162 protein-coding genes are annotated in these 178,997 nt (G+C 56.4%); 87 read left to right on the top strand and 75 right to left on the bottom strand.

Annotation, left to right across the window (positions count from 1 at the left end; all coding sequences use genetic code 11):
- A partial coding sequence (locus tag NR114_RS24320; protein WP_372907103.1) for an autotransporter outer membrane beta-barrel domain-containing protein occupies positions 1-122 on the top strand: 122 nt, incomplete at its 5' end.
- A gap of 466 nt (positions 123-588) precedes the next feature.
- A complete protein-coding gene (locus NR114_RS20655) occupies positions 589-1,440 on the top strand; it encodes a helix-turn-helix domain-containing protein (RefSeq protein WP_256824850.1) in 852 nt (283 codons plus the stop codon).
- On the opposite strand, the gene NR114_RS20650 is transcribed toward NR114_RS20655, so the two are convergent.
- From NR114_RS20650 to NR114_RS20635, 4 genes are all read right to left on the bottom strand, one after another.
- Positions 1,430-3,214 carry an ATP-binding protein gene (locus tag NR114_RS20650; protein ID WP_128865304.1) on the bottom strand — a complete coding sequence of 595 codons (1,785 nt, stop codon included), beginning with the start codon at positions 3,212-3,214 and terminating at the stop codon, positions 1,430-1,432. The genes NR114_RS20655 and NR114_RS20650 overlap by 11 nt on opposite strands.
- Positions 3,211-3,705: a molybdopterin-dependent oxidoreductase gene (locus tag NR114_RS20645; protein ID WP_020837458.1), complete on the bottom strand. Its 495-nt coding sequence runs from the start codon at positions 3,703-3,705 to the stop codon at positions 3,211-3,213. Before NR114_RS20645 ends, NR114_RS20650 begins: the two co-directional genes overlap by 4 nt.
- 159 nt (positions 3,706-3,864) lie before the next feature.
- Positions 3,865-5,217, bottom strand: coding sequence for a glutathione-disulfide reductase (gene gorA, locus NR114_RS20640; protein WP_046374911.1), 1,353 nt, complete (start codon positions 5,215-5,217; stop codon positions 3,865-3,867).
- A 129-nt stretch (positions 5,218-5,346) separates the two neighbouring features.
- Positions 5,347-6,189 carry a 23S rRNA (adenine(2030)-N(6))-methyltransferase RlmJ gene (locus NR114_RS20635; RefSeq protein ID WP_020837454.1) on the bottom strand — a complete coding sequence of 281 codons (843 nt, stop codon included), beginning with the start codon at positions 6,187-6,189 and terminating at the stop codon, positions 5,347-5,349.
- Positions 6,190-6,324: 135 nt separating this feature from the next.
- Between NR114_RS20635 and NR114_RS20630 the strand changes: the two genes are divergently transcribed.
- A complete protein-coding gene (locus NR114_RS20630) occupies positions 6,325-6,732 on the top strand; it encodes an ASCH domain-containing protein (RefSeq protein WP_234529259.1) in 408 nt (135 codons plus the stop codon).
- Here the strand turns inward: NR114_RS20630 and NR114_RS20625 are convergent.
- Positions 6,724-7,641 carry a LysR family transcriptional regulator gene (locus tag NR114_RS20625; protein ID WP_234529264.1) on the bottom strand — a complete coding sequence of 306 codons (918 nt, stop codon included), beginning with the start codon at positions 7,639-7,641 and terminating at the stop codon, positions 6,724-6,726. The two genes, NR114_RS20630 and NR114_RS20625, sit on opposite strands and share 9 nt — an antisense overlap.
- A gap of 109 nt (positions 7,642-7,750) precedes the next feature.
- Here NR114_RS20625 and NR114_RS20620 point away from each other — a divergent pair, with 109 nt between their 5' ends.
- The 5 genes from NR114_RS20620 to NR114_RS20600 all read left to right on the top strand — a co-directional run bounded on the left by NR114_RS20620 (position 7,751) and on the right by NR114_RS20600 (position 14,884).
- A complete protein-coding gene (locus NR114_RS20620; RefSeq protein WP_234529258.1) occupies positions 7,751-9,193 on the top strand; it encodes an amidase in 1,443 nt (480 codons plus the stop codon).
- An 85-nt stretch (positions 9,194-9,278) separates the two neighbouring features.
- Complete coding sequence (locus NR114_RS20615; RefSeq protein ID WP_046374935.1) at positions 9,279-9,740, top strand: HIT family protein; 462 nt, start codon at positions 9,279-9,281, stop codon at positions 9,738-9,740.
- Positions 9,741-9,860: 120 nt separating this feature from the next.
- Positions 9,861-11,903, top strand: coding sequence for an oligopeptidase A (prlC, locus tag NR114_RS20610; protein ID WP_046374936.1), 2,043 nt, complete (start codon positions 9,861-9,863; stop codon positions 11,901-11,903).
- Between the two features lie 8 nt (positions 11,904-11,911).
- Complete coding sequence (rsmJ, locus tag NR114_RS20605) at positions 11,912-12,670, top strand: 16S rRNA (guanine(1516)-N(2))-methyltransferase RsmJ (protein ID WP_234529256.1); 759 nt, start codon at positions 11,912-11,914, stop codon at positions 12,668-12,670.
- 315 nt (positions 12,671-12,985) lie between these two features.
- The gene (locus NR114_RS20600) at positions 12,986-14,884 is read left to right on the top strand and encodes a bifunctional UDP-sugar hydrolase/5'-nucleotidase (protein ID WP_234529255.1); all 1,899 of its coding nucleotides are present in this window, start codon (positions 12,986-12,988) and stop codon (positions 14,882-14,884) included.
- Between the two features lie 52 nt (positions 14,885-14,936).
- On the opposite strand, the gene NR114_RS20595 is transcribed toward NR114_RS20600, so the two are convergent.
- The 8 genes from NR114_RS20595 to uspA all read right to left on the bottom strand — a co-directional run bounded on the left by NR114_RS20595 (position 14,937) and on the right by uspA (position 24,109).
- The gene (locus tag NR114_RS20595) at positions 14,937-15,536 is read right to left on the bottom strand and encodes an SIS domain-containing protein (RefSeq protein ID WP_020837445.1); all 600 of its coding nucleotides are present in this window, start codon (positions 15,534-15,536) and stop codon (positions 14,937-14,939) included.
- On the bottom strand, positions 15,536-17,173 hold the full coding sequence (locus NR114_RS20590) for an FGGY-family carbohydrate kinase (RefSeq protein ID WP_020837444.1): 1,638 nt from the start codon (positions 17,171-17,173) through the stop codon (positions 15,536-15,538). The genes NR114_RS20595 and NR114_RS20590 overlap by 1 nt, the downstream gene beginning before the upstream one ends.
- 13 nt (positions 17,174-17,186) lie before the next feature.
- Positions 17,187-18,140 (bottom strand): ABC transporter permease, encoded by a 954-nt coding sequence (locus tag NR114_RS20585; RefSeq protein WP_020837442.1) that lies wholly within the window; start codon positions 18,138-18,140, stop codon positions 17,187-17,189.
- A gap of 1 nt (position 18,141) precedes the next feature.
- The gene (locus NR114_RS20580; RefSeq protein ID WP_046374939.1) at positions 18,142-19,131 is read right to left on the bottom strand and encodes an ABC transporter permease; all 990 of its coding nucleotides are present in this window, start codon (positions 19,129-19,131) and stop codon (positions 18,142-18,144) included.
- Positions 19,124-20,623: a sugar ABC transporter ATP-binding protein gene (locus NR114_RS20575; protein ID WP_020837440.1), complete on the bottom strand. Its 1,500-nt coding sequence runs from the start codon at positions 20,621-20,623 to the stop codon at positions 19,124-19,126. Before NR114_RS20575 ends, NR114_RS20580 begins: the two co-directional genes overlap by 8 nt.
- 112 nt (positions 20,624-20,735) lie before the next feature.
- Positions 20,736-21,722 carry an autoinducer 2 ABC transporter substrate-binding protein gene (locus tag NR114_RS20570; protein WP_020837439.1) on the bottom strand — a complete coding sequence of 329 codons (987 nt, stop codon included), beginning with the start codon at positions 21,720-21,722 and terminating at the stop codon, positions 20,736-20,738.
- 338 nt (positions 21,723-22,060) lie between these two features.
- Complete coding sequence (gene gdhA, locus NR114_RS20565; protein WP_020837438.1) at positions 22,061-23,404, bottom strand: NADP-specific glutamate dehydrogenase; 1,344 nt, start codon at positions 23,402-23,404, stop codon at positions 22,061-22,063.
- A 258-nt stretch (positions 23,405-23,662) separates the two neighbouring features.
- Positions 23,663-24,109 (bottom strand): universal stress protein UspA, encoded by a 447-nt coding sequence (gene uspA / locus NR114_RS20560; RefSeq protein ID WP_012147365.1) that lies wholly within the window; start codon positions 24,107-24,109, stop codon positions 23,663-23,665.
- Between the two features lie 613 nt (positions 24,110-24,722).
- Between uspA and uspB the strand changes: the two genes are divergently transcribed.
- Positions 24,723-25,058, top strand: a complete 336-nt coding sequence (gene uspB / locus NR114_RS20555) for a universal stress protein UspB (RefSeq protein WP_020837437.1) — start codon at positions 24,723-24,725, stop codon at positions 25,056-25,058.
- Between the two features lie 75 nt (positions 25,059-25,133).
- Here the strand turns inward: uspB and pitA are convergent, their stop codons facing one another.
- Positions 25,134-26,636, bottom strand: a complete 1,503-nt coding sequence (pitA, locus tag NR114_RS20550; RefSeq protein ID WP_020837436.1) for an inorganic phosphate transporter PitA — start codon at positions 26,634-26,636, stop codon at positions 25,134-25,136.
- Between the two features lie 301 nt (positions 26,637-26,937).
- On the opposite strand from pitA, the gene NR114_RS20545 reads away from it, so the two are divergent.
- Entirely contained in the window at positions 26,938-28,137 is a 1,200-nt protein-coding gene (locus NR114_RS20545; RefSeq protein ID WP_256814517.1) for an NAD(P)/FAD-dependent oxidoreductase, read from the top strand.
- Positions 28,138-28,449: 312 nt separating this feature from the next.
- Positions 28,450-29,289 carry a putative oxygenase MesX gene (locus NR114_RS20540; protein ID WP_234529253.1) on the top strand — a complete coding sequence of 280 codons (840 nt, stop codon included), beginning with the start codon at positions 28,450-28,452 and terminating at the stop codon, positions 29,287-29,289.
- Between the two features lie 55 nt (positions 29,290-29,344).
- Here NR114_RS20540 and NR114_RS20535 read toward each other — a convergent pair whose 3' ends face one another.
- The 4 genes from NR114_RS20535 to NR114_RS20520 all read right to left on the bottom strand — a co-directional run bounded on the left by NR114_RS20535 (position 29,345) and on the right by NR114_RS20520 (position 36,217).
- Complete coding sequence (locus NR114_RS20535) at positions 29,345-29,755, bottom strand: VOC family protein (RefSeq protein ID WP_020837432.1); 411 nt, start codon at positions 29,753-29,755, stop codon at positions 29,345-29,347.
- Positions 29,756-29,862: 107 nt separating this feature from the next.
- Positions 29,863-32,061 (bottom strand): virulence factor SrfC family protein, encoded by a 2,199-nt coding sequence (locus NR114_RS20530; protein WP_234529252.1) that lies wholly within the window; start codon positions 32,059-32,061, stop codon positions 29,863-29,865.
- Positions 32,058-35,003 (bottom strand): virulence factor SrfB, encoded by a 2,946-nt coding sequence (locus tag NR114_RS20525; protein WP_256814516.1) that lies wholly within the window; start codon positions 35,001-35,003, stop codon positions 32,058-32,060. The genes NR114_RS20530 and NR114_RS20525 overlap by 4 nt, the downstream gene beginning before the upstream one ends.
- Positions 35,003-36,217: an SrfA family protein gene (locus tag NR114_RS20520; protein ID WP_234529251.1), complete on the bottom strand. Its 1,215-nt coding sequence runs from the start codon at positions 36,215-36,217 to the stop codon at positions 35,003-35,005. The genes NR114_RS20525 and NR114_RS20520 overlap by 1 nt, the downstream gene beginning before the upstream one ends.
- 240 nt (positions 36,218-36,457) lie before the next feature.
- Between NR114_RS20520 and NR114_RS20515 the strand changes: the two genes are divergently transcribed.
- A complete protein-coding gene (locus NR114_RS20515; RefSeq protein WP_234529250.1) occupies positions 36,458-37,369 on the top strand; it encodes an arginase family protein in 912 nt (303 codons plus the stop codon).
- 1 nt (position 37,370) lies between these two features.
- Here the strand turns inward: NR114_RS20515 and NR114_RS20510 are convergent, their stop codons facing one another.
- Positions 37,371-37,886, bottom strand: coding sequence for an Lrp/AsnC family transcriptional regulator (locus NR114_RS20510; protein ID WP_020837427.1), 516 nt, complete (start codon positions 37,884-37,886; stop codon positions 37,371-37,373).
- A 41-nt stretch (positions 37,887-37,927) separates the two neighbouring features.
- On the opposite strand from NR114_RS20510, the gene ctlX reads away from it, so the two are divergent.
- On the top strand, positions 37,928-38,854 hold the full coding sequence (gene ctlX, locus NR114_RS20505; RefSeq protein ID WP_234529249.1) for a citrulline utilization hydrolase CtlX: 927 nt from the start codon (positions 37,928-37,930) through the stop codon (positions 38,852-38,854).
- Positions 38,855-38,867: 13 nt separating this feature from the next.
- On the opposite strand, the gene NR114_RS20500 is transcribed toward ctlX, so the two are convergent.
- From NR114_RS20500 to NR114_RS20460, 9 genes are all read right to left on the bottom strand, one after another.
- Entirely contained in the window at positions 38,868-39,479 is a 612-nt protein-coding gene (locus NR114_RS20500; RefSeq protein ID WP_122080418.1) for a LuxR family transcriptional regulator, read from the bottom strand.
- A gap of 2 nt (positions 39,480-39,481) precedes the next feature.
- Positions 39,482-41,116 (bottom strand): PglL family O-oligosaccharyltransferase, encoded by a 1,635-nt coding sequence (locus NR114_RS20495; RefSeq protein WP_234529248.1) that lies wholly within the window; start codon positions 41,114-41,116, stop codon positions 39,482-39,484.
- 22 nt (positions 41,117-41,138) lie between these two features.
- Positions 41,139-41,678, bottom strand: a complete 540-nt coding sequence (locus NR114_RS20490) for a fimbrial protein (RefSeq protein ID WP_020837420.1) — start codon at positions 41,676-41,678, stop codon at positions 41,139-41,141.
- Between the two features lie 18 nt (positions 41,679-41,696).
- Positions 41,697-42,701, bottom strand: a complete 1,005-nt coding sequence (locus NR114_RS20485) for a fimbrial protein (protein ID WP_020837418.1) — start codon at positions 42,699-42,701, stop codon at positions 41,697-41,699.
- 14 nt (positions 42,702-42,715) lie between these two features.
- Positions 42,716-43,330 carry a fimbrial protein gene (locus NR114_RS20480; protein ID WP_048760455.1) on the bottom strand — a complete coding sequence of 205 codons (615 nt, stop codon included), beginning with the start codon at positions 43,328-43,330 and terminating at the stop codon, positions 42,716-42,718.
- Between the two features lie 11 nt (positions 43,331-43,341).
- Complete coding sequence (locus NR114_RS20475) at positions 43,342-44,097, bottom strand: molecular chaperone (RefSeq protein ID WP_020837416.1); 756 nt, start codon at positions 44,095-44,097, stop codon at positions 43,342-43,344.
- Positions 44,098-44,116: 19 nt separating this feature from the next.
- Entirely contained in the window at positions 44,117-46,618 is a 2,502-nt protein-coding gene (locus NR114_RS20470) for a fimbria/pilus outer membrane usher protein (protein ID WP_046372439.1), read from the bottom strand.
- Between the two features lie 102 nt (positions 46,619-46,720).
- Entirely contained in the window at positions 46,721-47,272 is a 552-nt protein-coding gene (locus NR114_RS20465) for a fimbrial protein (RefSeq protein ID WP_048760457.1), read from the bottom strand.
- A gap of 88 nt (positions 47,273-47,360) precedes the next feature.
- Positions 47,361-47,891, bottom strand: a complete 531-nt coding sequence (locus tag NR114_RS20460; RefSeq protein ID WP_020837413.1) for a fimbrial protein — start codon at positions 47,889-47,891, stop codon at positions 47,361-47,363.
- A gap of 763 nt (positions 47,892-48,654) precedes the next feature.
- Here NR114_RS20460 and NR114_RS20455 point away from each other — a divergent pair.
- From NR114_RS20455 to fetB, 5 genes are all read left to right on the top strand, one after another.
- Positions 48,655-49,068 (top strand): hypothetical protein, encoded by a 414-nt coding sequence (locus tag NR114_RS20455; RefSeq protein ID WP_020837412.1) that lies wholly within the window; start codon positions 48,655-48,657, stop codon positions 49,066-49,068.
- A gap of 2 nt (positions 49,069-49,070) precedes the next feature.
- A complete protein-coding gene (locus tag NR114_RS20450) occupies positions 49,071-50,237 on the top strand; it encodes an FKBP-type peptidyl-prolyl cis-trans isomerase N-terminal domain-containing protein (RefSeq protein WP_129982647.1) in 1,167 nt (388 codons plus the stop codon).
- Positions 50,238-50,252: 15 nt separating this feature from the next.
- Entirely contained in the window at positions 50,253-50,534 is a 282-nt protein-coding gene (locus tag NR114_RS20445; RefSeq protein ID WP_041415077.1) for a FaeA/PapI family transcriptional regulator, read from the top strand.
- A gap of 184 nt (positions 50,535-50,718) precedes the next feature.
- On the top strand, positions 50,719-51,396 hold the full coding sequence (gene fetA, locus NR114_RS20440; protein ID WP_020837409.1) for an iron ABC transporter ATP-binding protein FetA: 678 nt from the start codon (positions 50,719-50,721) through the stop codon (positions 51,394-51,396).
- Positions 51,383-52,156 carry an iron export ABC transporter permease subunit FetB gene (fetB, locus tag NR114_RS20435; RefSeq protein WP_020837408.1) on the top strand — a complete coding sequence of 258 codons (774 nt, stop codon included), beginning with the start codon at positions 51,383-51,385 and terminating at the stop codon, positions 52,154-52,156. Before fetA ends, fetB begins: the two co-directional genes overlap by 14 nt.
- Before the next feature lie 67 nt (positions 52,157-52,223).
- Here the strand turns inward: fetB and NR114_RS20430 are convergent, their stop codons facing one another.
- Complete coding sequence (locus NR114_RS20430) at positions 52,224-53,060, bottom strand: TIM barrel protein (RefSeq protein ID WP_020837406.1); 837 nt, start codon at positions 53,058-53,060, stop codon at positions 52,224-52,226.
- A 46-nt stretch (positions 53,061-53,106) separates the two neighbouring features.
- Positions 53,107-54,534, bottom strand: a complete 1,428-nt coding sequence (locus NR114_RS20425) for a sugar porter family MFS transporter (RefSeq protein ID WP_234529247.1) — start codon at positions 54,532-54,534, stop codon at positions 53,107-53,109.
- 553 nt (positions 54,535-55,087) lie between these two features.
- Between NR114_RS20425 and NR114_RS20420 the strand changes: the two genes are divergently transcribed.
- Positions 55,088-56,593 carry a CoA-acylating methylmalonate-semialdehyde dehydrogenase gene (locus NR114_RS20420; protein WP_020837402.1) on the top strand — a complete coding sequence of 502 codons (1,506 nt, stop codon included), beginning with the start codon at positions 55,088-55,090 and terminating at the stop codon, positions 56,591-56,593.
- 178 nt (positions 56,594-56,771) lie between these two features.
- Positions 56,772-57,593 (top strand): 5-deoxy-glucuronate isomerase, encoded by an 822-nt coding sequence (gene iolB / locus NR114_RS20415; protein WP_234529246.1) that lies wholly within the window; start codon positions 56,772-56,774, stop codon positions 57,591-57,593.
- A 45-nt stretch (positions 57,594-57,638) separates the two neighbouring features.
- On the opposite strand, the gene NR114_RS20410 is transcribed toward iolB, so the two are convergent.
- Together NR114_RS20410 and iolC are read right to left on the bottom strand one after the other, a co-directional pair.
- A complete protein-coding gene (locus NR114_RS20410) occupies positions 57,639-58,475 on the bottom strand; it encodes a MurR/RpiR family transcriptional regulator (protein ID WP_020837400.1) in 837 nt (278 codons plus the stop codon).
- Between the two features lie 196 nt (positions 58,476-58,671).
- A complete protein-coding gene (iolC, locus tag NR114_RS20405; RefSeq protein ID WP_122080410.1) occupies positions 58,672-60,600 on the bottom strand; it encodes a 5-dehydro-2-deoxygluconokinase in 1,929 nt (642 codons plus the stop codon).
- Positions 60,601-61,134: 534 nt separating this feature from the next.
- Here iolC and iolD point away from each other — a divergent pair.
- The 4 genes from iolD (at position 61,135) to iolE (ending at position 66,034) form a co-directional block, all read left to right on the top strand.
- Positions 61,135-63,075, top strand: coding sequence for a 3D-(3,5/4)-trihydroxycyclohexane-1,2-dione acylhydrolase (decyclizing) (gene iolD, locus NR114_RS20400; RefSeq protein ID WP_256814514.1), 1,941 nt, complete (start codon positions 61,135-61,137; stop codon positions 63,073-63,075).
- 64 nt (positions 63,076-63,139) lie between these two features.
- The gene (locus NR114_RS20395; protein WP_256814513.1) at positions 63,140-64,153 is read left to right on the top strand and encodes a Gfo/Idh/MocA family protein; all 1,014 of its coding nucleotides are present in this window, start codon (positions 63,140-63,142) and stop codon (positions 64,151-64,153) included.
- A 39-nt stretch (positions 64,154-64,192) separates the two neighbouring features.
- Positions 64,193-65,077 carry a sugar phosphate isomerase/epimerase family protein gene (locus NR114_RS20390; RefSeq protein WP_044554812.1) on the top strand — a complete coding sequence of 295 codons (885 nt, stop codon included), beginning with the start codon at positions 64,193-64,195 and terminating at the stop codon, positions 65,075-65,077.
- 60 nt (positions 65,078-65,137) lie between these two features.
- On the top strand, positions 65,138-66,034 hold the full coding sequence (iolE, locus tag NR114_RS20385; protein WP_115060756.1) for a myo-inosose-2 dehydratase: 897 nt from the start codon (positions 65,138-65,140) through the stop codon (positions 66,032-66,034).
- Positions 66,035-66,094: 60 nt separating this feature from the next.
- On the opposite strand, the gene NR114_RS20380 is transcribed toward iolE, so the two are convergent.
- Positions 66,095-67,273, bottom strand: a complete 1,179-nt coding sequence (locus tag NR114_RS20380; RefSeq protein ID WP_256814512.1) for a P1 family peptidase — start codon at positions 67,271-67,273, stop codon at positions 66,095-66,097.
- Positions 67,270-67,788: a GNAT family N-acetyltransferase gene (locus NR114_RS20375; RefSeq protein WP_046372450.1), complete on the bottom strand. Its 519-nt coding sequence runs from the start codon at positions 67,786-67,788 to the stop codon at positions 67,270-67,272. Before NR114_RS20375 ends, NR114_RS20380 begins: the two co-directional genes overlap by 4 nt.
- 386 nt (positions 67,789-68,174) lie before the next feature.
- Here NR114_RS20375 and NR114_RS20370 point away from each other — a divergent pair, with 386 nt between their 5' ends.
- From NR114_RS20370 to gntK, 4 genes are all read left to right on the top strand, one after another.
- Positions 68,175-68,870 carry a pirin family protein gene (locus NR114_RS20370; protein WP_020837391.1) on the top strand — a complete coding sequence of 232 codons (696 nt, stop codon included), beginning with the start codon at positions 68,175-68,177 and terminating at the stop codon, positions 68,868-68,870.
- Positions 68,871-69,001: 131 nt separating this feature from the next.
- A complete protein-coding gene (gene gntR, locus NR114_RS20365) occupies positions 69,002-69,997 on the top strand; it encodes a gluconate operon transcriptional repressor GntR (protein WP_020837390.1) in 996 nt (331 codons plus the stop codon).
- A 365-nt stretch (positions 69,998-70,362) separates the two neighbouring features.
- A complete protein-coding gene (gntT, locus tag NR114_RS20360) occupies positions 70,363-71,679 on the top strand; it encodes a gluconate transporter (protein WP_046372451.1) in 1,317 nt (438 codons plus the stop codon).
- A gap of 185 nt (positions 71,680-71,864) precedes the next feature.
- Positions 71,865-72,392, top strand: a complete 528-nt coding sequence (gene gntK, locus NR114_RS20355; RefSeq protein WP_256824849.1) for a gluconokinase — start codon at positions 71,865-71,867, stop codon at positions 72,390-72,392.
- Between the two features lie 48 nt (positions 72,393-72,440).
- Here gntK and NR114_RS20350 read toward each other — a convergent pair whose 3' ends face one another.
- Positions 72,441-73,034: a YhgN family NAAT transporter gene (locus NR114_RS20350; RefSeq protein ID WP_041415736.1), complete on the bottom strand. Its 594-nt coding sequence runs from the start codon at positions 73,032-73,034 to the stop codon at positions 72,441-72,443.
- A gap of 213 nt (positions 73,035-73,247) precedes the next feature.
- Here NR114_RS20350 and asd point away from each other — a divergent pair, with 213 nt between their 5' ends.
- From asd to glgP, 6 genes are all read left to right on the top strand, one after another.
- Complete coding sequence (gene asd, locus NR114_RS20345) at positions 73,248-74,351, top strand: aspartate-semialdehyde dehydrogenase (protein WP_020837386.1); 1,104 nt, start codon at positions 73,248-73,250, stop codon at positions 74,349-74,351.
- Between the two features lie 496 nt (positions 74,352-74,847).
- Positions 74,848-77,034 carry a 1,4-alpha-glucan branching protein GlgB gene (gene glgB / locus NR114_RS20340; protein WP_130016895.1) on the top strand — a complete coding sequence of 729 codons (2,187 nt, stop codon included), beginning with the start codon at positions 74,848-74,850 and terminating at the stop codon, positions 77,032-77,034.
- Complete coding sequence (gene glgX / locus NR114_RS20335; RefSeq protein WP_256814479.1) at positions 77,031-79,016, top strand: glycogen debranching protein GlgX; 1,986 nt, start codon at positions 77,031-77,033, stop codon at positions 79,014-79,016. The genes glgB and glgX overlap by 4 nt, the downstream gene beginning before the upstream one ends.
- A gap of 12 nt (positions 79,017-79,028) precedes the next feature.
- A complete protein-coding gene (glgC, locus tag NR114_RS20330) occupies positions 79,029-80,306 on the top strand; it encodes a glucose-1-phosphate adenylyltransferase (RefSeq protein ID WP_020837383.1) in 1,278 nt (425 codons plus the stop codon).
- A gap of 127 nt (positions 80,307-80,433) precedes the next feature.
- Positions 80,434-81,867 carry a glycogen synthase GlgA gene (glgA, locus tag NR114_RS20325; protein WP_020837382.1) on the top strand — a complete coding sequence of 478 codons (1,434 nt, stop codon included), beginning with the start codon at positions 80,434-80,436 and terminating at the stop codon, positions 81,865-81,867.
- A 272-nt stretch (positions 81,868-82,139) separates the two neighbouring features.
- Entirely contained in the window at positions 82,140-84,587 is a 2,448-nt protein-coding gene (gene glgP, locus NR114_RS20320; protein WP_046372455.1) for a glycogen phosphorylase, read from the top strand.
- 44 nt (positions 84,588-84,631) lie between these two features.
- On the opposite strand, the gene glpD is transcribed toward glgP, so the two are convergent.
- From glpD to ulaG, 6 genes are all read right to left on the bottom strand, one after another.
- The gene (glpD, locus tag NR114_RS20315) at positions 84,632-86,140 is read right to left on the bottom strand and encodes a glycerol-3-phosphate dehydrogenase (RefSeq protein ID WP_046372456.1); all 1,509 of its coding nucleotides are present in this window, start codon (positions 86,138-86,140) and stop codon (positions 84,632-84,634) included.
- 265 nt (positions 86,141-86,405) lie between these two features.
- Positions 86,406-87,164 (bottom strand): DeoR/GlpR family transcriptional regulator, encoded by a 759-nt coding sequence (locus NR114_RS20310; RefSeq protein ID WP_020837378.1) that lies wholly within the window; start codon positions 87,162-87,164, stop codon positions 86,406-86,408.
- 36 nt (positions 87,165-87,200) lie between these two features.
- Entirely contained in the window at positions 87,201-88,037 is an 837-nt protein-coding gene (gene glpG / locus NR114_RS20305; RefSeq protein ID WP_256814480.1) for a rhomboid family intramembrane serine protease GlpG, read from the bottom strand.
- Between the two features lie 168 nt (positions 88,038-88,205).
- Positions 88,206-88,532 (bottom strand): thiosulfate sulfurtransferase GlpE, encoded by a 327-nt coding sequence (gene glpE / locus NR114_RS20300; protein ID WP_020837374.1) that lies wholly within the window; start codon positions 88,530-88,532, stop codon positions 88,206-88,208.
- A gap of 84 nt (positions 88,533-88,616) precedes the next feature.
- Complete coding sequence (ulaR, locus tag NR114_RS20295; RefSeq protein WP_256814481.1) at positions 88,617-89,372, bottom strand: HTH-type transcriptional regulator UlaR; 756 nt, start codon at positions 89,370-89,372, stop codon at positions 88,617-88,619.
- A gap of 119 nt (positions 89,373-89,491) precedes the next feature.
- Positions 89,492-90,556, bottom strand: a complete 1,065-nt coding sequence (gene ulaG, locus NR114_RS20290) for an L-ascorbate 6-phosphate lactonase (RefSeq protein WP_256814482.1) — start codon at positions 90,554-90,556, stop codon at positions 89,492-89,494.
- A 404-nt stretch (positions 90,557-90,960) separates the two neighbouring features.
- Between ulaG and ulaA the strand changes: the two genes are divergently transcribed.
- Genes ulaA through NR114_RS20260 form a run of 6 tightly spaced genes read left to right on the top strand, consistent with a single transcriptional unit; the run spans position 90,961 to position 95,388 of the window.
- The gene (ulaA, locus tag NR114_RS20285) at positions 90,961-92,358 is read left to right on the top strand and encodes a PTS ascorbate transporter subunit IIC (RefSeq protein WP_046372461.1); all 1,398 of its coding nucleotides are present in this window, start codon (positions 90,961-90,963) and stop codon (positions 92,356-92,358) included.
- Between the two features lie 12 nt (positions 92,359-92,370).
- Positions 92,371-92,679, top strand: coding sequence for a PTS ascorbate transporter subunit IIB (gene ulaB, locus NR114_RS20280; RefSeq protein ID WP_046372462.1), 309 nt, complete (start codon positions 92,371-92,373; stop codon positions 92,677-92,679).
- A 10-nt stretch (positions 92,680-92,689) separates the two neighbouring features.
- The gene (gene ulaC, locus NR114_RS20275; RefSeq protein ID WP_046372463.1) at positions 92,690-93,163 is read left to right on the top strand and encodes a PTS ascorbate transporter subunit IIA; all 474 of its coding nucleotides are present in this window, start codon (positions 92,690-92,692) and stop codon (positions 93,161-93,163) included.
- A 13-nt stretch (positions 93,164-93,176) separates the two neighbouring features.
- Positions 93,177-93,833, top strand: coding sequence for a 3-keto-L-gulonate-6-phosphate decarboxylase UlaD (locus NR114_RS20270; protein WP_256814483.1), 657 nt, complete (start codon positions 93,177-93,179; stop codon positions 93,831-93,833).
- Positions 93,834-93,842: 9 nt separating this feature from the next.
- Positions 93,843-94,697, top strand: coding sequence for an L-ribulose-5-phosphate 3-epimerase (locus tag NR114_RS20265; RefSeq protein ID WP_256814488.1), 855 nt, complete (start codon positions 93,843-93,845; stop codon positions 94,695-94,697).
- Between the two features lie 4 nt (positions 94,698-94,701).
- Positions 94,702-95,388 carry an L-ribulose-5-phosphate 4-epimerase gene (locus NR114_RS20260; RefSeq protein ID WP_256814489.1) on the top strand — a complete coding sequence of 229 codons (687 nt, stop codon included), beginning with the start codon at positions 94,702-94,704 and terminating at the stop codon, positions 95,386-95,388.
- A 94-nt stretch (positions 95,389-95,482) separates the two neighbouring features.
- Here NR114_RS20260 and NR114_RS20255 read toward each other — a convergent pair whose 3' ends face one another.
- A complete protein-coding gene (locus NR114_RS20255) occupies positions 95,483-96,031 on the bottom strand; it encodes a GNAT family N-acetyltransferase (protein ID WP_256814484.1) in 549 nt (182 codons plus the stop codon).
- A gap of 25 nt (positions 96,032-96,056) precedes the next feature.
- Positions 96,057-98,771 carry an HTH-type transcriptional regulator MalT gene (gene malT / locus NR114_RS20250; RefSeq protein ID WP_020837370.1) on the bottom strand — a complete coding sequence of 905 codons (2,715 nt, stop codon included), beginning with the start codon at positions 98,769-98,771 and terminating at the stop codon, positions 96,057-96,059.
- A gap of 542 nt (positions 98,772-99,313) precedes the next feature.
- Between malT and malP the strand changes: the two genes are divergently transcribed.
- Together malP and malQ are read left to right on the top strand one after the other, a co-directional pair.
- A complete protein-coding gene (gene malP / locus NR114_RS20245; protein ID WP_256814485.1) occupies positions 99,314-101,719 on the top strand; it encodes a maltodextrin phosphorylase in 2,406 nt (801 codons plus the stop codon).
- 9 nt (positions 101,720-101,728) lie between these two features.
- Entirely contained in the window at positions 101,729-103,819 is a 2,091-nt protein-coding gene (gene malQ / locus NR114_RS20240; RefSeq protein WP_256824848.1) for a 4-alpha-glucanotransferase, read from the top strand.
- Positions 103,820-104,004: 185 nt separating this feature from the next.
- Here malQ and nfuA read toward each other — a convergent pair whose 3' ends face one another.
- Together nfuA and gntX are read right to left on the bottom strand one after the other, a co-directional pair.
- A complete protein-coding gene (gene nfuA, locus NR114_RS20235; RefSeq protein ID WP_006328556.1) occupies positions 104,005-104,580 on the bottom strand; it encodes a Fe-S biogenesis protein NfuA in 576 nt (191 codons plus the stop codon).
- A 67-nt stretch (positions 104,581-104,647) separates the two neighbouring features.
- Complete coding sequence (gene gntX, locus NR114_RS20230; protein WP_187962023.1) at positions 104,648-105,331, bottom strand: DNA utilization protein GntX; 684 nt, start codon at positions 105,329-105,331, stop codon at positions 104,648-104,650.
- 42 nt (positions 105,332-105,373) lie between these two features.
- Between gntX and bioH the strand changes: the two genes are divergently transcribed.
- Both bioH and NR114_RS20220 read left to right on the top strand, forming a co-directional pair.
- A complete protein-coding gene (bioH, locus tag NR114_RS20225; protein WP_020837366.1) occupies positions 105,374-106,150 on the top strand; it encodes a pimeloyl-ACP methyl ester esterase BioH in 777 nt (258 codons plus the stop codon).
- A 260-nt stretch (positions 106,151-106,410) separates the two neighbouring features.
- On the top strand, positions 106,411-106,695 hold the full coding sequence (locus NR114_RS20220; RefSeq protein ID WP_046372469.1) for a YdgH/BhsA/McbA-like domain containing protein: 285 nt from the start codon (positions 106,411-106,413) through the stop codon (positions 106,693-106,695).
- Positions 106,696-106,732: 37 nt separating this feature from the next.
- Here the strand turns inward: NR114_RS20220 and NR114_RS20215 are convergent, their stop codons facing one another.
- The 5 genes from NR114_RS20215 to greB all read right to left on the bottom strand — a co-directional run bounded on the left by NR114_RS20215 (position 106,733) and on the right by greB (position 113,188).
- Entirely contained in the window at positions 106,733-106,975 is a 243-nt protein-coding gene (locus NR114_RS20215; protein WP_044554790.1) for a FeoC-like transcriptional regulator, read from the bottom strand.
- A complete protein-coding gene (feoB, locus tag NR114_RS20210) occupies positions 106,975-109,290 on the bottom strand; it encodes a Fe(2+) transporter permease subunit FeoB (RefSeq protein ID WP_234529242.1) in 2,316 nt (771 codons plus the stop codon). Before feoB ends, NR114_RS20215 begins: the two co-directional genes overlap by 1 nt.
- Before the next feature lie 71 nt (positions 109,291-109,361).
- Entirely contained in the window at positions 109,362-109,580 is a 219-nt protein-coding gene (feoA, locus tag NR114_RS20205) for a ferrous iron transporter A (protein WP_020837362.1), read from the bottom strand.
- Positions 109,581-110,226: 646 nt separating this feature from the next.
- Complete coding sequence (locus NR114_RS20200; protein WP_256814486.1) at positions 110,227-112,557, bottom strand: Tex family protein; 2,331 nt, start codon at positions 112,555-112,557, stop codon at positions 110,227-110,229.
- Positions 112,558-112,714: 157 nt separating this feature from the next.
- Positions 112,715-113,188 carry a transcription elongation factor GreB gene (greB, locus tag NR114_RS20195; RefSeq protein WP_020837359.1) on the bottom strand — a complete coding sequence of 158 codons (474 nt, stop codon included), beginning with the start codon at positions 113,186-113,188 and terminating at the stop codon, positions 112,715-112,717.
- Between the two features lie 416 nt (positions 113,189-113,604).
- Between greB and ompR the strand changes: the two genes are divergently transcribed.
- Entirely contained in the window at positions 113,605-114,324 is a 720-nt protein-coding gene (ompR, locus tag NR114_RS20190; RefSeq protein ID WP_004709363.1) for a two-component system response regulator OmpR, read from the top strand.
- Positions 114,321-115,691, top strand: a complete 1,371-nt coding sequence (gene envZ / locus NR114_RS20185; protein WP_046372472.1) for a two-component system sensor histidine kinase EnvZ — start codon at positions 114,321-114,323, stop codon at positions 115,689-115,691. The genes ompR and envZ overlap by 4 nt, the downstream gene beginning before the upstream one ends.
- 34 nt (positions 115,692-115,725) lie before the next feature.
- Here the strand turns inward: envZ and NR114_RS20180 are convergent, their stop codons facing one another.
- From NR114_RS20180 to NR114_RS20150, 7 genes are all read right to left on the bottom strand, one after another.
- Positions 115,726-116,205, bottom strand: a complete 480-nt coding sequence (locus NR114_RS20180) for a type II toxin-antitoxin system VapC family toxin (RefSeq protein ID WP_046372473.1) — start codon at positions 116,203-116,205, stop codon at positions 115,726-115,728.
- Complete coding sequence (locus NR114_RS20175; protein WP_046372474.1) at positions 116,202-116,465, bottom strand: plasmid stabilization protein; 264 nt, start codon at positions 116,463-116,465, stop codon at positions 116,202-116,204. The genes NR114_RS20180 and NR114_RS20175 overlap by 4 nt, the downstream gene beginning before the upstream one ends.
- A 126-nt stretch (positions 116,466-116,591) precedes the next feature.
- Entirely contained in the window at positions 116,592-118,211 is a 1,620-nt protein-coding gene (pckA, locus tag NR114_RS20170; RefSeq protein ID WP_256814487.1) for a phosphoenolpyruvate carboxykinase (ATP), read from the bottom strand.
- Between the two features lie 196 nt (positions 118,212-118,407).
- Positions 118,408-119,286, bottom strand: coding sequence for an Hsp33 family molecular chaperone HslO (gene hslO / locus NR114_RS20165; RefSeq protein WP_115060734.1), 879 nt, complete (start codon positions 119,284-119,286; stop codon positions 118,408-118,410).
- A 25-nt stretch (positions 119,287-119,311) separates the two neighbouring features.
- Positions 119,312-119,719, bottom strand: a complete 408-nt coding sequence (gene hslR / locus NR114_RS20160; RefSeq protein ID WP_020837348.1) for a ribosome-associated heat shock protein Hsp15 — start codon at positions 119,717-119,719, stop codon at positions 119,312-119,314.
- Positions 119,716-120,396, bottom strand: a complete 681-nt coding sequence (gene yrfG / locus NR114_RS20155; RefSeq protein ID WP_046372475.1) for a GMP/IMP nucleotidase — start codon at positions 120,394-120,396, stop codon at positions 119,716-119,718. The genes hslR and yrfG overlap by 4 nt, the downstream gene beginning before the upstream one ends.
- A gap of 96 nt (positions 120,397-120,492) precedes the next feature.
- Positions 120,493-122,625 (bottom strand): intracellular growth attenuator family protein, encoded by a 2,133-nt coding sequence (locus tag NR114_RS20150; protein ID WP_234529240.1) that lies wholly within the window; start codon positions 122,623-122,625, stop codon positions 120,493-120,495.
- A 467-nt stretch (positions 122,626-123,092) separates the two neighbouring features.
- Here NR114_RS20150 and nudE point away from each other — a divergent pair, with 467 nt between their 5' ends.
- Positions 123,093-123,647: an ADP compounds hydrolase NudE gene (gene nudE, locus NR114_RS20145; RefSeq protein ID WP_006319109.1), complete on the top strand. Its 555-nt coding sequence runs from the start codon at positions 123,093-123,095 to the stop codon at positions 123,645-123,647.
- Between the two features lie 50 nt (positions 123,648-123,697).
- Here the strand turns inward: nudE and mrcA are convergent, their stop codons facing one another.
- Complete coding sequence (mrcA, locus tag NR114_RS20140; RefSeq protein ID WP_041415065.1) at positions 123,698-126,256, bottom strand: peptidoglycan glycosyltransferase/peptidoglycan DD-transpeptidase MrcA; 2,559 nt, start codon at positions 126,254-126,256, stop codon at positions 123,698-123,700.
- 122 nt (positions 126,257-126,378) lie between these two features.
- Between mrcA and pilM the strand changes: the two genes are divergently transcribed.
- The 13 genes from pilM to trpS all read left to right on the top strand — a co-directional run bounded on the left by pilM (position 126,379) and on the right by trpS (position 136,626).
- Positions 126,379-127,221 (top strand): type IV pilus biogenesis protein PilM, encoded by an 843-nt coding sequence (gene pilM / locus NR114_RS20135; RefSeq protein ID WP_234529239.1) that lies wholly within the window; start codon positions 126,379-126,381, stop codon positions 127,219-127,221.
- 3 nt (positions 127,222-127,224) lie between these two features.
- Entirely contained in the window at positions 127,225-127,761 is a 537-nt protein-coding gene (locus tag NR114_RS20130; RefSeq protein WP_234529238.1) for a PilN domain-containing protein, read from the top strand.
- Entirely contained in the window at positions 127,754-128,272 is a 519-nt protein-coding gene (locus NR114_RS20125; protein ID WP_234529237.1) for a hypothetical protein, read from the top strand. Before NR114_RS20130 ends, NR114_RS20125 begins: the two co-directional genes overlap by 8 nt.
- Positions 128,265-128,621 carry a HofP DNA utilization family protein gene (locus NR114_RS20120; protein ID WP_234529236.1) on the top strand — a complete coding sequence of 119 codons (357 nt, stop codon included), beginning with the start codon at positions 128,265-128,267 and terminating at the stop codon, positions 128,619-128,621. The genes NR114_RS20125 and NR114_RS20120 overlap by 8 nt, the downstream gene beginning before the upstream one ends.
- Positions 128,618-129,859 (top strand): DNA uptake porin HofQ, encoded by a 1,242-nt coding sequence (gene hofQ, locus NR114_RS20115; protein ID WP_065424719.1) that lies wholly within the window; start codon positions 128,618-128,620, stop codon positions 129,857-129,859. Before NR114_RS20120 ends, hofQ begins: the two co-directional genes overlap by 4 nt.
- Before the next feature lie 6 nt (positions 129,860-129,865).
- Complete coding sequence (locus tag NR114_RS20110) at positions 129,866-130,096, top strand: hypothetical protein (protein ID WP_020837331.1); 231 nt, start codon at positions 129,866-129,868, stop codon at positions 130,094-130,096.
- 113 nt (positions 130,097-130,209) lie between these two features.
- The gene (aroK, locus tag NR114_RS20105) at positions 130,210-130,731 is read left to right on the top strand and encodes a shikimate kinase AroK (RefSeq protein ID WP_004391482.1); all 522 of its coding nucleotides are present in this window, start codon (positions 130,210-130,212) and stop codon (positions 130,729-130,731) included.
- A 93-nt stretch (positions 130,732-130,824) separates the two neighbouring features.
- On the top strand, positions 130,825-131,922 hold the full coding sequence (gene aroB, locus NR114_RS20100; protein WP_020837329.1) for a 3-dehydroquinate synthase: 1,098 nt from the start codon (positions 130,825-130,827) through the stop codon (positions 131,920-131,922).
- 158 nt (positions 131,923-132,080) lie between these two features.
- On the top strand, positions 132,081-133,103 hold the full coding sequence (locus NR114_RS20095; RefSeq protein ID WP_128865272.1) for an SPOR domain-containing protein: 1,023 nt from the start codon (positions 132,081-132,083) through the stop codon (positions 133,101-133,103).
- 278 nt (positions 133,104-133,381) lie between these two features.
- A complete protein-coding gene (dam, locus tag NR114_RS20090; RefSeq protein WP_128865271.1) occupies positions 133,382-134,194 on the top strand; it encodes an adenine-specific DNA-methyltransferase in 813 nt (270 codons plus the stop codon).
- A gap of 56 nt (positions 134,195-134,250) precedes the next feature.
- Positions 134,251-134,928 carry a ribulose-phosphate 3-epimerase gene (rpe, locus tag NR114_RS20085; RefSeq protein ID WP_020837326.1) on the top strand — a complete coding sequence of 226 codons (678 nt, stop codon included), beginning with the start codon at positions 134,251-134,253 and terminating at the stop codon, positions 134,926-134,928.
- Entirely contained in the window at positions 134,921-135,619 is a 699-nt protein-coding gene (locus NR114_RS20080) for a phosphoglycolate phosphatase (protein WP_046372482.1), read from the top strand. Before rpe ends, NR114_RS20080 begins: the two co-directional genes overlap by 8 nt.
- A gap of 2 nt (positions 135,620-135,621) precedes the next feature.
- Complete coding sequence (gene trpS, locus NR114_RS20075; protein ID WP_020837324.1) at positions 135,622-136,626, top strand: tryptophan--tRNA ligase; 1,005 nt, start codon at positions 135,622-135,624, stop codon at positions 136,624-136,626.
- A gap of 50 nt (positions 136,627-136,676) precedes the next feature.
- On the opposite strand, the gene cysG is transcribed toward trpS, so the two are convergent.
- The 4 genes from cysG to nirB are packed head-to-tail and all read right to left on the bottom strand — an operon-like array spanning position 136,677 to position 141,833.
- The gene (gene cysG, locus NR114_RS20070) at positions 136,677-138,080 is read right to left on the bottom strand and encodes a siroheme synthase CysG (RefSeq protein WP_130016884.1); all 1,404 of its coding nucleotides are present in this window, start codon (positions 138,078-138,080) and stop codon (positions 136,677-136,679) included.
- Between the two features lie 49 nt (positions 138,081-138,129).
- Positions 138,130-138,930 carry a nitrite transporter NirC gene (gene nirC / locus NR114_RS20065; protein WP_046372484.1) on the bottom strand — a complete coding sequence of 267 codons (801 nt, stop codon included), beginning with the start codon at positions 138,928-138,930 and terminating at the stop codon, positions 138,130-138,132.
- A 30-nt stretch (positions 138,931-138,960) separates the two neighbouring features.
- Complete coding sequence (gene nirD / locus NR114_RS20060; RefSeq protein ID WP_020837321.1) at positions 138,961-139,287, bottom strand: nitrite reductase small subunit NirD; 327 nt, start codon at positions 139,285-139,287, stop codon at positions 138,961-138,963.
- The gene (gene nirB / locus NR114_RS20055; RefSeq protein ID WP_046372485.1) at positions 139,284-141,833 is read right to left on the bottom strand and encodes a nitrite reductase large subunit NirB; all 2,550 of its coding nucleotides are present in this window, start codon (positions 141,831-141,833) and stop codon (positions 139,284-139,286) included. Before nirB ends, nirD begins: the two co-directional genes overlap by 4 nt.
- Before the next feature lie 303 nt (positions 141,834-142,136).
- On the opposite strand from nirB, the gene NR114_RS20050 reads away from it, so the two are divergent.
- Complete coding sequence (locus NR114_RS20050; RefSeq protein WP_218167727.1) at positions 142,137-143,405, top strand: cytosine deaminase; 1,269 nt, start codon at positions 142,137-142,139, stop codon at positions 143,403-143,405.
- Between the two features lie 61 nt (positions 143,406-143,466).
- Here NR114_RS20050 and tsgA read toward each other — a convergent pair whose 3' ends face one another.
- From tsgA to NR114_RS20030, 4 genes are all read right to left on the bottom strand, one after another.
- The gene (gene tsgA / locus NR114_RS20045) at positions 143,467-144,651 is read right to left on the bottom strand and encodes an MFS transporter TsgA (RefSeq protein ID WP_020837315.1); all 1,185 of its coding nucleotides are present in this window, start codon (positions 144,649-144,651) and stop codon (positions 143,467-143,469) included.
- 193 nt (positions 144,652-144,844) lie between these two features.
- A complete protein-coding gene (locus tag NR114_RS20040; RefSeq protein ID WP_041415734.1) occupies positions 144,845-145,822 on the bottom strand; it encodes a LacI family DNA-binding transcriptional regulator in 978 nt (325 codons plus the stop codon).
- A 96-nt stretch (positions 145,823-145,918) separates the two neighbouring features.
- Positions 145,919-147,226 (bottom strand): 6-phospho-beta-glucosidase, encoded by a 1,308-nt coding sequence (locus NR114_RS20035; RefSeq protein ID WP_234529235.1) that lies wholly within the window; start codon positions 147,224-147,226, stop codon positions 145,919-145,921.
- On the bottom strand, positions 147,223-147,561 hold the full coding sequence (locus NR114_RS20030; RefSeq protein ID WP_041415733.1) for a PTS lactose/cellobiose transporter subunit IIA: 339 nt from the start codon (positions 147,559-147,561) through the stop codon (positions 147,223-147,225). Before NR114_RS20030 ends, NR114_RS20035 begins: the two co-directional genes overlap by 4 nt.
- A 357-nt stretch (positions 147,562-147,918) precedes the next feature.
- On the opposite strand from NR114_RS20030, the gene ppiA reads away from it, so the two are divergent.
- The 3 genes from ppiA (at position 147,919) to btsR (ending at position 151,059) form a co-directional block, all read left to right on the top strand.
- The gene (ppiA, locus tag NR114_RS20025) at positions 147,919-148,488 is read left to right on the top strand and encodes a peptidylprolyl isomerase A (protein ID WP_020837308.1); all 570 of its coding nucleotides are present in this window, start codon (positions 147,919-147,921) and stop codon (positions 148,486-148,488) included.
- A gap of 160 nt (positions 148,489-148,648) precedes the next feature.
- Complete coding sequence (locus NR114_RS20020; RefSeq protein WP_046372487.1) at positions 148,649-150,334, top strand: sensor histidine kinase; 1,686 nt, start codon at positions 148,649-148,651, stop codon at positions 150,332-150,334.
- Complete coding sequence (btsR, locus tag NR114_RS20015) at positions 150,334-151,059, top strand: two-component system response regulator BtsR (protein WP_020837306.1); 726 nt, start codon at positions 150,334-150,336, stop codon at positions 151,057-151,059. The genes NR114_RS20020 and btsR overlap by 1 nt, the downstream gene beginning before the upstream one ends.
- On the opposite strand, the gene NR114_RS20010 is transcribed toward btsR, so the two are convergent.
- Both NR114_RS20010 and NR114_RS20005 read right to left on the bottom strand, forming a co-directional pair.
- Positions 151,060-151,338 (bottom strand): type II toxin-antitoxin system RelE/ParE family toxin, encoded by a 279-nt coding sequence (locus tag NR114_RS20010; RefSeq protein ID WP_234529234.1) that lies wholly within the window; start codon positions 151,336-151,338, stop codon positions 151,060-151,062.
- A 17-nt stretch (positions 151,339-151,355) separates the two neighbouring features.
- The gene (locus NR114_RS20005; RefSeq protein ID WP_020837302.1) at positions 151,356-151,625 is read right to left on the bottom strand and encodes a hypothetical protein; all 270 of its coding nucleotides are present in this window, start codon (positions 151,623-151,625) and stop codon (positions 151,356-151,358) included.
- 225 nt (positions 151,626-151,850) lie between these two features.
- Between NR114_RS20005 and NR114_RS20000 the strand changes: the two genes are divergently transcribed.
- The 3 genes from NR114_RS20000 to NR114_RS19990 all read left to right on the top strand — a co-directional run bounded on the left by NR114_RS20000 (position 151,851) and on the right by NR114_RS19990 (position 155,412).
- The gene (locus NR114_RS20000) at positions 151,851-153,377 is read left to right on the top strand and encodes a helicase HerA-like domain-containing protein (protein ID WP_048760525.1); all 1,527 of its coding nucleotides are present in this window, start codon (positions 151,851-151,853) and stop codon (positions 153,375-153,377) included.
- Between the two features lie 110 nt (positions 153,378-153,487).
- Positions 153,488-154,063: an aminodeoxychorismate synthase component II gene (locus NR114_RS19995; RefSeq protein ID WP_046372490.1), complete on the top strand. Its 576-nt coding sequence runs from the start codon at positions 153,488-153,490 to the stop codon at positions 154,061-154,063.
- Between the two features lie 131 nt (positions 154,064-154,194).
- A complete protein-coding gene (locus NR114_RS19990; RefSeq protein WP_046372491.1) occupies positions 154,195-155,412 on the top strand; it encodes an aspartate aminotransferase family protein in 1,218 nt (405 codons plus the stop codon).
- Between the two features lie 73 nt (positions 155,413-155,485).
- On the opposite strand, the gene NR114_RS19985 is transcribed toward NR114_RS19990, so the two are convergent.
- Together NR114_RS19985 and crp are read right to left on the bottom strand one after the other, a co-directional pair.
- Positions 155,486-157,561, bottom strand: a complete 2,076-nt coding sequence (locus NR114_RS19985) for a YccS/YhfK family putative transporter (protein WP_041415732.1) — start codon at positions 157,559-157,561, stop codon at positions 155,486-155,488.
- 54 nt (positions 157,562-157,615) lie between these two features.
- Positions 157,616-158,248: a cAMP-activated global transcriptional regulator CRP gene (gene crp, locus NR114_RS19980; RefSeq protein WP_004718520.1), complete on the bottom strand. Its 633-nt coding sequence runs from the start codon at positions 158,246-158,248 to the stop codon at positions 157,616-157,618.
- Positions 158,249-158,627: 379 nt separating this feature from the next.
- On the opposite strand from crp, the gene NR114_RS19975 reads away from it, so the two are divergent.
- Positions 158,628-159,035 carry an OsmC family protein gene (locus tag NR114_RS19975; protein ID WP_020837287.1) on the top strand — a complete coding sequence of 136 codons (408 nt, stop codon included), beginning with the start codon at positions 158,628-158,630 and terminating at the stop codon, positions 159,033-159,035.
- Between the two features lie 36 nt (positions 159,036-159,071).
- On the opposite strand, the gene NR114_RS19970 is transcribed toward NR114_RS19975, so the two are convergent.
- The 3 genes from NR114_RS19970 to NR114_RS19960 all read right to left on the bottom strand — a co-directional run bounded on the left by NR114_RS19970 (position 159,072) and on the right by NR114_RS19960 (position 161,303).
- Entirely contained in the window at positions 159,072-159,941 is an 870-nt protein-coding gene (locus NR114_RS19970) for a phosphoribulokinase (RefSeq protein WP_020837286.1), read from the bottom strand.
- 151 nt (positions 159,942-160,092) lie between these two features.
- Positions 160,093-160,326, bottom strand: a complete 234-nt coding sequence (locus tag NR114_RS19965) for a YheU family protein (RefSeq protein ID WP_020837285.1) — start codon at positions 160,324-160,326, stop codon at positions 160,093-160,095.
- The gene (locus tag NR114_RS19960) at positions 160,323-161,303 is read right to left on the bottom strand and encodes a hydrolase (protein ID WP_129941678.1); all 981 of its coding nucleotides are present in this window, start codon (positions 161,301-161,303) and stop codon (positions 160,323-160,325) included. Before NR114_RS19960 ends, NR114_RS19965 begins: the two co-directional genes overlap by 4 nt.
- A 119-nt stretch (positions 161,304-161,422) precedes the next feature.
- Here NR114_RS19960 and NR114_RS19955 point away from each other — a divergent pair, with 119 nt between their 5' ends.
- The 6 genes from NR114_RS19955 (at position 161,423) to tauD (ending at position 166,495) form a co-directional block, all read left to right on the top strand.
- Complete coding sequence (locus NR114_RS19955; RefSeq protein ID WP_020837282.1) at positions 161,423-162,025, top strand: LysE family translocator; 603 nt, start codon at positions 161,423-161,425, stop codon at positions 162,023-162,025.
- Between the two features lie 10 nt (positions 162,026-162,035).
- A complete protein-coding gene (locus tag NR114_RS19950) occupies positions 162,036-162,818 on the top strand; it encodes a PhzF family phenazine biosynthesis protein (protein WP_128865265.1) in 783 nt (260 codons plus the stop codon).
- A 226-nt stretch (positions 162,819-163,044) separates the two neighbouring features.
- Positions 163,045-164,040 (top strand): taurine ABC transporter substrate-binding protein, encoded by a 996-nt coding sequence (gene tauA / locus NR114_RS19945; RefSeq protein WP_234529232.1) that lies wholly within the window; start codon positions 163,045-163,047, stop codon positions 164,038-164,040.
- A 9-nt stretch (positions 164,041-164,049) separates the two neighbouring features.
- Entirely contained in the window at positions 164,050-164,817 is a 768-nt protein-coding gene (tauB, locus tag NR114_RS19940; RefSeq protein WP_020837273.1) for a taurine ABC transporter ATP-binding subunit, read from the top strand.
- Positions 164,814-165,650, top strand: coding sequence for a taurine ABC transporter permease TauC (gene tauC, locus NR114_RS19935; protein WP_115060703.1), 837 nt, complete (start codon positions 164,814-164,816; stop codon positions 165,648-165,650). The genes tauB and tauC overlap by 4 nt, the downstream gene beginning before the upstream one ends.
- Positions 165,647-166,495, top strand: coding sequence for a taurine dioxygenase (tauD, locus tag NR114_RS19930; protein ID WP_020837270.1), 849 nt, complete (start codon positions 165,647-165,649; stop codon positions 166,493-166,495). The genes tauC and tauD overlap by 4 nt, the downstream gene beginning before the upstream one ends.
- Before the next feature lie 31 nt (positions 166,496-166,526).
- On the opposite strand, the gene NR114_RS19925 is transcribed toward tauD, so the two are convergent.
- Positions 166,527-168,440: an ABC transporter ATP-binding protein gene (locus tag NR114_RS19925; RefSeq protein WP_129982622.1), complete on the bottom strand. Its 1,914-nt coding sequence runs from the start codon at positions 168,438-168,440 to the stop codon at positions 166,527-166,529.
- 133 nt (positions 168,441-168,573) lie between these two features.
- On the opposite strand from NR114_RS19925, the gene kefG reads away from it, so the two are divergent.
- The 4 genes from kefG to slyD all read left to right on the top strand — a co-directional run bounded on the left by kefG (position 168,574) and on the right by slyD (position 171,872).
- On the top strand, positions 168,574-169,125 hold the full coding sequence (gene kefG / locus NR114_RS19920) for a glutathione-regulated potassium-efflux system ancillary protein KefG (RefSeq protein WP_041415731.1): 552 nt from the start codon (positions 168,574-168,576) through the stop codon (positions 169,123-169,125).
- Positions 169,126-169,127: 2 nt separating this feature from the next.
- Positions 169,128-170,936 (top strand): glutathione-regulated potassium-efflux system protein KefB, encoded by a 1,809-nt coding sequence (kefB, locus tag NR114_RS19915; protein ID WP_048760541.1) that lies wholly within the window; start codon positions 169,128-169,130, stop codon positions 170,934-170,936.
- Between the two features lie 14 nt (positions 170,937-170,950).
- Entirely contained in the window at positions 170,951-171,154 is a 204-nt protein-coding gene (locus tag NR114_RS19910; protein WP_004951224.1) for a YheV family putative zinc ribbon protein, read from the top strand.
- 121 nt (positions 171,155-171,275) lie between these two features.
- Positions 171,276-171,872 carry a peptidylprolyl isomerase gene (slyD, locus tag NR114_RS19905; RefSeq protein ID WP_020837261.1) on the top strand — a complete coding sequence of 199 codons (597 nt, stop codon included), beginning with the start codon at positions 171,276-171,278 and terminating at the stop codon, positions 171,870-171,872.
- A gap of 60 nt (positions 171,873-171,932) precedes the next feature.
- On the opposite strand, the gene NR114_RS19900 is transcribed toward slyD, so the two are convergent.
- Positions 171,933-172,160 carry a SlyX family protein gene (locus NR114_RS19900; RefSeq protein WP_020837259.1) on the bottom strand — a complete coding sequence of 76 codons (228 nt, stop codon included), beginning with the start codon at positions 172,158-172,160 and terminating at the stop codon, positions 171,933-171,935.
- 370 nt (positions 172,161-172,530) lie between these two features.
- Here NR114_RS19900 and fkpA point away from each other — a divergent pair, with 370 nt between their 5' ends.
- The 9 genes from fkpA to NR114_RS19855 all read left to right on the top strand — a co-directional run.
- Positions 172,531-173,364, top strand: a complete 834-nt coding sequence (gene fkpA, locus NR114_RS19895) for an FKBP-type peptidyl-prolyl cis-trans isomerase (RefSeq protein WP_020837258.1) — start codon at positions 172,531-172,533, stop codon at positions 173,362-173,364.
- Positions 173,365-173,765: 401 nt separating this feature from the next.
- The gene (locus NR114_RS19890) at positions 173,766-174,494 is read left to right on the top strand and encodes a transcriptional regulator (RefSeq protein ID WP_020837257.1); all 729 of its coding nucleotides are present in this window, start codon (positions 173,766-173,768) and stop codon (positions 174,492-174,494) included.
- Positions 174,488-174,877: a sulfurtransferase complex subunit TusD gene (gene tusD, locus NR114_RS19885; protein ID WP_020837256.1), complete on the top strand. Its 390-nt coding sequence runs from the start codon at positions 174,488-174,490 to the stop codon at positions 174,875-174,877. Before NR114_RS19890 ends, tusD begins: the two co-directional genes overlap by 7 nt.
- A gap of 8 nt (positions 174,878-174,885) precedes the next feature.
- The gene (gene tusC / locus NR114_RS19880) at positions 174,886-175,245 is read left to right on the top strand and encodes a sulfurtransferase complex subunit TusC (protein ID WP_020837255.1); all 360 of its coding nucleotides are present in this window, start codon (positions 174,886-174,888) and stop codon (positions 175,243-175,245) included.
- Positions 175,246-175,254: 9 nt separating this feature from the next.
- Positions 175,255-175,542 (top strand): sulfurtransferase complex subunit TusB, encoded by a 288-nt coding sequence (gene tusB / locus NR114_RS19875; protein ID WP_020837254.1) that lies wholly within the window; start codon positions 175,255-175,257, stop codon positions 175,540-175,542.
- Positions 175,543-175,673: 131 nt separating this feature from the next.
- Complete coding sequence (gene rpsL, locus NR114_RS19870; RefSeq protein WP_004930426.1) at positions 175,674-176,048, top strand: 30S ribosomal protein S12; 375 nt, start codon at positions 175,674-175,676, stop codon at positions 176,046-176,048.
- Positions 176,049-176,144: 96 nt separating this feature from the next.
- Entirely contained in the window at positions 176,145-176,615 is a 471-nt protein-coding gene (gene rpsG, locus NR114_RS19865) for a 30S ribosomal protein S7 (RefSeq protein WP_020837252.1), read from the top strand.
- A gap of 97 nt (positions 176,616-176,712) precedes the next feature.
- Positions 176,713-178,827 carry an elongation factor G gene (gene fusA, locus NR114_RS19860; RefSeq protein ID WP_020837250.1) on the top strand — a complete coding sequence of 705 codons (2,115 nt, stop codon included), beginning with the start codon at positions 176,713-176,715 and terminating at the stop codon, positions 178,825-178,827.
- Positions 178,828-178,897: 70 nt separating this feature from the next.
- Positions 178,898-178,997 (top strand): GTP-binding protein (locus NR114_RS19855; protein WP_234369306.1); only part of this gene is annotated, 100 nt, incomplete at its 3' end.

Here is a 178,997-nt window from a genome sequence, read left to right as displayed (position 1 = left end):
TGAAAGCCAGTGCGGAAGTGGCGGTGAACAAGAACGCCACGCTGTCGCTGGGCTATGGCGGGCTGCTGTCGCAAAACTACCAGGACAACAGCGTCAACGCCGGTTTTACCTGGAAGTTCTGATCCAACAAATTTCACTTTCGGGATTTAAACCCACAGGGCCAGCTTGCTGGCCCTATTTTTTTGCATGGTTTCCCCGCAGGCGGCGGTGTGGAGCTGCAGGGTTAAGGTAAAAATAAGGCAAGAAAAAACCGAGACCCTTGCGGATCTCGGTTCAAATGCGGGTAAAACAGATTAGCGCTACGGCTCAAGTTTCGGTGAGGGTCTGTTGCATACATTCTCTCAGTACAGCAACCGAAATGAGCTTTCCCTGGTGTTATTGTGATTATTGGTGATGCGATTTCACTATTGTTATATTTTTATTGTGGTGTTGCTGTGTGTCTCTTCTGATACCATGTTTGACTATATAATGTGGTATGTCAAGCAATGTTTAGATAATACATTGTACCATATACCAGTTTTAGATCGCTTTTTTGCACGGCAAGTATGAAAACGACTGAAAAAACAGCAAAAAAAATCGAAGGAAAAAATGGATAACAATCATCAGAAATTCGATTCACAGTCGATTGCAAACCGGGTCAGGGAACTGTTTGTACATTATGGGATTGGTAAGTGGCAGCATGCCAAGGAGCTCAGCCGTATTCTGGATCTGAGTTTTTCGCATGCGCATCGCAAGCTGAAAGGGCAAAGTCCCTGGACTCTGGAGCAGATTAACGACGTCGCGGCGGCATTAGGGGAAACGCCGGCTGCGATCGTAGATACCGGTGCTGAACATGACGTCTCCGCGCAAACTATTGCACGTGATGCCATCTTTTACGTGGGCGGGGTGGAATTAGCCTGCGTCGGTTATATCGGCCATGAGCTGATTGGCGGGCGGACTGCGGAATATGTCGCACTGCAGCAGGCTGGGCAATGGGGCATTTATCGCGCGGATGATGCACCGCAGGGGCAACGCTATTGTGTGGAACTGATAGAGGTTCGCCCCGCCGCCGTCGAAGACGAGCGTTTGAGCATTGCTGTGCTCGATGATTCGCATCTGGCGGCCGATGAGCTGACCAAATACCTAAACGGGCGTGGTTTCCATGCCGTGGCATTCTACGACGTCAGCAGCTTTTGTCAGGCACTGCAGCAAAGCCTGTTCGATGGTTACGTGGTCGACTGGTTGATCGGTCAGGAAACGGCAGATCGCTGTATTGAAACCATCCGCGCGTCGGATAACCCAGACGCGCCGGTTTTAGTGCTGACCGGTCAGTTGGGTACCGACCAGCGGGAGTCTGAAATCGCCAGGGCGATGCGTGACTATGACGTGCTTGGTCCCTATGAGAAACCCGTGCGGCTCCACGTTATCGAAGCCGCACTGTTGCGGTGCTTCAACCTTTAGCAGCGAGCAGTGAAGCCAGTGCGGATGACAAGGCGTCCAGCCGAACCGGTTTCATTAAATAGTTGTCGAACAGCGCCCGCTGTTCGACAGACAGTTGCTCAGGGGTGTAGGCGCTGATGCCGATAATCGGGATATGGCGGTTGGGGCCACGTTGGTCACGCAGTTTTTTAGCCAGTGCGGCCCCATCGATTCCCGGCATTTGCAGATCCAGCAGCAACGCGTCGTAAGGACGCCGCAGCAATTTTTGCAGCGCTCTTTCAGACGAGTTGCACAGCTCATGCTGATAGCCGAGCTTGTCCAGCAGCGCCGAGAAGGCGTCACTCACCGATTTATTGTCATCGACGACCAAGATATGCTGCTGTTTCTGCGGCAAACTTTGCTGGTGGAGCGGTGTTTCACCCAACTCCTCCTCGTTACTGACTTCTACCGGAATGCTGACGATAAAGGTGCTGCCTTTTTTGATTTCGCTGTAGACGGTAATGGTGCCGTTGAGCAGCGTCACCAGCCCGTGCACAATCGCCAACCCCATGCCGACGCCGCCATACTGGCGGGTATGTGATTGATCAAGCTGGGTGAAGGGCCGGAATATCTGATCCAGCATTCCCTTTTCGATACCAATCCCGGTATCGGTGACCTCAATAATCAGCGAACTGCCGGTAGCCTGGCTGCGCAAGCAACTATGCAGCGTGATGGTGCCGCTTTCGGTGTATTTGAACGCATTGGTCAGCAGATTGACGATAATTTGCCGAATACGCAGCGGATCGGAATGTATCTGCAAGTGGCCACATTCCACTTCACACAGCAAAGTGACCTGATCTTTCTGGCGCAGCGTTTTGATTTCATTCGCCGTTTCTTCAACCAGCCGCTGGGCATCGAAGGGAGCGATACGCAGTTCCATCATACCGCTGTCGAGATGGGCGTAATCGGTCAGGTCTTTCATCTGACTTTCAATTTGCTGTGCGGCGGTTTCCAGCCTTTGGAAAGTGTCCGCGTGCTCGGCCGACACCTGGGTATTCACCAGCACATCAATGGCGGACATGATGCTCTGTAGCGAGGTGCGTAGCTCGTGGCCGATGGCGCCCAGAAAGGCATTTTTGGTGCGGGTGGCTTTTTCCGCCTCAATGGCCTTGGCCTGCTGGCGGATAGTCAGGCGCTGCTGACGCAGCACAATCAGCGTGATGGCGATCAGCGCGATCACTGAAAACATCACGATCACCAGACCATAGAAAATGATGTGTCGTTTCTCGATATAGTCTTCGTAGGCAGCGGTGCGCTGCTTCACTTCGGCATGATCGGTCAGGTTAGCCATCTCAATCGCATAGGGCTTGATTTGCTTCATCGCCTGCGAAATCAGAGAGAAATCAATTTTCGGGCTGTTCAGCAAATTATCAATCTGATCCATTTTCTCGCGCATGTGCGTGACGACTTCGGGATAACCCGGTTCGGCATACAGCGGCTGGGTGGATTCGGAGACCGTTTCCAGCACGTAAAAGCGCGAATAAAGGATTTCAAATTTGAGCCGAAGATCTTCGCTATCCACCTGCGGTGCGTTTTTCAACTGTTCGACCAGCGTGTCGAATTCCGCCAGCTTGATCGAGAATTTGGCGATCGACCAGGAGTAATTTTCCTGCGTGCCGGCGATAGCATACAACCCTTTTTTCGACAGGGTCGCGCTGTAGTAATACAGCGTCACCGTAGAGGCAACCAGAAACAGTGCGGCAAAGATAGCCGGGATCGCCAGCCTGCTGCCGCTTTTAAACCCTGTGAGCTTCATTTAATTACGATCCTGTCCACTTGCCAGATGAAGCGCGAGTTGTAGAGCGGAGAATTTAACTCAGGCCCGGCGGCATCCCTCGGGTAAACCAAAAACAGCGGGCCGAAGTTTCTGATCTTCAGCATGACGCCGTCCATTTTGTAAGCCAAAATCATGTTGTATTTTTCGACATCGGACAGCGGCACGTCGATGTAATAATCGTTCAGCGCATAAAATGTCAGCGTGCTGCCTTTGGCGCCGACGCGCGCCAAAATGTCCGCCACGCCAATCCCTTCGAACTTTCTTTGCGGCGTCCAGGAGGTAGAGGTGGTGATGCTGCGTACCGGCATTGCCAACAGTTGTTTATCGGTAAACAGATAGCTTTTCTTTACCGGATCGGTGGTGTTTTCGATGTTTCCCGCGACTTCCAGGGTGAAACTTAGCGCGCTGGTTTGAAGGATGGCCAGCGCAAAAAATGCCCACAGCGTGTTTTTAAACAGATTGAACAGCATCAATGTTCTCCAGAGTCGCGGATGCTTGCATGAGCCTTGCCCATATATCAGGCAAAATAATGGCAGAAAATAGAGGGTGGTGTCGAAGTAAAGGGTAAAGAGGACGAAAAGAAAAGGCCAGGGGGTTAACCTGGCCTGAGTTTTAGCGGGTGCCCAAGCTTAGCGCATGGTCACAAACTCTTCTGCGGCGGTCGGGTGGATCGCCACGGTGTTGTCGAAGTCTTTCTTGGTCGCGCCCATTTTAATGGCTACGGCAAAGCCCTGCAGGATCTCGTCCATGCCGAAACCGATGCCGTGCAGGCCGACGATTTTCTCTTCTTTACCCACGCAGACCAGCTTCATGCGGCACGGTTGACGGTGCTGCGTCACGGCGCTGTACATGGCGGTGAAGGAAGATTTGTACACTTTCACGTTGTCCGCACCGAATTTCTCAATCGCTTCCGGTTCGGTCAGGCCAATGGTGCCGATCGGCGGGTGGCTGAACACCACGGTGGCGATGTTGCTGTAATCCAGGTGCTCTTCCGGCTTGTTGTTGAACAGGCGTTCGGACAGGCGACGGCCTGCGGCTACGGCAACCGGAGTCAGCTCGACGGCGCCGGTGTTATCGCCCACGGCGTAAATCCCTTTTACGTTGGTGTTTTGGTATTTATCGACGTCGATGTAGCCTTTTTCGTTGGTTTTCACCCCGGTAACGGCCAGGTTCAGGTTATCGGTTGCCGGTTCGCGGCCAATCGCCCACACCAGGCTGTCGACGGTGAATTCCTTGCCGTTTTCCAACTGCAACGTCAGGCTGCCGTCGGCGTTTTTGACGATGGCTTTTGGCACGGATTCCGTGTGCAGGCTTGGCCCTTCGGTGTTCATCACTTCCACCAGGGTCTCGACAACCATCGGGTCGAAAGTCCGCAGTGGCGCGTGTTTACGCACGAACAGGTGGGTTTCAGCCCCCAGCGCGTTCAGCACGCCAGCGATTTCTACAGCGATATAACCAGCACCCACCACCGCAACGCGTTTTGGCATGGCGTCCAGATCGAAGAAACCGTCTGAATCGATGCCGTATTCTGCACCCGGAATGTCAGGGTGGCTTGGACGGCCGCCGGTGGCGATCAGGATATGGTCGGCAGTGATTTTTTCACCGTTCACTTCCACCGTGTGGGCGTCGACAAAGCGCGCGAAGCCTTTGATCACGTCGACTTTGTTTTTACCCAGCACGTTGTCGTAGGAATTATGAATGCGGTCGATATAAGCGGTGCGGTTGGCGACCAGCTTCTTCCAGTCAAACGCGTTGACGGTGGTATCGAAACCGTAATCCGGGCCGTACAGGTGGATGGCCTCAGCGATTTGCGCCGCATGCCACATAACTTTTTTCGGTACACAACCCACGTTTACGCAGGTGCCGCCCAGTTCTTTGGCTTCAATCAGTGCGCATTTCTGGCCGTACATGGCTGCCCGGTTGATCGATGCGATGCCGCCGCTGCCGCCGCCAATTGCTAGATAATCGTAATGTTTGGTCATCTGGGATTTCCATGAATTGTGTGAATCGAAGAGCGTAAGAGTTTAACGCCTGATGCAGGTTTGTCGCAAAGATTGCGTCAATGGCTGTGATAGGTGGGGTAAAGGCGCGGCAGGCCGCGCCCCGGAAGCTTATTCCGGCACTACCCAGTTCACCAAATGGTGGCCATTGCCTGACGGCACCAGGGTTTTGTGCAGCCATGGCAGCACGTTTTTCATCTGCTGTTCCAGCTTCCACGGCGGGTTAATTACAATCATGCCTGAGGCGGTCATGCCGCGCTGGTCGCTGTCGGGTCTTACCGCCAGTTCGATCTGCAGAATATTGCGGATGCCGGTGGCTTCCAGGTCTTTCAGCATGCGCTTGATTTGCTGGCGCATCACCACCGGGTACCACAGCGCGTAGGTGCCGGTGGCAAAGCGCTTGTAGCCTTCCTGCAGGCCTTTTACCACGTCCTGGTAATCGGTTTTCATTTCGTACGGCGGGTCCATCAGGATCAGCCCGCGGCGCGACAGCGGCGGCAGTTGGGATTTCAACTGCTGGTAGCCATCGGCGCGTTGCACCTTGGCACGCTCGTCCTTCTGGAACTCACTGCGCAGCAACGGGAAGTCGCTCGGGTGCAGTTCGGTCAGGTGAATTTTATCCTGCGGACGCAGCAGCTGACGGGCAATCAGTGGCGAGCCAGGGTAGTAACGCAGCCTTTCGGTGCGGTTAAAGTTGTGCACTACGCTCATGTAGGCTGCCAGCTCTTGCGGCAGGTCATCACGTTGCCACAGCAGACCGATGCCTTCCAGGTATTCCCCGGTGCGCTCGGCGTGTTCACCGCTCAGCTGATAGCGACCTGCGCCGGAGTGGGTATCCAGGTACAGGAACGGCTTCTCTTTTTCTTTCAGCGATTCGATGATCAGGCTTTGAACGGTGTGCTTAAGCACGTCGGCGTGGTTGCCGGCGTGGAAACTGTGGCGGTAACTTAACATGGCTTGTGGTAATTCCTTGTGCTCCCGACGGAGCCTGCTGAACAGAATAAAGGCTTATATTCTGCACAGTATAAACTGTCTGGGCGGGAAAAAGTGAAATGCGTGACCTCAGCCCTTCAATCAAGGAGAAAGGCGATGACTAAAGCGGCCATTTTGGCTAAATACCCTGGCGCGTCTCGCTGGGCGTTCGGCGACAGCCCCATGCTGGCGGACGAGCTGTTGCAACGGGTGCTCGAAGGGCAAAAAACCGCCACCTGCTGTTCTTATCTTTCATATCGGCAAGAGCAAGAGCCGATGCTCGGGGATTACAACGTCGTGCTTGACGGTCGCGGTGAACCGGCCTGCGTCATCAGGATCCTGTCATTGAAGCTGACTCGCTATTGCGACGTTACGGCCGAGATGGCGGCACAGGAAGGTGAGGGGGATAAGAGCCTGGCGTTCTGGCGGCAGGGGCACCAGGATTTTTTTACGCGTGAAGGCACGTTCTCGCCCCAGATGTGGCTGGTGTTTCAACAGTTTGAGCTGGTTGACGTTTTACAGTGATGTCGGCGGGGCCTCCAGGGCGTTGACCACCTGCTCACGCAACCAGCCATGGGCCGGATCCAGGTGCGAGCGTTCATGCCACACCATTACCATGTCATAGCCGGGTATTGCCAAGGGGGCCGGCCAGGTGCGCAGGTCGCCAAGCAGTTCGCCCAGCATGCGTGAAGGCAGCATCGCGACCATATCGGATCTCGCCAGCAGTGCGGGGATGAACAGGAAGTGCGGCAGTGACATTACTACACGCCGCGCTAATCCCTGCGCTTCCAACAGCGTGTCAATCAGGGTGCGAAAACCGCCGCCGTCTTGCGAAACCATCACGAACTCCAACTGACAAAACTGCTCCAGCGAAGGGGGGCTTTGCAACAACGGATGGTCACGGCGGCTTACCAGCAGGTACTCCTCGCGAAACAACTGCCGGTGGCGCAGCTCGGCGGGGGCTTCTTCCCGGGACAAAAAACCGAGGTCGATCACGCCGTCCGCCAGATCGCGACTCATGTGTTTCGGCGATGCTTCGCGGATCGCCAGGCGGGATTGGGGTGCTGCCTGCCGCAGTTTGGGCAGCATCGGCAACAGGATGGCATATTCGGCGGCGTCGGCGGCGGCCAGTTGCCAGGTCATTTCAGCCAGCAGCGGATCAAAGGGGTGTTCCGGCGCCAGCAGGCGGCCGAGGTCGGCCAGCGTCTGGCGCAGAGGCGTCAACAGGCTTAGCGCGCGCGCCGTGGGCAACATCCCTCGCGGGCCGGGCAGCAGCAGGGGATCATGGTAAATCTCGCGCAGCTTGGCCAGTTGAATGCTGACCGACGGCTGGCTCAGATTGAGGCGTGCCGCCGCCCGCGTCACGTTGCGTTCGCTGAGCAGCGCTTCCAGCGTGACCAGCAAGTTGAGATCGACCCGCTTTAAATTGTTGATAACTATTCCTCGTATTAAATCTATCAATTTCAACTATAGCGCCAATCCTCCTACCGTGGAACGGACGTCGGAAAAGCCGGCGAAACCATAACGGATGAAGGAAGAGACGATGAAACTGAGCGAGTATGTTAGCTACGACGCGCTGGGGCTGGCAGCATTGGTACAGGCGGGTGAAGTCAGTGCACAAGAGCTGCAGCAAACGGCGAGGGCTGCGGTTGAGGCGGTAAACCCGGCGATCAACGCGGTGGTGGAGCATTGGCCACAACCTCTGTGGGAGAGGCGCGGCCCGCTGTCAGGCGTTCCCTTTCTGATCAAGGATATCGCCATCAGCATGGCCGGCAAGCGTCTTGAATTGGGAAGCCGGTTGGCGCAGGGGCAGATTGCCGCGGAAGACAGTTATCTGATGCGCAATATCCATCGCGCGGGGCTGGTGACCTTTGGCCGAACCACCACGCCGGAGATGGCGTTCAGCACCACCACCGAAGCGGTGCTTTACGGTGCTACGCGCAATCCCTGGAACCTTGATTTCAGCGCGGGAGGTTCCAGCGGCGGTGCTGGCGCGGCGGTTGCTGCCGGGGTCGTGCCTATGGCGCATGCCACTGATGCTGCAGGCTCTATTCGCGTGCCTGCTTCGTCCAATGGGTTGTTCGGCCTTAAACCGACGCGCGGCCGGGTATCACATGGCCCGGCGATGGATGAAGTGTTCAACGGCTTTGGCGTTCAATTGGGGCTGAGTCGCACGGTACGCGACAGTGCCGCTTTACTGGATGCGCTACAACATCCCCATCCCGGCGAACCTTATTACACGGCACCGCAGCCAGAAAGCTGGCTGTCACAGGTCACCCGCGAGCCTGGTCGGTTGCGTATTGGCATGATGACTCAGGCGTGGAATGGCGGGAAAACTGCACCACACATCGTTCAGGCCACCAACGACACCGCAGTGCTGCTGAGCGAGCTGGGCCATCAGGTCACTGAGGCGGAGATGCCGATCGGCGTCAGCTGGCAGGAACTGGTATTCGCCAATGCGCAGATCTGGTGCGCCAATCTGGTCGGTTGGGTTGAGGGGTTGAGCCAAACCACCGGACGCGCGATTTCAACCGACATGCTGGAGCCGGAAACGCTGGCCTGTTACCACTACGGGTTGGCCGCCAGGGCGGTGGATATGGTTGCGGCGCTTGAGGTGCGTAACCGGGTGACTCGTGCCGTGGGCACCTATTTCCAGCAGTACGATCTGTTGTTGACCCCGACCATGCCTGACTTGCCTTGGCGGATTGGTCGCTACGGTACCGGAACGGCGGATATGAGTGGCCTGGAGTGGACCGCGCATTTATTCGATCATTCACCGTTCACGCCGGTGTTTAATGTGGCAGGCGTGCCGGCGATGTCGGTGCCGCTGGCGCATGATGCGCAGCACAATCTGCCGATAGGCATGCAATTTGTTGCCGGTTTTGGCCGCGAAGATCAACTGCTGCGGTTGGCAGGGCAGCTGGAACGGGCAGCGCCGTGGCATCAACGGCGTCCGGCTGTTTGGGCGGCAAATGCAGGGGAATAGCAGTCAAAAGGCAAAATATCCGCTATGTTGCTGAAAGGCTTTTTGCGGCGGGCTCTTGGCTCGCCGTCCCATTCAGGAGGAGACGATGAGCTGCATCTTTTGCGAAATGGTGGCGGGCAGAGTGCCGTGCCATAAAATTTGGGAAGACGAGAGTCATATGGCGTTCCTTTCCATTTATCCGAATACCGAGGGTTTCAGCGTAGTGATCCCCAAGGCGCACTATGAGAGCTATGCCTTTGCGTTGCCGGACGAGGTACTCAGCGAGCTGATGTTAGCGACCAAGCGGGTAGCGCAGTTGCTCGACCGGGCGTTTGACGACGTGGGCCGCTGCGGCATGGTGTTCGAAGGTTTTGGCGTCGACCATGTGCATGCCAAGCTGATCCCGATGCACGGTACCGCTGCGCTGGAACAGTGGCAGCCTATCGAATCGACCTCGGCGAAATTTTTCGACCGCTATGAGGGTTACCTTTCGTCCCACGACGCGGCGCGTGCTGACGACGAGCATCTGGCCGTGCTGGCCGCGAAGATCCGTCAGAGTGCGGTTTAAGGCACTATCTATCAACGCCGGGCCATTGATTTTCCTGCCGCTTGGCACCATGTTAGATATTCATACGCATTTTAAGGCCTGCCCGTCGTGGCGGGCCCCAACGCTAATCAGGACTGCCCTATGACAAATCCGTTGCTGACTCCGTTTTCCCTGCCGCCGTTTTCCGCCATTCGCCCAGAAGATATCGTGCCTGCGGTGCAATCCGCCTTGGACGACTGTCGCGCTGCGGTAGAGCGCGTTGTCGCGCAACCGGGGCCATTTACCTGGGATAACCTGTGTCAGCCGCTGGCGGAGTCTGACGATCGCCTGTCGCGCATCTGGTCGCCGGTCGGCCATCTGAACTCGGTGAAAAACAGCCCGGAACTGCGTGCCGCCTATGAGCAGGCGCTGCCGTTGCTGTCTGAGTACGGCACCTGGGTAGGGCAACACGAAGGGCTATACCAGGCTTACCGTAGCCTGAAAGAAGGCGAAGCCTTCAATCAACTGACAGTGCCGCAGCGCAAGTCAGTAGAAAACGCGCTGCGTGATTTCGAACTGTCGGGCATTGGGCTGTCGCCGGAAAAACAGCGTCGTTACGGCGAGATCGTCGCACGCCTTTCCGAACTGGGTTCCACTTACAGCAACAACGTGCTCGACGCCACCATGGGCTGGAGCAAGTTGATCACCGATCAAGCCGAACTGAGCGGCCTGCCGGAAAGCGCGCTGGCTCAGGCTCAGGCGATGGCGCAGGCCAAAGAGCAGGAAGGCTGGTTGCTGACGCTGGATATGCCAAGCTATCTGCCGGTGCTGACCTATGGCGATAACCGCGCGCTGCGTGAAGAAATGTATCGTGCTTTCGCTACCCGCGCCTCCGATCAGGGACCAAATGCCGGCAAATGGGACAACAGTGAAGTGATGGCGGAAACGCTGGCGTTGCGTCACGAATTGGCCCAGTTGCTGGGCTTTGACAGCTATGCCGACAAGTCGCTGGCGACCAAAATGGCGGAAAACCCGGAGCAGGTACTGGGTTTCCTGAGTGATTTGGCCAAACGCGCCCGTCCGCAGGCCGAGCAGGAACTGGCGCAGCTGCGTGCCTTTGCCAAACAGCATTACGGTGTGGATGAGCTGGAAGCCTGGGACATCACCTATTACGGCGAAAAACAAAAACAGCACCTGTTCTCGATCAGCGACGAGCAACTGCGCCCCTACTTCCCGGAACAACGTGTGGTACAAGGCCTGTTCGAAGTGGTGAAACGCATTTATGGCATCACTGCCAAAGAGCGTAAGGATGTGGATACCTGGCATCCAGAAGTGCGCTTCTTTGATCTGTTCGACGCTAACGGTGAGCTGCGCGGCAGCTTCTACCTCGACCTGTATGCCCGCGAAAACAAGCGCGGCGGGGCCTGGATGGATGACTGTGTCGGTAGCCTGCGCAAGGCCAACGGCGAGCTGCAAAAACCGGTTGCCTATCTGACCTGTAACTTCAACCGTCCGCTGGGCGACAAGCCGGCGCTGTTCACCCATAACGAAGTGACCACGCTATTCCACGAGTTCGGCCACGGTCTGCACCATATGCTGACCCAAATCGACACCGCCGGTGTTTCCGGTATTAGCGGTGTGCCATGGGATGCGGTCGAACTGCCGAGCCAGTTTATGGAAAACTGGTGCTGGGAGCCGGAAGCGCTGGCGTTTATCTCCGGCCATTATCAAAGCGGTGAGCCGCTGCCGAAGGAGATGCTGGACAAGTTGCTGGCCGCCAAAAACTACCAGGCTGCGCTGTTCATCCTGCGTCAGTTGGAGTTTGGCCTGTTCGACTTCCGCATGCACGCCGAATACAGCCCTGAGAAAGGTGCGCAGATCCTGCCGACGTTGGCAGAAGTGAAAAAAATGGTGGCGGTTGTGCCTTCTCCAAGCTGGGGCCGTTTCCCGCACGCTTTCAGCCACATCTTTGCCGGCGGTTACGCGGCGGGTTACTACAGCTACCTGTGGGCAGAAGTGTTGTCGGCAGATGCCTATTCGCGCTTTGAAGAAGAGGGGATTTTCAACGCCGAAACCGGCAAATCCTTCCTCGACAACATCCTGTCGCGTGGCGGTTCCGAAGAGCCGATGGAACTGTTCAAACGCTTCCGTGGCCGTGAGCCGCAGCTGGATGCTATGCTGCGCCATTACGGCATTAAAGGATAACCCCACCGGTGAGCGTGTGTTTATTGTGTGAAGAAGGCGCCGATCCCGGCGCCTTGTCTATTCTGGCGGAACGCTGGCAGTTGGTTTCGGACGACGACGCGACGATGGCGCTGGTGCTGACGCCGGAACGTCTGGAGTTGCGTAAGCGTGACGAACCCAAGCTGGGGGCGATCTACGTCGATTTCATTTCCGGCACTATGGCGCACCGACGCCGCTTTGGCGGCGGGCGTGGCGAAGCGGTGGCGAAAGCGGTCGGCATCAAGGGCAGCTATCGGCCAAACGTGGTGGATGCTACGGCAGGGCTGGGGCGCGATGCCTTTGTGCTGGCCTCGCTGGGCTGCCGGGTGAGGATGCTGGAGCGTAATCCGGTGGTGGCTGCCTTGCTGGACGATGGACTGCAACGCGGCTATCAGGATGCGGAAATCGGCCCATGGCTGCGCGAGCGTATGACTCTGCTGCATGCCTCCAGTCTGACAGCGTTAGCCGAGCTCGACTCACCCCCCGAGGTGGTGTACCTGGATCCCATGTACCCGCACAAGCAGAAAAGCGCGCTGGTGAAGAAAGAGATGCGGGTGTTCCAGTCGCTGGTGGGCAGCGACGACGATGCCGATGGTCTGCTGGCGCCGGCACGCCGTCTGGCGACCAAGCGCGTGGTGGTTAAACGGCCGGATTATGCTCCACCATTGGCTAACGTGCCCGCGCATGCGGCCTCGACCACCAAAAGTCACCGTTTCGATATTTATATGCCCTATCCCCTTCATACTTGAGGCTGTATCTGTGTTGGCTGCATTACTCGGCCCGTCCATGGGCCTCGCCCCTTAACGGGGCCAACGCAAACGTTGTTCAAATCTGTTCCCGACAGATTTGTTGTGCGCCCCAGTCACTTACTTGAGTAAGCTCCTGGGGACTGACAAACTTGCCGCCTTGATACAACGCCAATTATTTAGGGCATAGAGGGCGAAATAGGGAGGTATTCATTGATCCACCTCCCAATTTTATTTTTTACCTTGCAAAGATACTGGCAAGCTTGTGTTCCAGATCGCATGATTCCTGTTCGTTCCCCTCCCTATAATTAGATGATAATGAAGAAGACACTCCTTGCTGTTTTGCTTTGCCTGGGTACCTCTGCAATGGCTTCTGAACCAGTCAATATCACCATCCTCGGCACGTCCGATCTGCACGGTACCTTTGTGCCCTGGGATTATTCGACCGACACCGAAAACCTGGCTGGCAGCCTGAGCCAAATCGCCACTCAGGTGCAACAGGTACGGGCGAAGCAGCCCAACGTGATCCTGGTCGATGCCGGCGACACCATCCAGGGCAACTTTGTCGAGACTTTTAAAAACGACAAAACCAGCCCGATGATCCTCGGGTTTAACGCGCTGGACTATGACGTCTGGGTGATGGGTAACCATGAATTCGATTTCGGCCTCAAACCGCTTTCCACCTCACTGAACCAGTTCAAGGGCACGGCATTGGCCGGCAATATTCTGTGGGAGAGCGGCAAACCCTACCTGCCGGCGTATAAAATCATTGAACGTCAGGGAGTGAAAATCGGCATTATTGGCATGGATACGCCGATGACCGCAGAGTTCGCCAAAGGCACCGACCGGGTGAAAGGGCTGAACTTTACCGATCCGGTACAGGCGGTGAAGCAGGTCATTCAGCAAATTCAGGGTGAAGTGGACGCTATCGTGCTGGTGGCGCACATGGGCATCGACAACGAGAACCAGCGCCCTGGCACCGGCGTTGGCGATATCGCTCGTGCGAACCCGGAACTGGCGGCGATCGTCGCCGGGCACATGCACGTCAAAGTCGATAAAGAAGTGATTAACGGCGTGATCGTTACCGAACCGGACAAATATGGCCGTGCGCTGTCGCGCATCGATTTGCAGTTTGAGCAGCATAACGGCAAGTACGTGCTGATCAACAAAGACAGCTATACCTACCCAATCAAAGGCATCGCGTCGGATAAAAAGCTGGAAGAGATTTATCAGCCTTATCACAAGATTTTGCGCGCCAACTCCAACCGGCCGATTGCCCAGCTCAGCGGCCAGGATCTGGTGCCGCCGGATGCCGTGAAGGGGATCCCGCAGGTACACGTGCAGGATACCGGCATCAGCAAACTGTATCAGGAAGCAAGCCGTTACTATGCGCCACAGGCGCAGGTGATCGCGCTGCAGATTGATAATGACCGGCCGAAATTAAACGTCGGTACCATTACGGCCAAAGATATCGCCTTCAATTATCAATATGCCGGCGGCGAGATCACCGTGTACCAACTCAGTGGCAAAGAGCTGAAGAAGTACATGGAATGGTCGGCGGGCTACTTCAATCAGCTGCAGGACGGCGATGTGACCTACAGCTTCAACCCGCAGCGCCGCGCGTCCAAGTATTCCACCAATGATTTCTTCGATGGCGTGACCTATAAAATCGACCTGCGCCAACCGGTCGGGCAGCGCATCCGTGATTTGCGCATGGCCGACGGCACGCCGGTGACTGACAGCACGCCGATCCATCTGGGCATGAACAGCTATCGCATGGGACACCTGACGCAAAAAGGCGGCGCACTGGAAGGTATGCAGTTCCCGGTATTGTCGGACAGCAAGGCTGAATATGGCGAAGAGGCCGGAACCATCCGCAACCTGACTATCCGTTATCTGACCGAAGTGAAAAAAGGCCAGTATCAGGGACAGGCGGTGCAGCGCTGGCAGTTGGTTGGGTTGGAAGGCTACGAACGTGAGCGTAAAATCGTCGAAAAACTGCTGAACGACGGCAAAATCAGCGCACCTACCAGTGAAGATGGGCGCTACGGTAATATCGCGTCGTTCAACGTGAAGCCACTGCTGATCGGCGAGCCGAAGGCCCGTCAGCAGCAACAGGCGGCATTGAAGGCAGAATTGGCCGCCGCCAGCGACCCGGTGGCGAAAAAACGCCTGAGCGATCGGTTAGTGATTCTCGAGGCGATTAACAAAGCCTGATAGAGATAATGGGCTCGGCGTAGGTATGCTGAGCCCTACCAACACCCGTGGATTACTTCCCCTGCAGCAAGCGCTTGCCGACGTCACCGCCTGGGTGTACCGCCAGCAACGTTTCTTTGTCGTAGCCACTGCGTTCCATCAGGCAGGCACAGGCCGCGTCGAAGATTGCCAATACCAGCACGATAGACGTCGTTGCCAGCATATTCAGTGGATCTATCTCATTTTCTACCCCGGTGCGGATCACCAACCGTGCTGCTTTGGCGATCGCCGAATCCGGATTTTCCGTCACGCCGATCAGCGGCACACCCTTGGCCTGCAGCGTTGGCAGCAGGCGGGTCAATTCGTCGGAATTTCCACCGCGCGAAATCAGAATCATCAAATCATCGCTGCGCAAAAAGCCCAGATCGCCGTGTGCTGCATCGGTGGCGTTCAGGTAGATGGCTGGCCGTTCCACGCAGGCCAGCATATGGGCTATCTTGCGTGCTGCGATGCCGGAAGTCCCGACGCCGGTGACCACGATTTTCCCCCGGCACTCGGCCAATGCCGTCAGCAACCGTTGCCAGCTTTGTGCGTCGATGCGCTGGCTCAGCTGTGCCAGTTCCCGGCTGTAGATTGCCCAGGCTTCAGTGGCCCGCTGCCATTCCTGCTGCATCAGGCTTCCTCCTGCATCAGTTGGCGGTATTTCATGTGGTCGTTATACAGCTCATGGAACACGCGGTATTTACGGTCGTAATAGCGTTTGATTTTGTTGGTCTGTGGCGTCACGGTTTTACCGATGCGACTCATGGCGCTCATGGCTTCCGGCAGCGTGTCGTATACCCCGGCCGCCACCGTGCCCATCATCGCTCCCCCCAACAGCATCGCCTCGCTCTCTTCCGGTAACAGCATGGCGCAGCCGGTGGCATTGGCATGTTCCTGCACGAAAATCGGGTTTTTGGTACCGCCGCCGCTGGCCATGATGGTGTCGATGCTGTAGCCACTTTGGTTCATGGTTTCAATAATATGGCGGGTACCCAGCGCAATCGCCTGGATGGTCGCCAGATAATGCAAGGCCATATCTTCCGGGGTACGCGACAGCTTCAGCCCGGTCAGAGTACCGGTCAGCGTCGGGTTGGCCCGTGGTGAACGGTTGCCGTGGAAATACGGCAGCATATGAATGTCCTGGGTCAGGAAGGCAATCTCCTCCGGCTCACCTGCCATGCGGCGCAGCAGGGCATTCAGCACTTCATAAATTGTCTGTCCCTGGGTTTTTGCCTGTGCCAGCAGCTCCGGGTAACAAGGATGCGACTGGATCACGTGGTCAATCAGCGCACCGGTGGCGGACTGGCCGCCCTCGTTCAGCCAGTATTCCGGCAGGATCGCCGAGTAATACGGCCCCCATACGCCGCCAATAAAACGTGCGGTACGGGACATCGCCATATGGCCGGTGGAAGTACCGCCAATCAGCGCAACGCGGCGGTTAAAATCTGCCACTTCACCGGAAACCCCGGTAGCGCCAAGCGTGCCGAGCGTCCCGGCGTGGGCGTCAATGATCGAGACGCTGACCGCCGTGCCGGCAATCAGGCCCATTTCACTGGCGGCACGCTGGGTGAGGCCGTGGCCGAGCGGTTCGCCCATCATTTTGACGTCGCTGCCGATCTTGGCGGCATCGTGCTCCAGCACGTCTTCCAATCCAATCTGTTTGAAATAGCTTTTGTCCCAGCGCTGTTCATGGCCGAGATAGGTCCATTTGCACACCGTCGAACACAGTGAACGGGTGGCGTCCTGGGTGGCCCGCCAGGTGAGGAAGTCCGGCAGGTCAAACAGGTAACCGGCATTGGCCCAGGTGGTCGGCATATGCTGTTTCAACCACAGCATTTTGGGGGTCTGCATTTCCGGCGAAATGATACCGCCGACGAAATCCAGCACCCGGTGTTTGGTGGCATTGATGCGTTCGGCCTGGGTGATGGCCCGGTGATCCATCCACACGATAATGTTCTGCTCGGTGCGGCCGGACGGGCTGACGGTCAGCGGTTGGCCCTCTTTGTCCAACACCACCAGAGAACAGGTGGCGTCAAAACCCAGTCCTTTAACCTGAATCGGGTTGATGTCGGCCTGGTTGACCGCATCGCGCACCGCGTTGCACACCGCCTGCCAGATATTGTCCGAAGACTGCTCAACGAAGTCCGCTTTCGGACGATACAGGTCGATGGTTCGGCTGGCCTGCCCGACCATGTGACCGTTGAGATCGAATACCCCTGCGCGCGCACTTCCGGTGCCTACATCTACGCCAATAAAATAGCTCGCCATTGTTTTTCTCCAGTCAGGCTTTTCGATTCTGTAATGCGATAAACAGGATCAGCACACCGCCCCACAGGGCCATGGTCAGATAGCTGCTGACGCCCAGCAGGTTGAGGCCGCTTTCCAGCATTTGCAGCACAATCAGCGCCAGCACCAGACCCAGCACCCGGCCAAACCCACCGTCCGGGTTAATGCCGCCCAGCACCGAGGCCAAAATGGTCACCAGCAGATAGGATTCGCCGTAACCGGCCTTGGCCGAGTTGAATTTGGCCATCATCAGCAGCGCCGCACCCCAGCCGAGCAGGGCGGACAAAATATAGACCGCAATCTGTACCCGGGCGGTGTTTACGCCGCTAAAACGGGTGGCTTGCTCGTTGGAGCCAATCAGATACAGGCTGCGTCCGAGCGTGGTGTGCTCCAGCAATAGCCACAGGCCAACGGATACCAGCAGGAACAGCAGCAGCGCCACCGGAATGCCGAGCAGACTACCGTTGCCGAGATACTGAATCGCCGCCGGGAAGCCGGAGATCACCGCGCCGTTGGACAGCAGAATATTCAGGCCGGTGATCAGCGTCATGGTGCCGAGCGAAGCGAGGATGGGCGAAACGCCAATCCAGGCGACCAGCACGCCGTTAAGCGCGCCAATGGCGACGGCGACCAGCAGCCCGGCCAGCAGTGCCAGCGCCAGAAACAGCGGTTGGTCCGGGTGGCTGACGATAATCGCTGCCATCACCAGCGAGCAGGCGTTGGCACCGGCGATAATCGACAGATTGATGCCGCCGGTCAGCATGGTAATGCCCATACCGAGCGCCAGCATGCCGAGGATCGGAAGCTGCGAGGCGATCGACTGGAAATTGCCAAGGCTGAAGAAGCGCGATCCGAGCAGCCCGGCGAACAGCAGCGCCACGGCGATAATGATCGCGCTCTGCAGGCGGATGATCCGATCGTTGGGGATCAGGCGGGTTAACTGGATCATGTCATAGCTCCTTGGCCAGCTTGCGTTTTTCATTCCAGGCGGTGCTGCTGATGCTGATCAAAATGATCGCGCCGCTGAACACCTGGTGCCAATAGGCCGACACGCTGAGCAGTGTCAGGCCGTTTTGCAGGAAGGCCAACAGCACCACGCCCAGCAGCGTGCCGGTCAAGGAGCCGCGCCCACCGGTCATGCTGGTGCCGCCCAGCACCACCGCAGCCAGCACCGTCAGCTCAAAACCGAGCAGGGAGTTGGGGGCTACCGACTGGGTTATCTGCGCCTGCACCACCGCGGCGATACCCGCCAGAATGCCCATGTAGCCGTAAACGTAGAAGTGCAGTCGCAGCAGGTTCAGCCCCAGGCGCGACGCCGCATCGCGGTTGCCGCCCATAGCGAAAATTTGGCGGCCGAGGCGGGTAAAGTTCATCAGCACGCCGGTGACGATAATCACCGCCAGCAGGCACAGCAGTGGCAGCGTCAGGCCGTAGTCATAACCGTCGGCCCCCTGGAATGAGAACCAGCTGATGCCATCCATAAACCAGTCGGGGAAACCGTACAGCCAGGTGCCGTTGGTGGCGTAAACCAGTAAGCCGTAGAACAGGTTCAGCGTGGCGATGGTGATGATGATCGCCGGCACCTTCAGCCAGTAGACCAGAAAACCGTTCACCAGCCCGAGCAACAGGCCGACGCCCATTGCCAGTGCGAACGCCAGCGGGAAGCCGCCGCCGTGTTGAATGACCCAACTGGCCATCACGTACTGCGCGATGGCGGTGATCGCCGGGAATGAAATATCGATGCCGCCGGCAATCAGCACCACGAACAGGCCGCAGGCGAGAATGCCGAGAATCGCGTAGCTGGTGGCGACATCCGTCAGGTTACCCAGCGTCAGAAACTCGCTGGTGCTGACGCTCAGGCCTATTGCCAGCAACAACACCAGCAGGCCCAGGTAAAACTCGTGCCGGCCGGCCAGGCGGGCCAATAATGACTTATCCATTCACCACCTCGGCGATCTGTTGTTCGGTGCTGTGGTGCGGCGAAAACTCGGCGATCAGCTCGCCCTTGCGCATCACCATCACCCGATGGCTGTTGTAATAGGCTTCCGGGATTTCGTCGCAGATCATCAGCACCGCCATGCCGAGCGCGGCCAGATCTTTGGCGATCTGGTAGATCCCCTCTTTGTTGGCGATGTCCACTCCGACGGTAGGCGAGTCAAGGATCAGGATCTTCGGCTGCGTTGCCACCCACTTGGCGATGGCGATACGTTGCGCATTGCCGCCCGACAGGGTTTTTACCGGCAGCGCGCTGTCGGAAACCTTGATGTTCAGATCGCGAATCAGCCGGTTAACCAGCTCGGTCGCTTTGGCATGGTCCAGCAGCCCGAGCGGGGTGTGCAGTTGATCGAACACCGTGACGATGGTGTTGTCGTAGATCGACTGCTCCATGATCAGCCCTTGCGTAAGACGATCCTCCGACACATAGCCGATACCCTGGCGCACCGCTTCACGGTTGTTGTGCAGTTGGACCGGTTGACCGTCGATGCGAATTTCTCCGCTGTCGGGACGGGTCATGCCGAACAGGCTGAGGCACAGCTCGGTACGGCCCGCGCCAAGCAGCCCGACGATCGAGACGATCTCGCCACCGTGCAGTGAAAGATTGATGTCCTGGTATTTTCCGCGCCGGCTGAGATTGCGAACCTCGAGCAGCGGTGCGCTATCGGTGGACGCCAGCGCCGGCAGTTGGCTGTAATGGAAGCGTTGGCCGGTCATCAGGAACGCCAGCTCATGACTGTCCAACTGGCTGGCGGGATAAGTGCCGACCAGCTTGCCGTCGCGCATCACGCTGATGCGGTCGGCGACCTCCATCACTTCATCCAGTCGGTGGCTGACGAACACCACGCAGATGCCCGCCGCTTTCAGTTCGTTGACCACCCGCAGCAGGCCGTCGACCTCTTGCCGCGTCAGCGAAGCGGTTGGCTCATCCATGATCACAAGCCGTGCATCGGCGGCAATGGCGCGGCATATGGCCACCAGTTGGCGATCGGCAATCGACAGTTTTTCGACTTTCTTGTCGGGATCGATATGCACGCCGACGCGCGCCATGGCATCCAGCGCCGTCTGGCGCATCACCTGCTTGCGCACCCAGAAATGGCCGCCGGGCAGGTAGCGGTGAATGGCGATATTTTCCGCCACGGTCAGGTTGGGGAATAACGACAGATCCTGATAAATTACCTGAATACCGTAATAGCCGGACAGCTGCGGCGTCAGAGAATGAAAAAGTTTACCCTCAAGCGAAATATTGGCGCCTTTTTCCGGCTGATAAACGCCGGAAATAATTTTAATGATGGTGCTTTTTCCGCAGCCATTTTGCCCGGCCAGGCAATGCACTTCGCCAATATTTAGCGTCAGGTTGATCTGGTCCAAGGCCAGCACGCCTGGGAATCTCTTACTGATATTTTCCAGGGTGATAAATGCGGTGGATGTGGTCATAGCGTTAACCTGTGCAGGTTTTTATTATGGTAGTGACTGAAACTCGGGGCGCACTATATTGCGCCCTTCGTTGTTTCATGACTTTCCCGGTGTGGCGTAATATTACTGAAAATTAAAATCCTAGCGATTTGGCATTATCTTTGGTGACTTCAAGAATTTTATTAAACCGAATCACTTTTTTATCCATGTCGACGTCGGCTTTACCCAAACCTTCGATCGACAAATCTTTGGTCACTTCTTTGCCCTGCAAGAGTTGATCGGCCACCGTCACCAGGGCATAACCGGCGTCTTTCGGGTCCCACAACAGGGCTTTCTTGATGTCGCCGCGTGCCAGGTAAGGCGCGGCCTGTGCCGGCATGGCAATACCGACTACGGCGATCTTGTCCTTGGCGCGTTTCTTGGCGACTGCCTGGCCGGCACCGATCGGGCCGAGGGAGCCGAAGCCGATAATGCCTTTCATCTGCGGATAGGTTTTCATCAAATCCAGCGTGGTGGCGTAGGACTTATCGATGCTTTCCGCTACCGGCAGGCGCGAAGTGACTTCGAACATGTCCGGGTATTTGGCTTTCTGGTACTTGATGGCGGAATCCGCCCAGGCGTTGTGCAACGGCACGGTCAGCGAGCCGACATAAATGGCATAGCCGCCTTTGCCGCCCATGTCTTTCGCCAGCTCATCGACGTTGGCCTGCGCATACTTCTCGCTGTCGATGGTTTCAATGTCCCACTGGCCAATCTGCTGGTCCGGGGATTCATGCGTCAGCACCACGATGCCTTTCTCGCGCGCCTTTTTCAGCACCGGCTCCAGCACCTTGGCGTCGTTAGGCACCACGATGATGGCGTTGACGTTCTTGGCGATCAGGTCTTCAATCACTTTCACCTGTGCGGCTGGGTCTGGGGTGGACGGCCCGGTCTGGTAGGCATTGACGTCGAGCTTTTTGGCCGCGTCGTTAACGCCGACTTCCATACGGTTGAACCAGGGAATGCCGGTCACTTTGGCAACCACGGCAATCTCGTACTTTTCAGCAGCAAAGGCAGGTGTTGTCGATAACATGCACGCAGAAACCACACATGCATTTAATAATGCGAGGTTAAATTTCATTCGCTGTACCTTTTTTATCTGTAGGGGTGGCTGTTTTTCCACCTGAGCAGATTACAAAGGAATGGAAGAGGGGACGTAACGAGAGTTGGGAAATTGTGATCTGTGCACATTGGAGTAAAAATATGACGGTTTTAATGTTAATTAATTGTTGAATAATTCACTGGTGGTAATTTTACCACGAAAAATCATCATAAAATTAACAATAAAAACCATAATTATTTACATATTTAAAACAAATGAGGCGGGGCAATCGGGTTTTGCAGGGGTAAAAATGCCGGACTGAGCGCCGGCATTGAAGCATTTTAGCAATGTGTGAACAAGATCACCTTATGAACCTGTTACAACACGCCCTGCGCCAGCATGGCGTCGGCTACCTTGACGAATCCGGCGATATTGGCGCCGTGTACGTAGTGGGTTTGCTTACCCTCGCCGCCGTATTCCACGCAGGCGTGATGAATATCCGCCATGATATGTTGTAAACGTACATCCACTTTCTCGGCGCGCCAGCCGATGCGCGCGGCGTTCTGCGCCATCTCCAGCCCGGAGGTGGCAACCCCACCGGCGTTGGCCGCCTTGCCCGGCGCAAACAGCACCCCGGCGTCCAGGAATGCATCGGTCGCCTGAATGGTGGTCGGCATATTTGCGCCTTCCGCCACAGCTTTAACCCCGTTGCGGATCAGTGTCTGTGCGGCAGCCAAATCCAGCTCGTTTTGGGTGGCGCACGGCAGGGCGATATCCACCGGCACGTTCCAGGGCTGCTGGCCGGCCAGATAGGTCAGGCCACGTTCGCGGGCATAATCTTCCACGCGACCATAGCGCTGATTCTTGATCTCCACCAAATGGGCCAGTTTTTCGGTGGTAAAGCCGGCTTCATCGACCAGAGTACCGCCAGAGTCTGATACGGTGATCACGCGCGCATCCAGCTCCAGTGCCTTCTCAATGGTGTATTGCGCCACGTTACCTGAACCAGAAACCGCAACCCGCATACCTTCAAAACCCAGCCCGTGACGTTGCAGCATGGCGTCGGTGAAATAGACCAGCCCATAGCCGGTGGCCTCTGGACGGATCAGGCTGCCGCCGAATGACAGCCCCTTGCCGGTGAACACGCAGGCGGTGTTGTTGGACAGCTTTTTCATCATGCCGCTCATAAAGCCGACCTCACGACCGCCAACGCCGATATCGCCGGCGGGCACGTCGGTATCCGGCCCGAGGTGACGGTACAGTTCAGTCATCAGCGCCTGGCAGAAACGCATGATCTCCGCCTGGCTTTTCCCCTTGGGATCAAAGTCCGAACCGCCTTTTCCGCCGCCCATCGGCAGGGTGGTCAGGGCGTTTTTAAACGTCTGTTCGAAGCCGAGGAACTTCAGAATCGACAAATTGACCGAAGGATGAAAGCGCATGCCGCCTTTATAAGGCCCGATGGCGGAGTTGAACTGCACGCGCCAGGCGCGGTTGACCTGCACCTGGCCGCGATCGTCGACCCAACTGACGCGGAACTGGATGGTACGCTCGGGCTCTACCAAACGCTCCAGCAGCGCATATTCGCGATAGCGCGGATTACGCTCGATAAAAGGCCACAGCGAAGTGAAGACTTCCCTGACCGCCTGTAAAAATTCCGGCTGGTGGGGATTATGTTGTTGAAGCGAGGACAAGAAAGACTCTACCGATACGGTATTTTCCATGGATAACTCCTTTATACCCGTTTCCTTTCAAGCTGCCGCGTTGTTGCCCGGCTACAGCCCGAAATTCATAGGGTAATACTATTAATTTCCCCCATTATTTTTATAAATATTGGTATGGATAAAACCTGGGGGAGGATGTTGTGTCTTTAGCGACTATATCACTGGAGGGCGGTTGATTATCAAGCGATTATTGATGTCGGCGGAATGAAAAACGCCCGCAATCGCGGGCGTTGGGCAAGTCTGTTTAGCGGCGCCGACTTAATCTTCGGCTTTTTCGTCTTCGTCACGCAGCGGCACAATCAGCATGTCGATGTGCACGGTGTTGATCAACTGACGTGCGGAGGACATCAGCTTGCTCCAGAAATCCTGATGGTGGCCGCACAGGACCAGGTCCATATCGTATTTCTTGATGGCATCAACCAATACCTGCGCCAAATCGCCGCTGCCGCTCAGGGTTTCGGTGATCGGATAGCCGGCATTCTGCGACAGTTCGGTCAATGCATGGTGAGTTTCTTCGGAAATGCGTTTTTGCATATCGCCGAGATTAACGTCGATCAGGCCGGTATACAGGTCGGAATAGTTAACATCTACGTGGATCAGGGAAACTTTGGCGTTGTACGGACGCGCCATAGATACGGCTTTCTCCACCAGGATTTTACTTTCCGGGGATAGGTCTACCGCAATCAAAATGTGTTTGTAAGCCATGAGAATACTCCTTCCATATAATGCCGATTAAAAGGTTAGCAGGCATTTAGCGTACCAGCCTGGCGCTTCAGGTTTCATTTTATCATTCAGATAACACAATGATATGTTGAGGCGATCACACTGCACCGCATCAAAAAACTCTCTTTATCTTCCTACCGTCAGTTTTACACCCGCTGGGCAGAAAAGCCTATCGCCCATGATGCGGTTGCTGGGTTGACCGATTGAAATATAAGCATTCTTAAACAGAGTATAGCCCCAAATGCCCTTTAGGGCAGTGGAAAACTCCGGCGGCCTCAGGCAGGGCGGTTATCAGTTATAACCAATAGATGGATGACAAATGGATGGCTTGCGGTAAATTTTATCTACTGCTCAGGCCAGTTTGCGTTTCATTAACCTACAATAATGACTATAGGCCTTATCATTTCTCCTCTGTATCAAACCTGCGCGTGTGCATCTGCATGGCGATGGGGTGTTTCCAGAGGCGGTGGGTTATGCGCGGCCTGTGCTGTGCAAAGGGGATCGGAGCGGTAAGCTCCAGCAGTAATGGGTGATAGAGGTAGGGCAGTTGGACCCGGCGGAGCGCCGTGGATAACAACGCCTTGAGGAGGCAATCATGATCAGTACCGTCGCGCTGTTTTGGGCTCTGTGTGTGGTGTGTGTGTTAAACATGGTGCGGTATTACTCTTCTCTGCGCGCGCTGTTGGTGGTTCTGCGCGGCTGTGACCCGCTGCTGTATCAATATGTCGACGGCGGTGGTTTCTTTACCGCCCATGGCCAGCCGAGCAAGCAGATACGGCTCGTGCGCTATATCTTCTCGCAGCGTTATGTCGAGCACCATGATCCGGAGTTTATTCGCCGCTGTGAGCGTGTGCGCGGGCAGTTTATGCTGACCTCAGCCCTGTGCGGACTGGTGGTGATCAGCCTGGTTGCGCTGATGATTTGGTATTGAATCCGACCGATTCTTTCTGCAACAGACAAAGAAAAAGGCGGCCACCAGGGCCGCCTTTCTCATCAGGCAAACTGCTTAGATCACCTTAAGCGCCAACCAGTACAGCGAACCGGAAAGCAGAATCGAGATTGGCAGGGTTAACAACCAGGCCAACAGGATGTTCTTCACGGTTTTGCTTTGCACGCCGCCGCCGTCCACGATCATCGTCCCGGCTACCGCCGAAGAGAGTACGTGGGTGGTGGAAACCGGCATGCCGGTATAGCTGGCAACGCCAATCGACAAGGCTGCGGTCATCTGAGCCGACACGCCCTGAGAGTAGGTCATGCCCTTCTTACCGATTTTCTCGCCGATGGTGGTGGCGACGCGACGCCAGCCGACCATGGTGCCGAGTGACAACGCCAGAGCAACCGAGACGATAATCCAGATCGGTGCATACTCAACGGTTTGCAGCAGATCCTGACGCAGGTTTTTCAGGAAACGTTGGTCCTGGGCCGAGGTTTCCGGCAGCTTGGCGATCTTGTCTGCGGTATCCGTTACGCACATCAGCAGGCGGCGCAGATGACTACGCTGTTCTACCGTCAGTTGATCGTAACTTTGCAGATTGTTCAGCAAGCCCTGAGTCAGCTCAATCGCCGGCATAGCGCGCGCGCTGTCACAGTGGAACTCGATAGGTTTATCCGGCGAGACGTCCTCATCCGGGCTTGGCACCAGTGGGGTCAGTGTGACCACGTGCGCCAAGGCGTCGCTGTGCTGCTGGTAATATTGCTGCAGGTGGGTCACGGCATCACGCGTACGGGTGATGTCATAGCCGGTTGCATTCATATTGACCACGAAGCCGGCCGGCGCAACGCCGATCAGCACCAGCATGATCAAGCCGATGCCTTTCTGACCATCGTTGGCGCCGTGCGAGAAGCTGACGCCGATAGCAGACAGGATCAGTGCGATACGGGTCCAGAACGGCGGCTTGCGTTTGCCGTCGACCTTTTCACGTTCCGCAGGGGTCATGTGCATACGCTGGCGTTTCTTGGTGCCACTCCAATAGCGGCGCAAGGCAAACACCATCAACCCGGCGACCATCATGCCGACCAGCGGCGAGATGAGCAATGACAGGAAAATACCGATCATTTTCGGGACGTTAAGCGCATCCACTACCGAAGTGTGGGTCATCAGTGCGTTGGTTAAACCCACACCGATAATTGCGCCAATCAGCGTATGAGAGCTGGAGGCCGGCAGACCGAAATACCAGGTGCCGAGGTTCCAGATGATAGCCGCCAGCAGCATGGAGAACACCATGGCTAATCCGTGCGCTGAACTGACGTTCAACAACAGATCGGTTGGCAGCAGATGAACAATGGCGTAAGCAACACTCAAACCACCGAGCATAACGCCAAGAAAGTTGAACAAGCCAGCCATCACAACCGCAAGTTGCGAACGCATGGCACGGGTATAAATTACAGTAGCAACCGCATTGGCCGTGTCATGAAAACCGTTAATGGCTTCATAAAACAACACGAACAACAATGCGAGAATTAACATCAGGCCGGTATGGAAATCCAGGCCAGCGAACAAATGCAGCATAAGCGTTACGCCAGTTTGTGGACATGAACGCCGCGCATTATCAGTGACAACCGGGGCCGGGGAAAAGGAAAATATGACGTTTTTTTGATTTCGATATGACGAAATGATGGCGTTGGTATGACAAATACATGAAATATCAGCGCGTTATGCTGAATGTCTCGCTGTAATATTTTCTTACTATGGCGTTGAGGGCGGCATGGCTTTACAATCTGCCGCCGTAAAGTTGTCGGTTACCGGTAGCGATACGGCGTAAAATAGCGGCCTTTTGTCGCGATTGTGGTTTTTATTCAGAGAGGCGCAGGTGGAACAGTTTGATGTCGTGGTAATAGGTGCGGGCGCAGCGGGCATGTTTTGCGCGGCGCAGGCAGGGCAACTCGGCTGCCGGGTGCTGCTGCTCGACAACGGCAAAAAACCGGGGCGCAAAATCCTGATGTCCGGCGGCGGACGCTGTAACTTTACCAACATGTACACGGAGCCTGCCGCTTACCTGTCGAATAACCCGCATTTCTGCAAATCTGCGCTGGCACGCTACACCCAGTGGGACTTTATCGATCTGATCAACCGTCATGGCATCGCCTACCACGAGAAAACCCTGGGTCAACTGTTTTGCGACGACTCGGCGCAGCAGGTGGTCGAACTCCTGGTGAAAGAGTGCGAGCAGGGTCAGGTGACGACACGCCTGCGCAGCGAAGTGCTGGGCGTAGAGAAAACCGCAGAAGGCTTCGAACTGGCGCTGAATGGTGAGAAAGTGAGCGCTCGCTCACTTGTGGTGGCCAGCGGTGGGTTGTCGATGCCGGGCCTGGGCGCGACGCCGTTCGGCTATAAGCTAGCGGAGCAGTTTGGCCTGAAGGTATTGCCGACGCGCGCCGCGCTGGTGCCTTTTACGCTGCATAAACCGCTGTTGGAGCATTTGCAGACCCTGTCTGGTGTCTCTGTGCCGGCAGTGATCACCGCAGAAAACGGCGTCAGCTTCCGCGAAAGCATACTGTTTACCCATCGTGGCCTGTCCGGGCCGGCGGTATTGCAACTTTCCAGCTACTGGCAGCCCGGTGAGTTTGTGAGTGTTAACTTACTTCCTACGCTTGATCTGGCGGGCTTCCTCAATGAGCAACGTCAGGCACACCCTAATCAAAGCCTGAGAAATACCCTGGCGCTGCACCTGCCGAAGCGGTTGGTGGAATGTTTGCAGACGTTGGGCCAACTGCCGGAAGCGACATTAAAGCAACTGAATCCGACGCAGCAGACAGCGTTGGTGGAAATCTTGCAGAATTGGCGCGTACAACCCAACGGTACCGAAGGCTACCGCACGGCGGAAGTGACGCTCGGCGGCGTCGACACCAAAGAGCTGTCCTCCAAGACCATGGAGGCCGCCAAGGTGCCGGGCCTGTACTTTATTGGCGAAGTGGTGGATGTGACAGGGTGGCTGGGGGGATATAACTTCCAGTGGGCCTGGAGTTCTGCCTGGGCTTGCGCTCAGGCGCTGGCGGCTCAAAAGCAATAATTTCCGCCGGGGTGATGTAAAAGCCGGCATTTGCTGCGTCGGGTGGAACCGACGCAGCAAATAAAATTATGATTTAAGACCGATAAATAAATCATGCGTACCGCACGAAACAGAGTAATTCGTCGATATTCAATTTATTGTATTTAGCGGTATTTAAATTATTTGTAAATCAAGTTTTTTGGTATTATTTTTAGTTTAATTATTCTGTCTAAATTGATTTAATTAATGGTGGATAACCTGATTTTTATTATTTACAGCGAGTGAAAAACCTCATCTATAATTATTTTTCATGTTTTCGAGTGAGAAATTATTATGAATGGCGTTTTCTTTGTTCGGCAAATACCTATTACCCCAGAACTTCAGGTTACAGAATTAAAAAACCACGCCAATGGTTTCCTGCGCTATAACAATATCAACGATCTGGCACACAGTGGTCCAGAAGCCCTGACCTGGTTCCTGAACCGCGCCAATACGCTGTTTAAAAGCAATTATCCTTCTGCGCTGCCCACTGCCTCATTGCAATTGTCGTATTTGTCAGTTTTTTGCCGTGCGGAACATGAAGCGGATAGCCAGGCATTACCTGTTTACGATTTCCTCAAAATCGATATTCAACCCACAGGAAAAAGCGGCTACGGCGTGATGTTCTCTTCGCAGATGCGCGAGTATTATCGCGATCGGCTTGAAAATGGCATGGATACGTCGGAAATTCCGGTCGATCAGGCGTTCTTCAACTCTATTTTCAAGCAAGACTCGCCCAAGACCGGCGTACTGGAAAGTTATCCGGTGATCATGATCCCCCGTAGCGAAAATGAGCAAGCTCCTTCGCTTACGCATACCTATCTCAGCAGCCTGGGGCTGGATTCCCGGCATGTCCAGCCGCCTGCGTCGGCTTATCCTTTCCGGTTTTACTTCAAACAGGATCTTGCCACGCAGGATCCCGAAGTCATCGCGGCAATCTCAGCCTGCGGGCAGGCGATGTTTGAAATCGTACGCCCGCACCTTTATCCGTTGGATCAGCAGGATATGCCGCGTTTTGACATGGCGCACCTGACGGACATCAAGTGGGAGCAGCACAATACGGCGCGCAGGTGGGTGGCTGAGCATCAGCCCTGCGTCGAGGCGCTGATGGCGCTGCACGGTATCAGGTACTAGGGTTAAGCCGGCGACGGGAGCCAATCATTCAACTCTGCGGAATATCCTTGCGACGCTACGCCGCAGGGCCTTTCAGCTCCACGCGATTGCCGTCTGGATCGGTGAAATAGAGAGACGGCCCGTCGCCCTCTGCGCCAAATCGGGATTCGGGGGGATCAACGCTGATCCCCTGCGATCGCAAATACGCTAACAGTTCGCCCTCGTTGAAAGGTTCGATGCGCAAACAGAAATGATCGACATTCTGCTGGCGAGCATCGGGATGCTGGCCGCCTTTTTTCCCCAGCACGCCGTCGACGTCGACCAGATCAAGCATGGAAACGCCGACGCGCAGATGCACCAGCCCCAGATCGGGACGCCGTCTGGCGATTTCACACCCCAGTATCTGGGTATAAAATTGAAGGCTTTTTTCCAGGTCGGTGACGCGCAGTACCAGGTGATCGATTTTCTTCAGGCTGAATGGGCGCACGCTGATGTCCTCAGATCGACGGATAATTAATCAGTATAATATACCCGTCGCCTTTCACGTTGCAGCGTCGTTACCTGCACTAAGTTACGTGGCCCTACCTGAATTTGTCAGTGCCCGTCATTGCCGGCAAGGGTTGCCACTATGGCTTCCAGCGCGGCATGCGGCGCGGCTGCGAGTGTAGAGCCCGCCTGCGCATTTTCCGCCAGCAGTCGCTGCAGCCCGACCAGCCAGTCGTAGATATAGAAGGCGGCATTTTTCGCCGGCGTGGGCGCCAGTTTGGTCAAGCGTTGCTGATTGCCCCAGTCGACCGCGGGCTGCGGTGGTGGGGTAAAGATTGGCTGGCCGGGATTGATGCGGCTGGCGGGGCGTAAAGCCGCCTCGCGCTGCTGGAAGCCCAGCCAGGCAACGAAATCGCTCAATACCGTCAGCGCCTGGCTGACCTGACGATCCTCCCCCTGTTCCGGCAGGGTACCTGCGGCCAATGCGCGCTCCAGCGTTGCGTCAATCTCCAGGCGGCAGGCGGCACTAATCAGCGCATCAACCAGCAGTTCCAGCTGCGGTTTTTCGACGCCCAACAGGGTCAGCAGTTGGGCATTGTCCGGCAGGCAACGCAGATGATTAACCCAGTCGGCGAATACCTTTTGGGCAAAGGAAGAACGTCCATGTTCCACCGAGCCGGTCGCGGCGCTATCTTCCTCACCAAACAGGTCGATCTCCACGTCGAACGGCGGTGCGGCGACAGTCGGTGCCGGTGAAGCATGCTGTTGCTGCACGAAGAGTTGGCGCAGCCTGTCGCGCTGCGGTAACAGCCATTCCAGCAATTCACCATGCGCCCCAGCCTGCGCCTGCAAGGCTCGCAGCAGTTGTTGGCTGCGCTGTTGCACACGCTGCGGATCCGCTGCGGCAAGCCAGTTGCCGAGCAGGCTTTCACTCAGCTCACGCCGCAATTCTTGTTGCAGTTCCTGAATGCGCGCTTGTTTCAATGCCGGGCGCGCCTGCGCCATCAAATAGTCCGTCATGCGGCGGCAGTCGCGTTCATCCATGGCCAGCAGGGTGGCCCAACTGTCGCCGGGCTCACCGACGTAGCGCTGAACGGCGTCGTCGGGGCGGGCTTTCCCTTCGCGCGACGCGTCGAACGGCGTGATTGCCCAGATTAAACCGGGCTTACGACGGCTGCGTACCGCAGCACTTTCCCCCTGGGTGCGTTTAACCCAGTAGGCCAGCGCATGGCCGGTTCGACTGGCCTCCTGTGGCGTGCCGGCGGCATCGCTGACCAGCAACAGACTGGCCTGCAGATTATCGGCGTAGTGGGTCAGCAGATTGGCGCGTTTGGCCTGTTGCATACGCCATGTCAGATCGCCATCTGAACGACGGAGGCTGGCTGGAATGTCGAGAAGCTCAGCGTCGACGGGCAGCCCAGCGGGCAGAAGTGTTGCCACTTCGGCAGCTAACCACGCCAGATCGGCCTGCGCGACGTCCACGACGGCGCCGTTTTCTGTCAGTACGGAAAGTTTCACCTCGGCTGGCGTGGTGACCGCGTGGGCATGCTGAATACCCGTATCGGGATCCAAAGCTTGTAGAGCGGCCTGTACGCGTTCACTGCAGCCCAGCGTCTGGAGGCTATGCGCCAACTGACGATAGAGCATGGTCAGCGCCGGGTCTTCACCCCACAGCGGTGCGAACAGGCGGGCCCGGTCGTCAATGCTCAGATAGGGGGCCAATGAGACGGCCTGCGGCCAGAAGTGGCGGTCCAGCGCCTGTTGCCATTTGCCGCCGTGGTGACGAAGAGTGTCCCACAGCGCCACGATGGCATTGCTGTCCATGCCGTCAATCGCCATGGGCTGGCGATGGCGTTCCAATGTATTCAGGTGTGCGGCAATGGCTCGTGCGTCTCCATCCGGGCGAAAGCCGTTCATCAATGCTGCACTGGCCGTTATGGCGAGCAACTGCGCGTTATCCAGCAAGGTGATGCTCACCGGATAAGCTGGAGATGCTACGACGACGGGCGCGCAGTAGCGTACTGCCAGCGGGCAATCCTCTGAAAGCAGCGCGGCGCCGGGGGCCAATGCCGCCAAGAGGTGGGCTTTGGCAGCCGCGTTATGACCATAAAGGCCGATGGCGACGCGGTGAGGCGTGGCGGTGTCCAACTTCCGCGCCCGATTGTAGCTGCGGCGCAAACGGATCGTCAGGTTATCGGCTTCCCGGTCCAGGCGAGCCGACTGTTGCCGTGCGCCGGCGACCCAGTCAATGGCCTGGATAATTCCGTCGCTGAGGCGGTTTATCGGGTCTGAAGTGATAGGTTTCATCGTTGATAAATGCTCCCGCTGTCGATCCAGTAATGGGTTGCACCAGAGGCGCTGGCAGCCAGGGTATTGAGTTTAAGCTGTAGCTGATGTGCGTGAACCGGGCTGCCGTCGGCCAGCATGGCGTGGGCAATTTTAACGCCCTCGGCACCTTGCGCTTCACTGCCGGTAATGGCCAACCGCAGGCTGATGACCGCATCGCCAGCCAGCTTGCGTGCCAACAGGGGATCGGTGATGGTCAGCGTATATAACGGCGATGCCGGCCAGCGCGGGTTGTCCAACTGACGGAACCCAAGGCGCAAAGGACCGCGCAACTGGAAGCAGCCGGCGGGATCCAGCGCAAAATCGGCGCGATCCAGATCGATATCGCGATAGTAGACGTCATCGTCCGCCAGCATGTTATTGCCGTCCAGCATGCCCAGATGGCGAACGGTGGAATAGGGCTGGAAATCCCCAACGTTGAAGTAAAAACTCTCGAGGCGCAGGTCGATGGCCAGCAGGCACAGCATCGCTCCCACGGCGGCGGTGGATTTGGGGTTATCGATACGCCCACGCTTGTTAAACGGATACCAACTGCGGGTGTGATAGCCCTCGAGCGGCAAGATGCGGCTGGCGGGCAGCGGCTGCAGATGGCGCAGCAGGGCCTGGACGCCGGGGAAACGTGCCGGGCGGCCGGTCAGCAGCAACACATCGCAGGCGTACAGCGCCACCACTTCACACAGCAGCCGCAGGCAGCGGCCAATGCCGATCCGGTCAGACAAGAAGGCGCTGTGCAAGTCACCCAGGCGGACGACCAGCGGCGTGTGCAAAATATCGAAAGAAGAAGTGCCGGTTTCGCGCTGGATCTCGCCGTTGATAAACGCCAGCACTTGCGGGGTTGGGGCTTGAGGCAACAGATCGCCCAGGCTGGCGGCCACTTCGGCCTGGGCATCCAGCGGGTCGTAATCCTCATAGGCTGCCAACAACGCACGCCCGACAGGCATGAAAATCTGTAGCGCGGCCTGTTGGCGCAGGGTGGAAAATCCGTCCATGCGGCCTTCATTGCCGAAAAGCTTATCCATCACGGCCACCGGGGCCGCGACCCCAGCGTCCTCGATAGCCTGCTGCACGGCGGGCAAGATAAACAGCTGGATCACGTCCAGCAAAATATCGTCACCGGCGACTTTAAAGCCTTCGCGGAACAGCAGGCGAGGGTTGATCTTGATGTTATTGCCTACGCCATCGTCCAGCCTGTACTGGGTGATTGCCAGATCGGTGGTGCCGCCGCCGATATCGATGGAGGCGATACGCAGCGTTTTTCCTGCCGGTTCATCGGCTGCCAAAGGGCGATCCGGTCGGGCCATGCTGGCAAAAAAGGTGTCGGTACGGCCGGTGAAGTTCACCTGGGTTTCGTTGTACAGATAAACCATCTGGCCGCAGGTCGCCTCGTCCCATTCCATGTGCACCTGCGGAACGGGGAAGCGGGTTTGCTTGCCGTCGAACGGTGCGTCCAGCGGGTGCCAGCCCATGGCTTTCCACACCAGGCCAATCGCTTCCTGCATACGGCGGCGGAAAATTTCCCGTTCCGGTTTCGGCATCGCCGAAGGCAATGTCAGGATGATAGTTCGCAGGCGGCGCGGGGCGGTGGCATTCGGCATTTTTGCCCGTTGGGCGACGCTGTTGATCTGCATCAGCGCCTGCGCCAGCAACTCGGTCAGCATCAGCGTCATAACCGCGCTGCGGCTGTAATGGGCGGCGAATACCGGTAGCCGTTCCGCTAACGGCAGCGCAGAAAGCGGAACGCCTTCATCGTTTAACAGGGTGGTCAAGGGAGCGGCGGTGGCCATCGGCTCCTGCTTGCCGTTAAAACGCCAGCCAGGCGCATAGCGTTCTTCGTCCCACAGGTAGCGGCGGGGGCTGGAAATACCGGTGGTGCCTTCACTGCCCTGCCGTTGTTGCGCCAGCTGTGCGGCCTCGCGGCCCACGCGGGTGATGGAAGGCCAGACAAAGGCGTCGTCGCGCCCGCTCTGGAACGAGAGGCCGGGCTTGCCGAACGAGACCTGAGAAAACTCGACCCGGCTTTCGAACAGTTCGTTGTACACGCAGTGCGGCGCGCTGAGCGAGCGTAGCTGCAGTTCATAGGTCTGCTTCAGGCCGTTGCTTTCTTCCGGATGGTCTTCGACCAGCACGCCACAGGTGTGGGAGTTGCCGACGTCCAGAATCACGTCCACGTTGACCGCGGGCTGCTGCAGCGTAGCCGCGATGATCTTTATCTGCGGCACCGCCAGTTGGTCGCCGAGCATGTTCAACACGTTAAGGTAGTGCGCCTGATATTCGAAAGTTTTCAACCCGGTGTAGATCTGAGCTTCGGCACGTTGTTCCAGCGTGGTGGCGCCTTCGGTAAAGGCTTCGCGCAGCCAACCGTCCACCCAGGTCAGATCGAGAAAATCGCCCAGATCGTGATTGCGGTGGGCCAGCGCGAAGCTTAGTCCGGTGTCGAGATCGCTTTCGCTCGGGGCTAACGCCTCCTGGCCTGGCGTCGCGATACGGGTATCGAATGCCAGCACCACCCGCAGCGAGTTGCCGTCCTGATCGGGGGTATCCAACTGAAGGAGCTGCATGCGTGCCCAGTTGTCCGGCCCGGCCAGAAACGCCCCGGAAGGGGTGTAGCGAAAGAACGGCAGTGGCAGCCAGGTCTTATCCAACAGCCGCAAAGATTGCTGCAGGGGATAACTGAATTCAGGGCGCACCACTTCATCGACCTGCCCCGGCTGCGCGGGCAACAGGTATTTGCCGCTGTCGGCATGCCACTGCAGGCGTAAAAGTGGGCCACTCGCCGTCTGGCGGACAAACTTGCCCGGAAAATCGGCATCCAAAACCGGCGTCAGGGCAAAGTCCAGAAATTGGATGCCGCTGTCCTGAATCAGCGTAATGGCGTTTTTATAGTCCGTAAGGGGGGCCAGCATCATTTACTCTCGCGCTTTAACGTCATGGGATAAACCGTGTCCGCAGCGTAACGGCCGGTGCATTCCGCCGGGCCGGTCTCATTTTGCCTGCAGACGATTTCCGGCAGTGGGTAGCGGCTGCCGTCGCTGCAACGCGCTTTGGTGCGGCTGTTGATCACCAGATTGCCTGACTGCATCAGCCCGGCCTCTATCGGCGCCCGGCAGGTGATGGTATCGCCGTAGGTGATGCTGGCGGTGCCTTTTCCGTTATTGAGACGGTATTGCAGGCTGGGCCGTTTGCCGGTCAGCGGATCTTTCAACGCCACCGTCGCGCGCCATCTGCCGTTGAGAAAACGGGTGGAGCCGGCCTTGACCGCTGCGGCTGGCAGTACCAGCGAATTTTTGTCCGCCGGCGGCAACACCACCGGGACGGGCGGCGGCGGCATTAGCGTGGCGTGTGCCAATGGCAGATGCAGCTTGGGGATCGGCTTGGCGACACCGACAGGCGAAGGTGATGGTGCCAGCACCGCCGGAGATGTGGCTGGTGGGGGATTCGTTTGGCTCAGCCAACCCGCCAACAAGGCCATGATCGCTATCACTGGCGCCATCCACACATAGCGGCGCCACGGCCGGCGCACCGGCGCGAGGATAATTTCTGGCGTCAGGGCTGCGGGTTCCGCAGCAGGTTGAGGCTCGGGGGCCGCCTCTACGCGCGGACTGGCGGCAATTGGCGTCGGTTTTTCTGCCGGCTCTTCGGTTGGGCGCAGGCAGGCCAGCGGATCGTCCTGACACTGTGCCTGTGGCCTGATAAAGCCCCAAAAGGTCAGCACCGGTTTATCGTCGACCAGATAAACATGGTTGGGATCGGGTATTTGCATCGCCTTGCTTAACAAGGCGCCGAAAAGGCGTTGGCTGGGATGGGCGGTCGTTTGTGTCTCGGCGATCAGGGCGTTGAAGGTTGCCAGGCTGCGCTCCAACAGGTGCACGGCCTGAGCGCGTTGAGCCTCGTTCGCCGCCAGCCAGGAGGTGACTTTTCCAGGGAAAGGCGAGTACCAGTCAATGTGAGTGCCCGCCTCGTTCGGCTGCGGGATAGCCAGACAATCAGCGGCCGGCTGCTGTTGACGAATGCGCAGAGTTTCCCGCAGCTGCAACGCGCAGGCGTAAACCGGCTGTCCATTCTCGCCCAATGCAAGCACATCATCCAAACGGCCACTGCGTAAAAAGGGTTTTCCCACTGCCAAGCACCTTGTTCTGTTACCGATAAACGCATAAACGGTCATGGTAACCCGCGAACTAAAGCGGCAAACGGCCAAGGACAGGCGTAAAAAGGCACCTCTTGCTTTAATGGGCGAGGCAGAAAACGCATAGAGCCTGTTTATCGTGGCAATACCGCAGCCTGTTTCCTGATGCCGTGAGGCGAAAACCGACTCATAGGCTAAGCTGGCTTGAAGAGAGTTTTTCATTAGGTGACCCGCATGCAGATCATTCTGGCCCCGACCAATCTGGGGCTGCGCCCTCTGTGGCCCGGCCATATCCCCGGTACCTGGCGAGCGCCACAGGCGCTGATGGCACAGGGGTTGGCTCAACGGCTGGCGGCGGAGGCCATCCATGAGTTAGTGTCGCCGACCTATTCTCCGCTGGCCCCCTCGGGCACCCGCATACGGAATGGCCATGCCATTCGCGCTTTCAATTTAGAGCTGGCTGCAGAGGTGGCCGCGGTGCAAGCGCGTGGTGACTTCCCGCTGGTGATTGGCGGTGACTGCTCAATTTTGTTGGGCGCGCTGGCGGGGGCACGCCGCGCAGGGCCACTTTCGCTGGTGCACATTGATGGGCACAGCGACTTTCGTCATCCCGGCAACTACGACCCTCAGCAGATGTTGGGCGCGGTGGCGGGGATGGATCTGGCATTGGCAACCGGCCGCGGGGAGGCGTTGTTGACCGAATGGCCCGGCGTGGTGGGGCCGTTGGTACCGGATCGCCAGGTTTTACAATTGGGTGAGCGAGAGTGCCGCGACGCGGACTTCGCCTGGCCGGATATCAATCAGACTGCCATCACGCGTATCGATGTTTTTGCCGCCAACCTGATGGGCAGGGCGGAAATTATACGGCATATCGACCAGATGCTGGCCGCCGAACCAGCGTGGCGATTTTGGTTGCACCTTGATGTGGACGTGCTGGATCAGGCCGTGATGCCAGCGGTGGATTCCCCCGGCAGCCCCGGTATCGATCGTCTTTGGCTGGAAAATATCGGGGCTAAGCTGCTGCAAAATCCGCTGTGCTGCGGCATGACGGTATCGGTATTCGACCCGGATCTGGATCCCGACGGCCGCTACGCGGCTTTGATCGTGGAAATGCTCGCGGCGATGTTCCATCGGCACAAACCTTAAGTCAGGCCTTGTGTGTCGACAGCAGGATGCTGGTTTCGGTGCTGGAAATGCCGGCAATGCGCCGAATTCGCCCCAGGATTTTGTCGAAGTTCTCCAGGCTGTCGGTGCGGATCTCCACCAAAATATCCCACTTGCCGTTGGTGGTGTGCAGGGTAAACACCGCGGGCTCGCCGCGCAGCTGTTGCAACACGCTTTGCGCCTTGGTGCCTTCGACCGCCACGGACATCCAGGCGCGGATGCGGTTATGTTCCACCCCCGGTTTTACACGGATGGTGTAGCCGGTAATGATCCCTTGCGCCTCCAGCGCCTCAATTCTTTTTTGCACCGTAGCGCGTGATACCCGGACCTTATTGGCCAGTTCGGTCACCGAGCTACGGGCATTTTCGCGCAGCAGCGCGAGGATTTGGCGGTCGGTATCGTTCATGGTGTCAAAGTGTCGGTTCGAAGTGGCGATTTGTAAAAATATAGAGCAATTTAGCCAGTTATCACACTGTTTGGCGTCAAATTGATTTTCCATAATAGGGCGGCGTCGCTATCCCGAACCCTGTGAGAAACATCATGCAAACCACCCAATCCGTTTTAATGGTGCGGCCATTCGGCTTCGCCGCCAATCAAGAAACCCGGCACAGCAACTTCTTTCAAAAAATCACGGAACATAATGAAAATCAGGCAACGTTGGCATTAACTGCCTTCAATGATTACGTCGACGCACTGACGCAAGCCGGTATCGACGTTACGGTGATAGAAGATACTGGCGGGCAGGAAACGCCGGATGCGTTATTTCCCAATAACTGGATTGCTCTGCTGGGGGACGGCAGCCTGTTCACCTTTCCGATGGAAGCGAAGAACCGACGACGGGAGCGCCGCCTGGACATTATCGCGCAGCTCGCCAATGATTTTGTGGTTGAACGGCAAATTGATCTTTCCGCCCACGAACTGGCGGGGCGCTTTCTGGAGGGTACCGGATCGCTGATCCTGGATCACCGGCATAAGCTGGCTTACGCCTGCCGGTCTTCACGCAGTTCGCCGGAGGTAGGCCGCGAATTTGAACGACACTCCGGCTACCAGATTGTCTGGTTCGAGGCTGCTGACCGCCATAATCGGCCCATCTATCACACCAACGTGATGCTGAGCGTCGGTGCGGAATATGCCATTGTTTGCCTTGAAAGCATCCGCAACGAAACGCAAAAAAGTGCGCTGATCGCCTCGCTCACACGCAGTGGAAAAACCATTATCGATGTCAGTTTTGCCCAGATGGAGGCCTTTGCGTGCAACGTGCTAGAGCTGCGCGCCAAAGACGGCCACCCGGTTTACGCCATGTCCACCCGGGCCTGGGCTCATTTCACCCCGAAGCAGCAAACGCTGCTCGGCAGCTATGCGCGCCTGGCGCTTGGACCTATTGATATCATTGAGGATCTGGGCGGCGGCGGGGCGCGGTGCATGCTGGCGGAAATTTTCCTGCAGCGTAAATTCGCACCGGCCTGACTGCGCAGGCCACTCAGTTCAATCCCAATTGATTCAGCAGCATCTTGTTCAATTCGATGCTTTTGTGGACGTTCAGCTTGCGCATTGCCGAGCGCTTATGGGCACTGATGGTCTTCTGGCTGCGCTGCAGCATACCGGCGATGGTACAGGCGGACATGCCGGAGCTCATCAGCTTCAGCACCTTCTTTTCGCAGCTGCTCAGGGCGGCAATACGGCACTGTCGGCATTTCCAGATGCCGCTGGCGTGCAGGGCGACCCAGGGCTGCTGGCAGAAGCGTTCCAGCGCCAACTGCAGTTTTGCGCGAACGACGGCATCATCATCGCGCCGATTAATGCTAAACAGCGCCGGATGCTTGTGCTCGTAGTGAGCATCGCGGTCGTTGAGGATCAGCACGGTCATTTGCCGATGGCGCGGCGTCTGATAAGGGCTCTGGTAGCAGCGGGCACAGCCGCAGCTGTCTTCCAGCGTGCGGAAGACGATTTCTATCGGCTCCATATTTAGCAAATCGGCCGAGGCGCCGCGGCTGCTTGCATTCAGGTTATGGAGGTAATCCTCTACCAGCAGGCGCAGTCCGAGCTGATAAAAGTTATCGCTGCCCAACAGGGTGAACCGGATATTAAGCATAGTTACTCCTCAAAGCGCGCATCGTGCGGAAACAGTCGCTTGGCCTGGCGTTGCAGATCGGCGGCTCGCTGGGGCTGTTGCAGTAGCCGGCTGACCGCCATCAAATTGATGTAAATATTGGCGTCTGGCCGCACGCGGATTTCGTTTTCAGCCCATTGCTGGTAGCTCAGCAACGTAGCCATATCGCGGGTTTGCGGGTATTGCAGCAGCTGTCGCAACTGCATGTCATAGTCGTAACGGACCTGCCAGGGCGTCGGTGTGATGACCTGGCTCATGGGGTCGAATTGCCGCAGGCCGCTTTTTTCCACAGCGGTAATGATCAGCGCGCTGTGCAGGCCGTTAAGCAGATACGGCACCATCAATGCAGCGATGCCCGCAGTGGTCAGCCGCAGCGGGAGCTGCGAATGGGAGGGCAGCCGCAAACGGCGTCGGAGGTCGCTAACGCGCAGAATCACCAGCAGCAGCACCGCGTGGGCGGCGGAGAGATAAAGCGGGTATTCCACCATCATGTGCAGCAGGATCGGCAACGCCGCCAGCCAAGGCGCGGGCCGTAATGCAAGGGCGCGGGTGCGCTGCAGCAAACGCCAGAGTCCCCAGACGATCAGGGCGATACCGCCCAGGCTCAGCAGACCGCCTTCGACGCCCCACAGCAATATCTCGTTGTGCGGGTGGCTGATGGCAACGCTTTCCATACCGCTGCTGTGAGTGGTGTAAAAATGATGCAGAAAATCGTGCTGAAAATGGCCGTAACCCCAACCTAACCAGGGACGCTCGGCGATCATGTCTAGCGCCTCTTGCCAGTAGGTAAGTCGGTAAAAAATCGGTTCCGGCAGCATAAGCGCCCGCGTAGCGCCATTTAGCATCACCAGCAACAGCCCGGCGCTTACCCCGGCCATCAACAACAGCAGGGCGATGCCGGCGCGGCGGCGATTAAGGCGGTACAACATCCACAGTTGGAGCGGAGACAGCAGCAGGGCCGCCAGCAGTCCGACGCGGGAGGCGATAACGATCAACAACAGCGGTGCCAGTAGCAGTATGGCGGCGGCCAGCCATTGCAAACTGCGCGACAAAGGGCGACGGGCGCTCAGCAGATACAGCGCCAACGCCAGGCCGGTAGCCATAAAGCTGGCCATCAGGTTCCACTGCTGGAAGATGCCGTAAGGGCGGTTTTTCAGGGTGTTGTAGCCCATCCAGTTGCCCGGCTGCAGCAAACTGTATTGCACCAGGCCCAGCAAGGCTTCGATAACCGTCGCTGCCAGCAGCAGCATCAATAGCCTGCGCCGCCACCGGCGATCGAGCGGGATTTGCAGCAGCGCAAAGTAGGCCAGAACGCCCAGCACCAATCCCATCAGGCGCGGCAAGGCTTCGCTTAACCAGGGCTGTTGAGCCCACAATAGCGGCAGGAGCAAAATCAGGCTGCCGGACGCCAGCAGGTTAAAGAAGCCGGAGGTGGCCAGCGGCGGACGGCTGAACAGCATCGCACCTATGATCAACAGGGCGATGAAGATCCCGCCGACCAGATTCCACGGCAGATAGAATCCGCTGCCGCCGCGATTGGGCCAGTAAATGTGCATGGCGATCAGGCAATAAAATGCCGCCAACCCGAATAACCAGGCTGCTTTAGATTTGGACATCATGACGTGTTCCTGCGGCGCCGACTTACTGATAAGCCAGTACGAAATTGGCTACCGAACTGAACTCACCCTCGGTAATGGTTTTATTCTGTATCGCGCTGGGATGGCCCTGCACATAGGCGGTGAAATTCAGGATATTGGCGCCGTCCTGCAACGTCACCGCGCTGGTGGCCTGGTTCAAATCAATGTCCGCGCCCTTGCTGTCAAACAGGGCGATCGCGGCACCGTTGGCGCCGTTATTAATCGCCAGCTTGCCCGGCAGTTCGCTGTCCTCGTTCCCGCTGAAGGTGACATTGACGGTTTTAAACACCGCCGTTTTACAGTCGGTCAACTTGATGTTGAACGGCACCGGGTTGCTATGGCCGTAGCGGTACAGGGTTTTGACGATCACCGTGTCCATTTCCACCACCTGATCGGCCGATTGCGGTTCGATATTGCAGGGGCGACTCACCACGGTGCCGTGGAACTGCAGCGGTGAGCCGACCAGCTCGGTATCCGCCAGCGTCGGCAGTGCCGAAAAGAGTAGCGGCGTGCAACTGAGCATCGCTAAAGCGCGTAAACGCATCGTCTGTTTCTCCCTGAATTACTCGAAGGCCGCCACAATGGTGGCAGAGGCGTTGAATTCCCCTTCCGCGATTTCTTTACCGCCGTTGGCCAATGGCGCGGCAACCAGGTTCCAGCTACCGCCGTTACCGATATTTGGCACCGGGTAAAACTCATTCGGGATCACCAACTGGCCGTTATGTTTGATCTCGATACCGAGGTCGGTTTTATCGGTTTTAAATGCGTTATTGGTGAAGGGCGCCGGGGTGCCGGAGACCGCCAGTTTGATGTTTAGCGTACCGTCTTCGAAGCTGCCGCCTTCGCATTGGAAGCGCACCGGGATACTTTGTGGGTAGCTGGCGCCGTTCAGATTGCTGCCGCCGATTTCACCGAACTCGACGTTGATCAGTTGGCCTTCGTTCACCACACATTTATCCGGCACGTAGAGAATGGCGGACTGAATAAACACCTGCGCCATCGGATTGGGGCCGAAACCTGCGTCGGTTGACCCCAAACGGCCATACATCTCGATGATCTGCCGGTCATTGATCTGTACGCCGTTAATAATTTTTTTGCGTACCCGGAAGGTGATTTTGCCTTTGGAGCCACTGCCATAGTTATTGACCTGCAAATAAGGCGGTTTGCAGGAGTGCTGGTTGAGCAGATTGGACTCGTTATAAAACGGTACGGTGATATAGGCGTTTTTATTGCCGGCGATCCAAACTTCGGCTTTCAAGTCCAGGAAGTCATTCAGTTTTAAATAGCCGTTGCCGTATTCGGACGCAGGCAATGCCGAATCCGACTTATAAAAGTGTGGGCTAACGGGGATCGGGGTGTCGCAATAGACCTTACCGGTATAAGTGCCGCCTAACGAATAGGGAAACTCTTTGGTAAAACCGACCTTGTTGGTGATATTGCTTTCATTCAGGTCGATATAAAACTGTTTCGCTCCGCCGTCCGGGGTGACGTAGCCGTTGGCCCACACGGCTGGAGCCGTCAGCGCCAGTGCCAGCGGCAGGCAGGAGTTAAGGTAGGTTTTTTTCATCACGTTTGTGAACCTCACAGGTAAATCACCTGAATGTGCGCCACGCCGGAAAAACCGGCCGCCATCACCGCTCGCTGCGTGGATTCCACGCTGGCGCTGAACCACAGCGTATTGCTGCCGGGCTGCAGAATGTAAGGCCGGCTCTGCTGGTTGAGCGATAGCGCATGGCCCTGCTGATCCTTCAAACGCAGGCCGATGCCCTGTACGCCGCCGTTCAGTTTCAGCAGATCGGGGTTGTTGATATCGCTTTCGCCGAGAAACACCAGCGTGGCGGCCTGTTCACCCTGCAAATAGAGCTGCCCGGCATCGCCGTTACGTTGCCCTGTCGGGTTATCCGCCAAGGCTTTGGCCCCCAGCAGGCAGTTGCGGAACGAGAGGCGAAAACGTACCGGCGCACTCTGATCGCCGGCGTTTTGAAAATCGCGTGCGTTAACATCACCCAAATCAATCGACTGATCCTGGCTGTCCGGCGTCAGGCTGCACGGGGAGCTGAGCAGGCCGCCATGAAAGCTGACGGTGCCGGTGGTGCCTTGGATCACGCCCAGTGGCGTTGCCGCCGTCGCGCTGCCGCTAACCAGCAGCGCGGCGATCAGCAGGGGCCGCAGGCGGCCGCCGGTGAATTCAGCCATGCGGAATCTCCTTATTTTTTGGTCTCGGGCACGGCGTTGCATACGCTGCCGTTACAGGCGAAGCGCAACTCCGGGTGACCGCCGTAGTCATTGATATAGGTGATGACAAAGCTGTTGAGGCCGTTGTCGCGCACCTTAATGGTTTCGCTCGATTTCGGTTTCAGCATCACCGGCTGGAAGTCGCCCAGCGCGCCGCCGCCCTGTTTCTGCGTTTGGCGGGTCATGCCGGTCAGGGTGATGTAAAACGGCGTAGGGTTTTCAACGGTGAAACCGCCGGTGCTTTTGCGAAATACCAGCTTCTCCTGCCAGACTTCGCCTTTTGGCGCGACGATGGCTTTTGGCCGATAAAACAGTTTGATCTGGGTTTGCAGTGCCAACTGCATCACGTTGGTTTTACTGCTTTTCGGCGGAATTTCACGCAGGTTGAAATAGAACACCGACTCGCGATCTTGCGGCAGACGATCGGCCTCCGGCGTCTTGGTGATGCGCACCACGCTGCGTTCATTGGCTTCAACCCGCTGCAAGGGCGGTAACACCACCAGCGGCGAAGTGATTTTCTGGTGCTGCTCGTTTTCCAGCCAGGACTGCGCCAGGAAAGGCAGTTCCTTGTTTTCATTGACGATATTCAGGCTGATTGATTTCGCGTCGCTGAGGTAAACGGCGCGAGTACGATCCAGCGATATCGCTGCGTTGGCGGCCGGTACTGCTGCGGTCAAAGCCAGGCCCAGCGCGGCCATTTTTGCTAACGGAACGTTGTTCATAATCATCAATTCTCTGCGTTACGGATTACAGTTTGGCGCACGGCAGCAGTAGCTGGTCCAGCGGCTTGGCGGCGCCCGGTATAACAATGCGGCACTGGCGTTGGCCTTCCCAGGCGACGTCCAGCTGCTCTTGCGGCTGCACGCCGGTCAGGTAGACCGAGCCGCCGTCGTTCACGACCGCCACCTCACGGCCTTTTTCGCTCAGCACCGTGGCGCCGAACGGCGGTTCGCTGCCGTCGGCAAGCTTGATGGTGGCCAGCAGCTTGCTGCCTTTCACCACCTCAAAGTGGCGGTAGCCGATGGCGCCCTCGGTCAGCGTGCCTTGCACCACCGCTCGGGTGGCCTCCACGTCGTCCGCCAGGGTATTGACGTCGATGCGGGTGTCGGTGTTGTAGTAGCTGGTGATATCGGAGATCACCGCCAGGCCGAAGCGGTTGCTGTAGGCGCGGCCGTTGTTGATCGGCACCCCGGCGATGCCGTCGGTGTCCAGCATCATCCGGCTGCCACCGTTGCTGGAGTTCTGGTGGGCGGCAATGCCGTGTCGGGTAGCGGTAATGCCGCTGCGGAAGGTCCCGCCGATCGACGAATAGCTGTCCTGCTGGTAAGAGGCGCTGGCGTTGAGCGAGCCGAACGAGGCGTTATGGCTGTAGTAGCCGCGGGCCAGCGATTTGCCGGACTGGTTAAAGCCGCCGCTGACCTGCCAGGTGTTGTTCGGGTCGGTATAGTCGTTGTAAGACGCCATCTGCGTCACGTCGCTGTTGCTGGTTTGCAGTGAGTAACCGAGCCGGCGGCGATCGCCGATCGGCACGCTGAAGTTCAGCATCACGCTGTCATCGGTGCGGCCGTGATAGGTGGTACGGTAGGCCGACAGCGATGCGGTCACGTTGCTGACATTGCCGACGTTGAACAGCTTGCTGGCGGATAACCCGTAGCGATCCTGCGCCCTGGCATCCCAATAGGTTTGGTGCGAATAGGTCAGGTAAGCGGTGATCGCCTTGGCGCTGTCTTCCGCCATAAAGGTTTTGCTGGCGGTAATGGTGTACAGCTCTTTTTGGCGGCCGTTGTAGCGTTCGTCATAGTCGTTGTAGCGCTCTTGCAGATACTGCGACATGTTCATGAACTTGCGCTGTGAGAAGCGGTAGCCGGCGAAGGTGATCTGGCTGTTCAGCTCATCGAAGCGCTTGGCGTAGTTGACCTTGAACGACATGCCGCTGGCGGTAGGCTCATTGGGCAAACGGGCGATGGACTGCGTCACGTCCACCGACATGGCGCCGAACACGTTAAGATCGCGACCCAGGCCAAGCGCCCAGGCGTTGTAATCGCCGCCGAGCAGGGCGCCGCCGTACAGCGACCAGGCGCTGGTCAGCCCCCAGGAGAAGTCGCTGGCGGAAAACAGTGGCCCTTGCGTGCGGTGATCGTATGCCGAAGGCTTACCCACCGCGACGTTGTAGCGGACATAGCCGGGGCGCGTCAGGTAAGGGATGGTGGCGGTGTCGACCTGGAAAGTGGAGACGGTGCCGTCTTGTTCTTCCACCTTCACGTCTAACCGGCCACGTACCGAACTGTTGAGATCCTGAATGGCAAACGGCCCGGCGGGCACGGTGGTTTCGTACAGCGTACGACCTTCTTGCGAGACGGTGATCTTGGCGTTGCTTTTGGCAATGCCGCGTACTTCCGGCGCATAACCCTGCAGGTTTGGCGGCAGCATGCGCTCGTCGCTGGCCAGATTCAGACCGGTAAAGCGGTAAGAATCAAAGACCCCCGAGTCGAGAAAGATTTCACCGAGCGTCAGCTTGGCAGCCTGCATCGGCAGCGCGCGGTAGGCGTAGATCTGGTTCCAGTCGAAGTTGTTATCGCGCTCGCCTGCCTGCTGATTGTAATTGGCCTGATAGTCGGCGCGCAGGCGCCAGGCACCCAGGTTGGCCCCCACCGTCCCGTAGCTGCTGAGATTTTCGGCGGTGTTGTTATTGTGGCTCTGCTTGCCGACTTGGCCGCTGATGCTGTAGTCCAGCAGCAGTCCGGGAATGCCGTCGTCCCACTGCTCCGGCGGTGTCCAGTCCGGATCGGAATATTTCATCCAGGCCTGCGGGATGGTGATGGCCAAGACGCCGCCGCCGATGCGGTCGGAGATGGTCGCCCCTTTGATGCCGCTGATATCGGCGCAGCTGTTGTCGTGCCACAGAGTGATTTTTTTGAGGACGTCTTCTTTCAGCGCCATTTTCTCGACCAGATCCGGCGGCAGACAGACGCGAGAGCGATCCTTTTTATCCGGCGACGGATAATATTGAATGCTGCGCTGCGGCAAGGTTTTCTGGTTGATTTTGATATCCAGCAAATAGGCGCCGGGCATGACGTAATCGGCGTCGGAAAAACGCGATAAATCCACTTTGCTGCGATCGCCAATATCCAATACGTCGGTATTGAATTCCGTGGCGGAAAAAGCCGAATGCACCCAGAGGAAAGATAGAATGACGGTAAGGGGTATTTTTTTCCGTGTCAGTAATGACGTCATAGAATAATCACTCATGGCAAATCCGCGCCCAATAGCAGGTCATCCTGTACGACCTGAATACGTAATACGTGATGTCATTCAGTGCCTGACGGCGGCACCCGCCTAACGAGGCGTTACTTACAGATAAGACAGGGTGAATTTCGCCAGTGAGCTGAATCCGCCGGCCCTGGCCCTGTCGGGATGAATGCGTAACTGAGCGCCAAAGCGCAGCGTGTTGTCGCCGGCGACAATCTGGTAATCCGCGGTGGTACTGCCCAGCGGTATCTGAACGCCGTTGGCGGTCAGTAGCTCAATAGCCACGCCCTGGGCTTCGCCATAAACCCCCAAGAGATCGGGATCTCGGCTGTCGGCGATGCCGTTGAAAGTGACGGTGGCCGCGCGGTAGATAAAGTCGGGTTTCACGATGCTGGCCAATTCGCAGTTCACCAGCTTGATCTCAAAGTTGCGGCGGCTGCCGATCAGTACCGGTTGCGTATCCAATGCCGCATCGGTCATCGAGATCAGGCCGAAATCAACGGTCTGGTCCAGGCTTTCGCTGGCAATCCCGCAGGGGGTTTCGACGATCTCGCCACCCAGGTTGAGTGTGCCGTGGCCCTGATTTTTCGCCGTCGCCTCTGCGCTGCAAAGGCTGAGCGCGATAAGCAGTACGCCCGAAATCCGGTTTGTCATGCTGGCGTCTCCCTGTAGCCGTTGGTCCCGTTACCCAATGTCCGTGCAGGTAAAACGGGGACACCAAAGTGGCGTCCCCGAGGGGGGATTACAGGTAAGCCAGTGTGAAGTTTGCAACGCTGGTGAATTCGCCTGGGACCACGGCGCCAGAAGCGCTGCTGCCTTGCAGATAAGCGGCGAATTTCAGGGAGTTATTACCTTCGGTCAGACCCTGACCATCGGTTGCGGTGCCCAGTTCAACGTCTTTGGAATGCAGGTTGTCATAGATTCTGATGCCAGCGCCGGTTGCGGTGCCGCTCAGTGCCAGCAGTTTGCTGTTATCTGGATCCGGCGTACCGGTGAAGGTCACCTGGACGTTCTTCATGGTCGCAATAGAGCAATCTTTCAGTTCGATGCTGAATGGCTCAGAGCTGGATTTGCCTTCTTTAGCCAGCAGACGGCTGCTGATTTGGCCCATAGGGACAGTTTGATCAACAGATTCCGGTGCTACGCTGCATGGCGCATCAATAATTTCACCGGTAAAAGTGACTTTACCGCTGCCCTGGTTAGATGCGGCGTGAGCAACAGATGCAGAAGCGAAAGCAATCACGGTTGCCAGCATTAATTTATTCAGTTTCATTTCTCAAGTTCCTGTAGAGAGTATTTAAATAAAAAGAACAGCACATCTAAATCCCCCACAACAGCGGCAACGTCATGTCGCCGACGCCGTAGTTGGAGCCAGATCCTTTTGCTCTGGGCAATACGCCACCCTCCGTTATTCATGAGTGAATAACGAAATATTTTGGAAGTCGTACAAGCGAAATCCATAAAAGAAAAATAGGTATATCACCATAGCGTCTTGCTGGGATTATTCTTGCAAATAATAGGTGCGGTTGGAAATAGCTTTTATTAAGTTAAGTCAAATACAGAATATAAAACCAAAAGGAAAAAGAAATATATATAATTGAAAATCAATAGATCGTATACAAATATTATCCAGAATAAATGACTATATAAATGGCAATATGCGAGATATTAGATCGCCAGAATTAGTGTTCGCACTACAATTAGCAATATTGTTTTGATAATATCGCCCTCAGACAGCAGATGATGAATTCTGCGCGTTAATCGCGGGTAAAAAGTTAACTCTTTGTTTTTATGGGTGAACGCGCCGGTAATACTGGCCTGGGATGTGACTTTCATTCATTGTGGCTACGATAATTTCTTTTTGAGTTTTAACAAAAACATAACAATACAGATGTGTATCGGATTATTACCAATACCCAACTGTTATTGTGCGTTTTTGTTATTTAACTCGTTAGGATTAATCAGAAGCAGTCAGATAAAGCAGGGCTTCGCGACATAATAATGACCTAAGTGATAATTAAGGGATGATAAACGGAATGATTACCATAATTAATGATTCAACTCGCCGTTCCGCCGTCGCTACGGCGCTGATGATAATGTCCTGTTTACTGCTGTCCGGTTGCGTAGGAAAAAATGGCACCGGCACGGTTGCCATGAAAAAAGTTTCACAGAGTAATCCTAAGGAAAACACTGATGAGCAACGGATCGCGCTTTGTCAGCAACGGGTCAACTCACTTAAGAATATTAATCCGCAAAGCTATCAGAAACGGATTGCTTATTTTAACGGGCTGTTGTCCAACGCCTCGGGATATGCCGGCATTCGCAGTAATGTCGATGAAAGCACCCGTAAAGCCATAGATGCGCTTTATAAATATAAAACCGAGAAATTCTGCGCCGACGTTGAGCATGAGCTGATGTCCGATCTGTCGAGCCGGGTGGAGAGCCTGTAATCATGAGAAGGTATGCGGAAGGAGCCGCTGCTTTGCTGCTGTTGTTGGTATGGGGCGCTGCATCGGCGGCAGAGATTGCACCTGGCAAGGATGACGGCATTCCCGCATTGCTGAAATTTGCCGAGCAACAGCAGGCGGTGCCGGTGGTGGAAAGTGCACCTGCAGCGCCTCAGCCGGTGACTGCCAAGCCCAAACCCGCCGCTGTTACGCGCGGAGACAACGCCCGTCTGACTGCGCTGAATCAGGCCCTGCAACGGCAAGCCGAAACCATCCGCCAATTGGAACAGCAGCTGGCGGCTCAGGCTCAACCGGCGGCGCCAGCCCCCAAGGCAACACCCAAACCGGACCCGATTGATATCCGGCCGCTGGTGGCCGCGTTAAAAGGGATCCGTAAGGCCATCGCCACGCCGCCAGACTTGATCGCCATGGCGGCGGCTCTGGCACGACAGCAGCGGATCGTCACGCAGCAAGAGCAGCAGTTGCAGCAGCTCAACCGTCAGCTAGCCGCGCAGCGACAACCGCCGGAGCTGGCCAGCGATGCCGATAAGCAGGCCTACGCCGCCGGGGTTTCGCTGGGGCGTGACATTCTGCATTTACAGGAAGAGAACCGCCGCTTGGGAATTGAAGCCGATCGCCCGCGCTTGCTGGCGGGCATTGCCGATACGCTGGCGGGGCAGCAACGGTTGGATGATGCCGCCATCGACAGCGCGCTAAAGGCCGCAGACGCTGCCTTGCAGCAGGCCCAACAGCAGCGACAGCAGGCGATACGGGGGGAGGGTAAAACCTACCTCGCCGATTTCGCCAAGCAGCCTGGCGTGCAAAAAGATGCGCTCGGTTTTTATTACCGTGTGGACTATGCCGGCAGCGGGCAGATAAACGCCAATGACAACGTCGATATCGTGGTACGCGAGAGCTTGCCCAATGGGCAAGTGATCAAGGATATGGACTTGGCCGGCACCACTATCTCTTTGCCTTTGTCGCAATATCCACCGCTGTTTCGCGCCGCCATCGGCAAATTGAACAAGCATGGGTCCATGACGCTGGTGGTGCCGCCAGTTCTGGCATACGGCGACAAAGGAAGCCCGCCCGCAATCCCCCCGGGCGCCACGATGATTTACACCTTGCGCGTGGCCGACGTGCTGCCGCAGGACAGGAGCAGGCAAAAGTAACCCAAGGAGTACGCGATGGCCAAGGCGCCGATAACATATGAAATCAGGAAGTCACATATGCTAAACGTGTTACGAAAACTCTGTATGGAGCGTGCGTCGGGTGCAGGGGAACATCACCCTCCGGCACCGGAACACTGGCCTAAAACCAGGGAGCTGGCTGACAAATGCGGTGAAAATATTTACACCACGCGCACGCTGTTATTGGCATTGGAAAAAGAGGGTAAAGTTCGTTGTACTCATCGCAGCATCAATAATTCGTTACGCTGGTATATTTGTGCATCACCCAAAAAAATGTAATTCCTTTCCTGTTTCGTCATTTTGACTACCCTTCACAGCGGATCAACACAGGGCTGACGGAGCGAAAAGCGCCTCAGCCCGACTCCTTTGTTACGACTAATGACCAGCCATTGGCAGTGCAATTTTTGAGGCCGTATACTGAGGGTCTGGGTGCAAATATTTTCATGATGGATGCGTGCTTATAATGAAGGAAAGCAAAGAAATACTGTTATTGGATGATATTCATTATCAAATAGACGAGCAGGTTATTTTAGATTCCGTGTCTTTCGGTCTGAATCAGGGCGAATTTAAACTGATTACCGGCCCGTCTGGCTGCGGAAAAAGTACCCTGCTAAAAATCGTATCTTCCTTGATCGACCCAACCCGTGGAAAAATTATCTTTGCCGGTAAGGCCATTACCGATATACCGCCGGAAGAGTACCGTCAACAGGTGTCATACTGTTTTCAAACCCCTTCGCTGTTTGGCGACAGCGTGTATGACAATATCGCGTTGCCCTACCAGATTCGCAAACAAAAACCGGACAGGAAAAAGATGCAGGCCGACCTGGTACGCTTTGGGCTAGCGGAAAATATGCTGGATAAAAGCGTTAACGAATTATCGGGCGGCGAGAAGCAGCGAATTTCGTTGATCCGTAACCTGCAGTTTATGCCCAAGGTTCTGTTATTGGATGAGATCACCAGTGCGCTGGATGAAGATAATAAACGCAACGTTAATGAAATTATTCATCAACTGGTCGCGCAGCATGGCGTCGCGGTGTTGTGGGTTACGCATGATAAAGATGAAATCAAACATGCGGATGATGTGATTACTTTGAGTGCGCATGGCGCTCGGGCACAGGAGACGACCAATGAACCAGCATAACATCAGCAATGAATCTTTGGCTTTGTCGATGGTATTGGTGATTATTGCTATTTTAATCAGCCATAAAGAAAAGCTGGCGCTGGAAAAAGACATTATCTGGAGTATTTGCCGGGCGGTGGTGCAGTTGATCATTGTCGGCTACGTGCTGAAATACATTTTTGATGTAAATAACGCCATTCTGACGGTGCTGATGGTGCTGTTTATCTGCTTTAACGCCGCCTACAACGCGCAAAAGCGCAGTAAATATATCGATCACGCATTTATGACGTCGTTTATTGCCATAACCACCGGCGCGGTATTAACGTTGGCGGTGCTGGTACTGACCGGTTCGATTGAGTTTACCCCAATGCAGGTGATCCCGATTTCCGGCATGGTGGCCGGCAATGCGATGGTGGCAGTTGGCCTGTGCTACAACAACCTGGGGCAGCGTTTCAAAAGCGATCAGCAGAAGATTCAGGAGATGCTGAGCCTGGGCGCCTCGCCGAAGTTTGCTTCGGCGGCGCTGATCCGCGACAGTATCCGTGCTTCGTTGATCCCTACGGTGGACTCTGCCAAAACCGTGGGGTTGGTCAGCCTGCCGGGTATGATGTCGGGTCTGATCTTCGCCGGTATCGATCCGGTCAAAGCGATTAAGTACCAGATTATGGTGACTTTCATGCTGTTGTCGACCGCCAGCCTGTCGACCATCATCGCCTGCTACCTGGCCTACCGGAAGTTCTACAACGAGCGCCATCAGCTGGTGGTCAGCACGTTGAAATAATCTGGAGAAATAAGGGTAGGGGCGCCCGGTTAAATCAGGGGCGAGCATGCTCGCCCCTTTGCGGCCGCTACCCTTGCAGCAGAGCGATGCTCTGACGGATTTCACGTTCTATATCCGCTGCCGTCCAGCTGTCCAGTTGCGACGAAAACGGCTCGAAGGCGTAAATGCCGGTGTAGCCCAGGCGCTCCAGATCCTGCACCTGCTTTTTGCTCTCCAGCCGATCTTTATCGCTCAGCATGATGCGTTCTTCGTCGCTTAATGCGCTTTTAGCACGCAGATCTTCCACCCCGGAAAGGTGCACCAGCCCAATGCCGTCGATCTGAATTTGCGCATCAAATTCAGGCTGCGTTACGTCGCTTAAATAGTGGTGGAAGGTATCCAGCACGATTTTGTACGGCGCGCCAGAATCCCGGATCAGGGACTGCGTCAGCAGCGATGAGCGCAGTGAGCTGATACCGAACCCCAACGGCTCTACATAGCCCTGTACACCGTATTGCCTGAACAGCGGAGCCAGCAGCTTAAGGGCCGCCAGCGTGTCTGTTTTTTTCTGCTCTTCGCTGCGGTTATCGCCCGCGCTGCAATGCGGGCACAGCACCAGCGCCTTGCTGCGGATTGCCTGAGCTTGTGACAACAGCGCCTCGGCGTTTTTCAGCAACGCGGCTTGATCGTCCAGCAGGTTAAACATGCCGAGCGCGTTAATGGTGACGATTTCGATACCGTATTTTTCTGCCAACGCATTTAATTGATCGTTGCTCAGGTTATCGGTCACCTTGCCGCTCGGCATATCGTTGCGTAGCTCTACTTTGTTGAGCCCGCACTTTTTCACCAGGCTGAAAAACTGTTCCAAATCGAGATTTGGCGCGATCTTGCGGTTGATGCAAAAACGGTCTGGCGCAATGGTCATGATGCATTACTCCTGAATGAGTTGATAAAGCCTGATATTTACAGGTCTATAGCGGCGTGCGTTGTATTTCGGGTTGAGGTTGGCGATAGCGTTTTGCCATGACCACGTCCTCCATTTTTTCCAGCGATACCCCTCGTGTTTCAGGAATATAGCGGCCGATAAACCAGTAACTGAACAGGCAGCAGACGGCGAACACCCACATCGGGAAGGCACCGTGGAAGCTTGAGAACAGATAAGGGTTATCGTTGATCATCGGGAAGGTCTGAGACACGACAAAGTTGGCCAGCCACATACAGCCGACGGCGATGCTCATGCCCTGAGAGCGTATGCGATTGGGGAAGATTTCTGACACCAGGACCCAGGCGCCCACGCCCCACGACAGCGCATAGAACACCATAAAGAACAGCATGCCAAACAGCGCGAAGTAGCCGGTGGCCTCGGTATAGAGCGCATAGGAGGTGATCAGCAGGCCGGCGATGACGCCCAGCGTACCCCAACGCATCAGTGGGATGCGGCCCATGCGATCCATCAACATGGCACCGATGACGGAACCGACCAGCTGCATCACGCCGATCCAGATGGTTTGGAACAGCGCTTCCTGCGCGTTTACGGTGACGGTTTTCAGCACCACCGGCGCGTAATACATCATTACGTTAACCCCGGTGACCTGCTGCAGCATGGCGATCATGCAGCCAACGAACAGAATGAAGCGTACCCGTTTATCGGCATAGCTGAGTTTTTTCTGGCTGGCTTGCTGATCCTGTTTTATCGAGTCTTTGATTTCCTGCAGCACTTTTTTCGCATGTTCGGCGTTGGACACTTTGGTCAGCATCGCCAGCGCCTGATCGTCCCGGCCGACCATCACGCTCCAGCGTGGCGACTCTGGAATGATAAATACCAAAATGCAAAACAGGATGCAGGGCAGCACGCCGGAGGCGAACATCCAGCGCCAGCCCATCTCCACCAGCCAGGCTTCACTGGCGATGCTGGCGATTTTGAAGTTAACGTAGAAGATCACGATTTGGCCGAACACGATGGCGAATTGCTGCATGCTGAGCGCACGGCCGCGCATGTCTTTGGGTGAGACTTCCGACATGTACATCGGCGAAACGGTCGCGGCGATACCCACCGCCAAACCGCCGATAATGCGGTAAATCACAAACCAGGTGAAAGTTGGCGCCAGTGAAGAACCCACTGCCGAAATTGTGAACAGCACTGCCGCCAGCATCAGGGCCTTCTTACGACCATATCGCCCGGCCAGTGGCCCGGCGGCAAAGGCACCGACCACGCAGCCTATCACCACGTTGGAAACGGCCCAGCCGGTTTCGGCGGGGCTGAGATTAAAATAGGTTTTCAGGGATTCGATCGCGCCGGAGATCACGGCGGTGTCGTAGCCGAACAAAATGCCGCCAAGTGCCGCAATGCCGCATATTCGCAGTATGTACCCGGTATTATGCTTACGCTGAGATGACATGTGTTGCTCCGATTTTTTTCCTGGCTTCCACCCGCGCTGTTGGTTGTAGGGAAGAGGAGGCGGAAGGGGTTGGACCCTGCCTGTCATTAAGGCGGTGATAGTCGAATTAACGCTTCGGTAAACAAGAACATTTATTTCATAATTAGTGAATAATGAAATATTGATTTTTAGATCCAGTTCAAAAAAAACCGCAAATGCCCCTCAAGCGTTACCGCGCGATCCTTTAGCGTCTGGCCGGGTCGTCTTTCCCCGTGGGCTGCCTGTTTCTGTATAAAAGTCAGGGCTAATTCCCTGCCGTTAGCACGTGAACACAGGGACCGCTTTTTTTCCTTCATGTAATGGCCTTGCACGGTGACGTGGCAAAACTGCGACCTTCCGCACTAAAAACAAATTTTCTAAAATAATTTATTTGAAACTTTTTTTTCAATGAAATAGAGTTTGCTTCATCCGGTCAGGATTTAGCCTGCTTGCGGGCAGTCTCCGGCAAGCGGTGTGATGAAAACGCTACGGCCGCAGACGGTCAGGCGACAGCGGACTTAAAAGAGGGTGAGACATGAAAACCGTGGGTAACTTTATTGGCGGGCAGGTGTGCCTGAGCAGCAGCAATCAAACCGTCGACGTGCATAATCCGGCTTCCGGGCAGGTTGAACGCCGCGTGACGCAGAGCACTGCCGCCGAGGTGAAGCAGGCCATTGACGTGGCCCACCAGGCATTTGCCGACTGGTCGCGCACCACACCGCTGCGCCGTGCGCGCATCATGTTCAATTTTAAGGCGCTGCTGGAACAGCATCGCGACGAGCTGGCGGCGCTGATTGTCAGCGAGCATGGCAAGGTGTATTCCGATGCGCTGGGCGAACTGACCCGCGGCATCGAAGTGGTGGAATTTGCCTGCGGCATTCCACATCTGATCAAGGGCGAATATTCTGCGGACGTCGGCAGCGGCGTTGACAGCTTCTCGCTGATGCAGCCGTTGGGCGTGGTCGCGGGTATCACTCCCTTCAACTTCCCGGCGATGGTGCCGATGTGGATGTTCCCTATCGCGCTGGCCTGCGGCAATACCTTTGTGCTCAAGCCCCCGGCGCTGGTGCCTTCGGCCTCGGTTCGCATGGCCGAACTGCTGAAAGAAGCCGGGCTGCCGGACGGCGTATTCAACGTGGTGCATTGCGCAAACGAAGAAGCCGCGCAGCTGTGCACCGATCCCCACATTCAGGCGGTGAGCTTTGTCGGCTCCTCTGCGGTGGCTGAACATATCTATACTACCGCCAGTGCCCACGGCAAGCGGGTGCAGGCCTTCGGTGCGGCGAAAAACCAGGCCATCATCATGCCTGACGCCGATCTGGACGCGACGGTCAATGCCCTGATGGGCGGCGCATTCGGCTCGGCCGGCGAGCGTTGCATGGCGTTGCCGGTGGCGGTGGTCGTCGGCGACGACACGGCCGATAAACTGATTGCCAGACTGAAGCCGCTGATCGCTCAGCTGCGCGTTGGTCCAGGGCTTAAACAGGGTGGCGAAGAAAACGAGATGGGGCCGCTGGTATCCTCGGCGCATCAGAAGAAAGTCCTGGGTTATATCGATCTGGGCGTGGAAGAGGGCGCTACCCTGGTGGCCGATGGCCGCAACTATCAGGTGGCGGGTTACCCGGACGGCTACTACGTTGGCGGTACCCTGTTTGACCACGTTACGCCGGAAATGCGTATCTATCGTGAAGAGATCTTCGGGCCGGTGTTGGGCATTGTCCGCGTGCCGGACTACCAGACCGCCATCGATACGGTGAATAGCCATGAATTTGGTAACGGCAGCGCTATCTTTACCAGTAACGGTCACTATGCGCGCCAGTTCGTGCAGGAAGTGCAGGCCGGCATGGTGGGGGTCAACGTCCCGGTGCCTGTCCCGATGGCGTTCCACAGCTTTGGTGGCTGGAAGCGCTCGGTGTTCGGTGCATTAAACGTTCACGGTACCGACGGCGTGCGTTTCTACACCCGGATGAAAACCGCCACCGCCCGCTGGCCAACCGGGCAGCAAACGGTGTCTGAATACAGTATGCCGACGCTGGGTTAAGGCACTATACCCGTCGTCTTTCAAGCCGCATCTGTGTTGGCTGCGTGTATTTGGCCCAGTCACCCTGTAGGGGGCGAATAAATTCGCCCCGATTAATGCGGGCGCGGCATGCAGCGCCCCTACGATGATGCAACGCCAATTATTTGGGGTCTATTCATACTTAATTGGGAGAATTACCATGTCTTCATTGCTCGCCAAATGTCAGCAGCCAAATGCCGAGGGGCGCATCCAGCACGTCACCCCGGAGAATGCCGACTGGCGCTTTGTCGGGTTTGACGTCTATCGTCTCGAAGCCGGTCAGTCGCTGCAGTTGGAAAGCGGCGACAAAGAACTGTGCCTGGTGCTGGTCGCCGGTATCGCTTCTGTCGCTACCCTGCGAGCGGAATACCCGAGCATCGGTAAACGGATGAGCCCTTTTGAGCGCACCCCGCCTTATGCGGTGTATGTGCCGCATCACGATCGAATTGAAGTGCGCGCGGAAAGTGCGTTGGAGTTGGCGGTTTGCAGCGCGCCGGGCCACGGGCACCTGCCATCGCGGCTGATCACTCCGGCAGACGTGGGCGTAGAGCGGCGCGGTAAAGGGCGCAATCAGCGTCTGGTACACAATATCTTGCCGGACAGCGCACCGGCCGACAGCCTGTTGGTGGTGGAAGTGTACACGGAAGAGGGCAATACCAGCTCTTACCCTAGCCACAAACACGATCAGGAAGATTCGCCGGATGAAACCTATCTGGAAGAGACTTACTATCACCGGATCCAGCCGGAACAGGGCTTTTGCCTGCAACGGGTCTATACCGACGACAGGTCGCTGGACGAGTGCATGGCGGTCTATAACCGCGACGTGGTCAAGGTGCCGCGCGGCTACCACCCGGTGGCAACGCTGGCCGGTTACGACAACTACTATCTCAACGTGATGGCCGGGCCGGTGCGCCTGTGGAAATTCACCTGGGAAAAAGACCACGCCTGGATTAATAGCGACGGATACCCAGCGGCGAAATAATTCGCATCAGGCCCGGCTAGCCGGGCCTTGTTGATCCTGCACGTATTACTCTTCTTTGGCGTTATTCAGCGCCAGCGAGACCGCCAGGGTTTGCGCCAGACACATAGAGGCGACCTGGGAGCGGAAACCGTCCACCTGCGCTTCGCGCACCACAAAGCACACGTCGCTGAAGGCGGCCAGCGGGCTGACCTGGCTGTCGGTAATGGCAATCTGCTGTGCGCCACGCTTGGCGCCCAACTCCACCAGTTCCAACGCTTCCTGCGCATACGGCGAATAGCTGATGGCGATCACGACGTCATTGGGTTTCACCATGCTGAGTTGCTCGGTAAACATGCCGCCCAAACCGTCGATCAGAAAGGCTCGGCGCTCCAGGTGACGCAAGGCATAGGTGAGGTACGAGGCGACGCTGAATGAGCGACGCAGACCGATCACGTAGATATTTTCGGCGTTGTTCAGCAACTCAACCGCGCGATCCAACTGCTCGGGGCTGGTTTGCATCGCCAGCTGTTGCAGGGCCTGAGCATTGACCATGGTGAAAACGTTAAGAATTTCCGCCGGTTTTTCCGGCGCAACGTTATCGTCGGTAGAGGTCTGGCGAAACAGGCGGGCCCGTTCGGTATAGTTGACCGTTTCTTCCATCAGGTGCTGGCGAAAAACCTGTTTCATTTCGTTGAAACCGCTGAAGCCAAACGCGTTGGCAAAGCGGATCAGGGTCGACGGCGGGACGCTGGCCTGTGCGGCGATGGAGGCGACGGTATCGAAAGCAATGCTGTTACTGTTATCCAAAATGTAACGCGCCACCTGTTTCAAACGCTTGCTCAGCGTTTCATAACGGTGGCGGATCTCGTCCTGTAACAGCGAAAGTTGAGTTGGGTTGTTCATCCATTCGGCTCGCAGTGTGGGCTAAGGCGTATTGGCCTGACGCCTGAATTATTGACAGCTCATTCTAACAGATGGAGCGGAAGTTTCATTTCACCAAAAAGCGATTTATTCGATTGCAAGTTGCGTTACTTCACAGAAAACCGGCAAAAAAATCCCCTTAAAGCGGCGAAAATCGTTTAAGGGGAGGGTTTGTCGATTAAGACGAGTGAGAGGTTGGGCGGTATTGGCGCCAGAAGCCAATCAGCGTCAGGTATTTTTGTTTCACCTGCTCGATTAAGCCGGCGTCATCCAGTTCGCCCTGCAACCAGCGGCGTGAAGGCTGGCCGAAGATGGTGCGGCCGACGGCAAAACCTTTTACCCAACGGGCGTCTGCCGCCGCGGCGAAACCGGCCTTCAGCGTTTCTTCCGGTGAGTCCAGCCCCAGTATCAATACGCCACGGCAGAATGGATCGTTCGCCTCTATCAAAGCCCCCACCCGCTGCCAATTTTCTGCGCTCAGCGGCGGCAATTTCCACCAGTCGGGCTTGATGCCCAGCGTGTAAAAATATTGCAACATCTCCAGATAGTAGCTTTCGGCCTTGTCGGCGTTGCTTTCCGGCAGGATCACCTCCAGCAACAGTTCGTGGCCGGACTTGCAGCAACCGCGATACACGTCGGCAATCAGTTCATCCTGCTCACGACGCAGTTCGGCGGCGTCATGCGGGTGGTAAAACACCAGGCACTTCACCACGTGCTCCTGCGGCCAGTCGATCAGCTGCGAGCCAATATTGCCGTGCTCCAGTCGTAGCGGGCGTGAACTGGGCAGCTCGATCGGTCGGCCAATCCACCAGCCCTGCCCGGTGATGCTGTTCAGCGCCGCCTGCCCATAGGTGGTATCGGCCAGAATGCCGCTGTTGCCCTGCAACCCGGCAACCTCTGCGGCCTGTTGCGCCGCGGTCAGCAGCAGGGTTTTCAGTTTGGGAATGCGTTCCTCGCTGACGTTGGCTTCTCGCGCCATGTCCGCCAGCTGTTTGCGGTGGTCGAAAGCGAACACACACAGCTCCGGCCACTGCTGTTTACGGGTAGTGACCCGGTGCAGATGGTTAAGCCGCGCATCGCGATCCGGACGTTTCACTTCCTGCTCGCGCTGCAGGTAGTCATCCAGTTCCTGCTTGGTCGGCATCGCCGGCGCACAACCGTGACGCGAAACCACCAGTGCGCCGCAGGCATTAGCATAGCGGCAGGCCTGATCCCAACCTTCATCGTTCAGGTAACCGCGCAGCAGGCCGGACATAAAGGCATCGCCCGCACCCAGTACGTTCAGTACCTCAACTCTTACGCCGGAGTGCAGTTTGACCTGCTGCCAGCTTGTCGGGATCTCCGCTTCAAATACCGAACAGCCCTGGGCGCCGCGTTTGCAAACCAGCGTGGCCTGGGTCGCCTTGCGCACGTTTTTCAATGCGGTCAGGGTATCGGTGCTGCCGCCGGCAATATGAAACTCTTCTTCGGTGCCGACGATCAGATCAAAGTGATGCAGCACTTCTTGCAGTTCGCGGGTCACTTTTTCTGACTCGACGAAACGGGTTTCACCGTCGCCCAGCGATGTCAGGCCCCACAGCACCGGCCGATAATCGATATCCAACGCGGTGCGCAGACCGTGGCGTCGGGCGTATTCCAGCGCCTTCAACACTGCCGCGCGGGTGTTCGGATGCGACAGGTGGGTGCCGGTAATGGCCAATGCCCGTGAAGATGCAATGTAGGCCTCGTCGATATCGTCCGGCGTCAACGCCATATCGGCGCAGTTTTCGCGATAGAAAATCAGCGGGAAGGTTTCCTGATCTTTTATGCCGAGGATCACCAGGCCGGTCAGGCGCTGGGGGTCGGTAATCAGGCTTTGGGTGTCGGCCCCAACGCGTTGCAGTTCTTCGCGCAGGAAACGGCCCATATGTTCGTCGCCGACGCGGGCCAGCATGCCGGACTTCAGACCCTGAATGGCCGTGCCGTAAGCCACATTGCCGGAAGAGCCGCCGAGATATTTTGAGAATGTGCTGGCATCTTCCAGGCGTGCGCCGATTTGCTGTGCATAAAAATCGACGGCGATACGCCCGAGACAAATGACATCAAGCTGTTTTTCTTGTGTAGCCATACCCGTTTCCTTCTGTATTAAGCGAAACCCCGACTGCGAAGCATTTTTGGAGTATGAGGAATAAAAATTTCAATTTCAAGATTGAATGAAATTTACACCCCAAAAATGTGATGCATTTAAAACCCCGTTGCTACAACGGTAAAGGGCATCGAAAACCCCGCCCGCCCTGAGGTGAAAACGCCGAGGATCGGCAAGGATATCCTTGGTGTCACAGGCTGATGGTGCCAAGGTTTGCTGTGAGTTCAGGCGGTGTTGGGTGGACGCCTCAACGGGTGAAAGGGTGGCTAAGTCAGTGAATTCTAAAGGCATGGATGAAACGGGGTTTTCATCATTATGGGATCTTTATCGCAAAATGAAATGTTTCTTCTGTAATGTGATTTTATGAAAAATATATTTGTTTATAATCCCAACACGTTTCAGGTTGTCGGCTTAAGCAGGACACAGCGCTTGCTGACGGCGAGTATCACACAGCTTATCTGGTTCGGCATGCAGCTGGTGCCGGCGCGGGCGAGACTAATCTAAAAGGGTGAGTAAATGGGCAAGATCCGGTTAACCATGGCACAGGCACTCGTCAGGTTCCTCGACAACCAGTACCTGTTGGTCGACGGCGTGGAAACCAAATTCGTCAAAGGCATCTTTGCGATTTTCGGCCACGGCAACGTCCTCGGTCTGGGGCAGGCGCTGGAGCAGGACAGCGGTGAGCTGGTGGTGCATCAGGGGCGTAACGAGCAGGGTATGGCCCACGCAGCGACCGGCTTCGCCAAGCAGAAGCTGCGTCAGCAGATCTATGCCTGCACCTCTTCCGTCGGGCCCGGCGCCGCCAATATGATCACCGCCGCCGCGACCGCCACCGCCAACCGCATTCCTTTATTGCTGCTGCCGGGCGATGTTTACGCCTCGCGCCAGCCGGACCCGGTGCTGCAGCAGATTGAACAGTCCTACGATCTCAGCATCAGCACCAATGACGCCTTCCGTGCGGTGAGCAAATACTGGGACCGCATAGTGCGTCCTGAACAGCTGATGAGCGCCTGCATCAATGCGATGCGCGTGCTGACCGATCCGGCGGAAACCGGCGCGGTGACGCTGTGCCTGCCGCAGGACGTGCAGGGCGAAGCCTATGACTACCCGGACTATTTCTTCCAAAAGCGTGTGCATCGGCTCGATCGCCGCCCGGCGACTGCAGGCATGCTGGAGGATGCGTTGGCGCTGCTGACCGCTAAACGTCGCCCGCTGCTGGTGTGCGGTGGCGGGGTGAAATACTCGCAGGCCGGCCAGGCACTGCGTGACTTCGCCGAGCGTTTCCACATCCCGTTTGCCGAAACTCAGGCGGGCAAAGGCACGGTGCCTAGCAGCCATGAATTCAACCTGGGGGGCATCGGTGAAACCGGCTGTCTGGCGGCGAATACGCTGGCCCGTCAGGCCGATCTGGTGATTGGCGTGGGCACCCGTTATACCGACTTCACCACTTCGTCAAAATGGCTGTTCCAGCATCCGGACGTCGATTTCCTCAATATTAACGTCAGCGCTTTTGACGCCGGCAAGCTCGACGGCGTGCAGGTGTTGGCCGATGCCCGCGAAGCGCTGTCCGCACTGAGCGAACGGCTGGCACAGGCAGATTATCGCGCCGGCTGGGGCAATGCCATTGCCGACGCACGCAGCGCGCAACAGCAGGAAACCGCCCGGGTTTATGCGGTGGAATACACCGGAGAAGGTTTTGTTCCTGAAATTGACGACCACCTCGATCGTGACCGCGTGTTTGCCGAATTTATCGAAAAGACCGACTCCTTGTTAACCCAAAGCCGGGTGCTGGGGGTGCTGAACCAGCATCTGCCGCAGGACAGCGTGATCGTCGCCGCCGCGGGCAGCCTGCCGGGTGATTTGCAACGGGTGTGGCACAACCACGGCGAACAGGGTTATCACGTGGAATACGGCTACTCCTGTATGGGCTACGAGGTCAATGCCGCGCTGGGGGTCAAGCTGGCTGAGCCGAACCGCGAGGTGTATGCGATGGTCGGCGACGGCGCCTTTATGATGCTGCATTCCGAACTGGTCACGTCGATTCAGGAAGGCTGCAAAATCAACGTGGTGCTGCTCGACAACATGACCAACGGCTGCATCAACAACCTGCAGATGGAACACGGCATGGACAGCTACACCACCGAGTTCCGCTTCCGCAACCCGCAGGGCGGCAAGCTCGACGGCAATTTGGTGCCGGTCAACTTTGCCATGCTGGCTGCGGCCTACGGTTGCAAGACCTACAGCGTGACCACTGAGCAGCAGCTGATCGAAGCGCTGGCCGATGCCCGTCGGCAAACCGTGTCGACCCTGCTGGACATCAAGGTGCTGCCAAAAACCATGGTGCACAAATATCTCAGCTGGTGGCGCGTGGGCGGTGCCCAGGTTGCCAACAGCGAAAAAATCGTCGCCGTGGCCCGCAAGCTGCAGGAAAACATCGATAAGGCCCGCGACTACTGATCAGGATCCCGTTTGATTACCCAGACCTTGCGTCTGCCGCAACTATTTGAAGAGGATAACGAAAATGACATTGAACATTGGGGTTATTGGCACCGGCGCAATCGGTCGGGATCACATTCGCCGCTGCAGCAAAGTGTTGCAGGGCAGCCGTATCGTGGCGGTCAACGACATCAATCGCGACAGCGCCGCCAAGGTGGTGAGCGACCTGAAGCTGGACGCCAAGGTGTATGACAACGGCCACGATCTGGTCAATGCGGCGGACGTGCAGGCGGTGCTGGTCACTTCCTGGGGCCCGAGTCACGAAGAGTTTGTGTTGGCCGCGATTGCCGCCGGTAAGCCGGTATTCTGTGAAAAGCCGCTGGCGGTTACCGCTCAGGGCTGCAAAAACATCGTCGAGGCCGAAGCGAAACACGGTAAACGTCTGGTGCAGGTCGGCTTTATGCGCCCTTACGATCAGGGTTACCGCGCATTAAAACAGGTGCTGACCAGCGGGCAAATTGGCGAAGCGCTGATGCTGCACTGCGCACACCGCAACCCGACCGTCGGCGAAGCTTACACCACGGATATGGCGATCACCGACACCCTGATCCACGAGATTGACGTGCTGCGCTGGCTGCTGGATGACGACTATGTCTCGGTGCAGGTCGTGTTCCCGCGTAAAAGCCCCAAGGCGTTCCCGCACCTGAAAGATCCGCAAATTGTGCTGTTCGAAACCGCCAAAGGCACGCGCATCGACGTCGAAATTTTCGTTAACTGCCAATACGGCTATGACATCCAGTGTGAGGTGGTGGGTGAAACCGGCATTGCCAAGCTGCCAGAGCCGTCTTCGGTGCAGATGCGCAGCGGCGCCCGACTGTCTACCGAAATTCTGACCGACTGGAAAGACCGCTTTATCGATGCTTATGACGTCGAGCTGCAAGGCTTTATCAATGACGTCTTGGCCGGCAAGCTGACCGGGCCTTCCGCCTGGGATGGTTATGCCGCTTCTGTCACTGCCGACGCCTGCGTGGCCGCGCAACTCAGCGGTGAAATTGTGCCGGTGACCTTGCCGCCGCGCCCGGCTTTTTACGGCAACTGATGAGTTGAGCGCCGCACTTACGTTTAAAGAGGAATGACCATGAAGATCGCTTTTGATGTGGATGTCATCAGGGACCTTGGCATCACCAAAATGGTTGAGCAGGTGGCGGACTGGGGCTATCAGTATATTGAGCAGTCACCACACCCGCAGATCAATCCGTTCTACAAGCATCCGAAAGCCGGGCGCGAAGTGATGGCGGAATACAAAAATGCGCTGAAGGCCACCGGCGTGGAGATTTCCTCGTTTATCGTGGTGTATCGCTGGTCCGGTCCGGGCGAAGATCGCCGCCAGGCGGCGGTCAAAAACTGGCGCCGGATGATTGAAATCGCAGTGGAAATGGGTGTGCAGGTGATCAATACCGAGCTGGCGGGTAACCCCAATGAGCCGGAGATCTGTGAAGAACTGTGGTACCGCTCAATGGAGGAGCTGCTGCCGATTATCGAGCGCGAGGGCATCCGCATGGAAATCCAATCGCACCCGTGGGATTTCTGCGAGCTGAGCAACGAAACCGCCGATATCGTCAAGTCGTTACGCAGCGATCACGTGAAGTATCTCTACAGCGTGCCGCACACCTTCTACTACGACAAAGGCCAGGGTGACGTGGCCGGCATGCTGAAATATGCCGGTGACGATCTCTCGCACGTGTTGATCGCCGACACCATGAACCATACCAAGCACTGCCGCTATATCGTCAACCCGCCGGGTGTAGACGCCGCCGTGCACCAGCATATGGGTATCGGCGAAGGGGAAGTGGATTTCGATGCCCTGTTCCAGACGTTGCGCGATATGGAGTTTGCCAATCGTAATTTTAAGGTGGGCGGCGAATCCATTATCTGCACCTCGCTGTTTGGCTATCCGGAACGAATGAAAACTCAGGCGGTAGCGACCCGAGAGCGCATCGAAAAAGAGCTGTTGGGTAAATAAATTTCTCGGCTGCGTGGGTGTGAAATCACCGGCGTGCTGCTCCTATGATTGAGGCTGAAAATGAATAAAGACAACGTAAAACTGGCCATCGCCCCGATTGGCTGGACCAACGACGACATGCCCGACCTGGGCAAAGAGAACACTTTCCAGCAGTGCGTCAGCGAAATGGCGCTGGCCGGGTTTACCGGCAGTGAAGTGGGCAGCAAGTATCCGCGCGATCCGGCGGTGCTCAAGCCGATGCTGGATATCCGCGGCATTCAAATCTGCAACGCCTGGTTCAGCACCTTCTTCGCCGATGGTCAGAAAGAAAAAACCATTGATGAATTTATTAACCATATGAATTTCCTGCATGCGATGGGCGCCAAGGTCATTGGCTGCTCCGAGCAGAGCAAAAGCATTCAGGGCACCACCAAAGGGGTGTTCGAAGAGAAGCCGTATTTCAGCGATGAAGAGTGGCAGCGAGTGGCCGATGGCTACAATGAGCTGGCCAAGATTGCTTCCGGCAAGGGCATGCAGGTTTGTCTGCACCACCATATGGGTACCGGCATTCAAACTACCGCCGAGATCGACCGTTACATGAGCATGGTGAACGACGACGTCTACCTGCTGTTTGATACTGGCCATGCTTACTATTCAGAAGGCAGCCAGCAGGCGATGATGGCGATACTGGAAAAATACCTGCCGCGTATTAACCATGTGCATCTGAAAGATGTGCGTGACGACGTGGTGGCCGAGGTAAAGGCCAACAAACTCAGCTTCCTCGACGGCGTGAAGAAAGGCACCTTTACCGTGCCGGGTGATGGGGTGATCGACTTCCGTCCGGTGTTTAAACTGCTGGATGAGCGCGGTTACAAAGGGTGGATGGTGGTGGAGGCCGAGCAGGATCCGGCGCTGGCCAACCCGTTTGAGTATGCGGTGAAGGCGCGCCGTTATATTAAAGAGACCGCCGGCATTTAATTCGCAGGCGATCGGCAAGGGGCGCTCGAGTCATCGATGCGCCCTTTTTTATTGGCAACGTCAGGCGAGGGTTTTCCAGGTGGTTACCTGTCCGCCGGGCCATGGGGTCGCCGCATAGACACCACGGGCGATGGCCCGTGCCAGGGTGTCCGCCGCCAGTGCACCTATCTGCAGCACCGCCAGCTCTCGGCTGCCTTGCACCTCACGCTGCCCGGTGGATAAGGCAAACACCACATCGCCGTCGAACGGGCTGTGTAGCGGGCGGATAGCGCGTGCCATGCCGTCCTGCGCCATCATCGCCACGCGTTTCAGCTCCACCCGGGTCAACGCCAGATCGGTGGCGATGCAAGCCAGGGTGGTGTTCTTCCTGCCGCCCGTCGGTTCTTCTGGCATCCAGTCTTCGCCCTGGCCATGCAACTGCGCCAGCGCTGCGGCACCGCCATTGCCAAACTCGCCGTCGATTTCATAAGGCGTCGCCCAGAAGGCACGGGTCCCGGGGGCGACGACCGACCCCAGGCTATTGACCGCCACCAGTGCGCCGACGGTAGCGCCATTCGTCGCCACGATCGACGCCGAACCCAGCCCGCCTTTCAGCTTGCCCATGCCGGTCATGGCACCATAGCCTGCACCCACGGTGCCGAGCGGAAAGTCGAGGCCTGCCTTACCGGCGGCCTCTATCCCCAATTGGCGATAGGGTGGGTCGAGCTGCCAGTTTTTCTCGCCAGCGTTGCTTAGATCATACAGGCAGGCGGTGGGTACGATGGGAGAGACCGGTACACCCGGTGCCGGACGCAGGGCGTAACCACGCCCCTGTTGCCCCAGCCAGGCTGCGACGCCATCTGCCGCCGCCAGGCCATAAACCGAACCGCCGCTCAGCACCAGTGCATCAAGGGTTTGTACCAGATTGTCTTCCCCCAGCGCATCGGTTTCGCGGGTTGCCGGGCCGCCACCGCGCACATCGACGGCGGCGATCGCCGGGCTATCCGGCAGGATCACCGTGGTGCCGGTACGCACCCGGCTGTCCTGAGCGACCCCGACCTTCAGGCCGGGTACGTCGGTAATCAGGTTACGGGCGCCGGTTCGAACGGCGGGAGAACTTGGCATTGCGGCCCCCAGGAAGGTGGTGGGAGAGAGGATGCCGATAGCACCCGTTACGCAGGCCAGCGTTTGCACGAAGGTGCGACGGCTGACGGTGAAGGGGCGGTTTGCCGCCCCTGGTTCACTTTTTATCTCACTCATGAGGCTGATTTTTTCTGCTGTTCACTGCGAAAGCGAGCCATATGGTAAGAATCTACCAGTACGCCGTCGCGCATGGCGTAAGCGCGGCTGGTCCCTTCGATTTCAAAACCGAACTTGCGGTATAGCGCGATGGCCGCCTGATTATCGGTAAATACCGTCAGCTCGATGCGTTCGATGTCTGCCCAATTGTCGCACAGGTCAATCATCGCCTTCATCAGGCTGCTGCCGACACCCTTGCCGTGGTGGTGATCATCGACGCCGATGCCAAAGGTCGCCACGTGGCGGCGGCGCACACGCTGATTCAGCATCACGCTCAACTGACCGACAATCTGTCCGTCGATGCAGGCCACCAGGCTATGAGTGCCCGGTTCGAGGTTGGCGAGGCGCTTGTGCCATAGTTCGACCGACGGTAGCGGAAGATGTAGCGTGTCACGGTAAGCCTTCGGCTGAGAATAGAGTTGATGCAGGGCCTGTGCATCTGCCGTTTCCACGTGACGAACTACGATTTCACTCATTACGCTGCTCCTTTGGCTTACCGGTTGAATAACCTCTGAATTTATCGGTTTATTGTGTCGAGTCAATATTATTCCGGATTGGTTAAAAAAACGCTTTACAGGTGCGAATGATAATGATTATTATTGCGATGCGTTCCGGAGAGAGTATCAACCTTTGATACCCTCGCTGCGAAGGCACGACATTGCTCACATTGCTTCCAAGTATTACTTAGCCAGCTCGGGTGCTGGCTTTTTTTTTGCCTGTTTTCAACTCACCCGCCTTCAACAAATTCCCTGCCAATGGCTTCGCAACTCCATCTAAATTTTTGAACAGAGGGATGAGTTTTTTACGCTTTCATATTCTGCTGCCAGGACTAGACTGTAAAAAACATTGAGGAGAGTTGAATATGATTTATCTACGTAAGGCAGAAGATCGCGGTCATGCCAATCATGGTTGGCTGGATAGCTGGCACACCTTCTCCTTTGCCAACTATTACGATGCCGATTTTATGGGCTTCTCGGCGCTGCGGGTGATCAACGAAGACGTGATCGACGCAGGGCAGGGTTTTGGCACCCACCCACATAAAGACATGGAAATCCTGACCTACGTGCTGAGCGGCACGGTAGAGCATCAGGACAGCATGGGCAATAAAGAGCAGATCCAGGCCGGTGAGTTCCAGATCATGAGTGCCGGCACCGGAGTGCGTCACTCCGAGTACAACGGCAATAACGATCGTCCGTTGCACCTGTACCAGATTTGGATCATTCCCGATCGGGTCGGGCTGGAGCCGCGCTATGAGCAACGCATGTTTGATGCGCCACAGGGCCGCCAACTGGTGTTGTCGCCGGATGCGCGCGACGGTTCACTGAAAGTGTTCCAGGACATGACGCTGTCCCGCTGGGCATTGAAGCAAGACGAACAGGCAGAATGCCCGATTGAAGCCGGTCGTCGCGTGTGGATCCAGGTGGTGCGTGGCAAGGTAGTGGTCAATGGCCAGCAGGCCGGCACCAGCGATGCGTTCGCGGTGTGGGATGAAACTGCGCTGTCGATTCATGCCGATGAAGACAGTGAAATTCTGCTGTTCGATCTGCCACCGGTCTGATAAAGCGGTAAATACTGAGGGCTCACACAGTGAGCCCTTTTTGCGTTGTGACGTCCGATAACCAACAATATCGGCAGCGGTTTTTTTTTGCTAAAATGAGCGCCCATTCACGGTTAGCCAGTTCATTGATAATGAAGAAAAAACGGCCGGTACTTCAAGATGTCGCAGACAAGGTTGGCGTTACCAAGATGACGGTGAGCCGTTATCTGCGTAATCCCGAGCAGGTTTCTGCCATCTTGCAGCAAAAAATTGCCGTCGCGCTGGATGAGCTGGGCTACATTCCCAACCGTGCGCCGGATATCCTTTCCAACTCCACCAGTCGCGCCATTGGCGTATTGCTGCCGTCGTTGACCAACCAGGTGTTCGCCGAAGTGCTGCGCGGCATCGAGAGCGTCACCGATGCGCACAATTATCAGACCATGCTGGCGCACTACGGCTATTTGCCGGAGCGCGAAGAACAGCGCCTGACCTCGCTGCTGTCTTACAACATTGATGGGCTGATCCTGTCTGAACGGCACCATACGCCGCGCACCATGAAGATGATTGAGGTGGCAGGGATCCCGGTTGTCGAACTGATGGACTGCGTTTCACCGTGCATTGACCTGGCCGTGGGGTTTAACAACTTTGAGGCGGCACGCCAGATGACTCAGCAAATCATCGCGCACGGTCATCGCCACGTGGTGTATTTCGGGGCGCGTCAGGATGAACGTACCATTATCAAGCAACAGGGCTATGAACAGGCGATGCGCGAATCCGGTCTCGAGCCGTACAGCGTCATGACTGCGCGTTCGTCGTCCTATTCCGCCGGTGGCGAACTGCTGCGTCAGGCGCAGCGCGATTATCCGCAGATCGACAGTATTTTCTGCACCAACGATGACCTGGCGATTGGCGCGACCTTTGAATGCCAGCGCCAAGGGCTGTCGATCCCCAAAGATATGGCGATTGCCGGTTTCCACGGCCACGATATCGGTCAGGTGATGGTGCCAAAACTGGCGAGCGTCCTGACGCCGCGTGAACGCATGGGGCAGATCGGGGCTGAACGCCTGTTGGCGCGTTTGCGGGGCGAAACGGTCAGCCCGCGCATGGTGGACGTCGGTTTTACCGTGATCCCCGGCGGCAGCATCTGAGCGCTTTTAACTCTTTGTTTCGTCAATTTTAATTTGAAAATCGCGCCGCCCGGCGCGTTTTGCTATTCATCTGTAAGCCCACCGCGTGTTACCCCCGTAAGTTTGATCTCTATCCCAGAACGCGAATTTTAGCCCGTTACCCGGTTCCGACACTGCTGTTGTTACCGGTATCATGATACCGGTAACAACGAGGTCAATGACCTTGTGGCGGCGCGATAGGGTCGCTACAGGGAGAAATAGAACCCTTGACTCAGCACCACCTACAGCTCGTCTTCTAACACCGGGAAGAGCCTAAAAATACAACAAACGCGCGCTTTACGGCCTATCGTAAAGAGAGTCTGCGATAAAAAGGTTGGAGAAAAATTATGCCATTAGTGATTGTTGCAGGCGGCGTCGCGCTGCTGTTGCTGCTGATGATCCGCTTTAAGCTGAACGGCTTTATCTCTCTGGTTCTGGTTGCTCTGGCGGTGGGTATCGCTCAGGGTATGCCAGTCGATAAAGTGATCGGCTCCATCAAGGCCGGCGTGGGCGGCACCCTGGGCAGCCTGGCGCTGATCATGGGCTTCGGCGCCATGCTCGGCAAGCTGCTGGCGGACTGCGGCGGCGCCCAGCGCATCGCCACTACGCTTATCGAGAAGTTCGGTCAAAAATACATTCAATGGGCGGTGGTACTGACCGGTTTTACCGTCGGTTTTGCGCTGTTCTATGAAGTTGGCTTCGTGCTGCTGCTGCCGCTGGTCTTCAGTATCGCCGCGTCTGCACGCGTGCCGCTGCTGTATGTCGGCGTGCCGATGGCGGCTGCGCTGTCGGTGACCCACGGTTTCCTGCCGCCGCACCCTGGCCCAACGGCGATCGCCACCATCTTCCATGCCGATATGGGTAAAACCCTGCTGTACGGCACGCTGCTGGCCATTCCGACGGTGATCCTGGCCGGTCCTGTCTATGCCCGCTTCCTGAAAGGCATCGACAAGCCGGTTCCTGAAGGCCTGTATAACCCAAAAATCTTCACCGAAGAAGAAATGCCAAGCTTTGGCATCAGCGTTGCCACCTCGTTGGTGCCGGTGATCCTGATGGCGCTGCGTGCGGTAGCGGAAATGGTGCTGCCGAAGGGCCATAGCCTGCTGCGCTTTGCCGAGTTCTTCGGCGATCCGGTGATGGCGACGTTGATTGCGGTACTGATCGCTATCTTCACCTTTGGCTTGAACCGCGGCCGTACTATGGATGAAGTGATGGGTACCATCACCGACTCCATCAAAATTATCGCCATGATGCTGTTGATCATCGGCGGTGGCGGTGCGTTCAAGCAGGTACTGGTCGACAGCGGCGTGGAGAAATACATTGCCGCCCTGATGGAAGGCAGCAACGTCTCACCTATTCTGATGGCCTGGTCGATTGCGGCTGCGCTGCGACTGGCGCTGGGTTCCGCTACCGTGGCGGCGATCACCGCCGGCGGCATCGTGGCCCCGTTGATCGCCACTACCGGCGTCAGCCCGGAGCTGATGGTGATCGCGGTCGGTTCAGGCAGCGTGATTTTCTCTCACGTCAACGATCCGGGGTTCTGGCTGTTCAAGGAGTATTTCAACCTGAGCATCATGGAAACCATCAAGTCCTGGTCGGTGCTGGAAACCATCATTTCCGTCTGCGGCCTGGTAGGGTGTTTGCTGCTGGCGACGGTGGTCTAATATTCCTGTCGTTTTTCAGGTTGGCGCAGCGTTGACTGCCACTTGAAATGCAAAGGGAATAGCGAGGTTATCCGGCACCCCGTGGGGGTGTCGGACATTCTTTTTGAGTTTGGGGCGCATTTGATGGCGCAGGCGGCGTAACCCGTTGCCAGAACGTACATCTGACTCCGTAAGGGCATGACATTATGAGTAATCCACAGCACCACGTATTTATTTTGATGGGCGTTTCAGGCAGCGGAAAATCTGCCGTCGCCAGCGCCGTTGCCCATGAATCTCATGCCGCGATGCTGGACGGAGACTACCTGCACCCGCGCGCCAACATTAATAAAATGGCCGCCGGGCATGCGCTGGACGATAACGATCGCGCCCCGTGGTTGGCCGCATTGAATGACGCTATCTTTGCCATGGAACGCACCAATGACGTCTCTCTGCTGGTGTGTTCGGCGCTGAAAAAAAGCTATCGCGACCGCCTGCGTGAAGGCAACCGCAACCTGCATTTCATCTATCTGAAGGGTGACAAGGCGGTGATTGAAGAGCGCCTGAAGCAGCGCAAAGGGCATTTCTTCAAGCCGCAGATGCTGGTTTCCCAATTTGCCACCCTGGAAGAGCCGGGCACGCAGGAGCCGGATGTGCAGGCGATTGATATCGATCAGCCGCTGGATGGCGTAGTCGCCGATACTCTTGCCTATATTCGGCATGTTGCAGCCCAGTAATCCGGGCTGCCACCCTAAGCCGGCGCCGCACAGGCGCCCGTTTATTCACTACAGCTTCATGTAAGCCCGCACGCCGTCCAGGAACATCTGGGTCGACAACATCACCAGAATCAGCCCCATCAGCCTTTCCAGCGCGCTCACGCCTTTACTGCCCAGCAGGCGCAGGAACAAGTCCGACATCAGCAAAATAGCGGCAGAAATCCCCCAGGCAATCAGCAGCGCCACTACCAGATGTGAAATCTGGTTCGGATACTGGTGCGAGAGCAGCATCAGCGCCGCCAGAATCGAAGGCCCGGCGACCAGTGGGATGGCGAGCGGGACCAGGAAGGGTTCTTCCCCGGCGGAAAGCCCGCTGCTGTTGCCCTCCTGCGTAGGGAAAATCATTTTGATGGCGATCAGAAACAAAATAATCCCGCCGGAAATGGACACGGTTTCGGTTCGCAGGTTGAGGAACGCCAGAATTTTCTCGCCGGCGAACAGGAAGATCAGCATTAACAACAGGGCGATCAGCAATTCGCGGATCACCACCACCCGGCGTCGGCGCGGTTCCAGATGTTTGAGTACCGACATGAAAATCGGCAAGTTGCCTAGCGGATCCATGATTAAAAACAGCAACACCGTGACGGAAATCATCTCTGTCATCATTACCTCTGCATCTGAAAAACGTGTCGGCCATCCCGACCCACGCACTAACCCATCCCCGATGGCTTGAAAGACAACGGGGTATATAAGAAGGATTGCTGAGAATCGTTCAGCTATCGAATAAATTCACTTTGCGCCTGCGCTGACATTTTGTAAGGTGGAGAGATAGTGCACACAACTTATAGCAGTCATCCTCCAAGGCAGGACAGTCATATGAAAAACGTTGGTTTCATCGGTTGGCGCGGAATGGTCGGCTCCGTACTCATGCAACGCATGACGGAAGAGCGCGATTTCGACGCCATTCGCCCGGTCTTTTTCTCCACTTCGCAGCACGGTTCTGCGGCGCCGGCATTCGGCGGCCAGCAGGGCACGCTGCAAGATGCTTACGATGTTGATGCGCTGAGCGCGCTCGACATCATTATTACCTGCCAGGGCGGCGATTATACCAACGAAATTTACCCGAAGCTGCGTGAAACCGGTTGGCAAGGCTACTGGATTGATGCCGCTTCTTCACTGCGCATGCAGGATGACGCGATTATCATTCTGGACCCGGTCAACCGCGACGTGATTCAGCAGGGCCTGGACAAAGGCATCAAGACCTTTGTCGGCGGCAACTGCACCGTTAGCCTGATGCTGATGTCGCTGGGCGGCCTGTTCGCCAACAACCTCGTCGAGTGGGCATCCGTTGCGACCTATCAGGCCGCTTCCGGCGGCGGCGCGCGCCACATGCGTGAGCTGTTGACTCAAATGGGCATGCTGCACGCAGACGTGGCGAAAGAGCTGCAGGATCCGGCATCGGCCATTTTGGACATCGAACGTAAAGTCACTGCGGCCACCCGCAGCGGCAAACTGCCAACCGATAACTTTGGCGTGCCGCTGGCCGGCAGTCTGATCCCGTGGATCGACAAGCAGCTCGATAACGGCCAGAGCCGCGAAGAGTGGAAAGGCCAGGCGGAAACCAACAAAATCCTCAACAGCAGCAGCGTGATCCCGGTTGATGGCCTGTGCGTGCGCGTTGGCGCGTTGCGTTGCCATAGCCAGGCATTCACCCTGAAACTGAAAAAAGACGTTTCGCTGCCGGAAATCGAGCAGATGCTGGCGACCCACAATGATTGGGTGCGGGTGATCCCTAACGACCGTGAACTGACCATGCGTGAACTGACGCCGGCTGCGGTTACCGGGACGCTGAATACGCCAGTCGGCCGTCTGCGTAAGCTGAATATGGGGCCGGAATACCTGTCTGCGTTCACCGTGGGTGACCAGTTGCTGTGGGGTGCGGCTGAACCGCTGCGCCGCATGCTGCGTATCCTGCTGTAACCTGAACTGTACTTCCCGAGGGCTGAGCTCTTTCAGCCCTCAAAAGCCTTATTTTCTTCCTTTTTCTCCGTTTCGGCGCGCTATGGACTAAGTCGCTGCAAAGGGGAGAAAGCACACAAGCCATCGGCACTCCACCATGCGGGCAGCAGCGCAAAGACGCTGTCAGGCTGGCAGTTTTCTTAATGAAGCTTTTTCCTGGTAATGCGGCAATGTTTTTAACTGACATTAGCTATGCTTAAAGGGCTGGCGGATAAATTTTCGCCAGCACCAAAAATAAGCATAAAGAGCGGTATTCGGGTCGGTAGGGTGAAAATTGATCAATAACCGACTGTAATCACGCTTTAGAAACCGAATGAATTGCATGATAACCAAAACGGCTATGGATTAAGCGTTACGCCCTGTGGATCTCAAGGTACAGCCAACGCCGCTGTAACCTGAAAGGCGATGGGCTGCGTGGCCTCTTATAAATCATGCTCTTAATCTTAGGAAGAAGACTATGCCTGTACTTCCCGATCGTGACGTGATTGATCAGCTTTTCTCCGGCAACTCTGCCGATCCTTTTTCCCTGCTTGGCATGCATGCGGTCGATAACGGCCTGCAGGTGCGTGCGCTGTTGCCTGACGCCAGCGAAGTCTGGCTGCGGGATCAGCAAACCGGCCGCCGATTGGTGCAGCTGAACTGTGATGATGAGCGGGGTTTTTTCAGCGCCACGGTGCCGCGCCGTAAAACGCCGTTCCGCTATCAGTTTGATGTGCGCTGGCACGATCACCAACAGATCGTCGACGATCCCTACCGCTTCGGCACCCTGCTGCAGGATATTGACAGTTGGCTGTTGGCTGAAGGGACCCATTTGCGTCCTTATGAACGTTTGGGCGCTCATCTCGCCACGCTCGATGACGTCGAAGGCGTCAGTTTTGCCGTTTGGGCACCCAACGCCCAGCGAGTCTCGGTGGTGGGGGAATTCAACTTTTGGGACGGACGCCGCCATCCGATGCGCCTGCGTCGTGAAAATGGCATTTGGGAGCTGTTTCTGCCGGGCGTGAAGGCCGGGCAGTTGTACAAATATGAAATCATCGACTGCTACGGCAACACCCAGCTCAAGGCCGATCCTTACGCATTTGAAGCGCAGATGCGACCGGACACCGCGTCGTTGGTCACTCCGTTGCCTGAGGTGGTAGAAAACACCCCGCAACGTCAACGGGCCAATGATTTTGACCGCCCGATTTCTATCTACGAAGTGCATCTTGGCTCGTGGCGCCGCCACACCGACGATAATTTCTGGCTCAGCTACGGCGAACTGGCCGTGCAGCTGATTGATTACGTCAAGGACATGGGATTCACCCATATCGAGCTGCTGCCGATTAACGAGCACCCGTTTGACGGCAGTTGGGGTTATCAGCCTTTAGGTCTGTACGCGCCGACCCGGCGTTTCGGCACTCCGGCCGACTTTAAGGCGTTTGTGGCTGCGGCGCATCGGGCCGGCATTAACGTGATCCTCGACTGGGTGCCGGGGCATTTTCCCAGCGACGCCTATGGCCTAGCGAACTTCGACGGCACCGCGCTGTATGAATACGCCGATCCGCGCGAAGGCTTTCATCAGGACTGGAATACCCTGATCTATAACTATGGCCGCAACGAGGTGCGTAATTATCTGGCAGGTAATGCCCTTTACTGGCTGGAGCGTTATGGCATAGATGCGCTGCGCGTCGATGCGGTAGCCTCGATGATCTACCGTGATTACAGCCGCGCTGACGGCGAATGGGTGCCGAATTACTACGGCGGTAACGAGAATCTGGAGGCCATCGCCTTCCTGCGTTATACCAACCACACCGTCGGCAAGGAGCGCCCCGGCGCGGTGACGCTGGCGGAAGAATCCACCGATTACCCTGGGGTGACGCTGCCGCCGGAATCCAATGGCCTGGGGTTCCATTACAAATGGAACCTGGGGTGGATGCACGACACGCTTAACTACATGAAATGCGACCCGGTGCACCGAAAATATCATCACAATCAGATGACTTTCGGCATGTTGTACGCCTACACCGAGAACTTTGTGCTGCCGATTTCCCATGACGAAGTGGTGCATGGCAAGAAATCGGTGCTCGACCGCATGCCCGGCGATGCCTGGCAGAAGTTTGCCAACCTGCGCGCCTACTACGGCTTTATGTGGGCGCATCCGGGCAAGAAGCTGCTGTTTATGGGCTGCGAATTTGCCCAAGGGCGCGAATGGAACTTCGACAGCAGCCTCGACTGGCACCTGCTGGAAGGGTTGGACGGTTGGCACCACGGCGTGCAACGGCTGGTGCGCGATCTCAACCATTGCTATCAACAGCAGGCGCCGTTGTATGAGCGCGACTATCGCCCTGACGGCTTTGAGTGGTTGGTGGTGGACGACCACGACAACTCGGTGTTCGCCTTTGCCCGTTACGATTCGCAGGGCAATGAGCTGATTGCCGTCAGCAACTTCACTCCGGTACCGCGCCATCATTATCGCATCGGCATTTCGCGTGCCGGCGAATACCGGGAAATCCTCAATACCGACTCGCATCATTATCACGGCAGCAATACCGGCAATCAGGGCCGCGTGGTGTCTGAACAGATAGGCAACCACGGCCGCGAGTATTCGATCAGCGTGACCGTACCGCCATTGGCGACCATCTACCTGCTGCGGGAGGCGCAATGACTGAGCTGACGCCCGGCATCGCCGCGCCCCTCGGGGCGCACTATGACGGTAACGGCATCAACTTTAGCCTCTATTCCTCCCGAGCCACGGGGGTGGAACTGTGCCTGTTTGACGAGCAGCAGCAGGAGGTTCGGCTGCCACTGACGGCGCGCAGCGGTGATATCTGGCACGGCTACCTGCCGGGCGGTAAACCGGGGCAGCGTTACGGTTTCCGCGTACATGGTCCGTTTGATCCTGCGCAGGGGTTGCGTTTTAACCCCAACAAACTGCTGTTGGATCCCGCCGCGCGCGCGGTAGAGGGACCGGTTGCAGATGATCCCTATCTGCATGGCGGCTATGACCGGCCGGATCAGCATGACAGCGCCGAACTGATGCCCAAGTGCGTGGTGATTGACGAAGCTTACGATTGGCAGGATGACCGCCCGCCGGCCACGCCCTGGGGCAAAACGGTGATCTACGAAGCGCATGTGCGCGGCCTGACCTTGCAGCATCCGGAAATCCCACCGGTGTTGCGCGGTAGCTTCGCCGCGCTCGGTCACCCGGTGATGATTGCCTATTTCAAGCGGCTCGGCATCACTGCGCTGGAGTTGTTGCCGGTGCAGCAGCACAGTTCTGAACCGCGTCTGCAGCGGCTCGGACTGATTAATTACTGGGGCTATAACGTACTTGCGCCCTTTGCGCCGGATAACCGTTATTCCAGCCTGCGCACTGATACGACGCCGCTGAGCGAGTTTCGCGATGCGGTAAAAGCGCTGCATAAGGCTGGTATTGAGGTGATCCTCGACGTGGTGTTCAACCACAGCGCCGAGCTGGATACCGATGGGCCGACGTTGTCGCTGCGCGGTATCGATAACCCGGGCTATTACTGGCTCACCCCCGACGGCGACTACGTGAACGATACCGGCTGCGGTAACACGCTGCGATTGGATCAGCCACAGGGCGTGGCCTGGGTGATGGACTGTCTGCGTTTTTGGGTGGGCGAATGCCACGTTGATGGCTTCCGCTTCGATCTGGGCAGCGTACTTGGCCGTACGCCTGCGTTCGACCGCGATGCGCCGTTGTTTCAGGCGATACTGGCGGACGACCTGCTTTCTCGCTGCAAGCTGATCGCCGAGCCGTGGGATATCGGGCCTGGCGGTTACCAGGTGGGCCAATTCCCGGGGCGCTTCGCCGAGTGGAACGACCATTACCGGGACGATATCCGTCGTTTCTGGCTGCAGGACGGCATATCGTTGGGGCAGTTCGCCCAACGTTTCGCCGCTTCCAGTGATCTGTTTAACCAACGCGGGCGTGCGCCGTACGCCAGCATCAACATGCTGACCGCTCATGACGGGTTCACCCTGCAGGACTTGGTCAGTTTTAACCGCAAGCACAACCAACTGAACGGTGAAGGTAACCGTGACGGCAGTGATCGTAACTTTAGCAATAACCACGGTGTTGAAGGCCCGATTGCCGACGATGCCATTTTGCAACGCCGCAGGGCCAGCCGACGAGCGCTGCTCGCCACGTTGTTGCTGTCCCAGGGGACGCCGATGCTGCTGGCCGGCGACGAGCATGGACACAGCCAGCAGGGCAACAACAATGCCTATTGTCAGGACAACGCTATCACCTGGCTCGACTGGGCCACGGCAGATGACGCTCTCACCGATTACACCGCAGCACTGATCCGTTTACGCCAACAAATCCCTGCCTTGCAGCAAGACCGCTGGTGGCAGGAGGGTGACGGCAGCGTGCAGTGGCTGAACGCGCAGGGGCAACCCCTCGACGCGCAAGAGTGGGAGCAGGGTGAACTGCGTTTGCAGATCTGTCTGTCGCAACGCTGGCTGGTGGTCGTGAACGCCACGCAGCAGGCGGTGGAGATGACGTTGCCCGTCGGCGATTGGCAGCTTGTCGCTCCCTTTACTCAGGAAGATTCGCGGGCGGTTTTACCCGCCTGGCACCAGGCTGCGCACTCGATTTGCGTGCTGGTAAAGAAAAAATAAAAGGAGTCAGCTATGGTTAGGTTTGAAAATAAAGACCCCCTGATGTTGGCACGCCAACTGCCGATTAAGTCCGTCGCCCTGATCCTGGCCGGTGGCCGCGGTTCGCGTTTGAAAGATTTAACCTCAACCCGGGCCAAGCCGGCCGTCCACTTTGGCGGTAAATTCCGCATTATCGATTTTGCCCTGTCGAACTGTCTGAATTCGGGCATTCGCCGCATCGGCGTGATCACCCAATACCAGTCCCATACCCTGGTGCAGCATATCCAGCGCGGTTGGTCGTTCCTCAACGAAGAGATGAACGAGTTTGTCGATCTGTTGCCGGCCCAGCAACGCCTCAGTACCGAGCACTGGTACAAGGGCACGGCGGATGCGGTGTACCAGAACCTGGATATCATTCGCCGTTACGACGCCGAATATGTGGTGATCCTGGCGGGCGATCACATCTACAAGATGGATTACTCGCGCATGCTGATCGACCACGTGGAGAAGGGCGCGCAATGCACCGTTGCCTGCTTGCCGGTACCCCGTGAGGAAGCCAGCGAGTTCGGCGTGATGGAAGTGGACGAAAACGATCTGATCCTCGAATTCCTGGAAAAACCCAGCAACCCGCCGCCGATGCCAGGCAACCCGGATATGTCGCTGGCCAGCATGGGGATCTACATCTTTAACGCTGACTACCTGTTCCAGTTGCTGGAAGAGGACATGTCGACGCCGGGCTCCACCCACGATTTCGGCAAGGATCTGATCCCGAAAATCACCGCCCAGAAAGCGGCTTGGGCGCACCCGTTCACGCTGTCCTGCGTGACCTCCAACCCCGATCTGCCGCCGTACTGGCGTGATGTGGGTACGCTCGAGGCCTACTGGCGCGCCAACCTCGATCTGGCTTCGGTGACACCAGAGCTGGATATGTATGACCGTGCCTGGCCGATCCGCACTCATATGGAACCGCTGCCGCCAGCCAAATTCGTACAGGATCGTTCCGGTAGCCACGGTATGACCATGAACTCGCTGGTGTCCGGCGGTTGCATCGTCTCCGGTTCGGTGGTGGTGCATTCGGTGCTATTCCCGCGGGTGCGGGTGAACTCGTTCTGCACCATCGACTCTACCGTATTGCTGCCGGACGTTAACGTCGGCCGTTCCTGCCGTCTGCGGCGCTGCATTATCGACCGTGCCTGCCATATTCCCGAGGGCATGGTGATTGGCGAAAATGCCGACGAGGACAGCAAACGCTTTTATCGCTCGGAAGGTGGCATTGTGCTGGTTACGCGCGAAATGTTGTCAAAGTTGTGAGTTAAGGTAGTCGGCAGAACGATAGCCTGCCGCCATATAAACGGACTGATGGCTTGCACAACGCGGGGTTAACAACAGCGGCAAGCCTGCTTTTCCAGAGTAATTTTGCCGATTCTCAGGAGTGATAATGCAGGTTTTACACGTATGTTCTGAAATGTTCCCCCTGTTGAAAACCGGCGGGCTCGCAGACGTGGTTGGCGCATTACCGGCGGCTCAGATCGCCGAGGGCGGCGATGTTCGGGTGTTATTGCCCGCTTTTCCTGACGTGCGTAATGGCATACCGGACTCGGTTCTGGTGGCAGAAATCGATTCTTTCGCCGGCCGGGTCGGCTTGCGTTACGGCACCTACCACGGCGTGGGCATTTACCTGATTGATGCCCCCTGGCTGTACGAGCGACCGGGTAGCCCGTATCACGACCAATCAATGAATGCCTATTCCGACAACCACCGACGCTTTGCCCTGCTGGGCTGGATGGCCTGTGAGCTGGCCAAGGGGCTGGATCGGTACTGGCGCCCGCAGATAGTGCATGCCCATGACTGGCATGCGGGGTTGGCCTGTGCCTATCTGGCCGCCAATGGCCATCCGGCACGTTCCATCTTCACCGTGCATAACCTGGCCTATCAGGGGCTGTTCTCCGCCCATCACGTGGCAGAGCTGTGGTTACCGCCTTCGTTCTACAACGTCTATGGCCTGGAGTTTTACGGCCAGATGTCATTCCTGAAGGCGGGGTTGTACTACGCCGACCATATCACCGCCGTCAGCCCGACCTACGCGCGCGAAATCACCCGGCCGGAGTTTGGCTATGGTATGGAGGGGCTGCTGCAGGAACGCCAGCATCAGGGGCGCTTGAGCGGCATTCTTAACGGCGTAGATGACAAAATTTGGGACCCGTCCCACGATCCGCGGCTGACCGCCCGTTACGACGCTGACGATCTGAAGAACAAGGTCAAGAACAAGCTACACCTGCAAAAAGCCATGGGCCTGAAGGTGGATGAGTCGCTGCCGGTGTTTGCGGTAGTGAGCCGCCTGACCAGTCAGAAAGGGCTGGATCTGGTGCTGGAAGCCCTGCCTGCGCTGCTGGAGCAGGGCGGCCAACTGGCGCTGCTGGGGGCCGGCGATGCGGTACTGCAACAGGCGTTTCTCGCCGCTGCCGCCGACTATCCGGAGCAGGTTGGCGTACAGATTGGTTACCACGAAGCCTTCTCGCACCGCATTATTGGCGGGGCCGATGTGATCATGGTGCCGAGCCGCTTTGAACCCTGCGGGCTGACTCAACTCTATGGCTTGAAATACGGCACGCTGCCGCTGGTGCGCCGCACCGGGGGGTTGGCGGACACGGTGGTGGATTGTGCGTTGGAGAATCTGGCCGACGGCAGCGCCAGCGGATTTGTGTTTGATGATTGTGACGCCACCGCACTGGGCAACGCCATTCGGCGCGCCATGGTGCTGTGGAGCAGGCCGAAGCATTGGCGTCACGTCCAGCGCCACGCCATGAGCGTGGATTTTGGCTGGCAGGTCGCGGCAAAGGAATATTTGTCGCTTTATTCCCGTCATATTTGACGCTGCCCCTGTGTTGGCTGCACTCACTTACCCGAATCACTTACCAGTGTAAGCTCATCGGGATAAGTTTTTTTGCCGCCTTGATGCAGCGCCAATTATTTTGGGTATATCAACACCTATTGTAATGCCCTATGAATTTCACGTTGCAGCTAGGCGGCCAGCTTACTCATCCCCAGGCGCTTACTTTAGTAAGTAACTGGGTGAGCAAGTGCAGGTAACAACGCTGCGGCTTGAAAGGCGACGGGCAGCCACAAACTTGGGATCGAAAAGCTATGACTTCACCGATTAGTTACACCTCACCCACGGTCAGTGTTGAAGCGCTGAAACACTCCATCGCCTATAAGTTAATGTTTATCGTCGGCAAGGATCCGGCTATCGCCAACCAGCATGACTGGCTGAATGCCGTACTGTTTGCGGTGCGTGACCGTATGGTGGAGCGCTGGTTACGTTCTAACCGTGCGCAACTTTCGCAGGATGTGCGCCAGGTTTATTACCTGTCGATGGAGTTTCTGATTGGCCGGACGCTGTCCAACGCCTTGTTGTCGATGGGGATTTATCAGGATATCGACGACGCGTTGAATGAGATGGGCCTGAGCCTGGGCGAGCTGCTGGAGGAGGAGAACGATCCAGGGCTGGGCAACGGCGGGCTGGGGCGATTGGCCGCCTGCTTCCTGGATTCGCTGGCGACGCTGGCGCTGCCGGGTCGGGGCTACGGCATTCGTTACGAATACGGCATGTTCAAACAGAATATCGTAAACGGCCAACAGATGGAGTCACCGGACTATTGGCTGGAATACGGCAATCCGTGGGAGTTCCCGCGTCATAACACCCGCTATAAGGTGCGCTTTGGCGGACGGATCCAGCAGGAAGGCGCCAAGGCGCGCTGGGTGGAAACCGAAGAGGTAGTCGCCACCGCTTACGATCAGGTGATCCCCGGTTTTGATACCGACGCCACCAATACGCTGCGGCTGTGGAGCGCGCAGGCCAGTAATGAAATCAACCTGGGTAAATTCAATCAGGGCGATTACTTTGCGGCGGTTGAGGACAAAAACCATTCTGAAAACGTATCACGCGTGCTCTATCCCGATGACTCGACGTATTCAGGGCGTGAGCTTCGCCTGCGGCAGGAGTATTTCCTGGTGTCGGCCACGGTGCAGGATATCCTCAACCGCCATTGGACGATGCATAAAAGCTTCGACAACCTGGCAGACAAGATTGCCATTCACCTCAATGATACCCACCCGGTGTTATCTATCCCTGAGCTGATGCACCGGCTAATCGACGAACATAAGTTCAGCTGGCTGGATGCCTGGGCGGTGGTCGAGCAGGTGTTTTCTTACACCAACCACACGTTGATGAGCGAAGCGCTGGAAACCTGGCCGCTGGACATGATTGGTCGGATCCTGCCGCGTCACCTGCAGCTGATTTTCGAGATTAACGATCATTTCCTCAAACAGGTGCAGGAAGTGGCGCCGGGCGACAATGAGCTGCTGGCGCGGGTGTCTATCATTGATGAAACCAATGGTCGCCGGGTGCGTATGGCCTGGCTGGCGGTCGTGGCGAGCCACAAGGTTAACGGCGTTTCAGCGCTGCACTCCGAACTGATGGTGCAATCGCTGTTTGCCGATTTCGCCCGTATTTTCCCTGATCGCTTCTGCAATAAAACCAACGGTGTCACCCCACGCCGCTGGCTGGGGCTGGCTAACCGACCGCTGTCTGACGTGCTGGACGACAGCATCGGTCAGACCTGGCGTACCGATCTCAGCCAACTGAGCGAGATCAAGGCCAATATCGATTACCCCAGCTTCCTGAAGGCGGTGCAAAGCGCCAAACGGCAGAACAAGGAGCGACTGGCGACCTACATCGCCAAAACGTTGAATGTGGTGGTCAACCCGGACGCGCTGTTCGACGTACAGATTAAGCGTATCCACGAGTACAAACGGCAGCTGCTTAACGTACTGCACGTGATCACGCTGTATAACCGCCTGCTGCAGGATCCGGAAACCGAACGGGTGCCGCGCGTGGTGATCTTTGCCGGCAAGGCGGCTTCAGCTTATTACGCCGCCAAACAAATCATCCGCTTGATCAACGACGTCGCCAAGGTGATCAACAACGATCCGCGAGTGCATACGCAGCTGAAAGTGGTGTTCATTCCAAACTACAGCGTCAGCCTGGCGCAAATGATCATTCCGGCGGCGGATCTGTCCGAACAGATCTCGCTGGCAGGCACCGAGGCGTCCGGCACCAGTAACATGAAATTTGCGCTGAATGGCGCGCTGACTATCGGCACGCTGGATGGGGCTAACGTTGAAATGCTGGAACACGTGGGGGCGGAGAACATCTTCATCTTCGGCAACACCGCCGAGCAGGTGGAGGAGCTACGCCGCAACGGTTACAACCCGCATCTGTACTATGAGCAGGATCCGGAGCTGCATCAGGCGCTGACCCAGATTGCCACCGGCGTTTACAGCCCTGAAGAACCCAAGCGCTACAGCAACCTGTTTGATTCACTGGTAAATCTGGGCGATCACTATCAACTGCTGGCAGATTACCGCAGCTATGTGGATACGCAGGACAAGGTGGATGAGGTGTATCGCAATCAGGACGACTGGACGCGTCGGGCGGTGCTGAATATCGCCAATATGGGCTACTTCTCTTCCGACCGTACCATCCAGGAGTATGCGGACGAAATCTGGCACATCAAACCCATTAAGCTGTAATGTAAAAAAGGGCCGGATATCCGGCCCTTTTAACGTTTAGCGGTTTACGATGCCAGAGACAGCGTTTTCGCTTTCGCGTGTTCTGCCAGCCAGGCCTTGACTCGTGCCTGCTGCGTTTCATCCAGCCACATGCCCAACTTGGTGCGGCGCCAGATAGCGTCATCCAGCTCGACCACCCATTCTTTTTCGATCAGGTAGCGCAGCTCGGCTTCATGCAGGCCGTGACCGAAATCTTCGCCCAGATCGTTGAGGCTGTTGGCACCGGCCAGGATAAGCTCACTGTGGCTGCCGTAGGTGCGTGCAAAGCGACGCGCCAGTGATTCAGGCAGCCAGCTGTGCTCGCGGCGCAGTTTTGCGGCGTAGCTGTCGCGATCGCCACCGATGTCGCCGCCTGGCAGCGAACCGTTTTTGGTCCACGCCGGGCCGCAGCCAGGGTAGTAGTGCGACAGTTTTTCCATCGCATGCTCAGCCAGCTTGCGATAGGTGGTCAGTTTACCGCCGAACACCGACAGCAGCGGCGCTTTGCCCTGTTCGTCATGCACGTCCAGCGTGTAGTCGCGGGTGACCGCCTGCGGCGAGTCCGATTCGTCGTCGCACAGTGGGCGCACGCCGGAGTAAGTCCAGACGATATCGTCACGGCCCAGCTGTTTCTTGAAGTGGTCGTTATACACTTTCAGCAGGTAGTTGATTTCGTTATCGTCAATCTTCACGTCTTTCGGATCGCCGTGGTATTCCACGTCGGTGGTGCCGATGATGGAGAACTCGTCATTCCATGGGATCACGAAGACGATACGGTGGTCTTCGTTTTGCAGAATATAGGACTGCGGCTGATCGTGTACGCGCGGCACCACGATGTGGCTGCCTTTGATCAGGCGGATACCGTAAGGTGATTTCAGCTTCAGGCCGTCGTCGAAGAAGTGTTTCACCCATGGGCCAGTGGCGTTCACCAGGCCTTTGGCGCGCCAGGTAAAGGTTTTGCCGCTGTCGACGTCGACCGCTTCTACCATCCACAGGCCATTCTCACGCCATGCGCGGGTGACCTTGGTGCGGGTACGCACTTCGCCACCGCGTTTTTCCACTTCCTGGGCGTTCAACACCACCAGGCGAGCATCGTCGACCCAGCAGTCGGAATATTCGAAACCGCGCTTCAATTCTGGTTTCAGCACCGATTCTGGTCCAAAGCGCAAACCCTTGCTGCCTGGCAGGCTGGTGCGTTTGCCCAGGTGATCGTACAGGAACAGACCGATACGGATCATCCAGGCCGGACGCAGGTGCGGCTGGTGCGGCAGACGGAAACGCATTGGGAAGGCAATGTGCGGTGCCAATTTCAGCAGCACTTCACGCTCTGCCAGCGCTTCGCTGACCAAACGGAATTCGTAGTGTTCCAGGTAGCGCAGGCCACCGTGGATCAGTTTGGAACTGGCGGAAGACGTAGCACAGGCCAAGTCTTGCGCTTCCAGCAGCAGTACGGACAGGCCGCGCCCGGCAGCATCCGCCGCGATGCCGGCACCGTTGATGCCGCCACCGATAACGATCAAGTCTTTGGTTTCCACGTCAACTTCCTCCAGATGTTCGAAATAGCTCTTTCATGTTCGTTTTCGCTCATGATTGTAATCAAAAACCAACAAACAAGCCAAGACTTAACCAAACAAAAACATTTAGGCGTGATAGAGGTAACAGTTTGGTGATAGTAGGTATACAAAAAGAAGGGGTATTTCGATCAGGAATGACCGGGGCCAGCAGGCTGAACCCCGGAGAAAACGGCAGGAATAACGGAGGTAAAAGCGGTACCGCAGGGTTAAACGTGACGGAGAGGGCTTAGCACAGTTCGAGCTGTACGTCGTACTGCTCGATGATTTTCATCACGCTTGGCGGTGGCAGTTGGTCGGTAAACAGATAGTCGATCAGGTTCATGTTACCGAGGTTGACCATCGCGTTACGGCCGAATTTGGAGTGGTCGGTCACCAGCATCACGCAGCGTGAGTTTTCGATAATTGCGCGTTTGGTGCGCACTTCGTGATAGTCGAATTCGAGCAGCGAGCCGTCCATATCGATGCCGCTGATACCGAGAATGCCGTAATCGAGACGGAACTGGGAGATAAAGTCCAGCGTGGCCTCGCCCATGATGCCGCCGTCGCGGGTGCGCACTTCGCCGCCGGCCAGGATCAAACGGAAATCTTCTTTGGCGGTCAGCAGGGTGGCGACGTTCAGGTTATTGGTCACCACGCGCAGGTTCTTGTGGTTCATCAGTGCATGGGCGACCGCTTCCGGCGTGGTGCCGATGTCGATAAACAGCGTGGCACCGTCCGGGATTTGGCTGGCGACGCGTTGGGCAATACGCGCTTTCTGTTCCGACCACATCACTTTACGATCGTTATACGCGGCGTTCACCGAGCTGGAGGGCAGCGCGGCGCCACCGTGATGACGTTGGATTTTGTTCTGATCGGCCAGGTCATTCAAATCACGGCGAATCGTTTGCGGGCTGACGTCAAAATGTTCGACCAGTTCTTCCGTGCTGACATACCCCTGCAGGCGCACCAGCTCGATAATTGCGTCATGACGCTGTGTTTGCTTCACGATAATCCCCTAAAACGCCCGGCTTGTACCTGGCTGTTATTGTTCGTTGTGCGCGCGATGACGCGTGTCCCAAAATGCCATCAATAACCCTAACACTAAACCGGCTACGTGTGCCGCGTTAGCGATCGACATTCCTAAAATATCGAAATATCCGGCCACCAGCCACAGAACCGAAAACACCATCAGGCCGCGTGGCAGCATCAGACCGCGTTCCGGTGCACGTTCGCCGCTAAGCCAACAGTAACCCATCAGCGCATAGACTACGCCGGACAGGCCACCGAACAAGGCACCGCTGAACAGCGACTGCGCCCAACCGCTGAAAAAGGCCGAGACCACCGCCAGCACGAACAGCTTGCCGGCGCCGAGGCGTTTTTCCATCGGGCCGCCGAGATACCACCACCACATCAGGTTAAAGGTAATGTGCAGCAGCGAGAAATGCAGGAAAGCATGGCTGAACCAGCGCCACAGTTGCGTGTACTGCTCGCTGTTCTGCGGCCAGGACAGCCAGTACATTACCGCGTCGTCGCCCAGTATCTGCATCAGGATATAGACCACAATGCACAGCGCCATCACGCTCAGCGTCAGCGGGCCGGCCTTGCTGCGCAAGGTGTGCAGATAAGAATAACCCTGGTAGTGCAGCTCGGCGTCGGTCTTGCCGGCCTGCCAACTGGCGGCCCGGTAGCGGCTGTTGAGTGGATCGATCAGAAACTGCTGCAGCTCATGTTGTACCTGCTCCAGATGGCTGTCGTCAGCCAGCCAGATCTCTGCCGCTTCGCCGCTGTTGTGCACCCGTAGCTCGATGCCCTGTGTCGCCATATAGTCGACAAAGGCCTGCGCCAGGCGGGGGTTGGATACGGCGATTACTCTAACCATGGCTTTTCCGTCTAAGTGAATGATTTTAGCCGCCGGTTTACCCCGATGGCGTTGACGGCCGATTATACCGTCGAAATCCTGAGCGCAGGCAGCAGATCTGCGAAAAACCCGCAAAAACACTCACTAAAAGCGCGAAAAAGGAACCCGCCGCAGACGGCGGGGGGAGGATTATGCGGAGGTTTCAACGTCCTGAGGATATTGGCGTGCCCATGCCTCGAAGCCGCCATCAATGCTGTACACCGCGTCAAACCCCTGATGCAGCAGGTATTGCGCCGCGCTGCGGCTGCTGTTGCCGTGGTAGCACATCACCATCACCGGACGATCAAAGTCGTTTTGCTGCATAAAGGTCTGCAGGCTGGCGTTGGTCAGGTGAAAGGCGCCTGGTGTGTGCCCGGCTTCAAAACTCTGGGGATCGCGGATGTCGACCAGCGCGGCGCTGTCGTCTTTCCAACGGCTGTGCGCCTGCTCAACGTTGATCGCTTCAAACTGTTCCATAACTGCCAACTGCCTCGTAATAAGAATATGCCGCCATTGTAGTCAATTTCGCGGCAATTAAGACCAGATGAAAATTGTGGTTTATTACACCAGTTGTACTTCAACACCTTGCAGGCGAAGCTGCTCTACGATAGCTGGAGATGCGTCACGGCCGGTTATCACCATGTCGATTTGCTCGGTGCGACTGAACAGCATGCCTGCGCGCTGACCAATCTTGCTGCTATCGACCAGCACCACCAGTTTACCGACATAGTTCAGCATCTTTTGTTCGGCCATGGCGGTCAGCATATCGGTTTTGTACAAGCCGTCGGCGGTCAGGCCGATACCGCTGGTGAACATCCAGTGGCCGGCATACAGAGAAGCGTCGCCGTCCTGCGGTGCCAGGGTGATGGACTGAGTTTTATTGTACTGGCCACCCATGATCACTACGCTGTCGTGCTCTTGTTCGATCAAGTAGTTGGCCAACGGCAGGTAGTTGGTGATCACCTGCACGTCTTTACCGCACATCTCACGCCCCAGCAGGAAAGCGGTCGAGCCACAGTTAATCACTACGCTTTCGCCCGGCTGGCACAGTTGCGCTGCCGCTTTGGCAATACGCATTTTTTCGTCCAGATGCTGGGCCTGGTGGATATTGAGTGGCGTCCATGCTGCGCGAGGGGCACTGGTGGCTTCTGCGCCATTGCGAACCTTACGCAGTTTACCGATTTCATTCAGTTTGTTGATATCGCGGCGCGCGGTGGCGGGGGATATTTCAAATGCCGTAATCACGTCCGCTACGGAGATCTGCCCCTTATGCTGTAAGAGATCGAGAATGGCATTATGGCGTTGGGACTCAGTCATGCAGGCTCCATCAGGGAGTGGGGACACTTTTTTTGATTATATGCGCACCTTCTGACGATTTGAATCATTGCTGTTCAAAAGTGCGCATAGGTATGACATCAAAATGCCCCATAGCCTGGTTACAGGAAGGATTTGAAAGGCAAATCGGGTTCAAGGGTGAAACAGTCTTCAAAACCGCGTGGGTAGTGGTATTCCAGATTATCTTTATCCAGCGGCCAGGTAAATTTGCCGCCAACCTGCCAGATAAAAGGCTTGAATCCGTATTGGAGCCGATCCTTTTTCATTTCCCAAAGCATGCGGATTTCCTGTGGGTCCGCTTGGAAATTAGACCATATGTCGTGATGGAACGGGATCACCAGTTTGGCGTTCAATGATTCCGCCATGCGCAGAATGTCGGCGCTGGTCATTTTGTCGGTGACGCCACGTGGGTTCTCGCCGTAGGAACCCAGCGCCACGTCGATCTGATGATCATTACCGTGTTTGGCGTAGTAGTTGGAATAGTGCGAGTCACCGCTGTGGTACAAGTTGCCGCCCGGTGTTTTGAACAGATAATTCACCGCTCGCTCGTTCATGCCGTCCGGCAGCACGCCCGCGGCTTTTTTTTCCACCGGCAGCGTGATCAAGGCTGTGCGATCAAAAGCATCCAGCGCGTGGATTTCCACATCCTTGATTTTGATTACGTCCCCCGGTTTTACCGTGATGCAGCGTTCGCGTGGTACCCCCCAACCGATCCAGATGTCCACGCAGCTTTGCGGCCCGATAAAAGGCACCGAAGCTGCGCAGTTCTGCATCACGGCGGCGGCGACGTTCACGTCGATGTGATCGTTGTGATCGTGGGTGGCCAGGACGGCATCAATGTCCTTGATCGCAAAAGGATCGAGCACAAAGGGGGTGGTGCGCAGGTTGGGTTGTAATTTTTTCACCCCGGCCATGCGTTGCATCTGGTGGCCGTTTTTCATCAATGGGTTGCTATGGCTTTGTTTGCCGGTACCGCACCAGAAATCAACGCACAGGTTTGCGCTTCCCTCCGACTTCAGCCAGATGCCGGTGCATCCCAGCCACCACATGGCGAAAGTGCCTGGCGCGACTTGCTCGTCTTCAATTTCTTCATTCAGCCAGGTTCCCCATTCAGGGAAGGTGTTCAGTATCCAGGATTCGCGCGTAATCGTTGCGACTTTGCTCATGGTTAACCCCTCATCATTTGCGGTTCAGTGATTTAAATAATCACATATAATCATTTTAAGATTTAATGTGATCGATTTTGACTGAATCTAGCACCGTTTTTTTATGCTGGCAATGCAGTAAAGCGTTTGGCTTGTCACCAGGTTATCTGCAGGCCATGGATTAAAAATGCGTAAAAGGTAATTTAATTCAATGGGTAATAAGCGTGGTGAATCTTAGGGCGTTGAATCAACATAGAATTGTTTTATATCTTGCGAGGTTGTTCACAAATAATCATTTATAATCTTTTTGTGATTCTTGGTGATTGGTATGGTGAGGCTGTTCCTGCGTGACTGCGACGCCTGGTTTGGTGCTGGTGGCGTCCGCCAATGCGCAACAAGCATGCAAACGCTACCAGGAGAGCCAGATGGACACCCTTTACACCATTTTCACCGTTTTTTTTAATCAGGTGATGACTAACGCCCCGTTGCTGTTGGGGTTAGTCACGCTGCTTGGCTATGTGCTGCTGCGTAAAAGCGCGGCAGTGATCATCAAAGGCACCATCAAGACGATTATCGGCTTTATGTTGCTGCAAGCCGGTTCCGGCATTTTGACCAGCACCTTCAAACCGGTGGTGGCGAAGCTGTCGGAGGTGTACGGCATCAACGGGGCTATTTCTGATACCTACGCCTCAATGATGGCCGCCATTGAGCGTATGGGGGACGCCTATAGCTGGGTCGGATATGCGGTGCTTCTGGCGCTGGCACTCAATACCCTCTATGTCCTGCTGCGGCGCATTACCGGTATCCGCACCATCATGCTCACCGGTCATATCATGTTTCAACAGGTTGGGTTGTTGGCCGTATTTTTCTACATCATGGGCTACGGGATGTGGACCACCGTATTGTGCAGTGCGCTGTTGGCCTCGCTGTATTGGGGGATAACCTCCAACATGATGTTTAAGCCGACGCAGGCAGTAACCGAAAACAGTGGCTTTTCTATTGGCCACCAGCAGCAGTTCGCCTCATGGGTGGCCTATAAAATCGCCCCTTATCTGGGCAAAAAAGAAGACAGCGTGGAAGCATTGAAACTGCCGGGCTGGTTGAATATTTTCCACGACAATATCGTCTCCACCGCCATCGTCATGACGCTGTTTTTCGGCATCATTCTCTGCTCATTTGGCCTGGACACGCTGCAGGTCATGGCCGGGAAAACGCACTGGACGATTTACATTCTGCAAACCGGGCTGATGTTTGCGGTGGCGATTTTCATCATTGTTCAGGGCGTGCGCATGTTTGTGGCCGAGCTGACGGAAGCCTTCAATGGCATTTCTCAGCGGCTGATCCCCGGCGCGGTGCTGGCGATTGACTGCGCCGCCATTTATAGCTTTGCACCGAATGCCGTGGTCTGGGGCTTTATGTGGGGCACCATTGGCCAGTTGATTGCGGTGGCGGTACTGCTGGCGCTCGGCTCCTCCATCATGATCATTCCCGGTTTTATTCCGATGTTTTTCTCTAACGCCACTATCGGCGTGTTTGCCAATCATTTCGGCGGCTGGCGTGCCGCCATGAAAATCTGCCTGGTGATGGGCATGATTGAGATCTTCGGCTGCGTCTGGGCCGTCAAGCTGACCGGCCTGAGCGCCTGGATGGGCATGGCGGACTGGTCGATTCTGGCACCGCCATTGATGCAGGGCCTGAGCCTGGGCCTGTGGTTTATGGGGGTGGTGATTGTGATTGCACTGCTTTACATGTTCTTCGCCGGGCGCGCCCTGCGCGCGGAAGAAGATGCGGAAAAACAGCTGGCTGAAACGGCCTCACAGTAACGGGAGAGCACCATGACAGTACGAATTTTGGCGGTATGCGGCTGCGGACAAGGCAGCTCGATGATCATGAAAATGAAAGTCGGTCAATTCCTTACCCAGCAGGGCGTTAATCATACGGTGAACAGCTGTGCGGTCGGGGAGTACAAATCCGAACTGGGCGGCGCTGACATCATTGTCGCGTCGACCCATGTGGCGGATGAGATTGTCGTCAGTGGCAACAAGTATGTGGTTGGCGTGCGCAATATGCTTTCTGCGACCGACTTTGGCCCCAAGTTGATGGAAGTGATTGGCGCACATTTCCCCAAAGACCTGAGCCAGTGAGGGAACGGCCATGAAACTGAGTGACTCACTGGCACAGAACAAATCAGTCCTGCTGCAGGCGGAAGCCACCGATTGGCAGCAGGCGGTGAAATTGGGCGTCGATCTGTTGGTCGCCGCCGAGGTGGTGGAACCCCGCTATTTCAACGCCATCCTGGCCGGCGTTGAACGACACGGCCCCTATTTTGTATTGGCTCCGGGGCTGGCGATGCCGCACGGTCGTCCGGAAGAAGGGGTACTGAAAACCGGTTTTGCTTTGGTCACGTTGAAAACGCCAGTGTGCTTTGGCGATGAGGATAACGACCCGATCGATATCTTGATCACCCTGGCTGCGGTGGACAGCCGTACGCATCAGGAAGTTGGCATTCTGCAGGTGGTAAACCTGTTTGAAGACGAAGCCAATTTTGATCGCTTGCGTGCCTGCCGCACGGTGGCTGAGGTGCTGGATTTAATCAATCAAACGTCCGCGGCTGCGGCAACGCATTAATCAGGAGAGCATGATGACCCGACATTTACCTATGCTGCAGGTGGCGCTGGATAACCAGTCAATGGACGATGCCTATCGTACGACACGGCTGATCGCCGACGAAGTCGACATCATCGAAGTGGGTACCATTTTGTGCGTGGCTGAAGGGGTGCGTGCCGTGCGCGACCTGAAAGCCTTGTACCCGGATCGCATCGTATTGGCGGACGCTAAAATTGCCGATGCGGGTCAGATCCTGGCGCGCATGTGCTTTGAGGCGCATGCAGACTGGATCACCGTGATTTGTTGCGCCGATATCAATACCACCAAAGGTGCGCTGGCGGTGGCGAAAGAGTTCGATGGCGACGTGCAGATCGAACTGACCGGCTTTTGGACCTGGGAACAAGCGTTGGCGTGGCGTCAGGCGGGCGTGCAGCAGGTGGTTTATCACCGCAGCCGCGATGCACAGGCTGCCGGTGTGGCCTGGAGCGATGAAGATATCGCCGCTATTCGGCGCCTTGCCGATATGGGCTTCAAGGTGACCGTCACCGGTGGGCTGGCGTTGAGCGATCTGCCGCTGTTCCAGGGCATTCCCATTCATGTGTTCATCGCCGGGCGCAGCATTCGCGATGCTGCGGATCCGGTGGTAGCGGCACGTGAGTTCAAGCGCGCTATTGCTCAACTGTGGGGGTAAATTATGGCTATGTTGCAAAAGGCCGTCCCTTTGGGCATCTACGAAAAGGCACTGCCGGCGGGAGAGGACTGGCTGACGCGTCTGCAACTGGCGGGTGAACTGGGATTTGATTTCGTAGAGATGTCGATAGATGAGAGCGACAGCCGTCAGGCACGGCTGGACTGGAGCAGCGAGCAGCGCCTGGCGCTGGTACAAGCCGTTGCGACCAGCGGCGTACGCGTGCCTTCACTGTGCCTGAGCGCCCACCGTCGATTTCCTTTAGGCAGCGAGGATGATGGGGTGCGCAACCAGGGGCTGCTGATTATGCAAAAAGCCATCCGGCTGGCGCAGGATCTCGGTATCCGGGTGATTCAATTGGCGGGTTATGACGTTTACTACCAGCAGGCCAATGACAACACGCGCGAGAGGTTCCGCGACGGTTTGAAACAGGCGGTGGAGATGGCCAGCCGTGCCCAGGTGACGCTGGCGATGGAAATTATGGATTACCCGTTGATGAACTCGATCAGCAAGGCGCTGGGCTACGCCCATTACCTGAACAACCCGTGGTTTCAGCTGTATCCGGATATTGGCAACCTGTCGGCCTGGGACAACGACGTGCAGATGGAACTGGTGGCCGGTCGCGGACATATCGTGGCGGTACATGTAAAAGATACCCGTCCGGGCGAGTTTAAAAACGTAGCTTTTGGCGAAGGGGTGGTCGATTTTGAACGTTGTTTTCGTACCTTATTGCACAGTGGTTACCGCGGGCCCTATCTGATTGAGATGTGGAGCGAAAGTGCGACCGACCCGTTACAGGAGGTGAGGGCGGCGAAAGCCTGGGTGACTGAACGTATGGCAAGGTCAGGGTTGGCTATAGGAGCTTAGTATGCTGGAACAACTGAAACAGCGGGTCTATGCCGCGAATATGGCCCTGCCTGCGCATGGGCTGGTGACTTATACCTGGGGCAACGTCAGCGGCATTGATCGTGAACGGGGGTGGGTGGTCATCAAACCTAGCGGCGTGCCTTATGAAAGCATGCAGCCGGAGGATATGGTGGTGGTAAATATGCAGGGAGAGGTGGTGGAAGGGCATTTACGGCCTTCCTCCGATACGCCCACGCATTTGGCATTGTATCGGGAATATGCGCAAATTGGCGGTATCGCGCATACCCACTCTACCCATGCCACCGCCTGGGCACAGGCCGGTAAATCCATACCGGTGCTTGGCACTACTCATGCCGATTATTTTGCCGGGGATATTGCCTGCACTCGTGCCCTGACGGCGGAAGAAGTTGCCGGCGAATACGAGTTGAACACCGGGCAGGTGATAATCGAAACGCTGGGTTGCCATCAGCCGTTGTACACACCGGGTATTATCGTGTTTCAGCACGGGCCTTTCAGTTGGGGAAGCACGCCGGATGAGGCGGTACATAATGCGGTGATGCTGGAAGAGGTGGCGAAGATGGCCTGGATCAGCTGCGGCATCAACCCTCAGCTGCGGCGTATTGATGGCCATCTGATGGAAAAGCACTTTAATCGTAAACACGGCGCTGCTGCTTATTACGGGCAGGGGTAAACCAGAAGGAGTTATCCCCGTTGGCGATTACCCTGGGTTGTTATGGCGGGTTCAATCAACGATCTCAGGAAAAGGGCGCCCTTTTCCTGACTCATTAAACTCCCGTTTCGACAGTCATCTTTTCGTAGCGATCGTTGAGGAGCTCTATCTCCGCCGTCACCTTGAACCCTAGCTTGCGATAGAGTGCTTTCAGATGAGGTTTTTTCGTATCTGCCAGAAGGCCGACTTTATTGAGCCCTTGTCGCCCGGCTTCCTCAACAACACGGCTTATCAGAGATTTTGCTATCCCTCGTCCTCTGCACTCCGGCAGGACGGCCAGGGAATCTATATATATTTCATCGGGGTCTGATTCATTTTCCATTTCAGCTCGATGTTCTGTTATGGCTGTGAACCCTGACTCGTCTTCTCCTTTGAAATACAGGATACAGCCAAGTATTTTTTCCTGGTCCCGAGCCACGAAGACGTTTTTATAGCCAAAATAGACATCATGGCGGCCGAAGTTCACTTCGTACTGAAACAGGGCTTCGTTGATATCGTCTTTGCCAGACAGGGCCAGCACCGCATCTTTATCCGCCAGTGCGATAAGCCTTACCACCTCTTCCGCATCAGATTTTTTAGCGTTGCCAATAATGACATCTTCCATAATCGATTAGTCCTTGCTGTATTCGTCAGGCGCCGTACCCCATCATCTTCAGCAGTTGCTGCGCCTGCTGTACCGCTTCCTGGCGATGGGCCACGCCCAACTTTTGGTAGAGGTTACGGATATGGGTTTTGATGGTGGTGGCCGCCACGTCCAGTTCGCCGGCAATTTGATCGTTGCTGTAGCCGGAATAAATCAACCCCAGAACCTGCCATTCGCGCTGCGTCAGCGGGCTGGTGCGGATCAGTTCCGGTACCTGTGGATGAGTTAGCAGCTTATCGACGAAGTTCTCGTCAAAATGCGCGAACTTATGCCGGTGATGTTGATTGATGTCGCGCAGAATACGTTGGGCGCGATGATTTTCCAACTCCGGCAGCGTATTAAGCTGAATCAATTGGCGCAGTTGCTGCGCCATCGCTTCGCCTTCAATGACGAAATGGCTGATAAATCCGGTACGGCTGGCCAGTGAAAGCGCCTCCATCAGGACCTTTTGCGCGTCGCTTTTACGCTCCATCTGCCAGTAAAGCTGGTTGCTGAGCAACAGGTTACGGTTCAGATCGCTGACCAGGCGCAGGCGGCGGGCATTGTCGTTGAGCTCATCGAGCACCACTTCGGCCTCTTCATACTGGCCCAGCATGATCTGCACCCGGGCAATGTTGCGCCACTGGCCTTGCATAAAGTGGTTGTCCGCCATGCCGGGTTTTTCGGTCTGGCGCAGCCATTGGGCAGCGGCTGCGGTGTCGCCGGTCATCTGCCAGTGGATCACTCGCGGTTTGTCGGCATTGGTCAGCCAGTCGCGGTGGTATTGAGAGCCGTGCAGCAGGACTTCACAACGTTGCATGTGCGCATTGGCGTTATCCAGATCGCCACGCGCCAGCGAGCACTTGGCCAACATGGCCATGCACTGCAGCTGCTGTTGAGGCTGATAGTTGGCCAGGATTTTCAGGCCTTCGCGGGCGGCGTCTTCCGCTTCGTCCAGCCGCGACCAGGACCACAGGATTTGTGAACGGATACGCAGCAGGAACTCGTGCATCGGCAGCTGTTCCAGATGCTGTTCGCGCACCAGCTCAAAAGCTTTGTCCTGCGTTTCGTAGGCGGCCTGCAGGAACCCCTGCGCAATCAGAATTTCGCTCTGCTGCAGCAGCGCCCACAGCGCGTAGTGGTAAGCCTGATGGCGCCGGGCCATCTGCTCGGTCTGCTGCATCATCGGCAGTGCGCGAGCCAGTTCGCCCTTGCAGTGATGGACTTCGCCGGTGACCGAGGTGGCGACGATGCGGCTGTAATAGCTGGAAAGCGGCAGGAATTTCAGCGCTTCGGTGGCCAGGCGTTCGGCCTCTTCCGGCTTGCCGGCGTTGATCGCCACCTGGGCGCGCAGGGCATCAAATTCGGCGTGCAGGGTGCGATCGACGTCAATTTTATGCTCGCGCATTGCCTGTTCGGCGCGCTCCAGCAGGGTATTTACTTCGATATAGCGGTGCTGGCTCTGCGCCAGCCAGGCCTGCAGCAGTGCAAGTTTGGGGTTTTGGATCAGCTTTTCGTAAGGAAGCGCGTTCAGACACTCTTCCAGCAGGGCCAGTTCACTGTGGTGGAACAGCGACCAGGCATGCTGCAACAGGATATCGCGCAGCATGCTGACATCGCTGGCCGCCAGCGCGTGGTGGATTGCCTCCGCCGGATACCCCAGCGCCAGCCAACCTTCGGCGGCGGCCCGGTGCAGGCCCGGCAGCTCCAGCGCCAATTCCCATTGGCAACGCTGTCGCAGGAAGGTGGCGAACAAAGGGTGGAAACAGAACCACTCGCCGCTGTCGTCCATGCGGTGGATAAATAAGCCCTGACGCTCCAGCTCTTCCAGCCGTTGCTGGCCGTTGTCTTCGCCGGTCAGGCGGACGATCAGCGCATCGTTCATGGAACGCAGCACCGAACAACGCAGCAGGAAGGCGCGCGCCTCGGCATCGACGTGATCCAGCACTTCGTCCACCAGATAATCCGACAGGTGGCTGGCATTAAGCCCCGCCAGGCGTTTGGCCGACTGCTGGGCGGAAGAAGTGGATTGACGGGCGGATAACGCAATGAGCTGCAGCGCGGTGGCCCAACCTTCGACTTCATCGCACAGCCGGCTGCTGTCATGCTGTTCCATGGGGGCCGTCAGGCGGCAGTCAAAGAACTGTTTGGCTTCGTGATGGGTAAACGCCAGCTGCTGCGTGCCCATTTCCAAAAGTTGGTCACGCACGCGCAGATTGGCAATGCCCAACGGCGGCAAGGTGCGGGACAGCAGGATCAGCGTCAGATTTTCCGGCTGGTGGCGCAGGAAAAAGCGCATGGCTTCATGAATCACGTCATTGGTGATCAGGTGGTAGTCGTCAATCACCAGATACAGTGGCTGATGCCAGTCGGAAAGCTCGATAAACACCTGGGCGAACAGTGCCGACAGGCTGGCGTACTGATGCTTTTGACTCAGTGCTTCGCTTTTGACGCAGTGGCCGCCGCTGGCGTGTTGCAAGGCGGCGATCAGGTAGCTGGCGAAGCGCTCGGGTTGGTTGTCGCTTTCATCCAGCGAGTACCAGCCCAGATCTGATTTACCGGCCGCCCACTGTGCGACCAGCGTCGTTTTCCCGTATCCCGCAGGGCAATTGACCAATGTCAGGCGATAGTTGGCCGTGCTGGCTAATTTGGCCAGCAGGCGATCGCGGATCACGGTATTTTGCAGCCGTACCGGACGGCTCAGTTTCGATGGGATCAGCATAGTATTCCAGAGTGAAAATCGCGGTTTCCGTAGCCGTTGGCCTGCCCGTTGGCGTTCATCGCAGCGCGACGCCTGCCGGGATCGGAGTAGGGTTAATTATTTTATGGCTCGTAATTAATCCCCCTCCTAACTTCTGACAACGTTAAACGTATTGCAACAAGGTTCCGCATTGGCTTGGAGTTATATTGCTATTGATCACACTTTTTTACGTTTACAGCTAAAGCCCTGTGGAACCGTGGTGTTTTAGCGCGCTTGAGTGACGCAGGTACAAGAAAGCATTTATGGGCGCGCAGGCGACTGTAGCCTCTGCGATAACTGTGCTAACGTCATTGAACAAGTTTTCGCCTGGTTCTCAGTGCTCGCCGCGTCCGTCGGTGGGCTTTTTTGCATGATGCAAGGGAGTCAAAAAGTGCCTGAGATCACAATTTTAGCTACGCCCCAATCCTCCTCCCCAGCTAATCCCCAGGCGGGATGATGCCTTCACTCTTTCTCCCCGGCACGATAACGCTAATTTGACCCACTTACTGGATAGAGAGTTTTTTATGTCCCAGCCTACGCTTAAAAAGGATGCTTTCCTGGCGGCACTGACCCGTCAGTGGCAAAAGTTTGGCCTCAGTTCTGCACAACAAATGACTCAGCACCAATGGTGGGAGGCAGTAAGCGCGGCGTTGGCCGAGCAGTTGGCTGCGCAGCCTGCACCGCGCAAAAGCAGTAAGCCGCTGCGCCACGTGAACTACATTTCGATGGAGTTTCTGATTGGTCGCCTGACGGCCAACAACCTGATTAACCTGGGCTGGTATGACACCGTCGAGCAGGCATTGGCGGAGCAGGACATCAAGCTGGCGGATCTGCTGGAGCAGGAAACCGATCCGGCGTTGGGCAATGGTGGGCTGGGGCGTTTGGCGGCCTGTTTCCTGGATTCGATGGCGACGGTGGAACAACCGGCCACCGGCTACGGGTTGAATTACCAATACGGGTTGTTCCGCCAGTCGTTTAGCGACGGCCAGCAGCAGGAAGCGCCGGATAACTGGCAGCGCGAAAGCTACCCGTGGTTCCGCCACAACGCCGCGCTGTCGGTGGATGTGGGCATCGGCGGGAAACTGGAGAAATTGGCCGATGGCCGTGAACTGTGGCGTCCGGCATTTACCCTGCGCGGCGAGGCCTGGGATCTGCCGGTATTGGGCTTCCGCAATGGCGTGACTCAACCGCTGCGCCTGTGGCAGGCGACGCATCAGCATCCGTTTAATCTGAGTGATTTCAACGACGGTAAATTCCTGCAGGCGGAGAAGCAGGGCGTTGAAGCGGCCAAGCTGACCAAGGTGCTGTATCCGAATGACAACCACCAGGCAGGCAAGCGCCTGCGCCTGATGCAACAATACTTCCAGTGCGCCTGTTCGGTGGCGGATATCCTGCGTAAGCACCATCTGGCAGGCCGCAAAATTGAAGATCTGCCGAAGTACGAAGTGATCCAGCTTAACGACACTCACCCGACCATCGCCATTCCGGAAATGCTGCGCATTCTGTTGGATGAGCATCAGTTGGAGTGGGATGCCGCCTGGGCCATCACCAGCAAGACCTTCGCCTACACCAACCATACCCTGATGCCGGAGGCGTTGGAGTGCTGGGATGAGAAACTGGTACGCAGCCTGCTGCCGCGCCACTTCTCCATCATCAAACAGATCAACGCCAACTTCAAAAAGCTGGTGGGCAAGCACTGGCCGGGTGACGACGCGGTGTGGGCCAAGTTGGCAGTACACCATAACAAGCAGGTCCGTATGGCTAACCTGTGCGTGGTCAGCGGCTTTGCGGTCAACGGTGTGGCGCAATTGCACTCCGATCTGGTGGTGAAAGATCTGTTCCCGGAATATCACCAACTGTGGCCGAACAAATTCCACAACGTCACCAACGGCATCACGCCGCGTCGCTGGCTGAAGCAATGTAACCCGGCGTTGTCTGGGCTGATTGACGAAACGCTGAAGGTAGAGTGGGCTAACGATCTTGACGCGCTGAAGGGGTTGGAGAAGTACGCCGATGACGCGGCGTTCCGTCAGCGTTATCAGCAAATCAAGCGCGATAATAAAGTCGTATTGGCCAATTACGTTCACGACGTCATGGGGTTGAAACTGAACCCGGACGCGATTTTCGACGTGCAGATCAAGCGCCTGCACGAATACAAACGCCAGCACCTTAACCTGCTGCATATCCTGTCGCTGTATCGTCAACTGCGCGATAACCCGCAGCTGGATATCGTGCCACGCGTATTCCTGTTTGGCGCCAAAGCGGCTCCGGGCTATTACCTGGCGAAAAACATCATTTATGCGATCAACCAGGCGGCGTCGAAGATCAACAACGATCCGCTGGTGAAGGATCGCCTGAAAGTGGCGTTTATTCCTGACTACCGCGTTTCCGTCGCTGAGCTGATGATCCCGGCCGCGGATATCTCCGAGCAGATCTCCACCGCCGGTAAAGAAGCTTCAGGGACCGGCAATATGAAGCTGGCGTTAAACGGCGCACTGACCGTCGGCACGCTGGATGGCGCTAACGTGGAAATCGCCGAGCAGGTGGGCGAAGACAACATCTTTATCTTCGGCAATACCGTGGATCAGGTGAAGGCGCTGCTGGCGAAAGGCTACGATCCGCTCAGCTACCGCAAGAAAGACAAACATCTGAAAGCGATTCTGGACGAATTGGCGAGCGGTGCATTCAGCAACGGTGACAAGCATGCTTTCGACATGATGCTGCACAGCCTGCTGGAAGGCGGCGACCCTTATTTGGTGCTGGCGGACTTTGCTTCTTACTGTAAAGCTCAACAGCAGGTAGACGAACTCTATCGTGACCGTGATGAATGGACGCGTCGTACTATTCTTAACACCGCACGCGTTGGGATGTTCAGCTCGGATCGCTCGATCCGCGACTACCAGCAGCGTATCTGGCAAGCCAAGCGTTAAGGAGAGCGAATGGATCGCAAGGTCATCGATCAGGCGGCAGCTCAGGCGGGTATCGCTGCCGATTATATTAACGCCCATGGTCAACAGCAGGCGATCGCTGAAGACACCAAGCGCAGGCTGCTGGACGCCATGGGCCGAAGCGCGTCACCGCAGGAGCCTGCGGTGACGCCGCTGCCGGCGGTGAAGGGGTTTTATCAGGGCGCGCCGGTGGCATTGCCGCTGGCGGGCAGCGGTGAGTATCAGTGGACGCTTCTGCGCGAAGACGGCGGCCGGCAGCAAGGCCGTGCCAGCGCACGCAAAACGTTCACCCTGCCGGCTGAATTGCCAACGGGCTATCATCAACTGACGCTGACACAGGGTGAACAGCAGTGGCAGTGCCGGTTGATTGTGGCGCCGAAACGCTGCTTCGAACCGGATGCCTTGTTGACCGGCAAGAAGCTGTGGGGCGCTTGCGTCCAGCTTTACACTCTTCGCTCCGATCGCAACTGGGGCATCGGTGACTTTGGCGACTTGCGCCAGATGGTGGAGCAGGTCGGTGAACGGGGCGGCGCTTTTGTCGGGCTGAATCCGATTCACTCGCTGTACCCGGCTAACCCGGAAAGCGCTAGTCCGTATAGCCCGTCGTCGCGACGCTGGTTGAACGTCATCTATATTGACGTGAACGCGGTGGAAGATTTCCAGCGCAACGAAGCCGCCCAGCAATGGTGGCTGAAACCGGCAACGCAAAAAAAGTTGGCCGAGGCCCGAGCCAGCGATCGGGTGGATTACGGCAAGGTGACGCAGCTTAAGCTGGCGGCGTTGCAACTGGCATTCCCGCTGTTCCAGGCGCGTAAAGCCGCTGACTCTCAACGTCAGGCATTCGAGCAGTTTGTTATCGACGGCGGCGAAAGTTTGTATCAGCAGGCGGCATTCGACGCGCTGCATGCTCATCTTGCGGCTGCGGATGACAGCCTGTGGGGCTGGCCGGCCTGGCCGGAAGAATATCAGCAGGGTGATAGCGCTGCGGTAAAGCAATTTTGTCAGCAGCAGCAAGAACAGGTGCAATTTTACCTGTGGCTGCAGTGGTTGGCTGCCAGTCAGTTCGCCGATTGTTTCCGCCAAAGTCAGCAACAGCAGATGCCGATTGGCCTGTATCGCGATCTGGCGGTCGGCGTGGCGGAAGGGGGCGCGGAAACCTGGTGCGAACGTGAGCTGTATTGTCTGAAAGCCTCGGTTGGCGCACCGCCGGACATTCTCGGGCCGCTGGGGCAAAACTGGGGGCTGCCGCCGATGGATCCGCATGTGATGGCGGCGCGCGGCTATCAGCCGTTTATCGATCTGCTGCGCGCCAATATGACCAGCTGTGGTGCGCTGCGTATTGATCATGTGATGGCGTTACTGCGTTTATGGTGGATCCCTTACGGTGAAACCGCCGTTCACGGCGCCTACGTGAAATATCCGGTAGATGATCTGCTGGCGGTACTGGCGCTGGAAAGTCAACGTCACCGCTGCATGGTGATTGGCGAGGACCTCGGTACCGTTCCGGTGGAAATCGTCGGCAAGCTGCGCGACAGCGGCGTTTATTCCTACAAGGTGCTGTACTTCGAACGCGACGGCGAGAACCACTTCCGCGCTCCGCAGGCCTATCCGGTTCAGGCGATGGCGACCATCACCACGCACGACCTGCCGACGCTGCGCGGCTATTGGCAAAGTGGCGATCTGAAGCTCGGCAACAAGCTGGGGTTGTATCCGGATGCGGAGATCCTGAAAGAGCTGTTCGCCGATCGCGAACGTGCCAAACAGGGGCTACTGGATGGCTTGCATCACTATGGCTGTGTGCCGCAGAAAGTGGGCAAAAAGGCGGCGTTGTTGAATATGAGCCCGCTGCTTAATCGTGGTTTGCAGCGCTATGTCGCCGACAGCGCCAGCGCCTTGCTGGGTCTGCAGCCGGAAGACTGGTTGGATATGGCGGATCCGGTCAATATTCCCGGCACCAGCGATCAGTACCCAAACTGGCGGCGAAAACTGACCAAAACGCTGGAAGAGATGTTTGCCGATCAGCAGGTCAATCGCCTGCTGAAGGATTTGGACAAGCGGCGTCGCAAGGTCTCGGTGGGGTAACAGAGAGCCATTGTGTATTAAAGACGGGGCATGAGAACTTTAGCTCTCATGCAAATGGTAGATACCCAAATTAATTGGAGTTGCAGCTAGGCGGCAAGTGCGAGCTTCCCCAGGAGCTTACTCAGGTAAGTGACTGGGGTAAGTGCACGCAGCCAACAACGCTGCAACGTCAAGTAAGAAGGGTATCAGTAGTAAGAGTGCTCGCCGCGCTGGTGCTCGGTCAAATCGCGCACGCCTTTCAGTTCAGGGAACTTCTGCAGCAGCTCTTTCTCGATGCCTTCCTTCAGGGTCACATCGACCATTGAACAACCGTTACAACCGCCGCCAAACTGCAGAATAGCCAGGCTATCGTCGGTGATTTCCATCAGGGTCACACGGCCGCCGTGGCCAGCCAGCTGTGGGTTGATCTGCGACTGCAGCACGTATTCAACACGCTCCATCAGCGGCGCATTGTCGTCTACCTTGCGCATTTTGGCGTTTGGCGCTTTCAGCGTCAGCTGCGAGCCCAGTTGGTCGGTGACGAAGTCGATTTCGGCATCTTCCAGATACGGTTTGCTCAGCTCGTCGATATAGGCGGACAGCTTTTCGAACTTCAGCTCGGTATCTGTCGCTTCAACGGCGTCCGGCGGGCAATAAGAGACACCGCATTCGGCCGTAGGCGTACCCGGGTTGATCACGAATACGCGGATTTGGGTGCCTTCCTCTTGGTTTGCCAGCAGTTTGGCAAAGTGTTCCTGTGCAGTATCTGTTATACGAATCATGGCATTAGCTCGTTAGTTCAAATAGTTGACTTTAATACTAGGTTATAATACGCCCATTGCCCTGGTACTACAACGTGCGGCAAACGCACCAGATTTGGATCGATGCGGCTCCCTGCTGCTGCAACAACTTGGCGATTTCCATGACCGTACTGCCGGTCGTCACCACATCGTCCAGCAGCGCGACGTGTCGGCCCGCCATGGTTTCATGGCAACGAAACGCACCACGCAAATTGCGCCGCCGCGCGCGGGCCGATAGCCGTTGCTGCGGAGCCGTTTTACGCACCCGGCTCAGGGCGGCGGGGCGGTAATCGCACCCTAACCAGTGGGCCAGTGGCCGCGCCAGCAGATCGCTCTGATTATAGCCGCGCCGCCAGCAACGTTTTGCCTGTAAGGGTACCGCTAAAATGATATCGGGTCTGTTCAGATATTGCTCTCGATGCGCCTGTTGCCAGTTCAGCAGGATTAGCCGCGCCAGCAGCGGGGCCAGTTCCGGCGTGTGCTGAAACTTGAACTTTTTTATCAACTGGCGCAGAGGCGCGGCGTAGTCATTGACGAACACCAGCGCCTGCCAGGGTGGCGGCTGTTGCAGGCAGCGGCCACAGGGCAATCTGGCATCGCCGGCGGGCAGACCGCAGCGCGGGCAGCACAAAGGTTTGGCGGGCATGTGACGCAGGCAGTAGCTGCAGATACCCTGACCATAAAGACGCAGCGACTGTCGGCATAGCCAACAGCGGCTCTGGATTGATAGCATAACCGTCCTCCCTGACGGATGAGAATGAAAGGACAATAACGGATGAGTGCGTTGTACTGGCAAACAATAGGTGAAGGCGATCGCGATCTTGTGCTGCTCCACGGCTGGGGGCTGAATGCCGAAGTGTGGCATTGCATGATTGAGCGACTGACACCGCATTTCCGCCTGCATCTGGTCGACCTGCCGGGCTATGGCCGTAGCCAGGGGTTTGGCCCTATGTCACTCGAACAGATGGCGGAAACCGTGATGGCCGCGGCACCGGCGCAGGCCTGGTGGCTGGGCTGGTCGCTGGGCGGGCTGGTGGCCAGCCAGATTGCGCTGTTGCAGCCGCAACGGGTGAGCGGGTTGATCACCGTGGCTTCATCACCTTGTTTTGCCGCTCAGGATGACTGGCCGGGGATCCGCTCGGAGGTGTTGAGCGGTTTCCAGCATCAGTTGGGGCAGGATTTTCAGCGTACCGTAGAGCGTTTTCTGGCATTGCAGACGCTGGGAACGGAAAGCGCGCGGCAAGATGCCCGCCTGCTGAAATCGGTGGTGCTTAACCAACCGATGCCAAGCGTTGAGGTATTAAACGGTGGGCTGGAAATACTGCGAACGGCCGATTTGCGCCAGCCACTGGCCAAGCTGCCGTTGCCGCTGTTACGGGTTTACGGTTATCTGGACGGTTTGGTGCCGCGTAAGGTGGCAGAACTGCTTGATGCCAAGTGGCCAAACTCGCCATCAATCATCATTGCAAAAGCAGCTCATGCACCATTCATTTCCCACCCTGATGAATTTGCAGAAATTATTGGCACTTTTGTGGCAGAAAATGGGATCTGACCCAAAATCGCACAATAAAGCGCTAAAAAAAGAGCCGCTTAGTGGATAAAAAATAAACCTGTTCAATACTTAGGTGGGTAACTGCGTTGGCTGCACAATGAAAAAACGCGTGCGTATTTTCATTCGGCGTTTCGTCTCTGGGAAAACGGTCTCGTCAGGGAAAGCAACGAGGTCCGAAGATGTCACGGCAGCCAGTGTTATCGCGCATTTACTCTGGACGGCTTTCATAACAAATAAATTATCCCTTGAGAGGTATGGTAATGAAATCTTTGAAAATGATTGTTGCAGCGTTAGTTGTGGGTTCCGTGTCTTTCAGCACCCTGGCGGCAACCTTGCTGACCAAGGAAGATCTGGATAAGAATCCGGGTAAATATGAGAAGATCGGTACGGTAACTACCACCGCACAAACCACATCGCCGATGGATGCAAAAGAAGAACTGTCCAAACTGGCTGATGAAAAAGGCGGACAATATTACGTGATCCTGGCAGGCCGTGAGCACGGCAAGTTCAGTGCTATCGCCGAAGTGTACAAAGACAAGCAATAATCAAGAAGGGGGCGCGCCTCGTGCCGCGCCCCACCTCTCAGTGTTTTAACCGATATATCACCGTACTGCTGCACGCTTTGCCTTCCGGACAGCTTTTGCAGCTGCCGCTCAGGCAGGCGCTGTTATCCTGCTCGATACGCTCCACTTTCCCCATTGCGACCAAACGCTCCAGCATTGCCTGCACCAGCGGCAGCGGAGCCGCCAGCTGACGGCTAAGCTGAAGCGCCTGTACGCTACCGTGCAGCGCCAATGCGTCGCGGATCTGCAGCAGGCCGGCCATCAGTGGCAGTTGCCCTTGGCGCCCTGACAGCAGGCTGCCGGGGTGGCGTTGCTCAGGCGTACCGTGACCCGACTACGTGCCCGGCGCAGGCCGAACAGAATCAGCAGATTGAACAACACCACGATGGCGATCGCCGCCAGACTGTACTGTGGATGCTGGCTGAAGGTGGCAATCTGATAAAACAGCGTGGCCAGCGAGTAGGCCACGTTCAGCCCCCAGAGAATGGAGAAGGTCATCCAGCCGCGGCTGGATTCGCGGGCGATGGCCCCCATCACCGAGACGCAAGGGACGTACAGCAAAACAAAGATCAGGTAGCTGTAGGCGGAAACCCCGGAGCCGAATTTGCTGCTCATAACGCCCATTGAGCCGACGTCCATTTCCCCATCGCCCTTGCTGGCCTCAATCGGGTTGGACAGTACGCTCAGGCTGAAGGTGTCTTTCAGCCCTTGCCAGGTGGTGTCCAATGCGCCACCCAGTTCATCCAGCAGGTTAAAGTTGGCGGCATCAAATTCGGTGCTGTTGATATGTTCGGCGGTGTACAGGGTATTTAGCGTACCGACCACCACTTCTTTCGCCATGGCCCCGGTCACCAGGCCGACGGTAGCCTGCCAGTTGTCACTGTGCACGCCCATCGGTTTCAGCAGCGGCGTCAATACTTTGGACACCGACGCCAGCGCCGAGTCATTAATGTTATCTACCGGCTTGCCGCTGAACGAAAAGCTGTTCAGGCCGCCAATAAAGATGCTGGCAACCACAATCACCTTACCGGCACGCAGCACAAAGCCTTTTAGGCGCTGCCAGGTTTGCAGCAGCAGGCTTTTCAGGTGTGGCACGTGGTAAACCGGCAGCTCCATCACGAAGGGGGAAGCTTCACCGCGCATGATGGTGTACTTCAATACCAGACCGGTGAGGATTGCCACCACAATACCCAGCATATACAAAGAGAACACCACGCCTGCGCCGTCCTGGCCAAAGAAAGCAGCGGCAAACACGGCGAAGATCGCCAGCCGAGCCCCGCAGGACATGAAGGGCGCCATCATGATGGTAATCAGGCGTTCGCGCTGCGCATCCAGCGTACGTGCGCCCATGATCGAAGGCACGTTACAGCCGAAGCCGACGATCAGCGGCACGAAGGACTTGCCGGGCAACCCGAGCGCCTGCATCAGGCGGTCCATCACGAATGCCGCACGCGCCATATAGCCGGAGTCTTCGAGGAACGACAGGAACAGGTACATCATGCCAATTTGCGGCACCAGCGGCAGCACGGTGTTGATACCACCACCGACCCCCTGCGCCAGGAAAATGGTCAACCATTCAGGGAAGTGCAGGGTATAGCCCAGCCATTGAATACCCTGAATAAAGATTGCCGCCGACCCGATATCGAAGATCGGCTGCAGTGCGCCGCCGAGGTTGATGGCTAGCAGGAACATCAAATACATCACCAGCAGGAAGATGGGCACCCCTAACCAGCGGTTGAGGATCACTTTATCCAGCGCTTCGGTCAGACGGTTCGGCATGGCCTGTTGTGAATTGCTCACGGCATCGCACAGGGTGGCGATTGACTGATAACGCGCATCGGCAATCACCAGTGCAGGATCTTCCTGCTGTTGCCGCTGCAGCGCCTGTTTGGCCGCTGGCAGCAGGGCCGCCGCAGGGCCGGCAAGCTGATGGCTGTAGATATCGCCTTCCAGCATCTGCAGCGCCAGCCAGCGACGTTGTTCGCTTGGCAGGGTCTGCGGCATGGCGTCGCTCAGCGTGGTCATTTCCTTGAGCAGCAGCGGCGGGTAGTTCACCAGCGTTTTTAATTCGTTGAACTGATGGTTGTCGATCATCTGCTTCAGCACGCCAATACCGTCGGCTTTGGTGGACACCATCGGCACCACCGGACAGCCGAGACGCGCCGACAGTGCCGCGATATCGATATTAATTTTTTGGCTTTTGGCGATATCCAACATATTCAGCGCGACAATGCAGGGGATGCCCAGCTCCAGCAGTTGCAGCGTCAGGTATAGATTACGTTCCAGATTGGAAGCATCGACCACGTTGATCAGCAGATCGGCGTCGCCGCTCAGAATGTAGTGGCAGGCAATTTGTTCGTCGAGTGAGGTTTGCTCCGAGATGGTGGTCAGGGAGTAGGTGCCGGGCAGATCGACCAGTTTGACCTGTGATTGCGGCGTGGTGAACAGGCCTTCTTTGCGTTCTACCGTCACGCCCGCCCAGTTACCGACCCGCTGGCGTGCCCCGGTCAGCTGGTTGAACAGCGTAGTTTTGCCGGAGTTGGGGTTGCCTATTAAGCCAATAGTGAGTTTTTTCATAATTTAGCGTGATATCAGTCAATGGAAGTTGGGCCAGGCAAGATGCATGGCCAAAGCAAGGCGGCTCAGGACTAGCCGTCGAGCAGGATCAGGGCCAGATCTTTCCTGCGCAGCACCAGGCTGACGCGGCGGGTTTTTATTTCTATGGGATCACCCAATGGTGCGACGCGTACCACTTCAAAAGACGAGCCCGGCAGCATGCCGAGGGATAAAAGTTTTTGGCGATAAGCCGGGCCGATTTCATTGGCGAAGCCGGCGATCTTATAAGACCGTTTAGGCAGAAGATGCATGTAACCTTCTCTAAGCCCAGGCTATTGGGCTGGTGATGATAAAAGAACGTTCCAATGGCAGTCCCGAGATAAAAACCACGGGCTGCCGACGCTTTCAATCCATGAGGTAATGCAGTGAACACGCAAAATAATAATAGTGAGAATAATTATCGTATTCAATACAAAAAATAGGGGTATTGGTAACCAAAGGTTGTGGCGATCACATTTAGAGAATGCAATTGCCTGACAGCGCTATTTTTATCACCCAGCCTGGTGGGGTGCAAATGCGAATGGTGAGTTAAATCAGTTACGTATTTGTAGTGAATTTTTCCGGTTTGAAAAAAGTAGTGACAGATTCGACAGCTTTGATTCGGTGACGTCAATATCGGTATTTATTAGGCAACATATTGCCGGCTGAATACGAGCGCTAAGCATTTGTGTTTCGCTGAGAAATACCGGAATGAGAATTTAATGTTAATAGAGATGTTAATAAATGGCTATTTAGCGTGGCTTTCAGGCTTAAAACCGGAATTATCAGGGCTGTCGGCGGCAGCGAATAAAAATGCGGGTTTATTGAGGCGGGTCAAAAAATGATGAGGGTATTTAGCGGAAAAGGGAGGGGTTAACCCCCTCCCTGTGCCTCATGCGTTTTCTGCTGGCCGCCTGACTACGACTTTCTGCCGAAGGCCGCCGCCAGTGCGTCACCCATGGCGCTGTTGCCTGCCGAGGTGTTAGCGCCACGCGGTTTGGACTTATTGGCCTGCGGTCGCGAGGTGTTGTCCTTGGCCGGTGCTGAATTGCCACCGCGCCGTGGGGAACCTTCACCCGGTTGCTCGTCCAGACGCATGCTCAATGCAATGCGTTTACGTTGCAGGTCCACTTCCATCACCTTCACTTTGACGATGTCACCGGCTTTCACCACGGTGTGCGGATCTTCGACAAACTTGTCCGCCAGCGAGGAGATATGCACCAACCCATCCTGATGCACGCCGATATCAACAAAGGCACCGAAGTTGGTGACGTTGGTGACCGAACCTTCCAGGATCATTCCCGGCTGCAGGTCGTTGAGGGTTTCCACCCCTTCGGCAAAGGTTGCGGTTTTGAATTCCGGACGCGGATCGCGGCCCGGCTTCTCCAGCTCCTTCAGGATGTCGGTCACCGTCGGCACACCGAACTTCTCGTCGGTAAAGTCGCTGGCCTTCAGGCTGCGCACCGCCGCCGGGTTGCCCATCAGATCCTGCAGAGCCTGATGAGTTGCGGCCAGAATGCGTTCGACCACCGGGTAGGTTTCCGGGTGAACGGTCGAGGCGTCCAGTGGGTTGTCGCCGTGGTTGATACGCAAGAAGCCGGCGCACTGTTCAAAGGCTTTCGGCCCCAAGCGACTGACTTTCAGCAGCTGTTCGCGGTTGCTGAAGCGGCCGTTTTCGTCACGCCAGGTGACAATATTCTGCGCCATCATGCGCGTCAGGCCGGCTACGCGGGTTAGCAGCGGCACCGAGGCGGTATTCAGATCCACACCGACGGCGTTCACGCAGTCTTCGACCACGGAATCGAGCTTTTTCGCCAGTTGGCTTTGGCTGACGTCATGCTGATACTGGCCGACGCCGATGGATTTCGGATCGATTTTGACCAGCTCGGCCAGCGGATCCTGCAGACGACGTGCGATGGATACCGCACCGCGCAGCGAGACGTCGAGGTTAGGGAATTCCAGCGCCGCCAGTTCGGAAGCGGAGTACACCGAAGCGCCAGCTTCGCTGACGATCACCTTTTGTGCTTTGACTTCGCTGAACTGCTGTTGCAGGTCGAGGTAAAAACGTTCGGTCTCGCGCGATGCGGTGCCGTTGCCGATGGCGACCAGCTCCACTTTATGCTTGATGCACAGTGCGGCGACGATGGCGGCGGCTTTAGCTGCCTGACCGGTGTGCGGGTACACGGTGTCGGTGGCGACCAGCTTGCCGGTAGCATCGACTACCGCCACTTTGACCCCGCTACGCAGGCCCGGATCCAGCCCCATGGTGGCGCGCATACCGGCCGGTGCCGCCATCAGCAGGTCATGCATGTTACGGGCAAAGACGTTGATCGCTTCATCTTCCGCGCGTTCGCGCACCGTGCTCATCAGTTCGGTTTCCAGATGCAGCAGCACCTTGATACGCCAGGTCCAGTTGACCACCGCTTTGCGCCAGGCGTCCGCCGGAGCATCATTCAGGCGCAGATCCAGGTGGCTGATGATGATCTGCTCCGCCTGGCTTTCGCGTGGGGCTTCTTCAAACTGCGGATCGGCATTCAGCGCCAGCTGCAGTACGCCTTCGTTACGGCCGCGGAACATGGCCAACGCACGGTGCGATGGCACCTGGGCAATGGGTTCATGATGATCGAAATAGTCGCGGAACTTGGCCCCGGCTTCTTCCTTGCCTTCCACCACTTTGGACACCAGGTGCGCATGTTTCCACAGGTAGTTACGGACCTTGGCCAGTAATGCGGCGTCTTCGGCGAAGCGCTCCATCAGGATATAACGCGCGCCGTCGAGGGCGGCTTTTACGTCCGCTACGCCCTTGTCTGCATTAACGTAACCTTCGGCCAACTGTTCAGGTTGCTGCTGAGGATCCTGCCACAGCGTGTCCGCCAGAGGCTCCAGACCGGCTTCAATCGCGATCTGGCCGCGGGTGCGGCGCTTCGGTTTGTAAGGCAGGTAGAGGTCTTCGAGTTCGGTTTTGCTTTGCGTGGCGGTGATCGCCGTCGCCAGCTGTTCGGTCAGTTTGCCCTGCTCGTCGATCGATTTAAGGATGGTCTGACGGCGGTCTTCCAGTTCACGCAGATAACCCAGGCGGGTTTCCAGCTGGCGCAGTTGGGTATCGTCCAGACCCCCGGTGACTTCCTTACGATAGCGTGCAATAAAGGGCACGGTATTACCTTCATCCAGCAGACGGATGGCGGAGTCAACTTGCTCCGGCCGGGCCTGCAGTTCTGTTGCAATAATGCGGCTCAGTGGGTCATTCATAAGTCTGGTATCTGTTGAGAACGGTTGGTAAACAGGGGGACAGTTATACGGATTGCGCGGGGAAAATGCCAGTGGAGCGGGCCGCCTCTCGACAGTCATAGCGCGTAAAGCGGCCTGTACTGCGGCGGCGGGCGGTCGCTCGGAAAAAACTGAAATCTTATTTTACGTACTCGATCTCATTCACGTACCACAGGGCATCGCCGACTGGCGTATTAACGGTGGCGGCATCACCCACTTCTTTTTTAAGCAGCGCGCGGGCCATGGGCGAATCGATGGAGATGTAGTCTCGGCGGCCAAAAATCTCGTCATAGCCGACGATGCGAAAGCGTTTAGTGTCGCCGTCCTCGTTTTCCACTACCACCCAGGCACCGAAAAACACTTTGCCTTCCTGCTGCGGGGAGTAATCGACAATCTTTAATTGCTCGAGGCATTTGGTCAGGTAGCGTACGCGGCGATCGATTTCCCGCAGCCGTTTTTTGTTGTACTGATAATCGGCATTTTCACTTCTGTCGCCGAGGCTGGCTGCCCAGGTCACTTTTTTGGTGACCTCTGGCCGATCTTCGCGCCAGAGAAAGTCTAATTCCTGCTTTAGCTTGTCGTAACCTTCGCGGGTTATCAGCTGCGTTCTCATCGTGGTTCCGCCTTTAGGGACATATCAAAGGGAAGGACGTCATTGCGTGGGCAAAGTGTCGCATAAACTCGCATCGGGCTGTAGGCTGCTGTTGCACAATCCAATGAGCGTTAATCATCGGCCACGCGCAAAATTGCCGGTGCTGGCGTTTCTTATCGCCCCGGCTGAGTTACACTGCCGAATCAGCCGTCGGGTATGCCGCCAGCCAAAAGACGCAGTGCTTCTAAATTTAACCTATGCGCATCGTGATTTTGGCGAATCGTCGCGGGCATTTTGATGAAAATTGTTGATAAATGGGCAAAAGAATAAGCTTTGTAACAATTTCGTCTAGAATATATACCATTAAACGCTGTCCGAAATGACAGGGTTTTTTAACAATATTCACGTCAGGCAATAAAGCCTTTGGGAGTAATACAATGCAAGAGAATCATAAGATTCTGGTCGTCGATGATGACATGCGCCTGCGTGCGCTTTTAGAGCGTTATTTAACCGAACAGGGTTTTCAGGTTCGCAGCGTAGCCAACGCTGAGCAAATGGATCGCTTGCTGACTCGTGAATCATTCCACCTGATGGTGCTTGACCTGATGTTGCCGGGCGAAGATGGTCTTTCCATCTGCCGCCGTCTGCGCAGCCAAAGCAACCCTATGCCGATCATTATGGTGACCGCCAAAGGTGAAGAAGTCGACCGTATCGTTGGCCTGGAAATCGGCGCTGACGATTACATCCCAAAACCTTTCAACCCGCGTGAACTGCTGGCCCGCATCCGTGCGGTGTTGCGCCGTCAGGCCAATGAACTGCCGGGCGCTCCTTCACAGGAAGAGGCGGTGATCGCCTTTGGTAAATTCAAACTGAACCTCGGCACCCGTGAAATGTTCCGCGAAGACGAGCCTATGCCGTTGACCAGCGGCGAATTCGCAGTGCTGAAGGCGCTGGTGAGCCATCCACGCGAACCGCTTTCACGCGACAAGCTGATGAACCTGGCCCGCGGCCGTGAATACAGCGCTATGGAACGCTCCATCGACGTGCAAATTTCTCGTTTGCGTCGCATGGTCGAGGAAGATCCTGCGCATCCACGCTACATCCAGACCGTTTGGGGTCTTGGCTACGTCTTCGTCCCGGACGGCAGCAAGGCATGAGACGATTGCGCTTTTCACCGCGTAGCTCGTTTGCCCGAACCCTGCTATTGATCGTCACCTTGCTGTTCGTCAGCTTGGTGACGACCTATCTGGTGGTGCTGAACTTCGCCATCCTGCCCAGCCTGCAGCAGTTCAATAAGGTGTTGGCCTACGAAGTTCGTATGCTGATGACCGACCGGCTGCAGCTGGAGGATGGTACTTTGCTGGAAGTACCGCCGGCGTTCCGTCGCGAAATCTATCGCGAACTGGGCATTTCTCTCTACACCAATTCTGCGGCGGAAGAGAGCGGTCTGCGCTGGGCGCAGCACTACCAATTCCTCAGCCAGCAAATGGCGCAGCAGCTCGGCGGGCCCACCGACGTGCGAGTGGAAGTAAACAAAAACTCACCGGTGGTGTGGCTGAAAACCTGGCTGCAACCGGATATCTGGGTGCGTGTTCCGCTGACTGAAATTCACCAGGGCGATTTCTCGCCGCTGTTCCGCTATACCCTGGCGATTATGCTGTTGGCGATAGGTGGCGCCTGGCTGTTTATCCGCATTCAGAACCGCCCGCTGGTGGAGCTTGAGCACGCCGCTTTGCAGGTGGGTAAGGGCATCATTCCACCGCCCCTGCGTGAGTATGGCGCATCGGAAGTCCGTTCGGTAACGCGGGCCTTTAATCAGATGGCGTCGGGCGTCAAGCAACTGGCGGACGACCGCACATTGCTGATGGCCGGGGTGAGCCACGACCTGCGTACGCCACTGACGCGTATCCGTCTGGCGACCGAGATGATGAGTGCCGAAGACGGCTACCTGGCGGAGTCGATCAATAAAGATATTGAAGAGTGCAACGACATCATTGAGCAGTTTATTGATTATCTGCGCACCGGCCAGGAGATGCAGACAGAAATCAGCGATTTGAATAGCATTCTGGGCGAAGTGGTGGCTGCCGAGAGTGGCTATGAGCGGGTGATTGAAACCGCTTTGGCGCCGGGCGAACTGATGATGAATGTGCATCCGTTGTCGATCAAGCGTGCGGCAGTGAATATGGTGGTGAATGCGGCGCGTTACGGCAACGGTTGGATCAAAGTCAGCAGCGGCCGTGAGCTGCAGCGCGGCTGGTTCCAGGTGGAAGACGACGGCCCGGGCATTAAACCGGAAGAGCTGAAGCATCTGTTGCAGCCATTTGTTCGTGGTGACAGCGCGCGCAGTACCAGCGGGACCGGCTTGGGCCTGGCTATCGTACAGCGTATTATCGATGGGCATCATGGCGCACTGGATATCGGCACCAGCGAACGCGGTGGGCTGTTGATTCGGGCTTATATTCCGTTACCGATGGAGAAAAAAGAGTCGGGCAATGGGCATCAGAACCCGAAGGACAGCGCGTAATCTTTTTGTCTGGGGGCCGCAGTTTGCGCCCCCGTCAGGACTTCCTGCTCATCACGTAGTATTCCGCTGCCTCTTCATGCAGACGCCGGCCCGTCGTGGCCTGCCAGGGATCGATTAACTCAATGCCGCAATGGATAAAGTTTTGGGTATTGCGCGTGGCCAGGGTGGCACCGTAATGCAGGCAGGTGGCGGCGATTTGGGTATCGACGATGCCCATTAACCGGCCCTGACGCTGATTTTTCTCCATAAGTTCCGCGTATTGCAGTGCGCAGAGTGTATCAAATGGCAGGGTTTGCTCATCAAATCTAATCTGCACTGCCTCCGCCAGCTTGTGTTTGAATTCGCGCTGCCGTTTCCCATCAGGCATACAGGCAACTCCACTGAACAACTCGGCGAGAACTATCGCACTCAGATAAAGCTCATCATTGTCTTTTTCATTCAGCCATCTGATGACGTTATAGTGCGGGTTGGGGCGCAACGTTTCTGAAACCACGTTGGTATCGAGAATAATCATAATTGGTCATCGTCGTCGTCAAAGGTGACAATACGCGGCGGCGTGGCATCGCGCGGTGGGATCTCCAGTTCAACCCCGCCCAACTCGGCAAAGTGTTGATGCATCCAGGTGCCTAACCCATAACGCGGCGGTTTCTTCAATAATGCCTGTTTCAAAATCATGCGAGCTTCCTCCTCCATGGAATGGCCATTTTTTGCTGCCGAGACGCGCAGCAACTCCTTTACTTCGTCGTCCAGATTTCTGACGGTTATGGTAGCCATTGAAACCTCCGTTGCTATCAATGATTGCACTGCATTATTATCTCTTTGCGTCGTTCAAAAAAACAACCAATAAAAATAAAAAAAGGCGTGATATCCACGCCTTAGCTGAAGCTGTAAAAGGAGGTATTACAGTTTTGGACCGGCGCTGACCAGCGCTGCACCCGCTGGAGTGTCGGTGTATTTGTCAAAGTTGGTGACAAAACGCTCTGCCAGATCCTGTGCCTTCTCTTGCCATTGCTCAATGCTGGCGTAAGTGGCGCGCGGATCCAGGATATCCGGGTTGACGCCCGGCAGTGAGGTTGGCATCGCCAGATCGAAGATAGGCAGGGTAATGGTTTCTGCCTTATCGATTTCACCGCTGAGGATCGCATCGATAATACCGCGAGTATCTTTGATCGAAATGCGTTTACCGGTGCCGTTCCAGCCGGTGTTGACCAGGTAGGCCTGGGCACCCGCAGCCTGCATGCGCTTCACCAGGACTTCGGCGTATTGCGTTGGGTGCAGCGACAGGAAGGCTGCGCCGAAGCAGGCGGAGAAGGTTGGGGTCGGCTCGGTCACGCCGCGCTCGGTACCGGCCAGCTTGGCGGTAAAGCCGGACAGGAAGTGGTACTGGGTCTGGTTGGCGGTCAGGCGAGAAACCGGTGGCAACACGCCGAAGGCGTCCGCAGTCAGGAAAATCACCTTGGTGGCGTGGCCGGCCTTGGAAACTGGCTTGACGATGTTCTGGATGTGATAGATCGGGTAGGAAACACGGGTGTTTTCGGTTTTCGAGCCGTCGTTGAAATCAATTGTACCGTCGGCCAGCACCGTGACGTTTTCCAGCAGCGCATCGCGTTTGATGGCGTGATAGATATCCGGCTCGGCTTCTTCGGACAGCTTGATGGTTTTGGCGTAGCAGCCGCCTTCGAAGTTGAACACGCCGTCGTCATCCCAGCCGTGTTCGTCATCGCCAATCAGCTGGCGTTTTGGATCGGTGGACAGGGTAGTTTTGCCGGTGCCGGACAGGCCGAAGAACACCGCCACGTCGCCTTTTTCACCCACGTTAGCCGAGCAGTGCATGGAAGCGATGCCTTTCAGCGGCAGCAGGTAGTTCATCATGGAGAACATACCCTTTTTCATTTCGCCGCCGTACCAGGTGCCGCCAATCAGTTGCATGCGTTCGGTCAGGTTGAAAGCGACAAAGTTCTCCGAGTTCAGGCCCTGTTGCTGCCAGTTCGGGTTAGTGCATTTGGCGCCGTTCATCACCACGAAGTCCGGTTCGAAATCCTGCAGTTCTTCTTCCGTCGGGCGAATGAACATGTTTTTGACGAAGTGCGCCTGCCAGGCAACCTCGGTGATAAAGCGGACTTTCAAGCGTGAGTCGGCGTTGGCGCCGCAGAAGGTATCCACCACAAACAGGCGTTTGCCGGAGAGCTGCGTGGTGACCAGCTGTTTCAGGTCAGCCCAAATTTCCGGACTGAGGAGTTTGTTGTCGTTTTTGCCTTTACCCTGATCGGCCCACCAGACGGTGTCGCGGGTGATGTCGTCACGGACGATGTACTTATCTTTCGGGGAACGGCCGGTAAAAATACCGGTGTCGACGGATACAGCACCCAGCTTGGTTACGACCCCACGCTCATAACCTTCCAGAGATGGGTCTGTTTCTTCCTTGAACAGCAAGTCATAACTCGGGTTGTGAACGATTTCGCCGACGTTATGAATCCCATAAGCGGCCAGATCCTGAGGGGTTATACCTTTAACACGCATGTCACTACTCCTTGGTCACAGAATTTCTGGCGCCAATTGTAGGGATTCAGCAGCGAGTAACCGCGATAGGTATCAAATATTTAACGTTTTAGTCGGTTTTTCGTTACGATCTGAGAGATAGCACACGGAAAAAAGCAAACGTGCAAACGAGGTGAATGAGCGGGCGCAGGGCGCGCCCGCCGATATGGGGTGCTACTTAGTGCAACTGATCGCTGTCACCGGTGTTACCGCTGTACAAGGCGGCAACGTCTACGGCGTCAAACACATAGTGATTGCCGCAGTAATCGCAGTGCATATCGATATTGCCATCCTGCTCCAGCATTTGGGCCACTTCGTCGGTTGGCAAGGTGACCAACGCATCAGCGCAGCGCTGACGTGAACAGGTGCAACGGAAGATCACGTCCTGTGGTTCATACAGAGTGACTTCTTCCTGGTGATACAGGCGATACAGCACTTCATTGGCCGGCAGGCTGAACAGCTCTTCGCTTTTCACCGTGTTGGTCAGTTGTACCAGATGATCGAAATCATCGGCATTGCCGTCCTGTGCCGGCAGCACCTGCAGCAACATACCGCCCGCGGCCGGTTGGCCTTCGAACTCGCCGGTGCGAATGAACAGACGGGTTGGCAGCTGTTCGGACTGGCGGAAGTAAGCCTCAAGGCATTCGGCCAGCGTTTCGCCTTCCAGTGCCACTACGCCCTGATAGCGCTCGCCTTCGGTTGGCGCGATGGTGATCACCATGACGCCGTTGCCGATCAACTGATGCAGCGTGCTGTCATCGGCGATTTCGCTCTGTACGCGCGCTACGCCACGCATTTCCTGGCGGTTGTTGCCGTTAATCACGGCCAGCTTCAGCGGGCCATCACCCTGTAATTGTACGGTGATATCGCCGTCGAACTTCAAGGTTGCGGTCAGCAGGCTGGTGGCCACCAGCAGTTCACCCAGCAGTTTTTTAACCGGCGCCGGATAATCATGGTTGTTCAGGACCTGCTGATAGGTTTCGCTGACGGTAACCAGCTCACCGCGCACCGCGTAGTTTTCAAACAGGTAACGGTGCAATTGGTCATGGTTAGACATAGTTTTCTCTCATTGCGGCGAGGGGTTATTCCTGCTCACCAAATTTAAATTTAATCAGGTCGCGCCGCTCTTTCTTGTCCGGACGGCGGTCCGGATGCGGCATGGTCAGCGCATTCATCTTGCGTGCGAGCGCCACTTTCTCTCGATTGGCGATGCTGGCTTCGGTTTCCTGATACATTTGCTGCGCCTCGTCGGCGCCGCGCCGTTGGCTGGCCAGAGCCAGAACGATCACCGTGCGTTCATCGTTACCCTGACGCAGCTTGATCTCGGCATTGAGCTCGACATTCTTGCTCGGCTTACCGCGCTGTCCGTTATAGTGCACCTTGCCGCCGTCGATCATGTCCCGCGCCAACGCGCGGGTTTTGTAGAAACGAGCCGCCCAAAGCCACTTATCCAGCCGGACCGCGTCGTCCCGTGTTTCCTTATCTTTCATTGCTCCCCCTTGGCTAACGCCGGTATCAACAGGCGGTAGTCGCGCATTGCCGGGTAGTGTCGAAAGGTTTTCTCCGCCATGCTGGAGTCCGGATTCTGCACGCCCAGGCAATAGCGAATACCGAAGGTGCGGGCAGCATCCAGAATAGGTTCACCGTCGTCGACGAACAGGGTGCGTTGCGGATCAAATCCGGTGTGTTGCTGCACGGCCTGCCACAAACGCTGATCTTCTTTCGGATAACCAAATGTGTGGGTAGAAAGTAATAAATCAAGGTGGCGATCCAAACCGGTATGCTCAATTTTTACCGCCAGGCTGTGCGGATGGGCGTTGGTCAACAGGATAGTCCGGTGACCTGCGGCTCGCAATGCCTGCAAAAAGGGCTCGGTATCCTCACGCAGGCGGGCTCGGCTGCCAACCTCAGTGGTCATGCGGTAAATATCAAGATCCAGCCGTTCGCTCCAGTAGTCGAAGCAGTACCAGTTCATGGTGTGCTGCACCGCCAAATATTCCTGGTGAATGATTTTACGCGCTTCGTCGAAGGGAATAGCACGCTGCTCGCTCAGGGCTTGTGGCACCAGGCTGAGCCAAAAGTGGCTGTCGAACTCCAGATCGAGCAGGGTGCCGTCCATATCCAGCAGCACGGTATCAATTTCACGCCAGTCAAACTCGGGAACCATGAAAACTCCATAGGCGAACCGTCGGGGGTCCGGAGGATAAGGGGAATAGCGTTAGCGTAGCATAAGCGGATGACAGGAAGCAGGCCTGCGAGCGACTCAGGGCATTGGCCGCAATGACATCGGGGAGAGCTGCGGGTTAAAGCAGCTTTCGTAATAGCGCTGGATATCGGCGGTTCGGTGCTGGTTGATGCGGCGGCGCTGCACCAGTCGCCAGGTGTTGTAACCCAGAATGACGGCGACCGTCAGCAGCAGCAGGCTGGTACCGAGATAGCGCCACAGGGTGATGATATCCGGCTCGCTGTGCAGCGCAATATGGCGTGTACCGTTGGCGTCGACGCTGATACTGGTGATCACGCCCTGAGCTTCAAACGGCGTATGCAGCAGCATGCTGGCCAGACGTTGCAGTTCATTCCATTGATCGAGCGCGTTGTACTCGTTTAAGGGGACCGCAGGCTGTGGGTGATTGACCAGCTGTTTACCTTCATCGCTGCTGATCAGGAACCCGCCAGGTGGAGGGCTGTTGAGCGCGGCGGCGGCCTGCCGGGTTTCGCTGTAGACAAACGACGATGCGGCAACCTTGGTCAGGCTTTCCAGCGATTCGGCACTTACCGGGCGCAACAACACGTTGACCCCCTGCAAAGCGCCCGACTTGGCGCGTTTCACCAGGGTAGCCCAGTTTTTGACGTTACCCAGGTTCACCAGGGCGTTTTTCAGCCGAACGCAGTCGTTGTCCGCCTGGCAAAGATCCTGCGTTTTCAGCACGATATCGGAAAAATCATCCAATAGGATCATGCCGGATTTTTCAATCGCGCTGGCCAGCTGCGGGTTGAGTTTCTGATCGGTACCATCGGGATGCAACTGAGTATTGACCGTCGCCAGCAACGCTGAAGCTTTGTCGATGACGTCTGATTCCGGCTGCGGCAGGGGGGCTGCGTTGTTCCAGTAAATGCCTGAGCAGTCGAAAGGCATAAAGTTGGAGGTGTGCGAACCGCTGACCGGTGGCGGCACATAACACATACCGTTGCCTTGAGCTTTCAGGGTATCGCCGATGCGCAAGGTGGCGCCTTCGAGAGCCTGAACGTTGGTCACTTCGATTTTTTGCGCGCCCTGCAGCCAGGCCATGCTCAGCTTAAGCGGCAGACTTAGCGGAATATAGGTCAGCAGCAGCACCAGCACCAAAAACGAACTGGCCATCAGCACCGCGTTTCTGCCCCACTGCTGCAACGGGAAGTTTTTCACCTCATCATGCAGAGAAAGGAAGCGTCCCTGGCGTAACACCTGGCGGTTAAGGTAGATATCCACGTCGGTGGTCTTGCCCAGATCCTGGGTGATATAAGGCTGCCAGTGCGGCGGATAAATCAGATCGATGATGCCGAGAGAGATATTGCTGATCTGCCCCTGATTAGATTCGCCAAACAGCCCCCAACGCTTGGGGGTGCCACGCAGGCAGTGCACTTCTTTCAGTTCGCGTGATGTCGGCCGACGGAACAGATTCCAGCAACCCCAGGCGATCATCAGCACGGCGACCACTATCATCCAGGGAATGACCACCACCGGGCTTATCAGGCTGAAGAACAGCAGCAGCAGGGCAGCCGAGATAACGGCGGCTTCCTTGATGCCGTTCGGGCGAGTTAGCGCATGTTCTTCCGGCGTTTCCTTGCGGATATTCACCAGCTCGACATGCTCGCTCTCTTCCTTGCGAATGGAGGCATTTTGGCTCGGGGCTGCTTTCACCACCGGCGGTTGCGGCCGATCGTGAATATGGTCTTTCAGCGAATGCCCGTTGAGGGAGATAACCAGCGGTAACGTCTGGGTTCTGATCACTTCCACATGGTTATCGGCGCTGATGTACTGTTCCCAAAACGGTGGCAGATGCACCTCTTCGGCGTCCAGATAATAGCGCCACTTGTTGGGTTCATCGCTGGCCAGCCCGTAGCGGGTAATGGCGTGGGTAATGGGGTAGACGTTATCGCTTTGCGGGGTCAGCGCCAGCTTGGCGGAAGGCAATGAGCTGTTACCGGGCAACAGTTTGTTGCTCAGCTTATTTTGCTGGCCGAGATAATGCTCGACGGCGGCGCGCTCTTCGCCGGTCAGTTTACGGTGTGTGGGTTTGATAAAGGGCAACGCGCGCGTGAGCAGCGGCTGATTGCGGGCTTTAAACCAGAGATACAGGCCAGCGGCAATCAGGCAGGCAAGCACTAAGGCCAATATCAACACTATTGTGCTCATGCTATCCCCATCTTGGACCCGTGAACCTCACCAACCTGATGAATCGTGGCGCATTATACGCAGTCAAATCACCAAGAGACACCCTGAACAGTGACGGGAGGAAAGATTCTCCGCCGGGATCTCATTTATTGATAATAACTGCCCGTTTTATCGCCATGTCTTACCTGCGTGATGATAGCAATCGGGCTCTTCTATCGGTATCGGCATTATCTTATTTTAATGCACTCTTTTTTACCCGAGAAAGACAGAAAATTGGCAGGTGCTGGCTACAGTTGTTAAAAAAAAGTAAATTACTGCTTGTGCTCGTTGCGGCAAAGGTTCTCATTAACGCACAATGTGATCAAGATCGGTTTTGGTCAGCGTTTGAGCGCAAGTGAACTGCGCGTCACGCCAATCATTATTCTGGTTATCTGCGTCATCACGCCTGATGTTGTGGCCTGCCGCCGGATAACTCATTTGAGGCAATCATGGATAAACACCTGCAAAAACCTAAAATTCTGAAAGTTGAAACGGTCGCACGTTCGCGTTTATTTAACGTTGAGTCCGTCGATTTGGAGTTCAGTAACGGTGTACGGCGGGTGTATGAGCGGATGCGGCCCTCGGACCGTGAGGCCGTGATGATTGTGCCGGTGATTGGCGATGACTTGCTGCTGATCCGTGAATATGCGGTGGGTACCGAATCTTATGAGCTGGGGTTCCCCAAGGGGTTGATCGATCCCGGTGAGGGTGTGTTGGAGGCGGCCAACCGTGAGCTGATGGAAGAGGTGGGGTTTGGCGCCAAACGTTTTGATTTCCTCAGCAAGCTGACGATGGCGCCTTCGTACTTTTCCAGCAAAATGAATATCGTGCTGGCGCACGATCTCTACCCGCAGAGTCTGGAAGGGGATGAGCCGGAGCCCTTGCCGCAGGTTCGCTGGCCGATTGCCGATATGATGGCGTTGCTGGCCGAACCGGATTTCCGTGAGGCGCGCAACGTCAGTGCGCTGTTCCTGACCGAGGCATTTTTACGCGGTTCACGTTAATCGTTGATTGCTAGATAAAAAAAGGGCCAGATTTCTCTGGCCCTTTTTTGTTAGAACAGCTCGTGGCTCTCGCCGCCGGGATCCGTCAACGTCGTGCCGGTATCTCGCGATGGGTAGTCCGTTGGCTGAGTCCCTTCGATGAAGTACTCGGAGCGACTGCCGCCGCCGCCGCCAGAAAGCTTGCCGCTGCTCTTGTCGATGGTGACGCTGATGATGCCGGGTGGTGGAGTGACCTTCTGCTCCGGAATGCCTTCCAGCGCGGTTTTCATAAAGTCGTCCCATGCCGGCTGTGCACTCTTCGCACCGCCTTCGCCGCCGGAAACCTGATCCGGTATCGCGCCTGAAGCCGTAGCACGGCCAAGGTCACGGCGATGGTCATCAAAGCCAATCCATACCGAGGTCACGGTATCCGGGCCATAGCCGGAGAACCAGGCATCTTTCGAGCTGTTGGTAGTACCGGTTTTGCCGCCGATATCACGACGCTTCAGGTCACGGCCAGCACGCCATGCGGTGCCCATCCAGCCCGGTTCGCCGAAAATGTTACTGTTCAGCGCGTCATGCATCAGGAACGCCAGCGGGGTGCTGATCACGTGTGGCGCATACTGCTGATCGCCATCCTGGAGCACCTGAGCCGGAGTCACCTGCTCCAGTTGCGGCATCGGCACGCTGCCATTCTTGCCTTCCTGCGACGTAGCGACATTTTCAATATTGTCTTCAGAAAGTACGGCGGAACGGTGGGTATCACCGTAGATCACCGGCAGGTTACAGCTGCTGCAGACAATCTTCGGCTTGGTTTCGAACACCGTGTTGCCGCTATCGTCTTCAATCTTGGTGATAAAGTACGGATCCACCAGGTAACCGCCGTTGGCCAGAACCGCATAGCCGCGCACCAGTTGCATAGGGGTGAACGACGCGGAGCCTAACGCCAGCGATTCGGTGTGCACGATGTTCTGTGCCGGGAAGCCGAAACGCTGCAGGTATTCTGCCGCATAGTCGACGCCCATCGCACGCATCGCACGCACCATCACTACGTTCTTCGACTGTCCCAGACCCTGACGCAGACGAATTGGCCCATCGTAGGTTGGCGGTGAGTTTTTCGGTCGCCAGTCGGTACCGGCGCCCGGATCCCAACGGGTGATCGGCAGGTCATTCAGGATGGTTGCCAGGGTCAGGCCCTTGTCCATCGCGGCGGTGTACAGGAAAGGTTTGATATTGGAACCGACCTGACGCAGCGCCTGGGTAACGCGGTTGAACTTGCTCTGGTTGAAGTCGAACCCGCCGACCAGCGCCTTCACGGCCCCGTCATTCGGGTTGATCGACACCAGGGCCGAGTTGACGTCCGGCACCTGTGACAGCCACCAATTTTCGCCCACCTTACGTACCCAGACTTGCTGACCGGCCTGCACTACGTCGGTGACGCGTTTCGGCGTTGGGCCCTGCTGAGTATCTGATTTGTAAGGACGCGCCCAACGCATGGTCGCCATCGGTAGCGCAATGTGGCTGCCGTCAGCCATCATCGCCGTCGCTTCTTCGGCGTTGGCCGAGACAATCACCGCCGGAGACAGCGGGCCGTAGTTCGGCAGATTCTTCAGCGAATCGACGATCTGTTTTTGATCCCACGCCGCTTCACCGACTTTCCACAGCACGTTGGACGGGCCGCGGTAACCGTGGCGCATATCGTAGGCCAGCACGTTGTTACGTACCGACTCCTGCGCCGCCAGCTGCAGCTTTTTGGTGATGGTGGTGTAGACCTTGTAACCGTCGGTATAGGCGTTGTCGCCATAACGCTTGATCATTTCCTGACGCACCATCTCGGAGAGATACGGGGCGGAGAAGCTGATTTCCGGTGCATGGTAGTTGGCCACCAGTTCTTCGCTACGGGCCTGATCGTACTGCGCCTGAGTGATGTAATGCTCATCCATCATGCGCGACAGCACCACGTTGCGGCGCGCGACGGCGCGATCGTGGGAGTAAAGCGGGTTGAAGGTAGACGGTGCTTTCGGCAAGCCGGCGATGGTCGCCATTTCGCTTAAGGTGAGCTGGCTAACGTCTTTACCGAAGTAAACCTGAGCCGCGGCACCCACGCCATAGGCGCGATACCCCAGATAGATTTTGTTCAGGTACAGCTCGAGAATTTCGTCTTTGCTCAGCATCTGTTCGATGCGAATCGCCAGGAAAGCTTCCTTGATTTTGCGCATCAGGGTGCGTTCCGGGCTTAAGAAGAAGTTTCTCGCCAACTGCTGGGTAATGGTACTCGCCCCCTGCGACGCATGGCCGGAGACCAGCGCAATAGAGGCGGCACGGAAGATACCGACCGGGTCGACGCCATGATGCTCATAGAAGCGGCTGTCTTCGGTAGCGATAAACGCATGCACCATAACCGGTGGAATTTGGTTCAACTTCAGCGGAATACGGCGTTTTTCACCGTATTGGGCGATCAGTTCGCCGTCGGCGCTGTAAACCTGCATCGGTATTTGCAGCCGCACATCTTTCAGCGTCGCAACGTCAGGCAACTGTGGCTCGACATATTTGTACAAGCCAAAGATCGAGGCCGCCCCCAATACGATGCAACACACTGCAAGGATTAGTAAATACTTTACGAACTTCACCTGAGATTTCCCATTTTCATGTCATTTGGGCAGTTTATAAACAACCGCGCGGTAGTATAAAGGCAAGCCTGCAACATGGATATGTTCTTTTATCATCTGACGATATGGAGGTCGGGCGAAATATGTTCACTCAAGCATGGCAGGTGGGGCTGGATATACAAAGTGACTGCATTCGCGCCCTGGCGGTACAGCGCCGCCGCAACGGTTGGCAACTGCGTCACTGGTGGCAACACAGTCTGCCGCAACCGGTGTTACGAGAAGGTAGTCTCGAACACCCTGAGCTGCTGATTCAGGCGCTGCGACAATGGCGAATTCAGTTACCAAGACATATTTCCTTACGCATTGCTTTGCCCGCTCAACGGGTTTTACAGCAGCAGATGCCGCTGCCGGACGCCAGGCTGAAAGAGCCGGCTCGCGGTGAATACATCACCAACCAGGGATTAAAACAGTTCCCGCTGGATAGCCAGTCGCTGGCTCTGGATTACCGTCCATCACCGGCAGACGCCGCCACTTTGCTGCTTACCGCTGCGCGGCAGCAAGAGGTGGAGCAGTGGCTGCATTGCTTGCACCAGGCCAATTTGCAGCCGCAGGTGGTCGATATTACCCCTTGCGCGCTTCGCACGATGGCGACAGCGGCAGGCGTGTCGACCGAAACCGGTTTGCTGCATCGCCTCGAGCTGGAGTGGTTATGGGTTGCATCACCTTCTACGTCCTTTGCCTATGGGGTTGTCCCAATAGTGGAGGCCACAGAGGCGGGTCAGGCGCTGGCGGCAATGCATGCCGCCTGCCAGCCACTTGCTACGCAGCAAATTTACTATAGCAGCGTGCTGGATGAGCTGCCTCCGCCAGGATGTTTGTCCTGGTCTCCATTTAGCGCTTTTAGTCAACTGCGTCCACCGCAGCCCCTTATACCGGCGGCATTTGTATTAGCCGGGGGTTTGGCGCTGCGCACAGAGGACAACTAGCTGATGTATCAGGTTAATCTTTTGCCCTGGCGCACTCGAGCTCAGCGTCGGCGCGCCACTTTCTGGTTGCGCCTGTTGGTGTTGCAACTGGCGCTGGCTGCGGCGGTGCTGACGGGGGTTTTGGGATTGTTAAACCGTCAGCAGGATCAAGAGTATCTGGCACTTTTGACGTTGGTCGGGCAGCAGACGGAATTGACGGAACGTTTTCAGCAACGGCAACGGGCAATGGCTCGCCTGGCAAGCTTAACCGCGCAGGTGGAGCAACAGGGCATAAATGGGGTGCACAACCGACGTTACCTTCAATTGCTGCAACAGCTGTCGCCCCTGTTGCCCGCAGCGTTGTGGCTTATCGCATTGGATACTAATGCACAAAATATCCGTCTGCGGGGCCTGAGCCGCCGTTATGAGGCGGTGACTCTGTTTGAACAACGGCTAGTTGCGTTGCCGTTGTTGCAGCACGGCCGCCTGACTGAGGTGGTGCAGCGTCAGGATGGTTTGTTTTCATTTACCCTGACGGCACAGTGGGGGCGGGATGAATAAGCCTCTACCGCGCTGGCTAACGAGATGCTTGAACCTGCCGGGGTGGAAGCTGTTGCTGATGCAGTGGCTGGCGTTGAGCGGCCCAATCCTGCTCTTCGGCCTTCTGCTGCTACAGGGCAAATGGCAGCAACTGGGGCAGACCCAGGTGGAGCGGCAACGCCTAACGCAACAAATGTCTCCGCTGTGGGCACAATTGGCCCGGATGCCGACAATGGAGGCTCTCAATCAACAACTGCAACAGATTAAGCCCTCACCGGTGGCTAATGAAGCGTTGCTGGACGTATTGCAGCAAGTGGGGGCCGGGCTGCAACGCTGGCAGCAGCAGGAAAATGCCTCGCGGCAAGCCCTACGGCTGCATCTTGAGTACGGTAGCTTATTAAGGCTGCTGGAAAAATTGCCCACCAGGCTACGCATCGATCAGATGACTGTTGAAACGCAGACGGAGGGGGTGTCGGTGCATTTCACTTTCCAGGATGTGGCTGAGGCTGTGCGGGTTGCCCCCTATGAATAAAAACCTTGGGTTCTGGCTGTTGTTGCTACCGATGGTGCTGCTGGCGCAGCCACGGGATCCTTTTCGACCGCTGCCTTCCCCCGACTGTCCTGCCGCGGCAGAGTCGCCGGTGAATTGGCGATTAAAAGGCACCCTCGGACACGAGAAGCTGCGTTTTGCCTGGATAGTTACGCCGGGCGGAAAGTGGTTGCGAGTCAAACCCAGCCAAACGCTACTGGCTGGGCGTTGGCAGGTTGAGCAGGTACTGGAGCGGCAAGTGACGTTAAGCGCGGTTCAGAGTAATCCGGCCTGTTCGGTTGCCGAGGATAGGGTGGTGTTGGCGTTGGGAAAGCATAAGGAAGAAAAATGAAAGGATGTCGTTGGCTTGCAGTTTTGCTGTGGGGGAGTGCGTTCGCAAGCATAGCACAGGAGCCTGACCCCATTTCTCTGGAGTTTCAGGATGCGCCTGTGGCTGTGGTATTGCAGGCGCTGGCGGATCATCAGCAGCTTAATGTCGTCACCGCCGCAGGCGTGGGGGGAAACCTGACGCTGCGGTTGGATAAGGTACCCTGGCGGCAGGCCCTGGCCGTGATTTTACGCATGGGGAAACTGACTATGACGCTGGAGGGCAACGTGATGATGGTGTTTCCCGAACCAAGCGAACAGGAAAAGCAACGACAACAGCTGGCTTTAGCGCAAAAACAGCCATTACACAGCGTGACCCTGCCGCTGAATCATGCCGACGCGACGGAGATTGCTGAAAATCTGAATGCTCAGGACGGTACCTTGTTGAGTGAGCGGGGCAGCCTGGTGGCGGACAAACGCACCAATGCCGTGCTGCTCCGCGATACCGCACCGATAGTGGCGTTATTGACGCAGCGGATCGCGGAGATGGATGTGCCATTGGCGCAGGTGCAGTTAGCGGCGCATATCGTCACTATTAACAGCGAAAGCTTGCGGGAGCTTGGTGTGCGTTGGGGGCTGGCGCCGGACGAGCGGCCAGCAAAGTCGTGGCAATTGGATGGCTTCAACGTGGCGTTGCCGTTGGAGCGTAGCGCCGTCAGCGCCGGTTTTCATCTGGCACGAATCGGTGGCCGTTTGCTCGATCTGGAACTGATGGCGCTGGAACAGGAGAACCGGGTGGAAATTATCGCCAGCCCGCGCCTGCTGACCGCTAATCTGCAGACTGCCAGCATCAAGCAAGGGACGGAAATTCCCTATGAAGTGAACAGCGGTGCCAGCGGGGCGACATCGATAGAATTTAAAGAGGCGGTGCTGGGCATGGAGGTGACGCCAAAAATTTTGCCGAATGGCCGTATTACCCTGACGTTGCAAATCAGTCAGAACATGCCGGGGCGCTCCATCAGCCGCGCGACAGGCGAGACGCTGGCGATAGATAAGCAGGAGATCAAAACCCAGGTGACGGTGAAAGATGGCGAAACCATTGTTTTGGGCGGCGTATTTCAGCGTCATAGCGCCCAAGGGGCAGATAAGGTGCCCGGTATTGGCGATGTGCCACTGCTGGGATCTTTGTTCAAACAGAGCAGCAAGCAGCATAAACGGCGTGAGCTGGTGATATTCATTACTCCGACATTGATTAAGGCCTGAGCGGCAATGTGTCAGGTTCGTGGGAAATCACCTAAAGTTGATGAGCAGATGCACTTTTTTATCGCCTTGGGGGCATCTGCGTTTGACGCTGCGACCGATTTAGCTTACAAGGGTTACCGAATTGAGCACCGAGGTTTTTTTGTTAGCGCCAAGACGCCGTTAAAAACGTATGGTTTCCCTCCTGCGGCGTGGATTGCGATTTATTCGGTTGCCAAACTACCAAGAGTGTTGAGATAATTTTCCGTCTGATCTCGCACTATCGTTCATGAGGTTTCAGTTTAGGTCCCGCCGCTGATTTGATTGGCGGGGCGGGTTAACATTAACGAATTGTCTTAGTAATACCGAAAAACATGGCAGAGAAACGCAATATCTTTCTGGTTGGGCCTATGGGTGCCGGCAAAAGCACTATTGGCCGTCAGTTAGCTCAGCAACTCAATATGGAGTTTTTCGACTCCGATCAAGAAATTGAGCGACGTACCGGAGCTGACGTGGGCTGGGTATTCGACGTGGAAGGTGAAGAAGGTTTCCGCGATCGTGAAGAAAAAGTCATTAATGAACTGACGGAAAAGCAAGGCATCGTGCTGGCTACCGGCGGCGGTTCGGTTAAATCGCGTGAAACGCGTAACCGTCTGTCGGCGCGTGGCGTAGTGGTGTACCTGGAAACCACTATCGAGAAGCAATTGGCCCGAACCCAGCGCGACAAAAAGCGTCCGCTGCTGCAGGTTGATTCTCCTCCGCGTGAAGTGCTTGAAGCGCTGGCGAAAGAGCGCAATCCGTTATACGAAGAAATTGCAGATGTCACCATCCGCACCGACGATCAAAGCGCCAAAGTGGTTGCCAACCAGATTATCAACATGCTGGAAAGCAACTGATTGCGGTTTCCGTGTTCGCCACGGCAAATGCGGAAAGACTGATTGTGTTCCCCGCAGTAGCGGGGATAAACCACACTGAGAACTGAGCGCGACATGGAGAGAATTACCGTAACGCTTGGGGAGCGCAGCTACCCGATTACCATAGCCGCCGGATTGTTCAACGATCCGGCTTCTTTTATGCCGCTGAAGGCGGGTGAGCAGGTTATGCTGGTCACCAACCAAACCCTGGCGCCACTCTATCTGGACCACGTCCGGAAGGTGCTGGAACAGGCTGGCGTCATGGTGGATCAGGTGATTTTACCTGATGGCGAACAGTACAAATCTCTTGCCGTGCTCGAGCAGGTGTTCTCGGCGCTGTTGGAAAAACCGCACGGTCGCGATACCACGCTGATTGCCCTTGGCGGCGGCGTGGTAGGCGATCTAACCGGTTTTGCCGCCGCGTGTTATCAGCGCGGAGTCCGCTTTATTCAGGTCCCTACCACTCTGCTGTCGCAGGTGGACTCTTCCGTTGGCGGTAAAACCGCCGTCAATCATCCGCTCGGTAAAAACATGATCGGTGCCTTCTATCAACCCGCTTCAGTCGTGGTTGATCTGGATTGCCTGAAAACCTTGCCGGCGCGTGAGCTCTCCTCTGGTTTGGCTGAAGTGATCAAGTACGGGATTATTCTCGATCGCGATTTCTTTGTCTGGCTGGAAAACAATATTGATGCTCTGGTGGCGTTGGACATGCAGGCTTTGGCCTATTGCATCCGCCGTTGCTGTGAACTTAAGGCTGAGGTCGTTGCCGCTGACGAACGCGAAAGCGGTCTGCGTGCGCTGCTGAATTTGGGCCATACTTACGGCCATGCTATCGAAGCCGAAATGGGCTATGGTGTATGGTTGCACGGTGAGGCCGTCGCTGCCGGCATGGTGATGGCGGCAGAAACCGCGCACCGTCTCGGTCAGTTCTCCGCCGAAGATATTGAACGTATCAAAGCACTGTTATTACGCGCTGGCTTGCCGGTGTGTGGTCCGCAGGAAATGGCACCGGAATCTTATTTGCCACATATGATGCGCGATAAGAAAGTACTGGCCGGTGAACTACGTCTGGTACTGCCGACGGCCATTGGCCAGGCGGAAGTCCGCGGCGGAGTTGGGCATGAAATGGTGCTTGCTTCCATCGCAGCTTGCCTTCCTGCAGGGAATGCCTAAGTAAATCGGACGAAGTAACAGTGGCTTAGCCGCCGTTTACATCTATATTAATTATATGCAAAGCAGGCATGGCGTCGCTTTGACATCATCGGGTTAATCTGCCCGTGCCACGGTAGATCTACAGTGGTGGGCTTTTGCCTCTAGTTGGAGGGTTTCAGATGGATGAGTTTAAACCGGAAGACGATCTCAGACCTGATAGCAGCGATCGTCGTCCTGCACGTTCGCGCAAACCGGCTCCGGGACCGCGTTTTGCCGTTTCGCGTCAGCATTTAATGATTGGTATCGGTATTTTGGTGCTGTTATTGCTGATTGTCGGCATTGGCTCGGCGCTAAAAGCGCCAACCAAGCATGAAGCGGCCCAGGAAGGCGCGCAAAATGGCGCGGCCAAAGACATTAACCTGTCCGGTTCTTCGTCGCTGACGGCCGGTAATTCCGGCGTTCCGGGTGGTACTACCGACACCAATGACAATAACGGTGTGAGCAGCAGTTCGCAGCCGCAAACCGTCAGCGTTCCACCGATCGCCAGCACCCCGACGGAAGCGCAACCGCAGCAGCCGCAGGGCGGCGCGCAGCAACGGGTCGATTTGCCGGGCAATATGTCGGACGCGCTGTCGGCCCAGCAGGGGCAGATTGATACCGCGACGCAGGGCATGACGGGGCCGGCTTCGACCCTGCCGACGGCTCCTGCGACTCTGATGAATGGCGCAACGGCGAAAGAAACCGTACGCCCGGTTCAGGGAACGGCGCCACAGCAACACAAAACGCCGGCAAAAACCGTCAGCAAGCCGACGGCTACGACCTCGCAGCACAAAGCGCCAACCACGGTGTATACACCGGCGCCGACCTCTTCCGCCAAAGCGGGAGCGGCAAGTGCCAAGGCGGGAGCCGTAAGCGGCAACGCGGGTTCGCTGCAATCTGCACCGGCAGGCCATTACACTCTGCAACTGAGCAGTGCCTCGCGTTCCGATACGCTCAATGCCTACGCCAAGCAGCAGAAACTGCAGCATTATCTGGTGTACGCAACCCAGCGTGACGGTAAACCTTGGTATGTGCTGGTGAGTGGCAACTATGCCTCTTCGGCAGAAGCGAAGCGCGCAATCGCGACGCTGCCGGCGGATGTTCAGGCGAAAAAACCATGGGTTCGACCTGTACGCCAGGTACAGCAAGAACTGAAAAAGTAACCCGGTAGATTTCAAGCTGCAGTCAGACGGCAAGAGCAGGGGTTTCAGACATTAAGGGGCGCAGCATGCTGCGCCCATGTTAATCGGGGTGCGCCAGTTAACCCGCGACAGATGACTGAAGTTGCCTGGAAACAGGCACAAATAACCGTGCGTGGCCAACGATGCTGCGGCTTGAAGTATTAAGGGTATCAATCACTTAAATTTGTGCGCTGATGTGCTGTCTGAAACAGAGTACAATCCGCCGCTCTGAATTGTATAATAAGTAGCTAATTGACGGCATGAAGAAAAACCGCGCTTTTTTAAAATGGGCTGGTGGAAAATACCCGCTGGTGGACGAGATTCGTCGTCATCTGCCAGCAGGCGACTGCTTAATCGAGCCCTTCGTGGGTGCGGGTTCAGTCTTTCTGAACACGGAATACGATGCCTATATTCTCGCCGACATCAACAGCGATCTTATTAACCTGTATAACATCGTTAAGCTGCGTACGGATGACTTCGTGCGTGATGCCCGCCTTCTTTTCACCGATGAATTCAATAAGTCGGATCAGTTTTACCTGCTGCGCGAACAGTTCAATACTAGTGCCGATCCTTATCGCCGCGCGCTGCTGTTTCTTTATCTGAACCGCCACTGCTATAACGGTCTGTGCCGATATAACCTGCGTGGCGAGTTCAACGTTCCCTTTGGACGTTACAAGAAACCGTACTTCCCGGAAGAAGAGCTGTACTGGTTCGCCGAAAAATCCCGCAACGCCACTTTTGTCTGCGAGCATTACCGGGATACCATGGCAAAAGCCGAGCGTGGTACCGTGGTGTATTGCGATCCGCCGTATGCGCCATTATCGGCGACGGCGAATTTTACCGCCTACCACACCAACAGCTTCAGCATGGCCGATCAACAAAGCCTGGCGTTGATGGCACATCAGCTTTCAGTAGAAAGCCAGGTGCCGGTATTGATTTCCAACCACGATACCGAACTGACGCGTGACTGGTATCAGCACGCCTCGCTGTTTGTTGTGAAAGCGCGTCGCACCATCAGCCGCAATATTCTCGGCCGCAGCAAAGTGAATGAACTTTTGGCGCTTTATCGTTAAACCGGGGTTACGCCCCGGCGTATAACAAATTCGAACCCTACGTTTGGAGATAGCGGATGAAAAAATTTTTGATTGCCCCGTCCATTTTGTCGGCAGATTTTGCTCGCCTGGGTGAAGACACAGCCAACGTGCTGGCCGCAGGTGCCGACGTAGTGCACTTCGACGTGATGGATAACCACTACGTTCCCAATCTGACCATCGGGCCGATGGTTTGTCAGGCGCTGCGTAACTACGGCATCACCGCACCGATTGACGTGCATCTGATGGTGAAGCCGGTAGACCGCATAGTGCCGGACTTCGCCGCAGCGGGTGCCAGTTACATCTCTTTCCATCCGGAAGCCTCCGAACACGTCGATCGCACCATTCAATTGATTAAAGAGCACGGCTGTAAAGCCGGCTTGGTATTCAACCCGGCGACGCCGCTGAGCTATCTCGATTACGTGATGGACAAAATCGACGTGATCCTGCTGATGTCGGTCAACCCTGGCTTTGGCGGCCAGTCGTTTATCCACGGCACTTTGGATAAGCTGCGCCAGGTGCGCAAGCTGATCGACGAAAGCGGTCGCGATATCCGTTTGGAAGTGGATGGCGGCGTGAAAGTCGACAACATCGCCGAAATCGCCGCAGCCGGTGCAGACATGTTTGTCGCCGGTTCAGCCATCTTCGGCAAGCCGGACTATCGCCGGGTGATTGATGATATGCGTAGCGAACTGGCGAAGGTGACGCATGGCTGATTTTAGTGCCATCCGCGCTCTGGCCTTTGATCTCGATGGCACGCTGGTAGACAGCGCGCCGGGATTGGCGGCCGCTATTGATATGGCGCTGGCGGAAATGGGTCTGCCGCAGGCCGGCGAAGACCGGGTCAGCACCTGGATTGGCAATGGCGCAGACGTGCTGGTACAACGCGCGCTGCGCTGGGCTGAGGTGGAAGCCACCCCGGAACACTGCCAACAACTGCGCGAACGTTTTGATCACTTCTATGCGCAAACCGTGGACAGCGGCAGCCGTCTGTTTCCGCAGGTGAAGGAAACGCTGGCCCAATTAGCTGCGCAAGGGTATCCCATGGCGCTGGTGACCAACAAACCGACGCCGTTTGTCGCACCACTGTTGGCCGCATTGGGCATTCTCGATGACTTTTCGCTGATTATCGGCGGCGATGACGTGGTGGAAAAGAAACCGCACCCGGCACCGCTGTATCTGGTCCTCGGCAAATTGGGCCTGCGCACCAACGAGTTGCTGTTTGTGGGCGATTCCCGCAACGATATTCAGGCGGCGCAGGCGGCTGGCTGCCCTAGCGCCGCGCTGACCTATGGTTATAACTACGGCGAGGCGATTGCCCTGAGCCATCCCGACCGCGTGTTGGAGCGCTTTGCCGATTTGTTGCCCGCTCTTGGGCTGTCATCTTTAGAGAATCAGGAAATTTAAACATGAGTAAGCCCATCGTATTTAGCGGCGCACAGCCGTCCGGTGAACTGACCATTGGCAACTACATGGGTGCCCTGCGTCAGTGGGAGAAAATGCAGGACGATTATGACTGCATCTACTGCATCGTTGATTTGCATGCGATCACCGTACGTCAGGACGCAGAAAAACTGCGCAAAGCTACGCTGGACACGCTGGCGCTGTATCTGGCCTGCGGCATCGATCCGCAAAAGAGCACCATCTTCGTACAGTCTCACGTGCCGGAGCATACGCAACTGAGCTGGGTGTTGAACTGCTATACCTATTTCGGCGAACTGAGCCGCATGACCCAGTTCAAAGACAAATCCGCACGCTATGCGGAAAACATCAACGCCGGCCTGTTCAGCTACCCGGTGCTGATGGCGGCGGATATCCTGCTGTACCAGACCAACCAGGTTCCGGTCGGTGAAGACCAGAAGCAACATCTGGAACTGAGCCGTGACATTGGTCAGCGTTTCAATGCGCTGTACGGTGACGTGTTCAAAGTCCCTGAGCCGTTTATTCCTAAGTCCGGCGCTCGCGTGATGTCGCTGCAAGAGCCGACCAAGAAAATGTCCAAGTCGGACGATAACCGCAACAACGTGATTGGCCTGCTGGAAGATCCGAAAGCGGTGAGCAAGAAAATCAAACGTGCGATGACTGACTCCGAAGAGCCGCCGGTAGTGCGTTACGACGTGGCGAACAAGGCAGGGGTATCAAACCTGCTGGATATTCTCGCCGGTGTGACCGGCAAGAGCATCGCTCAGTTGGAAGCCGAGTTTGAAGGCCAGATGTACGGCCACCTGAAAGGTGCGGTAGCCGAAGCGGTATCAGGCATGCTGGGTGAGCTGCAGGAGCGTTACCACCGTTTCCGCAATGACGAGGCCTTGCTGCAGCAGGTGATGCGTGACGGTGCGGCCAAGGCTCGTGCGCGCGCACAGGAAACGTTGGCCAAGGTTTACCAGGCGGTTGGCTTCGTGTCGCCACAGTGATCCTCGCCATAAAAGAAAAGCGGCCATTGGCCGCTTTTTTTACGTCTGAATCAAGCCATTTGCGCCAGTGGCTGTGGTGATTCCTGGCTGGAGAACCAGTTCAGCTTGCTGCGCAGGTTCACCACGCTGCCGACGATGATCAAACTTGGGCTGGCAGCTCGCATGGCCAGGGTTCCCAGCTGGTTCAGTTCCCCTTCGATCACCCTTTGACGACAAGAGGTGCCGTTTTCTACCAGCGCCACCGGGGTGGAGGCCGGCATACCGTGCGCGATCAGTTGGCGTTGGATCTCTGCCGCCTGCGTCAGGCCCATGTAAAACACCAACGTTTGCTGCCCGGCGGCCAGCGTTGACCAGTTTAACCCGCCATCGCGCTTGGCGTGCCCCGTCACCAGGCGTACGCTTTGCGCATGGTCGCGATGGGTGAGGGGAATACCGCTGTAGGCTGAGCAACCGGAAGCCGCGGTAATGCCCGGCACCACCGAGAACGGAATATTGGCGTCGGCCAACGTTTCCAGCTCTTCACCGCCGCGGCCAAAGATGAATGGGTCACCGCCTTTCAGTCGTACCACGCGCTTACCTTGTTGCGCCTGCTCGAGCAGGATTTGGTTAATCTGATCTTGTGGCACGCAATGGTTGCCGGCACGTTTGCCGACGAAAATGCGCTCGGCATCGCGACGCACCAGCGTCATGACCTCATCGGAGACCAGGCGGTCATAAACCACCACGTCAGCCTGCTGGATCTGCTGCAGGCCTTTCAGGGTCAACAGGCCAGCGTCACCCGGTCCGGCACCCACCAGTACCACTTCACCGCATTGTTGCTGTTGATGGCTAAACAGCTCTTCGATCTGCCGATCCGCCAGCGGTTGGTCATCATTGGCCAAAGACTGCGCCAGGCGGTCGTGGGCAAACAGTTTTTCCCAAAAACGGCGGCGTGCGCCGATGTCAGAGAAGTGCTTTTTTACCCGTTGGCGCAATGAGCCGCCCAGTTGCGCCAGCTTGCCAAGATGCTGAGGCAGCATGGCCTCCAGTTTTTCTCGCAACAGCCGCGCCAGCACCGGCGCTTTACCGCCGGAAGACACCGCGACCATAATCGGCGAGCGATCGATAATCGATGGCATGATAAAGCTGGCGCGCTTGGGATCATCCACGACGTTGCAGAACACCCGTTGCTGGTTGGCGCATTGATACACCAACGCGTTGACTTCCACGCGATCGGTGGCGGCGATCACCAGCCACTTTTCCGCCAGCAATGCCGCGCTGAACTCGCCTTCTGCCAGCGTGACCCGGCCAAGCGCGGCCCATTCGTGAAATTGCGGGCTGAAGCTGCAGGCGTTGACGGTCAACGCCGCGCCGGCATCCAGCAGCAGACGGGCTTTGCGTTCGGCAATCTCGCCGCCACCGACCAGCAGGCAGGCTTTGTGTTGCAGTTGGCAGAAAATCGGCAGGTAATCCATCGGCAATCCTCGGGGCAATCAGCAGTGGGGCGCAAAGCGCCCCGGAATATTATGCGGCTTGACGCGTTACGGCTTTTTCAGCCTGCGGCCGTTCGGCACGTGGTGTGGCATACCAGTAGCCCAGGCCCATCAGCACCGAGCCGGACAGGATATTACCCAGCGTCACCCACAGCAGGTTATGGCCGATGCCACTCAGGGTATAGGCTTCGCTGTGATGGCCGAACCAGGACAGGGCGAACAGCGTCATATTGGCAACCGAGTGTTCATAGCCGGAAGCGATAAAGGCCAGCAGACACCACCAGATGGCGATGAACTTGGCGGCACCTTCCACGCGGATCGCCATCCAAATCGCCAGGCAGACCAGCCAGTTACACAGCACGCCCTTGAAGAACAGCACTTCCGCCGGTGCGGTGGTTTTTGCCAACGCCGCGGTGTGTACCAGACTGGTGTCCACCGGCAACAGGCTGCCGCCGCCGTAATAGTACATCAGCGCCACCAGCACCGAGCCCAACAGGTTGCCTAACCAGGTCTGCGGCAAGACCGCCCACATTTGGCCCTGCGTGATGGTGCCGGCCTTGACGCCGAGCGTCAGGAACATGGTGTGGCCGGTGAACAGTTCGGAACCGGCGATGATCACCAGCGTCAGCGCGATGCCGAAGGTGGCCCCCATCACCAGCGGACGCAGGGAGGGATCGACCAGATTGCCGAGGGTGAAGATCAAAATGATGCCGAGGCCGACGTAGGCCCCGGCCATTGCCGAGCTGATCCAAAAGCCCAGCGGGCTGTGTTTTGCCAGCCGGACGATGCGCGCCGCATTGGCGGCGCATTTGTTGATGGTATCGGTGAACATGCTGCTTCCCCTGAGGTTAAAGTAGAAATATCAGGCCGCGACCTGCACCATGCCGTCCAAAACCCGGCTGGCGAAATGCGCGACGGAGCGGCTGTCATCTTCCAGACAGTAACCGTCGTGCAGGCGGAAATGTTGTTTTTTTAACGGGCTGGCGACCCACAGCTCACCCTGATGTTCGGCGATCAGCCCGCGTGATAACACGCTGGCCTGGGCGAAGGGATCAATATTGCTGATGGCAAAGACCTGATCGTCGGCGTAGGGGCGGAAGATGGCCACCTGTTGGTCGCCAATCAGGGCACACACGCCGGTACCTGGCAGGATATCGCTGATAGGGCAAAGGGTTGTCCACTGGCTCATGCGTTGTTCTCCTCGGTTTCCAACAGGGTGACGGGAATGCGTTCATCCGGACGGGCCGGGCGGTGCTGCTCGCGTTCGGCGACCACCTGGACGTTCGGATCGCGCTGGCTACTGTTGATAAAGTGGGCGAAGCGGACCTGAGATTCGGGGTGCTCAACGGTTTCTTTCCACTCGCATATCACCGCATCGCGCAGGCGGGCGATTTCGGCTTCCAGTTGAGCGTTGATGCCCAGTTTGTCGTCAATGATCACTTTGCGCAGGTAATCGATGCCGCCTTCCAGGCTTTCCAGCCATACCGAGGTGCGCTGCAGCTTATCGGCGGTGCGGATATAGAACATCATAAAGCGATCGAGGTAGTGCTCCAGCGTTTCGCTGTCGAGGTCAGCCGCCAGCAGATCGGCATGGCGCGGCTTCATGCCGCCGTTACCGCAGACGTACAGGTTCCAGCCGTTCTCGGTCGCGATAATACCGACGTCCTTGCCCTGCGCCTCGGCGCATTCACGGGTGCAACCGGAAACGCCAAACTTCATTTTGTGCGGGGTGCGAATGCCTTTGTAGCGGTGTTCCAGCTTGACGCCAAACCCGACGCTGTCGCCGACGCCATAGCGGCACCAGGTGCTGCCAACGCAGGTTTTCGACATGCGCAGCGCCTTGGCGTAGGCGTGGCCGGTTTCAAAACCGGCGGCAATCAGTTTGCTCCAAATGGCCGGCAGGTCGTCTTTTTGCGCGCCGAACATGCCGATGCGCTGAGAGCCGGTCATCTTGGTGTACAGATTGTATTCCTTGGCGATCTGGCCGACCGCCATCAAACCGTCCGGCGTGATTTCACCGCCGGCGGAGCGTGGGATCACCGAATAAGTGCCGTCTTTCTGGATATTGCCGAGGAAGTTGTCGTTAGTGTCCTGCAGCGGCGTATGTTGCGGTTTGAGCACGTACTCATTCCAGCAGGAGGCCAGCAGTGAGCCAACGGTAGGTTTACACACTTCACAGCCGTAACCCTTGCCGTATTTGGCCAGCAGTTCGTCGAAGGATTTGATGCCTTCGACGCGGATCAGGTGGTAGAGCTCCTGGCGTGAATAAGCAAAGTGCTCGCACAGGTGATGGTTGACTTCGATGCCCTGTTTGGTCAGTTCGGCATTCAGTACCTGGGTGATCAGAGGAATACAGCCACCGCAGCCGGTACCGGCCTTGGTTTCAGACTTGATGGCGGCGACGGTGTGGCAACCCATGCTGACCGCCTTGATGATATCGCCTTTGCTGACGTCGAAGCAGGAGCAGATTTGCGCGGTTTCCGGCAGCGACTCGACGCCAATCGCCGGCTTGCTGCCTGCGTGCGACGGCAGGATCAGACCGTCCGGGTTTTCCGGCAGTTCGATGGCGTTTAACGCCAGCTGCAGCAGGTTGCCGTAGTCACTGGTGTCGCCCACCAGCACTGCGCCGAGCAGGGTCTTGTTGTCTGCGCTGACGACGATACGTTTATAAATTTCTTTGCTTTCATCCAGATAAACGTAGCTGCGCGCCCCTTCGGTGCGGCCATGGGCATCACCGATGCCGCCGACGTCTACACCCAGCAATTTCAGCTTGGCGCTCATGTCTGCGCCCAGGAAGGTGTTTTCGCGCCCCAGCAGATGGTCAGCCGTTACCTGTGCCATTTTATAGCCCGGTGCAACCAGGCCGAAGGTGCGATCGCGCCATGAGGCGCATTCGCCGATGGCGTAAACGTCCGGATCTGAAGTTTGGCAACTGTCGTTAATCACGATACCGCCCCGGCGTGCGGTGGCTAGCCCACACTGATGGGCCAGTTTGTCCTGGGCACGGATACCGGTGGAGAAGACGATAAAGTCGACTTCCAGTGCGGTGCCGTCGGCGAACTGCATGGTCTTGCGCGCCTGCTCCCCGCCGTTGACGATTTCCTGGGTATTTTTGCCGGTATGGACTTTGACGCCCATGCGTTCGATTTTACGACGTAGCTGATCGCCGCCCATCGGATCCAGCTGTTCTGCCATCAGTACCGGCGCAAACTCAATGACGTGGGTTTCTACGCCCAGGCTTTTCAGCGCGCCTGCGGCCTCCAGACCGAGCAGGCCGCCACCGACTACGGCACCGCGTTTGCTGCGGCGTGCGCAGGCTTCGATGGCGTTGAGATCTTCAATGGTGCGGTAGACGAAACAGTCTTGGCTGTCTGAACCCTTGATCGGTGGGATCCACGGGTAAGAGCCGGTGGCCATGATCAGCTTGTCGTAGTACACCGTGCGGCCGGTGTTGGAGTGAATAACTTTTTCACTGCGGTTGATGGTGATGGCCCGCTCGCCGACCAGCACTTTTACGCCCTGTTTTTCGTAAAAGCCTTCGCGAACCAGCGAGAGCTCTTCGGCGGTGTGGTGGGAGAAATAAGAAGACAGGTGCACGCGGTCGTAGGCGATGCGCGGTTCTTCACAAAATACGGTGATGTCGAACTGGTCTTTGTCTGCTTTTTCCAACAGATCTTCGATAAACCGGTGGCCGACCATGCCGTTACCGATGACAGCAAGTTTGACTCTGCTCATTATTGCCTCAAAATTCTGATTTCCTAGCGTTACCTTATTCCTCCCTACGGGCAATTTATTGATGCAAATCAATCGCCCCTCCATATACCTCTTATGTGGTATATGGATGATTTTTATCGATATTTGATAAGTTGCGGTTTTTATTCACCTTTAGCTGAAACGAGCCAGTTAATGCGAATTCTACTTATTTGGGAGTAAGGGGTGGGGTAATAACCGCAAGGGCGCTTTGTCAGTCTGATCCGCTGCCAGTATGATGAATAAAACAGGCTGGAACAGCAGAGGTGAAGCGTGGCCAAGAGTCCATTGAAGTTTATCGATAACCTGCGTTTAAGCGGGCATGAAGGGCTGTGGCAACTGGCCATTGAACAGGGGCGCATCGCTCATATCGTGCCGCAGCCGGAAGGGCAGGAGTGGCGCAACGACGTGCTGGATGCGCAGGGCGGGCTGGCGCAGCCGGCATTTGTCGAGCCGCATATCCATCTGGATACCACCCAAACCGCCGGGCAACCGGCCTGGAACCAGTCAGGTACCCTGTTTGAAGGCATTGAACGCTGGGCGGAACGCAAGGCACTGCTGACCCATGAGGACGTCAAGCAACGCGCCTGGCAGACGCTGAAATGGCAGATCGCCAACGGCGTGCAGTACGTGCGTACCCATGTTGACGTCTCGGACCCGACCCTGACGGCGCTACGTGCGATGCTGGAGGTGAAGCAGGAAGTGGCCCCCTGGGTTACGCTGCAAATCGTCGCCTTCCCGCAGGAGGGCATCATGTCTTATCCCAACGGCGAAGCCCTGTTGGAAGAGGCGCTGCGGTTGGGTGCCGACGTGGTAGGGGCCATCCCGCACTTTGAATTCACCCGGGAATACGGCGTGGAGTCGCTGCACAAGGCGTTTGCTCTGGCGCAGAAATACGATCGGCTGGTGGATGTTCACTGCGATGAGATTGACGACGAACAGTCGCGATTTGTCGAGACCGTGGCGGCGCTGGCGCTGAAGCTGGACATGGGTGCCAGGGTGACCGCCAGCCATACCACGGCGATGCACTCTTACAATGGCGCTTATGCTTCACGGCTGTTCCGCCTGCTGAAAATGTCAGGCATCAACTTTGTTGCTAACCCGCTGGTGAATATCCACCTGCAGGGGCGCTTCGACAGCTACCCGAAGCGGCGCGGCATCACCCGGGTGAAAGAGATGCTGGAGGCGAATATCAACGTCTGCTTTGGTCATGACGATGTGTTCGACCCCTGGTACCCGCTGGGGACCGCCAACATGCTGCAGGTGCTGCATATGGGGCTGCATGTGTGCCAACTGATGGGATACGGCCAGATCGACGACGGGCTGAAACTGATCACCAGTCACAGCGCCCGGACGTTGAACCTGACCGATTACGGCCTGACGGCAGGGAACAGTGCCAACCTGGTGATTCTGCCGGCGGAAAGCGGTTTTGACGCGGTGCGTCGACAGACGCCGGTGCGCTATTCGATACGGCAGGGGGCGGTGATTGCCGAGACTCAGCCAGCCGAAACCACGCTGTATCTGGCACAGGATGAGAAGGTGGATTTCCGGCGTTAAGGCACCGGTTTCAGCATAAAAAAAGGGCGCCAAGGCGCCCTTTTTACATCACGTCGGCAGGTTAGTGCGTCACGTGACCGTGGCTGCGGTGCTTGGTCACGAAACCGAGCAGCAGACACATGACGAATACCGCCAGGTACAGGCCGTTAGCGGTAGTCAGCGCTGCATGCGCGCCGCCTTTCGCTACGATCGGGCCGGTGACCACGAAGGTCAGCATGGTGCCGATGGTGCCGCAGGTCAGGATGAAGTTAACCAGTTTCGGTGAAGAAACCTTGGTCTGCAGCGAGCCCAGAGTGATCAACGTGGTGTAGATCGCGCTGGAGACGAAGCCCAGAGCCATAATGTAGTAGCCCAGGTGTTCCGGATTGTCGGTGCTGACGAACATGTACATCGCACCGGTCGCCAAAGCGGCCAGAATGGTGACGATGCGCTGCAAATCGAAGAAGCGCAGAATAAAGCTGAACACCCACATGCCCACCATGTATGAGGTCCAGAAATCGCTCACCAGTTTACCGGCCTGGCTGATATCCATACCGAATGACTTGGTGGCGTATTCCGGCACCCACTGGATGAAACCAAGCTGGCCGAGGATGTAGCACAGTGCGGCGATCGACAGGAACAGCACGCCGATACCCCATTTTTCTTTCGCTACCGGCTGGCCGGCGTCGGCGCCTTTGTTGCCCAGCACCGGGAACTCGGAGAACAGGGTCAGCACAAAGATACCTACATACAGCAGGCCGATGCAGGCGTACACCCAGTACCAGCCGATCTGACGAGCCAACAGCATTGCGGCAACAATCGGGAAGATCATCCCGGCCATGCTGAAGAAGGAGTCAGTGAACAGCAGGCGCGAACCGCGTTGGCGGCCGGCGTACATATGGGTGATCAAGAAGGTGCCTATCGACATGGTGATACCGCTGACCACGCCAAGGACGAACATGCACAACGAGAACATGGTCAGGCTTTTGCCGACCATCAACCCGGCGACAGCCAGCACCATCAGCACAAAGCCGAACATCAATTGACGTTTCAGCGGGATGATTTCCATCAGCCAGGCATTGAGGAAGATCGAAATCAAAATACCGGCGTTAAGAAAGGTAAAGGTATTGCTCATGCTGGAAACCGGCAGATTAAAGTACTCTGCAATGTTCCCCATCACCATCCCTGTGACGATAACTAAAGCACCGGTCAGCGCGTAAGAAAAATAGCTGATCCAGGTAAGCCGTAGACGGTTGCTGTCATTCATTATATAGGCCTGATTATGTCTGTTAGGAGTTTAAAACTGGCATAAGGCCGCTGGCTTTTCCTGGCAAAAGCAGAAAAAAGTCCCGATCAGGCCACCAGGGAGCGGATCCTAGCACAGACAACGGGAGTTTTTGTGATGGCTGTCGATTTTTTGATGCAATGAATGAGCGGTGGTGAAATATTTTTGTGATCTGTTAGCTCACCGTCACGATGGAATCTCGACTGATGACGATCGGTGAGAAGCTGACCTCAGGCGTGGTCGGATCAATCAGCCGCCTTGCCGCGTATTGCGCCATTTCGGTAATCGGGAAATGTACGCTGGTCAGCGCCGGTCGAACGAAAGGTGCACGTTCGCCGCTGTCGTAACAGATCAGCGAGATATCTTGCGGAACCCGTAGGCGATGTTCGTTGATTGCCAGCAGCGCGCCGATGGCCATTTCTTCGTTGCAGCAATAGATAGCGGTAGGCGTGGTTTTCATTTGCAACAGCAGATCGGCGCAGCGATAGCCGCTTTCCAAATCGTACAGCCCTTCGACGCAGGCAACCGGTTTGATGTGCGCTGCCTGCATTGCCTGTTCAAATCCCTGCAGGCGCAAGTGGCTGGAGGGGCGGTCGCGGGGGCCGCTGATGCAGGCGATGCGTCGATGGCCGGCATCAATCAACTGTTGGGTCGCCATGCGGCTGGCGCGCGGATGATCGAAAGTGACGCAGCGGTCTTCCAGACCGGGCACCAGACGATCGAGCAGGATAAAAGGGCGTTGCTCTGTTGCCAACTGACGCAGTTGGTCGTCGCTGAGGAAGCGGACATGGAGGATCACACCGTCGCAACGCAGACTGAACAGCCGTTGAATCGCCTGCCATTCGTTTTCGGCGCTGTTGCGGCCCTGGGTCACCAGTAACTGTTTGCCATGGGATTCTGCTTCGGTTTGCACGAAGTCCATCAGCGCGCCGAAGAAGCCGCCACGATATGAGGTCGTGACCAGCCCGAGGGTATTGCTGTGGCTGGAGGCCAGTGCGCGTGCTGCAGGGTTGGGGGTGTAACCTAGCTGGGCCACCGCGCGTTCCACTTTCTCGCGGGTCTGTCCTTTAACGTTGGTGTCGCCATTTACTACGCGGGACACGGTGGCGCGGGACACGCCCGCCAAGGCTGCGACATCTTCCAGTGTCACCATCATCCGACTCCTGATTACGACAAAAATGGGGTCGACGTATCGACCCCCTACAGATTAGTTATAGCAATGTATCAGCAACCGCGGCTGGCCCGGCGGTTATTTAAACTGTGGCAGATAAGGCGCATTCACCGCCAACACGTCATCCAGCAGCGGCTGGGCCACATTGGCATTACCGACCAGCGGATTGGTCACCAACGCCAGCAGACCACTACGGCGATCGCCATGCACTGCGGCTTCGATAGTCAGACGCTCGTAGGCTTTCACCTGTTGAGTCAGCGCATGCATGGAATCCGGCAGCGTGCCGAAGGTCAGCGGGTGGGCGCCCTGAGCATCGACAATACAGTTGGTTTCTATCACAGCATCGTCCGGTAAACCGCGAATGGCACCACGGTTTGCAGTATTGACGACTAATTGCGTGCCGAGATTATTATGGATCGCACGAATTAGCTCCAGCGCGACTTCCGAATAATATGATCCGCCGCGGAAACTTAATTGTTCCGGTTTGCTGTCGAGGTGCGGATCGGCATACAGCTCAAACAGCTCTTTCTCTACTTTCATCACCTGCTCGGCACGGGTGCCGCGCTCGGCCGCCGCGGCAATTTCTTCGGCCAGCATCTCTTTGGTTTGGTAGAAATAGCGGTGGTACGGGCAAGGGATTGCCCCCACGGCGCGCAGGAAGTCCGGCTGCCAAGGCTCTTCCTTGATGTTGTTCATGGTCAACGCGGCACCATCGCACAGCATGTCGATCACCTTACCGGTGACGTCTTGCCCCTTTTGCAGCACCTGATGAACCCAGACCATATGGTTCAGCCCGGCAAATTGCAGCTGTATTTCTTGAGAAGGGCTTTTCAACATGTTGGCTATCATATGGTGCATGCTGATCGGTACGTTACACAGCCCGATGATTTTCGCTTTGGTGTAACGTGAGACCGCTTCGGTAACGATGCCGGCCGGGTTGGTGAAATTGATGATCCAGGCATCCGGCGCCAGTTTTTCCACTCTGTGGGCGATATCCAGCATCACCGGTATGGTGCGCAGCGCCTTGGCAAAGCCGCCGACGCCGGTGGTTTCCTGGCCTATCAGATCGTATTTCAGCCCCAAGCGCTCGTCGGCGGCGCGTGCCGGCAGCTGGCCGACGCGGAACTGGGTCAGGACGAAGTTCGCGTCCCGAATAGCCTCATCCAGTTCGAAATGCACGCTGACTTTGACCTGCTCCAGGCCATGGCGTGCCAGCATGCGTTCGGTCAGCGCAGCAATGATCTCTACCTTTTCGCGGCCGGGTTCAACATCTACCAGCGCCAGTTCGGTCACCGGCAGTTCTTCGATACGTTGGATCAGCCCATCAACCAATTCTGGCGTGTAACTGCTGCCGCCGCCGATCACGGCGATTTTCAAGGCGCTCATGCGCGAACCTCCATCTGGGCCTGGCGGCGGTAGAGTTCAATCATGTCATCCGCCAGATCCTGGATCACCATGGCGTTCATCAGATGATCCTGGGCATGAACGGTAATCAGGTTGATGGCCAGTTTGCCGCAGCCTTCATCCATGCCGATCAGTTGGGTTTGGATAAGATGCGCCTTTTTCACCGACTGTTTGGACTCGGCCATGTGCTTGGCTGAGGCGGTAAAGTCACCGGCACGTGCCTGCTGCAAGGCCATCAACGCACTGCTGCGGGCACCACCGGAGAACACCAGCAGCTCCATGATGGTGCTTTCAAAATCGGGGCTGATTTCAGTCATCAATTCACTCACATTATTTCTCCTGTTATTGCGCGGCGGCAGTGCCGGCGGATATTCGTTACTTTCGCTGTCATTCTTAAAATGAGAGCGCTCTCATTTCTTTAGATTAACCGGAACAGGAAATGAAACCGGGAGTTGTGTCGCAAAAAGCGAGCAAGGCGTAAAAAGGGCAAAAAATGCGTGATGCAGTTGGCAAAAAGGTCTAAGGCGATCATACTTTTGGCAGTAAAATTCGGGGCTGGCTGAGATAAGTCCCACAATTGCGTAAATATAGGTAAATGGCTGGCACTCGCAGGTTCAGCTCTTTAGAATCAAAGCGCTTTTCCGTTGTTTGTCTCTTAGAGAAAGGACCCGTTAATGTTCAAACGTACTTTAGTGACCCTCGTTGCGCTGTGTTCCCTGACAGCAATGGCACCCGCTGCGCTCGCTGCCGGTGAAACTCATGTCATGCTGACCACCTCAGCAGGGAATATCGAATTGGCGCTCGACAGTCAGAAGGCTCCGGTTTCCACCAAGAACTTCATCGACTACGTGAACAGCGGCTACTACAACAACACTATTTTCCACCGCGTGATCCCGGGCTTTATGGTTCAGGGCGGCGGCTTTACTGCCGATATGCAGCAAAAATCCACCCAGGCACCGATCAAGAACGAAGCGGATAATGGCCTGCGTAACCTGCGTGGCACTATTTCGATGGCGCGTACCGCCGATAAAGACAGTGCTACCAGCCAGTTCTTCCTGAACGTGGCGGATAACGCCTTCCTGGATCACGGCCAGCGCGATTTCGGTTACGCGGTATTCGGCAAGGTGGTTAAAGGCATGGACGTGGTAGATAAAATTTCCCAGGCGCCGACCGGCAACGTGGGGCCATACCAAAACGTTCCAAGTAAACCTATCGTCATTCTGTCAGCGAAAGTGCTGCCATAATGATTTTGCGCCGGCCCCGGTGGGCCGGCTGCATTGCTTTCCCCGGAAGCCTTGCCTGCATCACTGTTTTTTTCCCCGTCGCATGCTTTAATCGCCAGCTTATAATCAGACCGGAAACCCGGCGTTCTGCATCTGTTTTGTTAAGGGATGAGCTGCTGCCATGTTTGAATTTAGCCAGGTTCTGCTGCTGTTACAGCAGATGTGCGTCTACCTTGTCATTGCTTATTTACTGAGTAAAACCCCGTTATTCATTCCGCTGACACAGGTGACTATCCGCCTGCCGCACAAGCTATTGTGCTACGTCATTTTCTCGGTGTTTTGCATCATGGGCACCTATTTCGGGCTGCATGTCGAAGGATCGATTGCCAACACTCGCGCGATCGGCGCCGTGCTGGGCGGCCTGTTGGGGGGACCTTCGGTAGGGTTCCTGGTGGGTTTGACCGGGGGCTTGCATCGCTACACGCTGGGCGGTATGACCGACATCGCCTGTGCGGTCTCTACCGTGGCGGAAGGGTTGGTGGGCGGGCTGGTGCACAGCATCGCCATGCGCCGGCGGCGTATCGACCTGCTGTTTAACCCCTTGTTTGTTGCCGGGGTGGCATTGGTGACCGAAGTGCTGCAAATGGCGATTATCCTGGCGATTGCACGGCCGTTTGACGAGGCGCTGCGGCTGGTGGAGCACATTGCTTTGCCAATGCTGATTGCTAACACGCTGGGGGCGGCGATGTTTATGCAGATCCTGTTGGACAGGCGGGCGATGTTCGAGAAATACACCGGCGCGTTCTCCGCCAAGGCACTGAAAATTGCCGAACGTACTGAAGGCATCTTGCGCCAGGGGTTCGATCAGGAAAACAGCATGCGGGTGGCGCGGGTGCTCTATCAGGAGTTGGGGATTGGTGCGGTCGCGATAACCGACCGTGAGAAGCTGTTGGCGTTTATCGGTATCGGCGACGATCACCACCTGCCGGGCACGCCGATCTCATCAAAGCATTCGCACCGCGCGATCGACAACAACGAAGTGGTTTACGCCGACGGCAATGAGCTTTCCTACAGCTGCTCGATCAACGCCAACTGCAAACTGGGTTCGACGCTGGTGATCCCGTTGCGCGGTGAGAACCAGCGGGTGATTGGCACCATCAAACTCTACGAGCCGAAGAGCCGTTTGTTCAGTACCATCAACCGCACGCTGGGTGAAGGTATCGCCAACCTGTTATCCGCACAGATCATGGCCGGCCAGTATGAGCGCCACACGCAGCTGCTGGCGCAGTCGGAAATCAAATTGCTGCATGCGCAGGTCAATCCGCATTTCCTGTTCAACGCCCTGAATACGCTGGTGGCGGTGATCCGTCGTGACGGGGATCGGGCCTGTGAGCTGGTGCAGTACCTTTCGACCTTTTTCCGCAAAAACCTCAAGCGTTCGGACGACGAAGTCAGCCTGGCAGACGAACTTGAGCACGTTAACGCCTACCTGCAGATCGAACAGGCGCGTTTTGCCGATCGGCTGGAGATTGCGGTATCGCTGCCGGAAGAGCTGTTGGCGGTACGTCTGCCGGCCTTTTCACTGCAACCAATCGTTGAGAATGCCATCAAGCACGGCACTTCGCAGTTGCTGGGCATCGGGCGTATAGATATTGGCGCTCGGCTCGAAGACGGCTGTCTGTTATTGCAGGTGACCGACAATGCGGGTCTGTACCAACCTTTGCCGAACAACAGCGGGTTGGGAATGAACCTGGTAGATAAACGTATTCGCGTACGCTACGGCGACGGCTATGGCGTACGGGTGGCCTGTGAGCCACAAACGTTCACCCGCATTACGCTCAATGTACCCTTGGCGAGGGCTGCCTGATGTTAAACGTACTGATTGTCGATGATGAACCGTCTGCACGCGATAACCTGCGACATTTGCTGGAAGCGGAAGAGGGCATCAGCATTGTCGGCGAATGCGCCAATGCGATAGAAGCCATCAGCGGGATCCATCGCCTGCAGCCGGACGTGGTGTTTCTGGATATTCAGATGCCGCGCATTACCGGGTTGGAGATGGTAGGCATGCTCGACCCTAATCGCATGCCGCATATCGTGTTCCTGACCGCCTATGACGAATACGCGGTGCAGGCCTTTGAAGAGCATGCGTTTGATTACCTGTTGAAACCGGCGGAGCCGAAGCGGCTGAGCAAAACGCTGCAGCGCCTGCAGCAACAGCGTGGGCAGCAAAACATCGCCGCGCTGGACGAAAGCGCCGGCTACCTGAAATACATCCCCTGTACCGGCCACAGTCGCATCTATTTGCTGCGCTTTGACGAGGTAGTAGCGATACGTTCGCGACTGAGTGGCGTATTTGTGGTGCGTAATGACGGCATGGAATGTTTTACCGAGCTGACGCTGCGAACGCTGGAGCTGCGGACACCGCTGGTACGCTGCCACCGTCAGTATTTGGTCAATCTGGAGCAGGTGCGTGAAATTCGCTTCGACGAGGGCGGCGCTGCGGAAATGATCATGCCGGTTGGGGAGCCAGTCCCGGTCAGCCGCCGCTATCTGAAAGCCTTGAAAGAGGAGCTGGGGCTGCGGGGGTGATTAATCCTTTGGCCATTGCCGGCGGGAATGTACGACTGCCAAAATAATAAGAAGGTCATTTTTTACTTCATAAATCAGTAGGTAAAAATGATGAATGACCCATTCACGTGTACCTGAAACCCGGTCCACTTTGCCACTTGATGGGTTTCGGGATAGTTGGCTTGCCGCCGCAGAAATCAAAGCATCAATCTCTGCGGCAGCTATCGGGTTCTTTGACGCAAGATAGTCATAAATTGCCATACGGTCAGCAATTGCGGGATCCGTCCACTTTAGCTTCACGATATTTCCTTATCGTTTTACCGCATTGATTTTGCCCTGCGCTCGGCGAAATAAGCCTCAACGTCCTCATTATCAACCACTCTTCCTTCCTGGAGCGCTTTTCGGCTTAAATCGACCTTCTCCTGCAACCACTGTTCATACTCTTTTTGCTGCGATTGTCGACTGACAAAATCTCGCATGAAATCGCGTAAAAGCTGAGATGCCGTTCGATCCGCTGCTTTGGCCGCACTGGCAAAAGCTATTTTTAACTCGTCATCCACGCGGATAACCACGGTAGATTCAGACATGGTAAATACCTCGTATATACAGCGTACTGCTTACTATATCACCGGTGTTTTATTGTTCAAGTGGGTTATGGCATGGCTGCAATGGGCTAAGCGGAATCCTAAATTTACCTGTCCAGTTGGCGGGTTAAGGGGGCGATTTTTGTTTGTCCTTGACGGGGTTAAGTCCCCCTTATAGCTTTATTGACATCAACAGGCGCTTTTTGCGTCGCGTCCAAGGAAAAGAAAATGAGTGAAGCACGGATTATCGCCAAAGCGATGAAAGACGGGAAACCGGTACAGGATCTGGTTATCCTGCCGGCATTGGCGAACCGCCATGGTCTGATCACCGGAGCGACCGGGACAGGTAAAACCGTGACGTTGCAAAAAATGGCCGAGCAGTTTTCGCGCATTGGTGTGCCGGTCTTTTTGTCTGACGTAAAGGGAGACCTGTCGGGTATTGGTACCGAAGCCGTGCCTTCCGAGAAGCTGCAGGCGCGTTTGGCGGCAATTGGCGTCACTGACTGGCAGCCGCAGGCCTGCACGATTATTCCGTGGGACATTTATGGCGAGAAGGGCCACCCGATCCGCGCCACCGTGTCCGATCTGGGGCCGTTGCTGCTGGCCCGCTTGCTGGATTTGAACGAAGTTCAAAGCGGCGTGCTGCAACTGGTGTTCAAAATAGCCGACGACAATGCGCTGCTGCTGTTGGATATGAAAGATCTGCGCGCCATGGTGCAGTACGTTGGGGACAACGCCAAACAGTTCCAAACCCAATATGGCAATATCTCTTCGGCTTCGGTCGGTGCTATCCAGCGCGGATTGCTGACGTTGGAAGAGCAGGGGGCAAACCAGTTCTTCGGCGAGCCGATGCTAGACATCAATGACCTGATGAAAACCGACGCCAACGGCCACGGTATCATCAACCTGCTGGCAGCGGACAAGCTGATTAATCAGCCGAAACTCTATTCGGTGTTCCTGCTGTGGCTGCTGGCCGAGCTGTTCGAACACCTGCCGGAAGTGGGCGATCCGGAACAGCCGAAGCTGGTGTTCTTCTTCGACGAAGCTCACCTGCTGTTCAACGACGCACCGGCGGCACTGCTGACGAAAATCGAACAGGTGGTACGCCTGATCCGTTCCAAAGGTGTTGGCATCTACTTTGTTACCCAAAACCCGCTCGACATTCCGGACAGCGTGCTCGGTCAGTTAGGCAATCGCGTGCAGCACGCGCTGCGCGCCTTTACCCCTCGCGATCAGAAAGCGGTGAAAGCCGCGGCGCAAACCATGCGCGCCAATCCGGCCTTCGATGCGGAAACGGCGATCACCGAGCTGGGCGTCGGCGAGGCGCTGGTTTCTTTCCTCGACGAAAAAGGGCGGCCAAACGTGGTGGAACGGGCGATGGTGATCGCGCCAGAATCCAAGATGGGCATGCTGGGGGCGGAAGGGCTGAACAGTGCGATCAATAAATCGCCGCTGTATGGTCGTTATGAGGATATGGTGGACCGCGAGTCCGCCTACGAGAAGCTGTCTGCGGAAGGTTTCGCCACCGTCGGTGCACCGCAAGCGGGCCAACCGGCGCAGCAACCCCAGGCGCAGCAGCAGGCGGGTGGCGGCCTGATGGGCGGCCTGAACGATATTCTGTTCGGCTCTACCGGCCCACGCGGCGGCAAGCGCGACGGCATAGTTCAAACCGCCGCCAAGAGCATGGCACGCGATCTCGGTCGACAGATCCTGCGCGGCGTGCTGGGCTCGATCATGGGCGGTCGCAAGAAGTAAGCTGAAATTATCGGTAGCGGCAGTATCGTGAGGGCGTTGTATACTGCGCCCGTGTAAATCGGGGCGGCATATTCGCCCCTGCGATTGCGATGATGTCTGTTGGAAACACTATGCTGCTGTTGATCGATAACTACGACTCTTTTACCTATAACCTTTACCAGTACTTTTGCGAATTAGGCGCGGAGGTGCTGGTGAAGCGTAACGACGAGCTGCAACTGGCCGATATCGAAAGGCTGGCGCCGCAGCGTCTGGTGATCTCTCCTGGGCCCTGTACCCCGAATGAAGCCGGCATCTCATTAGCTGCCATCCAACATTTTGCCGGCAAGCTGCCAATCCTCGGCGTTTGTCTGGGGCACCAGGCGCTGGGGCAGGCATTCGGTGCTAAGGTGGTGCGCGCCCGCGAGGTGATGCACGGCAAGACCTCGGCGATCCGCCATCTCGACAGCGGTGTTTTTCGTGGGTTGAACAACCCGCTGACCGTTACCCGTTACCATTCGTTGGTGCTTGAAGCTGCTACTTTGCCGGACTGTTTTGAAGTTACCGCCTGGAGCGAACGCGACGGCGTACGCGATGAGATCATGGGCATCCGCCACCGGCAGTTGGCGCTGGAAGGGGTACAGTTCCACCCAGAAAGCATCCTCAGCGAACAGGGACATCAGCTGTTGGATAATTTCCTTAAAAGTTAATTGTTTAGATTTTTTTTAGTCGCCAAGGTGATTTGCGTTTGCCCTTTAATGGTTTTTTATGCATATTTTGTGATTATATTTTCATTCAATTGCCATTAAAAAACTGAGTTACTTTCAGGGTGGACCCCATAATGACCGAAAAATCTGCAGTAACCCGCAGCACCTTTGATCAGGTTATCCTGCCTGTTTATGCACCTGCTCAGTTTGTCCCGGTCAGGGGCAAAGGCAGCCGCGTGTGGGACCAGCAAGGGAAAGAGTACATCGATTTCTCCGGCGGCATTGCGGTGACGGCGTTGGGGCACTGCCACCCGGCGTTGGTTGAGGCGCTGAAACAGCAGGGCGAAACCCTGTGGCATACCAGCAACGTGTTCACCAACGAACCGGCGCTGCGCCTGGCGACCAAGCTAATTAACGCCACCTTTGCCGATCGGGTGTTTTTCGCCAATTCCGGCGCAGAGGCTAACGAAGCTGCCTTCAAACTGGCGCGTCATTATGCGATTACCCGCCACAGTCCGTACAAAACCAAAATCATCGCGTTCTATAACGCGTTTCACGGCCGCACGCTGTTTACCGTCTCCGTCGGCGGACAGGCCAAATATTCCGACGGCTTTGGGCCCAAACCGGCTGATATCGTACACGTACCGTTCAACGATTTGGCTGCGGTGAAAGCGGTGATGGACGACCATACCTGCGCGGTGGTAATGGAGCCGATCCAGGGTGAGGGGGGGATTACCCCGGTAGACGCCGACTTCCTCAAGGGCGTACGCGAACTGTGCGACCGGCATCAGGCGCTGCTGGTATTCGACGAAGTGCAAAGTGGTATGGGGCGCAGTGGCAAACTGTTCGCCTATATGCACTATGGCGTGACGCCAGACATCCTGACCACCGCCAAGGCGCTTGGTGGTGGCTTCCCGGTTAGCGCGATGCTGACCACCGAAGAGATTGCCTCGGTGATGCAGGTGGGCACCCATGGCACCACCTACGGCGGCAACCCGTTGGCCTGCGCGGTGGCGGAGGCGGCGCTGGACGTGATCAATACGCCGGAAGTGCTCAGTGGCATTGAACTGCGTCATGGACTGTACGTGCAGGCGTTAAAGCAGATTGGCGAGAAATATGGTGTTTTCAGCGATATTCGCGGCATGGGCCTGCTGATTGGTGCCGAATTGACGAAAAATTACCACGGCAAGGCGCGTGATTTCCTGACTGCCGCCGCTGCACGCGGGTTGATGATCCTCAATGCCGGGCCAAATGTGATCCGTTTTGCGCCTTCGCTAGTGGTAGCAACCGAGGATATTGATGAAGGGATGGCGCTGTTTGAGCTGGCCGTGCAGGACGTGATTGGCGCTTAATGCATAAGGGCACCGAGGGGCGGTCTCCCTAATAACAAGCTTTGTCAGTAGTCTGAGGGCGCCGGTGGCGCCCTTATTGATCGCGCAGTTTGCGTTTCAGCCAAATGCCATGGTGCGGACGCTGGCGCCAGGCCAGTGACGAGATGGTGTGCATGACGCTCAGGTGGGACAAAATGCGCCGCAGATGGCGTTCCATTTCAGTCACCGGCATATCCGGCTGCAAATCCGGTGGCTGCATAATGCCGTTGCCACTGCTCGGCCCGTCGTATTCAAGCCGCTGCTGACAGCTTTGCAGCGCGATTTCACAAGACTGCAGATACTCCTCCGCCAGCTTTGGCGTCAGCATATAGTGCTCGCGCGCCAGAATGGTCATCGCATTCAGGTGTTCGACAATAAACTGGCTGTGCGTAACCCACAGGCGCATATCTGCCAGGTAGCTCGATTCAAAACCCGGCTCCTGCATCGCCTGATTGAGTGAGGTGAACAGCGCGTTGTGCGCCTGATTGACCTGCATGCGGGCATAAGCCAGCGCGCTGGGATCGGGTTCTTGCTCTTCCAGCAACAGGCGCAGCGCCTGTTGATCGTTTTCCAACGCCTGATGGGCGTTCTTGCGTAGCAGACCGCTTTGCCACTGTGGCCACAGCCAGATGGTGCTGCCGAACACCAGTACGCAGCCGATCAGCGTGTCGATCAGGCGCGGCACCAGGAAGTGGGTGCCGTTCAGTGCCAACAGTTGCAGGGTGTAAACCGCCGTCACCGTAAAGCCAATTACCGCCAGCCCGTAATTTTTACGTGAAACCAGATAGGCCAGCAGCGTGATCACCAGCATCACGCCCAGCGTCTCAGCCTCGGGCAGTTGCAGTTGCAGTAATCCGGCGGCAATCACTAACCCAACCAAGGTGCCGAGCGCACGGTGCTGGATGCGTACCCGGGTGGCGTTGTAGCCGTTTTGGCTCACCAGCATGATGGTCAGCAAGATCCAGTAAGGTTTTGGCAGATTGAAAATCATGCCCAGGCTGCTGCCCGCCGCCAGGGTGACTCCCAGCCGGGCCGCATTGCGCAGGGCGTTGGATTTGAACGACAGGTAACTGACCAGCGCGGGCCAGAATGGCAGACGGTTTTGATTGGCCATCAGATCGCGTCGGTAGAGTGGGTGCTGGGTGCGCAGCAGGCGGGCGATGCGGCTGAAGTGGTAATAACAGAATTGGCCGACCGGGTTGTCCGGGTGTTGCGCCGCCACTTTTTCCAGGGCTGCCAGCTCATGGTCCATGTTGAAGCGCTGAGAATGCTGATGATAGAGGATATCGTGCGCTACCGTGCGCAGCCGATTGGCAATCACCTGTGCATTGCGGCGGATAATGGCTTCGGCCTGGCTCTGCTCTACCAGTTTTTGGACCTCTTCCGGCAGGTGCAGGCTGACGGTGATGTGTTCCTGCAAATCCAGCGCGACCTGAAAGGTGCGTTGCAGGCGCTTTTGTTCGAGATTGCTGGCATGGGGCAGAAAATTAAGCTGCTGATACAGCAAGGTGATCAGGTCCATGACCTTTTGCTGGCGAACCAGCAGCGGTGGTAAGGCGGTCTGCGGATCGGTGTGCTGGGTCAACAGCGAATATTTGGCTTCGAAGTAGTCCGCCAATTCCAGATAGAGCTGATTGAGCGACTCGCGCATCGGTTGCTCTTTCCACAGCTTGAACCAGAACCAGGTAAACAGGCCGTACCAGGCGGTACCCACGATATATAACACCGGCGCGTGCCAAAGCGGCACCGTACCGGCCATGCTGAGGGAGAAGATGGCGGCAACCAGCGCGGCGGGCAGCAGGCGGGCGTGCAGTGGGCTGATTTCGCCGCTGACGCCAAGCAACAGTGCCAGACCGAGCATCAATGCGGGCAGCGGCACTTGCCACAGCAGTGCCTGTTGCAGCAGCAGGCTGCTAAGCGCAAAGAGCGAACCGCCGACGATCAGGCGTTTAAAGAAGCGTTTGTGGGGCGTGTCCAGCCCGGCGATGTTGCAGCAGGCGGGAACCAGGGAAAATAGCAGGCCGTATTGCAGTTGGCCGATCAGCAGCCCGAGCAGAACCGGCAGGCACAGCACCAGCGTTTGTCGCAGTGCATAGTTGACTTCCGGATGATAAATCAGTCGGCGCCACATGATAAATCGGGGCATAAAAAAACGGCGCGAATTATCGCGCCGTTTTTTCAGTGATTAACGGGTGCCGTAAACGACAATAGTTTTGCCGTGAGCGGAGATCAGGTTTTGATCTTCCAGCATTTTCAGAATACGACCCACGGTTTCACGAGAGCAACCGACGATCTGGCCAATTTCCTGACGGGTGATTTTAATCTGCATGCCATCCGGATGGGTCATGGCATCAGGCTGTTTCGCCAGGTTCAGCAGGGTTTGCGCGATGCGGCCCGTAACGTCCAGGAAGGCGAGGTTACCCACTTTCTCAGAGGTTATCTGCAGGCGGTTTGCCATCTGGGCAGACAGGCGCATCAGGATGTCCGGGTTTACCTGAATCAGCTGGCGGAATTTCTTGTAGGAAATTTCAGCCACTTCACAGGCGGTCTTCGCCCTAACCCAGGCGCTACGCTCCTGACCTTCTTCAAACAATCCAAGCTCGCCGATGAAATCCCCCTGGTTAAGGTAGGACAGGATCATCTCTTTACCTTCTTCATCCTTAATCAGCACCGCGACGGAGCCTTTGACGATGTAGTAAAGCGTTTCGGCTTTTTCACCTTGGTGAATCAGCGTACTTTTGGATGGATATTTGTGGATATGGCAATGAGACAGGAACCATTCGAGAGTAGGGTCTGTTTGCGGTTTGCCGAGAACCATTCGCTGTTATCCTCTGTTGTTATCGCTGCCTTGTGTCACAGGGGTCAGAGTTCCCTGTAAAACGTGCTGTCGCCGTTGTTTTAATGGTGGCTATCAGCAGGTTTTGAGGCGTGTCATAAATATACGCTGTCGCTCTAGCATATTAACTTGCCGGGAGAGCTGCAAGCTACATTCTGTTAACATACCGGTAAAGGAGCCTTTCCCTGGGAGTTTCCCTGAAATCAGTGTCCCGGAAAGATTTATTGCGGCTCTGTTTGTAGCACAGAGTGAGGCGGGTGTCTCGTGTTGTCTCGCTTCAGCATGATTAGCATCAGGTTCCGTTGCCAGTTTCTATGCGAAAGCGTACTCTGATTTTAAGAAATTAACCGGAGTGACCAGCATGCAGGCAAGAGTTAAGTGGGTGGAAGGGCTGACGTTTCTGGGTGAATCCGCGTCTGGCCATCAGGTATTGATGGACGGCAACGCCGGCGATAAAGCACCCAGCCCGATGGAAATGGTGCTGATGTCAGTAGGGGGCTGCAGTGCTATCGACGTGGTGTCGATCCTGCAAAAAGGACGCAACGACGTGCGTGATTGCGAGGTGAAGCTGACCTCTGAACGCCGCGAAGAAGCGCCACGGTTGTTTACCCATATCAACCTGCATTTTATCGTGACCGGCAAAGATTTGAGCGACAAGATCGTGGAACGTGCGGTCAACCTGTCAGCTGAGAAGTACTGTTCGGTTTCACTGATGCTGAGCAAAGCCGCCAGCGTGACCCACAGTTTTGAAATCCGCGACCTGGCGTAACGGATAAAGGGGCGCGGTTGTACCGCGCCCCGTAGATTACTCGATTTTTTTTCCTTCCAGCAGTCGCTGCACCAGCGGCGCCATGATCAGTTCCATCGCCAGCCCCATTTTGCCACCCGGCACCACCAGCGTATTGATATGCGAGATAAAAGATCCCTGCAGCATTGCCAGCAGATAAGGGAAGTCGATCTGGTCCAGCCCGCGGAAGTGGATGACCACAAAGCTCTCGTCCAGCGAAGGGATAGCCTTAGCGGCGAACGGGTTGGAGGTGTCTACCGTCGGCACCCGTTGGAAGTTGATATGGGTACGTGAAAACTGCGGCGTGATGTAGTTGATGTAGTCTTCCATCGAACGAACCACCGAATCCATTACCGCTTCGCGGGAGTGACCGCGTTCACCGGTATCGCGGATCAGCTTCTGGATCCATTCCAGGTTCACGATGGGTACTACGCCGACCAGCAGATCGACGTGTTTGGCCACGTCGATGTGTTCGGTCACGACGCCACCGTGGAGCCCTTCGTAGAACAGCACGTCGGTCGGTGCCGGCAAGGCTTCCCATGGGGTGAAAGTGCCGGGAACCTGATTATAGGGTACCGCTTCATCGTAGGTATGAAGATACTTGCGTGAGCGACCGGTGCCGTTTTTGCCGTAGTCGAGAAAGCTTTGTTGCAGCAGGCCGAAGTCATTGGCTTCGGGGCCGAAATAGCTGATATGGCGGCCGAGATCGCGCGCTTTGCGGATCGCCGCGTCCATTTCCGGCCGGGTGTAGCGGTGGAAACTGTCGCCTTCCAGCTCGGCGGCGCGGATGTTCAACTGCTGAAAGATTTTACGGAACGCCACGCTGGTGGTGGTGGTGCCGGCCCCGCTGGAGCCGGTCACTGCGATAACGGGATGTTTGGCGGACATGGTGGTAGGTCACTCCGTGTTAAATGCGCAGGCGTCAGATATGATTATTGGTCTGTTTGACGCCCTTTCGCCAAGGGCAAAATTCCGCGCGTTGGTTTGCAATAACCCATTGTTACCTGATTTTTTCCGTCAGTCATAGAACCGATCGCCACTAAATTTCTTCCTGCCCGGCGCGGAACTGGCCGCGTGGCATGATGTTGACGGTCTCATGCAGTTCTGACCAAACCAGCAGCACCTCGCCGTTTTTCAACTGGCGGCGCACGTCTTCCACTTTCTGTTCCAGCGAGCGTTCGTGCTCGCCGTAGTCGGTGCCTTCGCGTAACACAAAGGACTCGATCAGGCTGTTTAGGGTCTCAGTTTCCAGTTCTTTCCAGGGGATAATCACGTGGTTGTGTCCAGATAAGGGGAAAGCCAGGATGGAATACGGTATTCCAGCCACATTTGGGGGTGTTTCAAGGTGCCGCCGACAAAACCGACGTGGCCGCCAAACTCGGTCAACTGATACTCAATGTTGTGCGGCAGCGTGGTGACCTCGGGGATCACTTCGTCGGTCATAAAGGGATCGTCTTTGGCATGGATGATCAATAACGGCGTCTGGATCGCCGGCAACAGCGGCAGGGCGCTGCAACGGCGATAATAATCACTGGCGTCGCTGAAGCCGTGAATGCGCGAGGTAATGGCGTCATCAAAGTCGCGGATCCGGCGCAACGCTTTGAGCTGCGGCAGCTTGAGCGGCAACGTGTCAGGGTAGTGCAGCAGCTTGCGGGTGGCATTTTGTTTGAGTTGCCCAAGCAGATAGCGCTGATAAACGCGCGAAAAGCCTTGTTCCATACGCCACGAACAGGGCTCCAGCATCAGCGGTGCTGAAACCACGACAGCCGCCTGCAGCAGACTGTCCGCCCCCTGCTGTGCCAGGTAGCAGGCCAGCATGTTGCCGCCGAGCGAGACCCCGACCGCGGCGGTGGGGGCTTCGCCGTAGGTTGCGCGCAGCCACTGCAGGAAGAAACGCGCATCTTCCGTTTCTCCGGAGTGATAGATGCGCTGCTTGCGGTTCGGCACGCCGCTGCAGCCGCGAAAATGCATCACTACGCCAAGCCAGCCTTTTTCACGCCAGGCGTTGAGTTGACCGTGAGCGTAGGGGCTGTAGAAGTTGCCTTCCAGTCCGTGGAACAGCACCACGCGCGGCTTGCCGGCAGCCTGAGCCGGATCTTCGCTCCAGGCGAGATCGACAAAGTCGCCGTCGGGCAATTCCAGCCGTTGCCAATGTGGTTTTAGCTGCACGCGGCGGCGCACCAGCCTTGGCAGCAGCGTCTGCAGATGCGGATTACTGGCCCCGGTCAAAGGGCGAAAGGATTCATGCATAACCTGAGTAAAAATCTTATTGGCGGCTATTGTGGGATTAATAGTGCGCTGTTAGCTTCACTATCCTGAACTGACAATAATACTGCAAAAAATCACCCTGGGTGAGGAGCACCCACCTCATGGAACCGAGTTTATTTCTTTCGATGTTAGGCTTCCTGTGGGTCGCCGCAATCACGCCAGGCCCTAATAATATGTTGCTGACCACCTCCGGCGCCAATTTTGGTTTTATGCGCTCGCTGCTGTTGATGATAGGCATCATGCTGGGGATGCAAAGTATATTGCTGCTGGTGGCGTTCGGGGTCGGCAGCCTGATCCTGGTTTATCCTGCGCTGCACCTGGTGCTGAAAATCCTCGGCAGCCTGTACCTGTTGTGGCTGGCGTGGAAAGTGGCCACTGCCGCTTATGAAAAGCTGGAGACCGACGTGGCCCCGCCCAAACCGATACGCTTGTATCAGGGCTGGCTGTTGCAGTTCCTTAATCCCAAGGCCTGGCTGATGGCGCTGGGGGCGGTGGCCAGTTTTAGCCTGGCAGGCGACAGGTACAACACGTCGATTGTGGCGATCTCGCTGGGCATTTTGGTGGTGAATATTGTCGCCGGGGTGATTTGGCTCGGCTTCGGCACGGTGATTGGCCGCCTGTTACGCAGCAAAAAGGCCTGGATCATCTTTAATCTGTCTATGGGGCTGCTGACGGCGGCCTGTGTGTTACTCATCTGGCATTAAGGAGTTGCAGATGGCAGAAAATTACTTCCACGTAGTGGCCTTCACCGGCGAAGGGCTTCGCGGCAATCCGGCCGGCGTATGCCTGCTGAAACAGCCGTTGTCGACCGCCGAGATGCAAGCGATCGCCAATGAGCTGAGCCTGCCTGAAACCAGCTTCGTCTGGGACGATGGCGATATGTCGGCCATTCGCTGGTTTACTCCCCATCGTGAGGTGGATCTGTGCGGCCACGGCACGCTGGCGGCGGCGCACGTGATGTTCAGCGCGGTCAATCCGGCGTTGCAGGATATCCGTTTCCGTTCGGCAAGCGGTGATTTGTACGTTAAGCGCGACGCCGAAGATGGCGAACGCTTGATCCTGGATTTTCCGTCCCGACCGCCGCAAAAAATCGCGACGCCTGCCGGGCTGAGCGCGCTATTGGGCGTTGAACCGCAGGAAGTGTGGCAAGCCAATGCGCTGCTGGTGGTGCTGGAAAACGAAGCGCAGGTGCGAGCGTTGCAGCCGGATATCCCGGCGTTGATTACTTTGGCCGGGCGCGCGGTGATCGCTAGCGCACCGGGCGAAACGGTGGATTTCGTTTCGCGCTATTTCACGCTGGACGGCGGTGAGGATCCGGTTACCGGCTCTGCACACTGCACGTTGATGCCTTACTGGAGCGCACGTCTCGGCCGCCATCAATTACACGCGCGGCAGATTTCGGCGCGCGGCGGTGAGCTGTTCTGCGAACTGAAAGGCGACCGTACCCTGATAGGCGGCTATGCGCAGATTTTTTTGCGTGGCGAACTGCGCCTGTAAGCAGATGGGGTTCGTTTCAACCAGCCACCGCCCGTGACTTTTTATCTTAATGTGAGAACACTGACGCGGGCCCCTAAAAGATTCCCTGGAGGGATTCCGCCACATCGGGATGATTTGATTAAATATTCCCATAAGTAATAACGCAGAGTTTTTTATTCTTTTATAGCTCGCCAACGCTCGGATAAAACTGTCAGCAACTGAACAGACTTTTATCAACGGAGCGATCATGGCGAGCAAACTCTTTGCATTACGCAGCGCGGTACTACTGGCGTTGTCACTCGGCACAGCCAGCGCCTATGCGGTGGACGTGACTGTGGCCTACCAGACTTCGGCGGAACCCGCCAAGGTGGCGCAGGCGGAAAACAGCTTCGCCAAACAGTCCGGCGCTACCGTTGACTGGCGCAAATTCGACAGTGGCTCCAGCGTGCTGCGCGCATTGGCTTCAGGGGATGTACAGATCGGCAACATCGGTTCCAGCCCATTGGCGGTGGCTGCCAGCCAAAAACTGCCTATCGAAGTGTTTCTGATCGCCTCCCAGCTCGGCAGTTCCGAAGCGCTGGTGGTGAAAAAAGAGATTAAAAGCCCGCAGGATCTGATCGGTAAGCGCATCGCAGTACCCTTTATCTCAACCACGCACTACAGCCTGTTGGCTTCTCTGAAGCACTGGGGTATCAAGCCAGAGCAGGTCAAAATCCTCAATCTGCAACCGCCGGCCATCGCCGCGGCCTGGCAGCGCGGTGATATCGATGGCGCCTATGTTTGGGCTCCGGTGGTCAATGAGTTGGCCAAACAGGGCAAGGTGCTGACGGATTCCGCCCAGGTCGGACAATGGGGCGCCCCGACGCTCGACGTTTGGGTAGTGCGCAAGGACTTTGCCGAGAAGCATCCTGAAGTGGTGATGGCCTTTGCCGCCAGCGCACTGAACGCCCAAAAAGCCTATTTGGCGCAGCCGGAACAGTGGCTGAAGGACAAGGGCAACCTCAGCACGCTGTCCCGGTTGAGCGGCGTGCCGGAAGAGCAGATACCGGTGCTGGTGCAGGGCAATACTTACCTGCCGGTCGCCGAACAGATCACCCAGCTTGGTCAGCCGGTGGACAAAGCCATTCATGACACCGCCGAGTTCCTCAAACAGCAGGGCAAAATTCCCCAGGTCGACAGCGATTACAGTGCCTATGTCACCGATCGCTTTGTGAAACAGGTGCAGGCTGCGCCGCAGTCGTAAGGGAGCAGAATGCTAAACGTTAACCATCTTTCAGCAGAGTACCAGGGGCGTCCTGCGCTGCGCGACGTCTCGTTCCAGATTGACGCTGGACAACTGGTGGTGGTGCTTGGCCCTTCGGGCTGTGGCAAAACCACGCTGCTGAATTTGATCGCCGGGTTTATCGAGCCTTCAGCTGGCAGCATCACGCTTGACGAAGTTCCCGTAAAAGGCCCCGGAGCCGAGCGGGGCGTGGTGTTCCAGCATGAAGGTTTACTGCCGTGGCGTAACGTGGTGGATAACGTCGAATTTGGCTTGCAGCTGGCCGGAGTCGGCAAGCCGCAGCGTCGTGAAGTGGCGCTGCAGATGCTGCAGCGCGTCGGTTTGGCCGGTTATGATCAGCACTTTATCTGGCAGCTTTCCGGTGGTATGCGCCAGCGCGTGGGCATAGCTCGCGCACTGGCGGCCAATCCGCGTTTGCTGTTGCTGGATGAGCCGTTCGGTGCATTGGATGCTTTTACCCGTGAACAAATGCAGGAACTGCTGCTGACCATCTGGCGGGATACCGGCAAGCAGGTGTTGTTGATTACCCACGATATTGAAGAGGCGGTGTTCCTTGCCAGTGAGCTGCTGCTGCTGTCGCCGGGACCGGGGCAGGTGGTGGAGCGTCTGGCGCTGAATTTCGGCCAACGCTATGCCGACGGTGAGCCTTGCCGTTCGATCAAGTCTGATCCTGAATTTATCGCCCAGCGCGAATACGTGCTGGGTAAAGTCTTCCAACAGCGTGAGGCCTTGTTATGAGCCTGCATTCTGCCCTTAAAGAGGTTGCCCAGCCGAAGGCTGCGGCACCGCGACGCTTTAGCGTGCCACGCAACGTCTGGTTGAGCAGCGCCACCCTGTTGGTGGTGCTGGCTATTTGGTGGGGCGTGACCGCGTTGAACCTGATCAGCCCGTTGTTCTTGCCGGCGCCGCAGCAGGTGCTGCATCAGTTGATCACCATAGCCAGCCCGCAGGGTTTTATGGACGCCACGCTATGGCAGCATCTGGCCGCCAGCCTGGGGCGCATCCTGGTTGCGTTGCTGGCCGCGGTGATTATCGGGGTGCCGGTGGGTATTGCCATGGGGCTGAACGATACGGTACGCGGCATTCTCGATCCGCTGATTGAAATTTATCGTCCGGTGCCGCCGCTGGCCTATTTACCGCTGATGGTGATTTGGTTCGGCATCGGTGAAACTTCGAAGATCCTGCTGATTTATCTGGCGATTTTCGCCCCGGTGACGCTGTCTGCCGTGGCGGGAGTGCGTAGCGTGGCTCAGGTTCGGGTGCGCGCGGCGCGCGCGCTGGGCGCCAACCGCTGGCAGGTGCTGCGTTTTGTGGTGCTGCCGAGCGCCTTGCCGGAGATTTTAACCGGTATCCGTATTGGGCTGGGGGTCGGCTGGTCGACGCTGGTCGCAGCAGAACTGATTGCCGCCACGCGCGGTCTGGGATTTATGGTGCAATCCGCCGGGGAGTTTTTGGCCACCGATGTGGTGCTGGCCGGTATTGGCGTGATTGCGATTATTGCATTTGGGCTGGAGCTGGGGCTGCGTGCCTTGCAGCGCCGATTAACCCCGTGGCATGGAGTACAGCAATGAACGAACGTTTGAGTATCACCCCGTTGGGGCCTTATATCGGTGCGCTGGTGGAGAATGTTGATTTGGCACGCCCGCTGGGCGACGGTCAATTCGAGCAGCTCTACCATGCGTTGCTCAAACATCAGGTGCTGTTCTTGCGCAATCAGCCGATCACGCCGTTGCAACAGCGTAATTTGGCCGGCCGCTTTGGCGATCTGCACATCCATCCGGTTTACCCGCAAGCCGCCGATGTGAAAGAGATTATCGTGCTGGATACCCATGACAATAATCCGCCGGACAACGATAACTGGCATACCGACGTGACCTTTATCGAAAACCCACCGCTGGGGGCGATTTTGGCCGCGAAAACACTGCCTACCACCGGCGGTGATACGCTGTGGGCCAGCGGTATCGCGGCTTATGAAGCCTTGTCCGCCCCTTTTAAGCAGTTGTTGGCGGGCCTGCAGGCGGAGCATGACTTCACCAAATCATTCCCGGAATACAAGCACCGCGGCAGCGAAGAGGAACATCAGCGCTGGCAGTTGGCGGTACAGAAAAACCCACCGCTGTTGCACCCGGTGGTACGTACCCACCCGGTCAGCGGCCGGCAGGCGCTGTTCGTCAACGAAGGTTTCACGACCAGAATTGTTGATTTGGCACCGAAGGAAAGTGACGCGCTGCTGAACTTCCTGTTTGCTCACATTACCAAGCCGGAGTTCCAGGTGCGCTGGCGCTGGCAGGAAAATGACATCGCCATTTGGGATAACCGCGTGACGCAACATTACGCCAACGCGGATTATCTGCCACAGCGGCGCATTATGCACCGTGCGACCATCTTGGGGGATAAACCCTTTTACAAGGGGTGACATGCAGGGGCGGCAGGCCGCCCCGTAGCCCTTAGGATTCGAACTCTTGCGTAAAGCGTTCCAACTGCTCCTGCGCATCCAGCCAGGTCATTTCCGTTTCTTCCAATGCGGACTTGGCCTGACTTTGTTGCTGTAGGCAGTGAGTCAGATCGGCCTTGCGGCTGATGTCGTACAGCGCGGAGTCCGCCAGCTTCTCTTCTACCGCCGCCAGTTCGGCGCCCAGTTTTTCCATCTGTTGTTCCAGCTTGGCAATTTGCTTGCGCAGTGGCTGAGTCTGGCTGCGGAACTCGGCTTCGCGACGCTTCTGGTCTTTACGTGCCTGCGCACTGTTGCCGTTGTTCTCTTTCTCCGGGGCGTCCTGCTGGTTTTCCTGACGTTGCAGGTCGCTCAGCCATTGCTGATAGTCGTCCAGATCGCCTTCGAACACTTCCACCTGGCCATCATGCACCAGATAGAGATCGTCCGTGGTAGAGCGCAACAGGTGACGGTCGTGCGAGACCACCACCAACGCACCCTCGAAATCGATCAGCGCTTCGGTCAGCGCCTGACGCATGTCCAGATCCAGGTGGTTGGTCGGTTCATCGAGCAGCAGCAGGTTGGGGCGCTGCCAGACGATCAGCGCCAATACCAGCCGCGCTTTCTCGCCGCCAGAGAACCGCTCGGTGGCTTCAGTGACCTTATCGCCCTGGAAACCAAAGCCGCCAAGGTAATCGCGCAGCTGTTGTTCCAGCACACGTGGGGCGATGCGGCTCAGGTGCTGCAGAGGCGATTCATCGGCCCGCAGGAATTCCAACTGATGCTGGGCGAAGTAACCCAGTTTAATGCCCTTTGCCAGGCCAATTTCACCGCTCAACGGTTCAAGCGAACCGGCCAGCATTTTGATCAGGGTCGATTTGCCGGCGCCGTTACGGCCCAGTAAGCCAATGCGTGAGCCGGGCACCAGATTCAGCTTGATCGAGTTCAGGATCACCTTGTCGCCGTAGCCGGCACTGACCTTCTCCATACGCAGCAGCGGGTTTGGCAAGCTTTCCGGCTGGCGGAAGCTGAAGCTGAACGGGTTATCCACGTGGGCCGGGGCGATCAGTTCCATGCGTTCGAGCATCTTGATACGGCTCTGCGCCTGCTTGGCCTTGGTGGCCTGCGCGCGGAAGCGGTCAATATAGCTTTGCAGATGCGCCACTTTCTCTTGCTGGTTCAGGTACAGCGACTGCTGCTGGGCCAGCTTGGTCGAACGCTGACGTTCGAACGAGGAGTAGTTGCCGGTGTATTCGTTGATGGTCTCTTGTTCGATATGCAGAATTTTATCGACGATCGGATCCAGGAAGTCGCGGTCATGCGAAATCAGCACCAGCGTGCCAGGGTAGCCTTTCAACCAGCGCTCCAGCCAGATCACCGCGTCCAAATCCAGGTGGTTGGTCGGTTCGTCGAGCAGCAGCAGATCAGAACGGCACACCAGCGCCTGCGCCAGGTTCAGGCGCATACGCCAGCCGCCCGAGAAGGCTCTGACTGGGTTTAGCAGCTGTTCGTTGGAGAACCCCAGGCCGTGCAGCAGGCTGGCGGCGCGGGAGCGTATGGTCCAGGCGTCGATGGCATCCAGCTTGCCGTGCAGCGTGGCGATGGCGTGGCCGTCGTTTTTGTCGTTTGCCAGCTGCAGGTCGGCTTCAAGCTGGCGGAATTCGCGGTCGCCGTCGATAACATACTCAAGTGCCGGCACGTCGAGCGCCGGCGTTTCCTGGTTTACCCAGGCCAGGGCCCAGTTGCTTGGAAAGGTGTAGCTGCCGCCGTCTGCGGCCATCTCACCCTTCAGCAAGGCCAGCAGCGTAGATTTGCCACAGCCGTTTTTACCCACCAGGCCGACCTTCTGACCTGGATTAACCGTCGCCGTGGCGTTGTCCAGCAGGACGCGGGTGCCGCGTCGGATTTGTAGCGAGGAGAATACAATCATAAAGCGCCGTATGTTCAGAGTATGTTAAATTGAATGGATTCTAAGTTAACAGGACACAGACTGTCCTATTATTAGTCTTTGCGGAGCATGGTAACGGAAAACCGCTACCCTGACGACGCTTTGGAGGGGAATGATGTCGCAGCCGCCCAAGGTCTTGCTGCTGTATGCCCATCCGGAATCCCAGGACTCGGTCGCGAATCGGGTTTTGCTTCGACCGGCACAGCAGTTGGAACATGTCACCGTGCACGATTTATACGCGCACTATCCTGATTTTTTTATCGATATTCACCACGAACAACAACTGCTGCGTGAACATCAGGTCATTGTTTTTCAACATCCTCTCTATACCTACAGTTGTCCGGCCCTGTTGAAAGAGTGGCTGGACCGCGTGCTGTCGCGTGGTTTTGCCAGCGGCATGGGCGGCAATGCGCTGGCGGGAAAGTATTGGCGTTCGGTGATCACCACCGGGGAACCGGAGGGGGCCTATCGTACCGGCGGTTATAACCGCTACCCGATGGAAGATATTCTGCGGCCGTTTGAGTTGACCGCCGCCATGTGTCATATGCACTGGCTGACGCCGATGCTGGTGTATTGGGCGCGCCGTCAAAAGCCGGAAGTGCTGGAAAACCATGCCACGGCGTATGGCGACTGGCTGCGTAACCCGTTGCCGCACGGAGGAAGGTAAACATGGAAGGCTCTACGTTACTGACCGCAATTTTACTGTTTCTGTTCGCCGCCGTGGTCACGGTGCCGATTGCCCGACGCCTGGGGATTGGCGCGGTGCTGGGTTATCTGATTGCCGGTATTGCCATTGGCCCCTGGGGATTGGGTTTCATTCGCGACGTCGACGAGATCCTGCACTTTTCCGAATTGGGCGTGGTATTCCTGATGTTTATCATCGGGCTGGAACTGAACCCGAGCAAGCTGTGGGAACTCAGGCGCTCAATCTTTGGCGTCGGTGCCGGGCAAGTGCTGATCACCGCCGCCGTGCTGGGCGCGCTGCTTTATCTGACGCATTTTGCCTGGCAGGCCGCCGTGATTGGCGGTATCGGGCTGGCGATGTCCTCAACCGCGATGGCGCTGCAGCTGATGCGCGAAAAGGGCATGAACCGCAACGAAGGCGGCCAGTTGGGGTTCTCGGTGCTGCTGTTCCAGGATATGGCGGTGATCCCGGCGTTGGCGCTGATCCCGATCCTGGCCGGTGCCGGCGGCAGCAGCGACGATTGGGCACAAATTGCACTCAAGGTGGCAGCATTCGGCGGCATGCTGATCGGGGGACGGTTCTTGCTGCGTCCGCTGTTTCGCTATATCGCCTCTTCCGGAGTTCGCGAAATCTTCACCGCTGCCGCCCTGCTGGTGGTGCTGGGGGCGGCGATGTTTATGGATGCCCTTGGTCTTTCTATGGCGCTAGGGACCTTTATCGCCGGCGTGCTGCTGGCCGAAAGCGAATATCGCCACGAGCTGGAAATCTCCATCGAGCCTTTCAAAGGGCTGCTGCTGGGGCTGTTTTTTATCTCGGTGGGCATGGCGCTGAATATCGGCGTACTCTATACCCATCTGGCCGAAGTGCTGCTGGGCGTGGTGCTGTTGGTGGCGATTAAGTCAGGGGTGCTGTACTCGCTGTCGCGCATTTTCGGCCTGCGCAGCTCAGTGCGCTTGCAGTTTGCCGGCGTGCTCAGCCAGGGCGGAGAGTTTGCCTTCGTGCTGTTTTCGGCGGCGGGGGCGCAGAAGGTGTTGCAGCCCGATCAGCTTGCGCTGTTGCTGGTGGTGGTGACCCTATCGATGATGACTACGCCGCTGCTGATGCAAATTATCGATCGCATCCTGGTGCGCCGTTATAACGCCCGGGATGAGGACGAAGAGACCCCGTATGTGGAAGACGACGATCCGCAGGTGATCATCGTGGGCTTCGGACGTTTTGGTCAGGTGATCGGCCGCTTGCTGATGGCCAACAAGATGCGCATTACCGTCCTGGAGCGCGATGTCAGCGCCGTCGGCGTACTGCGGCGCTATGGTTATAAGGTGTATTACGGAGACGCCACCGAGCTGGAACTGCTGCGTGCGGCCGGCGCGGCAAAGGCCAAGTCGATTGTGATCACCTGTAATGAGCCGGAAGACACCATGGAAATTGTTCGCCTGTGCCAGCAGCATTTTCCCGAGCTGAGTATTTTGGCGCGGGCGCGCGGCCGTGTGGAAGCGCATGAGTTGTTGCAGGCAGGGGTCAAGCAGTTCAGTCGCGAAACTTTTTCCAGTGCGCTGGAACTGGGGCGCAAGGCACTGATGGAACTGGGCATGCATCCTCATCAGGCCTATCGCGCGCAGCAGCACTTCCGTCGATTGGATATGCGGATGTTGCGTGAGCTGATGCCGCCGCATCACGGCGATGTGGCGCAAATTTCCCGCGTGAAGGAAGCGCGGCGCGAGCTGGAAGAACTCTTCCACCGGGAAATGCAAAAAGAGAGTCGCCAGTTCGACGGCTGGGATGAATACGAATAATTTGGAGCACTGAGATGTCTGCAACACGGAAAAGATTTATCGCCGGGGCGGTCTGCCCAAGCTGTAAGGCTATGGATACGCTGGCCGTTTGGCGTGAAGACCAGGTCGAAGTGGTGGAGTGCGTCAAGTGCGGCCATCATCAGCGGCAGACCGAACAGCAGGTGGAAAAGCACGTCCGGCCGCAGGAGCAGGTGATCGGTATTTTCCATCCGGAATAGCGTTATCGAGCGCGTTTTTTTATGCTGGAGGGTACAGCGGGGCAGATTTCCGATACAATCTGTCCGGTAAAGGCGCGGCCTCATGACGGCTGCGTCCAAGTATCCAACGGTAGGAGATATCATGAAAGTAGCAAAAGACTTGGTGGTCAGCCTGGCTTATCAAGTACGTACAGAAGACGGTGTGTTGGTTGATGAGTCTCCGGTGAGTGCGCCGCTGGACTATCTGCACGGGCATGGTTCTCTGATCGCAGGTCTGGAAAAAGCACTCGAAGGCCACGAAGCGGGCGATCGTTTTGACGTTAACGTTGGCGCTAACGATGCGTACGGCAACTACGACGAAAACCTGGTGCAGCGCGTGCCGAAAGACGTCTTTATGGGCGTTGACGAGTTGGAAGTTGGCATGCGTTTCCTGGCTGACACCGATCAGGGCCCAGTGCCGGTCGAAATCACCGAAGTGGACGGCGATCACGTAGTGGTTGACGGTAACCACATGCTGGCTGGCCAGAACCTGAACTTCAACGTAGAAGTTGTCGCGATCCGCGAAGCTACCGCTGAAGAATTGGCGCACGGCCACGTACACGGCGAGCACGATCATCACCACGAACACGGTGAAGGGTGCTGCGGCGGCCATGGCCACGATCACGACCATGACCACGCGCATGATCACGGTCAGGCCAAGAAAGGCGGTTGTGGTAACGGCGGTTGCGGCTGCCACTAATCGCAGCGCAGTAACGGCAAAAAAAAGGGCGGCCCTCAGGCTGCCCTTTTTTATGGCTTATCAATAATGTGGCGGCGGTGTTTCTTCCGACTGCGACGCAATCATCGACGTTTGGGTCGAACGCAGCTTGTCGGTCAGCACGCGCAGGTGATCCTGCAATTTCAGCATTTCAAGCTGGTGTTTCACCACGGTCTGATTGAGCTCTTCAATAGTGACTTCCTGAAAGGCCTGACGGCTTTCCAGTTCTTCAAGCCGCAGTAACAGGCTTTGGATATCGGCGTTGTGCATGATGCTACCTCTGACGCGGTTAAATCCTGAATCTGACGCTATGGTAACAGCTGCCGGCGGCTTTGCGCTGCGCTATTTCACCCCGCTATGTGCGGGGGCAGACGGAAAGCGCCGGTGCACTGTGTAAAGTGCTGAAAAATAGAGCGCTCGGTGTGGCGGTTTTTGTTACTGTGGATACCACGGGCGCAGGAAAAATCTGACTTATCATACGGGTAGCACATTAAACGAAACTTCTGTTTAAAGCTGGAGTCACACTTTGACTCGATTGGTTACCTGTGTGACTGTTTTGTTTTGTTTCGGACAGCTATAGTAGCCCGGTTATCTTACTTAATGATTGTTTGGGGCACCGCTTCAGACACTGGAGAAATGGATGAAATCTTTGTTTAAAGTCACGCTTCTGGCAACCACCATGGCTTTTGCTTTGAATGCGACCCAGGTCATGGCTGCCGATGCAGCTAAACCGGCAGAAGCAGCGAAAGCCGCAGACGCAGCACCAAGCACCGGCAAGTTCAAGAACGATGACGAGCAAGCGGCTTACGCACTGGGCGCATCCCTGGGCCGTTACATGGACAACTCGCTGAAAGAGCAAGAAAAACTGGGTATCAAACTGGACAAAGACCAGCTGATCTCAGGCGTTCAGGACGCTTTCGCCAACAAGAGCAAGCTGAACGACGCAGATATCGAAAAAACCCTGCAGAGCTTTGAAGCGCGCGTGAAGGCTTCCGCTCAGGCGAAGATGGAGCAGGACGCGAAAGATAACGAAGCGAAAGGCACCAAGTACCGCGACACCTTCGCGAAAGAAAAAGGCGTGAAGAAAACCGAGTCCGGCCTGCTGTATCAGGTAGAGAAGCCAGGTACCGGTTCTGCGCCTAAAGACAGCGATACCGTTGTAGTAAACTACAAAGGCACCCTGACTGACGGCACCGAGTTTGATAACTCCTACACCCGTGGTGAGCCACTGTCATTCCGTCTGGACGGCGTGATCCCAGGTTGGACTGAAGGCCTGAAACACATCAAGAAAGGCGGCAAAATCAAGCTGGTTATCCCACCGGCGCTGGCCTACGGTAAAACTGGCGTTCCGGGCATCCCGGCCAACTCCACACTGGTGTTCGACGTTGAACTGCTGGATGTGAAAGCCGCTCCTAAAGCGGATGCCAAGGCTGAGAAGCCGGCTGACGCAGCGGCAGACGCCAAAGCGCAATAAGCCTGTCTGAGTCCCCACACCGCCGCGAGTTTCCCTCGCGGCGGTGTTCATTTTAATCCGCCAAATCAGCGCTAACTTTCGCTTCCTGCCCACTGATCGCTTGACGCCTGCCGGGCATCGGGCTTAACGTCAATACCACGCGCAAACGCAAGGACTTTACTCTGGCTGTTTTGCTAGACTAATAATCCGGACTTATGAGTCATGCGCCTGCCCCTTAGGGCGTGTACCTAAAACTGTTCCTGGTCATCTCGGCCTGCGGACGCTCGTCGTGCTGTTTCAGACTGATATCAGCCAGCCCATCCCGCGTAACTTCAAGGGTGTGCCGCCTGTGGAAAGGAACCCGCACGAGCAGTTTTAGCTGCGCCCCCTGGCACAGGCGATCTTTGAGGGTGGTATTTTCGATGTCTAATTCGCTTTTATCCAGCGAAGCCAGCGAACTTGATTTGCTGAATGAACGTCCGTTTACCCAGACGGATCATGAAATCCTGAAGTCTTACGAAGCGGTTGTTGACGGCCTGGCGATGTTGATCGGCGGGCACTGTGAAATCGTGCTGCATGCTTTGGAAGATTTGAAGTGTTCGGCGGTACGGATTGCGAACGGTGAGCATACCGGGCGGCAGATCGGTTCGCCGATCACTGACCTCGCGCTGCGTATGTTGCATGACATGGCCGGCGATGACAGCAGCGTGTCCAAGGCCTATTTTACCCGTGCCAAGAGCGGCGTCCTGATGAAGTCGGTGACTATCGCCATCCGCAATCGCGAGCAGCGGGTGATCGGTTTGTTGTGTATCAATATGAACCTCGACGTGCCTTTCTCCCAGGTGATGCAGACCTTTATGCCGCCGGAAACTCAGGATGTGGCACCCTCGGTCAACTTTGCGTCTTCCGTTGACGATCTGGTGGCGCAGACGCTGGAGTTTACCATTGAGGAAGTTAATGCCGATCGTAATGTCTCCAACAATGCCAAAAACCGCCAGGTAGTGCTGAATCTCTATGAGAAGGGCATTTTTGATATCAAGGACGCCATTAATCAGGTGGCGGACCGTCTGAATATCTCAAAACACACCGTGTATCTGTACATCCGCCAGTTCAAAAGCGGCGATCTGTTGGGAACTGAGCGCGGATGCTGAATTACTGCCTTTTGGTCACCGGCCCGGCTTACGGCACTCAACAGGCCAGCAGCGCCTATCAGTTCGCGCAGGCTTTGCTGGCCAAGGGACACCGCCTCTCCAGCGTGTTTTTTTACCGTGAAGGGGTGTTGAACGCCAATCAACTGACTGCACCGGCCAGCGACGAATTTGATTTGGTACGGGGTTGGGTGCAGTTGGCACAGCAGCATGGCATTGAGCTCAACGTCTGCGTGGCTGCGGCGCTGCGGCGCGGTGTGACCGATGAGCAGGAAGCCGCACAGCAAGGATTGCCCAGCGCCAATCTTCAGCCGGGTTTTACCCTTAGCGGGCTGGGCTCGCTGGCGGAGGCTTCGCTGAGCTGTGACCGCCTGGTGCAGTTCTGAGAGAGTTTATGAAACGAGTCGCTTTTGTTTTTACCCAGAGTCCACACGGCAGCGCCAGCGGCAGGGAAGGTCTGGATGCGTTGTTAGCCACTTCGGCACTGAGCGAAGATCTGGGCGTGTTTTTTATCGGTGACGGCGTGTTGCAGATCATGCCGGGGCAGCAACCGGAAAAAATTCTGGCGCGCAATTACATTGCCACCTTTGGCGTGCTGCCGCTGTATGACGTTGAACAGTGTTATCTTTGCCAGGCATCGCTACAGGAACGCGGCCTGAGTCAGGTGACCGACTGGGTGCTGGACGCCGAGATTTTGGCTCCGGATGCGCTAAGTCGCCAACTGGCCAGCTATGACGTGGTGATGACATTTTAGGAAATCCTGATGCTGTATACCCTTAGCCGTTCCCCCACTCAATGTGATTTGCCCGCGCTGCTGCGTTTGACCGCACCGGGCGATGACCTGTTGCTGTTGCAGGATGGCGTGCTGGCTGGCCTGGCCGGTAGCGTGCACCTTGAATTGCTGCTCAATGCCCCCATATCCCTTTATGCGCTGCAGAACGACCTGGATGCCAGAGGGGTGTCTGGTCATTTTTCACACAAAATCACTGTCGTCGGCTATAATCACTTCGTTGAATTAACCGAAAAACATCGCAGCCAAATGGCCTGGTGATGAGAGTGATGTTGTATATTTCTTGACACCTCTACTACTCAGCCATAAAATTCTGCGTCCTCGTACTTTGCCAGTAGTGCATACGAGGGGATTTATCACGTGTTTACGAAGCAAAAACCAGGAGCTTTTTAATGGCAACAATTAATCAGCTGGTACGCAAACCACGCTCTGTGAAGGCTGCTAAAAGCAACGTTCCAGCGCTGGAAGCCTGCCCGCAGAAACGTGGCGTATGTACTCGCGTATATACCACCACTCCTAAGAAACCAAACTCCGCACTGCGTAAAGTATGCCGTGTGCGTTTGACTAACGGTTTTGAAGTTACCTCCTACATCGGCGGTGAAGGTCATAACCTGCAGGAACACTCCGTGATCCTGATCCGTGGCGGTCGTGTAAAAGACTTGCCAGGTGTGCGTTACCACACCGTTCGTGGTGCACTTGACTGCTCCGGTGTTAAAGACCGTAAGCAAGCTCGTTCCAAGTACGGCGTGAAGAAGCCAAAGGCTTAATGGTTCTCCGTTAAGTAAGGCCAAACATTTTCACTTTAATGTCAAAATAAACTCGTAGAGTTTTGGACAATCCTGAATTAACAACGGAGTATTTCCATGCCACGTCGTCGCGTAATCGGCCAACGTAAAATCCTGCCAGATCCTAAGTTCGGATCCGAACTGTTGGCCAAATTTGTAAACATCCTGATGGTAGATGGTAAAAAATCTACTGCAGAAGCAATCGTCTATACCGCGCTGGAGACCCTGGCTCAGCGTTCTGGTAAAGATTACCTGGAAGCTTTCGAAGTAGCCCTCGACAACGTTCGCCCGACTGTAGAAGTTAAGTCTCGCCGCGTTGGTGGTTCTACTTATCAGGTGCCAGTTGAAGTTCGCCCGGTCCGTCGTAATGCTCTGGCAATGCGTTGGATCGTTGATGCTGCTCGTAAACGCGGTGATAAATCCATGGCTCTGCGCCTGGCGAACGAGCTTTCTGATGCAGTTGAGAACAAAGGTTCTGCTGTTAAGAAGCGTGAAGACGTTCACCGTATGGCCGAAGCTAACAAGGCGTTCGCCCACTACCGCTGGTAATTGCCACGCAGTAGTTATGCTAACCAAGCGGGCGCTTCAAGAAGCCAACCCGCTTGGGTTAACCGAACTTGAACGCCTAAGGCAATAGAGGAATCAAATGGCTCGTACAACACCCATTGAGCGCTACCGTAATATCGGTATCAGCGCCCACATCGACGCCGGTAAGACGACCACTACCGAACGTATTCTGTTCTACACCGGTGTAAACCACAAAATCGGTGAAGTTCATGACGGCGCTGCCACCATGGACTGGATGGAACAGGAGCAGGAGCGTGGTATTACCATCACTTCTGCAGCGACTACTGCTTTCTGGTCTGGTATGGCCAAGCAGTTTGAGCCGCACCGCGTAAACATCATCGACACCCCAGGACACGTTGACTTCACCATCGAAGTAGAACGTTCCATGCGTGTTCTTGATGGCGCTGTAATGGTTTACTGTGCTGTAGGTGGTGTTCAGCCTCAGTCTGAAACTGTATGGCGTCAGGCTAACAAATACAAAGTTCCACGCATCGCGTTCGTTAACAAAATGGACCGCATGGGTGCTAACTTCCTGAAAGTTGTTGGTCAGATCAAATCTCGTCTGGGCGCGAATCCAGTGCCATTGCAGCTGGCTATCGGCGCAGAAGAGAAATTCACCGGTGTTGTTGACCTGGTGAAAATGAAAGCGATCAACTGGAACGAAGCTGATGCTGGCGTGACCTTCGAATACGAAGACATCCCTGCTGACATGCAAGAGCTGGCTGAAGAATGGCGCCAGAACCTGGTTGAATCTGCAGCTGAAGCTTCAGATGAGCTGATGGACAAATACCTGGGCGGCGAAGAGCTGACCGAGGAAGAAATCAAGACTGCTCTGCGTCAGCGCGTGCTGAACAACGAAATCATCTTGGTTACCTGTGGTTCCGCCTTTAAAAACAAAGGTGTGCAGGCGATGCTGGATGCGGTAATTGATTACCTGCCATCCCCAATTGACGTCCCTGCAATCAACGGTATCCTGGACGACGGTAAAGATACTCCGGCTGAGCGTCACGCTAGCGATGAAGAGCCGTTTGCTGCTCTGGCATTTAAAATTGCTACCGACCCATTCGTGGGTAACTTGACCTTCTTCCGCGTGTACTCCGGTATCGTTAACTCCGGTGACACCGTTCTGAACTCAGTGAAGGCTGCTCGTGAGCGTCTGGGCCGTATCGTTCAGATGCACGCTAACAAGCGTGAAGAGATCAAAGAAGTTCGTGCGGGCGACATCGCTGCAGCAATCGGTCTGAAAGACGTGACTACCGGTGACACTCTGTGTGATCCAAACCACGTGATCATTCTGGAGCGTATGGAGTTCCCTGAGCCGGTAATCTCCGTTGCAGTTGAACCAAAAACCAAAGCTGACCAAGAAAAAATGGGTCTGGCTCTGGGCCGTCTGGCGAAGGAAGACCCATCATTCCGCGTATGGACTGACGAAGAATCAGGTCAGACTATCATCGCAGGTATGGGTGAACTTCACCTGGATATCCTGGTTGACCGCATGAAGCGTGAATTCAACGTTGAAGCTAACGTGGGTAAACCTCAGGTTGCTTACCGTGAAGCGATTCGCGCGAAAGTTACCGATATCGAAGGTAAACACGCCAAGCAGTCTGGTGGTCGTGGTCAGTATGGTCACGTTGTGATCGACATGTACCCACTGGAGCCGGGCTCAAATCCGAAAGGTTATGAGTTCATCAATGACATTAAAGGTGGTGTGATCCCAACGGAATACATCCCTGCCATTGATAAAGGCCTCCAGGAGCAGCTTAAGTCTGGTCCACTGGCTGGTTATCCGGTAGTTGATCTCGGTGTGCGTCTGCATTTCGGTTCTTTCCACGATGTTGACTCCTCCGAATTGGCGTTTAAACTGGCCGCTTCTATCGCCTTTAAAGATGGCTTTAAGAAAGCAAAACCTGTTTTGCTTGAGCCTATCATGAAGGTTGAAGTTGAAACGCCGGAAGAGAACACTGGTGACGTCATCGGTGACCTTAGCCGTCGTCGTGGTCAACTGAAAGGTCAGGAATCCAACGCTACTGGCGTTCAGATTCACGCTGAAGTTCCGTTGTCCGAGATGTTCGGATACGCAACTCAACTGCGTTCTCTGACCAAAGGCCGTGCTTCTTACTCCATGGAGTTCCTGAAGTACGATGATGCGCCGAACAACGTCGCTCAGGCCGTTATTGAAGCCCGTGGTAAATAAGCTTTCGGGTTTAACACATTGATCAGTGCTCTCTCCATGAGGGGAGAGCATAAGAGTAAGGAATATAGCCGTGTCTAAAGAAAAATTTGAACGTTCCAAACCGCACGTTAACGTTGGTACTATCGGCCACGTTGACCACGGTAAAACTACCCTGACTGCAGCAATCACCA

The organism is Serratia sp. Ser99 (genome assembly GCF_024519545.1).
Classification (GTDB): Bacteria; Pseudomonadota; Gammaproteobacteria; order Enterobacterales; family Enterobacteriaceae; genus Serratia; species Serratia liquefaciens.
Note: the sequence above shows the minus strand (reverse complement) of the source record. Positions and strands in the feature narration are given on the sequence as shown.

Bases quoted from the DNA above. Each gene is read 5' to 3' on its own strand.
- NR114_RS20370 (WP_020837391.1), top strand. From the start codon at position 68,175: ATGATTTATCTACGTAAGGCAGAAGATCGCGGTCATGCCAATCATGGT.
- NR114_RS19985 (WP_041415732.1), bottom strand. From the start codon at position 157,561: ATGTGGCGCCGACTGATTTATCATCCGGAAGTCAACTATGCACTGCGA.
- NR114_RS19900 (WP_020837259.1), bottom strand. From the start codon at position 172,160: ATGCACAACGCCGATATCCAAAGCCTGTTACTGCGGCTTGAAGAACTG.
- NR114_RS20120 (WP_234529236.1), top strand. From the start codon at position 128,265: ATGAATAAAAACCTTGGGTTCTGGCTGTTGTTGCTACCGATGGTGCTG.
- NR114_RS20080 (WP_046372482.1), top strand. From the start codon at position 134,921: ATGGCTGATTTTAGTGCCATCCGCGCTCTGGCCTTTGATCTCGATGGC.
- feoA (WP_020837362.1), bottom strand. From the start codon at position 109,580: ATGCATCTTCTGCCTAAACGGTCTTATAAGATCGCCGGCTTCGCCAAT.
- NR114_RS20350 (WP_041415736.1), bottom strand. From the start codon at position 73,034: ATGACAGAGATGATTTCCGTCACGGTGTTGCTGTTTTTAATCATGGAT.
- greB (WP_020837359.1), bottom strand. From the start codon at position 113,188: ATGAGAACGCAGCTGATAACCCGCGAAGGTTACGACAAGCTAAAGCAG.
- NR114_RS20450 (WP_129982647.1), top strand. From the start codon at position 49,071: ATGAGAAGGTATGCGGAAGGAGCCGCTGCTTTGCTGCTGTTGTTGGTA.
- NR114_RS20425 (WP_234529247.1), bottom strand. From the start codon at position 54,534: ATGTCATCTCAGCGTAAGCATAATACCGGGTACATACTGCGAATATGC.
- glgA (WP_020837382.1), top strand. From the start codon at position 80,434: ATGCAGGTTTTACACGTATGTTCTGAAATGTTCCCCCTGTTGAAAACC.
- ctlX (WP_234529249.1), top strand. From the start codon at position 37,928: ATGCAAACCACCCAATCCGTTTTAATGGTGCGGCCATTCGGCTTCGCC.
- NR114_RS20575 (WP_020837440.1), bottom strand. From the start codon at position 20,623: ATGACCACATCCACCGCATTTATCACCCTGGAAAATATCAGTAAGAGA.
- glgB (WP_130016895.1), top strand. From the start codon at position 74,848: ATGCCTGTACTTCCCGATCGTGACGTGATTGATCAGCTTTTCTCCGGC.
- gntR (WP_020837390.1), top strand. From the start codon at position 69,002: ATGAAGAAAAAACGGCCGGTACTTCAAGATGTCGCAGACAAGGTTGGC.
- NR114_RS20500 (WP_122080418.1), bottom strand. From the start codon at position 39,479: ATGCTTAATATCCGGTTCACCCTGTTGGGCAGCGATAACTTTTATCAG.
- ulaA (WP_046372461.1), top strand. From the start codon at position 90,961: ATGGACACCCTTTACACCATTTTCACCGTTTTTTTTAATCAGGTGATG.
- NR114_RS20040 (WP_041415734.1), bottom strand. From the start codon at position 145,822: ATGGTGACACTGGAAGATGTCGCAGCCTTGGCGGGCGTGTCCCGCGCC.
- kefB (WP_048760541.1), top strand. From the start codon at position 169,128: ATGGAAGGCTCTACGTTACTGACCGCAATTTTACTGTTTCTGTTCGCC.
- uspB (WP_020837437.1), top strand. From the start codon at position 24,723: ATGATCAGTACCGTCGCGCTGTTTTGGGCTCTGTGTGTGGTGTGTGTG.
- NR114_RS20490 (WP_020837420.1), bottom strand. From the start codon at position 41,678: ATGCGTTTACGCGCTTTAGCGATGCTCAGTTGCACGCCGCTACTCTTT.
- ulaR (WP_256814481.1), bottom strand. From the start codon at position 89,372: ATGACTGAGTCCCAACGCCATAATGCCATTCTCGATCTCTTACAGCAT.
- asd (WP_020837386.1), top strand. From the start codon at position 73,248: ATGAAAAACGTTGGTTTCATCGGTTGGCGCGGAATGGTCGGCTCCGTA.
- NR114_RS20020 (WP_046372487.1), top strand. From the start codon at position 148,649: ATGTTTGAATTTAGCCAGGTTCTGCTGCTGTTACAGCAGATGTGCGTC.
- glgC (WP_020837383.1), top strand. From the start codon at position 79,029: ATGGTTAGGTTTGAAAATAAAGACCCCCTGATGTTGGCACGCCAACTG.
- nfuA (WP_006328556.1), bottom strand. From the start codon at position 104,580: ATGATTCGTATAACAGATACTGCACAGGAACACTTTGCCAAACTGCTG.
- NR114_RS19950 (WP_128865265.1), top strand. From the start codon at position 162,036: ATGGCAGAAAATTACTTCCACGTAGTGGCCTTCACCGGCGAAGGGCTT.
- NR114_RS20580 (WP_046374939.1), bottom strand. From the start codon at position 19,131: ATGGATAAGTCATTATTGGCCCGCCTGGCCGGCCGGCACGAGTTTTAC.
- glpE (WP_020837374.1), bottom strand. From the start codon at position 88,532: ATGGAACAGTTTGAAGCGATCAACGTTGAGCAGGCGCACAGCCGTTGG.
- NR114_RS20270 (WP_256814483.1), top strand. From the start codon at position 93,177: ATGACCCGACATTTACCTATGCTGCAGGTGGCGCTGGATAACCAGTCA.
- ulaC (WP_046372463.1), top strand. From the start codon at position 92,690: ATGAAACTGAGTGACTCACTGGCACAGAACAAATCAGTCCTGCTGCAG.
- NR114_RS20430 (WP_020837406.1), bottom strand. From the start codon at position 53,060: ATGACCATTGCGCCAGACCGTTTTTGCATCAACCGCAAGATCGCGCCA.
- NR114_RS20265 (WP_256814488.1), top strand. From the start codon at position 93,843: ATGTTGCAAAAGGCCGTCCCTTTGGGCATCTACGAAAAGGCACTGCCG.
- hslR (WP_020837348.1), bottom strand. From the start codon at position 119,719: ATGAAAGATAAGGAAACACGGGACGACGCGGTCCGGCTGGATAAGTGG.
- nudE (WP_006319109.1), top strand. From the start codon at position 123,093: ATGGATAAACACCTGCAAAAACCTAAAATTCTGAAAGTTGAAACGGTC.
- iolE (WP_115060756.1), top strand. From the start codon at position 65,138: ATGAATAAAGACAACGTAAAACTGGCCATCGCCCCGATTGGCTGGACC.
- NR114_RS20030 (WP_041415733.1), bottom strand. From the start codon at position 147,561: ATGACTGAAATCAGCCCCGATTTTGAAAGCACCATCATGGAGCTGCTG.
- pitA (WP_020837436.1), bottom strand. From the start codon at position 26,636: ATGCTGCATTTGTTCGCTGGCCTGGATTTCCATACCGGCCTGATGTTA.
- ulaB (WP_046372462.1), top strand. From the start codon at position 92,371: ATGACAGTACGAATTTTGGCGGTATGCGGCTGCGGACAAGGCAGCTCG.
- kefG (WP_041415731.1), top strand. From the start codon at position 168,574: ATGTCGCAGCCGCCCAAGGTCTTGCTGCTGTATGCCCATCCGGAATCC.
- iolC (WP_122080410.1), bottom strand. From the start codon at position 60,600: ATGGCTACACAAGAAAAACAGCTTGATGTCATTTGTCTCGGGCGTATC.
- iolB (WP_234529246.1), top strand. From the start codon at position 56,772: ATGTCTTCATTGCTCGCCAAATGTCAGCAGCCAAATGCCGAGGGGCGC.
- NR114_RS19890 (WP_020837257.1), top strand. From the start codon at position 173,766: ATGTCTAATTCGCTTTTATCCAGCGAAGCCAGCGAACTTGATTTGCTG.
- NR114_RS20635 (WP_020837454.1), bottom strand. From the start codon at position 6,189: ATGTTAAGTTACCGCCACAGTTTCCACGCCGGCAACCACGCCGACGTG.
- ulaG (WP_256814482.1), bottom strand. From the start codon at position 90,556: ATGAGCAAAGTCGCAACGATTACGCGCGAATCCTGGATACTGAACACC.
- NR114_RS19955 (WP_020837282.1), top strand. From the start codon at position 161,423: ATGGAACCGAGTTTATTTCTTTCGATGTTAGGCTTCCTGTGGGTCGCC.
- aroB (WP_020837329.1), top strand. From the start codon at position 130,825: ATGGAGAGAATTACCGTAACGCTTGGGGAGCGCAGCTACCCGATTACC.
- NR114_RS20630 (WP_234529259.1), top strand. From the start codon at position 6,325: ATGACTAAAGCGGCCATTTTGGCTAAATACCCTGGCGCGTCTCGCTGG.
- NR114_RS20110 (WP_020837331.1), top strand. From the start codon at position 129,866: ATGTGTCAGGTTCGTGGGAAATCACCTAAAGTTGATGAGCAGATGCAC.
- envZ (WP_046372472.1), top strand. From the start codon at position 114,321: ATGAGACGATTGCGCTTTTCACCGCGTAGCTCGTTTGCCCGAACCCTG.
- ompR (WP_004709363.1), top strand. From the start codon at position 113,605: ATGCAAGAGAATCATAAGATTCTGGTCGTCGATGATGACATGCGCCTG.
- NR114_RS20600 (WP_234529255.1), top strand. From the start codon at position 12,986: ATGAAGAAGACACTCCTTGCTGTTTTGCTTTGCCTGGGTACCTCTGCA.
- bioH (WP_020837366.1), top strand. From the start codon at position 105,374: ATGAGTGCGTTGTACTGGCAAACAATAGGTGAAGGCGATCGCGATCTT.
- btsR (WP_020837306.1), top strand. From the start codon at position 150,334: ATGTTAAACGTACTGATTGTCGATGATGAACCGTCTGCACGCGATAAC.
- NR114_RS20465 (WP_048760457.1), bottom strand. From the start codon at position 47,272: ATGACAAACCGGATTTCGGGCGTACTGCTTATCGCGCTCAGCCTTTGC.
- NR114_RS20420 (WP_020837402.1), top strand. From the start codon at position 55,088: ATGAAAACCGTGGGTAACTTTATTGGCGGGCAGGTGTGCCTGAGCAGC.
- NR114_RS20590 (WP_020837444.1), bottom strand. From the start codon at position 17,173: ATGGCGAGCTATTTTATTGGCGTAGATGTAGGCACCGGAAGTGCGCGC.
- tusB (WP_020837254.1), top strand. From the start codon at position 175,255: ATGCTGTATACCCTTAGCCGTTCCCCCACTCAATGTGATTTGCCCGCG.
- ppiA (WP_020837308.1), top strand. From the start codon at position 147,919: ATGTTCAAACGTACTTTAGTGACCCTCGTTGCGCTGTGTTCCCTGACA.
- NR114_RS20445 (WP_041415077.1), top strand. From the start codon at position 50,253: ATGGCCAAGGCGCCGATAACATATGAAATCAGGAAGTCACATATGCTA.
- hofQ (WP_065424719.1), top strand. From the start codon at position 128,618: ATGAAAGGATGTCGTTGGCTTGCAGTTTTGCTGTGGGGGAGTGCGTTC.
- NR114_RS19970 (WP_020837286.1), bottom strand. From the start codon at position 159,941: ATGTCCGCCAAACATCCCGTTATCGCAGTGACCGGCTCCAGCGGGGCC.
- iolD (WP_256814514.1), top strand. From the start codon at position 61,135: ATGGGCAAGATCCGGTTAACCATGGCACAGGCACTCGTCAGGTTCCTC.
- NR114_RS20220 (WP_046372469.1), top strand. From the start codon at position 106,411: ATGAAATCTTTGAAAATGATTGTTGCAGCGTTAGTTGTGGGTTCCGTG.
- NR114_RS20570 (WP_020837439.1), bottom strand. From the start codon at position 21,722: ATGAAATTTAACCTCGCATTATTAAATGCATGTGTGGTTTCTGCGTGC.
- prlC (WP_046374936.1), top strand. From the start codon at position 9,861: ATGACAAATCCGTTGCTGACTCCGTTTTCCCTGCCGCCGTTTTCCGCC.
- NR114_RS19925 (WP_129982622.1), bottom strand. From the start codon at position 168,440: ATGATTGTATTCTCCTCGCTACAAATCCGACGCGGCACCCGCGTCCTG.
- uspA (WP_012147365.1), bottom strand. From the start codon at position 24,109: ATGGCTTACAAACACATTTTGATTGCGGTAGACCTATCCCCGGAAAGT.
- NR114_RS20475 (WP_020837416.1), bottom strand. From the start codon at position 44,097: ATGATTATGAACAACGTTCCGTTAGCAAAAATGGCCGCGCTGGGCCTG.
- NR114_RS20180 (WP_046372473.1), bottom strand. From the start codon at position 116,205: ATGATTATTCTCGATACCAACGTGGTTTCAGAAACGTTGCGCCCCAAC.
- NR114_RS20525 (WP_256814516.1), bottom strand. From the start codon at position 35,003: ATGCTGGCCCCCCTTACGGACTATAAAAACGCCATTACGCTGATTCAG.
- NR114_RS20380 (WP_256814512.1), bottom strand. From the start codon at position 67,273: ATGAGTGAGATAAAAAGTGAACCAGGGGCGGCAAACCGCCCCTTCACC.
- tauC (WP_115060703.1), top strand. From the start codon at position 164,814: ATGAGCCTGCATTCTGCCCTTAAAGAGGTTGCCCAGCCGAAGGCTGCG.
- rpsL (WP_004930426.1), top strand. From the start codon at position 175,674: ATGGCAACAATTAATCAGCTGGTACGCAAACCACGCTCTGTGAAGGCT.
- NR114_RS20470 (WP_046372439.1), bottom strand. From the start codon at position 46,618: ATGAGTGATTATTCTATGACGTCATTACTGACACGGAAAAAAATACCC.
- tusD (WP_020837256.1), top strand. From the start codon at position 174,488: ATGCTGAATTACTGCCTTTTGGTCACCGGCCCGGCTTACGGCACTCAA.
- NR114_RS20460 (WP_020837413.1), bottom strand. From the start codon at position 47,891: ATGAAACTGAATAAATTAATGCTGGCAACCGTGATTGCTTTCGCTTCT.
- NR114_RS20595 (WP_020837445.1), bottom strand. From the start codon at position 15,536: ATGCAGCAGGAATGGCAGCGGGCCACTGAAGCCTGGGCAATCTACAGC.
- tsgA (WP_020837315.1), bottom strand. From the start codon at position 144,651: ATGAATGACAGCAACCGTCTACGGCTTACCTGGATCAGCTATTTTTCT.
- fusA (WP_020837250.1), top strand. From the start codon at position 176,713: ATGGCTCGTACAACACCCATTGAGCGCTACCGTAATATCGGTATCAGC.
- fetB (WP_020837408.1), top strand. From the start codon at position 51,383: ATGAACCAGCATAACATCAGCAATGAATCTTTGGCTTTGTCGATGGTA.
- gorA (WP_046374911.1), bottom strand. From the start codon at position 5,217: ATGACCAAACATTACGATTATCTAGCAATTGGCGGCGGCAGCGGCGGC.
- NR114_RS19990 (WP_046372491.1), top strand. From the start codon at position 154,195: ATGACCGAAAAATCTGCAGTAACCCGCAGCACCTTTGATCAGGTTATC.
- NR114_RS20540 (WP_234529253.1), top strand. From the start codon at position 28,450: ATGAATGGCGTTTTCTTTGTTCGGCAAATACCTATTACCCCAGAACTT.
- nirB (WP_046372485.1), bottom strand. From the start codon at position 141,833: ATGAGCAGAGTCAAACTTGCTGTCATCGGTAACGGCATGGTCGGCCAC.
- NR114_RS20455 (WP_020837412.1), top strand. From the start codon at position 48,655: ATGATTACCATAATTAATGATTCAACTCGCCGTTCCGCCGTCGCTACG.
- NR114_RS20035 (WP_234529235.1), bottom strand. From the start codon at position 147,226: ATGAGCGCCTTGAAAATCGCCGTGATCGGCGGCGGCAGCAGTTACACG.
- aroK (WP_004391482.1), top strand. From the start codon at position 130,210: ATGGCAGAGAAACGCAATATCTTTCTGGTTGGGCCTATGGGTGCCGGC.
- NR114_RS20495 (WP_234529248.1), bottom strand. From the start codon at position 41,116: ATGATGTCCAAATCTAAAGCAGCCTGGTTATTCGGGTTGGCGGCATTT.
- NR114_RS19910 (WP_004951224.1), top strand. From the start codon at position 170,951: ATGTCTGCAACACGGAAAAGATTTATCGCCGGGGCGGTCTGCCCAAGC.
- gntX (WP_187962023.1), bottom strand. From the start codon at position 105,331: ATGCTATCAATCCAGAGCCGCTGTTGGCTATGCCGACAGTCGCTGCGT.
- slyD (WP_020837261.1), top strand. From the start codon at position 171,276: ATGAAAGTAGCAAAAGACTTGGTGGTCAGCCTGGCTTATCAAGTACGT.
- NR114_RS20650 (WP_128865304.1), bottom strand. From the start codon at position 3,214: ATGAAGCTCACAGGGTTTAAAAGCGGCAGCAGGCTGGCGATCCCGGCT.
- crp (WP_004718520.1), bottom strand. From the start codon at position 158,248: ATGGTTCTCGGCAAACCGCAAACAGACCCTACTCTCGAATGGTTCCTG.
- trpS (WP_020837324.1), top strand. From the start codon at position 135,622: ATGAGTAAGCCCATCGTATTTAGCGGCGCACAGCCGTCCGGTGAACTG.
- glgP (WP_046372455.1), top strand. From the start codon at position 82,140: ATGACTTCACCGATTAGTTACACCTCACCCACGGTCAGTGTTGAAGCG.
- NR114_RS20255 (WP_256814484.1), bottom strand. From the start codon at position 96,031: ATGGAAGATGTCATTATTGGCAACGCTAAAAAATCTGATGCGGAAGAG.
- dam (WP_128865271.1), top strand. From the start codon at position 133,382: ATGAAGAAAAACCGCGCTTTTTTAAAATGGGCTGGTGGAAAATACCCG.
- NR114_RS19960 (WP_129941678.1), bottom strand. From the start codon at position 161,303: ATGCATGAATCCTTTCGCCCTTTGACCGGGGCCAGTAATCCGCATCTG.
- tusC (WP_020837255.1), top strand. From the start codon at position 174,886: ATGAAACGAGTCGCTTTTGTTTTTACCCAGAGTCCACACGGCAGCGCC.
- NR114_RS20645 (WP_020837458.1), bottom strand. From the start codon at position 3,705: ATGCTGTTCAATCTGTTTAAAAACACGCTGTGGGCATTTTTTGCGCTG.
- cysG (WP_130016884.1), bottom strand. From the start codon at position 138,080: ATGGATTACCTGCCGATTTTCTGCCAACTGCAACACAAAGCCTGCCTG.
- malP (WP_256814485.1), top strand. From the start codon at position 99,314: ATGTCCCAGCCTACGCTTAAAAAGGATGCTTTCCTGGCGGCACTGACC.
- NR114_RS20585 (WP_020837442.1), bottom strand. From the start codon at position 18,140: ATGATCCAGTTAACCCGCCTGATCCCCAACGATCGGATCATCCGCCTG.
- NR114_RS20510 (WP_020837427.1), bottom strand. From the start codon at position 37,886: ATGGAAAATCAATTTGACGCCAAACAGTGTGATAACTGGCTAAATTGC.
- NR114_RS20515 (WP_234529250.1), top strand. From the start codon at position 36,458: ATGCAGATCATTCTGGCCCCGACCAATCTGGGGCTGCGCCCTCTGTGG.
- fetA (WP_020837409.1), top strand. From the start codon at position 50,719: ATGAAGGAAAGCAAAGAAATACTGTTATTGGATGATATTCATTATCAA.
- NR114_RS20410 (WP_020837400.1), bottom strand. From the start codon at position 58,475: ATGAACAACCCAACTCAACTTTCGCTGTTACAGGACGAGATCCGCCAC.
- nirC (WP_046372484.1), bottom strand. From the start codon at position 138,930: ATGTTCACCGATACCATCAACAAATGCGCCGCCAATGCGGCGCGCATC.
- NR114_RS20175 (WP_046372474.1), bottom strand. From the start codon at position 116,465: ATGGCTACCATAACCGTCAGAAATCTGGACGACGAAGTAAAGGAGTTG.
- NR114_RS20215 (WP_044554790.1), bottom strand. From the start codon at position 106,975: ATGGCCGGCCTGCTGCAGATCCGCGACGCATTGGCGCTGCACGGTAGC.
- NR114_RS19975 (WP_020837287.1), top strand. From the start codon at position 158,628: ATGCAGGCAAGAGTTAAGTGGGTGGAAGGGCTGACGTTTCTGGGTGAA.
- gntK (WP_256824849.1), top strand. From the start codon at position 71,865: ATGAGTAATCCACAGCACCACGTATTTATTTTGATGGGCGTTTCAGGC.
- NR114_RS20375 (WP_046372450.1), bottom strand. From the start codon at position 67,788: ATGAGTGAAATCGTAGTTCGTCACGTGGAAACGGCAGATGCACAGGCC.
- yrfG (WP_046372475.1), bottom strand. From the start codon at position 120,396: ATGGTTCCCGAGTTTGACTGGCGTGAAATTGATACCGTGCTGCTGGAT.
- pilM (WP_234529239.1), top strand. From the start codon at position 126,379: ATGTTCACTCAAGCATGGCAGGTGGGGCTGGATATACAAAGTGACTGC.
- NR114_RS20480 (WP_048760455.1), bottom strand. From the start codon at position 43,330: ATGGCTGAATTCACCGGCGGCCGCCTGCGGCCCCTGCTGATCGCCGCG.
- gntT (WP_046372451.1), top strand. From the start codon at position 70,363: ATGCCATTAGTGATTGTTGCAGGCGGCGTCGCGCTGCTGTTGCTGCTG.
- hslO (WP_115060734.1), bottom strand. From the start codon at position 119,286: ATGTCTAACCATGACCAATTGCACCGTTACCTGTTTGAAAACTACGCG.
- pckA (WP_256814487.1), bottom strand. From the start codon at position 118,211: ATGCGTGTTAAAGGTATAACCCCTCAGGATCTGGCCGCTTATGGGATT.
- glgX (WP_256814479.1), top strand. From the start codon at position 77,031: ATGACTGAGCTGACGCCCGGCATCGCCGCGCCCCTCGGGGCGCACTAT.
- NR114_RS20620 (WP_234529258.1), top strand. From the start codon at position 7,751: ATGAAACTGAGCGAGTATGTTAGCTACGACGCGCTGGGGCTGGCAGCA.
- malQ (WP_256824848.1), top strand. From the start codon at position 101,729: ATGGATCGCAAGGTCATCGATCAGGCGGCAGCTCAGGCGGGTATCGCT.
- fkpA (WP_020837258.1), top strand. From the start codon at position 172,531: ATGAAATCTTTGTTTAAAGTCACGCTTCTGGCAACCACCATGGCTTTT.
- NR114_RS20390 (WP_044554812.1), top strand. From the start codon at position 64,193: ATGAAGATCGCTTTTGATGTGGATGTCATCAGGGACCTTGGCATCACC.
- rpe (WP_020837326.1), top strand. From the start codon at position 134,251: ATGAAAAAATTTTTGATTGCCCCGTCCATTTTGTCGGCAGATTTTGCT.
- NR114_RS20095 (WP_128865272.1), top strand. From the start codon at position 132,081: ATGGATGAGTTTAAACCGGAAGACGATCTCAGACCTGATAGCAGCGAT.
- NR114_RS20150 (WP_234529240.1), bottom strand. From the start codon at position 122,625: ATGAGCACAATAGTGTTGATATTGGCCTTAGTGCTTGCCTGCCTGATT.
- NR114_RS20200 (WP_256814486.1), bottom strand. From the start codon at position 112,557: ATGAATGACCCACTGAGCCGCATTATTGCAACAGAACTGCAGGCCCGG.
- feoB (WP_234529242.1), bottom strand. From the start codon at position 109,290: ATGAAAAAACTCACTATTGGCTTAATAGGCAACCCCAACTCCGGCAAA.
- NR114_RS20615 (WP_046374935.1), top strand. From the start codon at position 9,279: ATGAGCTGCATCTTTTGCGAAATGGTGGCGGGCAGAGTGCCGTGCCAT.
- malT (WP_020837370.1), bottom strand. From the start codon at position 98,771: ATGCTGATCCCATCGAAACTGAGCCGTCCGGTACGGCTGCAAAATACC.
- rpsG (WP_020837252.1), top strand. From the start codon at position 176,145: ATGCCACGTCGTCGCGTAATCGGCCAACGTAAAATCCTGCCAGATCCT.
- NR114_RS20655 (WP_256824850.1), top strand. From the start codon at position 589: ATGGATAACAATCATCAGAAATTCGATTCACAGTCGATTGCAAACCGG.
- tauA (WP_234529232.1), top strand. From the start codon at position 163,045: ATGGCGAGCAAACTCTTTGCATTACGCAGCGCGGTACTACTGGCGTTG.
- tauB (WP_020837273.1), top strand. From the start codon at position 164,050: ATGCTAAACGTTAACCATCTTTCAGCAGAGTACCAGGGGCGTCCTGCG.
- NR114_RS20130 (WP_234529238.1), top strand. From the start codon at position 127,225: ATGTATCAGGTTAATCTTTTGCCCTGGCGCACTCGAGCTCAGCGTCGG.
- glpG (WP_256814480.1), bottom strand. From the start codon at position 88,037: ATGGTTAGAGTAATCGCCGTATCCAACCCCCGCCTGGCGCAGGCCTTT.
- NR114_RS20005 (WP_020837302.1), bottom strand. From the start codon at position 151,625: ATGTCTGAATCTACCGTGGTTATCCGCGTGGATGACGAGTTAAAAATA.
- NR114_RS20395 (WP_256814513.1), top strand. From the start codon at position 63,140: ATGACATTGAACATTGGGGTTATTGGCACCGGCGCAATCGGTCGGGAT.
- NR114_RS20530 (WP_234529252.1), bottom strand. From the start codon at position 32,061: ATGAAACCTATCACTTCAGACCCGATAAACCGCCTCAGCGACGGAATT.
- tauD (WP_020837270.1), top strand. From the start codon at position 165,647: ATGAACGAACGTTTGAGTATCACCCCGTTGGGGCCTTATATCGGTGCG.
- gdhA (WP_020837438.1), bottom strand. From the start codon at position 23,404: ATGGAAAATACCGTATCGGTAGAGTCTTTCTTGTCCTCGCTTCAACAA.
- NR114_RS20000 (WP_048760525.1), top strand. From the start codon at position 151,851: ATGAGTGAAGCACGGATTATCGCCAAAGCGATGAAAGACGGGAAACCG.
- NR114_RS20485 (WP_020837418.1), bottom strand. From the start codon at position 42,701: ATGAAAAAAACCTACCTTAACTCCTGCCTGCCGCTGGCACTGGCGCTG.
- nirD (WP_020837321.1), bottom strand. From the start codon at position 139,287: ATGAGCCAGTGGACAACCCTTTGCCCTATCAGCGATATCCTGCCAGGT.
- NR114_RS20125 (WP_234529237.1), top strand. From the start codon at position 127,754: ATGAATAAGCCTCTACCGCGCTGGCTAACGAGATGCTTGAACCTGCCG.
- NR114_RS19995 (WP_046372490.1), top strand. From the start codon at position 153,488: ATGCTGCTGTTGATCGATAACTACGACTCTTTTACCTATAACCTTTAC.